Source organism: Pseudomonas sp. JQ170C (assembly GCF_035581345.1).
Classification (GTDB): domain Bacteria; phylum Pseudomonadota; class Gammaproteobacteria; order Pseudomonadales; family Pseudomonadaceae; genus Aquipseudomonas.
In genome coordinates, this window is sequence record NZ_CP141608.1 from 5663982 (window position 1) to 5890549 (window position 226568).

Genomic DNA, 226568 nt, shown 5'->3' on the forward strand with positions numbered 1-226568 from the left:
GCCGCAACGAAGGCGTGCTGTCGGCGTCGCTGAAAGTCGGCGAAGAGCTGCCCGGCACCCTGCACCCGTGCGAAATGATGATCGCCGAGCGTTTCGGCCTGCAGAACCAGAACCGTCCTGCGGACAAATGGCTGGCCGAAGTGGTGCGCTGGACCTGGAAGGTCAAACTCTACAGCCACCTGGAAACCGACCTGTTCGGCGAGCTGCGCGACAACGCCGAAGGCGAGGCGATCAACGTCTTCGCCCACAACCTGCACGACCTGCTGCTGGCCGCTCCGGCCGGCCCGCGCGCCACCCTGGGCCTTGACCCGGGCCTGCGTACCGGCTGCAAGGTCGCGGTGGTGGATGCCACCGGCAAGCTGCTCGACACCGCCACCGTCTACCCGCACGTACCGAAAAACCAGTGGGACCAGACCATCGCCGTGCTCGCCGCCCTGTGCGCCAAGCACTCGGTGGAACTGATCGCCATCGGCAACGGTACCGCCAGCCGCGAAACCGACAAGCTGGCTGCCGAGCTGATCAAAAAATATCCGGCCCTGAAGATGACCAAGATCATGGTCTCCGAAGCCGGTGCATCGGTGTACTCGGCCTCGGAACTGGCGGCCCGCGAGTTCCCGGACCTGGACGTGTCGATCCGTGGCGCGGTGTCCATCGCCCGTCGCCTGCAGGACCCGCTGGCCGAGCTGGTGAAGATCGATCCGAAATCCATCGGCGTCGGCCAATACCAGCATGACGTCTCCCAGCTCAAGCTGGCCCGCGGTCTGGATGCCGTGGTCGAGGACTGCGTGAACGCCGTCGGCGTTGACGTCAACACCGCCTCGGTCGCACTGCTGGCGCGCATCTCCGGCCTCAACAGCACCCTGGCGCAGAACATCGTTGCCCACCGTGATGCCAACGGCGCCTTCAAGACCCGCGCAGCCCTGAAGAAAGTCAGCCGCCTGGGCGAGAAAACCTTTGAACAGGCCGCAGGCTTCCTGCGCGTGATGAATGGCGACAACCCGCTGGACGCGTCGGCTGTACACCCTGAGGCGTACCCGCTGGTGCAGCGCATTGCCGCCGAAACCGACCGCGACATCCGCTCGCTGATCGGCGACAGCGGTTTCCTCAAGCGCCTGGACCCGAAGAAGTTCACCGACGAAACCTTCGGCCTGCCAACCGTCACTGACATCCTCCAGGAGCTGGACAAGCCCGGCCGCGACCCGCGTCCCGAGTTCAAGACCGCCGAGTTCCAGGAAGGCGTCGAAGACCTCAAGGACCTGCAACTGGGGATGATTCTTGAAGGCGTGGTCACCAACGTCACCAACTTTGGTGCCTTCGTCGACATCGGCGTGCACCAGGATGGCCTGGTCCACATCTCGGCGCTGTCGGAGAAGTTCATCAAGGACCCGCGTGAGGCGGTCAAGGCTGGCGACGTGGTCAAGGTCAAGGTCATGGAAATCGACATCCCGCGCAAACGCGTCGGCCTGTCGATGCGCATGAGCGACACCCCGGGCGAGAAAGTCGAGGGTGCCCGTGGCAGCCGTCCCGGCTCGGCACCGCGCCAGCAGAACGCCCCGGCACGCGCCAAGGAAACCCCGGCCCCGGCCAACAACGCCATGGCGTCGTTGTTTGCCAACGCCAAGCAGCTGAAGAAGAAATGATGGAGCTGCCGCAAGAGGTTACCCTCAGCGCCTTCAGCCAACTGCTCGGCTGTCACCTGCAACGCCTGGAACCAGGCGTTGCCGAGATGACCCTGGCCCTGGAGCCGCACCTGCGCAACCGGGGCGGCAAGCTGCATGGCGGGGCGATCTTCAGCCTGGTCGATACCGCCATGGGCCTGGCCTGCTCAAGCTCGCACGGCTTCGATCAGCAAAGCGTGACCCTGGAATGCAAGATCAACTACCTGCGCTCCGTCGGCGAAGGTGAAGTGCTGTGCATCGCCCGGGTGCTGCATGCCGGGCGCCGTACACTGGTGGTCGACGCCGATGTACTTCAGGGCGACAAGCTGGTGGCAAAAGCGCAAGGGACATTCGTCGTCCTCTAGCCGCAAACGGCCAAACTGCGATACTTTCGGCAGAGCGCAGGCGCTGCCGGAAGCCAGCCAACACCAGGCGACAACGCCAGTTCCTCTGTCCACCCTTGTAGACCGTCATCTCTACCCCCATATTGCGGCGACTGACGTGTGAAGGAATCCATCTTGAGCGAACTTCTCAACCGCCGCCTGAGCCTGCTCGGCCAAGGCGACAACCTTTCCCTGCTCAAGCAGTGCCTGCACGGCATCGAGCGCGAATGCCTGCGTGTGACCAACGACGGTCGCCTGGCCCAGACCCCGCATCCCGAGACCCTCGGGGCGGCGCTGACCCACGAGCAGATCACCACGGACTATTCGGAGTCGCTGCTGGAGTTCATCACCCCAGCCCTGGCCGACCCTGCGCAAACCCTCGAAAGCCTGGAGAACATCCACCGCTTCGCCTACACCCAGCTGGGCACCGAGTACCTGTGGAGCCCGTCGATGCCCTGCCCGCTGCCGGCCGAGGAAGACATTCCGATCGCCTGGTACGGCACCTCCAACATCGGTCAGCTCAAGTACGTCTACCGCAAGGGCCTGGCCCTGCGTTACGGCCGCACCATGCAGTGCATCGCCGGTATCCACTACAACTTCTCGCTGCCGGAACAACTCTGGCCGCTGCTGCGTGGCGCCGAAGACAGCCAGCTCGATGACCGCGACTATCAGTCGGCGGCCTACATCGCCCTGATCCGCAACTTCCGTCGCTACAGCTGGCTGCTGATGTACCTGTTCGGTGCCTCGCCAGCCCTGGATGCAGGCTTCCTGCGTGGCCGGGCGCACCAGCTCGAGCAGTTCGACGCCGACACCCTGTACCTGCCCTACGCCACCAGCCTGCGCATGAGCGACCTGGGCTACCAGAGCAACGCCCAGGCCGGCCTCACGCCCTGCTACAACGACCTGAACAGCTACACCGACAGCCTGCGCAAGGCCGTGGCAACCCCTTACGCACCGTATGTCGAGATCGGCACACACAAGGATGGCGAGTGGGTTCAGCTCAACACCAACATCCTGCAGATCGAGAACGAGTACTACTCCAACATTCGTCCAAAGCGCGTGACCTACAGCGGTGAGCGGCCGATCCAGGCACTGATGGCCCGTGGCATCCAGTACGTCGAAGTGCGTTGCCTGGACATCAACCCGTTCCTGCCGACCGGTATCGACCTGCCCGAAGCGCGCTTCCTCGATGCCTTCCTGCTGTTCTGCGCCCTGGAAGAAAGCCCGCTGCTGGGCTACCTGGAGTGCGGTAACTGCACAGGCAACTTCCTCAGTGTGGTCAAGGAAGGCCGCCGCCCTGGCCTGCAACTGCAGCGCCACGGCAAGCCGGTCGAGCTCAAGCAATGGGCCGACGAGTTGCTCGAACGCATTGCACCGCTGGCCGAACTGCTCGACCGCAGCCAGGGTGGCGAAGAACACGCCAAGGCCCTGCAGTTGCAAAAAGCCAAGGTCAGCGACCCGTCCCTGACACCGTCGGCCCAAGTGCTGGCGAGCATGACCGAGCACAAGGAAAGCTTCAGCCGCTTCGCCCTGCGCCAGAGCCAGGCCCACGCCGAGTTCTTCCGCGCCCAGGCGTTGCCGGCAGAAGAACAGCAGCGATTCGAGGCAGCAGCGCGCGCCTCCCTGGAGGCCCAGGCAACGCTTGAGCGTGAAGAGGACAAGGCCGACTTCGACCTGTTCGTCAGCGCGTACCAGGCCAGCATCCTGGCGATCAGCAACTGACATGACGCGTACTGTCACCCCCCGCAAACCCCGCGCCCGCAGCCAGGCGCGGATCGACTCGATTCTTGAGGCGGCGCGCACGCTGCTGGCCAGCGAAGGCGTGGCCAGCCTGTCGATCTACAGCGTGGCCGAGCGGGCACAGATTCCGCCGTCGTCGGTCTACCACTTCTTCGCCAGCGTCCCGGCCCTGCTCGAAGCCTTGACCGCCGACGTGCATGGCGCCTTTCGTGCGTGCCTGCAGGCGCCTATCGATGGCGCCGCGCTGAACACCTGGCACGACCTTTCACGCCTGATCGAGCAGCGCATGCTGAGCATCTACAACCAGGATGCCGCAGCACGCCAGCTGATCCTCGCCCAGCATGGCCTGAGCGAAGTGACCCAGGCCGACCGTCAGCACGACCTCGAACTGGGCGACTTGATGCACAAGCTGTTCGCCCAGCATTTCCAGCTACCGGCGCTGCCGGAAGATGTCGATGTGTTCGCCCTGGCCATGGAGCTGGGGGATCGGGTGTATGCCCGTTCAGTGCAACTGCACGGGCAGATCACAGCACGCATGGCCGAGGAAGGAATGCGCGTGTTCGATGCTTACCTGGGCCTGTACCTGCCGCCGTTCCTGCCTAAACATCGCGGGGCAAGCCAGCTCCCATCGTAGGAGCGGGCTTGCCCCGCGATGGCATTACAGCTTGGCTATCGACACCTCGGTCGATTTCACGAAGGCAATCACCTCACTGCCAATGGCCAGTTCCAGCTCGCGTACCGAGCGGGTAGTGATCACCGAGGTGACGATGCCCGAGGCGGTCTGCACATCGATTTCCGACAGCACCGGCCCTTCCAGGATTTCCTTTACGGTGCCTTTGAACTGGTTACGCACGTTGATCGCTTTGATAGTCATCTGCTGAGTTCCTTACAAGTCAGAGGGCCCAACGCAATTGCGTCGGCAAGGGTGCTACGGGTTCAGGCTCGGGCGGTGTGCCCGGAATCGCCAGAACCCGGTTGAGAACTTCGGTTTCCAGGGCCGCCAGGCGGTGTGAGCCGCGGGCCCGTGGGCGTGGCAGGTCGACATTCAGGTCCAGGCCGACTTCGCCGTCTTCGATCAGAATCACCCGGTCAGCAACCGCTACCGCTTCGCTGACATCGTGGGTCACCAACAGCACGGTAAAGCCATGCTGGCGCCAGAGCCGCTCAATCAGTTGCTGCATCTCGATGCGGGTCAACGCGTCCAGCGCCCCCAACGGCTCGTCGAGCAACAACAGCCGCGGTTTGTGGATCAGGGCCCGGGCCAGGGCCACGCGCTGCTTCTGCCCGCCCGAGAGCGCGGCCGGCCATTCGTTGGCGCGCTCGGCCAGGCCGACCGCTTCCAGGGCCTCCAGCGCCTGGGGGCGCCAGTTGCCGGACAACCCCAGGCCTACGTTGTCGATCACCTTCTTCCAGGGCAGCAAACGCGCCTCCTGGAACATCAGGCGGGTGTCTTCGCGCGCCTCGCTCAAGGGTGCGGAGCCGGCCAGCAGTTCGCCCCCGGAAGGCTGGTCGAGCCCGGCCAGCAAGCGCAGCAACGTACTCTTGCCACAGCCGCTACGGCCCACGATGGCGACGAATTGCCCGGCCGGAATGTGCAGGTCGATATCGCGCAGTACCTGGCGCTGGCCGAAGGTTTTCTGCAAATTGTTCGCCGCCAGCGGGATACCGCGCAGCAGGCGTTGTGGTGGTTCCTTGAGGATGGTCATGCGCCCTCTCCCCGGGTCGGTTGATACGCCGGGTGCCAGCGCAGCCAGACCCGCTCAAGGCCTCGCGCCGCCAGGTCGGCAAGTTTGCCCAGCACGGCATACAGGACGATGGCCAGGACCACGACGTCGGTCTGCAGGAACTCGCGGGCGTTCATGGCCAGGTAGCCGATGCCCGCGTTGGCCGAAATGGTTTCGGCAACGATCAGGGTCAGCCACATGAAGCCCAGGGCAAAGCGCACCCCTACCAGGATCGACGGCAAGGCGCCGGGCAGGATCACCTGGCGAAACAGCCCGAAGCCCGACAAGCCATAGCTGCGTGCCATTTCCACCAGCGCCGGATCGACGTTGCGGATGCCGTGGTAGGTGTTCAGGTAGATCGGGAACAAGGTGCCCAGGGCCACCAGGAAAATCTTCGCCGACTCATCGATACCGAACCACAGGATCACCAGCGGAATCAGCGCCAGGTGCGGCACGTTGCGGATCATCTGCACCGAGCTGTCGAGCAGGCGTTCGCCCCACTTCGACAGACCGGTGATAAAGCCCAGTGCCAGGCCGATGGCGCCACCGATCAGAAACCCGACGGCGGCACGCCAGCCACTGATTGCCAGGTGCGTCCAGATCTCGCCGCTGCGCACCAGCTCGACCCCGGCGCTGAGTACCGCGCTCGGTGCCGGCAGGATGCGCGTCGACAGCCAGCCTGCGCTGACCGCCAGTTGCCAGACCGCCAACAGCAGCAGCGGCAGCGCCCAGGGCGCCAGGCGCTGCGGCCAGGGAGTGGATGCTCGACTCATGGCCAGACCCTCAGCGCTGTGCTGTGGATTTGGGCAGGATGTCGTTGGCCACCATCTCGCCGAAGGGGCTCACGTAGCCACCGGTTTTCGGCAGCTCCGGGCGCTCCACGTCCAGGTGCGGGAACAGCAGCTCGGCAACCCGGTACGACTCTTCAAGGTGTGGATAACCGGAGAAGATGAACGTGTCGATGCCCAGTGCCGCGTACTCCTTGACCCGCTCTGCCACGGTCGGCCCGTCGCCCACCAGCGCGGTGCCGGCACCGCCACGCACCAGGCCGACACCGGCCCAGAGGTTGGGGCTGACTTCCAGGTTGTCGCGGTTGCCGCCATGCAGCGCGGCCATGCGTTGCTGGCCCACCGAGTCGAAGCGCGCCAGCGAGGCCTGGGCGCGGGCAATGGTGTCGTCGTCCAGGTGCGAGATCAGACGCTCGGCGGCTTGCCAGGCTTCGGCATTGGTTTCGCGCACGATCACATGCAGGCGAATACCGAAGCGTACGGTACGGCCTTGCTTGGCGGCCTTGGCACGCACTTGCTCGATTTTCTCGGCAACCGCAGCCGGTGGTTCACCCCAGGTCAGGTACAGCTCGACCTGCTCGGCTGCCAGGTCCTGGGCAGCCTCAGAGGAGCCACCGAAGTACAACGGCGGGCGCGGCTGCTGAATGGGTGGGTAAAGCAATTTGGCGCCTTTGACCTGGATATGCTGGCCGTCGTAGTCGACGGTTTCGCCTTCCAGCACACGCCGCCAGATACGGGTGAATTCCACCGAGGCCTGGTAGCGCTCTTCGTGGCTGAGGAACAGGCCATCGCCGGAGAGCTCTTCCGGGTCGCCGCCGGTGACCAGGTTGAACAACGCACGGCCACCCGAGAGCCGGTCCAGGGTCGCCGCCTGACGTGCCGCCACCGTGGGCGAGATGATGCCCGGGCGCAGGGCAACCAGGAACTTCAGGCGCTGGGTCACCGGAATCAGCGACGCGGCAACCAGCCAGGAGTCCTCGCACGAGCGGCCGGTAGGAATCAGCACACCGCCAAAGCCCAGGCGGTCGGCAGCCTGAGCGATCTGCTGCAGATAGCCATGATCGACCGCCCGGGCACCTTCGGCGGTGCCCAGGTAGTGGCCGTCGCCGTGGGTGGGAAGAAACCAGAAAATATTGAGGCTCATTGGAGTTGTCTCCTAAGGGGAACGCAAACCGGGGCGGCGCCCCGGCACGGGCGAATCGTCAAGGCGCGGTAGCAACCTTGGCCGGGGGAGTCCAGATCACATCCTTGATGCTCAATGGCTTGGGAATCAGCTTGAGCGAGTGGAAGGTGTCGGCGATTTTCTGTTGGGCGCTGACCACATCCGGGGTCAGGAAGTGAGCGCCATAGCCTTGGCGTTTGACCGAGGTGAGGGTGATGTCGGCAGGCAGGCCAAGCAGCGGCGCAACCTGGTCGGTGACCTCCTGGGGATTGGCCTTGGACCACTCGCCCACGGCACGCACTTCCTCGACCAGGGCATTGATCACTTCAGGGTGCTTCTGGGCGTAGGGCTTGGTGGCGAGGTAGAACTGATGGTTATCGACGATGCCTTTGCCGTCACGCAGCGTGCGTGCCTGCAGCTGTTGTTCGGCAGCGGCCTGGTACGGGTCCCAGATGACCCAGGCATCGACACTGCCGCGCTCGAAGGCGGCGCGGGCATCGGCAGGCGGCAGGAATACCGGCTGGATGTCGGTGTATTTGAGGCCGGCATCTTCAAGGGCGCGCACCAACAAGTAGTGCACGTTGGAGCCCTTGTTCAGCGCAACTTTCTTGCCCTTGAGTTCCTTCACCGACTGGATGGACGAACCCTTGGGTACCAGGATCGCTTCGCTGTGCGGTGCCGGCGGCTCATAGGCCACGTACAGCAGGTCGGCACCGGCGGCCTGGGCAAACACCGGCGGGGTTTCGCCGGTAACGCCGAAGTCGATGGAGCCTACGTTCAGGCCTTCCAGCAGCTGTGGGCCGCCGGGAAATTCAGTCCATTGAACCTGTACGCCCTGGGCGGCCAGACGCTTTTCCAGCGAGCCCTTGGCCTTGAGCAGCACCAGGGTGCCGTACTTTTGATAACCGATACGCAGGCTTTCAGCTTGAGCTTGAGTGATGGCGCCGAAGGACACAGCCGCAGCAAACAGAGCGACCAGACCACGACGCAAAATGACAGTGCGCATAGCGCTCTCCTTTTGCTGTTGGGGTTCAGGCTGCACCTGCTTGCCCGTTGGCGGGCGAGTAAGGTGGGGTAAGGCAGTTGAAGGGGGTCAGATGCTCCAGCGAGCACTGAGCAGGCGTTCGTTCAACACCCCGGGGGCGACCGGCTTGGGCCGGCGTGCCAGGGCACTGTGAAACAGGTCCAGCGATTCGTTCAGCCGTTGCTCCAGGGCCGGGGCCAACTGCGCGGCGGCGCTGCCTTCGCCATAAACGATCTGGCTGTCGTCGGCGAAGATCCCTTGCAGGGTTTCTTCGGCCTTGAGTGCCGACAGGACGGGCTTGAGGGCGTAATCCACCGCCAGCATATGAGCGATGCTGCCGCCGGTGGCGATTGGCAATACCACCTTGTGGCGCAAGGCGCGTTCAGGCAGCAGGTCGAGCAATGTCTTGAGGGCACCGGCAAAGGAAGCCTTGTACACCGGGGTGGCGACGATCAGGCCGTCGGCCTGTTCGACCAGCTGCAGAAAGTGCTGCACTTTCGGGCTGTCGAAGCGGGCATGCAGCAGGTCCTCGGCAGGAAAATCCCGCACCTGGAAAGTCACCACTTCCACGCCCTGCTCTTGCAGCCACTGGCGGCTGCGATCAAGCAGCACGCCGGAGCGTGAACGCAGACTGGGACTACCACCGAGAGAAACAACCAGCATTGGAACGCTTCCTTGATCGTGTTCTAGAGGGCCGCGAGGTTATGTTCTCGCTGGAGTGGAGTGACCTTAACAGCTAGATACATATATCTATAAATCATATTTTTTCATTTGTTTATTCGTTTTAGACCTATGTAGATATTGCCTTCGTAGCCGCTGCCGCCAGGCTGCGATCGGCCGCGAAGCGGTCGTGGACAGTGAATGGCGACTGCTTTGCAGTCGATCGCAGCCTGTCGGCAGCGGCTACAGCTACGGGCGCGGGTACGGGTGGAGGGCAGGCATAAAACAGGTTCTTCGCGGATTGTCGGGAAAGTTTGGCTTGGATGGTGACGGTGACGGTGACGGTGACGGTGTGCTTATCCATTTTGGAGGGTGACGCCACTGGCCCCTTCCGCCCTTACGGCGGGTTCCTTTGGCAAACGCCCCAAAGGAACACAAAGGTCTCGCCCCACCAGGGGCCCTACGCTTCGCTACGGGTCCCCTCACTCCGGCGTCGCTACGGGGTATCGCGGCCTACGAGTTGCAAGCAACTCTACGTCTCGCGACTTCGGCTATCGCCGAAGGTGCTTCGCACTCACCCCTCCACGACACCTCCGCTCGGCCCTTCTGGTTAACGGGGCGGGTGGATCAAGATCAAGAGCACAATTCGCTGCGCTCTTGCTTTTGGACCAAGGTGAGTCAGTAAGCACCGCTCTTTTGCTTTTGCTCTTTTGCTTTTGCTCTTTTGCTTTTGCTCTTGCTTTTGATCTACCTGCCCCGTTAACCAGAAGGGCCGTGCGGAGGTGTCGTGTAGGGGCTAGCGCGAAGCGCCTTCGGCCGTGGCCGAAGTTGCGAAGCGTAGACTTGGCGAAGCAAGTCGTAGCTCGCAATGCCCCGTAGCGACACCGTAGCGAGGGGACCCGTAGCGAAGCGTAGGGCCCCTGGTGGGGCGAGAATTTTTTGCTTACTTTTTTTTCGACTGAAAAAAAGTAAGGCGCCGTAAGGGCGCAAAGGTGACTCCGCGCCGCCGTGGCAAATGGATAAGCTCACAAAAGCCGCAAGCCACAAAGCCACAAAGCCACAAACAACATCAAACCCGTAAAACCGTGAAGAACCATAAAAAAGGGCCGTCGAAACGGCCCAAATATCCCTGCTATTGGATTCAGCGGTTGGGTTGCGGGGTCAGACGCAGGTACGGTTTGACCGCCCGGTAGCCCTTCGGAAAGCGTTGCTTGATTTCGTCTTCATCCTTGAGCGACGGCACGATCACCACCTCGTCACCGTCCTGCCAGTTGGCCGGGGTGGCGACCTTGTGGTTGTCGGTCAGCTGCAAGGAGTCGATCACCCGCAGGATCTCGTTGAAGTTGCGGCCGGTGCTGGCCGGGTAGGTAATGGTCAGGCGGATCTTCTTGTTCGGGTCGATCACGAACAAGGAACGTACTGTCAGGGTGTCACTGGCGTTGGGGTGGATCAAGTCGTAGAGGTCCGACACCTTGCGATCGGCATCGGCCAGGATAGGGAAGTTGACCACGGTATTCTGGGTTTCGTTGATGTCGTCGATCCAGCGGTGGTGGGAGTCCACCGGGTCTACCGACAGGGCAATCGCCTTGACGCCGCGCTCGGCGAACTGGTCCTTGAGCTTGGCGGTAAAGCCCAGTTCGGTGGTGCATACCGGGGTGAAGTCGGCCGGATGCGAAAACAGCACGCCCCAGCTGTTGCCCAGCCACTCATGGAACCGGATCTTGCCGGCGCTGGATTCCTGTTCAAAGTCGGGGGCGATATCGCCGAGTCTGAGGCTCATGGTGCGGCTCCTTGGCTGAGTTCGTTATGGGTTCACTGTGCCTGCAAGCAATAGAAATTAAAAAGAATAAATATCGATTTGTTTATAACCTTTAAATCTATCAATGCGCAGACAAAAAAAAGCCTCGCACTAAGGCGAGGCTTCTCGTTTCAACCGGACTTACATGAAGCTGTAAGTGTAGTTGAAGATCAGACGGGTCTGATCCTGATCGGGGCTGGCTTCGCTGCCGCCGCCACGGTAAACACCGTGACGCAGGCTGGCGCCCAGGCCCTTGAGGGTGCCTTCCTGGATCACGTAGTCGACACGGGCGTCGCGTTCCCACTCGCTGTAGTCGCTGCCACCGGTGCGGCTACGGATGTCGTCACCACGCAGGTAGGAGATCGAGGTCTTCAGACCAGGAACACCCAGGCGGGCGAAGTCATAGGAGTACTGACCGAAGGTGGTGTTCTCACCGGCACGGGCAAACTGGTTGATCATGCTATCGGTGAACAGGTAGAAGCTCGAACCACCGGCGCCTTCGTTGCGGCCGTTGCCGTCAACCACGTTGCCCTGGTTCAGCCAGACGAAACCACCGTCATCGCCGATCTGCTGGTGACCCAGCAGGAAGGCATGGCCACCCAGGGAGTAGGTGAACATGGCGCTCCAGGTCTTGTTGTCGACCTCGCCGGCGTTCTTGGCATAGCCACTGTTGTTGTTGAAGGCGTAGCCGGCTTCACCGTTCTTGCCATCGCTGCTGCTGTCGAAGTAGCGGATGTCGGTCTTGAACGACTGGTCTTCAGCAATCGGCAGGACGTGTACCAGGCCCAGGAAGTGCTGTTTGTAGAAGTCTTCCAGGTTCGAGTAGTAGTACTGCAGGGTCAGGTCTTTGGTGACCTTCCAGTCGCCACCGGCGAACTGGAACTTGTTGCTGTCCTGGGTAGCACCGGCAACCGACAGGCCGGTACGGTTGCTCGAAGCACGACCCATGGCGTGGGTCAGCTGACCGGCGTTGAGGGTCAGGCTGTCGATTTCCTTGGACTGGATGGTGCCGCCTTCAAACGTTTGCGGCAGCAGACGACCGTCGTTGGCTACCAGGATCGGCAGGTTTGGCGCCAGGGCGCTACCGAAGTGAGCTTCAGTCTTGGAGAAACGCGCTTTGGCGTTGGCACCGAAACGCGCCCACTGGCTCTCGGCCGAACCGTCAGTGTCGCTTGGGAAGAAGCTGCTGTTGTCCGGGTGGTGGCCACGGCCGCCATCCAGGTGAATACCCCACAGTGCTTGTGCATCAACACCAAAACCAACGGTACCCTCGGTGAAACCCGAGATGTAGTCGACTTTGAAGCCCTGACCCGATTCACGGTTGTCAGCGCCACCATCACGGTTGTCGTTGTTGAAGTACATGGTGCGGGAGCTGAGCGACAGCTTGCTGTCTTCAACGAAACCGGCGGCACCTGCCTGCTGGGCCAGAACCCCTACGGCCACGGCAATTGCCAAGGTCGACTTGTACATGTTTTGCTCCTCTCGTTTTCTAATTCTTGTGTTTCGCTTACGGCAGAATCTGAAGTCCTGCTCGTTGTCGATTGGCGATTAGCACCAAAGCGTGACCGTCAAGTCAATCGTAACTATTCATTTCACTACTTTGGTCTAATGCACCAGCCCCTTGGGTCAAGGATAATAACAATCCTATAAATCCAAAAAGCCTTATTTCAGAATTCTTCAGACTAATCTGGAATATGCTCCAAATTTTCTCCGCCAGCTGCGTTCGTGTCCCTTTTAATTCCTTCCGATTATAAGATCTAATTTTTTAGACCTAACCTTCTGGGTCCCGTCCTTCGGCCCCCAACAACCTTAAATCAAATGACTCCTAAGCTAATTCTAAAAAGTTATTTATTTTAACTTTCTTAGATCATTTAGCCTTTCTTCTCTCGCACCCCCAACGCCTGAGAAGGAGTTCACCATGACCCTGCATGCCCCACTGCGCCTGTTTGCCGCCTTGACCCTGGCGGGCACCAGCTGGTTGGCCCAGGCGGCCGATCTGACCGTGGCCTACCAGACGACCGTTGATCCGGCCAAAGTCGCCCAGGTCAACGGCGACTATGAAAAAGCCAGCAAGGCCAGCATCGACTGGCGCAAATTCGACAGCGGCGCCGATGTGATCACGGCCGTAGCCTCGGGCGACGTGCAGATCGGTTATCTCGGCTCCAGCCCACTGGCGGCCGCCGCAACCCGCAAGCTGCCGGTGGAAACCTTCCTCATCGCTACCCAGATCGGCGCTGCCGAAGCCCTGGTGGCCCGTGACGGCGCCAACATCAACTCGCCACAGGACCTGATCGGCAAGAAGATCGCCGTGCCTTTCGTGTCGACCGGCCATTACAGCCTGCTCGCCGCACTCAAGCAGTGGAACATCGACCCAGCCAAGGTGCAGATCCTCAACCTGGCGCCACCAGCGATCATCGCCGCCTGGAAGCGTGGCGACATTGATGCCACCTACGTATGGGACCCCGCCCTGGGTGTCGCCAAGGAAACCGGCAAGGTGCTGATCACCTCCGGCGAGCTGGCCAAGAAAGGCGCACCGACCTTCGACGCCTGGATCGTGCGCAAGGACTTCGCGGCCAAGCACCCGGACATCGTCAAGGCATTCGCCACCGTGACCCTGGACGCCTACGCCGACTACCGCAAGGACCCGCAAGCCTGGCTGGCCAACCCGAGCAACGTCGACAAGCTGGTCAAGCTGTCCGGCGCCAAGGCCGCCGACATCCCGGGCCTGCTGCAAGGCAACGTGTTCCCGCTGGCCGCCGACCAGGTCGCCGCACTGGGCGCCCCGACCACCCAGGCCATTACCGACACGGCCACCTTCCTCAAGGCACAGGGCAAAGTCGACGCGGTCCTGCCGGACTACGCGCCCTATGTCAGCGCCCAGTTCATCCCCAACTGATTCGGAGCTTGTCATGGCATTGCTTGAGCTGGAGCGCATCAGCGCACAGTACCCCGGCGCAGCCGTGCCGGTGCTGACCGACATCACCCTGAGCCTGGGCCCGGAGCAACTGCTGGTGGCCCTCGGCCCTTCCGGCAGCGGCAAGACCTCGCTGCTCAACCTGATCGCAGGCTTCGTCGCGCCCAGCGCTGGCCGTATCACCCTTGATGGCGTACCGGTGCAAGGTCCTGGTGCCGAGCGCGGCGTGGTCTTCCAGGACGACGCCCTGCTGCCGTGGCAGGACGTGCTGGCGAACGTCGCCTTCGGCCTGGAGCTGGCCGGGGTGCCGCGCGCCGAGCGCGAACGCAAGGCCCGGGAGATGCTGGCCCTGGTCGACCTCAGCGACTTCGGCAACCGGCGGGTCTGGCAGTTGTCCGGTGGGCAGAAGCAACGCGTAGGCCTGGCCCGCGCCCTGGCTGCCGACCCACGGGTTCTGTTGATGGATGAGCCGTTCGGCGCGCTGGACGCCTTTACCCGTGAACAGATGCAGGAGCTGCTGTTGCAGGTCTGGCGACGCACGGCCAAGCCGGTTTTCCTGATTACCCACGACATTGAAGAAGCCGTGTTTCTCGCCACCGACCTGATTCTGCTGGCGCCCAATCCCGGGCAGATCGTCGAACGTCTGCACCTGGATTTCGGCCAGCGTTACGCCGCCGGCGAATCGGCGCGGGCGATCAAGTCCGACCCGCGTTTTATCGAAACCCGCGAGCACGTCCTGGCCCGGGTGTTTTCCCAACGCAGCGCCACCGTGCGCCAGGAGATCGCATGAGCAGCCTGAATGTGGTCGCAGCCAAACACAGCGCGCCAGCGCACGCGCCCACGCCGCTACGTCGCGCCTTGAGCACGCGCTTGATCAGCGGCCTGACCCTGGCCACCCTGCTGCTGGTGTGGTGGGCGGTGACCGCCGCCGAATGGATCGAGCCGCTGTTCCTGCCCTCTCCCGAAGCGGTACTGGCCAAGGCCTGGTTGCTGCTGACCCAGGGCTACATGGAGTCCACGCTCTGGCAGCACCTGGGCGCGAGCCTGGGGCGCATCGGCCTGGCCCTGGGCGCAGCAATCGTCACCGCCATTCCGATTGGCATCGCCATCGGCCACAACCGGATTGCCCGCGGCATCCTCGACCCGCTGATCGAGTTCTACCGCCCGATCCCACCCCTGGCCTACCTGCCCTTGATCGTGATCTGGTGCGGGATCGGCGAGCTGTCGAAGGTGCTGCTCATCTACCTCGCCATCTTTGCCCCCATCGCCATTGCCACCGCTACCGGTGTGCGCACCGTCGACCCGAGCAAGCTGCGGGCGGCGCAGTCGTTGGGCGCCTCGCGGGCCCAACTGATTCGCCATGTGATCCTGCCCAGCGCCCTGCCCGACATCCTCACCGGTGTGCGCATTGGCCTGGGCGTGGGCTGGTCGACCCTGGTTGCGGCCGAGCTGATCGCCGCCACCAGCGGCCTGGGCTTCATGGTCCAGTCGGCCGCGCAGTTCCTGGTGACCGATGTGGTGGTGCTGGGCATCCTGGTGATCGCGCTGATCGCCTTCGCCCTGGAAATGAGCCTGCGTGCCCTGCAACGCAAACTGGTGCCCTGGCATGGCCAGAGTCATTGAAGACAGATCGAGAACCCACATGAGCCTGACCATTACCCCGCTCAGCCCTGCCCTCGGCGCCCAGATCAGTGGTATCGACCTGAGCCGTCCGATCAGCCACGAACAACGAGACGCCATTGAACATGCCCTGCTCACGCATCAGGTGCTGTTCTTTCGTGACCAGTCGATCAACCCACGCCAGCAGGCTGAATTTGCCGCCCGCTTTGGCGACCTGCACATTCATCCGATCTACCCCAACGTTCCGGAAACCCCGCAGGTACTGGTGCTCGATACGGCGGTGACCGATGTGCGCGACAACGCCGTGTGGCACACCGACGTGACCTTCCTGCCAACCCCGGCGCTGGGTGCGGTGCTCAGCGCCAAGCAACTGCCGGCCTACGGTGGCGACACCTTGTGGGCCAGTGGCATCGCGGCGTTCGAGGCCTTGTCGGCACCGCTGCAGCAATTGCTCGATGGTTTGACGGCCACGCATGACTTCACCAAGTCCTTCCCGCTTGAGCGCTTCGGCAACACCCCTGAAGACCTTGCGCGCTGGGAAGCGACGCGGCGCAGCAACCCACCGCTGTCGCACCCGGTGATTCGCACGCACCCGGTCAGCGGGCGCAAGTCGCTGTTCGTCAATGAAGGCTTCACCACGCGGATCAATGAACTGAGCGAGTCGGAAAGCGAGGCGATTCTCAAGCTGCTGTTCGCCCATGCCACCCGCCCGGAGTTCACCATCCGCTGGCGCTGGCAGGAAAACGACGTGGCATTCTGGGATAACCGCGTGACGCAGCATTACGCGGTGGATGACTATCGGCCGCAGCGGCGGGTGATGCACCGGGCGACGATTCTGGGGGATGCGCCGTTCTGACGTTTTCGCGGGGCAAGCCCCCCTCCCACCGGATTTGCATCGCCCCGGCAGGAGCGGGCTTGCCCCGCGATACGCATCAACGAACCAAATGCAAAAACTGCATGTGCCGCTCGTACTGGTCGAGGATGTCGTTGATGATCTGCTCCTTGCTGTAGCCGACCAGGTCATAGTCCTGACTGCCTTCGCTCAGGTGCACTTCCGCGCGATAGTAACGACGGTTCTTCAACTCCTGGGTGCCCAACCCGCCCAAGGCGAATGACGGGGTGAAGTACCCGCGCATCTGCACCTGGTAGATGAACGGCTGCTCTTCACCATGGCCGATCTTCAGGCTGACGTTGTCGTGGCTCGGGTCTTCCTGGGTGATGACGTTAAGGCCCTTCTCGACAAACACCTCGGTCACCTCGGCAATCGCCGGGCGCACCACGTCGTCCATGAAGCGGTACACCTCATCGCGTGACGGGAAATGCACGGCCTGGCTCAAACGCTGGCGCCAGCCGCCACGTCCGCGGCGCGAGTTGGCAAAGGGTGCCAGCGAATGCATCTGCGCAATCTGACGCTGCGACTCCAGGTAGAACGCCTTGTGCAGGCCCCACATCATCGCCAGCAGAATCACCGAGAACGGCAGCGAGGTCAGCACCACGGCCGACTTCAACGAGTCGATACTGCCGGCGAACAACAGGCCACTGGTCACCAGCGCGGTCATCACACCCCAGAACACCCGCAGCCAGTTGGGCCCGTCTTCATCGGCGTTGCCACCGCGGGCAGACAGGGTCGACAGCACCACCGTGCCGGAGTCGGCCGAGGTCACGAAGAACACGAAGCTGATGAACACCGTGACGCCGATGACCACCTTGCTCCAGGGGTAGGTTTCCAGCAGCAGGTAAAGGGTCATCGACGGGTTTTCGAGCGCCGATTGGCCCAGCGCCGTCATGCCGTGATCGAGCACCTGGGACATGGCGCTGTTGCCGAAGATCGACATCCACGCCAGGGTGAAGCCCAACGGAATCAACAGCACGCCGAAGACGAACTCGCGGATGGTCCGGCCACGGGAAATCCGCGCGATGAACAGGCCGACAAAGGGCGCCCAGGCAATCCACCAGGCCCAGTAGAACACGGTCCAGCCGCCCAGCCAGTCACTGGCTTCGTTGTAGGCGTACACATCAAAGCTCTTGCGCGGCAAGGCTCCCAGGTAGTCACCCAGGTTCTGGATCAGGGTGTTGAACAGGTGCTGGGTGGGCCCGGCAAACAGCACGAACAGCAACAGCGCGCAGGCCAGGACCATGTTGATGTCGGACATCACCCGCACGCCCTTCTCGACCCCGGCCACGGCAACCGCCACCGCCGCGCCCATCATCAGCGTGATCAGCGCCACTTGTACCCATTGGGTATGCGGGACGCCAAAGAGGTAATCCAGGCCCGAGTTCAGGTGCAGTACACCAAAGCCCATGTCGGCGCCCAGGCCGAACACCGTGGCGATGATGCCAAAGCCATCCACCGCATAACCGATCGGCCCGTTGATGCGCTTGCCGATCAGCGGGTAGAGCGCCGAGCGCAGGGCCAACGGCAGGTTGTGACGGTAGGCGAAGTAGGCCAGGGCCATGCCGACGAAGGCGAAAACGCCCCAGCCATGCAGGCCCCAGTGCAAGAACAGCAGCTGCATTGCCTGGCGCCCGGCCTCGGCAGTGCCAGCCTCGCCCTGGGGCGGCTGGAGCATATGGGTCAGGGGTTCGGAGACGCAAAAGAAGAACAGCGTGATACTGATGCCGGCGGCAAACAGCATGCCGGCCCAGGACAGGTAGCTGAACTCGGGCTCGTCGTGGTCGGCACCGAGCTTGATCTTGCCGTAGCCAGACAAGGCGGTGACCACCACGAAGACCAGGTACAGCGTCATCGCCAGCATGTAGTACCAGCCGACCGTGTTGGCCGCCCAGTTCTGCGCCGCCAGCAACCACTCGCCCGCTGCTTGCGGGTTGCTGATGACAGCCAGTGCGAACAGGAGGATAAAGCTCGCCGCGAAATAGAACACCGGCGGATTCATGCGGATCTTGCCGCTGGGAAGGGAACTCGGTGCACTCATTTAATGCGCACCTCGAAATGAGGGAAAAGGCTTGGATTGAACGGGTTCAGCAAAGGGTTTCCTCCTGTTGAACGCCGGCAGCGGACCACCGTTTTAACTTGAACAAGCGTTCAAGTTAAACATGGATGGGGTCCGCAATGCGACCCGATGCCGCAAGCCAAGCCTGGTTTCGGCTACTTCTGGGTCCCGTCATCGTGCTGCAGATTGGCCTGGGTCAGGTTGCTGCCAGCCGCCACGCTGCGGGTCAGCCAGACGTTGCCGCCGATGGTCGAACCCTTGCCAATGGTGATACGTCCCAGAATAGTGGCGCCGGCATAAATCACCACGTCGTCCTCGACGATCGGGTGGCGCGGATGGCCCTTCTGTAGCTGGCCATCTTCGTCTGCCGGGAAGCGCTTGGCGCCCAGGGTAACGGCCTGGTAGATACGCACCCGCTCACCGATGATCGCCGTCTCGCCGATCACTACACCGGTACCGTGGTCGATGAAGAAGCTCTGGCCGATCTGCGCACCCGGGTGGATGTCGATACCGGTGGCCGAATGCGCCAGTTCCGAACTGATCCGCGCCAGCAACGGCAGGCCTGCGCGGTACAGGTGGTGGGCCAGGCGGTGATGGATGACCGCAAGGATTCCCGGGTAGCACAGCAACACTTCATCGACACTGCGCGCCGCCGGGTCGCCGTGGAAGGCTGCCAGCACATCGGTGTCGAGGATGCTGCGCAGGCCCGGCAATGCCGCAGCAAAGCCCTGGATGACGCTCAGGGCCTTGGCGTCGACATCCGCCATGTTGCACTTGCCGTGACGGGCCACATAGCGAAGCTCCAGGCGCGCCTGGGCGAGCAAGGCGGTCAGGGCCGAATCGAGGGTGTGCCCGACATAGAAATCTTCACTTTCCTCGCGCAAGTCCACCGGCCCCAGGCGCATCGGAAACAGCGCCCCGCACAGTTGCTCGAGGATGTGGCGCATGGCTTCACGCGAAGGCAGCTCACGGCCACCTTGCTCGCCACTGCTTCGACCATTGCTGCTGCGCCATTTGTCCCGGGCGGTACGCAAGCCGGCGACGATGCCCTGCAATTGCCAATGCCCTGTTTGCGCGTTTTCGCTCACGGTTACGTCTCCTGCCACGGCGGCGGTTGCTGGATTGGGAGGCCGCCTGATAGGCGGTCACTTTACGGCAAATCGCCAAGCGGGAAAAAATAACCCTTTATTCCAGATCGCGATAAAGCCGGCATAAGCCCTGGAGTTGCCCCTGGGCGTGGGGCTGCCTATAGTCGAATTTTCCCACGCAGATGTGTCGCCATGATCGAACGACAGCTCGAACGCTTCAATCGTCTGGACCTGCTAGGCGCGCCCACCGCGCTGGAAAAGCTGGACCGCCTTTCGGCCTGGCTGGGCCGTGATATCTACATCAAGCGCGATGACTGCACCCCCCTGGCCCTGGGCGGCAACAAGCTGCGCAAGCTCGAATACCTGGCCGCCGACGCCTTGAGCAAGGGCGCCGACACCCTGGTGACTGCCGGTGCGATCCAGTCCAACCATGTGCGCCAGACTGCCGCCCTGGCCGCGCGCCTGGGCCTGGGCTGCGTGGCGCTGCTGGAAAACCCCATCGGCACCGACTCGCTCAATTACCAGCACAATGGCAACCGCCTGCTGCTCGACCTGTTCGATGCCAAGGTCGAACGGGTCGACAACCTGGACAATGCCGACGATCAACTCCAGGCCCTTGCGGTGCGCCTGCACGCCAGCGGCCGCAAACCTTACATAGTGCCTATCGGTGGCTCCAACGCCCTGGGTGCGCTGGGCTATGTACGCGCGGGCCTCGAGCTGGCGAGCCAGATCGAACAGACCGGCAAACAGTTTGCCGGTGTGGTCCTGGCCTCCGGCAGCGCCGGCACCCACAGCGGCCTCGGCCTGGCCCTGGCTGAGGTCATGCCGCAACTGCCGGTGATTGGGGTGACCGTGTCGCGCAGCGATGAAGATCAGCGCCCCAAGGTCCAGGGCCTGGCCGAACGCACGGCCGAACTGCTCGGTGTGCAGTTGCCCGGCAGCTTCAACGTCGAACTCTGGGACGAGTATTTCGCCCCCCGCTACGGCGAGCCGAACGCCGGTACCCTGGCCGCCATTCGCCTGCTCGCAAGCCATGAAGGCCTGTTGCTGGACCCGGTGTACACCGGCAAGGCCATGGCCGGGTTGCTCGATGGCATCGCCCGCCAGCGTTTCGACGATGGCCCGCTGATTTTCCTACATACCGGTGGGGCCCCGGCATTATTCGCCTACCCTGAGGTCTGGAACAGCTGAGCGGCTTATCAGCAAATAATATAAGAAAATAAATTTATATTATTTTTAAGCCTATATAGCTTCACCCTATTGTCGTCACCCACTACACAACAACATTGGGGCTTCGTCATGACAGTAATCGGTAAACAGCTTTTCAATGCAGGTGTTGCCTTGGTGCTGGGCGCCACCCTGCTCGGCCAGGCCATTGCCGGCGAGCAGTTGAAGACCATCAAGGACAAGGGTGTGATCAGCGTGGGCCTGGAAGGCACCTACCCACCCTTCAGCTTCGTCGATGCCGACGGCAAGCTGGCCGGCTTCGAGGTGGAGCTGTCCGAAGCCCTGGCCAAGGAACTGGGGGTCAAGGCCAAGCTGCAACCGACCAAATGGGACGGCATCCTCGCCGCCCTTGAATCCAAGCGCCTGGACGTGGTGGTCAACCAGGTGACCATCTCTGAAGAGCGCAAGAAAAAGTACGACTTCTCCGAGCCCTATACCGTTTCCGGTATTCAGGCGCTGACCCTGAAAAAGAACGAAGGCACGATCAAATCTGCCGCCGATCTGGCCGGCAAGAAGGTCGGTGTGGGCCTGGGCACCAACTACGAACAGTGGGTGAAATCGGCGGTACCGGACGCGGTAGTGCGCACCTACGATGATGACCCAAGCAAGTTCCAGGACCTGCGCGTCGGCCGTATCGATGCCATCCTGATCGACCGCCTGGCCGCACTGGAATACGCGAAAAAAGCCCAGGACACCGCCGTGGCAGGTGACGCCTTCTCGCGCCTGGAGTCCGGCATTGCCCTGCGCAAGGGCGAGCCCGAACTGCTCGACGCCATCAACAAGGCGTTGGACAAACTGCGCGCCGACGGCACCCTGGCCAAGTTGTCCGAGAAATACTTTGGCGCCGACGTGACTAAATGATCGAAGACAGCCTGCAGCTTGCCCTCGACAGCGTGCCCTTTCTGCTCAAGGGCGCGTACTACACCGTCATCCTCAGCCTGGGCGGAATGTTCTTCGGCCTGTTACTGGGCTTTGGCCTGGCGCTGATGCGCTTGTCGTCGTTCAAGCTGCTGAGCTGGACCGCACGGGTGTATGTGTCGTTCTTTCGCGGCACGCCGCTGCTGGTGCAGCTGTTCATGATCTACTACGGCCTGCCGCAGCTGGGGCTTGAGCTGGACCCGTTACCGGCAGCGCTGATCGGTTTCTCGCTGAACATGGCCGCCTACGCCTGTGAAATCCTGCGTGCCGCCATCGGCTCCATCGACCGTGGCCAGTGGGAGGCCGCCGCCAGTATCGGCATGACCCGTGGCCAGGCGATGCGCCGGGCGATCCTGCCCCAGGCAGCACGCACTGCTTTGCCGCCGCTTGGCAACAGCTTCATTTCGCTGGTCAAGGACACGGCCCTGGCCGCCACCATCCAGGTACCGGAGCTGTTCCGCCAGGCGCAACTCATCACCGCCCGCACCTTTGAAATCTTCACCATGTACCTTGCTGCCGCCCTGATCTACTGGGTGCTGGCCAGCGTTCTCGCCCACTTTCAGAACCGCCTTGAAGCGCGGGTCAACCGACACGACCAGGAGTCCTGAGGCATGATCGTGGTAGACCGACTGAGCAAGCAGTTCAACGGCCAGACCGTGCTGAACGACATCAGCCTGAAGGTAGAGGCCGGCGAAGTAATCGCCATCATCGGCCCCAGCGGCTCTGGCAAGACCACCTTCCTGCGCTGCCTGAACCTGCTGGAAACGCCCAGCAGCGGCCGCATTCAGGTCGGCGATGTACAAATCGATGCCAACCGCCCGCTCAGCCAGCAGCAAGGACTGATCCGCAAGCTGCGCCAGCAGGTCGGCTTCGTGTTCCAGAACTTCAACCTGTTCCCTCACCGCACGGCGCTGGAGAACGTCATCGAAGGCCCGCTGGTGGTCAAGAAGACGCCCCACGAGCAGGCAGTGACCCTGGGCCGGAAACTGCTGGCCAAGGTGGGCCTTGCCGGCAAGGAAGACGCCTACCCCCGCAAGCTTTCGGGTGGCCAGCAACAACGCGTGGCCATTGCCAGGGCCCTGGCCATGGAGCCCGAGGTCATCCTGTTCGACGAGCCCACCTCGGCACTGGACCCCGAGCTGGTCGGTGAAGTGCTGGCCACCATCCGCGGCCTTGCCGAAGAAAACCGCACCATGATCATCGTCACCCACGAAATGAGCTTCGCCCGCGATGTCGCCAACCGGGTGATCTTTTTCGACAAGGGCGTGATCGTCGAACAGGGTGACGCCAAGTCGCTGTTCGCCCACCCCCGTGAAGAGCGCACCCGTCAGTTCCTCGGCAAGTTCCTCGGCACCCAGAACACCGGGTACTGATCCCTCCCCTTCCCCCTCGTTGTGACCGCCCGCCGCTCTGGCCCGGGCGGTAGCAACACTTCTATGTATATTCCTATAAGTTAGTTTATTTAATTTTTATACACGATTAGGGTATATGCACCGGACCACCGGACCAGCGCATTTTTCGTCGGCGCCCTCGCGTCGACCTTCTCAATACGTGAGGTAGGTATGGTCAGGAACACAATCACCCCAGTGCGTAACGCCAGGGCATTGAGTGCAGCCAAGGAGCAGTACTGATGTCCAGTCTGGCAAACACACAAGTCCACAGTGATCTGGACAGCGCACCCTTGCTGTTGCCAGCCAACGTGCTGAGCAATGACGCCCAGGCCCTGCAGGCCGCCCATGAGCTGGCCGAAACCGCCCGCAGCCAGGCTGCCCGCCGCGACCAGCAACGCAAGCTGCCCTGGGCAGAAATCGAGCAGTTCACCCGCAGTGGCCTGGGCAGTATCTCCATTCCCCGTAGCCACGGCGGAGCACAGGTTTCGTTCGTCACCCTTGCCGAGGTGTTCCGCATCATCAGCGCCGCCGACCCGGCGCTGGGGCAGATTCCACAAAACCAGTTCGGCATTCTGCAACTGCTCAAAGGCGCCGCCAGCGAACGGCAGAAAGACCTGCTGTTCAAGTCGGTGCTCGACGGCTGGCGCATCGGTAACGCCGGCCCCGAGCGCGGCAGCAAGAACACCCTGGAACTCAAGGCGCGGATCACCCGCAAAGGCGATCACTCGGTGATCGACGGGCAAAAGTTCTATTCCACCGGCGCCCTGTTCGCCCACTGGGTAGCGGTCAAGGCACTCAACGACGAAGGCCGTCCGGTGATGGCCTTCGTTCGCCGCGGCACCCCGGGGCTGCGCATCGTCGATGACTGGTCCGGTTTCGGCCAGCGCACCACCGCCAGCGGCACCGTGCTGCTGGATCAGGTGCAGGTCGACAATGACCTGATCGTGGACATCTGGCGCCAGAGCGAGGTGCCGAACATCCAGGGTGCCGTCTCGCAACTGATCCAGGCCGCCATCGACGCCGGCATTGCCGAAGCGGCCGTGGCCGATGCCATTGCTTTTGTCCGCGAGCGGGCCCGGCCCTGGATCGACGCCAAGGTCGAGCGCGCCAGCGACGATCTCTACGTGATCGCCGACATCGGTCGCCTGCAGCTTGAACTGCACGCCGCCCAGGCCCTGTTGAACAAGGCGGCACGGACCCTCGATGAAGTCGACGCAGGCCCGGTGGACGCCGCCTCCGCCGCCCGTGCCTCGATTGCCGTGGCCGAGGCCAAGGTGCTGACCACCGAGATCGCCCTGCAGGCCAGCGAGAAGCTGTTCGAGCTGGCCGGCAGTCGCGCCACCCTCGCCGAGTTCAACCTCGACCGGCACTGGCGCAACGCCCGCGTTCACACCCTCCACGACCCGGTGCGCTGGAAATACCACGCCGTCGGCGCCTATCACCTCAACGGTACCTTGCCTGCCCGGCACGCCTGGATCTGACCAGACCACTGGAGCCCTGTTATGAGCCTTCTCCCCCAACCGCACGAAAACGTCGCGGTGATCCACACTGACGCCCAGGCGTTGGAAATTGCCGAACACCTGGCCGGCGAACTGCGCCGCGACAGCATCCTGCGCGACCGCGAACGGCGCTTGCCGCACCCTGAACTGGCCCTGTTTTCCCGCTCCGGCCTGTGGGCTATCAGCGTTCCCAAGGCCTTTGGCGGCGCCGGTGTCTCCAACGTCACCCTGGCCAAGGTGATCGCCCGTATCGCCCAGGCCGATGCCTCGCTGGGGCAGATCCCGCAGAACCATTTCTATGCCCTGGAAGTGCTGCGGGTGAACGGCAGCACCGCGCAACAGCAGCGCCTGTATGCCGAGGTACTGGCGGGCAAACGCTTTGGCAATGCCCTGGCCGAACTGGGCACCAAGACAGCCCACGACCGCACCACCGCCCTGAGCCGTGACGGCGACGCCTACCGCATCAACGGGCGCAAGTTCTACGCCACGGGCGCGCTCTACGCCCAGCGCATCCCCACCTCGGTGGTCGACGAGCACGGCGTGCAACAGCTGGTGTTCGTGCCGGCCGACAGTGCCGGGCTCAAGGTCATCGACGACTGGAGCGGCTTCGGCCAGCGCACCACCGGCAGCGGTTCGGTGGTGTTCGACAATGTCCGGGTGGCCGCCGACGATGTGGTGCCCTTCCAGAGTGCCTTCGAGCGTCCGACCCCGGTGGGCCCGCTGGCGCAGATCCTTCATGCGGCCATCGACACGGGTATCGCCCGCGCCGCCTACGAGGATGCCCTGCAGTTCGTGCGCACCCGTACCCGGCCCTGGATCGACTCCGGCATCGACAAGGCCAGCGAAGACCCGCTGACGCTGAAGTCGTTCGGTCACCTGGCGATCCGCCTGCACGCTGCCGAGGCATTGCTCGAACGCGCCGGCGAATTCCTCGACCGGGCCCAGGCCGAACCCAACGCCAGCACCGTGGCCGCCGCCTCCATCGCCGTGGCCGAAGCCCGGGCAATCAGCACCGACATTTCCCTGGCCGCCGGCAGCACCCTGTTCGAGCTTGCCGGCAGCCAGGCCACCCTCGCCGAGCACGGCCTGGACCGTCACTGGCGCAACGCCCGGGTGCATACCCTGCACGACCCGGTGCGCTGGAAGTACCACGCCATCGGCAACTACTACCTCAACGATGAAAACCCACCGCTGCGGGGGACCATCTGATGGCGAAGAAAAAGATCCTGCTCAATGCCTTCAACATGAACTGCATCGGGCACATCAACCATGGCCTGTGGACCCATCCACGGGACACCTCGACCCAGTACAAGACCCTCGAATACTGGACCGAGCTTGCCCAGTTGCTTGAACGCGGCCTGTTCGACGGGCTGTTCATCGCCGACATCGTCGGGGTCTACGACGTTTACCAGAACGGGGTGGAGGTGCCGCTCAAGGAGTCGATCCAGCTGCCGGTCAACGACCCGCTGCTGCTGGTCTCGGCCATGGCCGCCGTGACCCGGCACCTGGGCTTCGGCCTGACCGCCAACCTGACCTACGAGGCGCCCTACCTGTTCGCCCGCAAGCTCTCGACCCTCGACCACCTGAGCCGCGGCCGGGTGGGCTGGAACATCGTCACCGGCTACCTGGACAGCGCCGCCCGCGCCATGGGCCTGGAGCAACAGGCCGAACACGACCGCCGCTACGACCAGGCCGATGAGTACATGCAGGTGCTGTACAAACTGCTCGAAGGCAGCTGGGAAGACGGCGCCGTGGTCAACGACCGGCCGCAACGGGTCTACGCCCGGCCCGACAAAGTGCACAAGGTGCAGCACCAGGGCGAGTTCTACCGTGTCGAGGGTTATCACCTGTGCGAGCCGTCGCCACAACGCACCCCGGTGCTGTTCCAGGCCGGCAGCTCCGAGCGCGGCCTGGGCTTTGCCGGCAACCATGCCGAGTGCGTGTTCATCAGCGGCCAGACCAAGGAAGCGACCCGCGCCCAGGTCGACAAGGTGCGTGCTGCCGCCGTGGCGGCCGGGCGTGATCCGCACGCGATCAAGGTGTTCATGGGTCTGACCGTGATCGTCGCCCGCACCGAGGAGCAAGCCTGGGCCAAGCATGCCGAGTACCTGCGCTACGCCAGCCCCGAGGCCGGTGTCGCGCACTTTTCCAGCTCCACCGGCATCGACTTTTCCGCCTATGAGCTGGACGAGCCGATCCAGTACGTCAAAAGCAACGCGATCCAGTCGGCGACCAAAGCGCTGCAGAACAACGACTGGACCCGCCGCAAGCTGCTCGACCAGCACGCCCTGGGCGGACGCTACATCACCCTGGTGGGCTCGCCGACTCAGGTGGCCGACGCACTGGAAAGCTGGATCGCCGAAACCGGCCTGGACGGCTTCAACCTGACCCGCACGGTCACCCCGGAGAGCTACGTCGACTTCATCGACCTGGTGATCCCCGAACTGCAACGTCGCGGCGCCTACAAGACTGCGTACGAACCCGGCAGCCTGCGCGAAAAACTCTTCGCCAGCCAACAGCCCCACCTGCCCGCCGACCATCCCGGTGCCAGCTACCGCCACACCACCCCGACCGGAGCGCCACAGCATGCTTAAGACCTTCCTTGCCCGCCCCGTCGCGGCACTGGCCCTGACCCTTGGCCTGTTCAGCACCGCGCAGGCCGCCGATGCACCCTTGAAAGTCGGCACCACGGCCGCCTTCTCCATCCCGCTGGAAGCCGCCGTCGATGAGGCGAAAAAGCAGGGGCTGAAAGTGGAGCTGATCGAGTTCAGCGACTGGATCGCGCCGAACGTCAGCCTGGCCAGTGGCGACATCGACGTGAACTACTTCCAGCACATCCCCTTCCTGGAAAACGCCAAGGCCGCCGCCGGTTTTGACCTGGTGCCCTACGCGCCCGGGATCATCAACAATGTCGGCCTCTACTCGAAAAAGTACCCAAGCTTCGACGCGTTGCCCCAGGGTGCCAGCGTGGCCATCGCCAACGACCCGATCAACAGCGGCCGCGGCCTGCAGCTGCTGGCCAAGGCTGGCTTGATCACCCTCAAGCCGGGCGTCGGCTACAAGGCCACCGAAGAAGACATCATCGCCAACCCCAAGCAGTTGAAGATCCTCCAGGTTGAAGCGGTGCAACTGGTGCGCGCCTACGACGATGCCGATCTGGTCCAGGGTTACCCGGCCTACATCCGCCTGGCCAAGACCTTCGATGCCACGTCTGCGCTGCTGTTCGACGGCCTGGACCACAAGGAATACGTGATCCAGTTCGTGATCCGCCCGCAAACCAAGAATGATCCGCGCCTGGCCAAGTTCATCGACATCTACCAGCACTCGCCGGCAGTGCGCGCTGCGCTGGAAAAGGCCCACGGCAAGCTCTACCAACCCGGCTGGGAGAGCTGAGATGAGCGCTGCCACCGCCCCGCTTGCACCGCAGCGGCAAACTTTCGAGCCGCTGCAAAGCGCCCAGCAACGGGCCTTGCGCCCGGAGCTGGGCAACGCCCACGTGCGCTTTCTCGGCCTGGGCAAGACCTACCCCGGTCAATCTGCCCCGGCGCTGGAAGGCATTGACCTGAACATCCAGCGCGGCGAAATCTCCGGCATCATCGGCCGCAGCGGCGCGGGCAAGTCTTCGCTGATCCGCACCATCAACCGGCTTGAACAACCCAGTGCCGGACGGGTGCTGATCGACCAGGTGGATATCGGCGAATTTGATGAAGACCGCCTGGTGCGCCTGCGTCGGCGCATCGGCATGATCTTCCAGCACTTCAACCTGATGTCGGCCAAGACGGTGTGGCAGAACGTCGAGCTGCCGCTCAAGGTCGCTGGCGTCGCAAAAGCCGAGCGCCAGCGCAAGGTAGCCGAGCTGCTGGCGTTGGTCGGCCTTGAAGAAAAGCATCAGGTGTATCCGGCGCAGTTGTCCGGCGGGCAGAAGCAGCGGGTAGGGATTGCCCGGGCTCTGGTGCATGACCCGGATATTCTCCTGTGCGATGAAGCCACCTCGGCGCTCGACCCGGAAACCACGGCGTCGATCCTTGAGCTGCTGCGCGACATCAACCAGCGCCTGGGGCTGACCATCGTCCTGATTACCCACGAGATGGCGGTGATCCGCGACATCTGCCAGCGGGTGGTGGTGCTCGAACGCGGGCGCATCGTTGAACAGGGGGCGGTGTGGCAGGTGTTTGGCAATCCGCAGCATGAGGTCAGCAAGACCCTGCTCGCGCCCTTGCAGCCAGCGTTGCCAGCGACTCTGCAATCGCGCCTGCAGGCGCAGGCCAGCAATGCTGAGTCGGCGCTGGTGCTGAACCTCAAGGTCAGCGGCAGCGAACGCCAGGCGCCGGAGTTATCCACGCTGTTCAATCACCTGGGCGGCCGCATCAGCCTGCTGCAAGGCGGGATCGAACCCATCCAGGGCCGGCCGCTCGGGCAATTGGTGGTGTCGGTGGCGAACTCGCCGCACAGCCATGAACAGGTTATCGAACGCGCCCGCGCATGGGCCACGCAGGTGGAGGTATTGGGCTATGTGGACTGAACGACTGATCCAGGGCGTGCTCGACACCCTGCTGATGGTAGGCGTGTCATCGCTGATCGCCCTGCTGGCCGGCATACCGCTGGCGGTGATTTTGGTCACCAGCGGCAAGGGGGGGATTTTTGAAGCGCCCACCTTGAACCGGGTACTGGGCGCGTTCGTCAATTTGTTCCGCTCGATTCCGTTCTTGATCCTGATGGTCGCGCTGATCCCCTTCACCCGCCTGATCGTGGGCACCACCTATGGCGTCTGGGCGGCGGTGGTACCGCTGACCATCGCGGCCACCCCGTTCTTTGCCCGCATCGCCGAAGTCAGCCTGCGCGAGGTCGATCACGGCCTGATCGAAGCGGCGCAAGCCATGGGCTGCCGACGCTGGCACATCGTCTGGCACGTACTGCTGCCCGAGGCCCTGCCGGGTATCGTCGGCGGTTTCACCATTACCCTGGTGACCATGATCAACTCCTCGGCCATGGCCGGCGCCATTGGTGCGGGTGGGTTGGGCGACATCGCCTACCGCTATGGGTACCAGCGTTTCGACAGCCAGATCATGCTGACCGTGATCGTCATGCTGGTGGCGTTGGTGGCATTGATCCAGCTGGGCGGGGATCGCTTGGCCAAGGGTTTGAACAAGCGCTAGAAACATCGCGGGGCAAGCCCGCTCCTACCGTAGGAGCGGGCTTGCCCCGCGATCGGATCCTCAAGCCTGCTGCGGCTCGCGGATCTTGTACCAGGCCACATACAGCGCCGGCAGGAACAGCAGGGTCAGCAAGGTCGCAACGATGATCCCGCCGATCATGGCGTAGGCCATCGGCCCCCAGAACACTTCCCGGGCAATCGGGATCATCCCCAGGCTCGCCGCCGCGGCCGTCAGCAGGATCGGCCGACGACGGTGGTTGGTGGCCTGGAGCACCGCCGCCCAGGGCGAGAATCCCTGGGCCTCGTACTCGTCGATCTGGGTCACGAGGATCACCGAGTTGCGGATGATGATGCCGATCAGCGCGAGAATCCCGAGGATCGCCACAAAGCCCATGGGCGTGCCCGTCGGCACCAGCGCCAGCACCACCCCGATCAACCCCAGCGGCGCCACGCTGACCACCAGGAACAGCTTCTGCACGCTCTGCAGCTGGATCATCAGGAAGGTGCCCATCAAGAACAGCATCAGCGGGATGACTTTGGCGATCGGGCCCTGGGCCTTGCCGCTTTCTTCCACCGTACCGCCGGTTTCCACGTAGTAGCCCACCGGCAGCTTGCTGGCGAAGTCGTCGATCTGCGGCTTGAGCTCGGCCACCAGGTCCGTCGGCTGGATGTCACCGCGCACCGAGGCCTTGATGGTGATGGTCGGTTTGCGGTCGCGGCGCCACACCAGCGGTTGCTCCAGCTCGTAGCGCACAGTGGCGAACGCCAGCAACGGGATCGAGGTGCCGTTGGGGGTGACGATCTGCAGGTTCTGCAGGGTCTGCGGCGAACCCCGTTCGGAGTCTTCGGCACGGGCTACCACGTCGATCAGGTAGATGTTGTCGTTGACCTCGGTAATGGGTGCGCCGGTGACGATGCTGTTCATCACCTGGGCGACATCCTCGGACGACAGCCCGAGCTGGCGAGCCTTGTCCTGAGCGATCTCGACCCGCAGCACCTTGCCCGGCTCGTTCCAGTCGTAAATCATCTCGCCGATGTGGTCGTTGCGATCAAGCAGCGACGCCAGGGCAATGGCGTGCTTGCGTACTTCATCGATCTCCTTGCCACTGACCCGGTACTGTATCGGCCGCCCCACCGGCGGGCCCATCTCCAGCGACTGGACGTTGGTGCCAATGCCCACGAAGTCTTCACGCAGGCGGTCTTTCAACCGCGTCATCAACCCTTCGCGCTCTTTGAAGCCCTTGCTGACGATCACCAACTGGGCGTAGTACGGGTTCTGCAGTTGTTGGTCCAGAGGCAGGTAGAAACGAATCGCGCCCTGGCCGATGTAGGTACTCCAGCGCACGATGTCGGGGTCGCCTTTGAGCGTCGCTTCGAGCTTGTCGACCGCCTTGCGGGTTTCTTCGATCGAAGCGTTCTGCGGCAGGTTGAGGTCGACGAGGATCTCCGGACGGTCAGACGCCGGGAAGAACTGGTTCTGCACGAAGCGCATGCAGAACACCGCCAGCACAAACAGCAGCACCGTACCGATGATGGTCAGCCAGCGATTGCGCATGCACCACAACAGGCTGCCTTCAAACGCCTTGCCGACCCGGCCGGGCTCCTCGCTATGCGGCTTCACCTTGGTGCTGAGGATGTGCACGCCCAGTACCGGGGCAAACAGCACCGCCACCACCCAGGACACCAGCAACGCAGCGGCGATCACCGCAAACAGGGTGTAGGTGTACTCGCCTGCGGAGCTGCCGTTCAGGCCGATCGGGACAAAGCCCGCCACCGTCACCAGCGTGCCGGTGAGCATCGGGAAGGCGGTCGAGGTGTAGGCGAAGGTCGCCGCCTGCTCCTTGGTCTCGCCCATCTCCAGGCGCGTGACCATCACCTCCACGGTGATCATCGCATCGTCCACCAGCAAGCCCAGGGCAATGATCAAGGCACCCAGCGAGATCCGCTGCATGGTGATGCCGCTGTACTCCATGAAGATGAACACCATGGCCAGCACCAGCGGAATGGAACAGGCCACTACAAGCCCGGCGCGTACCCCAAGGCTGATGAAACTCACCACCAGTACGATGATGACCGCCTCGAACAGCGCACTGGTAAACCCGCCCACGGCCTCTTCGACCACGACCGCCTGGTCAGACACCGTGTGCACGCCAACGCCCACCGGCAATTCGGCGGTGACGCTTTGCATTTTCTTATGCAGGGTGGCACCGAAGACCTGAATGTTGCCGCCGGCTTTCATGCCGATGGCAAGGCCGATGGCGGGCTGGCCGTCGAAGCGGAACATCGGCGCCGGTGGATCGACATAACCACGCTCGATCTCGGCAATGTCCGCCAGGCGGAAGAAGCGGTCATTGATCCTCAGGTTGACCGTCTCAAGGTCTTTCTCGGAAGCGAACTGGCCAGTGGTTCGCACCGAAATCCGCTCGGGCCCCGCTTCGATGACCCCGGCCGGGGTTACCGCGTTCTGCGCCTGCAGGGCCTGCAGCACCTGGCGCTGGTCGATACCGAAGGAGGCCAGTTTGCGCGTGGAGAAGTTCAGGTAGAGCACTTCGTCCTGGGTGCCGATCATCTCGACCTTGCCCAGGTTGGGCACCTCGCGGATCTCGGCGCGCACCTGCTCGACGTAGTCACGCAACTGACGCATGGTCAGGCCATCGGCAGTAAAGGCATAGATCGAGCCGAATACATCACCGAATTCGTCGTTGAACGCCGGCCCCTGGATACCCTGGGGGAACTGGCCGCGGATGTCCTGGATCTTCTTGCGCACCTGGTACCAGATCTGCGGAATGTCCTCGGCCTTGGTGGTGTCGCGCAAGTTGACGTAGACCGTCGATTCACCCGGGCGGGTGTAGCTCTTCACATAATCGAGTGAATCCAGCTCCTCGAGCTTTTTCTCGATGCGGTCGGTGACCTGGTAGAGGGTTTCGTCTTGGGTCGCGCCCGGCCAGCGGGTCTGGATAACCATGGTCTTGATGGTGAACGAGGGGTCTTCTTCACGCCCCAGGTTCATGTACGAGAACACGCCCATCAGCAAGCCGACGAACATCAGGTACCAGACAAAGGATTGGTGCTTCAGCGCCCATTCCGAGAGGTTGAAGCTTCCTTTCATTGCGCGTCTTCCTCGTCGACGATGACCTTCTGGCCCGGTTTAAGACTGTTCACGCCTGCGGTCACCACCCGTTCCCCGGCTTGCACGCCGGAGGCCAGCACCACGGTGCCCGGCGTGCGTTCAAGCAACTTCACCTCACGGGTGGACACGGTTTTTTGCTGCGGATCGACTATCCATACGCGGGTCTGCCCATCGCTTTCCAGCAGGGCCGATGCCGGCAGCTCGCTGCGTGGCGATACGACAGAGGTCAAGGTGACGCTGATCGAGGTGCCCAGGTGGAAAGCGATTGGTGTATTGACCAGGGTAAGGCGAGCGCGCCGGGTACGGGTGGCGGCGTCAGCCTGGGGCTCAAGCTCACGCAGGGTGGCATTGGTGTTGATGCTCGGGGCCAGCTGCGAGGCCACCACGAATTTCAGATCAGGGGTCAACTGCTCGGCCAGGTAGGTGGGCAGGTCGATGACCGCTTCCTTGATTTCCGGTCGCGCCAGCGTGACCACCGCCTGACCGGCACTGACGGTCTGCCCGGCCTCGGCCTGCCAGTTGGTGACGACGGCAGCATGATCGGCGCGCAGCTCGCTGTAGCTGAGCTGGTCGCGGGCCTGAACCACAGCGGCCTGGGCTTGCTGCAGCGAAGCCCCGGTGGTTTTCAGGTCGGTCTGGGCAATGTCCAGCTGTGCCTGCGCACCCACGCCCCGGTCGAACAACTGTTGCTGGCGGCGGGCATTGGCCTGGGCGTTTATCCACAGGGCCTGCACCTTGGCCAGGTCGCCTTCGGCTGCTCGCAATTGGTTACGTTGATCGGTGGGGTCGAGGCTGGCGAGCACGTCACCCGGCTTGACCTGACTGCCGACATCCACCCAGCGTCGAGCAATGCGGCCGCCTACGCGAAAGCCCAGGGTGCTTTCATAGCGCGCCTGGATGGTGCCGGCAAAACGCCCCAGGCTTGCCTGCACCTGAGGCTGAACAATCATCGACAGCACCGGCCGCACCGGCTCAGGGGCGGCGGCTTCTTTGCCACAGCCAGCGAGCAACAGCACAACACCGCCTACAGCAAGGGTCATGACTTTCATTTCACCACCCCGATGTCCTTGAGCGGTGCGATCTCCACCTCCATGCCTGGGTTGAGCAACTGACCTCCTGCCACAACCACGGTTTCACCTTCCTTGAGGCCTTCACCCACCACAATCTTGCCCGTGAGATAACGCACAACCTTGACCTTTTTCAGGCTGACCTTGTTGCCCTCACCCACCAGCCAGACGGCAGGCTCATGCAGATCCTTGGTCAAGGCCGACCAGGGTAGTTCGATGCTTGGCTTGCCCTGGACGTTGCCGGTGGCGGTAACCGGCGAACCCAGCTCCATGCCCGCCGGCACATTTTGCAGCGCCACCTTCACTTGCACCGTACCGCTTTGCGACGAGACCGTCGGGGTGACTTCACGCACATGGCCCTGGGCCTGGATTTTCGGGTTGTCGACCAGGCTCACGGTAATCGGGAGGTCGGTAGCCGGCGCCAACAACAAGGCTTCATAGACGTTGAACACCGCATCGCGGTCGCCATCGCGGGCCAGGCCGAAGATCGGCACCGTGGCCTGCACCACCTGGCCCACTTCAGCCTGGCGATCCGTAATGACTCCATCTGCTTCGGCTACAAGGGCGGTGTAGCTCAGTTGTTCGCGGGCATTGGCCAACTGCGCCTGGGCCGCCTTCAGGGCACTCTGGTTGCTGAGCAATTGGGCCTGGGCCGAGTCGTACTCGCTCTGGCTGGTATACCCCTTGGGCAATAGCTTTTGCTGACGGACAAACGCGGCGCTCGCTTGCGTCACCCGCGCCTGCGCGGCGAACACTTCGGCCTTGGCCGAGTCGACGTTGGCCTGCAGGTCTTTGGGATCGAGCCGGGCCAGTACCTGATTGGCTTTGACATGATCGCCCACATCAACGCTACGGGAGATGATCTTGCCGCCCACGCGGAAAGAGAGATCGGTTTGCACCCGCGCCTGAATGTCGCCGGTCAGGGTCACGGAAGCAGCGAAATCACCGGGTTCTACACGCTGAACGCCGACTCTGGGCATTTCGGCTTCAGCGGCTTTTTTCTCACCGCATCCACCCAGCACGAGCAATGTTCCCAGGCTGACGATCAATACAGGACGCAACACCGTCATGCAGGCTCCTTGCATGTGCCAATTCGATATAGAGATGCGAGTGTTAGCGTAGATCAGGGTTCCCTCTGCCGCTCGCGACAAACGCAATTCATTCAAGCTTTTAGAATGGGCGATACTGGCGGCTCACCGCTTGCGCAAGGATGCCTTGATGCTCACTACTCTGGCTGTCGCCAACTACCGTTCGATCAACCACTTGGTGCTGCCGCTGGCGCGCCTGAACGTGATCACCGGGCCCAACGGCAGCGGCAAATCCAACCTGTACAAGGCCCTGCGCCTGCTGGCTGAAACCGCCCAGGGCGGTGTGGTCAATGCACTGGCCGGCGAAGGTGGCCTGGAGTCGACGTTCTGGGCCGGCCCCGAGCGCATCAGCCGGCGCATGAGCCGTGGCGAGGTGGCCGTTGAAGGCGGCCCACGCCAGGACGTCAAGCGCCTGCGCCTGGGCTTTGCCAGCGAGGACTTCGGCTATGCCATCGGCCTGGGCCTGCCTGCCTCCAGTGGCCACTTCATGCTGCCAGGGCAGCACACACCCATTGCTTCGCGCTTTACCCTCGACCCGCAGATCAAGCGTGAATGCATCTGGGCCGGGCCGGTGTACCGCCCGGCCAGCCTCCTGGTGGATCGCCAGGGCGCCATGATCCGTGCCCGCGATGGGCGCCAGTGGGACGTGCTGGCCCAGCACACACCCGACTTCGACAGCCTGTATGACCAGGTCGGCAACTTGCGCTCATCGCCGGAGGTCGTCCACCTGCGCGAGCGGATTCGCGGCTGGCGCTTCTACGATCACTTTCGTACCGACCGCGATGCACCGGCGCGTCGTCCGCAACTGGGCACCCGTACCCCCGTGCTGCACCATGACGGCCGCGACCTGGCCGCAGCGCTACAGACCATCATCGAGATCGGTGATGCGCAGGCATTGTGGGCGACCTTGAGCGATGCATTTCCCGGCTCGCACCTGACCATCGATGCCGTGCCCGGCGGGCTGTTCAACTTGCAGTTCCATCAGGAAGGCCTGCTGCGACCCTTGTCGGCCTCGGAACTGTCGGATGGGACGTTGCGCTTTCTGCTGCTGGTAGCGGCGCTACTCAGCCCTCGGGCGCCGACCATGATGGTGCTCAACGAACCGGAGACCAGCCTGCACCCGGATTTGCTGCCGGCCTTGGCACGCTTGATCATTCGCGCCACCGAGCACTGCCAGGTGTGGGTGGTGTCGCACGCACGGCGATTGGTGGCCGCGCTGGAACAGGATGCGACCTGCAACTCGATTGTGCTGGAGAAGGAACTGGGACAGACCCGGGTGGCGGGTCAGGGGATGCTGGATGAGCCGGCCTGGAATTGGCCGGACTGAACGCTGCGGGCCCCATCGCCGGCAAGGCCGGCGATGGGGCCCGTCAGATCACGCCGAAACAGGCGCCGGCGCGCGACGCACGTCCGGCTGTTTCCACGAGTCGGCAGCGCTTTCTTCGATAGCTTGCTGGATCGCACGACGGCGACGCTCTTCGGCACGGCGGCTGAAGTACCAGACCATGAAGGTCACCAGCGACACCGAGAGCAGGATCAGGCTGGCCACCGCGTTGATTTCCGGCTTCACGCCCAGACGCACGGCAGAGAAGACTTCCATCGGCAAGGTGGTCGAGCCCGGGCCCGACACGAAGCTGGCCAGTACCAGGTCATCCAGCGACAGGGCAAAGGACATCATGCCGCCCGCCGCCAGCGAAGGCGCAATCATCGGGATGGTGATCAGGAAGAACACCTTCCACGGTTTTGCGCCCAGGTCCATGGCCGCTTCTTCGATGGACAGGTCCAGCTCACGCAGGCGAGCCGACACCACGACCGCCACATAAGCCGCGCAGAAGGTGGTGTGAGCGATCCAGATGGTGACGATGCCACGCTCCTGCGGCCAGCCGATCATCTGCGCCATGGCCACGAACAGCAGCAACAGCGACAGACCGGTGATCACCTCAGGCATTACCAGCGGTGCGGTGACCAGGCCACCGAACAGGGTACGGCCCTTGAAGCGGGTCACCCGGGTCAGCACGAAGGCTGCCAGGGTGCCCAGTGCCACGGCGGCGATCGCGGTGTAGCAGGCGATCTCCAGCGAGCGCATCACCGAGCCCATCAGCTGGCTGTTGTCGAGCAGGCCGACGTACCACTTCACCGACCAGCCGCCCCACACCGTTACCAGCTTGGAGGCGTTGAACGAGTAGATCACCAGGATCAGCATGGGCAGGTAGATGAACAACAAGCCCACGACCAACATCAGTTTGGAGAAACTGAAACGCTTCATGCCCTGCCCTCCATCTCTTTGGCCTGACTACGGTTGAAGAGCAGGATCGGCACGATCAGGATCGCCAGCATCACCACCGCCAGGGCGGACGCCACCGGCCAGTCGCGGTTGTTGAAGAACTCTTGCCACAGCACTTTACCAATCATCAGGGTTTCCGGGCCGCCCAGCAGCTCAGGAATGACGAACTCACCCACCACCGGAATGAACACCAGCATGCAGCCGGCGATGATGCCGTTCTTCGACAGCGGCACGGTGATTTTCCAGAAGCTGTTGAAGGTGCTCGACCCCAGGTCCGACGCCGCCTCGAGCAGGCTCTGGTCGTGTTTGACCAGGTTGGCGTAGAGCGGCAGGATCATGAACGGCAGGTACGAATAGACCACGCCGATGTACACCGCAAGGTTGGTGTTGAGGATCTGCAGGGGCTGGTCGATCAGCCCCAGCCACAACAGGAAGGCATTGAGCAGCCCGTTGTTGCTGAGAATGCCCATCCACGCATAGACGCGGATCAGGATCGCGGTCCAGGTCGGCATCATGATCAGCAACAGCAGAACCGTCTGGGTTTCCTTGCGCGCATTGGCAATGGCATACGCCATTGGATAGCCGATCAGCAGGCACAGCAGCGTGCTGACGAAGGCCATCTTCAAGGAGCCCAGGTACGCCGAGATATACAGTTCATCCTCGGTCAACAGGCCGTAGTTGGCCAGGTTGAGCACCAGTTGCACCTTGTCTTCGACGTAGCTGTAGATCTCGGTGTACGGCGGAATCGCCACGTCCGCTTCAGCGAAGCTGATTTTCAGGACGATGAAGAACGGCAGCATGAAGAACAGGAACAGCCAGATGAATGGCACCCCGATCACCACATGGCGACCTTCGGGCTTTATTCGATTGAATGCTCGCTTGAGCTTGCGCATGTTCATGACCGCAGTACCACGCCGCTGTCGTCTTCCCACCAGACGTAGACCTGGTCGTCCCAGGTAGGCCGGGTGCCCTGGCGTTCGGCGTTGGCGACGAACGACTGGACGATCTTGCCGCCAGGCAGTTCGACATAGAACACCGAGTGGCCGCCCAGGTAGGCAATGTCGTGGACCTTGCCGCGCGACCAGTTATGCTCGCAGGTCGGTTGCTGGGTGGTGACCAGCAGTTTTTCCGGGCGCAGCGCGTAGGTAATGCGTTTATCTTCGACCGAGGTGGTGACACCGTGGCCGACGTAGATCTTGCGCTCCAGCTCAGGGCTGGCGATCACCGCGTGGCCCTCGGCGTCTTCGACCACTTCCCCGTCGAACAGGTTGACGTTGCCAATGAACTCGCAGACCAGACGGCTGGTCGGGGTTTCATAGATGTCGATCGGGCTGCCGATCTGGGCAATCCAGCCCAGGTGCATGATGGCGATGCGCTGGGCCATGGTCATGGCCTCTTCCTGGTCGTGGGTCACCATGACGCAGGTCACGCCGACGCGCTCGATGATTTCCACCAGCTCCAACTGCATCTGCGAGCGCAGTTTTTTGTCCAGCGCGCCCATCGGCTCGTCGAGCAGCAGCAGCTTCGGGCGTTTGGCCAGGGAGCGGGCCAGGGCCACACGCTGACGCTGACCACCCGAGAGCTGGTGCGGCTTGCGCTTGGCGTACTGGGTCATGTGCACCAGCTTGAGCATCTCGCCGACACGGGCGTCGATCTCGGCCTTGGGCATGCGGTCCTGCTGCAGGCCGAACGCGATGTTCTGCGCCACGGTCATGTGCGGGAACAGTGCATAGGACTGGAACATCATGTTGATCGGCCGCTCGTAGGGCGGCATATCGGTGATGTCTACGCCATCGAGGAAAATCCGGCCCTCGGTCGGACGCTCGAAGCCGGCGAGCATGCGCAGCAACGTGGATTTACCGGAACCGGAACCGCCCAGCAGGGCGAAGATCTCGCCCTTCTTGATTTCCAGGGACACATCGTCCACGGCGACCGTTTCGTCGAACTTTTTTGTAACCCGGTCGATTTTGACCAGCACCTGTTTAGGTTGCTGATCGCCCTCGAGGGCTTTCTTATAGGCACCGGAGGCAACTGCCATGTGTGGAACTCCCAACAAGATTTTTTGCGTCCGCCCCTGCCGTGACGGACCCTGGATATTTACTTGCCCGACTTGACCTTGGTCCAGCTACGGGTCATCAAACGTTGCACTTTGGGCGGTAGCTCAGAGTTGACGTACAACTTGTCCAGCACTTCTTGCGGTGGGTAAACCGCTGCGTCGGTTCGTACGCTCTGGTCCATCAGATCGCCAGCCTTGAGGTTCGGGTTGGCATAACCGACGTAATCGCTGACCTGGGCAATGACCTCAGGCTGCAGCAAATAGTTGATGAAGGCGTGGGCCTCTTTGACATTGGTGGAATCCTTCGGGATCGCCAGCATGTCGAACCAGAGGTTGCCGCCCTCCTTGGGAATTACATACGCCACGTCCACACCCTTGCCGGCTTCTTCGGCACGGGACTTGGCCTGGAACACATCGCCAGAGAAACCGGCGGCCACGCAGATGTCGCCGTTGGCCAGGTCCGAGATGTATTTGGAGGAGTGGAAGTAGGTCACGTAAGGACGCACGGCCAGGAGCTTTTTCTCGGCGTCGGCGTAGTCCTTGGGATTGGTGCTGTTGGGGTCGCGCCCCATGTAGTTGAGCACTGCCGGCAACATCTCGTCAGCCGAGTCGAGGAAGGCGACACCGCACTTGGAGAGTTTCTTGATGTTTTCCGGCTCGAACAGCATCGCCCAGGAGTCGATCTTGTCGGTACCCAGCGCGGCCTTAACCTTCTCGACGTTGTAGCCGATGCCATTGGTGCCCCACAGGTAAGGCACGGCGTACTGGTTACCCGGATCGTTCTTTTCCAGGCGCTTCATCAGCGCCGGGTCCAGGTTCGAGTAATTGGGCAGCAGCGACTTGTCGAGCTTCTGGAACGCGCCCGCCTTGATCTGCTTGCCGAGGAAATGGTTGGACGGCACCACCACGTCGTAGCCGGTACGACCGGCCAGCAACTTGCCTTCCAGGGTTTCGTTGGAATCGAAGACATCCTGCACCGGCTTGATCCCGGTGGCTTTCTCGAAGTCTGCGAGTGTGGTCTGACCGATATAGTCCGACCAGTTATAAATGTGCACCGTGGGCGCCGCTTGGACGCTGAACGCCAGCGTCAGACCCGCTCCAGCCAACATGGCCTTGCGAAATACAGAAATAGACAAGTGGGAGGTCCTCACAATAGTGCCAGTGGCAAACGGCAGAAACACCTGCCATAAACGCAAACCGGCGCGCAACTTACCTTCGATGCACTCTTGTCGCAAAAAAAATTTGCCCTTTTAATCCGTTGGGCGTGATTTACACCACGCCCAGCGGTAATGCGTGCTTACTTGCCCGATTTGATCTTGGTCCAGCTGCGAGTGATTTCGCGCTGGGCTTTGGCGCCCGGGTCAGCAATTGCATACAGCAGTTTCTTCACATCGGCCGGTGGGTAGATGCTCGGATCGCTGGAGATGTCTTTGTCCACCAGCGGGGTAGCTGCCTTGTTGCCGTTCGGGAAGCGCACGGCGTTGGTGATCTCGGCCATGACTTCCGGCTGCATCAGGAAGTCCATGAACTTGTAGGCGGCGTCGACGTTGGCGGCATCCTTGGGAATGGCGACCATGTCGTAGAAGGTACCGGCACCTTCTTTCGGAATGATGTAGTCCAGCTTGACCTTGTCACCGGCCTCGTGGGCACGGGCCTTGGACTGCTCCAGGTCACCCGAGTAGCCCACGGCCACGCAGATGTTGCCGTTGGCCAGGTCCGAGATGTACTTGGAAGAGTGGAAGTAGCCAATCGACGGACGAACTTTCAGGAACAGCTCTTCAGCCGCCTTCAGGTCAGTCTTGTCGGTGCTGTTGGTCGGTTTGCCCAGGTAGTGCAGCGCCGCCGGAATCATTTCGGTCGGAGCGTCGAGGAAGCTTACGCCGCAGCTCTTGAGCTTCTCGATGTTCTCTGGCTTGAACACCACATCCCAGGAGTCGATCTTGTCGACGCCCAGTGCAGCCTTGACCTTCTCTGGGTTGTAACCGATACCGATGGAGCCCCACATATAGGGGAACGCGTATTTGTTGCCCGGGTCACTGGCATCACCAACGGCCTTGAGCAGGTCTTCGTCGAGGTTTTTCCAGTTCGGCAACTTGGAACGGTCCAGTTCCTGATAAACGCCCGCCTTGATTTGCTTGGCCAGGAAGTTGTTGGACGGTACGACCACGTCGTAACCGGACTTGCCCGCCAGCAACTTGGCTTCCAGGGTTTCGTTGCTGTCGAAGACGTCGTAGACAACCTTGATACCCGACTGTTTTTCAAACTTGGCGACGGTATCCGGTGCGATGTAATCGGACCAGTTGTAAACGTGCAGCACTTTGTCATCCGCGTGAACAGCACTGGCCATGGCGCCCATCAGGGACACAGCCAACAACGTCTTGCCCAATTTCTTCATGCGTAATGCTCCAGAATTTTTTATTAAGCCATCTGTTCAGCGGCCGGCTCTACGGCGCAAGCACTGGGCGACTGAAACAGTCGCTAGTCTGGCAAGTTCCAAGGCGCTCTTTCAACAAAAGAGCGCCTTGAATCACGATGATGCCATTACGCTAGCCTAGCACTTGGCTATTTCAGCGCTTCGAGCGTCAAGTCCAGGCATTTGCGTGCCTTTTCAACCAACTCGTCGATCTCTTCGCGGCTGATGACCAGCGGTGGTGCGATGATCATGGTGTCGCCCACGGCGCGCATGATCAGACCGTTGTCGAAGCAGTGCTGGCGGCAGATCATGCCGGCGCCCTGGCCTTCGTAGCGGGTGCGGGTTGCCTTGTCCTTGACCAGCTCGATTGCACCGAGCATGCCCAGGCCGCGCACTTCGCCCACCAACGGGTGATCGTTCAGCTCGCGCAGACGTTTTTGCAAATACGGTGCCGTTTCTTCCTGGACACGCTCGATAATTTTCTCGTCGCGCAGGATTCGCAGGTTTTCCAGGCCCACCGCAGCGGCCACCGGGTGACCGGAGTAGGTGAAGCCGTGGTTGAAGTCGCCGCCTTCGCTGACCACTTTGGCCACTTCGTCACGAACGATCACACCTCCCATCGGGATGTAACCGGAGGTCAGGCCCTTGGCGATGGTCATCAGGTCAGGCTTGAGGTCGTAGTAGTCGGAGCCGAACCACTCACCGGTACGTCCGAAGCCACAGATCACTTCGTCGGCGATGAACAGGATGTCGTACTTCGCCAGGATTTCCTTGATCTTCGGCCAGTAGGTTTCTGGCGGAATGATCACCCCGCCCGCGCCCTGGATCGGCTCGGCGATAAAGGCGGCGACGTTATCTTCACCGACTTCGAGGATTTTCTTTTCCAGCTGCTCGGCCGCCCATACGCCGAACTCGTCCGGGGTCATGTCGCCGCCTTCACCGAACCAGTACGGCTGCGGAATGTGCACGATGCCCGGAATCATGCCGCCCTGGGCGTGCATGCCGCTCATGCCACCCAGGCTCGCGCCGGCCACGGTCGAACCGTGGTAGCCGTTGACCCGGCCGATGATCACTTGCTTTTGTGGCTTGCCCTTGATCGCCCAGTAGTGGCGGACCATGCGCAGGATGGTGTCGTTGCCTTCGGAGCCGGAGCCGGTGAAGAACACGTGGGTCATGCCTTCTGGCGCGACGTCAGAGACCGCCTTGGCCAGTTCCAGTGCCGGTGGGTGGGCCGTCTGGAAGAACAGGTTGTAGTACGGCAGCTCGCGCATCTGCTTTGCAGCGACTTGCACCAGTTCTTCACGACCGTAGCCAACGGCGACACACCACAGGCCCGCCATGCCGTCGAGGATCTTGTTGCCCTCGCTGTCCCACAAGTGAACACCTTCAGCCTTTGTGATGATGCGCGGGCCCTTCTCTTTCAGCTGTTTGTAGTCGCTGAAAGGCGCCAGGTGATGATCACGGCTCAGGTCTTGCCACTCGCGGGTTTGCGGGTTGTTGACACTCATGTGCTTCTCCGTTTTCTGACGGCCGCGATCCTGCGGCTCCGGGTTGATCAGACCGCAAACAGCAGGAACTCACGTTCCCAGGAGCTGATTACGCGTTTGAAGTTTTCATGTTCGGCGCGCTTGGTGGCGACGTAGCCGGTGATGAATTTCTTGCCCAGGTACGGCTCCAGGGCCTGGCAGTTTTCCATGCGCTCCAGCGCATCCTCGATGGTCAGCGGCAGGCGCAGGTTGCGCCGCTCATAACCACGGCCCTGCACGGGCGCACTTGGCTTGATGCCTTCGACCATGCCGATGTAGCCGCACAGCAAGCTGGCGGCAATCGCCAGGTACGGGTTGGCGTCAGCGCCTGGCAAGCGGTTTTCCACACGGCGGTTCTGCGGGCCGGCATCCGGTACGCGCAGGCCCACGGTACGGTTCTCCTCGCCCCACTCGACGTTTACCGGCGCCGAGGTGTCGGGCAGGAAGCGGCGGAACGAGTTGACGTTCGGGGCGAACAGCGGCAGTACCACCGGGATGAACTTCTGCAGACCCCCGACGTGATTGAGGAACAGCTCGCTCATGCGGCCGTCTTCATCGGAGAAGATGTTCTTGCCGGTGTGGACGTCGATGATGCTCTGGTGCAAGTGCATGGCACTGCCCGGCTCGCCGGTCATGGGCTTGGCCATGAAGGTGGCGGCGACGTTGTGCTTGAGCGCCGCTTCACGCATGGTCCGCTTGAACACCAGGATCTGGTCGGCCAGGGCCAGGGCGTTGCCGTGACGGAAGTTGATTTCCATCTGCGCGGTGCCGTCTTCGTGGATCAGCGTGTCCAGGTCCAGGTTCTGCAGCTCGCACCAGTCGTAGACGTCCTCGAACAGCGGGTCGAATTCGTTGGCGGCTTCAATGGAGAACGACTGGCGGCCGGTTTCCGGGCGGCCGGAGCGGCCGATCGGCGGCTGCAGCGGGAAGTCCGGGTCTTCGCAGCGCTTGGTCAGGTAGAACTCCATCTCTGGCGCCACGATCGGCTGCCAGCCCTTGTCGGCATAGAGCTTGAGTACCTTCTTGAGCACGTTGCGTGGCGACAGCTCGACCGGGTTGCCCTGCTTGTCGTAGGTGTCGTGGATCACCTGGGCCGTAGGCTCGATGGCCCAAGGCACGAGAAACACCGCGTTCTCGTCAGGGCGGCAGATCATGTCGATGTCCGCCGGGTCCAGCAGCTCGTAATAGATGTCGTCGTCGACATAGTCGCCGGTAACCGTCTGCAGCAAGACACTCTCGGGCAAGCGCATGCCTTTTTCGGCGATGAACTTGTTGGTTGGAGAAATCTTGCCACGGGTGATCCCGGTGAGGTCGCTGATCAAGCACTCCACTTCGGTGATCTTGTGTTCTTTCAACCAATCGGTGAGCTGGTCGAGGTTGTTACTCATAAATACCTCAGGAGGTAAATGTCTGGACAGTCGTCAGGACACCCGGAGTGGGCCGTCCCAGACATTCTGGATGCCCCTCGGAGCTAAAGCAAAAGCCAGACGCGGGGAGACCGCGACGGGTATTACCCGTAAGGCTGATGAGCCCGCTATAGTGAAGGCAGAGGTCGTTCGATGAGGTGTCGACAGCGAGCAGGACGCTCAAGCCGTCAATTATTTCAGCCGGGGCGCACGCCGCTGGCGCGTGGCGTCGGCCACTCGCGAGGAATGCTTTCAGACCAATCTGCGAACGGCAGACGGTGATGCCAGTTGTCGGCAAGCGTGACATGTAACCCCCGGTATTATTGATGTTATGGGTTGCCACCGAGCTTAGCCTTGTTCATTTTTTTACACAACACCCCCGTAAAAAATAGAACACGGCCCGCTTAAAACAGCCGATACCGTACGAAAGGAGTCCTTGCTCGCGCCCTCTATTGCAGCAAAAATGCCGCTTCGAGGCCATTTTAGGGCATCATGGGGTTGGCTTGACTTCAGCATGGCTTTCGGATTGACTGAACCTGCAAGCCCCCATTGATTGATATTTTTAACAACAAAGGTGTTGCATCATGTCGGTACCCCCGCGTGCCGTTCAGCTTAACGAAGCGAACGCGTTCCTTAAGGAACATCCTGAGGTTCTCTACGTTGACCTTCTGATTGCAGATATGAATGGTGTGGTGCGTGGCAAGCGCATCGAGCGCACCAGCCTCCACAAGGTTTACGAGAAAGGCATCAACCTGCCGGCCTCGCTCTTCGCATTGGATATCAACGGCTCCACGGTCGAAAGCACCGGCCTGGGCCTGGACATCGGCGATGCCGACCGCATCTGCTATCCAATCCCGGACACCCTGTCCAACGAACCCTGGCAGAAACGCCCTACCGCGCAACTGCTGATGACCATGCACGAACTCGAAGGCGAGCCGTTCTTTGCCGACCCGCGGGAAGTCCTGCGCCAGGTCGTGAGCAAGTTCGACGAGATGGGCCTGACCATTTGCGCCGCGTTCGAGCTGGAGTTCTACCTGATCGACCAGGAGAACGTTAACGGTCGTCCACAGCCACCACGCTCGCCAATCTCCGGCAAACGCCCGATGTCGACCCAGGTTTACCTGATCGACGACCTGGACGAGTACGTCGACTGCCTGCAGGACATCCTCGAAGGCGCCAAGGAGCAGGGCATCCCTGCCGACGCCATCGTCAAGGAAAGCGCCCCGGCGCAGTTTGAAGTCAACCTGCACCACGTTGCCGACCCGATGAAGGCCTGCGACTACGCGGTATTGCTCAAGCGCCTGATCAAGAACATCGCCTACGACCATGAGATGGACACCACCTTCATGGCCAAGCCCTACCCGGGCCAGGCGGGTAATGGTCTGCATGTCCATATCTCGGTGCTGGACAAGGATGGCAAGAACATCTTCACCAGCGAGGATCCCGAGCAGAACGCCGCACTGCGTCACGCGATCGGCGGTGTGCTCGAGACCCTACCGGCATCGATGGCGTTCCTGTGCCCGAACGTCAACTCGTACCGCCGTTTCGGTGCCCAGTTCTACGTGCCTAACTCGCCAAGCTGGGGCCTGGACAACCGTACCGTTGCCCTGCGCGTTCCAACCGGCGCACCAGACGCCGTACGTATCGAACACCGCGTTGCCGGTGCCGATGCCAACCCGTATCTGCTGATGGCGGCCGTGCTGGCCGGTGTTCACCATGGCCTGACCAACAAGGTCGAGCCGGGTGCGCCAACCGAAGGCAACTCCTACGAGCAGAACGAGCAGAGCCTGCCGAACAACCTGCGTGATGCACTGCGCGAGCTGGACGACAGCGAGATCCTGGCCAAGTACATCGATCCGAAGTACATCGATATCTTCGTGGCCTGCAAGGAAAGTGAGCTGGAAGAGTTTGAACACTCCATCTCCGACCTTGAGTACAACTGGTATCTGCATACCGTGTAAAAACAATCGCGGGGCAAGCCCGCTCCTACAGCAGTAGGAGCGGGCTTGCCCCGCGATGCATTTAAAGCGACTTCTCGAAAATCTTCGAATTACGCTGATAGTTGTACAGCGACGCCCGCGCCGCCGGCAGCCGCTCGACTCCGCTTGGCACAAAGCCCCGCTCGCGGAACCAGTGCGCAGTCCGCGTCGTCAGCACAAACAGCGTATTGAGCCCCATCTCCCGCGCCCGCGTCTCGATGCGCTCCAGCAACTCGTCGCCGCGACCGCCATGACGATACTCAGGATTCACCGCCAGGCACGCCAGCTCTCCGGCCTCGGAGTCTGCAATCGGGTACAGCGCCGCACAGGCGATGATCATGCCTTCACGCTCAACCACACTGAACTGCTCGATCTCGCGCTCCAGCACCTCGCGTGAACGACGCACCAGAATGCCCTGCTCCTCCAGTGGGCTGATCAGGTCGAGCAAACCGCCGACATCCTCGATCGCCGCCTCGCGCACCTTCTCGAATTGCTCCTGGGCCACCAGGGTGCCGCCACCGTCGCGGGTGAACAGTTCGGTCAGCAAAGCGCCGTCTTCGGCATAGCTGACGATATGGCTGCGCGCCACGCCACCGCGGCAGGCTTCGGCCGCCGCGTCGAGCAACTCGCCCTGGTAATCGCTGCCCAGGCGTTGCAGGTGCGCCGGCACCTGTTGCGGACGCAGCTCACGCACCAGCCGCCCCTGCTCGTCGAGCAAGCCACGCTCGGCGCCGAACAGCAGCAGCTTGTCGGCGTCCAGCTCGATGGCCGCGCGGGTGGCGACATCCTCGCAGGCCAGGTTGAAGATCTCGCCCGTGGGCGAATAGCCCAATGGCGACAGCAGCACGATCGAGCGCTCGTCGAGCAGGCGATTGATACCTTTGCAGTCAACCCGGCGCACTTCACCGGTGTGGTGGTAGTCCACCCCTTCGACCACGCCAATCGGCCGCGCGGTGACCAGGTTGCCAGCCGCTACGCGCAAACGCGAACCCTGCATCGGCGAGGCCGCCATGTCCATCGACAGGCGCGCTTCGATGGCGATGCGCAGATGCCCCACGGCGTCGATCACGCATTCCAGGGTCGCCGCATCCGTGACGCGCATACCGCGATGGTAATGCGGGGTCAGGCCACGGCTGGCCAGGCGGCTTTCGATCTGCGGACGCGAGCCGTGCACCAGCACCAGGCGAACCCCCAGGCTGTGCAGCAGGACCAGGTCGTGGACGATATTGCCGAAGTTGGGGTGCTCGACCCCGTCACCGGGAAGCATGACCACAAAGGTGCAGTCGCGGTGGGCATTGATGTAAGGCGAAGCATGACGCAGCCAATTGACGTATTCGGGCATAACCACAGAGCCTGTAGAAAATAGAGACAAGTACGGGAAAGCACACAGCGCTCGAAGGGTTATCGTCGGAACAGGCTTGGCGTCACGCGCAATCTCCTTGGGAAAACGGCTGAACTCAACGGGTAATGACCGGGCTCAGGCAATAATGTTCGATCAAATCACGCAATAGACGCACGGTAGGCTGCAAGCGTGACATTTCAAGGTACTCACCCGGCTGGTGGGCGCAGGCGATGTCGCCAGGGCCCAGCACCAGGGTTTCGCATCCCAGGCGCTGAAGATAAGGCGCTTCGGTGCCGAAGGCTACCGCTTCGGCGCGATGACCGGTCAGACGTTCGGCTACTCGCACCAGTTCGGCATCGGCCGCCTGCTCGAACGGCGGTACCTCCGGGAACAGCGGCGCGTAGTCGATCCTTACCTGATGCTGCTCGGCCAGCGGCGCCAGTTTCTGCCGGATGGCGGCGCGCAGCGCTTCAGGGTCCATGCCCGGCAATGGCCGCAAGTCGAACTCCAGGGCGCACTGGCCGCAGATCCGGTTGGGGTTGTCACCGCCATGGATACAGCCGAAGTTCATCGTCGGTTGCGGCACGCTGAACTGGGCGTTGTTGAATTCTTTCTGCCATTGCCGGCGCAGCCCCATCAGCTCGCCCATGACCTGATGCATGGCCTCGAGCGCACTGTGGCCCAGGCTGGGGTCCGACGAATGGCCACTGCGGCCAAGAATATCGATGCGTTCCATCATCACGCCCTTGTGCAGGCGAATCGGCTTGAGCCCGGTCGGCTCACCGATCACAGCCGCCCGGCCCAATGGCCGGCCCGCTTCAGCCAGGGCGCGGGCACCTGACATCGAGCTCTCTTCGTCGCACGTGGCGAGGATCAGCAGCGGCTGCTTGAAGTCATGGGCCAGCAACGGCTGCACCGCCTCGATGATCAGGGCGAAGAAGCCCTTCATGTCGCAACTGCCAAGGCCGACCCAGCGGCCGTCTACCTCGGTCAGTTTAAGCGGGTCGGTCTGCCACAGCCCGGGATCGTAAGGTACGGTATCGCTGTGCCCGGCCAGCACCAGACCGCCCGGACCGCTGCCGTAGGAGGCCAGCAAGTTGAATTTGCCCGGGGTGACCTGCTGGATATCGCAGGTAAAACCAAGGTCTCCCAGCCAGCCGGCCAGCAAGTCGATCACCGCACGGTTGGATTGATCCAGCGCAGCTTGGGTACAACTGACCGAGGGCGCGGCAATCAGCGCGGCGAACTGGTCTTTGAGCGATGGCAACGGCATGCGCATTCTCCACGGGGCTTGGCCCATCATAGGGCCATCGGGCACCGGGAATAAACCGCCACGAGCCGACTCCTGTACACTGCGCCCCACGACGCTCCCTGTCATTCGAGCCTGGATCACCAGCAATGCATAAAGAAACCGAAATCAAACTGCGGGTCAGCCGCGAGACCCTCGCTGCTCTGCGCGAGCACCCATTGCTGAAGAAGCGCAACAAGTCTGGCTGGCAGCAGCGCGAACTGCTGAACCAGTACTTCGACACCCCGGAGCGTGATCTGGCCGCGGCCAAGGTCGCCCTGCGCCTGCGCCGCGACGGTGACGTGGTCATCCAGACCCTCAAGACCCGCGGCCAGAGCGTCGCCGGCCTGTCCCAGCGCAACGAGCACGAATGGGAGTTGCCCAAGGCCAAGCTGGACCTGAAGAAACTCGACGAGCAATGCTGGCCGGCTGAACTGGCCGACGTGGACAAAAAAGCCATCAAGGCGCTGTTCACCACCGACTTCACCCGCGAGTACGCGGAAATCGCCTGGGGTCGCGGCAAGGCCAAAGTAGTGATCGAGGCAGCCCTGGACCTGGGCACCGTCGTCGCCGGCAAGCAGAAGGAAGAAATCTGCGAGCTGGAACTGGAACTGCGCGAAGGCGAGCCAGAAGCACTGCTGGAGTTAGCCGCCGAGCTGGCCGCCACGCTGCCATTGTTCCCGTGTGACATCAGCAAGGCCGAGCGCGGCTATCGCCTGCTCGACCCGAGCAGCTACGCCCTGAGCCTGCCTGGCGCCGAGCTGAACGCCGAAATGTCGCTGGACGACGCCTTCGCCGCCCTGGCCTGGCAACTGCTGTGCAGCAGCCAGCGCCTTGCCGAGCAGTACCGTTTCAACGGTCACTGGCGCCTGCTGCAGGATTGGGTCCTGGCCCTGTCCGAACTGCGCGCCCTGGCCAGCAGCCTGGGTCAGGCCGCACCGCGTGCGACCACCCGTGCGCTGCGGGCCAGCCTCGACGCCTTGCTGGAAGACTGGCGCCCACTGGTACTGGCCGGCAACGACGACGAAGACGTACGCCGTGCAGCGCCCGAGCAGTTCGCCGAAGAGCTGCTCGACACGCGCTGGGGTCAGTTCTCCCTGGACACTTCGCGCTGGCTGCTGGCCCGCGGCTGGACCGTCGAGCGCAACAAGCGCGGCGACCGCCAAGGCGCCGCACAGCTGGCCAACTGGCTGAACGTGCTGCTGGCTGACGAAGCCAAAGACCTGCAACTGCCCCTGTACCATCGCCAGCCTGAAGACCTGGCCGAGCAACTGCCACGTATCGAGCGCCTGCTGGCCTGGCTGCACCATGCCCGCCAGGTGCTGGAGAGCCCGGACCTGGACCGCCTGTTCGGTGAACTGAACAAGCTGCACGAGCTGGCCAACCTGCCAATCAGCGACGAAGTGGAAACTGACGTGCGCACCGAGGTCCTTGAAGCCCGTGCAGACCAGGCCATGGCCGTGTTCCAGAGCCGTGGCTGGAAACACCTGCTGCGCAAGTAAGACTCAGCGCAGCACCGGCAGACTCGTCGTGGACTTGATCTCAGACAAGGCCACGATCGAGTTGACCTCCTGGATCCCCGGCACCATCGACAGCTTCTCGAAGAAGAACCGTTCGTAGGCTTCGATGTCCGGGGTGACAATGCGCAACAGAAAGTCCACCGCGCCCATCAACACATAACACTCCAGCACTTCAGGAAAACCGCGAATCGCCTCGGTGAACTCGGTGAAGTTGCTGCGGCCGTGGGCATTGAGTTTGACCTCGGCGAAAATCTGCGTGTTCAGGCCGATCTTCTTGCGATCGAGCAGGGTCACCTGGCCGCGAATCACCCCCTCCTCCTTCATGCGCTGAATCCGCCGCCAGCACGGCGACTGCGAGAGCCCTACGCGCTCGGCGATCTGTGCACTGGAAAGCGAGGCATCCTCCTGCAACAGGGCCAGGATGCGCCGATCATAGGCGTCCAACTCACTTTGCATATTTTTTCCTCTTGAACGACACCCTACGAATTGAACAATTCGTAATGCCTGGATAACTGCCGATCATAGAGAAAAATTTCCGCCGTGCGCATGTAAAAATTTCCCCACTGATTCCGGAGATTCCCATGAGCGCACTCGAACGTTTCGACAGCCCCCTGACACCGCTGCGTGAAGACGTCTGGGCCGCCAGCACCGCCCACCGCAATGTGCGATATCACCTGCAAGTGGAGGCCGAGTCCGACAGCCTGTGCCGCGTACTGAACCTGTTCGCGCTGCAATTTCTCACCCCGCACAAAATGCAGATGAAACAGCAGGACGACCTTCTGGCAGTCGAGATAGAGATCACCGGACTGAGCTGGCATCGGGCTGAGCTCATTGCTCAAAAAATGCGCAATCTGATTTGCGTCGACCATGTTCTGCTGCAGCCAGCGCAAACCTTGTAATGCTTGAGGTCGCTTGCCGACCGCACTGATTGATTTGATCGACTACTCTTGCTGTGCCACCCCTTCAGGCAAAGGCAAGGACGCCACATGCCCACTCCCTCTCAGGATCGCTGGCTGAGCCTGGACAGCCTGCTGACCGACCTGCTCGACGCCCAACTCATTACCCCCGCCGCAGCCCGACAATTGGGCACGCATGTGCTGGCCGAGGATGAGCATCCCCTTGAACCGATCGCCCGCCAGAACCTGCCCGACCCACGCCGTGCCGGCCAGCGCCTTGACCTGGACACCCTGTGCCAGTGGTTGGCAGAACGTGCCGAGCAACCCTATCTGTATGTAGACCCCCTGCAGCTTGACCTGAGCGCGACGGCCGAGCTGATGTCCGCTGCCTTTGCCCGACGCCATGGAATCCTGGCCGTCGCCGTCGATACCCACTGCGTCACGGTGGCCAGCGCGCAGCCCTTTGTGCGCTCCTGGGAGGTGGATCTGGCCCAGGTGCTGCGCCGTCCGATCAAGCGCGTACTGGCCAGCCCCGTGCAGATCCGCCAGTTCGGCCAGACGTTCTGCCAGCTGGCACGCTCGGTCAATGCGGCGAGCAGCAACACGGCGCGGCACGACAATGACGAAACCCATATTGTCACCATCGTCGACTGGCTGTTGCAGTACGCCTGCGACCAGCGTGCCAGTGATATCCACATTGAACCCCGGCGCGATCACGGCCAACTGCGCTTTCGCATCGACGGATTGCTGCACCCGATCTATCAGTTCCCCAGCGACGTCACGCTGGCCGTCGTCAGTCGCTTGAAAACACTGGGGCGCATGAATGTCGCCGAAAAGCGGCGCCCACAGGACGGCAGGATCAAGACCCGGCTCAGCGCCCGCAGCGAAGTCGAGCTGCGTTTGTCGACCCTGCCCACCGCCTTCGGTGAAAAACTGGTGCTGCGCATCTTCGATCCGTTCCTGTTGCAGCAGGACTTTCCCCAGTTGGGCCTGGAAGGCGACGACCTGATGCTGTGGCAGCGCTTGATAGGCCAGCGTCACGGCTTGATCCTGGTAACCGGCCCCACAGGCTCCGGCAAAACCAGCACCCTGTACGCCACCCTCAAGTACCTGGCCACACCTGAGGTCAATCTGTGTACCGTCGAAGACCCGATCGAAATGGTTGAACCGACGTTCAATCAATTGCAGGTGCACCCGGCCATCGACCTGGGGTTTGCAGAAGGGGCCCGCGCCCTGCTTCGGCAAGACCCGGACATCATCATGATCGGCGAAATACGTGACCTGGAGACGGCCCAGGTGGCGTTCCAGGCTGCGCTCACAGGTCATCTGGTGCTTTCCACCCTGCACACCAACGACGCCTGCAGCGCCATCACCCGCCTGCTGGAGTTGGGCATCGCTCCCCATCTGATCAAGGCCGGACTGATCGGGGTGATGGCCCAACGCCTGGTGCGCACGCTGTGCAATGCCTGCAAGCAGCCGCTACCCGCGCACGAGGCTGGCTATCAGGCCAGGGGCTGCAACGAATGCCGGCAAACCGGCTATCACGGCCGTACAGGTATCCATGAAGTGCTGTGCGTCAGCGCCGCGTTCGGTAGCCGTATCGGCACCGATACCGACCTGGCCGCTCTTCGTCGGCAGGCAGGTGATGATGGCCTGCGCAGCCTGCACCAGAGTGGCGCGCACAAGGTGGCGCAGGGCCTCACATCAGCGGCCGAAGTGTTACGGGTGGCGCCAGGGAACTAGAGGGTGGTGATTCGATCAAAGCGCTCAGTTCAACTCAGCTGGAGTCACCCGCAATGCGTTTCAAATTTGCAGTCGCAACCCTTGCCCTGCTGTCCCTGCCTGTCGGTTCGGCCATGGCCGATACGTTCTGGCGCAATGTCATTTCCTCCGGCGCAACCACCGCCTCCTCCTACCTGACCTCCAAGGACCACAAACTGGTCGTTGCCGCCCAGGACGATGCCGGTAGTTTTGTGGCCAGCGAAGGTGCGATCCGTGGCCCGTACCTGGAAGCGGCGATGCTGAAAGTACGCGCCGACAATCCAGGCCTGGACGTGAGTGACATGGAGTTGGCCCACGCGATTCTGGCCAAGAATGCGGTAAGCGAGTGATAAAGCATCGCGGGGCAAGCCCGCTCCTACTCAGTCTGTAGGAGCGGGCTTGCCCCGCGATCAACGATAGTCCTCCACCGGCACGCACGCACAGAACAGGTTCCGGTCACCAAACACGTTGTCGACCCGATTCACCGCCGGCCAGTATTTGTGCAAGCGCACATGGTTGCTGGGCGCAATGCCCTGAACAATGCTGTAGGGACGCTCCCATATCCCCAATACATCCGCCAGCGTATGCGGCGCATGCTTGAGCGGATTGTCTTCGGCCGGCCAATTGCCGTCCTGCACTTCACGAATTTCCGCACGAATGCACAGCATTGCTTCGACAAAGCGATCCAGTTCGGCCTTCGACTCGCTTTCGGTCGGCTCGACCATCAAGGTGCCCGGCACCGGAAACGACATGGTCGGTGCATGAAAGCCGTAGTCCATCAGCCGTTTTGCCACATCCTCTTCGGTAATTCCGGTCAGCGCCTTCAACGGTCGCAGATCAAGGATGCACTCATGGGCCACTCGCCCGTTGCGCCCGCGGTACAGCACCGGGAAAGCCCCGCCCAACTGCTCGGCCAGGTAGTTGGCCGAAAGAATCGCCACCTCGCTGGCATCCGCCAGTTGCGGGCCCATCATGGCGATGTACATCCAGCTGATCGGCAGAATGCTCGCGCTACCCCAGGGCGCGGCACTGACGGCGGTGTTCTGTGGATCGGGACCGGGAACCGGGACGACCGGATGACTGGCCACGAACGGTGCCAGGTGCGCCCGCACGCCGATCGGCCCCATGCCCGGCCCACCGCCGCCGTGGGGAATGCAAAAGGTCTTGTGCAGGTTCATGTGCGACACATCGGCGCCGATATCGGCGGGCCGGGTCAAACCCACCTGGGCATTGAGGTTGGCCCCGTCCATGTACACCTGGCCACCCTGCTTGTGGATAACTTCACAAATTTCACTGATGCCCTCTTCATACACCCCATGAGTCGACGGATAAGTCGCCATCAGACATGACAAGCGCTCACCGGCCGCCTGCACCTTGGCCTTGAGGTCGGTCAGGTCGACGTTGCCCGCTTCGTCGCACTCGACGATCACCACCTGCATGCCCGCCATCTGCGCCGAGGCCGGATTGGTACCGTGGGCCGACGAGGGAATCAGGCAGATGTCGCGCTGGGGCTGGTGACGACTGCGGTGATACTTGGCAATGGCCATCAGCCCGGCGTATTCGCCCTGGGCGCCCGAGTTGGGCTGCATGCAAATAGCATCGAAACCGGTGATCGCACACAGCCAGGCCTCAAGCTCATCGATCATGGCCTTGTAGCCCTGCACCTGCCCCGCTGGGGCAAAGGGGTGCACGCTGGCAAAGCCAGGCCAGGTAATCGGGATCATCTCGCTGCTGGCGTTGAGTTTCATGGTGCAGGAGCCCAGAGGAATCATCGACTGGTTCAGCGCCAGGTCCTTGTTCTCCAGCTGCTTGAGATAACGCAGCATCTCGGTTTCGCTGTGATGCAGATTGAACACGGGGTGGGTAAGGAACGCAGAGCGGCGCACCAGCGCGGCGGGAATGCCCTCGGGCTGTGCCAGGGCGTCGAGGCTGGCGATATCCAGGCCGTGGTCGGCGCCCAGAAAAATATCGAACAGGCGCAGCACGGTGGCTTCGTCGCAGGTTTCGTCGAGGCTGACGCCCAGGTGACCGCGCCCCAGTATGCGCACGTTGATCTGCGCCGCTTCGGCGCTTTCGATAATTGCTGTCTGGCTACCACCGACGTCCAGGGTCAAGGTGTCGAAGAAGTGTTGATTGACGCGCTTGATGCCCTTGCTCTCAAGGCCCGCGGCCAGGATGAAGGTCAGGGCATGCACCCGCTGGGCAATGCGCAGAAGGCCCTCCGGGCCGTGATAGACCGCATAGAACGCGGCAATGTTGGCCAGCAGCACTTGCGCGGTACAGATGTTGGAGTTGGCCTTTTCGCGGCGAATATGTTGCTCACGGGTTTGCAACGCCATGCGCAGCGCCACATTGCCCCGGGCATCCTTGGAGACGCCAATGATGCGTCCAGGCATGGCCCGCTTGAATTCATCACGACAGGCAAAGTAGGCCGCGTGGGGCCCACCATAGCCCATGGGGACACCAAAGCGCTGCGATGAACCGAGCACCACATCGGCGCCTTGTTCGCCGGGCGGGCTCAACATCAGCAAGCTCAGCAAGTCGGCAGCCACGCAGGCCAGGGCCTGCTGTTTGTGCAGCTGCTCCACCAACGGGCGCAGGTCGCGGATCTCGCCATGGGTATCGGGGTACTGCAGCAGTGCCCCGAACACCTGGTAGTTGCCAAGGTTATCCACGGCATCGACGACCAGCTCGAAGCCAAAGCCATCGGCGCGGGTCTGCAACACCGAGAGTGTTTGCGGGTGACAGTGTTCATCGGCAAAGAACACATTGCTTTTCGACTTGGCCATGCGCTTGGCCAGGGCCATGGCTTCGGCCGCGGCGGTGGCCTCATCGAGCAAGGAGGCATTGGCCAGGTCGAGCCCCGTGAGGTCGATGATCATTTGCTGAAAATTCAACAGCGCTTCGAGTCGGCCTTGGGCGATTTCCGGCTGATAAGGCGTGTAGGCGGTGTACCAGCCCGGGTTCTCAAGGACGTTGCGCAGGATGACTGTCGGCGTGATCGTGCCGTGGTAGCCCATGCCGATCAGGCTGGTCCACACCTGGTTCTGTTCGGCGTAGCCCCTGAGCTTGTTCAGGGCGGCCTGTTCGTCCAGGGCAGCGGGCAGGTCCAGAGGACGATTCAGGCGAATGCCCGGCGGGACGGTCTGTTCGATCAGTTCGCGACGGCTGCTCAGGCCAAGGGCCTCGAGCATGGCCTGCTGCTCCGGGGCATCAGGGCCCAGGTGGCGACGCAGGAAAGGATTGGGGTCGTGCAGTTGGCTCAGGGACGGCGACTGGGACATAGCGGCTCTCTCTTCCTAGACCAAGCCCCGACCAGTCGAGGCATATTGAGTCTAGGAAGAGATTGCCGCTTTGTGTGAAAACTATTCGCCGATGGCGGCTTTGTAGCCGGCAGCGTCGAGCAGCTTGTCCAGTTCGGCCTTGTCGCTCGGCTTGAGCTTGAAGATCCAGCTGCCATACGGATCGCTGTTCAGCGACTCAGGGCTGTCGGCCAGCGCCTCGTTCACCGCGATCACTTCGCCGCTGACCGGCGCGTAGATATCCGAGGCTGCCTTGACCGACTCGACCACGCCGGCAGCATCGCCTGCGACGAACACCTTGCCGATTTCCGCCAGTTCGACGAATACCACGTCACCCAGGGCTTCCTGGGCGTGGTCGCTGATGCCCACGGTCACGCTGCCATCGGCTTCCAGCTTGGCCCACTCGTGGCTTTCGGCAAAACGCAGGTCGGCGGGGATATTGCTCATCTTGTTGTCCTCGATAGGGTCAGCGGTAAGCCCGCCAGAATAGGTTCAGATCAGAATCTTGCCATGGCGCACGAAGGTCGGCTTGACCACCCGCACCGGGTACCACTTGCCGCGAATCTCCACCTCGGCACGATCGGCGGTTGCCATCGGCACCCGCGCCAGCGCGATCGACTTGCTCAGCGTAGGGGAGAAACTACCACTGGTGATCTCTCCTTCGCCAATACCGTTGACGCGAACCACCTGATGGGCGCGCAGTACGCCACGCTCCTCGAGCACCAGGCCGACGAGTTTCTGCTCGACGCCGTGCTCGATTTCCGCCAGCAAACCATTGCGGCCAATGAAGTCGCGACCGGCCGGCTCCCAGGCGATGCTCCAGCCAAGGTTCGAGGTCAGGGGGGTATGGGCCTGGTCAATGTCCTGGCCGTACAGGTTCATGCCCGCTTCAAGGCGCAAGGTATCGCGTGCCCCCAGGCCGCTTGGGGCGATGCCCGCGCCCACCAGGTCGTTGAAGAACGCCGGGGCCTGCAGGGCCGGCAGGATGATTTCCAGGCCGTCTTCACCGGTGTAGCCGGTGCGAGCGATAAACCAGTCACCTTCGGCACGGCCTCCAAAGGGTTTGAGGTCGCGGATCAGGGCGGAGCGCGCCGCGCTGACCAATTCGGCGACCCTGGCCCTGGCTTCGGGACCCTGAATGGCAAGAATGGCCAGTTCCGGACGCTCATGCAGCTCGACCTCGTAGCTGCCTTTGCAGGCATCGAGCCAGGCCATGTCCTGGTCGCGGGTCGAGGCGTTGACCACCAGGCGATAACCGTCATCGCAGCGGTAGACAATCATGTCGTCGATCACAAAGCCTTGCTCGTCGAGCATGGTGCTGTACAGGGCTTTGCCAGGTTCGTTCAAACGACCGACGTCGTTGGCCAGCAGATGCTGCAACCAGACTTCGGCCTGCGCGCCTTGAACATCGATCACGGTCATATGGGAAACATCGAACACCCCACAGTCACGGCGCACCTGATGGTGCTCCTCGACCTGCGAGCCATAATGCAGGGGCATGTCCCAACCGCCAAAATCGACCATCTTGGCGCCTAGCGCCAGGTGCAGGTCATAAAGAGGCGTACGCTGTCCCATGGGTTTCTCCTTCCGGGCGTGGCGAAGCTAGCGGCTGAAGGCAGCGTTGCAGCTACCTGGTCTGTAGGACCGACCGCAGCGAATGCCGCGCATTGTAGCTGCAAGCTGAAAGGCTTACACCCTTCAGCGCGTTTGACCGATGTGCCTGGCTGAACGTCGAATCAGACCGATGACCGGCAACAGGCCGACCAGGATCAGCGTCAGGGCAGGCAACGAGGCCCGCGCCCATTCGCCTTCGCTGGTCATTTCAAATACGCGCACCGCCAGTGTGTCCCAGCCGAACGGGCGCATCAGCAAGGTCGCTGGCATTTCCTTGAGCACATCGACGAACACCAGCAAGGCTGCACTCAAGGCGCCGGGTACCAGCAACGGCAGATACACCTTGAAAAACAATCTTGGGCCACTGACACCCAGGCTGCGGGAGGCCTCGGGCAGCGACGGCCGAATCCGGTCCAGGCTGTTTTCCAGCGGGCCGTAGGCCACAGCAATGAAGCGCACCAGGTACGCCAGCAACAACGCGAACAGACTGCCCAGCAGCAACGGCCTGCCTGCACCTCCCAGCCAGGTCGAGAGCGGAACGACCAAGTGGTTGTCGAGGTAACTGAACGCCAACATGATCGACACCGCCAGTACCGAGCCTGGCAGTGCATAGCCAAGGTTGGCCAGGCCGACACCGGCCCCTATGGCCGTGGTCGGCGCCTGACGCCGGGCAAAGGCCAGCACCAGCGCCACACACACCGTGATCAACGCCGCCATCGTCCCCAGGTAGAGGGTATGCAGGATCAAGGCGGCATACCGCTCATCAAGGTCAAACCGCCCCCGCTGCCAGAACCACACCAACAACTGGACAACCGGAATGACAAACGCGCAGGCAAACACCAGCAGGCACCAGCCACTGGCTGCCAGCGCCTTGATACCACGCAGGTGGTACAGCGCCTTGCCCCTTGGCCGCTCATTACTGCCACGTACCGCGCCACGGGCTCGCCGCTCGCTGTACAACACCAGCATCACCACCAACAGCAACAGACTGGCAAGTTGAGCCGCACTGGAAAGGCTGAAGAAGCCGTACCAGGTCTTGTAGATCGCGGTGGTGAAGGTGTCGAAGTTGAACACCGAGACGGCGCCGAAATCCGCCAGCGTCTCCATCAACGCCAAGGCGACACCCGCACCGATGGCCGGGCGGGCCATGGGCATTGCCACTCGCCAGAACGCTTGCAAGGGCGAGTGACCCAGCACCCGCGCAGCCTCCATCAGGCCTTTGCCCTGGGCCATGAACGCGGTGCGCGCCAGCAGGTAGACGTAGGGGTAGAACACCAGCACCAGGACAATGATCACCCCGCCGGTGGAGCGCACCCGTGGCAAGCGCAGGGGGCCGAACCACTCACGCAGCAGGGTTTGCACCGGTCCCGAAAAATCCAGCAGGCCGACAAAAACGAACGCCAGCACGTACGCGGGGATGGCAAACGGCAGCATCAGTGCCCAGTCCAGCCAGCGTCGCCCGGGGAATTCGCAGAGGCTGGTGAGCCAGGCCAGGCTCACGCCCAGCACGGTAACGCCCATGCCCACACCGACAATCAGCGTCAGGGTGTTGCCCAACAAGCGGCTCATCTGGGTGTCGAGCAGGTGCGACCAGATCTGCATGTCGATCGACTGCCAGGACAACAGCAGCACGCTCAGGGGCAGCAGCACCAGGGCAGCAATGACAAAAACCAGGGGATACCAGCGGCGTTGGGCGGGGTGAGCCAAAACAAAAATCTCGATAGTAGGAGCGGGCTTGCCCCGCGATCCCATCAGGCGGCACAAGGCCGCTCCTGCAAATACAGGAGCGGCCTCATGAAGGATAAAGCCTTGCGCTTAGTTCCAGCCAGCCCGATCCATCAAGCGAATGGCTTCAGCCTGACGCTTGCCAGCGATTTCCACCGGGATGGAGTCAGCTTTGAACGAGCCCCAGGCGGCGACCTCTTCCGATGGCTTCACTTTAGGGTTGGCCGGGAATTCCTGGTTCACATCCGCGAAGAGCTTCTGGGCTTCTTCACCGGTCATCCACTCGACCAGCTTTTTGGCAGCCTCTGGATGCGGTGCGTACTTGGTCAGGCCGATACCCGAGAGGTTGACGTGTACACCGCGGTCAGCCTGGTTAGGCCAGAACAGCTTGACGGCCAGATTCGGGTTTTCCTTGTGCAGGCGACCGTAGTAGTACGTGTTGACGATACCGACATCGCACTGGCCGGCATTGATGGCCTGCAGCAGCGCGGTGTCATCGGAGAACACATCGGTGGACAGGTTGTTGACCCAGCCCTTGATGATTTCCTCGGTTTTCTTCTCGCCGTGGGTTTCGATCAGGGTGGCGGTCAGCGACTGGTTATAAACCTTCTTCGCCGTACGCAGGCACAGGCGACCTTCCCAGTTCTTGTCGGCCAGGGCTTCATAGGTGCTCAGCTCTTCCGGTTTGACCCGCTCGGTGGAGTAGGCGATGGTCCGGGCGCGCAGGCTCAGGCCGGTCCAGTCGTGGGACGTGGCGCGGTACTGCTTGGGAATGTTGGCGTCGATGACATCGGACTTGATCGGCTGCAGGATGCCCATCTGCTCGGCCTGCCAGAGGTTACCGGCATCGACGGTGAGCAGCAGGTCGGCGGTGGCATTCTGGCCTTCAGCCTTGATGCGCTGCATCAGCGGCGCTTCCTTGTCGGTGATGAACTTCACCTTCACGCCGGTCTTGGCGGTGTAGGCGTCGAACACCGGCTTGATCAGCTCGTCGATGCGCGAGGAATACACCACCACCTCGTCCGCCGCCTGGGCTGTGCCGCCCAACAGGGTCAGAGCCAGGGCGGCCAAAACGTGCTTGCGTGGCAACATGGTGCGGTCCTCGGAGATAAATAGAGGCGCAAATGGTAGTTAATCCCATTTGCCTTCTCAACCGAACTCACCAGGGAGGAGTTACCAGATGTTACCGAAACATCAAGCGCGTGCCAGTTCCGGCAGATCACCACTCAGGCCCATGGCCTGGCGAACGAACAGCGCCTTGGCCTCGGGCAGTTGCTCGACCCATTTCAGGCCACTGTTGCGCAACCAGCGCAGCGGCAGTGGGTCGGCCTGGAACAAGCGCTCGAAACCCTCCATGGCCGCCATCAGCGCCAGGTTGTGCGGCATGCGCCGGCGCTCGTAGCGGCTCAACACACGTACATCGGCCAACCGCTCGCCGCGTTCATAGGCATGTTGCAGCTCCTCGGCCAGCACGGCGGCATCGAGAAAGCCCAGGTTGACGCCCTGCCCGGCCAGCGGGTGGATGGTGTGAGCGGCATCGCCGATCAGGGCCAAGCCTTCGGCCACATAACGCTTGGCATGACGCTGGCGCAACGGCACACAGACCCGAGGGTCGGCCTGCAGCACCGCGCCGAGTCGGCCTTCAAAGGCGCGCTCAAGCTCGGCACAGAAGGCGTCGTCTGGCAGGCTCATCAGGTGCTCGGCCTGCTCCGGCGTGGTCGACCAGACAATCGAGCACCAGTCTTGCTGGCCATCGCGCAGCAGCGGCAGGAAGGCCAGCGGACCGTCATCGGTGAAACGCTGCCAGGCCGTCGCCTGGTGCGGTTTGGCGCAGCGCACGCTGGTGACGATGGCGTGATGCAGGTAATCCCACTCGCGGGTTTCGCAACCGGTCAGGCGGCGCACTGCAGAGTTGGCGCCATCAGCAGCAATCACCAGGGGTGCACGCAAGGTGCGGCCATCGGCGAGTGTCAGCAGCCAGTCGTCACCCGAACGGCGCATCTGTTCCAGTCGCGCGTTGGCCAGCAGGCCGATTTCGCTGTCGTGCAGGCGCTCGAGCAACGCATCCTGCACCACGCGGTTCTCGACAATGTGCCCCAGTACGTCGGCGTGCACACTGGCGGCTGAGAAGTGGATCTGGCCGGTGCCGCTGCCATCCCAGACACGCATGTCCGAGTAAGGGCTCAAACGTCGATCGCTGACGCCCTGCCAGGCGCCCACCCGTTCGAGGATGCGCTGGCTGGCCATCGACAAGGCGCTGACGCGCGGCTCGAAGGCAGACTGGTCATCGAAGGGTTTGATCGACAGCGGGCTGCCATCGAGCAGGAGTATGTCCAGGCCGCTGTGCTGCAATGCCAGGGCCAGGGCGCTGCCGACCATACCGGCACCGACAATCAACAGATCTGCGCGCATTTCCATGCCTTAAGCCTGTCTCGCTTGCGGCTTGAGCCGCACATAAAGGGTTTTGTCGACCCGTGCCACCAGCTCGCCGGCAGCATCTCGGATATCGACCTGAAGTCGTGGCAGGTATTTCTTGCCGCCTGCGGTGTGCTCGCGAATATCACTCAGCAAGGCGTCATCTATGTGTAGGTCGGCAAAAACCGGGCCTTTGCCCGGTGAAATGAAGTCGATGCTGGCGGCCTTGTCCCAGACGATGTATTCGCGGCCCAGCAGCTCCATCAGCATCAGCATGTAGAACGGATCGACCATTGAATACAGGCTGCCGCCGAACTGGGTATGGACATAGTTGCGGTTGAACCAGTGCAGGCCCATGCGCACCTTCACCTGGTGCAGGTCAGGGCTGATGCTCAGCACGCGGATACCGGCACCGATGTATGGCGGGTAGAAATTCAGCCGCCAGCGCAGCAGGCGCGCACGCCGTGCCAGTTTTCGCGAGTCGCTCATACTCAGCTCCGCGGGTCCGGACGGGTTCCTAGGCCCATGGCCTGACGGGCGAACCAGCGCTTGGCCGGCGGCAACAGATCCAGGCCCAGCAGCCCCAGGTTACGTCCGGCAGCCACCAACGGCTGCGCGCTGCCAAACAACCGGGTAACGCGGTCGGAGAAGCCCACCGTCAGGTCCTGATCCAGGCGCTGACGCTCGCGGTAGGCCTGCAGGGTGGCGAAATCGCCGGGGACCGCCGGGCCTGCCAGCAGCCCTTCGGCCAGTGACTGCACATCGCGCAGCGACAGATTGAATCCTTGCCCGGCGATCGGGTGCAGGCTGTGAGCAGCATTGCCCAGCACGACCAGGTGCGAGCGCACCTGTTCCTGCGCTTCAACCAATGACAAGGGGTACAGATGCCGCGCACCGACCTGACGCAACGTGCCCAGGCGATAACCGAACACGCCCTGCAACTCGGACAAGAAGCTGCGTTCGTCCAGCTCGGCCAGGCGCTTTGCGTCCATGCCGGCGCGGGTCCAGACCAGCGCACAGCGGTTTTCCGGCAACGGCAGAAGGGCCATCGGGCCTTCATCGGTGAAGCGCTCGAACGCCTGCCCGCAATGGGCTTCGCTCGGGGTGATATTGGCGATCAGCGCGCTCTGGTTATACGGCCGCTGGCTGACATGAATGCCCAGTTGTTCACGCAGCCCCGAACGGCCGCCATCGGCCAGGACGGCCAGGTCGCACTCAACGGTGGTGTCATCATCGAGCGACAGCCGATAGCCGTCTTCGAGGGCCTGCATCGCGGTGACTTGCGCCGGGCAGCGCCAGCTGACCACGTCGGCATCAAGGCCTTTCCACAAGCATTGGCCGAGCCAGGCGTTTTCCACCACATAGCCCAGGGCCGGGACGCCCTCCTCCAGCGCATCCAGGCGCGTGGCGCCGAAGCGACCGCGGTCGGAAACCTGGATCTGCCGAATAGGCTCGGCGCGTCGGCTGATCTGCTGCCAAAGCCCCAAGCGCTCGTAGATCTGGCGGGTACCAAAGGACAACGCCGAGGAACGTGCGTCATAACTTGGCTGATAGGTATCGCCCGGCGCGAAGGGCTCGATCAGCAGAATGCTCCAGCCACGCGCCTTGGCGCCGGCCTGCAAGGCAAGGGCCAGGCTGGCGCCAACCAGGCCACCACCGATAATTGCCAGGTTCACCCGGCTCATGCCGCGACACTGCGCGCTGCAGCCATCACGGCTTCGATTTCGGCGACCGTTTTCGGCACGCCGGAGGTCAGGATTTCACAGCCCTGCTTGGTTACCACTACGTCATCCTCGATACGTACACCAATGCCACGCCATTTCTTTGCGACGCTCTGGTTGTCGGCACCGATGTAGATACCCGGTTCCACGGTCAGGGCCATGCCCGACTCAAGCACGCGCCACTGGCCACCCACCTTGTATTCGCCGACATCGTGTACATCCATGCCCAGCCAGTGCCCGGCGCGGTGCATATAAAAGGCCCGGTAGGCCTCGCTCTCGATCAGTTCCTCGACCTTACCCTTGAGCAGGCCAAGCTCCACCAACCCTTCGGTAATCACCTGCACGGTTGCCTCATGGGCATGGTTCCAGTGCTTGCCTGGAGCGATCACCGCAAAGGCTGCCTCCTGGGCCTTGAGCACCAGCTCATAGATTGCCTTTTGTTCCGGCGAAAACCGGCCGCTGACCGGGAAAGTGCGCGTAATGTCACTGGCGTAGCAATCAATCTCGCACCCGGCGTCAATCAGCACCAGGTCGCCCTCTTTGAGCAGTGCATCGTTCTCCTGGTAGTGAAGGATGCAGCTGTTGCGCCCGGCAGCAACGATCGAGCCGTAGGCCGGCATCTTCGCCCCGCCCTTGCGGAACTCGTAGTCCAGTTCGGCTTCCAGGCTGTACTCGCGCAAACCCGCGCGGCAGGCCTGCATGGCCCGCACATGGGCGCGCGCGGAAATCTCGGCGGCCTCGCGCATCACTTTCACTTCTGCTGCCGATTTATACAGGCGCATGTCGTGAAGCAGATGATCCAGGGCAACGAATTCTTTCGGCGGCTGGGCTCCGAGGCGGGCCTTGGAGCGGATCACGTTGATCCACTCCATCAGGTGCCGATCGAACTCGGGATTGCTGCCCATGGCCGAATAGACCCGGTCGCGGCCTTCGATCAGGCCGGGCAGGATGTCGTCGATATCGGTAATGGGAAAGGCGTCGTCGGCGCCGAAGTCGCGGATCGCGCCTTCCTGGCCGGCGCGCAGGCCATCCCAGAGCTCGCGCTCCGGGTTGCGCTCGCGGCAGAACAGCACAAATTCGCCGTGCTCCCGGCCGGGGATCAGGGCAATCACCGCCTCGGGCTCGGGAAAGCCGCTCAGGTACTGGAAGTCGCTGTCCTGTCGATACACATGCTCAACGTCACGGTTGCGAATGGCAACCGCGGCGGCAGGCAATATGGCAATGCTGTTGGGCTCCATCTGCGCCATCAGCGCCTTGCGTCGACGGGCGTATTCCGACTTGGGGATATGGCTCATGGGCAGGTGGGTCCCTCTATAGAATCAATGCAGCGAAGGTTTGGCGGCAGGCTCGACTGGCTTGGCCAGCTCCGTGTACAGCAGCAGCGGAGCGACGCGCAGGTATTCCATGACTTCCATATAGTCGTTTTCGCCGTCTTCGGATTCTTCCAGGGCGTCTTGCACCTGAGAAATGGCGACCAGGTCCTGCAGCACTTCCTTCGCTTCGGTGCTCAGCTCCTTGCCGCCGGCGTTCAGGCCGAAACCGGAAATGAACCCCTGGCACCATTGACCCAGCGCGGCAGCGCGGTCGGTCAGGGGCAGATCGTCACCGGGCAACAACAGCACGACGGTGATATCGTCGCTGGTGAGTTCGCCCTTGACCATTTCCTGCAGCCCGATCAAAGCGTTACGAACGTTGTCAGAAGGTTCGACCTCGAGCAGCTGTGCGGCGTCAGCCAACCAGCCCTCAGCATCGAAGCCAGCGCCGGCACAGCTGCGCCCGAGCAACAGCCCGTGCAGTTCGGCAGGGGAAACAGGATGCCCATTGCTGTTGAGCAAGGTGGCGAAGGCGGTGTACGGCGAATTGGTATTGGGCATGGGCAACTAGGCGCCAGACGGCGCAATGACTAGAATGAAGACCTTGTATCCTAGCACCGGCAGGCGCGCCAAGACCATCGACGCGGCCAACTCGGGGCAGGCCGGGGCATAATCCGGGCAACCACCCGCCAGACCGAATCGAGTGGCAACCAATGCAAGAGAACGATCTGCAAACGCTGATGGGCCGATTCGAGCTGCTGATTGAGCGAGTCGAGCAACTAAAACGGCAAAATGCACTCCTATTAGCTCAGGAAAAGTCCTGGCGCGAGGAGCGCGCCCACCTCATCGAAAAAAACGAAATCGCCCGGCGTAAGGTCGAATCGATGATTTCGCGGCTCAAGGCCCTGGAGCAAGACTCATGAGTTCAAGCAATAGCGTCACCGTTCAGATCCTCGACAAAGAGTATTCGATCATCTGTCCGCCCGAAGAGCGCAGCAACCTGGTCAGTGCTGCCCGCTACCTCGATGGCAAGATGCGCGAGATCCGCAGCAGCGGCAAAGTGATCGGCGCCGACCGTATCGCCGTGATGGCGGCGTTGAACATTACCCACGACCTGCTGCACAACCAGGAACGCCCGGAAGTACCCGCCGGTGGCGCGACCCGTGAACAGGTGCGTGACCTGCTCGATCGTGTCGACCAGGCGCTGGCCGACGATGCGGATACAAAAACCAGTTGAGTTTCAGTATACTGGCGCCACTCCCTGGAGTGCTTGCCAGTCGGTCATGTCCCTGAGCCGATACGCACAACCACGGGGGTTGCACGTGGGGCCGGTGTGCATGTCCGCTTGACGGAAAGCCTTAACGCCTCCTGCAATCTCCACCTTGAACTTTCGGGTTCAAGGGCTACACCGACAGCGGTTCGTCGGGGAGCCTGAATTACCTCTGCTCGCGCCATCCTGCGGGCATCGAGCTGTCGCCCATGCGTGACAGCCCTCTCTGGGAACGCCCGTGCCATGACCGACACCGCGCCGCTCACCCGCCCTCAGCTTCGCCGCCTGCTACGTGATGCCCGCCGCGCCTTGAGTCCGGCCCAGCAACGTCAGGCCGCGCAAGGCTTGTATCGCCAACTGGCCCAACACCCCCTCTTCCGCCGTGCCAGGCACATTGCCCTCTACCTGCCCAACGACTGCGAGATCGACCCGCGCCTGCTGCTGCGTGAAGCACAACGCCGTGGCAAGCGCACGTATCTGCCGGTGCTGCACGCCTGGCCGAAGAGCAAAATGGCCTTCCAGCGCATCGAACCCGGCGAAAAGCTGCGACCGAACCGCTTTCGCATTCCGGAACCGCACGTCAGCCTGGCCCGGCAGCGTCCGGTCTGGGCGCTGGACCTGATCCTGCTGCCGCTGGTGGGATTTGATGAAGTGGGAGGACGACTGGGCATGGGCGGTGGCTTCTATGATCGAAGCCTGGCCTATCAGGCACGCCGCAAGGCTTGGAAAAAGCCGTTGCTGCTGGGCCTGGCCCATGAGTGTCAGAAGGTCGAAAAACTGGCCCAGGCCAGTTGGGATGTACCGTTGCAAGGCACGGTCTCGGACCGTGGCTGGTACCTGGCGCCTTCTTGAAAGGCGCCAGCAAGGCGATCAACGCTGTTGCGGATTGACCGGCATTTCGTAAGGGGCGTCGAGCTTGCGTTCCCAAAGGCTTTGCGCATAACCGGTAGTGACAACACCCAAACCGAACAGAAATACCAGAATCCAGAGCAAGTCCGGTTTGCGATTCATCGATTGCCCCCCTAAGGCAAACTGATCACGTTGTCAGCAACGTTTTTTAATGGTTGCAGCAGCGTCAAGCTTAAAATGGGCGCATTCTCCGACAACCTGCGGCAACACGCAAACCTTGACGCCAACCGACTGTCGGTTTGATAAAAGAGGTTATTACAAATTTTGTCAGGAGCACCATCCATGGCCTATTGGCTGATGAAATCCGAGCCAGATGAACTGTCGATCAAGGATCTGGCACGCCTGAAAGAAGCGCGCTGGGACGGCGTTCGCAACTATCAGGCACGTAACTTCTTGCGCAGCATGGCAGTGGGTGACCAGTTTTTCTTCTACCACTCCAGTTGCCCCGAGCCTGGTATCGCCGGCATTGCCCGCATCAGCGCGGCAGCCTACCCGGACCCGACCGCACTGGATCCGCAGAGCCATTACTTCGACGCCAAGGCCAACGACGAAAAGAATCCCTGGAGCGCCGTCGACGTGGCCCACGTCGAAACCTTCAGCAAGGTACTGGGCCTGGGTTACCTGAAACAGCAAACCGCCCTGGCCGAACTCCCCCTGGTACAAAAAGGCAGTCGCCTGTCGGTGATGCCGGTCACCCCTGAACAATGGGCTGCAGTACTCGCCTTGCGTTAAACCGGGTAGGATTGCCGCACATTTGACGAACATCAACGCACCAGGATCGGTGCCGCGTCACAATCTGACGCGAATGCAGCAGGATGCAGACTGATGACCCAACATACCCCGAAACTCTTCGCTGGCGCCTTGATCGCCTTGCTCCTGGCCGCCGGTGGCCTGGGCTACTGGAAGTCGCTGCACGACCGCCTGCCCGACGGCCTGAGCATGGGCAACGGCCGACTCGAAGCCACCGAAGTGCAGATTGCCAGCAAGATTCCCGGGCGCCTTGCCGAAGTGCTGGCCGACGAAGGCGACACGGTCCGCAAGGGCCAGCTGCTGGCGCGTATCGACACCCGCACCCTTGAAGCCCAGCGCAACCAGGCCGAGGCAGAAGTGCTACGTGCCCAGGAAAACTACTCTGCCGCCCAGGCCAACGTGCAACTGCGCCAGAGCGAACTGTTGCTCGCCAGCCAGGAACTCAAGCGGGTTCGGGAAATCTTCCAGCGCAAGTACGCCAGCCAGCAGTTGCTCGATCAACAACAGGCTCGCTACGACACCGCCAACTCCGCGGTGGTCGCGGCGCGCGCCCAGCTGGCTGCAATCAAGGCTGCCATTGGCGCGGCCGAGGCCCAGGTTGCCCAGCTCACCAGCGAGATCGACGACAGCAGCCTGCGCGCCCCCATTGATGGCGTCATCCAGCTGCGCCTGGCCGAACCTGGCGAAGTGCTCGGTGCCGGTGGTCGCGTGCTGATGCTGATCGACCCGAACGATCAGTACATGAACCTTTACCTGCCCGCCTCCACCACTGGCCGCCTGACCGTGGGCGACGAGGCCCGCGTGGTGCTCGACGCCCTGCCGGAAAAATCCCTGCCGGCCAAAATAGCCTTTGTCGCCGCCAAGGCCCAGTTCACCCCCAAACAGGTGGAAACCCGCGACGAGCGGCAGAAGCTGGTCTTCCGGGTCAAGCTGCGCCTGACCGAGCCCAGCGCCGTGCCGCAGGCCAAACCCGGCATGCCCGGTGCGGGTTACGTGCGCACCGCTGAAGTGGACTGGCCGGCCAACCTGCAATGAATGCCGCCGCGCTTGAGGCCCAGGGCATCAGCCACCGCTATGGCAAGTTGAATGCCCTGCAAGACATCACGTTCAACCTGCCCGCCGGCACCCGCTGTGGCCTGATCGGCCCGGACGGTGCAGGCAAGTCCAGCCTGCTCGGCCTGATCGCCGGAGTGAAAAAACTGCAGAGCGGCGAGCTCTCGGTACTGGGGGGCTCGATCCGCAAGCGGCGCCACCGCAACAGCCTGTACCCGCGCATCGCCTTCATGCCCCAGGGCCTGGGTGGCAACCTCTACCCTGAGCTTTCGATCAGCGAGAACATCCGCTTCTTTGCCACCCTGTTCGGGCTGAGCAAGGCCGAGTGCGAGCAACGTATGCACGGCCTATTGCTGGCGACCGACCTTGCGCGCTTTGCCGATCGCCCCGCGGGGAAATTATCGGGCGGCATGAAACAGAAGCTCGGCTTGTGCTGCGCGCTGATCCACGAGCCGGATCTGTTGATCCTCGATGAGCCGACCACCGGGGTAGACCCACTGTCACGCCGACGCTTCTGGGAGCTGGTCGAACAGGTCCGCCAGGAGCGGCCGCAATTGACCCTGCTGGTAGCCACCGCCTACATGGAAGAGGCCGAGCAGTTCGAGCACTGCCTGATGCTCGATCGTGGCAGGCTGATCGCCTCGGGCCTGAGCCAGACCCTGGCCAGCGTCACGCCCAGCGGCAAGCTGGATGACGCCTTCACCCACTATCAGGGCGACAGCGCCCATAACGCGCAACCGCTGCAAATCCCACCCCGTCCCGAAGGCGACACCACCATTGCCATCGAAGCGCACGAACTGACCTTGCGCTTTGGTGACTTCACTGCGGTGAACAAGGTCAGCTTTGCCATCGGCCGCGGAGAGATCTTCGGCTTTCTCGGTTCCAACGGTTGCGGCAAGACCACCACCATGAAAGTGCTCACCGGCCTGATGCCCGCCAGCGAAGGCAGCGCCACGTTGTTGGGCCGCCCGGTGGACGCCAAGGACCTGGCCACGCGTAAACGTGTCGGTTTCATGTCCCAGAGCTTCTCGCTGTATGGCGAACTCAGCGTGCGTCAGAACCTGGAGCTGCATGCGCGCCTGTTCGATTTGCCCAAGGCCGAAAGCGCTCCGCGCATCACCGAACTGATCGAACGCTTCGACCTGGGCGAGATCGCCGACCAGCAATCCGGCGCGCTGCCGTTGGGATTGCGCCAGCGCCTGTCGTTGGCAGTGGCAGTGCTGCACCGGCCTGAAGTGCTGATCCTCGACGAGCCGACCTCAGGCGTCGACCCGGCTGCCCGGGATGATTTCTGGCGTTTGCTGATCGAACTGTCGCGGGACCAGGGCGTGACCATCTTCCTGTCCACCCACTTCATGAACGAAGCCCTGCGCTGCGACCGCATTTCCCTGATGCACGCCGGCAAGGTGCTCGCCTGCGACACCCCCGCCGCCCTGCAACAGCAGTTTGCCGGCGCCACGCTGGAAGACGCCTTCGTCACTTGCCTTGAGCAAGCGCAGGGCGCAAGCGAAACGCCCGAAGCCACCGTCCCGCTCGAAACCCCGTCAGCCGCAGCCCCACCCGCGCTGCGCCAGGGCTTCAGCATCAAGCGCCTGTTCGCCGTGGCCACCCGTGAAGGCAAGGAGTTGCTGCGCGATAAGGTACGCCTGGCATTCGCCCTGGCAGGAGCGCTGTTCATGATGGTGATTTTCGGCTACGGCATTTCGCTGGACGTCGAAAACCTCGCTTTCGCCGTCTACGACCAGGATCAAAGCCCGCAAAGTCGTGCCTATCTGGAGGCGTTCCGCGGCTCGCGCTACTTTGAAGAGCAACCGCCCATTCGCGATTCGGCCCAGTTGCACAAGCGCCTGCAGCGCTCGGAGATCAAGCTGGCCCTGGAGGTTCCCCCCGGTTTCGGTCGCGACCTGCATGCAGGACGCCAGCCAGTGGTAGCTGCCTGGATCGATGGCGGCATGCCGTTTCGCGCCGAAACCAGCCGCAACTATGTCGAGGCCGTGCACCAGGCCAACCTTGAGCAACTTGCCGCCCTGAGCAGCAAAGCCTTGCCCGGGCAATCGCCGGTACGCCTGGAAACCCGCTTTCGCTACAACCAGGACGTGGTCAGCGTCAACGCCATCGGCCCGGGGGTCATGGCGCTGATTCTGGCCTTCATTCCCGCCATGCTCACGGCCCTGGGCATCGTGCGCGAAAAAGAGCTGGGCTCGATCACCAACTTTTACGCAACACCCCTGACTCGTCTGGAGTTCCTGCTCGGCAAGCAAGCGCCGTATCTGGTGATCAGCCTGGTCAACCTGGCATTGCTGGTGGCCATGAACCGCTGGTTGTTCGGCGTGCCGTTCAAAGGCAGTGCCCTGACCCTGGCCCTGGGCGGCTTCCTGTACCTGCTGGCGACCACCAGCCTGGGCTTGCTGATCTCGGCGTTCACCCGCACCCAGATCGCGGCGATTCTCGGCACCATGATCATCACCAGCCTGCCGACCATCCAGTTCTCCGGCCTGATCGTGCCGCGCTCGTCGCTCGACGGCTCGGCGGCGTTGATGGGCCAGCTGTTTCCGGCTGGCTACTTTCTCGATATCGCCGTAGGCACCTTCACCAAGGCCCTGAGCCTGCGTGAGTTGTGGCCGCAATGCCTGGCGCTGCTGGCGTTCTTCCTCGGCTTTACCGGCCTGAGCCTGGCCATGCTCAAGAAGCAGGAGGTCTGATGCATCGCTTGGCACACACCCTGCGCCTGGGCCTGAAGGAGCTGACCAGCCTGCGCCACGACAGCGTACTGCTGCTGTTTCTGCTCTATGCCTTCAGTGTGGCGATCTATATGCCAGCGGCTGGCTCAATCATCGGCGTACACAACGCCAGCGTCGCCGTCGTGGACGAAGATCACAGCCAGCTTTCACGCAAGCTGGCTGAGGCCCTCCAGCCGCCGGAGTTCCAACCGGCGGCAACTCTGGCCTACGACCAGCTCGACAACGCCATGGACAGCGGCCTGTACACCTTCGTGATCAACGTACCGGTGAATTTCCAGACTGACCTGCTGGCGGGGCGCTCCCCGGAATTGCAGGTCAATGTCGACGCCACGGCGATGAGCCAGGCGTTCATGGGCGCCGGGTACATCGGGCGGATCTTCGAGCGCGAGCTGCTCGAATATGCCAACCAGGGGTCAGCCGCCAGCAACACCCCGGCGCTGATCAGCCCGCGGGCGCTGTTCAACCCAAACCTGGAGGGCGGCTGGTTCCTTGCAGTGATCCAGATCGTCAACAACATCACCATCCTGGCGATTGTCCTGACCGGTACGGCGCTGCTGCGCGAACGCGAACACGGCACTCTCGATCACCTGCTGGTGCTGCCACTGACGGCGCTGGAAATCATGCTGGCGAAGATCGGCAGCAACGCCCTGGTGGTGGTGCTGTGTACCTGGGTGTCGTTGGAAGTGGTGGTAAAAGGCGCCCTGGGCGTACCCCTGGCGGGGTCCCTGGGGTTGTTCCTGGCGGTCACGGCGCTCTATCTGTTTGCCAGCACGTCGTTAGGAATCTTCCTCGCCACGCTGGCTCGCTCAACCCCGCAGTTCGGCCTGCTGGCCATCCCGGTGATCATCCCCATGCTGCTGCTGTCGGGCGGCAGCACGCCGCTGGACAGCATGCCGCAATGGCTGCAGTGGGTCATGCAGCTCTCGCCTTCGACCCATTTCGTCAGCCTCAGCGCCGCGATTCTGTTTCGTGACGCCGGGCTGAGCGTAGTCTGGCCCGACATACTGGCCCTGGCGGCCATCGGCCTGACGTTTTTCGCAATTGCCCTGGGGCGCTTCCGCCGCAGCCTGACGTCCTAGACCTGAACCGGCTTACTGGACGATCAGGTTGTTGAACAGCAGGTCATCCACCAGCGGCTTGCCTTCTTCGGTCTCGAGCACCTGCTGGACCTGCTTCAGGGCTTCCTGACGCAGCTTTTCCTTGGACTCGACATTGCTCAGGCTTTCCAGGTTCTGCTGGGTGAAGAGCGCCACCAGCTGGTTGCGGATCAATGGCTCATGGTGACGCACCGACGCGGCAGCCGCATCACTGTTGACCCGCAGGGCCACATCAGCCTTGTACACGCGCAGCTTCGGGCTGCCATCAAGGGCATAGTTGCCGACAAAGGGCGGGGTCAGCGAAATGTAGGAGACCTTCGGCACTCCTTCCTTGGCTTCTTCGGCCGTGGCCGCCATCGGCAGCATCAGGGCCAGCACCATCAAGATCCACGCTTTCACGAATTCGCTCCTCAAACAGTTGGCGCCAGCATACCCAGCGCGCCGATCAATCCCAAGCCCGGGCTTATGCCGGCCTATCAGGGCGGGCCATGCTCGTTGACCCGGCAACTGACCCACCTACACTTATCGGCCACTACGCGCAAAGGAATAGTCCCGATGAAAGCAGTGTTGTGCAAAACCCTCGGCCCGGCGCAGAACCTGGTCCTGGAAGAGGTTGCCAGTCCTGTCCCGAAGAAGAATGAAATCCTGTTGGATGTGCATGCGGCCGGGGTCAATTTTCCCGACACCCTGATCATCGAGGGCAAGTACCAGTTCCAGCCACCCATGCCTTTCTCGCCGGGTGGCGAGGCTGCCGGGGTGATCAGCGCCGTGGGCGAAAAGGTCGGCGATCTGAAGGTCGGCGACAGGGTCATGGCCCTCACTGGCTGGGGCAGCTTTGCCGAGCAGGTGGCAGTACCGGCCTACAACGTGCTGCCCATCCCGCCGCAGATGGACTTCACCCAGGCCGCCGCCTTCGGCATGACCTACGGCACCTCGATGCATGCCCTGCAGCAACGCGGCCAGCTCCAGGCCGGCGAAACCTTGCTGGTGCTGGGTGCCTCCGGGGGTGTGGGGCTTGCGGCGGTAGAGATCGGCAAGGCCATGGGCGCGCGGGTCATTGCAGCCGCCAGCAGCGCCGAGAAGCTTGCCGTGGCCAAGGCAGCGGGTGCCGATGAGTTGATCAACTACAGCGAGCACAGCCTCAAGGACGAGATCAAACGCCTGACCGGCGGCAACGGCGCTGATGTGATCTACGACCCGGTCGGCGGCGACCTGTTCGACCAGGCAGTGCGCGGCATTGCCTGGAACGGCCGCTTGCTGGTGGTGGGCTTTGCCAGCGGCCGCATCCCCGAACTGCCAGCGAACCTGGCATTGCTCAAGGGTGCGGCGGTGGTCGGGGTGTTCTGGGGTGCGTTTGCCCAGCGCCAGCCCGCTGACAACGCAGCGAACTTCAAGCAACTGTTTACCTGGTTCGCCGAGGGCAAACTCAAGCCGCTGGTATCGCAGACATTCCCGCTGGCCGAAGCCGGAGCGGCAATTGATACGCTGGGTCAGCGCCGGGCTGTCGGCAAGCTGGTTGTCACGACACGCTGACCCTTGGCCTTCCAGCGGTGTTAAAGCCGCTGGATCAGGCGCTCACGCAAGGCGGCCGGCCAGACATCGACGAAGTCGACACCCGGGTAGGTCTCACACTTCTTCATGATGCCGGGCAGCGCCTCCTGGAAGGATTCCGCGGTGGCTCGCGACGCTTTGTAGCTGGTGACGCCATCGACATTGAAGTTCGACATCATGCGAACCGACAGCAGCGTGGTTTCCATATCCTCGAGCGATCGGGTTGGATCATCCTTGCGGTAGAGCGCCACTTCCTCGTTGAACTGCTTGCAGGTCTTGAGCACCAACCCTGCGCGCTCGTAGATCTCCAACCACTCTTTCTTGTCGTTAAGACGGAAATGCAGATCGTTGCGCACATCAAGAAAAGCAGGGTTCTCCCTGGAGACGGTCCACGGCTTGAAACGCCATTGTCGAACGGCTTCAAGGGCGGCAGTGGCAAAGGCTGGTTCGCTACTGCTTATTACCTTCACATCAGTGACCGAACCGTCGGCCATGACCCGAAAAGACACTTTGACGGAGCCGGTGATGGTCGCCTTGCGCAACTCGGCCGGATAGACCGGTACGACTTTCTTCGCGAACTCCAGCCCTACATCCGCCTGCGCTGCCCCTGTCGCCATCAATAGCAAAATCGCAAACCACTTCATCCTTGATCCTTGCCTTCGCGATGAATGAGAAGGGCGCGATAGTAGCGTGCTAGAGCCTTCCAGACAAAGTAACAATTCTCATTACCCTGTAGGCGCGGGCCTGCCTTGCGATGAAGGCCTGCCCGTCACAATCGCTTGAACCGGGCCTCCAGATTGCGGTCAGGCATGGCATGGCTGCGCAAGGCATTGAGGGTTTGCTCGACATAGTCGCGGGTGCTGCCATAACGCCCCTTGGCGTTGGCGAGAATCATGCTGAGCAGGTCGTCCGGCAGGTTACCGGCGTAGCACGGCAGGTGCCGCTCCAGCACAAAACCCAGGGCCTGGACCTTGCTACCGTCTTCAAGACGGCAGTTGAGCCAGTGCGGCCGGTACGCCGGATACGGCATTTCGCGCTGCCACAGGGCCAGCAGGGATTCTTCCAGGCAGTCGTCCGGCAGGCGGTAGGCGAAACCGCTACAGGAGCCGCCACGGTCGAGGCCGAATACCAGACCCGGGCACTCCGGAGTGCCCCGGTGCTCGTGGGACCACAAGTAAAGCCCACGATGGTAACCATGTACCCTGGCACGCCGGCGCTCGGCTGCATTGCATTCCGGGCGCCAGATCAGCGACCCATAGGCAAACAACCAGACCGGACCACCTTGGTGACGGGACATGGTGTGATGAACCGAAAGTTTAAGTTGCTCATGGGACAGTTGCTGTCCGAAGTCGAGCAACGGAGGATAGGCCACATTCAAAGATGCAGTTTCGATCGCCGACATAGCTGCCGCCAGAATTCCTCGTGAACTACTGAAGTGAGTCACTGTAAACGAATACGTTATCCGCGTACTTACCGTACGGCAGATTGTGTATTGAACACAAGCCTCACCTCGCCCCGGGAGCGCCCTGCAATGGGGCTTTGAGCAAGCAACCGGGTGTTATTTCAAGTGTAGCGAAAGTTATTTACGCTGCTGGCAATAATTAAGTGCCTTATGCCAGGCATAAACAACGCTCGCTATTAAAGCCGGCACGCTATTGCCGCGTGCCTTATTTCGTCATTCAACCGCGAGGGGCATAAGCGAATACATCGGCGCGCATCTGGTGAGCGTCCATTCCCGCTTCAACCAGGGCATCGAGGGTGGCATAGATCATATTCGGCGACCCACTGGCATAAACATATACGCCCGCCAGATCACTCAAGTCTTCACACACCGCCTCATGCAGCATTCCGCAGCGCCCTTCCCAGCCACACAGGTCACTGACGACCTTGTGCAGGAACAGGTTCGGCAAACGCTCCCATTCGGCCCAGTGTTCGATCTCGTAGAAGTCTTCAGGGCGACGAACGCCCCAATAGAGGTGGACCGGGTACTTGAAGCCCTGGGCCCGGCAATGCTCAAGCAGACTGTGCATCTGTGCCATACCGGTACCGGCAGCGATCAACACCAGCGGCCCCTCGGGCAGTTCGGCAAGGTGGGTATCGCCAAATGGCATCTCGATCCGCGCCATGCGCGTACGCTGCAATTGCTCGATCAGCTGTTGAGCACTGTTCTCGCGGGCCAGTACGTGCATTTCCAGGTCGCGCCCACGATGAGGCGCCGAGGCCAGCGAGAAGGCGGCCTTGTCACCGCCTTCGCGTTCGATCATCAAGTATTGCCCGGCGTGGTAGCGCGGCGGCTTGCCGGCAGGCGCGCGCAGGCGTACCCGCCAGACGTCGCCACCGACCTCGACGCATTCACTCAGCTGACAGGCCAGTGTCCGTACCGGCAACTCGCCCAGGGCGAGCACGCCATCCCACAACAAGACGCAGTCCTCCAGTGGCTCGGCAATACAGGTGAACAGTTCACCGTGATCGCGCACCTGACCCTCTTGACGCACCCGGCCTTCAACCAGCAACGCGGCACAGACATGGCAGTTGCCATTGCGACAGCTCTGCGGGCAGTCGTAGCCCAGTCGGCGCGCCGCATCCAGAATCCTTTCCCCGGGATTAAGTGCCAACACGGCCCCGGACGGCTGCAAGGTTACCTGCATTTAGTCTATTCCCAACTGGTTCCACAGCTCATCGATCCGCCGGGTGACAGCTTCATCCTTGACGATGACCCGTCCCCATTCACGGGTGGTTTCACCTGGCCATTTATGGGTGGCATCCAGTCCCATCTTCGACCCCAGGCCCGAGATCGGCGAGGCGAAGTCCAGGTAGTCGATCGGGGTGTTGTCGATCATCACCGTATCGCGCTTGGGGTCCATGCGCGTGGTGATGGCCCAGATCACATCATTCCAGTCGCGGGCATTGATGTCGTCATCGGTGACAATAACGAACTTGGTGTACATGAACTGTCGCAAAAACGACCAGACACCCAGCATGACGCGCTTGGCGTGCCCCGGGTACTGCTTCTTCATGGTCACCACCGCCATGCGGTAGGAACAACCTTCCGGCGGCAGGTAGAAATCGGTGATCTCCGGGAACTGCTTCTGCAGGATCGGCACGAACACTTCGTTCAACGCCACACCGAGAATCGCCGGCTCATCAGGCGGACGGCCGGTGTAGGTGCTGTGATAGATAGGCTTTTGTCGATGGGTAATGCGCTCGACAGTGAACACCGGGAAGCTGTCGACTTCGTTGTAGTAGCCGGTATGGTCGCCGTACGGGCCTTCCGGTGCCATCTCGCCTGGGTGAATCACACCTTCGAGGATGATTTCGGCGGTGGCAGGCACTTGCAGGTCATTGCCACGGCATTTGACCAGCTCGGTCCGGTTGCCGCGCAGCAGCCCGGCGAAAGCGTACTCGGACAGGGAATCGGGCACCGGCGTCACGGCGCCGAGGATGGTGGCCGGGTCCGCCCCCAGGGCCACGGAAACCGGGAACGGCTGGCCCGGGTGCTTCTCGCACCATTCGCGATAGTCCAGGGCGCCGCCGCGGTGGCTGAGCCAGCGCATGATGACTTTATTGCGGCCAATCACCTGCTGACGGTAGATGCCCAGGTTCTGGCGGTCCTTGTTTGGCCCACGGGTCACCGTGAGGCCCCAGGTAATCAGCGGGGCCACGTCGCCCGGCCAGCAATGCTGCACGGGCAGCAGACCCAGGTCGACATCGTCGCCTTCGATGATGACTTCATGACAGGCCGCATCCTTGACCACCTTCGGCGCCATGGACACGACTTTCTTGAAGATCGGCAGTTTCGACCAGGCGTCCTTGAGGCCCTTGGGCGGCTCAGGCTCCTTGAGGAAGGCCAGCAGCTTGCCGATCTCGCGCAGCTCGCTGACCGACTCGGCGCCCATGCCCATGGCCACCCGCTCCGGGGTGCCGAACAGGTTGCCCAGCACCGGAATGTCGAAGCCCGTTGGCTTCTCGAACAGCAGGGCCGGGCCTTTGGCGCGCAGAGTGCGGTCGCAGACTTCGGTCATTTCCAGGACTGGAGAGATCGGAACCTGGATGCGCTTGAGTTCGCCGCGCTGTTCCAGGCCACGGATAAAGTCGCGCAAATCGCGATACTGCATGCAAAAGCCTCGTATTCGCCGTACCGGTCGGGGTGCAGAGTGTATCGCCTATCCCGGCCGGCCAGAATAGCCAAAGTACAGATAGCAAAAAGCCGGGTTGCCCCGGCTCTTGCGTACCACAACTGTTTTACTTGCGCTTCATCGACAAGAAGAACTCGTCGTTGGTCTTGGTCTGCTTGAGCTTGTCGACCAGGAACTCGATAGCGGCAACTTCATCCATCGGGTGCAGCAGCTTGCGCAGGATCCACATGCGCTGCAGCTCGTCGTCGGCGGTCAGCAGCTCTTCGCGACGGGTACCCGAACGGTTGATGTTGATGGCCGGGAAGACGCGCTTCTCGGCGATCTTACGGTCCAGAGGCAGCTCCATGTTGCCGGTACCCTTGAACTCTTCGTAGATCACTTCGTCCATCTTCGAGCCGGTTTCAACCAGCGCGGTGGCGATGATGGTCAGCGAGCCGCCTTCTTCGATGTTACGCGCAGCACCGAAGAAACGCTTCGGCTTCTCCAGGGCGTGGGCATCGACACCACCGGTCAGGACCTTGCCGGAGCTCGGGATCACGGTGTTGTAGGCACGGGCCAGACGAGTGATCGAGTCGAGCAGGATGACCACGTCTTTCTTGTGCTCAACCAGGCGCTTGGCCTTCTCGATGACCATTTCGGCAACCTGCACGTGGCGGGTTGGCGGCTCGTCGAAGGTGGAGGCAACCACTTCGCCGCGCACGGTGCGCTGCATTTCGGTTACTTCTTCCGGGCGCTCGTCGATCAGCAGAACGATCAGGTGGCACTCGGGGTTGTTACGGGTAATGTTCGCCGCGATGTTCTGCAGCATGATGGTCTTGCCCGCTTTTGGCGGAGCGACGATCAGGCCGCGCTGGCCTTTGCCAATCGGGGCGCAGAGGTCGATAACCCGGCCGGTGAGGTCTTCGGTGGAGCCGTTACCGGCTTCCATCTTCAGGCGCTCGTTGGGGAACAACGGCGTCAGGTTCTCGAACAGGATCTTGTTCTTCGCGTTTTCCGGCCGGTCGAAGTTGATGGTATCGACTTTCAGCAGGGCGAAGTAACGCTCGCCTTCTTTTGGCGGGCGGATCTTGCCGACGATGGTATCGCCGGTACGCAGGTTGAAGCGACGGATCTGGCTTGGCGAGACATAGATATCGTCCGGGCCGGCCAGGTAAGAGGCATCAGCCGAACGCAGGAAGCCGAAGCCGTCCTGGAGAATCTCCAGCACGCCGTCACCGGAGATTTCCTCGCCGCTTTTCGCATGCTTTTTCAACAGGGAGAAAATCACATCTTGCTTGCGCGAACGGGCCATATTTTCTATGCCCATCTGTTCGGCCATTTCGAGCAGATCGGTAATCGGCTTTTGCTTGAGTTCAGTCAGGTTCATAAGGGGAGTGACGTAATCATGTAAGAAGGGGGAATTAAGCTTCTGGCTTAATGAAGCCGCGCCGCAGAGAAGGCGACAGGATCGCGTACTGATTCGAATTAGGGATGCGTCGGCGACGGCGTGCAGAGGGCACCGAAGAAACAGTGCGAGGCCGAATGTAACACCTGCATTTTCTGGCGTCTAGTCACCCGACAAAGAAAAGCCCCGACGAATGCGGGGCTTTTTTGACTCAGATATTGGCGTCCAGGAAGGCTGCCAGCTGAGACTTCGACAGTGCGCCGACCTTGGTGGCCTCGACGTTGCCGTTCTTGAACAGCATCAGCGTCGGGATGCCACGCACGCCGTGCTTGGCCGGGGTTTCCTGGTTTTCGTCGATGTTCAGCTTGGCGACGGTCAGTTTGCCCTGGTAGGTAGCGGCGATGTCGTCCAGAACCGGAGCGATCATTTTGCATGGGCCGCACCATTCAGCCCAGTAGTCGACCAGCACCGGGCCTTCAGCCTTCAGTACGTCGGCTTCGAAGCTGGCGTCGGTGACGTGTTTGATAAGATCGCTGCTCATGGAAGTCTCCAAGGTCGTAAGCAAAAAAAACGTGGCCCATCATAGCCGCACCGGCGACGGACAGGAAGTCGCGGACGATTGAGTGTAACTATAGTTGTGCATGACGGTTCATATCGACCCTGTCACAGGAAGGTCATATTTCCTGTTCCACCTGCCCCATATCAAGCCTTGATACGCTGCGCGTTGGCGTCAGCCGTGGATCGTGGCAGGATTGCCGGGTTATCGACCGAGACCCCATGACCATGCCGCAAACCACAGCCAAGAATCTGTCCTTGATCGCTGCTATAGACCTGGGCTCCAACAGTTTCCACATGGTGGTCGCCAAGGCCCACCATACCGAGATCCGCATCCTCGAGCGCCTCGGCGAAAAGGTTCAGCTGGCCGCCGGTATAAACGAAGAGCGCCAGCTCAACGAAGAGTCCATGCAGCGCGGCTTGGACTGTCTCAAGCGTTTCTCTCAATTGATCAGCGGCATGCCTGACGGCGCGGTGCGAATCGTCGGCACCAACGCCCTGCGCGAAGCGCGCAACCGCGGCGAATTCATCCGCCGCGCCGAAGCGATCCTGGGGCACCCGGTGGAAGTCATCTCCGGGCGCGAAGAAGCCCGCCTGATCTACCTGGGCGTGTCCCACACCCTGGCCGACACCCCCGGCAAACGCCTGGTCGCCGACATCGGCGGCGGCAGTACCGAATTCATCATTGGCCAGCGCTTCGAGCCGCTGCTGCGCGAAAGCCTGCAGATGGGCTGCGTCAGCTACACCCAGCGCTATTTCCGCGACGGCAAGATCACCCCGGCACGCTACGCCCAGGCCTACACCGCAGCACGCCTGGAGCTGATGAGCATCGAGAATGCCCTGCACCGCCTGACCTGGGACGAGGCCATCGGCTCTTCCGGCACCATCCGCGCCATCGGCCTGGCGCTCAAGTCCGGCGGCATGGGCAATGGCGAAGTCAACGCCGAAGGCCTGGCCTGGCTCAAGCGCAAGCTGTTCAAGCTGGGTGAAACCGACAAGATCGACTTCGAGGGCGTCAAGCCGGACCGCCGGGCGATCTTCCCCGCGGGCCTGGCCATCATGGAAGCGATTTTCGACGCCCTGGAACTGCAGCGCATGGACCACTGCGACGGCGCCCTGCGCGAAGGCGTGCTCTACGACCTGCTAGGCCGCCATCACCATGAAGACGTGCGCGAACGCACGCTGAGCTCGCTGATGGAGCGCTACCACGTCGACCAGGGCCAAGCTGCCCGGGTCGAGCGCAAGGCCCTGCACGCCTTCGACCAGGTCGCCAAGGCCTGGGACCTGGAGGACGGGATCTGGCGTGAACTGCTGGGCTGGGCCGCCAAGGTGCATGAAGTGGGCCTGGATATCGCCCACTACCATTACCACAAGCACGGTGCCTACCTGATCGAGCACTCGGACCTGGCCGGTTTCTCCCGGGAAGACCAGCAGATGCTCGCGCTGCTGGTGCGCGGCCACCGTCGCAATATCCCCAAGGACAAGTTCGCCGAGTTCGGTGATGAAGGCGTCAAGCTGATACGCCTGTGCGTGCTGCTGCGCTTTGCGATTCTCTTCCACCACATCCGCGGCACCCAGCAGATGCCGACGGTGACGCTGCACGCCGCCGGTGAAAGCCTGGACGTCGAATTCCCGGCTGGCTGGCTTGAGCAGAACCAGCTGACCCAGGCCGACTTCGGCCTGGAGGCTGAATGGCTGACCCGGGTCGGCTTCGTCCTCAGCGTACGCTGAGGACCGGATTGCTCAGGCGTTCCAGCAAGGTCGCCTGGGCACTGCGCGGGTTCTGGTTGCCGGTCGGTGTGCTGCGTACGTAGCGACCGTCCGGCTGCAGGATCCAGGCGTGAGTGTTGTCGGTCAGGTACCCTTCCAGTTCCTTTTTCACCCGCAGGATCAACTTCTTGCCCTCCACCGGGAAGCAGGTCTCGACGCGCTTGTCGAGGTTGCGCTCCATCCAGTCGGCGCTCGACAGGAACATCTGTTCCTCGCCACCGTTGAGGAAGTAGAACACCCGGGTGTGCTCCAGGAAACGGCCGATGATCGAGCGCACATGGATGTTGTGCGATACCCCGGCAATGCCCGGACGCAGGCAGCACATGCCGCGCACCACCAGGTCGATACGCACGCCTGACTGACTGGCCTTGTACAAGGCGCGGATGATCTTCGGATCGGTCAGCGAGTTGAACTTGGCAATGATGTGCGCAGGCTTGCCGTCGAGGGCAAACTGGGTTTCCCGCGCGATCATGTCGAGCATGCCCTTCTTCAGGGTGAACGGCGCGTGCAGGAGTTTCTTCATGCGCAGCGTCTTGCCCATGCCGATCAACTGGCTGAACAGTTTGCCCACGTCTTCGCACAAGGCGTCGTCGGAGGTCAGCAGGCTGTAGTCGGTGTACAGGCGGGCGTTGCCGGCGTGGTAGTTGCCCGTCCCCAGGTGCGCATAGCGAACGATCTCGCCGGCTTCGCGACGCAGGATCAGCATCATCTTGGCGTGGGTCTTGAAGCCCACCACACCGTAGATCACCACCGCACCCGCAGCCTGCAGGCGGCTGGCCAGTTGCAGGTTGGACTCTTCGTCGAAACGCGCACGCAACTCGATCACCGCGGTGACCTCCTTGCCGTTACGCGCTGCGTCGACCAGCGCGTCGACGATCTCCGAGTTGGCACCGCTGCGGTACAGGGTCTGGCGCACCGCCAGGACGTGCGGGTCCTTGGCGGCCTGGCGCAGCAGATCGACCACCGGGGTGAACGACTCGAAGGGGTGCATGAGCAGGATGTCCTGCTTGCCGACCACGCTGAAAATATTCTCGGCGTTCTGCAACAGCTTGGGGATAGCTGGTGTGAACGGGGTGTATTGCAGCTCGGGGTGACTGTCCAGGCCGGTGATGCTGAACAACCGGGTCAGGTTGACCGGGCCGTTGACCTGGTACAGCTCGCTTTCACTCAGGCTGAACTGCTTGAGCAGGTAGTCCGAGAGGTGTTTGGGGCAGGTGTCGGCCACTTCCAGGCGCACTGCATCGCCATAACGGCGCGAGAACAGTTCGCCACGCAGGGCCCGGGCCAGGTCCTCGACATCCTCGGAGTCCAGCGCCAGGTCGGCGTTACGGGTCAGGCGGAACTGATAGCACCCCTTGACCTTCATGCCCTGGAACAGGTCATCGGCGTGCGCGTGGATCATCGACGACAGGAACACATAGTTGTCGCCAGTGCCGCCCACGTCTTCCGGAACCTTGATCACCCGCGGAAGCAAGCGCGGCGCCGGGATGATCGCCAGGCCCGAATCGCGGCCAAAGGCGTCCACACCCTCAAGCTCGACGATGAAGTTCAGGCTCTTGTTCACCAGCAACGGGAACGGGTGCGTCGGGTCCAGGCCAATCGGGGTAATGATCGGCGCGATCTCGTCACGGAAGAAGCGCCGCACCCAGGTCTTGATCTTGGTGTTCCAGTGACGGCGGCGGATAAAGCGGATCTGGTGCTTTTCCAGCTCCGGCAACAGCACGTCGTTGAGGATCGCGTATTGGCGATCCACTTCGCTGTGCACCACCTCGCTGATCCGCGCCAGGGCCTGGTGCGGTTGCAGGCCATCGGCCCCGGCCTGTTCACGGGCGAAGGTGATCTGCTTCTTCAGGCCCGCCACACGAATCTCGAAGAACTCATCCAGGTTGCTGGAAAAGATCAGCAGAAACTTCAACCGCTCCAGCAAGGGATAGTTCTCATCCAGCGCCTGCTCCAGCACACGGATGTTGAACTGCAGCTGGGACAGCTCGCGGTGAATGTACAGGCTGCTGTCATCCAGGCCAGGGATAGCGATGGCCGGCGCCGCGGGTGCCGGCGCAGGCGCGGGCGCCTCGACCTCGGCCACAGGCAACGCAGCAGGCTCAGGCGGGGTTTCGAGCAGTTGCTCGGGCACGGGCTGGGCTTGCTTCATGTCGACATCACTCAGTACTTCGTTATTCATGTGGCGTTCCTGAAGGGCGTTACTGCCCTCTCATCAATTGAGCAGCGCGAACAGCGAAATAGGTCAGGATGCCATCAGCTCCTGCCCGTTTGAAGGCCGTGAGGGATTCAAGGATCACCCCTTCACTGAGCCAGCCGTTCTGGATCGCGGCCATGTGCATGGCGTACTCGCCACTGACCTGATAGACAAAGGTCGGGACCTTGAATTCATCTTTGACCCGATAAAGGATGTCCAGGTAGGGCATCCCTGGCTTGACCATGACCATATCGGCGCCCTCGGCCAGGTCTGCGGCCACTTCATGCAGGGCTTCGTTGCTGTTGGCCGGGTCCATCTGGTAGGAGGCCTTGTTGGCCTTGCCAAGGTTCAGGGCCGAGCCGACCGCATCGCGGAACGGGCCGTAATAGGCACTGGCGTACTTGGCCGAGTAGGCCATGATACGCACGTTGACGTGACCGGCCAGCTCCAGGGCTTCACGGATGGCCTGGATGCGGCCATCCATCATGTCCGACGGCGCTACAACCTGAGCGCCGGCTTCAGCGTGAGACAGCGCCTGACGCACCAGGGCATCGACGGTAATGTCGTTCTGTACGTAGCCTTCCTCGTCGAGGATACCGTCCTGGCCATGGGTGGTGAACGGGTCGAGGGCGACGTCGGTGATCACACCCAGCTCGGGGAAACGCTCACGCAGGGCGCGGGTGGCGCGCTGAGCGATACCATCCGGGTTCCAGGCTTCGGCGCCGTCCAGCGACTTCTTCTCGGTAGGCGTGACCGGGAACAGTGCCAGGGCCGGAATACCCAGGTTCACCCACTCTTGCGCAGCTTCCAGCAGCAGGTCGATGCTCAGACGCTCGACACCCGGCATCGAGGCAACTTCTTCGCGGCGGTTCTCGCCATCCAGGACAAATACCGGAAGGATCAGGTCATCGACGGTCAGTACGTTTTCGCGAACCAGGCGACGGGAAAAATCGTCACGGCGGTTGCGACGCAGACGAGTGGCAGGAAACAAACGGTTAGCGGGGGTAAAGCTCACGGCAGACTCCTGAGCCCGCGCAGGCGGGCGAGCGCGACAGTTATAAGCGGCCATTATGACGCTTGAATGACAGCCTGGGACAACCCTGCGACTTGGGGACGCAGTCATTGTCCTTGTAGGAAATGTTAACGTCGAGACACATTTGGATACTTTCCCCAACGGCCACGAAGGGTTAGGCTGCGCGTTCATTTCGCCAGCACCCAGAAAATGCTCCAACAATTCCTGCAGGATTTTGGCTACTTTGCCCTTTTTCTCGGCACGTTTTTCGAAGGTGAGACCATCCTGGTTCTCGCAGGCTTCCTTGCGTTCCGCGGATACATGGATATCAACATGGTGGTCCTGGTGGCCTTCTTCGGCAGCTATGCCGGGGACCAGCTCTGGTACTTCATGGGGCGCAAGCATGGGCGCAAGCTGCTGGCACGTAAACCGCGCTGGCAGTTGATGGGTGACCGGGCGCTGGAGCACATCCGCCGCCACCCGGATATCTGGGTGTTGAGTTTCCGCTTTGTGTACGGCTTGCGTACCGTGATGCCGGTGGCCATTGGCCTGTCCGGCTACCCACCGCGCCGCTATCTGTTGCTGAACGGCATCGGCGCGGCTGTCTGGGCCCTGGCCCTTGGCGCCGCCGCCTACCACTTTGGCGCCATCCTCGAAGGCATGCTGGGTAACGTTAAGAAGTACGAGCTATGGGTGCTCGGCGGCCTGCTGGCCCTCGGCGGCTGCCTGTGGCTGCGTCGCCGGTTCCGTGCCGCGCGCGTTGCCCGCAAGGAAGCGGCTGCCGTACAAACCGAGCAAGCTGATCAGGCTGTAGACAAGCAACCCGGCCCAGACCAGGGCAGTGACCGGCCATAAGCCGGTGATCCCGGCCAGCATCATGGCCGGGATGTTCAACCCCAACCGCGCCAGCTCCAGCCGGAACGCCCAAGGCCGGTTCTCCAGCGCCGTGCCGAACACGAACAACCCGAACGCCATCACCCCCCACCCCAGCACCAGGGCTGCCACCGAAAGCCTGTCGGCATGCTCCATCAGGTAGCTGCCCAAGCCCACATACACCGCGAACTGCAGCGTCACATACAACTGCTGCGGCCACCCCAGCGGCACCTCGAATTTACGAAAACGGCTCAGGTCCTGTTTGGCCTGCGGGAAGCGCCGCGCCACGTCCTCCGGCCGCCAGCCGGTGGGCATGAACCAGATCCGCAGCTTGTCCCACCAGCGCTCGGCATGACGGGCGTCGTGCCACAACTGGGCATAGAACTGCAGGTTCGCCCACAGCGGATTCCAGCTGGCCAGGGGCGTAGTGACACCGAAAATGACCGGCTCGTTGTCGTCTTCCTCCTGAAAGGTGCCAAACAGGCGGTCCCACACAATGAACACTCCGCCGTAGTTGCGATCCAAATACAAAGGATTCTGCGCATGGTGGACGCGATGATTGGACGGCGTGATGAACAGCCACTCGAACCAACCCAACTTGGGAATGTGCCGGGTGTGTACCCAGAACTGGTACAGCAGGTTCAGCGCCGCGACGGTGATGAACACCAGCGGTGGCACGCCCACGACCGCCAGCGGCAGGTAAAAAATCCACGACAACAAGAAGCCACTGCTGGTCTGACGCAGGGCGGTGGACAGGTTGTAGTCCTCGCTCTGGTGATGCACCGAATGCGCAGCCCACAGAATGTTGCGCTCGTGCCCGAAGCGGTGCAGCCAGTAGTAGCACAGGTCATACAGCACAAAGGCCAGCACCCAGACCCACAGCGCATCCCCCGGCAGCGAAAACAGCGCCAGGTGCTCCCAGGCCAGTGCGTAGGTGACCAACCCTACCCCTTTGGTCAGCAGCCCCGTGGTAGTCGACAGCACCCCGGTGCTGAGGCTATTGATCGCGTCGGCCAGGCGATAAGTGCGCATCCCGCGCAGGCGATCGGCGAGCAACTCGACCACAATCAGGACAAAGAAAAACGGTACCGCCAACAGGATCAGATCCATGGGTCATCCATCTCCAGGCTATTACACAAGATTAGGCCCGGAATGCCCCAGACCCTATGGCGACATCTGCCAATTTAGAGGACATTTAGCGCCTCGACTCGGGAGTAGTGAGCATGACCAAAAAAGTTGCAGTGATTCTTTCCGGCTGTGGTGTCTATGACGGCGCCGAAATCCACGAAAGCGTGATCACCCTGCTGCGCCTCGACCAGCGCGGCGCCAAGGTGCAGTGCTTTGCGCCCAACAGTGCGCAGATGCACGTGATCAACCACCTGACCGGCGAAGAAATGCCCGAAGCGCGTAACGTGCTGGTGGAGTCGGCGCGTATCGCCCGCGGCGACATCAAGGACCTGCGCGAAGCCGACGCCAAGGACTTCGACGCCCTGATCGTGCCGGGCGGCTTCGGCGCGGCGAAAAACCTGTCCAACTTTGCCGTCGAAGGCAGCGGCTGCACCGTCAACCCGGACGTGCTGGCCCTGGCCGAGGCCTTTGCCGAAGCCGGCAAACCGGTCGGACTGATCTGCATCTCGCCGGCGCTGGCCGCGAAGATCTATGGCCCGGGCGTGGTCTGCACCATCGGCAGCGATGCCGACACCAGCGCTGCCATCGTCAAGATGGGTGGCACCCATGAAGAATGCAATGTGCATGACATCGTCGAAGATACCCAGCGCAAACTGGTCAGCACCCCGGCCTACATGCTAGCCAAGAGCATCAGCGAAGCGGCTGGCGGCATTTACAAGCTGGTTGACCGGGTGCTGGAGCTGACCCACGAGAACGACTGAGGCTTAACGCGGGGTGCCTGCAGGAGCGGGCTTGCCCCGCGATGACGCCAGTCGCGTCAGGATGCGATCCAGCGAATTGGCAAACGCCTGCTTCTCGCGATCGCCATAGGGCGCCTGACCGCCACCGACCTGCCCCTGCTCGCGCAGGTCGGTGAACAGGTTGCGCACCGCCAACCGCTCTCCCATGTTGCGCTCATCGAATTCGCGACCGCGCGGATCGAGGCAGGCAACGCCCTTCTTGACCAGGCGATCGGCCAGCGGTACATCGCTGCAGATCACCAGCTCACCTGGTACGGCATGCTCGACCAGATAGTCGTCAGCCGCATCTGGCCCACTGGGCACCACGATCAGCCTGACGCAGGCAAACGCGGGCTTGATCTGGCTCTGACCAGCCACCAACACCACCTCCAGCTGGCGCTTGAGGGCGAACTTGACGACCTGATCCTTGGCCGCCTTGGGGCAGGCATCGGCATCGATCCACACACGCATGACAGAACATTCCAACAAAAACGGGTGAACAGTATCCCCGCTCACCCGTCTGGCTTCAAATCAACCCGCCGGCAGGCGACGCTTCTCGGCCAGGCGGCTGCGCCCGTAGAGAATGGCAATTGCCAGCAAGGCAACCACTTGCGCCGCCAACGAATACGCATCGGCGTGGATGCCCAGCCAATCGAACTCGAAGAACGCCACCGGACGGGTGCCGAACACCCCGGCCTCTTGCAGCGCCTTGACCCCGTGCCCGGCGAACACCACCGAAAGCGCGCAGAGCAAGGCCGCGTTGATACTGAAGAACAGTGCCAGCGGCAGCTTCGCCGAGCCGCGCAGGATTACCCAGGCCAAGCCCACCAACAACACCAGTGCCGTCGCGCCCCCGGCCAGCACCGCGTTGTGCCCTGCGGGCCCGGCCTGCAACCAGAGGGTTTCGTAGAACAGGATCACCTCGAACAGCTCGCGGTACACCGAGAAAAACGCCAGGACGGCAAAGCCGAAGCGACCGCCGCCACTGAGCAGGCTGCTCTTGATGTAGTCCTGCCAGGCCGCCGCGTGCCGACGGTCATGCATCCACACCCCGAGCCACAGCACCATGACACTGGCGAACAGTGCCGTGCAGCCTTCGAGCAACTCGCGCTGCGCACCGCTGACATCGATCACATAGGCCGCCAGGGCCCACGTCCCGAGGCCGGCCAACAGCGCCAGCCCCCAGCCGACGTTGACGCTGCGCACCGCGGACTGTTGGCCGGTGTTGCGCAGAAAGGCCAGGATCGCCGCCAGCACCAGGATCGCCTCCAGGCCTTCACGCAGCAGGATCAACAAACCGGAGATATAGCTCAGCGACCAGCTCAGGCCATCGCCGCCCAACAGGCCTGCAGCCTCCTTGAGCTTGGCCTTGGCCGCGTCCAGGCGCTGGGCGACTTGCTCGAGCGGCAGGCCGTCCTGCAAGGATTGTCGATAGGCCATCAGCGACTTTTCGGTGTCCTTGCGGACATTGGCGTCGACGTTATCCAGCGAGCTTTCAACCAGCTCGAAGCCTTCCAGGTAGGCCGCCACCGACAGGTCATAGGCCTGCTCATGGTCACCGGCCTGATAAGCCGCCAGGCTCTTGTCGAGGGTGCTGGCGGTGTAGTCGAGCAACTGCGCCGGGCCACGCTGGACCTGCGGCGGCTGGGCACGCTGGGCGCGGAACACAGCTGCGGACTCGGCCCCCTGGGACGCTTCGATTTCCAGAGGCGTCTTGCGGGCCAGGTCGGCAAGGTTGTAGGCGGTGTCACTTTTGGCCTGCGCCGGGTCAGCGGTGAAGCTGGCGACATAGGTCGCCAGGTCCCAGCGTTGGCGCTCGTCGAGCTGGTCGGCGAACGACGGCATGTCGGTGCCTTCGATGCCCTGCCCCAAAGTGTTGTACAGGTCATACAGGCTGAGGCGGTCAAGGCGATCGCTGCTGCGCAGATTGGCGGGCGGCGGGCTCAGGCCAAGGCCCGCCGGGCCGTCGCCAGCGCCGCTGTCGCCATGGCAGACCGAACAGTGCTGGGCATAAAGGGGCGCCCCACGGGCAGGATCGGGGGTGATGACCGGTGCCTGGCTGACCTCATACGCCACGGCCAGTTGTGCGCCGAGCTGGCGAGCCTGGCGGGCGACACTGGCACCGTCCTGGCGCTGACTGATGGCCTGGCGCAGGCTGGCCACGCCCTGCTCCAGCGCCTGGCGCTCGGCGCGTTCCGGCAAACCGTTGATGACATTTTGCAGTACGTCGGTGAACTCCAGCTGCTCGCGGTATTCCCCGTCGTCCACCACCTTGCCGGCCGCCACGGTCGCCGGATAGTCGGCACCAATGTAATCGAGCAGGTGCAACGCCTTGGCGGCGTCATCGACGGTGTCGGCCCACACCATCGAGCTGCTCAGCGCCAGCACCGGCCAGAGCAGCCAGGCAAACAAGCGGGAACGGGAAATCATCAGGCAATCTCAAATAACAATACGAGGTATTGCATTGTTCACTTCCAATGACGATCGCTCAAGGAATCCAGCAAAATTTAGTGACAATTTAATCTGCGACAAAAAAAGGCGACCCTGAGGTCGCCTTTTTATGTCGGAAGGATCTTAAACCGGCGCGCGTCGAATCGTCGCCAACAAGGTTGCCGCGCCCAGGAACAGGCCGGCAAAGGTCCGGTTCATCCGCCGCTGCTGCTTGGGTGTACGCAGCAAACGCAGCACCCGCGAGGCCAGCCCGGTGTAGCCAGCCATGACCAACAGGTCCACGGTCACCATAGTCGCGGTAATGATCAGGTACTGCGGCAGCAACGGTGCGTGCGGGTTGATGAACTGCGGCAGCACCGCCAGCATGAAGATCAGCGCCTTGGGGTTACTGACGTTGACCAGAAAGCCGCGAAACACCAAGGCCAGGGGGTTGCCGATGGGGCGAACGGCGGATTCGTCGCTGATGTCAGCAGGCAATGCGCGCCATTGCTTGACCGCCAGGTACACCAGGTACGCAACACCGAACCACTTGATCACCTGGAACGCGGTGGCTGATGCCGCAAGGATGGCACCGACGCCCGCCGCAATGATCGCAATCTGTAGCACCAGGCCCAACTGCAGGCCCAGAGCGTTCCAGTAGCCGCGCCAGAAACCGTACTGCAGGCCGCACGACATCGAGGCAATGGCCCCGGCGCCCGGCGACAGACTGATCACCCAGCAAGCGGCAAAAAATGCCAACCATGTTTCCAACGACATCGCGCACCTCAGCCTTGAATTGTTACAAAACTCTAAGCTAGTGCGCTGGCGAAAAAATAACCACGATTATTTTCAACCGTCGATCATTTTCCGATCAGCTTGTCGTCGCCCACCAGCGGCACAACCTCGGCGCCACGCCAGCGTCGGACCGACTTCTGGAAGAACTGGCTATTGGGTACTTGAACCAGCGCGCCACCGGCTTCCGGCATCTCGATCAAGGTGGTGAACAGCAAGTTGATTGCCACCACCCGGCCCTTCACGCCGGGCTTGTCGATGGTCTCGACCAGCTCGACCACATCACCGATACGAAACGGCCCGACGGTGAAGATCAGTACCGCGCAGAGCAGATTGGACAACACGCTCCACATGGCAAAGAAAGCGACGGCCGCTACGGCAACGAAGCCGGACAACGCCGTCCACAGCACCGTGGCGGAAACCCCGAGGCGCTCCAGCACGAACACCAGCGCGCTGCCCATGATCAGCCAGCGCAGGCCACCGCGTACCGGCATCATCAGCTCCGGCGGCAAGGGGTAGCGCTCACCCAGGCGCTTGAGGCATCGCCCGACCAGGCGCTGCAGCACAAAGGCCGCGCAGAGGATCAACAGAATCTGCAAACCCAGCCAGAACGGTGCAATCCACTCCGGCGGCACTGGCAGTTGCAACGACGCCATCAAGACAACGCCTCCAGCTCCGCCTGCATGGTCTCTAGCTGCTCAAGGGCCGCCATCCAGGCTTCTTCCAGTTCAGCTTCGCGCACTTTCAGCTTGGCCTGTTGAGCCAGCAGATCGCGCAGCTCGTCCTTGCGTGCGGCTTCGTACAGGGCGCTGTCGCCCAGGCTGGCGTCAATCTTTGCCAGTTGCTCATGCAACGTCCCCAGCTCTCGCTCAAGCTTGTCGGCTTCCCGTTTGTGCGGGGCCAACTGCTGACGCAGGGCTGCGGCGGCCTGGCGCTGGGCCTTCTTGTCGGTCTTGTCGGCATTGACTGGCGCTGTGCTGACAGGCGCGTTTCGTTGACGGTACTCGACCAGCCAACGGGTGTAGTCATCCAGATCACCGTCAAACGTCTCGACCTTGCCGTCGGCGACCAACAGGAAATCGTCGGTGGTGCTCTTGAGCAAATGACGGTCGTGAGAGACGACCAACACGGCACCACTGAATTCTTGCAGGGCCATGGTCAGCGCCAGGCGCATTTCCAGGTCCAGGTGGTTGGTGGGTTCGTCGAGCAGCAGCAGGTTCGGCCGCTCCCAGGCGATCAGTGCCAACGCCAGGCGGGCTTTTTCACCGCCAGAGAAATTCAGCACCGGCTCATCGATGCGTGCGCCACGGAAGTCGAAGCCGCCGAGGAAGTCGCGCAAGGTTTGCTCACGTTCGGTCGGGGCCAGACGTTGCAGGTGCAGCAAGGGGCTGGCCTTGTTGTCCAGCGAGTCGAGCTGGTGCTGGGCGAAGTAACCTACCGACAGGTTTTCTCCGCGCACCAGGCGCCCGCCTAGCGGCTCCAGCTCACCGGCGAGGTTCTTGATCAGGGTCGACTTGCCAGCGCCGTTGGGACCCAGCAGGCCAATGCGCGCACCCGGGGTGAGCTGCAGCTTGACCTTCTCCAGAATGGTCTTGTCGCCATAGCCCAGGCGGCCTTCGGACAGGTCGAGCAAGGGGCTGGAGATTTTCTCCGACTCGCGGAACGTGAAGTCGAATGGCGAATCGACATGCGCCGCCGACAGCTCCTCCATGCGCTCCAAAGCCTTGATCCGGCTCTGGGCCTGACGTGCCTTGGTGGCCTGGGCCTTGAAGCGGGCGATGTACTTTTCCATGTGCGCGCGCTGGGCCTGCTGCTTCTCGTAAGCCTGTTGCTGCTGGGCCAGACGTTCGGCACGGGTGCGCTCGAAGGCGGAGTAGCCACCGCGGTACAGCGTCAGCTTGCACTGCTCGACATGCGCTACATGGTCGACCACCGCATCGAGAAAATCGCGATCGTGGGAGATCAGCAACAGCGTGCCCGGATAACCCTTGAGCCAGTCTTCCAGCCACAGGATGGCATCGAGGTCCAGGTGGTTGGTGGGTTCGTCGAGCAACAGCAAGTCGGAGGGGCACATCAGTGCCTGGGCCAGGTTGAGGCGCATCCGCCAGCCACCGGAGAAGTCCCCTACGCGGCGATCCATCTGCTCGTTGGTGAAGCCCAGGCCGGCCAACAATTTGCGCGCACGGGCATCGGCGGTATAGCCATCGGCGCTGTCGAGTTCGATATGCAGGCGTGCCAGGGCCGTGCCGTCGTGGGCCGCCTCGGCCGCTGCCAGATCGGCCTGAACCTTGCGCAGGCGAGCATCGCCATCAAGCACATAATCAACGGCCAGGCGATCGAGGGTATCGACCTCCTGGCGCATGTGCGCGATACGCCAGTCGGCGGGCAGTTGGCAGTCGCCCGAATCGGGCGTCAGCTCACCGCGCAGCAAGGCGAACAGGCTGGATTTACCGGCGCCGTTGGCACCGATCAAGCCGGCCTTCTGACCGGCGTGCAGGGTCATCTCGGCGCCTTCTAGCAGGCGCTGGGGACCACGCTGTAAAGTGAGGTTCGATAGTCTGATCATAATGGCCGCGGAGTCTACCAGCTTCGTCGGCAACTGGCGCGAGTAGGACCATGCACACCGACCTGTGGAATTTTGCCTTGAATCTGTACGCCCGCCCAGGCGTCGAAGCGGCCTGCCTGCAATGGCAGGACCAGGGCGGAGATGTGTGCTTGCTGCTGTGTGCTGCCTGGCTTCACGAGCGCGGCAAGGTTCCGAACGAGCAGCGTGCCCGCGCATTACACGCACTGGCTCGATCCTGGCAGACAGAGGTGGTAAAGCCGCTGCGCAGTCTGCGTCAGCAATGGCGAACGGCGTCGGCACACGATGAAAAACTGGCGAGCTTGCGTGAGCAAGTGAAGGGGTTGGAGCTGGCGGCAGAGCGCGTGTTGCTGGAGCGCCTGGAGGCGGTCAGCGAAGGCTGGGAAACAGGTAGTGAACCTGATGCGGATTGGCTGCAATGGGCGCTGCCATCAGGCACCCGCTTGCATCACGACGCGCTGCAAAGGCTGCGCGCCGTGATGCTGACCACTCAGGATGCCGAAGACGGCGTCTGAGGAGTCGTTACCGACGTTGCGGTTGCAGTCGACGGCGTAGTTGCCGGTGCAGTAGTCGCGGCTGGCGTTGCGGCTGGGGCAGCGGGCGCGGCAGGGGTTGCAGGCTTGGCGGCTACGGGATGCGCTGCTGGCTTGGCGGCAGGTTTGGCTGCAGGCTTGGCCGGTGCTTTGGCAGCAGCAGGCTTGGCTGCTGGCTTGGCAGGTACCTTTGCCGCAGCAGGCTTGGCCGCGGGTTTTGCCGGCGCCTTGGCGGCGGGTTTGGCTGCTGGCTTGGCAGGTGCTTTTGCTGCAGCAGGCTTGGCGGCAGGTTTGGCCGGTGCCTTGGCAGTTGCAGGTTTGGCTGCGGGCTTAGCAGCGGGTTTGGCAGCGGCGGTTCTAGCAGCAGGCTTGGCAGGCGCTTTTGCCGCGGCAGGTTTAGCGGCAGGTTTTGCAGCAGCCGTTCTGGTCGCTGGCTTGGCCGCAGGTTTTGCAGCAGCTGTTTTAGCAGCAGGCTTGGCTGCAGGTTTCGCCGCTGGTTTTGCCACTACGGCTTTGGCAGCAGGTTTGGCTGCTGGTTTGGCCGCTACAGCTTTAGCTGCAGGTTTGGCGGCGGCTTTGGCTGCAGGCTTGGCGGCTGGCTTGGCGGCTGGCTTGGCAGCAGCGACAGGTGCAGGTTTTGCCGCACGCAAGGTCAGCGCCTTGGCAGCCGCTTCCTTGACCTTGCCAACACCCTGGGCCAGTTTCAGGCTTTCCTGGGCATCACGCTTGAGTTGCAGAATGTAGGTGCGTGTCTGCGACTGACGCTCCTTGAGCGAGTCGAGCAGCGTTTCGAGTTCACCGACTGCAGACTTGGCCTTGCCTTGCGCCTTGGCTTTTCCAGACTTGGCAGCGTCCTGCAGTTTGAGGCGCGATTTGTGCAGTTTCTCTTGGGCCTTGCCACGTTGTTTTTCCAACTTGGCGAGCAGTTTTTCAGCATCAGCCAGCGCTTGCGAGCAGGCATTTTCCAAATGATCGAGCAGGCTGCCCGAGAGTTGCTGGAGCAGGTGCAACGGCGTACTTACTGGCTTCTTATTGGCCGACATGGTTTACCTCCTGGCTGACGAGAGTGCGGCTCATACTATGCTTCTGCTGCTACCGCCGCTAGGGCATGTTGACAGTATTAAAGGCGCCGCGTTGCATGCCTGGGCAAAGTTGTTATCGCTGCAGCTGGAAACAAGTGTAGATGCTGCACAAAGTGTTGCTGATATTTACACGAAGTAGCGAGTGAAGGCTGGCATACTTTATTTCCGCTGAAGCAGGAGTGAGCCAGTGTCGCGTTATCTAGTATTTGCTCTTTTTCTATTGCCGGCGTCGCTCATGGCAGCGCCTGCGGACACCCCTGAAAGTGACCACGACCTGGCCTACAGCCTGGGCGCCAGCCTGGGTGAGCGACTGCGCACCGAAGTTCCCAACCTGCAATTGGAAGCCCTGCTGGAAGGGCTGCGACAGGCATACCAGAACAAGCCGCTGGCCCTGAGTAAAGAACGTATGACGGCAATACTCGGCGAACATGAAACCCAGGCCAACCAAGCTGCGTTACAGGCACACAACGAACAGTTGCTGACTGCGGAAAAACGCTTCATGGCCACAGAGCGAGCACGCGCAGGCGTGCGCGAATTAGCCGCAGGTATTCTGGTGATCGAACAGGTCAAAGGTACTGGTGCCAAACCTTCAGCGCAGGGAAAAGTCCAGGTCCGCTATGTCGGCAAGTTGCCAGACGGAACAGTCTTCGATCAGAACCAGCAAGCGCAGTGGTTCAACCTGGACAGTGTGATCGAGGGATGGCAACTGGCATTGCCAGAGATGGCGACGGGGTCGAAATGGCGCCTGGTGATGCCTTCAGCCCTGGCCTACGGTGCCGAAGGCGCGGGCGACCTGATTGCGCCCTATACGCCATTGGTGTTCGAGATCGAATTGCTGGGTGTCGCCGAATAAGTCGTCGGCACACCCATCAAGCCTGAACGGCAGCTTCTTCACTATGTGCGTTGTGCAACACTTCGATCAGGCAGTCTTCAAGCTCGAAGCGCTCGTGCAACAAGCTACCCAATTCGTTGAGCTTCTTTGCGAAGCGCTCTGGGTCGTTGCAGTCGCCTTTATCGCAATGATCGTTGAAGGCAGAGGCAATCTCAGTGGTCGCATCAATCCGCGGGCTGATCTGCGTGGCCAGCTCCAGGCCTCGCGTATCACCAAAAGCCTTGGCTTCGCTGACCAACTGCTCGCTGACTTCAAAATGCCAGGCCGATACATAGTCGATCAGCACGGCACAAAAGTCGCGACTCTTGTCCTTGTCGGCGAAGGCCGGCTTGGCATCGCGTAACTCACGAAAGGCTGTCACCAGCTCTGCACGCTCATCCAACCAGCGGTCAATGAGCTTATGAACCCCACCCCAGCGTTCCTGAGCATTCTGACAACTATCTAGCATGGCGATCTCTTCCCTTCTGGGTAATGCCCCCGCTCCTCGCTCGCAAGTGTGCAAAGCAAAGGTGACTTCAGCAGGGCAGCATCGAGCAGCTGTTTTTTCGGTATGCGTGCAGGGAGATTATTCCCGTGCGCCCTAGGCTTCAAGGTACGCAGGCGACAAAGTTCATACAAGTGTTTAATCCTGCCTTGACCTGCCGCCGGTCGTTTGCAGAGGGAAGTGATCGCCTCAGATTTTCGCCGGACGATGGAACAACGCAGCCCTCCCCCCAAACAGACGTGTTAAAGCCAACACTGCCAAGAGGACAAATGCCAACAGGCTCCACTCGGGAATCGTCAAATCAAGAAAACTCCAGTTCAACCGCACGCAGTCAGGGCTACCGATCAACATCAACTTGAACTGATGGGCCAGCGGCATGCTGTCGACGGCAGGCGGGCAGTCGACAGCCACGGGCCACGACACGCCTTGGAGCCACACATGCCGCGCGGCGAGGAGGGCGCCGCAGGTAGCGCATAGCAGCGCCAGCACCGCGTAGATTCGCGCCCCCAGGTACCCAGGGCTATGCAGCACCGCACACACGCTTACCAGCGAGAACGCCCCCAGGAACAACCGTTGGCTGTGGCACAAGGGGCAAGGTTCCAACCCCACTTCCCACTCGAGGTAAAACGCAGCCGCCAGCATCAGCACCGAGACCACAAAGGCCAGAAGGAACATTGAGCGCGAGAAGGCCGACGGCATGAGAGATCCGGAGGAGTAGAGAGACAGGCGTCAACGGTAGAGGAAGTTCGTGCCTTGTTTCAAGCTACTACAACTGAGACAAATCACTGATTAGTAAGGGAATAATCCCATGTTAGATATGAGTTTTCTTTGACCATTCAAAGAAAAAACTGATGCGCATGTAGGATATTTCGACAACGGCTTGGGCTCGCGGCTTGGCGCGAGCCCAAGGGTTACTCAAGCACGTACCGTGTCTGGCAATGGCAATGCCAGCAAGCGGTCATCGAGCAGGCCCAGGCCTTCCTGGAACAACTGATTGCTTCGATCCGTATCGCCCAACCCGGCCAGCAAACGGGCCAGTTCGGCACACGCCTCGGGATTGCGCTGCAGCCGCAAACTGCTTTCCAGATAGTCGCGAGCCTTGCCCCACAGGCGGTTCTGCAGGCTCAACCGGCCCAACGTGAGCAACAAGCTGGGGTCATCGCCATGTTGCTTGAGCCACCCCTCGGCCGCCTGCAGCTGGCGCGCCAGGTCGGCGCCGCGCACCAGGCCGTAGAGTCGGGCAAGGTGGCTTTCATACTGACGCTTGAGTGCCGTGCGCAGCGCCTCTTCAGCCTCGCTTTCCGCGCCCAGCTGGCGCAGTTGCTCGGCATAGGCCAGCACCAGTTGCGGCTCCTGGCGCTGGGCGGCCGTCAGCTGCTGCCAGGCACGCTCCAGGGACTGACGCGCACTTTGCTCTTCCCCTTCACGACTGGCGGCAAGGGAGAGGTTTTCCCCCCAGGAGCGCCGTTCCAGTTCTTCCAGCTCGGAAGTCGGAAGCACTTTCCCCTTGCGCAGCTCCGGCAACAAGCGGATGAGCGCCGACCAGTCACCCCGCTCGCGGTACAACCGCTGCAGGAGTCGCAACACTTGGGCGTTATGCGGATGGCGCTCCTGCATCGCCTGCAAGGTTTCCAGCGCTGCTTCGCTTTCGCCGTTATCCATCTGCATTTGCGCATGGCTCAGTGCGATAGCCAGTTCTGCTTCTGGCTGGCGCTCCAGTGCGCGTTCAAGCAGTTTGTCGCGGTCTTCGGTACGCCCCAGTTCATTGGCAGCCCGCGCCGCGCCTAGGTAGTACAACAGCGGTTGACGCTCGGCTTCGGCAGCACGATGGAGGTGACGCTGGGCGCTGGACCAACGCCCTTCGGCAAGGTCCAGCTGACCCTGCTCTATGGCCAGCCGCGTGCGACGGCTGCGGTTGCGCCGCGACCAGGGGTTGACCACACCGCTGGAGGTCAACACCAGGCCAACCAGGTAGCGCACCAGCAATACCAGCAGCAGGATTGCCGCCAGCGCCGCCAGCGCGGCCCACAGGCCAGACTGATAGCGAAAACTGCCATAGGAAATCAGCACGTAGCCGCTGTGCTTGGCGATCGCGACCCCGAGTGCGGCAGCGGCCGCAATGGCCACCACCATCAACAGGTACACGCGCTTCATGGCTTGGCCTCCTCGGCCGGCAGGTGTCGACGCTCCAGGTAGGCCTGAACCGCACTGAGGCTGTCGGCCAGGTCTGGCACCACCACCGAGACCGGCTCTTCGGCCAGGGCGTTGAGGCTGTCGAGCATGGCCTTGCTTTGCGGGTTGTCCGGGTTGAAGTTGGCCAGCAACACGCTGCGTGCATCATCCAGGGCCTGGGTGTAGACCTTGGCCTCGCCGTTGAGCGCTGCCCACTGGGCCTGCTCGATGGTCAGGCTAAGGGCCAGGCGCAGCTGGTTGAGCGACTGCCCGGCAAGCAGCGGACGAATGTTGTCGTCGGCATTGAAATCGACCTGGAAGTACTTCGATAGCTCCGCCCACCATTGTGACCAGCGACTGGCGCCATCACCGTCGGCGGTCAAGGCGCCCAGGGCATCGGCATTGCTTTCGAATTCCGGGGACACGGCGCTGAGTTGCTGGACTTGCTCACGCTGGGCGGCGAGCTTGAGGAACAGCCCGGTGCGATCCGGCTGCTGAACACTGTTGAGGGTGGCCAGGCTCTTGGCCAGTTGCTCTCGGGCGGCAAAGGCACCCGGGTCGCTCTGCTCACGCAGGATGTCATCGGCGCCCTGGACCAGCGCACGGGCGCTGACGATGTCCTGCAAGGCCGACAAACGCAGGCTGGCCAGACGCAGCAAGTGCTCGGCTTCAGCCAGGCGCCAGTCCTTGCGGCTGGCACCCAGGATGGTCTCCAGGCGCTGGCTCAGCCGCTGCTGGTCACCCTGCAGTTGCGCCACCAGGCGGCGGCGGTCTTCAAGTTCGGTGGCCGCAGGCAGGCTGGCAAGCTGCGTCGAGATCTGTTGCTCACGCAACTGCAGCGCCTGAGTCTTCTCAGCCAGGCTTTGCAGATACTGACCCTGCCCCTGTTCGGTGCCCTGAAGCTGGCGCACCTGCCAAACGCCCCACCCTCCTACAGCAACACCCGCTGCACCGAGCAGTAAGGCCAGGATCGCCAAGCCGTTGCCCGAGCGTTTGCCCGGCGTGGCGGCGGTGGGTTCAGACGCCTCGGGCGTCGATTGCAGGTCATCGTTGGGCAAGACAGTTTCGCTCACGTATCCATCCTTTGCATTGGGCTCGTCGCCAATCAGCTTAGCGCCTCAGGGGGCAGGTGCAGGTGTTTGCTGCAGCGCTGCCAACAAAGCCGCGGCGCTGGCACCGCGACAATCCACTACATTCTGTGCCCCGGCATCGCGGGCCTGCGCGGCCACACGAGGGCTGGGCACGAACAGCGGCAACAGCGCCAACTGCGGCCAGTCGCCTGCAGCCAGCTGTTGCAAGTGTTCAAGACCCTGCCCACTGCTGACCACCAGGCCATTCAGGCGTTCCCCGCAAACACGCGCAGACAGCGCATTGCTCGGGTAAACCGGCAGGAAACGGCGATAGAGTTGCAGATATTCGACACTAGCACCTAGTTCAGCGAGACGCTCTGCGAGCAATTCACGCCCCCCTTCGCCCCGCATGATCAACACTCGCGGTGCCGGGCAGGCAATGGCCTGGTGCAGCGCCGGCAGCATGAGCAGTGCCTCGCTGTCGTCACCCGCCTGGGGATAACTGACCTGGCAACCATGGTCCTGCAGAATCTGTGCAGACGCAGCCCCCACCGTGAACCAGGCCTGGGCCGGCAGTTGCGGCCAAAACGGCGAGAGCGCGGCCAGTCCGAGGCGGGCCGCCGGCTTGCTGACCACGATGATCGCGGCATACCGATCAAGATGGCGCAGCGTGTCGAGCTGGAGGTCATCCAGGGGCAGCGGCTCGATGTCGAGCAACGGCAGGCTGCTGCTGGCCACACCTTGTTCAGCGAGTGTCTGTGCCAGCGCAGTGCATTCTTCGGCCGGCCGGGTCAGAAGCAGGCGCCAGGTGCTCACGGGTGGCCGGCCTCGCCATACACTGCCTTGAGAATGTCTTCGGCACCTTGCTTGAGCAGGTCTTCAGCGACCTGGACACCCAAGGCCTCTGCATCGGATCGCGATGCACGCGCCTGGGCCGTCAGCAGCTTGCCGCCGCTGGGTTCGCCTACCAGGCCACGCAGCCACAATTGATCGCCTTCGAGCACGGCATAACAGGCAATCGGTACCTGACAGCCGCCATTGAGGTGCTTGTTCAGCGCGCGCTCGGCAACCACGCGGTCAGCGGTGTCCTGGTGGTGCAGCGGCGCCAGCAGCGCGTGGATCTCGGTGTCGGCGCTGCGGCATTCGATACCCACGGCACCCTGGCCACCGGCGGGCAGGCTGTCGTCAACGCTGATGCCGGAAGTAATGCGATCTTCAAAGCCAAGGCGAATGAGGCCAGCGGCCGCGAGGATGATCGCGTCATATTCGCCGGCGTCAAGCTTGGCCAGGCGGGTGTTGACGTTGCCGCGCAGGAAGCGGATCTCAAGGTCCGGGCGGCGAGTCAGCAGCTGGGCCTGACGGCGCAGGCTGGAGGTGCCGACCACGCTGCCGGCGGGCAAGTCGTCGAGGCTCTTGAAAGTATTGGAAACGAAGGCGTCACGCGGGTCTTCACGCTCGCAGATGCAGTACAGGCCCAGGCCTTGCGGGAAGTCCATCGGCACATCTTTCATCGAGTGCACGGCAATGTCGGCCTGGTTATCCAGCAGTGCGGTTTCCAGTTCCTTGACGAACAAGCCTTTGCCGCCGATTTTCGACAGCGGCGAGTCCAGCAGCTTGTCGCCACGACTGACCATCGGCACCAAGGTCACGATCAGACCGGGATGCGCCTGCTCCAGACGGGATTTGACATATTCGGCCTGCCACAGGGCCAAGGCACTTTTGCGGGTGGCAATGCGGATTTCGCGAGTGGACATGGAACGATCCGTACGAGATAGATTCGCCCGATGATAACAGTTCAGCCCAACCCGCTTGCAGATCTAAATCACGAGAGTAGCCGGCCATCCCTGGCCGCACGCAGCAATGTCAAAGCTGCTGCATCATCTTGCGCACGCCCGCCACATGGCGGCGGCTGACAATCAGGGCGTCGCCATTGAGGCCCTTGAGAAACAACTGAAAATGCCCAAGGGGCGTACGCTGCAGGCGCTCGATGCGACTGCGGGCAACCAGGGCATTGCGGTGAATACGTACGAATCGTTCGCCAAACTCGTCTTCCAGCGCCTTGAGCGGCTCATCCAACAGGACTTCGCCACCTTCATGACGCAGGGTCACGTACTTGTGGTCAGCGATGAAATAGATCACCTGGTCCAGGGGAATCAGCTCGATGCCCTTGCGGGTCCGGGCACTGATATGACTGCGCGGACCGCTGCCGCTTTCGGCAGCAGGGCGAGTCAGCGCCGCCAGCTGTACCCGACTCGGGCGCTCGGCCTTTTTCAAGGCTTCGCGCAGGTTGTCCGGCTGCACCGGTTTCAACACATAGCCCAAGGTGCTGTCCTTGAACGAATGCACGGTGAATTCATCGTCACTGGTGCAGAACACCACGGCAGGCGGGGCTTCGCGCTCACATAGGCGAGCGGCGACCTGAAGGCCATCAAGGCCCGGCATGCGGATGTCCAGCAAGACCACCTCGGGCTTGAGGCTGTCAATCAGGGCCAGGGCCTCTTCGCCATTGGTGGCGCTGGGCTCCAGCACGGTATAGCCCTCCAGTTCACCGAGCAGTCGGCTCAAGCGTTCCCGGGCTTGGGGTTCGTCATCAACGATCAGGACATTCATATAGCGCTGGATTCCTGCGTGAGTCTCGCACAAGGATAGCGTAGACAGGTGAGGTGACGACCGTCACGGCGATCCACGCTCAGACTCGCACGATGGCTAAAGATTCACTGGCGCGGCAGGAAACATGCCGGGCCTCTGTCCAACTGTAGACGGTTGCCGGAACGCTGCCGTTCAATCGTTAAATATCCTGTTACCCGCCTCCCCTGTGACATAAACCCGCATTAACCCGTATTTGCCCCGACCGCCGTCCTGCGGTGCGGGTGCCAACCCTGCTATTATCGGCACCACTTTTCCGTTCACGCCTTCAACGAGTGAATCCATGAGCACCGACAAGACCAACCAGTCCTGGGGCGGCCGCTTCTGTGAGCCTGTCGACGCCTTCGTCGCCCGCTTCACCGCCTCCGTCAATTTCGACCAGCGCCTGTACCGCCACGACATCATGGGCTCGATCGCCCACGCCACCATGCTGGCGAAAGTCGGTGTGCTCACTGACGCCGAGCGCGACACCATCATCGATGGCCTGAAAACCATCCAGGGCGAAATCGAGGCCGGCGCCTTCGACTGGCGCGTCGACCTTGAAGACGTGCACATGAACATCGAAGCACGCCTGACCGATCGCATCGGCATCACCGGTAAAAAGCTGCACACCGGTCGCAGCCGCAACGACCAGGTCGCCACCGACATCCGCCTGTGGCTGCGTGACGAGATCGACCTGATCCTGGCCGAAATCACTCGCCTGCAGCAGGGCTTGCTGGAGCAGGCCGAGCGTGAAGCCGACACCATCATGCCCGGCTTCACCCACCTGCAAACCGCTCAACCGGTAACCTTCGGCCACCATCTGCTGGCCTGGTTCGAGATGCTCAGCCGCGACTACGAGCGCCTGGTCGACTGCCGCAAGCGCACCAACCGCATGCCCCTGGGCAGCGCCGCACTGGCGGGCACCACCTACCCGATCGACCGTGAACTGACCTGCCAGCTGCTGGGCTTTGAGGCGGTGGGCGGCAACTCGCTGGACGGCGTTTCCGACCGCGATTTCGCCATCGAATTCTGCGCCGCGGCCAGCGTTGCGATGATGCACCTGTCGCGCTTCTCCGAAGAGCTGGTGCTGTGGACCAGCGCCCAGTTCCAGTTCATCGACCTGCCTGATCGCTTCTGCACCGGCAGCTCGATCATGCCGCAGAAAAAGAACCCGGACGTCCCGGAGCTGGTACGTGGCAAGACCGGCCGTGTGTTCGGCGCCCTGACCGGCCTGCTGACCCTGATGAAAGGCCAGCCCCTGGCCTACAACAAGGACAACCAGGAAGACAAAGAGCCGCTGTTCGACGCTGCCGACACCCTGCGCGACTCGTTGCGCGCCTTTGCCGACATGATCCCGGCGATCAAGCCGCGTCATGCCGTCATGCGCGAAGCGGCGCTGCGTGGTTTCTCCACCGCCACCGACCTTGCCGACTACCTGGTGCGCCGCGGTCTGCCGTTCCGTGATTGCCACGAAATCGTCGGTCACGCGGTCAAGTACGGTGTCGACACCGGCAAGGACCTGGCCGAGATGAGCCTGGACGAACTGCGCCAGTTCAGCGACCAGATCGAGCAGGACGTGTTTGCCGTGCTGACCCTCGAAGGCTCGGTCAACGCACGCAACCATATCGGCGGTACCGCACCTGCCCAGGTACGTGCAGCCGTGGTGCGCGGCCAGGCCCTGCTGGCCAGCCGCTAAGCCCTCATGCCCCAGGCTCGTCGGCGTCCTGCCGCGAGCCTGTTGCATCAGCCGTCAGCGCTTGCCGCTGCGTATCATCTCCAGGAATGCAGGCATCTGCGCTTCCTTGTCTGCCGTGATTTTTTCCACGTTCGGGTTTTGCTTCAGCTGCTTGAGCAACACCTTGGCCTCGGGGAAGTCCGCCAGCAGGTCCATGTCGAACACTTCCCTGCCCACCGCACTGGCCAGATCAAGGCTGAAGCAGAACTTCATGTCGGCAATCGTCAATTCGTTGCCGGCAACGTAGGGCGAGAACTTGCCATTGCGCTTGAGGGTTTCGACACCGGCCAGCAGTTCGGTCTTGGCCTTGTCCTTGATCGCAGGGTCGACCTTGGCGCCGAAGAAGGCCTCGGGATAGCAGGCACGGGCCGGCAGTTCGATATACAGCTCGATGTGCTTGGCCAGCTCACGCACCTTGGCCTGGGCGAACGGGTCTGTCGGCAACAGGGGTTTGCCAGCCTGGGTCTGCTCGATGTACTCAAGGATCAGGTTGGTTTCGCTGAGAAAGCCATGCTCGGTTTCAAGCACCGGCACCTTGCCACGCGGGCTGACTTTCAGCGCTTGAGGGCTCTGGCCGCCAAAAAACAGCACCTCTTCAAACGGGACGCCCTTTTCCAGCAGCGCCAGTTTGACCATGTTGTAGTAGTTGCTGACTGCGAATCCATGAAGCTTGAGCATGAAAACAGCCTCCAGGCCGTAAAGGGGGTTGGCGGGGCAGTTATAGCCCCCGCCAGAGGTACTGACCAGCATCATGGCGTTTGTCGATAGCCAGGCATTGCCGATAACGCCGTGGCAAACTGAGCATCCATCCCGAGGAGTCCGCCCATGAGCGAGCACAACGAAATCGACAACGATGAAGAAGAATTCGCCGAGTCGACCCTGATCCAGGCAATCGAAAACCAGATCGAAAGTGACAACCCGCCTGCGGCCAAGGCCACCTTCAACAAGCTGACCCTGGTCGGCTACGAACGTGACGACATTCTCAACCTCATGGCCCACGTCCTGGCGATCGAAATCGACGCCATGCTGGATGAAGACCGTGCGTTCAATACCGAATGGTACGAAACCGCCCTGCGCGCCCTGCCCGAACTACCGCCGGAAAAGGACTGAAGCAAAAGCGGATTTCCCTGACTACACTGCAAAGCCAGGCACCGGCGACGGTGCTGCCCTCCTTGTCTGGAAGTCGGAGTCTCTATGTCGTTTACCCCCGATCTGATTGCCGAGCTTGAAGTCCTTGCCCTGTTCAACCTGGATAGCAGCCAGGAAGGAATCAAGGTCCATAACACTGCCTCCAAAGAGCTCATCGCTGCAGCCCAGCGCCTGTACGACAAACAACTGACCGACCAGCCCGATGGCGGCTACCTGACCAGCCTGGGGCATGATGCGGCGGAGCACGCGCAGCAATTGCTGACCATCCTGAACGTCGCCCAGCCAGCCTGAAATTCGCAAATCGCGGGGCAAGCCCGCTCCTACCGGTAGGAGCTGGCTTGCCCCGCGATGCGTCTGGCGCTAATAAAATGGCGTCAAAAACCCCGCCACAAAGGCTAAACTCGCCGGTGCTCCCCTGACGGCCAGTTCTAGCGCGCATGAACCACCCCCATGAAATCCGCCCCGACCTCGACGAGGGCATCGATCGCAAAGTGCTCAGCCAACTGCGCACGCGCTTCCTCACGCTCAATCAGGGGCGCCTGGAGCGGGCAAGGGAGGGGTTGTCCAGTCGCCAGCAATTGGTCCTGACGCTTCTGCCGCTGTTCCTCCACGTCAATCACCCGCTACTGCCCGGCTACGTTTCCGGTACGACCCCGGCGGGCGTCTCGGGTTTCGAGCCTGACCCGCAGGTGCTTGCCGAAGCCCAGCGCCTGACTCGCTCCTTCTCCTACAAGGCGCGGCGCGGCAATCCACCCCTGCCGATCCTCGGCCTGTTCCTGATGGGTAGCCTGGGCACCCTGGCCCAGGCCGAGCAGAGCGACATGGACGTGTGGGTCTGCCATGACGCTGCGCTCGATGAAAGCGAGTTGGCCGAACTGCGCAAGAAGTGCCAGCTCCTGGAGGGCTGGGCCGCCAGCCAGGGTGCCGAAGCGCACCTGTTTCTGATCGAGCCACAGAGCTTCGTGCAAGGTGAGCGCGACAGCCAGCTCAGCTCCGACGATTGCGGCACGACCCAACACTACTTGCTCCTCGACGAGTTCTACCGCACCGCCATCTGGCTGGCCGGGCGCACCCCACTGTGGTGGCTGGTCCCGGTGTATGAAGAGACACGCTACCGGGACTACATCGAAACCCTGCTCTCAAAGCGCTTCGTGCGCGCCGATGACGTCCTGGACCTGGGCCACCTGGCGCATATCCCGCCCGGCGAGTTCGTCGGCGCCGGGCTGTGGCAGCTGTTCAAGGGCATCGAGTCCCCCTACAAGTCGGTGCTCAAGCTGCTGCTGATCGAGGTCTATGCCAGCGAGTATCCCCAAGGCCAGTGCCTGAGCCTGCACTTCAAACAGGCGGTGTTTGCCAACCGCCTGGACCTCGATGAACTCGACCCTTACATCATGGTGTACCGGCGTATCGAGCAGTACCTGCTGGGGCGCGGCGAGAAAGAGCGCCTGGAGCTGGTACGACGCAGCCTGTACCTGAAGGTCAACAAAAAGCTCAGCGGCCTTGCGCCGCAGCGCACCCATAGCTGGCAACGCGCCCTGCTGCAGCGCTTGAGCCAGGAGTGGGGATGGGACGAACGCCAGTTGGCCTTGCTCGACAGTCGCAGCCAGTGGAAGGTGCGCCAGGTTGCTACCGAGCGCCAGGCACTGGTCGCCGAACTGAACTACAGCTACCGCTTTCTCTGCCAGTTCGCCCGCACCCGCAATACCACCCACCGCATCGACCCGCGCGACCTCAGCGTGCTGGGCCGGCGCTTGTACGCTGCCTTTGAGCGTCGCGCCGGCAAAATCGAGTTCATCAACCCCGGCGTAGCCCCCGACTTGGCCGAAGACACCCTGACCCTGGTCCAGTCGCCCAATCGCAAAGAGCCCGGGCAGCAGCACTGGGGTTTGTACAACGGCAACCTGGGCGTCCATGAATGGGAGCACTTCACACCGATCAAACGCTGCCATCAGTTACTGGAGCTGCTGACCTGGGCCCACCGCAACGGCGTCATCGACAGCAGCACTCGCCTCGCCCTGCACCCGGGTGTCAGCGACCTGAGTGAGTACGAGCTGTTCAACCTGCTCGGCAGCCTGCAACAGAGCCTGGCCCTGCCACTGCCCGCGGTCAGTGATCAGCGCCTGCTGCAACCCAGTGTGGTCGATGAGATGCTGCTGCTGGTCAACGTCGGCGTCGACCCCCTGCAGCAGCACCGCGACCTGAACATCCTGATGACCACCGAGCGTACCGACTCGCTCAGTTATGCCGGGGTGCGCGAGAACCTGGTGCTGACGCTCGACCAGGTCACGCTCAACAGCTGGAACGAAGTGCAGGTCCAGCGCTACGACGGCGAACATGCGCTGATGCGCTGCCTGCGCGACTACCTCAACAGCCTGGGCAACGCAGCGCATCGGCCTCTGTTGCGGGTGCGCTGCTTCTGCCATAACCGGGCCCAGGCCATCGCCCAGCGAGTTGAAGACGTATTCACCACTGCCCAGGCGCTGCTCGGCCAGGGCCAGAACCACCGATACCTGTTGCAGGTCCAGCAGCACACCCACGTGCTGGAACTGCAGGCCAGTGCCGTCGAGCTGGTAACCCTGGACGACCACAAGGCCCTGCTGGGCTACCTGTGCGAAGAACGTGTCGACTACAGCCCCTTGCACCTGGATGCCAACGCCCTGCAAGAGCTGGAACTGGCGCAGGTGCTGCCCCTGGGTTTGCCCCACTGCATTCAGGTGTTCTATCGGGTTCAGGAGGCCTGGGCAGATCTCTATGTGCTGGATGAGCACAACGCCCTGTGGCAACAGCGCCTGCCGTTTCATCACGAAAGCAGCTTGCTGCTGCCCCTGCAGCGCTTCTTGCAGTCGATCATCTTTCGCCGTGACGCTCGCCTGCCGCTGGAAAACCTGCACAGCCAAGGCTCGCTGGAGGTGCTCTACTACCAGCTGACGCCCGCAGGCCCGGGCAAAGCCCGAACAGCCGAACCCCGCCCGGTACCGAACTTGAGTGTGGAGGCGCGGTTCTATGAAGTGCAGGCCATCGTGCAACCCGGCATCGGCGACGATGTACAGGTCACGCTCTACTGCAACCAGCGGGAGTTTTCAGCGCTCGAACATGGCGACCAGCTCTATGTCATGGTCGCCCGGGAAATCATCGAGCAGCGCCGGGAAACCGAGCGCTATCGGTGCTACATCACCGACCTTGACCTGTCCGGCCTGCTGGCCGATGGGCAAGGTTCGAGCTTGCTCTACCTGCGCTACAAGGGCGAACTGGAGCGTTCGCTCAACGCGGCTCTGGCGCAGGCCTGAGGCTCAGAGGTCGTAGTTGCCAGCGGCTTCTGGCTGGTATTCGACTTCCAGCAATTTGAGCTTGAGGGTCTTGCCACCCGGCGCAGGCCAGTCGATCTGCTCGCCTACCGACAAGCCCAGCAGCGCGCTGCCGATCGGTGCGAGGATGGAGATCTTGCCTTCGTCGGCATTGGCATCCTTGGGGTAGACCAGCGTCAGGTGATAGTCCTTGCCGCTGGCTTCTTCGCGGCAATGAACCCGGGAGTTCATGGTCACGACACCGGCCGGAATTTCCTCGTGACCGACCTGATCGGCGCGGTCCAGCTCGTCCTGCAAGGCGAGCACACCCGGCGACTCCTGCATCTTTTCATCGAGGCTGTCGATCAGACGCTCGAGACGCTGTACGTCCAGTCGGGTGACGATAATGGAAGGCTTGGTGCTCATGATCCAGTCAGACTCCTTTTTTTGAGCGATATAAAGCAAAACCCCGCCCAAGGGCGGGGTTTGCAGGAATTCGGCACTGCCGAAGCAAGATCGACACTACCACAGCCAAGTAAATACACAATAGCTGAAGGGTCTACGCCAATCCGGCCAGTTGGCGGCGGGCCTGGGCCTCCTGGCAGATCTGCCGGCGGCGCTGGTCATCGGCCGAGCGCCACTGGCGAATGTCTTCGACATGGCGATAACAGCCGATGCAGACCTTGTGCTCATCCAGCCGGCACGTACTGATGCAAGGCGACGGCACGGCCGGGCTGACATTGCTGTAAAGGGGCTTGGCCGGCTTCGGCGGGGTGCTCATTTCAGATCTCTTCGAAATCGAGCTTCTCACCCACGCGCTCCCAGACGATGCGCTCGAGCATCTCGCCCAGCAGCTCTTCGGTCTTCTCGCAGGTCCACTTACCGTTCTGTTCGTCGTAGTCGAAGTGGAAACCACCGGACTTGTCGGCCAGCCACAACTGGCGCAGCGGCTCCTGGCGACTGAAGATCAATTGGCTGCCGTTGTCGAACTTGATGGTCAGGACCCCAGCGGAGTTCTCCATGTCCAGATCCAGGTCAGTGTCATCGAACAGGTCTTCCAGTGCCTGTTGGGTCGCATCGACCAGGTCGTGAAAACGCGCTTCGGTCAAACTCATTGCAAGAACCTCAAAAATGTCTGCACACACGCAAGCCGGGGAAGATACGAGTGACGCGCACCGAATGCAAAGGATAACGCCCCGTCCATACCCCCGCAGCCACCCCCCGCCCGACGGCGGGGCGCCTGCATAGGCAAGGCGACAGGTGCTCGGTATACTCGGGCGCAATACTGCTTATTTCAAAGGATTACGCCATGAAGCGCCTGATCTCCACCCTCGCGGCGCTCGTCGCGGTTGCCTGCCTCGTTTCCGCCTGTGGCCAGAAGGGCCCGCTGTACCTGCCAGACGACAGCAAAGACGGCAAGAAATCGCAATCGCACCAGCATCAGTAAGGGTAAACCATGGACGCTTTCAACTACCGCGACGGTGAACTGTTCGCGGAAGGTGTGGCCTTGTCGGCCATTGCCGAACGTTTCGGCACACCTACCTACGTCTACTCGCGCGCCCACATCGAGGCCCAGTACCGTAGCTACACCGACGCCCTGCAGGGTGTTTCGCACCTGGTCTGCTTTGCCGTCAAGGCCAACTCCAACCTCGGCGTGCTGAACCTGCTGGCCCGCCTGGGCGCAGGCTTCGACATCGTTTCCGGCGGCGAGCTGGAGCGAGTCCTGGCCGCTGGCGGGCGTGCCGATCGCGTGGTGTTCTCCGGTGTCGGCAAGACCCGTGAAGACATGCGCCGCGCACTGGAAGTCGGTGTGCACTGCTTCAACGTCGAATCCACCGACGAGCTGGAACGCCTCCAGGTGGTCGCTGCCGAAATGGGCGTGCGTGCGCCGATTTCGCTGCGGGTCAACCCGGACGTCGATGCCGGCACCCACCCGTATATCTCCACCGGCCTGAAAGAAAACAAGTTCGGCATCGCCATCGCCGATGCCGAAGAGGTCTACATTCGCGCGGCCCAGCTGCCGAACCTGGAAGTGGTCGGTGTCGACTGCCATATCGGTTCGCAACTGACCACCCTGGAACCTTTCCTCGACGCCCTCGACCGCCTGCTGGCGCTGATCGACCGCCTCGGCGACTGCGGTATCCACCTGCGTCACCTGGACCTGGGCGGCGGTGTCGGCGTGCGCTACCGCGATGAAGAACCGCCGCTGGCCGGTGAATACATCAAGGCCATTCGCGAGCGCGTTGACGGTCGCGACCTGGCCCTGGTCTTCGAGCCGGGCCGCTACATCGTGGCCAACGCCGGCGTACTGCTGACCCGCGTCGAGTACCTCAAGCACACCGAACACAAAGACTTCGCCATCGTCGATGCGGCCATGAACGACCTGATCCGCCCAGCCCTGTACCAGGCCTGGATGAACGTCACCGCCGTGCAGCCACGCGCTGGCGAAGGTCGCACCTACGATGTGGTCGGGCCGATCTGCGAAACCGGTGACTTCCTGGCCAAGGAGCGCACGCTGAACCTGGCCGAAGGCGACCTGCTGGCTGTTCACTCGGCCGGCGCCTATGGTTTTGTCATGAGCTCGAACTACAACACCCGTGGCCGCTGCGCCGAAATCCTGGTCGATGGTGACCAGGCATTCGAGGTACGCCGCCGGGAAACCGTGGCCGAGTTGTTCGCCGGCGAAAGCCTGTTGCCGGAGTAATCCCATGCTGCTGCGTTTTACCAAAATGCATGGGCTGGGCAATGACTTCATGGTCCTGGACCTGGTCAGCCAACATGCGCACATCCTGCCCAAGCACGCCAAGCAATGGGGCGACCGGCACACCGGCATCGGCTTCGACCAGCTGTTGATTGTCGAAGCGCCGAGCAATCCGGAAGTGGATTTCCGCTACCGGATCTTCAATGCCGACGGCTCCGAGGTCGAGCAGTGCGGCAACGGTGCGCGCTGCTTTGCCCGCTTCGTGCTGGACAAGCGCCTGACCGCGAAAAAGCGCATCCGCGTCGAAACCAAGGGCGGCATCATCGAACTGGACGTGCGCAACGACGGGCAGATCTGCGTCGACATGGGCCCGCCCCGACTGGTGCCGGCCGAGATTCCGTTCGACGCACCGGCCCAGGCCCTGAGCTACCCGCTGGACGTGGCCGGACAGCACGTCGAACTGGCCGCCGTGTCGATGGGCAACCCCCACGCGGTGCTGCGCGTCAACGACATCAACAATGCTCCGGTTCACGAACTGGGGCCCAAGATCGAACACCACCCGCGCTTCCCGCAACGGGTCAATGTCGGCTTCATCCAGGTCATCGACCGCCACCGCGCCCAGTTGCGCGTCTGGGAACGCGGCGCCGGGGAAACCCAGGCCTGCGGTACCGGCGCCTGTGCAGCGGCCGTTGCGGCGATCAGCCAGGGCTGGATGGATTCGCCCCTGCTGATCGACCTGCCTGGTGGACGCCTGTCCATCGAATGGGGCGGTCCCGGCAAGCCGGTGCTGATGACCGGCCCCGCCGTACGCGTGTTTGAAGGACAGGTTCGTCTATGAGTGAGTATCGACCATGACCGATCAGCCCCAGGCTCCCGCCGAACAGCCCACCGACCTTAGCGCCGAGGGCTCGACGCCCACCCTCGGGGCTGAGGCCGTGGTTGCCTACCTGCGCGACAACCCGACATTCTTCGCCGAGCATGATGAGCTGCTCAGCGAACTGCACATCCCCCACCAGCGCGGCGACACCGTCTCGCTGGTGGAGCGCCAGCTCAAGCTGCTGCGCGACCGCAACATCGAGATGCGTCATCGCCTGTCGCAACTGATGGATGTGGCCCGCGACAACGACCGCCTGTTCGACAAGACTCGCCGCCTGATCCTCGACCTGCTTGATGCCGACAGCCTGGAAAGCGTGGTCATGGCCGTCGAAGACAGCCTGCGCCAGGAATTCAAGGTGCCCTTCGTCAGCCTCATTCTGTTCGGCGAAAGTGCCGCCCCGGTCGGCCGCTGGGTCAACAGTGCCGACGCCCAGCAAGCGATCGGCGGGCTGCTGTGCAGCGGCAAGACCGTCAGCGGCAACCTGCGCGAGCATGAGCTGGACTTCCTGTTCGGCGAAGAGCAACGCAAGGAAGTCGGTTCCACCGCCGTCGCCACCCTCAACCACCAGGGCCTGCACGGGGTCTTGGCGATTGGCAGTCGCGACCCGCAACACTACAAGAGCTCGGTCGGCACCCTGTTCCTCAGCTACATCGCCGAGGTACTGGGCCGCGTAGTGCCACGCTTTACCCAGACCCTGCGCCCGGTGCGCTGATGGAACGCCAGCTGCAGGCCTTCAGTGCGCACCTGCGTAATGAGCGCCAGGTGTCCGAACACACCCAGCTGGCCTACCGCCGCGACCTGGAAAACGTCCTGGCGTTTTGTTCCAAAAGTGCCATCGGCAGCTGGAATGACCTGCAGATCCAGCACCTGCGCCAGTTCATCGCCCGCCAGCATCACCAGGGGCAATCCTCGCGCAGCCTGGCACGATTGCTTTCAGCAGTACGCGGCTTCTACCGCTACCTCAACCGCGAGGGCCTGTGCAGCCACGACCCGGCCAACGGCCTGTCGGCGCCCAAGGGTGAGCGGCGCCTGCCCAAGACCCTCGACACCGACCGCGCCCTGCAACTGCTCGAAGGTGGGGTGGAGGACGATTTTCTCGCCCGCCGCGACCAGGCCATGCTCGAACTGTTCTACTCATCGGGCCTGCGCCTGTCAGAGCTGACCAGCCTGAACATCGACCAGCTGGACCTGCCCGCAGGCCTGGTCCAGGTGCACGGCAAAGGCAGCAAGACCCGCGTGCTGCCGGTCGGCCGCAAGGCCCGCGAAGCCCTCGAACAATGGCTGCCCCTGCGCGCCGGCAGTGGCCCGCAGGACGGTGCCGTGTTCGTCAGCCAGCAAGGGCGACGCCTGGGGCCACGCGCCATCCAGATGCGGGTACAGGCCGCCGGTGTCAGGGAGCTGGGCCAGAACCTGCACCCGCACATGCTGCGGCACTCCTTTGCCAGCCACTTGCTTGAGTCGTCTCAGGATTTGCGTGCAGTACAGGAGATGCTCGGCCATGCCGACATCGCCACCACACAGATCTACACTCACCTTGATTTCCAGCATCTGGCCGCCGTCTATGACAGCGCCCACCCTCGGGCCAAACGCAGTAAGGACAGCGATTCATGAGTATCAAGCTGATCACATTCGACCTGGACGATACCTTGTGGGACACCGCACCGGTGATCGTCAGCGCCGAAGCGGTCCTGCGTGACTGGCTGGCCGCCAACGCGCCGGACCTGGGTGCCGTCCCCGTGGAACACCTGTACGCCATTCGTGAGCGCCTGGTGCTGGCCGAGCCTGGCCTCAAGCATCGCATCAGCGCCTTGCGCCGGCGCGTGCTGTTCCACGCCCTGGAGGATGTCGGCTACAGCGAGAACAAGGCCCGGGAACTTGCCAACGAAGGGTTCGAGGTGTTCCTGCACGCCCGTCACCAGATCGACATCTTCCCCGAGGTGCAGCCGGTGCTGGAGATTCTGCGCCACCACTACACCCTGGGCGTGGTCACCAATGGCAATGCCGATGTACGCCGCCTGGGCCTGGCCGACTATTTCAAGTTCGCCCTCTGCGCCGAGGACCTGGGGGTAGGCAAGCCCGACCCGCAACCCTTCCTCGAAGCCTTGCGCCACGGCCAGGTCGAAGCGCATGCCGCCGTGCACATCGGCGACCACCCCGGTGATGATATTGCCGGTGCTCAGCGCGCCGGCCTGCGGGCGATCTGGTTCAATCCCCAGGGCAAGGCGTGGGAGGCCGACAGCCGCCCAGATGCCGAGATCCAGCGCCTGTCGCAACTGCCCGAGCTGCTCAACAGCTGGCGATGACCCCCGGTAGGAGCGGGCTTGCCCCGCGATAGCGATTGACCTGTCACACCGCATCGCGGGGCAAGCCCGCTCCTACAGGGCACAAAAAAGCCCGCAGCGACGGCGGGCTTTCTTGTTGACGCAACCACTCAGATAGGGCGGCTGCCGTACTTGTTGTCTGGCTTCTTGGGCGGATCGGCGACCACGTTGGCCTCCACTTCCTGCACCTTGCCACCACGGGAGAGGAACTCTTCCATGGCCTTGGCCAGCGCATCACGCTCTTTCTGCTTGGCTTCCATGCTCGGCATCTCGTCTACCGAGACAGCGGCCTTGGACTTGCCCTTGGCAACGGGAGCCGGGCTATCGTCACCACCGTCGTCAGCTACGTCATCAGCTGCCGCTTCAAGGCCTTCATCGCCTTCGTCTTCATCGCCTACTTCGAGGTCGTCATTTTCCAGATCGTCGTCGCTCATGTTCTACCTCATGACTTGCGAAAAGCAGATTAGTTATAGACCAGCAGCGCCAGGAATCGACAGCTACCGGAAAAAATTCAAGGGCCGCGGGTTTGCCGCCACCTCAGGCATGCGCCATGGCATATGGCGAATGCCGTGCAGGCCCCGCTCTTGGCAGGACCTGACAAAATAAAAGAGCTGCCGACAGTACCTCTGTCGACCTACCCTGGCGTGATCAGCCTGCTCATTGGCAAGCCTAGCAAAGGGTAGCGAAGTTTGCGGACAGCTTGTCTGCACCCTTCGGCGCGCATTCTAGCGTGCTCAGAGAAAAATCAAAGTGCCTAAATATCACTCCGGCTTGTAAGTTTTCGACCTTGCACAAAACAACCGCAAAAGCCGCGACAAAAGCACGTCCGGAAACCGTTTGCGTTGCCTGAAAACGACAAATCGCAGGCAAAAAAATGCCCGGCAAGCCGGGCAAGTTTTTTCGAGGGCGTTACAGGTTATAGCCGCGCTCGTTGTGTTGCGCCAGGTCGAGACCGACCGACTCTTCTTCTTCGTTGACCCGCAGGCCCATGACCAGATCCAGCACCTTGAGAATCACGTAGGTGACAATCGCGGTGTAGATCACGGTGAAGCCAACCCCCTTGGCTTGAATCCAGACTTGAGCGCCGATGTCTTCGACGGTGCCGAAGCCACCCAGTGCCGGGGCTGCGAACACACCCGTGAGGATTGCGCCGACGATACCGCCGATACCGTGAACACCGAAGGCATCGAGCGAGTCGTCGTAGCCCAGTTTGCGCTTGAGGCTGGTGGCGCAGAAGTAGCAGATCACACCGGACATCAGACCAATCACCAGGGCGCCCATCGGGCCTACGGTACCGGCTGCCGGGGTAATGGCGACCAGGCCGGCCACCACTCCGGAGGCGATGCCCAGGGCGCTTGGCTTACCGTGGCTGATCCATTCGGCGAACATCCAGCCCAGTGCCGCAGCGGCGGTAGCAATCTGGGTGACCAGCATGGCCATGCCGGCGGTACCATTGGCTGCAGCCGCAGAGCCGGCGTTGAAACCGAACCAGCCGATCCACAGCATCGCCGCGCCCATGAGGGTGTAGCCCAGGTTATGCGGGGCCATCGGCGTGGTCGGGAAGCCCTTGCGCTTACCCAGGACCAGGCACGCGACCAGGCCTGCGATACCGGCGTTGATATGCACCACGGTGCCGCCAGCGAAGTCCAGCACGCCCCAGTCCCACATCAGGGCGCCGTTGCCGCTCCATACCATGTGGGCAATCGGTGCGTAGACCAGCGTGAACCAGATGGCCATGAAGATCAGCATCGCCGAGAACTTCATGCGCTCGGCAAAGGCACCGACGATCAGCGCCGGGGTGATGATCGCAAAGGTCATCTGGAAGGTAATGAACACGGCTTCAGGGAACAGCGCCGCTGGAGACGTCAGGCTCGACGGCGTCAGGCCAGCCAGGAAGGCTTTGGACAGGCCACCGACGAAGGAATTGAAGTTGACTACACCTTGCTCCATACCCGTGGTATCGAACGCCAGGCTATAGCCGTAGACCACCCACAGGACACTGATCAGACCCGTGATCGCAAAGCACTGCATCATCACCGAAAGCACGTTCTTGGAACGCACCATACCGCCGTAGAACAGGGCCAGACCAGGGATGGTCATGAACAGCACCAGGGCTGTGGCGGTCAACATCCAGGCGGTGTCGCCGGAGTTGAGGACGGGGGCTGCCTCCTCTGCCAGGGCCAGGCCGGGCATTACGAGGGACAAAAGGGCTCCTAGCCCTGCGAATTGACGCAGAGTCATGTTGTTATCTCCTGGGGCTTTGGGGTTTGGTGAGGCTTTTTTTTAGATCGCGTCGGTATCGGTTTCGCCGGTACGGATGCGGATCGCCTGCTCCAGATTGACCACGAAAATCTTGCCGTCACCTATCTTGCCGGTGTTGGCTGCCTTGGTGATTGCCTCGATGACCCGATCCAGATCCTTGTCGTCGATGGCGACGTCGATCTTCACTTTTGGCAGGAAATCGACCACATACTCAGCGCCGCGATACAGCTCGGTATGACCCTTCTGCCGACCGAAGCCTTTGACCTCAGTGACAGTAATGCCCTGCACGCCGATTTCGGACAGCGACTCGCGCACGTCGTCCAGCTTGAACGGCTTGATGATGGCAGTGACTAGCTTCATGAAACTCTCTCCCGAATTGGTGGACTTGCCCCAGGAAAACAAACCCGACTCAAGTCTAAGCGCAGCGCCTGGCTTTGTAACGCACCGTCGACCTCATATCCCCGGTCAACACCAGAAACCGCACATGACGAAACAGCGTGATACTCCGCCTGCACCCTGGCTCGTCACGGTGACTGCATCAGTGCATGGGTCATGAAGGTCTTTGCAGAAACCTTGCCAGATCCGCTAAATCACCCAATTACAGGGACTTACGTTTGCCAGCCCGACTTGGCCAGTCGCCAGCACCGTTTCGACGCACAACAACGGTGCGCGACGTTTCCCCGCAATGCGCGAAAAGCGTGCAGTAAAAAGCCCGCAAAACTGCGTGCTACACTGACGCCCCCTTGGATACCTGCGGATAGCCGAACATGCTCGCGCCCAAAGCCTTTCTCGATGCCCTGAGCGACCAAGCCTCGCGCCTGTTCAGCGGCGACACCTCGCAGCCCCGCGCCGAACTCGAAAGCCAGTTCAAGGCCCTGCTACAAAGCGGCTTCAGCAAACTGGAGCTGGTCAGCCGGGAAGAATTCGACAGCCAGATGGTGGTACTGGCCCGCACCCGCGCGCGTCTTGAAGCGCTGGAAGCCAAAGTGGCTGAAATGGAAGCCCGCCTGAATCCGCCAGCGGCGGAATAAGTACCTACCTCTCGCGGGGTAAGCCCGCGCCTACCAGACGGCCGCTGCGCGGCCGATCGCAGGCTGACGCCAGCGGCTACAAGGATCTGGCCTGTAGCCGCTGCCGAGGAACGAGGCTACGATCGACTGCGCAGCAGTCGTCAGACAAGAACACCGCGAAATCAGCCCCGCACCCGCTGCAGCTCTATCCCGTCCAGCAGCGCATCAATCAAGGCCTTCGCCATATCCTGCGAATGCTGGGCCGACCAGGCGAACCCTCGCCCTTGTGCACTGGTGAATTGCAGCGCCTGGCCCATGGTGGCGCTGGCGCACTTGAGGTACAGCGACGCATGTACCAATGAGAAGTGTCTGACAGAAAACAGCTACATGGTAGGAGCGGGCTTGCCCCGCGAAGGCGGTACGGCTGATCCACCGCATTCGCGGGGCAAGCCCGCTCCTACTGAAAAAACCAGACTCACTCTTCCCCGCTACCACCCCCCACGCCCCACTATCCTTGCAACGCCGCAGGACGCGGCCCCAGCATCGATCATGGAGTGCTCATGTCCCTCGCCCTTGTCCACAGCCGCGCCCAGGTGGGCGTATCGGCCCCGGCGGTCAGTGTCGAAGCTCACCTGGCCAACGGCCTGCCCGCCCTGACCCTGGTTGGTTTACCCGAAGCCACCGTCAAGGAAAGCAAGGACCGCGTTCGCAGCGCGATCCTCAATTCGGGCCTGGAGTTTCCGGCCCGGCGCATCACCCTCAACCTTGCCCCGGCCGATCTGCCCAAGGACGGCGGGCGCTTCGACCTGGCCATTGCCCTGGGAATTCTGGCCGCCAACGGACAGTTCCCGAGCCAGGCACTGGACGAAGTCGAATGCCTGGGCGAGCTGGCGTTGTCTGGTGCCGTGCGGCCGGTACAAGGCGTTTTGCCGGCAGCACTGGCCGCACGGGCAGCCGGGCGCGCACTGGTGATCCCGCGGGAAAACGCCGAAGAGGCCTGCCTGGCCAATGGCCTGGTGGTGTACGCCGTCGAGCATCTGCTGGAGCTGATTGCCCACTTCAACGGCCAGGCACCGCTGGCCCCCTATGCCGCCAACGGCTTGCTGCTACAGATACAACCCTACCCCGACCTGAATGAAGTGCAGGGCCAGCAGGCCGCCAAGCGTGCGCTGCTGGTGGCCGCTGCCGGCGCGCACAATCTGCTGTTCAGCGGCCCACCCGGCACCGGCAAGACGCTGCTCGCCAGCCGCCTGCCCGGCCTGTTGCCACCGCTGGATGAGCGCGAGGCGCTGGAAGTGGCGGCTATCCAGTCGGTGGCCAGCCACGTCCCCCTGAGCAGTTGGCCGCAACGCCCCTTTCGTCACCCTCACCATTCGTCTTCTGGCCCGGCCCTGGTCGGCGGTGGCAGCCGCCCGCAACCGGGCGAAATCACCCTCGCCCACCATGGCGTGCTGTTCCTCGATGAGCTTCCGGAGTTCGAGCGCCGGGTACTGGAGGTGCTGCGCGAGCCGCTGGAATCGGGCGAGATCGTTATCGCCCGGGCCAAGGACAAGATCCGCTTTCCGGCCCGCTTCCAGCTGGTCGCCGCCATGAATCCCTGCCCCTGTGGATACCTCGGCGACCCCAACGGCCGCTGTCGCTGCGGCAGCGACCAGATCCAGCGCTACCGCAACAAGCTCTCGGGCCCCTTGCTCGACCGCATCGACCTGCACCTGACCGTCGCCCGCGAAGCCACCGCCTTGTCGGCCACCTGCAACAATGGCCAAAGTAGCGCCAGCATCGCGGCACTGGTTGCCGAGGCACGAGACACCCAGCACCAGCGCCAGGGATGTGCCAATGCCTTTCTCGACCTGCCTGGCCTGCGCCAGCACTGCGGGTTATCCACAGCCGACCAGCACTGGCTCGAAAGCGCCTGCGAGCGCCTGACCCTGTCGCTGCGCGCCGCCCACCGGCTGCTCAAGGTCGCCCGCACGCTGGCGGATCTTGACCAGGCCCCTCACATCGTCCGCGAGCACCTGGCCGAAGCCCTGCAGTATCGACCCGGCAACTAATAAATAAGTGCTATTGAAGTGCCATTATTGGTATGGTGGAATAAAGTAAGTTAGCAATCGACACTAACCTCGCAACTAATTCCCCTCGCATAAGTATTCAAATCCATGATCAGCTTCAAACAGCTTACGCTCGCCACAAGTATCGGTGCCCTGTCTCTGGCCCTGACCGCCTGTTCGGACAGCGAGGCGCCTGCCTCGGCCACTAAGACCAATACACCCGCAGCGGCCAAAGAAGCCAAACCCGCTGTGAACCCCGATGCCGCCGTGGTCACCAGCCTGCCAGCCCGTCCATTGCAAGATGACCGCTCCGTCTACTGGGAGGTCAATTCGGGCACCCAGGCAGCCTTCATCTACAACGGCAAAATGCCCGAGCCAGACGGCACCGTGGCCGTCATCAAGGCATTCGGCAATGGTGGCTACTACCGGGGCACCGATGAACTCTCCGAGCTGTTCGACACCTACTCGAAAACCCGCGACGAGTTCGTCAAAAAAGACCTCGAAAAAACCATTACGCCGCTGCTTCAGGAACAAATTGCTAAATTCGGCACCCACGACTTCTATAAGAAGACGCTGAGCGCCAACACCATCGACATGAAGCCCTACGACTTCGAGAAAGAGGAGTTTCCTCTATCCAGCACATTGTTCAGCTCGATGGACGAGAAGCTGCTCTCGGCAACAACCCCCAATAAATACAAGATCTCCAATAGTGGCCATCACTATTTGAGCTTCTACGATGCCCGTGATTTCCGCCTCGGTTTCTCCAATGGCGAGCAGCTGAAATCCCTCAAGGTCAAAGGGGATGAGGCGCGCGCCATCGAAGCGGCACGTATCGCCGGCGGCGGTGATCATCTTGAGCTGCACGTGTACGGCTACTTTGACAAAACCATCAAGGGTGATGCCCGGGCCACAGACCCGACCCGTGCCGTCCTGCTGTCGGTGCAGTACATCGAGCTGGTCGACAAGACCAAGCCCAATGTCGTGCTGTACCGTCAAACGCTGTAATCGGGGATAGCCTGAAGCGGTCCCCCAATGGCTTGCAGCGAACCTGCAAGCCATTTCTTTATTATCGACCTCTATATCCGGGTGATTTATTTCAATGTTGAAATATATATAACCCAATAGTCTATATATAAAGGTCCACCACTACGAGCACCTGCTGTCGACTTGCCTCAATAACAACGCGCCCTATAATAGCGACGAATTTCACAACGCGCGTAATGCTTCATGATTTACCACTTTCGACTTAAAAGCCGTGCGCTTGTGGAATTTGATCCCGAACTCTGCAAGCTCCTTGTCCATAAAATCCCCGGCGCACCCGAGACACTGTCACTGGCACGCGCAGACGCCCGAATACTCGAACTTCTGCTCAGCGATCCCGGAGCGGTCTGCTCACGCGAGGCCATTCTTGAATTCGCCTGGGAGGATCGCGTCGTCTCGGCGGGTAGCCTGAACCAGTCGATTTTTGCGCTCAGGAACATGCTGGAGGACGGCAAGGATCACGACATCGTCATCACCGTGCCGCGCCGGGGTTACCGCTTCAACACCCAGTACCTGGTCCACTCCCCCGACACCCCGGCGCCCCAGTCGCCCGCCGCACCGCCAGGCAAAAGCCAGGGTATCGGCCCGGCAATCTGGCTGGGTTACCTGGCGGTGGCGGTGTTCGCCCTGTTTACCCTGTGGCGTGTATATGCCTGGTATCAACCCACTGGCGACTTGTATGTCGCCAATGCCCAGCAAGGTGAACTGGCCATTTCAGCGGTCGGCAAAAACGAAGCCGACGTGAATGACCTCCAGGCCGAATTATCTGAATTCAATCTGGCAGAGCAAAACCTGCGGGGGCACGTCTACGTCAGCCGGACGGGGCCACGTATGAACCTGTCGTGCCTGCGGGAAAACGGCGACGCCTATAACCTCGAATTTCAGTTCCAACACGAGCACTTCATCAGCATGCTGAAAAAATGCGTGGCCGGATCATGACCCGTCACCCACACGCCTGGCGTCATGTCCTGATCATCACGGGTGTATTTCTGATATGCCTGGCAACGATACTGACCACACTTCCCCGCCCCTATCTCAACAGCCAGCCATATCGCTCTGAAGGCCATCATTTCATGGGCAGCGAGCGTATGGATTTCAAAGATGGCCTGACCATCAGTGAACCCAGTGCTGTGCTCAGTATTCTTGAGCGGCTGGGGGATAAAGAGCGGCATGTTGCTGTGGGAGCTTCTATTGTCGAAACCTCGCGCTGGCGGATAAAGATCAAGGTTGAAGATATTCAGGCCAGCCGCCAGGAAGAACTCTTTGATGTCAGCAGTAATTCGGAGTTGTTGTTTGCCCGCCAGTATTTCAGGTTGGGCTCCATCCTGACCCTGGCCGTCCTCCCCGATGACAGGGATGCCCTGTGTTACTACATCCTGGAGCTGGACCGCCTGAGGTGCATGAACGACTGATGCGAGCCCGCGCCTGCGGGCATAAATAACGATTTTTGATTCCTGTTTTCCTCGCTCACCGCCCAGAGTGGGGATACGTCGGTCACCCCTCAGGTGACGCCAACAGGAACCTTCATGCCTTTCAAAAAACTTGCCCTGCTGCTCTTCTCATTGAGCCTTTTCGGTTGCTCGATGGCGCCCAGCATCGACACAGCCATTACCGAACAAACAACGGCTGCGCCCTTGCAACTCATTGAACACGACGATGGCACTGTTGCCTGGCAACAATCGTCCGCGCCACTTTCAAAAAGTCACGACAAGGCAATCTTCATTGATTTGCCAAAAACCTTTTCCTTCGACAGTCACGACCCTCGACTCGCCAACTTTGATGGCGACGCCAACTTATTGCGCCAGCACTTTCGTGCGCAATTGGAAAAACAGCTGACCACGGCAGGTTACACGTTGGTCGACAAACCCGCTGCACGGGCCTTGTCGCTACAGATATCGATTGCCGACATCGAACGCGCCCCGCGTGATCCCAATGTCACTGAATACATTCCCATCGGCATGTTGGTGGGCTTGTCCCTGCATGCCACAGGGGTGCGCGATGACACCCTGTATCTGTTCTTCCAGAGCGAAGTCCGCGACAGCCTGAGCGGTGAAACCCTGGCGCGCGCCGTGGACCGAGCCAGCGGCAAAAACATCGGGCAAGACCAAGGCCCGGTCGTTGAAGACGTTTACCCCGCCATGGATGCCGCTGCACGCCTGATTCGTGAACGCCTGGACAGGGCGTTCCAACCCGCAGGATCGGCCTGATTTAGCCAGCCCCTAACCAACCACATTGGATGAAAGATGAAATTCGCAAAACAGTTTGTAGCCGCTCTCTTTGTATTCAGCTCGTTGAGCGTGATGGCGGATGACCGAGGCCTGTACCTGGGCGGTGGTGTGACCCGGGTGGAAACCGACGAGCACCAGCTCAGTGACGATGACAACGCCTACAAAGCCTTTGTCGGGTACCGGCTGAACCCGTACCTGGCACTGGAAGGCGCCTGGGTGGACCTGGGCAACTTCGATGGCAAGTACGGTGATTTCGAAGGCCACTCGCTGCAGGCCACAGCCCACTTTGGTGTGCCGGTCGGCCAACGGGTGCGCCTGTTTGCCAGCGCCGGGGTGCACGCCTGGGATGCCGACAACGACATCGCCGGCGACAGCAACGACCTGGATCTGACCTACGGCCTGGGCGTCGAGGTGGACGTGTTCCGCAACTTGGGCGTGCGCCTGGAGCAGGAAGTGCTGAAGGTCGGTGATCTCGACCTGGACCAGACCAGCGCCAGCGTTTATTTCATGTTCTGATCCCGCGCGATTGCCATCCGGACTCGCAGTAGTAATTGGCGCCAACCTGCTCTTTACTAGCAGCAGCCCACCGCTGTGAGTCCGGTATGTCCGCATTCGTCCAGAGTTACCCGCTATTGATCGGCATCGGCCTGATCGCGCTCGACCTCCTGCTCTGGCAGGTGATTCCCGTTGACCGGCGTTACTGGCGGATCGGCCTGCGCCTGGGCATGTTCCTGTTGTTCACCTGGGTGCTGATCAGTGCCGGCATCAGCCCTTTGCAGCCTGCCCCCTGGGTCGAGGATGTACCTCGCAACCTTCTGGCAACGGTGCTGGCCATCGCCTGGTGGTTGTTCGCTGCACGTACCGTCACAGTGATTTTCGGCCTGCTGATCATCTCCCGCAGCGGTCATGCCGGGCGCTTGCTGCAGGATGTGGCCGGGGCACTGATCTTTCTTGCGGCCATCGTCGCTGCCGCCGCGTATGTGATGCAGCTACCGGTCAAAGGCCTGCTGGCAACATCCGGGGTCATGGCCATCGTCATCGGTCTGGCACTGCAGAGCACCCTGAGCGACGTGTTCTCCGGCATTGTGCTCAACACCACCCGCCCCTATCAGATCGATGACTGGATCAGCATCGACGGCACCGAAGGCAAGGTCATCGACATCGACTGGCGTGCCACCCGCCTGCTGACCAGCAACGGCAGCATGGCGGTGATTCCCAACTCGGTGGCCGCCAAGGCCAAGCTACTCAACTTCAGCCGGCCCAGTGACGTTCATGGCGTCTCCATTACCGTGGTGGTGCCGGCGCAGGTGCGCCCCAAACGGGTCATCGATGCGCTGGAAAAAACCCTGCAGGGCAGCCGCGCATTGCTGGCCACACCCGCGCCCAAGGTAACGATCAAAAGCTCGACCCTCGAATACGTCGAGTACGAGGCCAGCGGTTTTGTCAGCGCCATGGGCCAGAAGACCGAAGTGCGCAATCAGATGTTCGATCTCGCCCACCGCCACCTGGAAGCAACCGGCGTGGTCTGGAATGCCGACACCCCGTCTTCCCAGGGCTGGAACCGGCAACGGATCCTGCTCGAAGACGTGCGCATTTTCCGCTCGCTGACCAGCGACGAGAAAGACAACCTCAGCCAGCGCATGACCTCGGTGGAGTACCTCCCCGACCAGGTCATCCTGGGGGTTGGCGACAGTTCGGAATACTTGCTGGTGATCGGCACCGGCGTGGTGTCGGCGTCGATCCGAGGTGGCGACAAGCTGATCGAAGCCGGACGCATGGGGCCCGGCGAAGTGTTGGCGGCCGAGGGGTTGCTCGATGAAGATCAGTCCATCGCCGAGTTCCGCAGCCTGACCAGTTGCCTGCTGTACCGCATCGACAAAGACGATGTGCGCAGTTGCCTGGAAGAGCGCCACGAGGTCAAGACCGCGTTGACCAAGCTGCAGCGCATCCGCCAGCAAACCAATCAGTCACTGCTGGAGCAGAAACCGGCAGCCATCAAGAAAGGCGGCTTTCTCAGCTGGCTGCACAAGTAACCCTACAGCACCACGCGCAGGCACTGGCCGGCGTGGTACAGCGAGAACCCGGTTTCGTAGAAGCCGGTACGCAGCGCCGGGGCCGACACCGGCTTCATTGCCGAGAAGGGAATCGGCAAGGCATCGGGGTTGTCCTGCAGCAGGAACTGGGCAAAGGCTTTGCCGATCACCGTACCGGTAGTGTTGCCCCGCCCGTTGTAGCCGGTCACGGCAACCAGGCCCGGGGCCGGTTCAAACAGGCGCATCAGGTGATCGGGGGTGAAGTCGATGCAACCGGTCCAATGCATTTCCCACTCGATCTTGCCCAACTGCGGGAAGTAGTGGTTCTGGATGCGGTCGGCCCAGCTGCGGATGAACCAGTTGGGTTTGTTGTCGACCCGGCCCAGGCTTCCGAGCAGCAGGCGGCCTTCATCATCGCGGCGGATGCTGCTGAGCACCGTGCGCGTGTCCCATGAGCCCTGACCGTGCCTGAGCACGTTATCGGCAACCTCGCCTTGCAGCGGCACCGAAGCGACCTGGTAGTAGTAACCGCGGAAGAAGTGCTTTTGCAGGGTGGTCCAGTCGCCTTCGGTGTAGGCACCGGTGGAGATCACCACCTTGTCGGCGCTGACCGAGCCCTTGGCGGTTTTTACCTGCCAGCCACGGCCTTCACGCGCCAGGCCCTCGACGGCCGACTGCTGGAAAATCTGCCCGCCAAGGCGGGTGACCGCAGCGGCCAGGCCCTGGGTGTAGGCCATGGGGTTGATGGTGCCGGCGCGGCGGTCGAGCAGCGCGGCAGAAATCTTGTCGGTACCGCAGTACTCCTCGCAGCGCGCACCGGTGAGCAGTTCGACGTCGGCGCCGCGCCGGCTCCATTGTTCATGGCGGGCCTCAAGGTCGGCCACGCCCGTGGCGTTGTGGGCCATGTGCAGGGTGCCGGTGTTGTGTGCCTGGCAGTCGATGCCCAGGCGCTCGATGGTGGCGAAGACTTCGGCGGGCGCGTCGCCCAGCACCTTGTTCAGGCGGCTGCCTTGCTTCTGGCCGAGGGTGGCCTCAACGTCATCGGGGCGAATCCAGGTGCCGGCATTGACCAGACCGACGTTGCGGCCGGAACCGCCGTGGCCGATGGTCCAGGCCTCCAGCAGGATGACCGACTTGCCCGCTTCGAGCAGGTGAATCGCGGCGCTAAGGCCGGTGATGCCGCCGCCGATGATGCAGACGTCGGCCTTGAGTTCGGTGGCCAGCTTGTCGACCGGCGCAGCGAGCCTGGTGACGTGTTCCCACAGACATTGTTGACGCAGCTCTGGCATGGCTGGCTTCCTTCATTGTTCTTGTTGATCGCGGGGCAAGCCCGCTCCTACAACAACTCCGTAGGAGCGGGCTTGCCCCGCGATGAAGCGTGCGCGGTGATCAGTCGAACACAATCCCCTGCGCCAGCGGCAGCTCACGGGAGTAGTTGACCGTGTTGGTCTGCCGACGCATGTAGGCCTTCCAGGAATCGGAGCCCGACTCACGACCGCCACCGGTTTCTTTCTCGCCGCCAAAGGCGCCGCCGATCTCTGCACCGCTGGTGCCGATATTGACGTTGGCGATACCACAGTCGCTGCCCGAGGCACTCTGGAAGCGCTCGGCTTCACGCAGGTCAGTGGTGAAGATGCACGACGACAGGCCTTGTGGCACTTCGTTGTTCAGGCGCAGGGCCTCTTCAAAGTCGTCATAGGCCAGCACGTAGAGAATCGGTGCGAAGGTTTCGTGACGCACCACCGCGCTCTGCGCTGGCATCTCTGCAATGGCCGGGGATACGTAGTAGGCATTCGGGTACTGCTCCTGCAGTTGGCGCTCGCCGCCGAACACCTGGCCGCCTTCGTCGCGGGCACGGGCCAGGGCATCCTGCATGGCGTTGAACGACAGCTTGTCGATCAGTGGGCCAACCAGGTTGTCTTTACGTGGATCGCCAATGCGCACCTTGGCGTAGGCGGCTTTGACCTTCGCTACCACTTCGTCCTTGATCGAGCGGTGCACGATCAGGCGACGCAGGGTGGTGCAACGCTGGCCGGCGGTACCGACGGCACTGAACAGGATGCCGCGCACGGCCAGGTCCAGGTCGGCACTCGGGGCCAGGATCATGGCGTTGTTGCCACCCAGCTCGAGGATGCTGCGGCCAAAGCGGGCAGCCACACGCGGGCCGACTTCGCGTCCCATACGGGTGCTGCCGGTGGCGCTCACCAGCGGTACGCGCGGGTCATCGACCAGGGCTTCACCCGCGTCGCGGTCACCGATGACCAGCTGGCTCAGGCCTTCTGGCGCATCGCCAAAGGCTTTCAGGGCCTTTTCAAACAGTGCCTGGCACGCCAGGGCGGTCAGTGGCGTCTTCTCCGAAGGCTTCCACACCACGGCGTTGCCGCACACCAGGGCCAGGGTGGTGTTCCACGCCCAGACCGCAACCGGGAAGTTGAAGGCGCTGATCACGCCGACCACACCCAGCGGGTGCCAGGTTTCACGCATGTGGTGGCCAGGGCGCTCGGAGGCGATGGTCAGGCCGTAGAGCTGACGCGACAGGCCGACGGCGAAGTCGCAGATGTCGATCATTTCCTGCACTTCACCCAGGCCTTCCTGGGTGATCTTGCCGGCTTCGATGGACACCAGCTCGCCCAGGTCGGCCTTGTACTGGCGCAGTACTTCGCCGAACAGGCGGATCAACTCACCGCGACGCGGTGCCGGCACATTGCGCCAGGCCTGGAATGCCTGTTCGGCCTTGTCGATCTTGGCTACAACCTGGGCTTTGCTTTCCAGGTGCACCGAGGCAATCGCGCTGCCATCGATAGGGGTGTGAACGGGATGGTTGCCGTGGGTGTAGGCAGTGGCCGGGACACCGAGGCGGTCTAGCAGTCCATCAACCATTTTCTTCTCCTGCATGCGATGAGTGGTTGAATTAGTGATCCGGATCAGTATTAATCCGATCACTCTGGCGCAACAAACGACCTTTATTCTGCATATCATTCCGCCAGGTAATGATCTACCTGCTTAGAGATCGCTATGTCCAAACGTCTGGTGCCATCGATGGCCGCCCTGCAGTGTTTCGAGGCCGCCGCCCGGCACCTGAGCTTCACCCGTGCCGCCGAAGAACTGCACCTGACACAGAGCGCCGTCAGCAAACAAGTGGCGCAGCTCGAGGAAATGCTGCGCCATCACCTGTTCCTGCGGATTCGCCGCCGGCTGCAACTCACACCAGCAGGCGCGCTGTACCTGGCCGAGGTCAATAAGATTCTCACCCAGGTCGATATGTCCAGCCGCTACATCCTCTCCTACGGCCAGCAGACCGAAGTGCTCAAGGTGGCTACCCAGCCGAGCTTTGGCGTGCGCTGGTTGATTCCGCACCTCAAGGGCTTTGGTAAACGCCACCCGAACATCCACCTGGACATTCGCAACGAGATGGAGCCCTTCGCCCTGCTCCAGGGTAAGGCCGATGTGGTGTTCTTCTATGGCCAGGGCACCTGGCCGGGGGCGACCTGCGTCGAGCTGTTCGGCGAGGAAGTGCTGCCGGTCTGCGCGCCGGAGCTGCTGCAGGGCCGCACCTTGAAGGACGCCAGCGAACTGTCCGAGCTGGTGCTCCTGCAAAGCACCTCGCGGCCTGAGGCCTGGCATGAATGGTTCCTGGAACAGGGGCTGCATTCGGCCCACAGCTATCACGGCCCGCGCTTCGATACGTTCTATATGAGCCTGAGCGCTGCCCAGGCCGGCTGCGGAGTGGCGCTGGTGCCGCGCTACCTGGTGGCGCAGGAGCTGGCCGAAGGCAAGCTGGTGGTGCCCTGGCAGCACAGCATGCGCAGCAGTGGCGCGCATTTCCTGGCCTTTGCCGAGCACGCCGCCGAGGTGCCCAAGGTGCGCGCGCTGGTCGACTGGATCGGCGCAGAACTGGCACCGCAAGGTCACGAATTAACGGAATGACAGATCGACTTTTTTTCGCTTGCGGGAGCAGTGCATTCCTCGCTTTCATGTAGGGGTGCCCACTCACCAGGAAGCTTTCGATGCCCGCTCAAGATTTCGTCAGCCCGGACAGCATTCGCGCGCAGTTCTCGGCCGCCATGTCGCTCATGTACAAGCAAGAGGTGCCGCTGTACGGCACGCTACTGGCACTGGTGAGCGAGATCAATCAGCAGGTGATGACCCAGCAACCGGAGGTTGCCCAGGCCCTGCGCTGGACCGGCGAGATTGAGCGCCTGGACCAGGAGCGCCACGGCGCCATCCGGGTAGGCACGGCCGAAGAGCTGGCCACCATCGCCCGCCTGTTTGCCGTCATGGGCATGCAGCCAGTGGGGTACTACGACCTCAGCTCGGCCGGCGTGCCGGTGCATTCCACGGCGTTTCGCGCGGTACACGAACAGTCGCTGCACATCAGCCCGTTCCGGGTATTCACCTCGCTGCTGCGCCTGGAGCTGATCGACAACCCGGCCTTGCGAGAACTGTCCCGCGAGATCCTCGCCAAGCGGCAGATCTTCACCCCGCGAGCGCTGGAGCTGATCCAGCAATTCGAGCGTGAAGGTGGCCTGAACGCCGATGATGCCCGCACCTTTGTCGATGAAGCCCTGCACACTTTCCGCTGGCACCACGACGCCACCGTGACCGCCGAGCAGTACCAGCAACTGCACGACCAGCACCGCCTGATTGCCGACGTGGTGGCCTTCAAGGGCCCGCACATCAACCACCTGACTCCCCGCACCCTGGACATCGACGCCATCCAGCTGGGCATGCCGGCCAAGGGTATTCCCCCCAAGGCCGTGATCGAAGGCCCGCCGCCCCGCCGCTGCCCGATCCTTCTGCGTCAGACCAGCTTCAAGGCCCTGCAGGAAAAAGTCGCGTTCAGTGACCAGCAAGGAGCTGCCGGCGGCAGCCACACCGCGCGTTTCGGCGAGATCGAACAACGCGGTGCCGCCCTCACCCCCAAAGGCCGCCAGCTGTACGACCAACTGCTCGATGCCGCCCGCGAGGCCCTGGGCGGCGTGCCGGCCGAGGCCAATGCCGAGCGCTACATGAACCTGCTCAAGGAGTGCTTCAAGGCCTTCCCGGATGACCTGGCGCAGATGCGCGAGCAAGGTTTGGCGTACTTCCGCTACTTCGCGACCGAGCGCGGCATGGCGGCGCGCGGCGATAGCGGTCGCCCGACTTCACTGGATGGCCTGATCGACGCCGGGCATGTCCATTTTGAAGCGCTGGTGTACGAGGACTTTTTGCCGGTCAGTGCGGCGGGGATCTTCCAGTCCAACCTGGGTGACGACGTCCAGAGCGAGTACGGCAGCAACGCCAACCGCGATGCCTTTGAACTGGCGCTGGGCAAGGCGGTGCAGGATGAGCTGGCGTTGTATGCACAGAGTGAGCAGCGGTCGCTGCAGGCGTGTGCACAGGCGTTGGGGTTGAGCGGTTTTTGAGCGATTGCGGGGCAAGCCCGCTCCTGCATCGGTAGGAGCGGGCTTGCCCCGCGATCACAGCATCACCACCTTCGGCAAGTCCATGGCATCCGCCTCGCCCTGCAAGAAGTCGCTCAAGCGCCGCAAGCGCTCCCCGCCCGGCCGGGTTTTCGGCCACACCAGGTAGTAGTCCAGGCCGCTGGCCACCGCCGTCGGCCACGGCAGGCTCAAGCGCCCCTGGGCGACGTCCTCGGCGACCATCAGCAGATCCCCCATCGACACCCCATAGCCCCGTGCAGCGGCAATCATGCCCAGCTCCAGCGTATCGAACACCTGCCCGCCCCTGAGCGAGACCTTGTCGGTCAGCCCCATGCGCGCCAGCCATGCGCGCCAGTCGCGTTTGTCCGGGGTCGGATGCAGCAGCTCGACACCTGCCAGGCGCCGGACATCCCACGGGCCTTCATCGAGCAATTCAGGCGCGCCCACCGGTATCAGCAGCTCGGAAAACAGCCGGGCCACTTCCCAGTCCGGTGGAAAGTGACCATCGCCCAGCAACACGGCGCAATCGAAGGGCTCATGGTTGAAGTCCACATGGTCGACGTCCATCCAGGCGCTGGTGAGCTGCACCTCGTTACCCGGCTGCAGGTGACGAAAGCGACTGAGCCGGGCCAGCAACCAGCGCATGGTCAAAGTCGAGGGGGCTTTCATGCGCAGGATGTCGTCCTCGCTGCGCAGGGTGTTGCAGGCCCGTTCCAGCGCGGCGAACCCCTCGCGAACACCCGGCAGCAGCAACCGCGCGGCTTCACTCAACTGCAGGCTGCGGCCATTGCGCACAAACAAGCGGCAGGCGAAGTGCTCTTCGAGGGTGCGGATATGCCGGCTGACCGCACTTTGGGTAATCGATAACTCATCCCCGGCACGGGTGAACGAGCTGTGCCGGGCAGCGGCTTCAAAAGCCCGCAAGGCATACAGGGGCGGTAAACGACGAGACATGGGAAAGCGTCCAGGTAAACCGGGAAAGGGTCCTCGGGATCATACTCGCATGAGTTTTAATCATGCCAATGATCGTTTTTATCCTTTTGTGGATCCGCGGATAAAAGCCCAGAATCCGAGACTTTCCCTCATACCGCGTCAGAAAGGACGATCCAATGCAGGCTGCACCGACTCATGAACTCAAGGCACTGCTGCGCCTGGCCGGTCCGTTGATCGCCTCGCAGTTGGCCCACATGCTGATGGTGCTGACCGACACCCTGATGATGGCCCGTATCAGCCCGCAGGCCCTGGCCGGCGGTGGCCTGGGCGCAGCCGGCTATTCGTTCGTGTCGATTTTCTGCCTGGGCGTGATCGCGGCCGTGGGCACCCTGGTGGCGATTCGCAAAGGTGCCGGTGATATCGCCGGGGCTACCCGCCTGACCCAGGCCGGGCTATGGCTGGCCTGGGCGATGGCGCTGGTGGCGGCCCTGGCGCTGTGGAACCTGGAGCCGGTGCTGTTGCTGCTCGGCCAGAGCCCGGCCAACGTCGAGTCGGCCGCCCAGTTCCTGCTCCTGCTGCCGCTGGCCCTGCCCGGCTACCTGAGCTTCATGGCCTTGCGCGGCTTTACCAGCGCCATCGGCCGCTCGACACCGGTGATGGTCATCAGCCTGATCGGTACGGTGGCCAACTTCCTGCTCAACTATGCGCTGATCGAGGGCATGTTCGGCCTGCCCAAGCTGGGCCTGGTGGGGATCGGCCTGGTCACTGCCATCGTCGCCAACTGCATGGCGGTGGCCATGGCGCTGTACATCCGCTGGCACCCGGCGTACGCCCCCTACCCGATCCGTCAGGGCCTGAGCCGCCCGTCGTGGCCGGCCCTGCGTGAACTGTGGCGCCTGGGCTTGCCGATTGGCGGCACCTACACCGTTGAAGTCGGGCTGTTTGCCTTCGCTGCGCTGTGCATGGGTGTGCTCGGCAGCACTGAACTGGCGGCCCACCAGATCGCCCTGCAGATTGTCTCGACGGCCTTCATGATTCCAGCGGGGCTGTCTTACGCGGTGACCATGCGGGTAGGCCTCTACTACGGCGCCAACAACCTGCTCGGTGCCCGCCACGCCGGGCGCGTGGGGATTGGCTTCGGGGCAGCGATGATGCTCGGTTTTGCCATCCTGTTCTGGCTGTTGCCGGACCCGCTGGTGGGCCTGTTCCTCGATCACGATGACCCCGCCTTTGCCGACATCATCCAACTGGCCGTGAGCCTGTTGATGGTCGCTGCGTGGTTTGAACTGTTCGACGGTGTGCAAACCATCGCCATGGGCTCGATTCGTGGCCTCAAGGATGCCAAGACCACCTTCCTGGTCGGGCTGTTCTGCTACTGGGTGATTGGCGCGCCAGCAGCCTGGCTGCTGGCGTTTACCCTTGGCCTGGGCGCGGTGGGGGTCTGGTGGGGACTGGCATCGGGGCTGGCCTGTGCGGCGATCAGTCTGACGCTGGCATTCGAGTGGCGGATGAAGCGGTTGCTGGGACATGCCGGGAACGTGAACAAGGCGACGGCTTCGCTGACCTGATCGCCGGCAAAGCCCGCAGGATGGCGACAGCTTTGAGCGGCTACCGATTGCGTGTAGCCGCTGGCGACAGCCTGCGATCGGCCGCGCAGCGGACGTGCTTCAGCGACGGCCCCTACAGGGCCACCGACTGCTGGCCTGCGCCGCGCAGCAAAAAGCCCATCAACTCATCAATCGGCAACGGTCGGCTGATGAGAAAGCCCTGTACCTGGTCGCAGCCATAGCTGCGCAGCAAGGCCATCTGCTCCGGCGTTTCCACGCCCTCGGCGACCACCTCCAGGTTGAGGTTGTGCGCCAGGTTGATCATGGCGTGGACCAGCTTGCGGTTTTCTTCACGCTGCTCCATGCCACCGACAAAACTGCGATCGACCTTGAGCAAAGTGATCGGCAGGCTGTTGAGGTGGACGAACGATGAAAAGCCGGTGCCGAAGTCGTCGAGAGAAAACCGTACCCCCAGGCGCCCGAGGGCATCCATGGTTTGCTTGACCAGATCGTTGCGGCGCATCACCGCGGTTTCGGTCAGCTCGAACTCCAGCCAGCGCGCATCAACGCCATGCTCGATGATCAACCGGCTCAAGGTCGCCAGCAGCTGGCTGTCCTGGAATTGGCGAAACGACAGGTTCACCGCCATGTGCAGCGGCGCCAGCCCCTGCTCCCGTAGCGCCTGCATGTCGCGCAGGGCCCGGGAAATCACCCAGTAGCCCAGGGGCACGATCAACCCGCTCTGCTCGGCCAGCGGCACGAACTCACTCGGTGGCAACAACCCCCGCTCGGCGTGGCGCCAGCGCACCAGCGCCTCCAGGCCGACGATGTGGCCGTCGGCCAGGTCCAGCCGTGGCTGGTAATGCAGCTCCAGCTCATCGCGGCGCAGGGCGCGGCGCAGCTCGCTTTCCAGATCGGCAAGGCTGCGGGCGTTGCGGTTGATGCGCTCGTTGAAGATATGGAAGGTGCAGCCCTGGGTGCCCTTGGCCTGCTGCATGGCAATGTGCGCATGCCACATCAAGGGGTCGGCACCGCCCTGGGCACGGGCATGGGCCACGCCCAGGCTGCAGCCGATCAACAGGCTCTCGCCGTCGACCCAGTAGGGTTCGGCCAGGGCCTCGGTAATGCGTTCGGCCATCCTTTCGGCGCGCTGGGGTTCGCGGCGGGTGTCGATCAACAGGGCAAATTCATCGCTGCCCAGGCGGGCGACCTGGTCCCCCGCTTCGAGCTGGCTCTTGAGCCGCCCCACCACTTGCAGGATCAGCCGGTCGCCGGCCTGGTGGCCCAGGGCGTCGTTGGCATGGCGAAAGTTGTCCAGGTCCAGGTGGCCGAGCGCTACGCCGCGCCCCTCGTTGTCAGCCAGGCGCGCGGCCAGCAGGGTCTGGAAACCCTGGCGGTTGGCGATGCCGGTCAAGGGGTCCTGCTCGGCCAGGCGCTGCAAGGTCGCTTCCAGCACACCGCGCTCCCGTACATGACGCAGGCAGCGGCGCAGGGCATCGGCGGTCAGGTGGTCGAGTGCCAGCCAGTCGCTGACACCCGGCGGCGGTACCGGCGGCTCATGGTCGAGCAGCAGCACCATCGGCAGGATGCAACGCCCCGGGGCCGGTTGCAGTGTCGGGGTGGCCAGCACCACGGCGTTGCGATCATTGGCAAACAAGCTGTCGACAACGTCCCAGTTCGGTGCGGTCAATACCACCGCACTGCCTGCCAGCGGTGCCAGGCAATCGCGCAAGGCCGTGGCCCACTCGGGCTCGTCGGCCAGCAGGAGCAAACGCAAGGGTTCGACAGGCGTGGACAAGCTGGCTCCTTAGGACGTAGGCACAGTCAAATGACAATGGGCAGCGAGGGGCTCATCCTAAACCATTAGTGAAAATGATTTTCACTTGAAGTCATGCCATTCCATTGCCGACATCCCGCAGGTTTCGCCACGCATCCTGCGGGAAAGTAGCAAAAGCGGCAAATTTAGATCGAGTGGTACGTCACACTGTCAGACGGTCGCGGCAGAATCTTTCTACCCCTGCTAAAATGCGCGGCTATTTTTCTAGCGACCCCGGTTTCTGTCATGTCCCGACTCAACCCCCGGCAACAAGAAGCCGTGAACTACGTCGGCGGCCCACTATTGGTGCTCGCCGGTGCTGGCTCCGGCAAAACCAGCGTGATTACGCGCAAAATCGCGCATCTGGTGCAGAACTGCGGCATTCGTGCGCAGTACATCGTGGCCATGACCTTCACCAACAAGGCCGCGCGGGAAATGAAAGAGCGGGTTGGCACCCTGTTGCGCAAGGGCGAAGGGCGCGGCCTGACCGTGTCGACCTTCCACAACCTGGGCCTGAACATCATCCGCAAGGAGCATGAACGGCTGGGCTACAAGCCGGGCTTCTCGATCTTCGACGAGACCGACGTAAAAGCCCTGATGACCGACATCATGCAGAAGGAATACTCGGGCGACGACGGCGTCGACGAGATCAAGAACATGATCGGCGCCTGGAAAAACGACCTGATCCTGCCGCCCGAAGCGCTGGAAAAGGCCCGCAACCCCAAGGAGCAGACCGCCGCCATCGTCTACGCCCACTACCAGCGCACGCTCAAGGCGTTCAACGCGGTGGACTTCGACGACCTGATCCTGCTGCCGGTGAAGCTGTTTGAAGAACACGCCGACATCCTGGAAAAGTGGCAGAACAAGGTGCGCTACCTCCTGGTGGACGAGTACCAGGACACCAACGCCAGCCAGTACCTGCTGGTGAAAATGCTGATCGGCACGCGCAACCAGTTCACCGTGGTAGGTGACGACGACCAGTCGATCTACGCCTGGCGCGGTGCGCGACCCGAAAACCTGATGCTGCTCAAGGACGACTACCCCTCCCTGAAGGTGGTCATGCTCGAGCAGAACTACCGCTCCACCAGCCGCATCCTGCGCTGCGCCAACGTGCTGATCTCGAACAACCCCCATGCCTTCGAGAAGCAGCTGTGGAGCGAGATGGGCCACGGCGATGAAATCCGCGTGATCCGCTGCAAGAACGAGGAAGCCGAGGCCGAACGCGTGGCCATGGAGATCCTCAGCCTGCACCTGCGCACCGACCGGCCCTATAGCGACTTCGCCATCCTCTACCGGGGCAACTACCAGGCCAAGCTGATCGAACTGAAGCTGCAGCACCACCAGGTGCCGTATCGCCTGTCGGGTGGCAACAGCTTCTTCGGCCGCCAGGAAGTGAAGGACCTGATGGCCTACTTCCGCCTGCTGGTAAACCCGGATGACGACAACGCCTACCTGCGGGTGATCAACGTACCGCGCCGTGAAATCGGCTCGACCACCCTGGAAAAGCTCGGCAACTACGCCACCGAGCGCAAGATTTCGATGTATGCCGCCAGCGAGGAGCTGGGCCTGGGCGAGCACCTGGACAGCCGCTTTACCGACCGCCTGCAGCGCTTCAAGCGCTGGATGGACGGGGTGCGTGAAAAGGTTGCGCTGGAAGACCCGATCGCCGCCCTGCGCGGCATGGTCATGGACATCGACTACGAGAACTGGATTCGCACCAACAGCTCCAGCGACAAGGCCGCGGATTTCCGCATGGGCAACGTCTGGTTCCTGATCGAGGCGTTGAAAAACACCCTGGAGAAGGACGAAGACGGTGGCATGACCATCGAGGAAGCCATCGGCAAGCTGGTGCTTCGCGACATGCTCGAGCGCCAGCAGGAAGAGGAAGACGGTGCCGAGGGTGTGCAGATGATGACCCTGCACGCCTCCAAGGGCCTGGAATTCCCCTACGTGTTCATCATGGGCATGGAAGAAGAGATCCTGCCGCACCGCTCCAGCATCGAAGCCGACACCATCGAAGAGGAACGGCGCCTGGCCTACGTGGGCATTACCCGCGCGCGCCAGACTCTGGCGTTTACCTATGCTGCCAAGCGCAAGCAGTACGGCGAGATCATTGACTGCGCCCCGAGCCGTTTTCTCGACGAGCTGCCCGATGACGACCTGGCCTGGGAAGGCCTGGATGATGCACCGACGGAAGTGAAAGCCGCTCGCGGCAATAATGCACTGGCCGATATCCGCGCCATGCTCAAACGTTAGATAATCAACCTTTGCTGCGGCGTAATGCCGTGGCCACTCTTGCTACATCGAGGAATTACCACAGTGGAAGCACTGCACCAGAAGATTCGCGAAGAAGGCATCGTGCTTTCCGATCAGGTTCTCAAAGTCGATGCGTTTCTCAACCATCAGATCGACCCTGCGCTGATGCAACTGATCGGCGACGAGTTCGCCCGTCTGTTCGCCGACTCCGGCGTCACCAAGATCGTCACCATCGAAGCCTCCGGCATTGCCCCGGCGGTGATGACCGGCCTGAAGCTGGGTGTACCGGTGATTTTCGCGCGCAAGCACCAGTCGCTGACCCTGACCGAGAACCTGCTGACCGCCTCGGTGTATTCCTTCACCAAGCAGACTGAAAACACCGTGGCAATCTCGCCGCGCCACCTCAACAGCAGCGACCGCGTGCTGGTGATCGATGACTTCCTGGCCAACGGCAAAGCCTCCCAGGCGCTGATCTCGATCATCAAGCAAGCCGGTGCAACCGTTGCGGGCCTGGGTATCGTCATCGAGAAGTCGTTCCAGGGCGGCCGTGCCGAACTGGACAGCCAGGGCTACCGCGTTGAATCGCTGGCGCGGGTGAAGTCGCTCAAGGATGGCGTGGTTACGTTCATCGAGTGATTGCACGGATCGCGGGGCCAGCCCGCTCCTACGCGGTAGGAGCGGGCTGGCCCCGCGAAAAGTCCCTCAAACCGTGGCTTTCAATCCCGCCAGCAACAACCGCTGATACAACTCTTCCTTCAGCCCCTGCGGCTGCGCCAGCCCCATCCGCGCCAGCTGCGCCGGATACCTCTCGGGCGCCGGTGCATCCAGTGCCGCCTTGCCCAACTCCAGCACCTCGCTCAGCTTGAACTTGCTCTTGAGCCAATTCAGCGCACGCAACAAATCGCGCTCTTCAGTGCTGAAGTCACTGCCCAGCGGATACTCCGGAAACAGCCGTGCATGCCGGTCGCGTATCTGCTGCAAGCGCTGCGGTGTGTTCTCGCCAAAGCGCGGGGCAAGCCGGAAATCCTTGGCCAGCTTGCCGGCCTTCTGCGCCCGCTCGATCAGTTCAGGCTGAAAGCGCGAGTCGGTGATACTCAGCAACCTTGCGATCACTTCGGCATCGGTCTGCCCACGCAGATCGGCAATGCCGTACTCCGTGACGACGATGTCGCGCAAATGCCTGGGAATGGTGCAGTGACCGTAATCCCAGACCAGGTTGGAGCTGACCACCCCACCCGCTTCACGCCAGCTGCGCAGCAGCAGGATCGAACGCGCGCCCTCCAGGGCGTGGCCCTGGGCAACGAAGTTGTACTGGCCACCTACACCGCTCAGGACCCGGCCGTCTTCCAGCTGGTCGGCCACACCCGCGCCCATCAGGGTCATGGTGAATACGGTGTTGATAAAACGCGCGTCGCGGCGCTGCAGGCGCTTGAGCGACTCAACGCCATAGAGCTCGTTGATGTAGCTGATGGCGCTCATTGAAATGCGCTTTCGCGCCAACGGCGGCATCTCACGCAAGCGCTGGTAAAAGGCCCTGGGGCCTAGGAAGAAACCGCCATGCACCAGTACGCCCTGATCATCCAGCTGCCCGTCATTGGCCGCCTGCTGGCGTGCTTCGTCGGCGTACACCGGGCGCCGGATAATGCCCGCATCCAGCAGCGCGAGAAGCCCGTTGACGAACATTTCACTGCAGCCATAAAGGCCCTGAGCGAAAGGCGCGATACCGCCTTCGCGCTCGACCAGCGCTTGCCACGGTTGCAGGTCGATGTCCGCCAGCAATGCCTGGTACGCCTCGCTATCGGCCTGGCGCGCCAGCACTGCAGCGGTCAGGGCATCGCCCATGGCCCCGATGCCGATCTGCAAGGTGCCGCCATCACGCACCAGGGCGCTGGCGTGCAGACCGATGAAGTGGTCCTGGGTGGTCACTGGCATGTTGGGGGTCGAAAACAGGCGCCGGTGCTCGGCGGTGTCGATCAACAGATCGAAGTCCTGGCGGGGTAACTCGCAGGCGCCAGGCATGTAAGGAAGCTCAGCGTGTACCTGGCCCAACAGCAGGATGGTCTCACCGGCGGCGCGGCGGCGGGCGATCATCGGTAGCAGATCGAGGGTAATGTCCGGGTTGCAGCTCAGGCTCAGGTGGTCAGGGTGCTGGGCGTCTTCGGCCACCAGCTGGGCCACCAGGTTCAGGCCCTTGGCATTGATGTCGCGGGCGGCGTGGCTGTAGTTGCTGCTGACATAGTCCTGCTGGGCGGTTGCACTGTGCAGCAGGCTGCCGGGCTGCATGAAGAACTGCTCGACACGAATGTTGGCCGGCATCCGGTCCTTGCGCAGATCATCCAGGTAGGCGAGCTCTTCGTAGTCGCCGAATACACGCTCGATGAAGGGTTCGAGAAAACGTCGCTGCAAGCCATCGCCCAGGTCCGGACGGCCCAGGCTCAGGGCGGTGTAGATCGTCAACTGGCGCTCGGGCAACTGTCGGACCCGTGCATACAGCGCGTTGACGAATGCATTGGGCTTGCCCAATCCCAGCGGCAACCCCATGTGGATATGCGCCGGCAATCGCGCCAGCACCTGGTCCACGGCCTTTTCAATCGAGCAATCGAGCGTCATGTGCGCCTCCCGGTCATCCTTGCAGGTTCGACCGAGCATGCCCCGTGTTTGCTTCACAGGCCAGTGTTTGAATCGCTGTGGGGGCAACTGGCCTGATCGCGGGGCAAGCCCGCTCCTACATGCAAAAACGACAAAGCCCGCGCAGGGCGGGCTTTGTCTGTGAAGCTGGGAGGCTTAGAGGCCGGACATCTTCTTGATGGCGCTTTTGAGGTCGTCATCCGAGCAGTCGGCGCAGGTGCCTTTTGGCGGCATGGCGTTGATGCCGGTGATCGCCTTGGCCAGGATACCGTCCAGACCACCCTGGTGGTCGGCACGCTCTTTCCAGGCGGCAGTGTCGCCGATCTTCGGCGCGCCCAGCAGGCCGCTGCCGTGGCAGGCGTTACAGTGCTTGGCGATGATTTCGTCCGGGGTCTTGGCACCGCCACCACCGGCGGAGGCAGCAACTTCCATCCCCTTGCATTCCTGACCCTGTACACACACCTGGCCAACCGGTTCCAGCCGTTTGGCGATGTCGTCGTTGGTCGCAGCTTGTGCGCTGACTGCCCAAAGGGCCAATACGGCAGCTGGTACGGCCAGCATTTTCTTAATTAGATTCACACGTACACCCTCATGGTGGCTAGTCACGCCCGCGGCCACGGTTTCGCAGGCGGCGCAAGTATAACGGGAACCCTGCCTCACCGAAACAACCCTAGTGTCCAAAGGGTCTTAGCCGCGACAATCCGCCGCGCGCTGCGCCTTAGAAGTTGGCCGGTGTCGCCGCGCTGATCAAACGGGCCGGCTCATCGTACGGATTGCGAAAACGGTGCGGCTTGGTACTTTCAAAATAGTAGCTGTCGCCCGCTTCGAGAATAAAAGTTTCAAGCCCCACTACCAGTTCCAGGCGGCCTTCGAGCAGGATGCCGGTCTCTTCACCGTCGTGGGTGAGCATCTCTTCGCCGGTATCGGCACCCGGTGGGTAGACTTCGTTGAGAAAGGCGATGGCCCGACTCGGATGCGCCTTGCCGACCAGTTTCATGGTCACCGCGCCGTCGGAGATGTCGATCAGTTCGTGGGCCTTGTACACGATCTGCGTGGGGTTTTCCGGTTGCAGCTCTTCGGAAAAGAACTCGACCATAGACATCGGAATACCGCCCAGCACCTTGCGCAGCGAACTGATCGAAGGGCTGACGCTGTTTTTCTCGATCATCGAGATGGTGCTGTTGGTTACGCCCGCCCGTTTGGCGAGTTCACGCTGAGACAGGCCCTTGAGCTTGCGAATGGCTTGCAGTCGTTCACCGACGTCCAATGCTGGAGCCCTCCTAAACGAACGAGTGGGGTCGAAATTGAACGTTATCATCGCAACAGCGTTCAGTATTTACAACACTTCGACCCGCAGCCTGTCCGCTTTGGCGCCTCAATCGCCGATATAGTCCAACGGCACACGCTTGAGGTTGCAGAAGATCTGGTAAGGGATCATTCCAGCCTGCATCGCCACATCACTGGCCAGTACATTCTTGCCCCACAGTTCCACCGGGCTGCCGACGCCGGCTTCCGGCACGTCAGTCAGGTCTATGCAGAGCATGTCCATCGACACCCGGCCAATCAGCTGGCTGCGCTTGCCGGCCACCATCACGGGTGTACCGGTTGGCGCCTGGCGTGGGTAGCCGTCGGCATAGCCCATGGCAACCACACCCACGCGGGTCGGGCGCGGGCTGATGAATTTGGCGCCGTAGCCCACCGGCTCACCGGCCGGCAACTCGCGCACGCTGATCACCCGCGATTGCAGGGTCATCACCGGCTGCAGGCGCGCCGCTTCGGCCTGGGGTACTTCAAAGGGAGTGGCGCCGTAGAGCATGATGCCCGGGCGCACCCAGTCACTGGGGATGTTCGGCCAGCCGAGCACGGCCGGGGAGTTACGCAGACTGACTTCGGCGCTCAGGCCCTGGCGAGCAGCCTGGAACACGGCCACCTGGTCATTGCTGGCGCTGCTGTCGAGTTCGTCGGCGCGGGCGAAGTGGCTCATCAAAACGATGCGGGTCACCTTGCCGCTGGCCAACAGGCGCTGGTAGGCGCTCTGGTAGTCCTTCGGATGCAGCCCCACCCGGTGCATGCCGCTGTCCATCTTCAGCCAGACGGTGATGGGCTTGTTGATCCGTGCCTGCTCGATAGCCTCCAGCTGCCACAGCGAATGCACCACGCACCACAAGTCGTGCTGGGCGATCAGCTCCAGTTCGCTGGCCTCGAAAAAACCTTCGAGCAGCAACACCGGCGCCTTGATCCCGGCAGCCCGCAGCTCCAGTGCTTCCTCGATGCAGGCCACGGCAAAACCATCGGCCTGTTGCTCCAGCGCCAGGGCGCAGCGCACGGCACCGTGGCCATAGGCATCGGCCTTGATCACGGCCAGGGCTTTGGCCCCGGACAGTTCGCGAGCCAGTTGATAGTTGTGACGCAGGGCTTGGAGGTCGATCAGGGCACGGGCGGGACGCATGGCGGCAGCCTTCTGGGCAGTCTGGTTAGAAGTAAAAAACCCGGTGCACAACTACAGCTTGTGGGCCGTCAGTGGCACCGGGTGAGGGATTGCGGGTTACGGCAGTGCGGCGACTACCGACAGTTCAACGAGGATTTCCGGCTCGCACAGCTTGGCCTCGACGGTGGCGCGGGCCGGGGCGACGCCTTTCGGCAGCCACTGGTCCCACACCGCGTTCATGCCCTGGAAATCGGCATCGATGTCCTTGAGGTAGATCGTCACCGAGAGCAGGCGGCTTTTATCGGTGCCTGCCAGGTCCAGCAGGCGCTCGATGTTGGCCAGGGTTTCACGAGTCTGCTGTTCGATGCCGGCATTCATGTCGTCACCCACCTGGCCCGCCAGGTAGACGGTGCCGTTGTGGGTAACGATCTGGCTCATGCGCTCATTGGTGAGCTGGCGCTGGACTGACATGCTTTGCAGGCTCCTGGTGTTTTCCGTAACGCGAAATATCGAGGCCTTCGGCGCTGATTTGCGGCTTTTTGCGCGCCATCAGGTCAGCCAGCAGGCGGCCGGAACCGCAGGCCATGGTCCAACCCAGCGTACCGTGGCCGGTGTTGAGGAACAGGTTGCGGAACGGCGTGGCACCCACGATCGGCGTACCGTCCGGGGTGGTCGGACGCAAGCCGGTCCAGAAGCTGGCCTGGCTCAGGTCGCCGCCGCGAGGATAAAGGTCGTTGACGATCATCTCCAGGGTTTCACGTCGACGCGGGTTCAGCGACAGGTCAAAACCGGCAATCTCGGCCATGCCGCCAACGCGGATGCGGTTGTCGAAACGGGTGATCGCGACCTTGTAGGTCTCGTCGAGAATGGTCGAGGTCGGTGCCATGGCCGGGTCGGTGATCGGCACGGTCAGCGAGTAGCCCTTGAGCGGGTAGACCGGCGCGCGGATGCCCAGTGGCTTGAGCATCTGCGGCGAGTAGCTGCCCAGCGCCAGCACGTAGCGGTCGGCGGTTTCCAGCTTGCCGTCGATCCACACACCGTTGATGCGGTCACCGGCGAAGTCCAGGCGCTGAATGTCCTGGCCGAAGCGGAACTCGACACCCAGCTTGATCGCCATTTCGGCAAGGCGGGTGGTGAACAGTTGGCAGTCGCCAGTCTGGTCGTTAGGCAGACGCAGGGCGCCAGCCAGAATGTCGGTGACGTTGGCCAAGGCCGGTTCGACGCGGGCAATGCCGTCGCGGTCGAGCAGCTCGTAAGGCACGCCGGATTGCTCAAGAACGGCGATGTCCTTGGCAGCGTTATCCAGTTGCGCCTGGGTACGGAACAGCTGGGTGGTGCCCAGGGTGCGGCCTTCATAGGCGATGCCGGTTTCGGCACGCAGCTCGTCCAGGCAGTCACGGCTGTACTCGGACAGACGGACCATGCGCTCCTTGTTCACGGCATAGCGGCTGGCCGTGCAGTTGCGCAGCATTTGCGCCATCCAAAGGTATTGATCAACATCGGCGGTGGCCTTGATGGCCAGGGGCGCATGGCGCTCGAGCAGCCACTTGATGGCCTTGAGCGGCACACCCGGCGCAGCCCAGGGCGAGGCGTAGCCTGGCGAGACCTGGCCGGCGTTGGCAAAGCTGGTTTCCATGGCGACTGCCGGCTGACGGTCGACCACGACCACTTCGTATCCCTGCCGTGCCAAATAGTAGGCACTGGCGGTTCCGATCACACCGCTACCAAGTACCAGAACTCGCATGTTGATTACCCTCGACGCAGCGTATCGCTGACATTTGTTGTTAATGGCGTAGATGGGCGCAGTATAGGAAGGTATGACCAGTGCTTTTCACTATATAAAAGCCTATATTTGGCGAGAATTCTCGGCAAAGTTGGCTTTTACGGAGGGGCATCCACTATGAGAACCCAGCACCAAAGCAAGCGTGAACTGGACAAGATCGACCGCAACATCCTGCGTATCCTGCAGGCAGATGGGCGTATTTCATTCACTGAACTGGGCGAGAAAGTCGGCCTGTCGACCACGCCCTGCACCGAGCGGGTGCGGCGCCTGGAGCGCGAAGGGATCATCATGGGCTACAACGCCCGGCTCAATCCCCAGCATCTGAAGGGCAGCCTGCTGGTGTTCGTGGAAATCAGCCTGGACTACAAGTCGGGCGATACCTTCGAGGAGTTTCGCCGCGCCGTCCTCAAGCTCCCCCATGTGCTGGAGTGCCACCTGGTGTCGGGCGACTTCGACTATCTGGTCAAGGCGCGGATCTCGGAGATGGCCTCCTACCGCAAGCTGCTGGGCGACATCCTGCTCAAGCTGCCGCACGTGCGCGAATCCAAGAGCTATATCGTCATGGAGGAGGTGAAAGAGAGCCTCAACCTGCCCATTCCGGACTGAGCCTCAGACCAGCACCTGGCGGGTGCTGGCGATGTACTGGTGCACCAGCTTCTCGGCCTGCGGATCAATCATTTGCGCAGGCCCGCGACCATTGGGGCATGGCAGGCGCGGAGTGGTACCGAACAGTCGGCAGATCAGCGGCCGCTCTTCATACACCGTGCAGCCTTCGGGCCCCAGGTGCACACAGTTCAGCTCATTGAGCGCGGCCTCCTGTTCAGCAGCGCTCTTGCGCGGCAGGCGGGCCATTTCCTCGGAAGACGTGGTCACCGGCCCGCAGCAGTCATGACAACCCGGAACACACTCGAAGGACGGGATCTGATCGCGCAGGAAACGGATCTTGTGGCTGTTGCAACTCATGGCGGCCTGCGCGAGAAAGAGGAAAGACGCTATTTTGCCCCATGGTTGCCCGGTGCCGAAAGCGCAGCTTATCCTGCGTCAATTTTTCTAAACATATCAATCAGGACTCATCCATGAGCGCCCCTGTTCAACACCCCGCTTCCCACGCAGCCTCCTATTACGCCGCCAGCAGCCTGCCGCAGCCGGAATATCCGTCGTTGCAGGGCGAGCTGACCTGCGACGTGTGCGTGGTGGGCGGTGGCTTTTCCGGGTTGAACACGGCCATCGAGCTGGCTGAGCGCGGGTTGAGCGTGATTGTTCTGGAGGCGCGCAAGATTGGCTGGGGTGCCAGCGGGCGCAATGGCGGCCAGCTGATTCGTGGCGTTGGCCATGGGCTGGATCAGTTCACCCCGATCCTGGGGAGCGAGGGCGTTCGCCAACTCAAGCTGATGGGGCTGGAAGCCGTGGACATCGTCCGCGAGCGTATCGAGCGCCACGGCATTGCCTGCGACCTGACCTGGGGTTACTGCGACCTGGCCAACAAGCCACGCGACCTCGAAGGCTTCGCCGAGGATGCCGAGGAACTGCGCAGCCTGGGCTATCGCCATGAACTGCGCCTGGTGCAGCCTGAGCAGATGCATACGGTGGTTGGCTCCGACCAGTATGTCGGCGGCCTGATCGACATGGGCTCCGGCCATCTGCACCCGCTGAACCTGGCGTTGGGCGAGGCCGCTGTCGCCAGCCAGCTGGGCGTCAAGCTGTTCGAGCAATCGGCGGTGACCCGCATCGACTATGGCCCGCAGGTGCGTGTCCACACCGCCAGCGGCTCAGTACGTGCCAACACCCTGGTGCTGGGCTGCAATGCCTATCTCAATGACCTGAACCCCACGCTCGGCGGCAAGGTGCTGCCGGCCGGCAGCTATATCATTGCCACCGAGCCCCTGAGCGAAGCCAAGGCGCGAACGCTGTTGCCGCAGAACATGGCCGTGTGCGACCAGCGAGTGGCCCTGGACTACTACCGCCTGTCGGCTGACCGGCGCCTGTTGTTCGGGGGGCCTGCCATTACTCCGGCCGCGACCCGCAAGACATCGCCGCCTACATGCGACCGAAGATGCTCAAGGTATTCCCGCAACTGGCCGATGTGCGCATCGACTACCAATGGGGCGGCATGATCGGCATCGGTGCCAATCGCCTGCCGCAGATCGGTCGCCTGGCCGACCAGCCGAATGTGTATTTCGCCCAGGCCTATTCCGGGCACGGGCTCAACGCCACTCACCTGGCCGGCAAACTGCTCGGCGAGGCCATCAGCGGCCAGCAAAGCGGGCGCTTCGACCTGTTCGCCCAAGTGCCGCACATCACCTTCCCGGGTGGCAAGCACCTGCGCTCACCGTTGCTGGCCCTGGGCATGCTCTGGCACCGCCTCAAAGAGCTGGTCTAACCCCGCCAGAACGGCTTCAGCCCTTCTGCGCGGGCCTGCGTCGCACTCAGGCCGATATCACGCAACTGCTCAGGCGTCAGTTGCAGCAGCGCATGGCGGCTGTGCCAGCGGTGCGCCATCAGCCCCCAACGTCCGAGCCCGGCCGGTGCACTGCCCCTCTGCACCGGCTGCTCCAGACCCAGTTCTTCGGCGTGCAAACTCAGGCGCACATCGCTCATACCGCTCATTGCTTGTCTCCTCCGGGTGGGATAACCGTAGGAAAAGCATGCGCGCTCGGGCGAAAGCATTACAGATTCAACGCAACGCTATTATTCCCATACAGAATTGGCGGATTCCCTACTGAATGCTGTATTTTTTCAGCATCTGTATCTGTCGCCAGCCTCATCTGCTGCAGGAGTATGCAATGACCCTCTACGTCAACTTGGCCGAGCTGCTTAGTGCCCGCATCGAGCAAGGCTTGTATCGCCCCGGCGACCGCCTGCCCTCGGTACGCGCCCTGAGCGTGGAACACGGGGTCAGCCTGAGCACGGTACAACAGGCCTATCGCCTGCTGGAAGACAACGGCCTGGCCGCACCACGACCGAAATCCGGTTATTTCGTGCCCACTGACCGTAGCCTGCCGGCCCTGCCCGATGTCAGTCGCCCGGCGCAGCGTCCGGTGGAAATTTCCCAGTGGGAACAGGTCATCGAACTGGTCCGCAGCGTGCCGAGCAAGGACGTGGTGCAACTGGGACGCGGCATGCCGGATATCGACAGCCCGACACTCAAGCCCTTGCTGCGCAGCCTGGCCCAGCTCAGTCGGCGCCAGGACATGCCGGGGCTGTACTACGACACCATCTCCGGCACCCAGGCCCTGCGCGTGCAGATCGCCCGGCTGATGCTCGACTCCGGGTGCACGGTCGGCCCCGACGACCTGGTGGTGACTACCGGCTGCCATGAAGCCCTGTCGGCCAGCATCCGCGCGGTGTGCCAGCCTGGCGACATCGTGGCCGTGGACTCGCCCAGCTTTCACGGCGCCATGCAGACCCTCAAGGGCCTGGGCATGAAAGCCCTGGAGATTCCCACCGACCCGATCACCGGCATCAGCCTCGAAGCCCTGGAGCTGGCCCTGGAACAGTGGCCGATCAAGCTCATCCAGATCACCCCCAGCTGCAACAACCCGATGGGCTACATCATGCCCGAGGCGCGCAAGAAGGCCTTGCTGACCCTGGCACAGCGCTTCGATGTGGCGATCCTGGAAGACGATGTGTATGGCGACCTGGCCTACACCTACCCGCGTCCACGCACCGTCAAGTCGTTCGACGAAGATGGCCGGGTGCTGCTGTGCAGCTCGTTCTCCAAGACCCTGGCGCCGGGCCTGCGCATCGGCTGGGTCGCGCCCGGGCGCTACCTGGAGCGGGTGCTGCACATGAAGTACATCAGCACCGGCTGCACCGCGACACAGCCGCAGCTGGCGATTGCCGACTTCATCGAAGGAGGCCACTACCAGCCGCACCTGCGGCGTATGCGCAGCCAGTATCAACGCAGTCGCGATCAGATGAGCGACTGGATCACCCGCTACTTTCCGCCAGGCACCCGCGCCAGCCGGCCACAAGGTGGCTTCATGCTGTGGGTGGAGTTGCCGGAAAGTTTCGATACGCTGCGCCTGAATCGGGCTTTACTTGGGCAAGGTGTACAGATCGCCGTAGGCAGTATCTTTTCCGCCTCGGGCAAGTACCGTAACTGCCTGCGGATGAACTTCGCCGCACGCCCGACCCACGAGATCGAGGCAGCCGTACGCAAGGTTGGCGAGACCGCCATTCGTCTACTGGCTGAAGACGACAACGGCGGGTAACTTTCCGCCGCCGCTCGCGGTCCAACCCCATAAGCCTTTGTCGTTAAGGACTCATCGCCTTGAGAAACCCGCGTGCGCTGCCCGTGATGCTGTCGCTGATGCTCGGCCTGGGTGGTTGCGCCACTGTCAGTCAGCCGCGCCACGTGACCCAGGCGCTGCCCGCTGGCGACTCGGCCTTCGGTCGCTCGGTGCAGCGCCAGGCTTCCGCCTATGAGGGGCGTTCCGGTTTTCGCCTGCTGCCCAACAGCAACGAGGCGTTTCGCGCCCGCGCCGAGCTGATCCGCAATGCCCAGTCGAGCATTGACCTGCAGTACTACATCGTCCATGACGGCCTGAGTACCCGCGCCCTGGTGCATGAGCTGCTGCAAGCCGCCGACCGCGGCGTGCGGGTACGCATCCTGCTCGACGACACCACCAGCGATGGCCTCGATGTGCAGATGGCCACCCTCGCCGCCCATCCCAACATCCACATCCGCGTGTTCAACCCCTTGCGCCTTGGGCGCAGCACCGGCCCGACCCGGGCCCTGGGCCGCTTGTTCAATCTGAACCTGCAACACCGGCGCATGCATAACAAGTTGTGGCTGGTGGACAACAGCATGGCCATTGTCGGTGGCCGCAACCTGGGCGATGAGTACTTCGATGCCGAACCGAACCTGAACTTCACCGACATCGACCTGCTCGGCGTCGGCCCGGTAGCCGAGCAACTGGGGCACAGCTTTGACCAGTACTGGAACAGTGCCCTGAGCAAGCCGATCGGCGACTTTCTCCTGACCCAGCCCGACGCCAACGACCTGCGCGCCAGCCGCCAGCGCCTGGAGGCCTACCTTGCCGACGCCAGGATCAAGCGCAAGGCCCTGTACGACCGCCTGATGGCCTACCAGACCCACCCGCGCCTGGACGTGTGGCGCAATGAGCTGATCTGGGCCCACAACCAGGCGCTCTGGGACGCGCCGAGCAAGGTACTGGCCAGCGACGAACCCGACCCGCAGTTGCTGATGACACAGCAGTTGGCCCCGGAAATGAACGGCGTGCAGCACGAGCTGATCATGATCTCGGCCTACTTCGTCCCCGGCGAGCCTGGCCTGCTGTACCTCACCAGCCGCGCCGATGCCGGTGTGTCGGTCAAGCTGTTGACCAACTCCCTGGAGGCCACTGACGTGCCGGCGGTTCATGGTGGCTACGCGCCCTACCGCCGGGCATTGCTGGAGCATGGCGTAGATCTGTACGAGCTACGCCGCCAGCCGGGCGACCCCAGTGCCAATCGAAGAATGCGCCTGTATGGCAGCTCCGACTCCAGTTTGCACAGCAAGGCCATCATCTTCGACCGGCGCAAGACCTTCATCGGCTCGTTCAACTTTGACCCGCGCTCAGTGCTGTGGAATACCGAAGTGGGCATCCTGGTCGACAGCCAGGAACTGGCCGAGTACGCCCGCGACCTCGCGGTGCAGGGTATGGCCCCGGCGTTGAGCTACCAACCGCAACTGGTGAACGACCAGATTGTCTGGGTCACTGAAGACAACCACCACCTGCACACCCTCACCACCGAGCCCGGTGGGCTCTGGCGGCGTTTCAACGCCTGGGTCAGCAAGGCCGTTGGCCTGGAGCGGATGCTCTAGGCCGGCGCCGGCTCAAAGGCATTCGGACGCCGCGCCAGCAGCACCAGCCCGGCCGCGCCAGCAGCCATCAGCAACGGCAAGGCATGCCCGCTGACCCACTGGCTGCCCGCGCCTGCCGCCAGCGGCCCGATCAGGCAACCAATCCCCCACAGTTGCGCCACATGGGCGTTGGCACGCACCAGCGCATCGTCGCGGTAGCGCTCGCCGATCAGCACCAGCGACAAGGTGAACAAGCCACCGGCGCTGGCACCGAACAGCACCCACAGCGGCCAGATCATCCAGGTGTGCATGAACAGCGGAATGGCCAGGCTCGAGAGCAGCAGGGTCAGCGCGCAGCCGCTGAACAGGGTGCGACGCGACATACGATCGGCCAGGGCGCCGATGGGCAGTTGCAGCAACGCGTCACCCACCACCACCGTACTGACCATGAACAAGGCCAGCTCCGTGCTGAAGCCTTGTTGCAGGCAGTAGACCGGCAACAGCGTGAGAATCATCGCCTCGAACGCGGCGAACAGGGCAATGGCCCAGGCAATGACCGGCAAGCGCCGGCAAAAGCCGATCAGGTCGCTGAAGGTGACGCTGCAGGCCTCCGAAACCGGCGCCCCGCTACGCCCCAGCAGCACCAGCGGCGCCACCAGCAACAGGCCGGCCCCGACCCAGAAACCGAGGTCATCCTCCGACCCCACCACCCCAAGCAGCAGCGGGCCGGCCAACTGGCTCAAGGCGTAGGTGCTGCCGTACAGCGCCACCAGCCGACCGCGCCATTGCTCGACCACCAATTGGTTGATCCAGCTTTCACCCAGAATGAACACAATCGTCAGGATCACGCCGATCAGCAGGCGCAGCACCAGCCACACCGGGTAGCTGGGCAACAGTGCCAACAAACCGATGGACAATGCCCCGGCCCACAGGCACAGGCGCATCAGCCCGGGAGTACCGAACCGGGCAGCAAGACGGCTGGACACTTTGGCGCCGACCAGCACACCAATGGCCGGCATCGCCGCCATCACGCCAATGGCAAAACTGCCGTAGCCCCAGCCTTCCAGACGCAGGGACACCAGCGGCATGGTGACCCCCAGGGCAAGGCCGACACTGAGCACCGCCGAGAGCACAGCGAAATAGGTACCCCAACGCATTGCAGCCTCCCAGGCTGTTGTGACTGAGCAGAAACAACACAGCCGGACCTGCGTCGAGCAAGGTCCGGCTGTGAACGGGATCGAACGGCTGTGGTTACAGCTTGATCCAGGTCGCCTTCAGCTCGGTGTACTTGTCCAGCGCGTGCAGCGACTTGTCACGGCCGTTGCCCGACTGCTTGAAGCCGCCGAACGGTGCGGTCATGTCGCCGCCGTCGTACTGGTTGACCCAGACGCTGCCGGCACGCAGGGCCTTGGCGGTCAGGTGAGCCTTGGAGATATCGGCGGTCCACACACCGGCGGCCAGGCCGTACGGGGTGTCGTTGGCGATATTGATCGCTTCTTCGACGGTGTCGAAGGTGATCACCGACAGTACTGGCCCGAAGATCTCTTCCTGGGCGATCTTCATGGCGTTGGTCACGCCGTCGAAGATGGTCGGCTCAACGTAGGTACCGCCGGTCTCTTCGAGGATGCGCTTGCCGCCGACCAGCAGCTTGGCGCCGTCACTGTGGCCAGCGTCGATGTACGACAGCACGGTGTTCATCTGCTGGGTATCGACCAGCGCACCCACGGTGGTAGCCGGGTCCAGCGGGTTGCCAGGCTTCCAGGCCTTGAGGGCTTCGAGTACCAGGGGCAGGAACTTGTCTTTGATCGAACGCTCCACCAGCAGGCGCGAACCTGCGGTGCACACTTCGCCCTGGTTGAAGGCGATGGCGCTGGCGGCAGCTTCAGCAGCAGCGTTCAGGTCCGGTGCGTCGGCGAAGACGATGTTCGGGCTCTTGCCGCCGGCTTCCAGCCAGACGCGCTTCATGTTCGACTCACCGGCATAAATCATCAGCTGCTTGGCGATCTTGGTCGAACCGGTGAACACCAGGGTGTCCACGTCCATGTGCAGGGCCAGGGCCTTGCCGACGGTGTGACCGTAGCCTGGCAATACGTTGAGTACGCCTGCAGGAATACCGGCTTCGATGGCGAGCTGGGCAATACGGATGGCCGTCAGCGGCGACTTTTCCGAAGGCTTGAGCACCACCGAGTTACCGGTGGCCAGGGCCGGGCCGAGTTTCCAGCAGGCCATCAGCAGCGGGAAGTTCCACGGCACGATAGCGGCAACAACGCCCACCGGCTCACGGGTAACCAGACCCAGTTGGTCATGTGGGGTCGCCGCGACTTCGTCGTAGATCTTGTCGATGGCTTCGCCGTTCCAGCTTAGCGCCTGGGCCGCGCCTGGAACGTCGATGTTCAGCGAATCATTGATCGGCTTGCCCATGTCCAGGGTTTCCAGCAGGGCCAGCTCCTCGACGTTTGCGTTGAGCAGGGCGGCAAAGCGGATCATGGTGGCTTTGCGCTTGGCCGGGGCCAGGCGCGACCAGACGCCGGAGGCGAAGGTGGCGCGGGCGTTCTCGACGGCACGCTGGGCGTCGGCGTCGTCACAGCTGGCAACCTGGGACAGCAGGCGGCCATCGACCGGGCTGAGGCACTCGAAGGTCGCGCCGGAAACGGCGGCGGTGTATTCACCGTTTATGAAGGCACGGCCTTCGATCTTCAGTTGCTGGGCACGCTGTTCCCAGTCCGCACGAGTCAGGGTGGTCATACGAAACTCCTCCTCTTGTATTAAGGTGCAGTGCCGCACGAGGGATCAGGGCACTGTCAAAAATTCTGGCTTGGCGAGCTACGCGCACAGGCACCTGCCACCCTAAACCACTGGCGACCCAATTATCAATATATTTGACATAATCAGCCCAAACGCCTACTGATGTTCATTTTATTAAACAAACAAGAGAGCTAGCCATGCGCATTGACCAGATCATCGACTTCGCCCAGGCCCTCACCACGGCCGAGCGCTATCGTCCGGCCGCTGAAAAAGTGCTCAAGGGCGACCCTGAGCAGGCCGTCTACAACCACTATTCCAGCCCGTGCGAGCAGTTTGCGGCGGGCGTCTGGGAAGGTGAAGTGGGCCAGTGGACCGTCAATTACACCGAACACGAATACTGCGAGATCGTGCAGGGCGTTTCGGTACTGCGCGATGAGAATGGCGGGGCGAAGACCTTGCGTGCCGGCGATCGGTTCGTGATTCCGGCAGGCTTCAAAGGCACCTGGGAAGTGCTGGAGCCGTGCCGCAAGATCTATGTGATGTTCGAGCAGAAATAAGGCGTAGGAGCGGGCTTGCCCCGCGATAGCAGTCCACCTGAGACACCGCTATCGCGGGGCAAGCCCGCTCCCACAGCAAGCCCGCACCACCGAACCAAAAAAAAGGGCCCGTATCCAGAGATACGGGCCCTTTTTTCGTCAGCCGGATCAATTACTTGATCTTGGCTTCCTTGTAGATCACGTGCTTGCGAACAACCGGATCGAATTTTTTGATTTCGATTTTGTCCGGAGTGGTGCGCTTGTTCTTGTCGGTGGTGTAGAAGTGGCCGGTATTAGCGGTCGACACCAGACGGATCAATTCACGCATGATTCTCTCCCTTAGACCTTGGCGCCGTTACGGCGAATGTCGACCAGAACGGCATCAATGCCGCGCTTGTCGATGATGCGCATGCCTTTGGCAGATACGCGCAGACGCACGAAACGCTTCTCGGACTCGACCCAGAAGCGATGATGCTGCAGGTTCGGCAGGAAACGACGACGGGTTTTGTTGTTTGCGTGGGAAATGTTATTCCCGGTTACCGGACCCTTACCGGTAACTTGACAGACTCTCGACATGCCTCAGCCCTCTAAAACCACATGCCCAACCCGGCATGGGTTGGCCGCTTAATCTCTCAGTCATTGGCGCCAGGCGCCGTGTTTCTTCAGGGTCTTATCGACTCAATCAGCAGATGCGACAAGCCGTGCCCCTAGAAAAGAGCGCTGCTTTATACCAGAAAGACCAAAGCACAACAACAGAAGATGTGCTTTGACTTGATGATGGAGACGCCGGAGCAGCATAACGACTGGCCCGGCAAGGTGTCGACCACTCGTCGCACGATTGGCAAAAAAGGATATGGTCATTTGGAAGCCGGCGCACTAGGGTAGAACGTTTCCAGACTGCACTGCCAGATGGGCCAACGATCAGCCAAGGAATCCCCCATGCGCGCTGCCGCTCTACCCCTGTTGTTCGCCACCCTGCTCGGCCCGGCTTTCGCCCAGGCGGCTGCGTTGAGTGTGTGCACCGAGGCCAGCCCTGAAGGCTTTGATGTGGTTCAGTACAACTCGCTGACCACCACCAACGCCTCCGCTGACGTATTGATGAACCGCCTGGTCGAATTCGATGCCACCCAGGGCAAAGTCGTACCCAGCCTGGCCGAGAGCTGGACGGTTTCGCCAGACGGCCTGGTCTACGAATTCAAGTTGCGCCCGGAGGTCAAGTTTCACAGCACCGGTTATTTCAAGCCTGGTCGCAACCTGAACGCCGACGACGTGCTGTTCAGCTTCCAGCGCATGATTTACCCGGCCCACTCCTGGCACAAGATCGCCCAGAGCGGCTATCCCCATGCCCAGTCGTTGCAGTTGCCAGACCTGATCAAGCATATCGAGGCAGCAGCGCCGCTGACGGTGCGCTTTACCCTCAATCATGCCGACGCGACCTTCCTGCCGACCCTGAGCATGGGTTTCGCCTCGATCTACTCGGCCGAATATGCGGACCAGCTGCTCAAGGCCGGCACCCCGGAAAAACTCAACAGCCAACCGATCGGCACCGGTCCGTTCGTGTTCAACCGCTTCCAGAAGGACGCGGTGATTCGCTACCGCGCCAACCCGGATTACTTTGACGGCAAGCCGGCGGTCGACCCCCTGATTTATGCCATCACCCCGGATGCCAACGTGCGCCTGCAGAAGCTCAAGCGCAACGAGTGCCAGATCGCCCTGTCACCCAAGCCGCTGGATATCGCTGCTGCCAATGATGATGCGGCTTTGAAGGTCGAAAAGACCGAAGCCTTCATGACCGCGTTCCTGGCCATCAACAGTCAGCATGCGCCGCTGGACAAAGTCGAAGTCAGGCAAGCCATCAACCTGGCATTCGACAAGGCCAGCTACCTCAAGGCCGTTTTCGAAGACACTGCTGTTGCCGCCAATGGCCCCTACCCGCCCAATACCTGGAGCTATGCCAAGGACCTGCCCGGCTACCCCACCGACCTCGACAAGGCCCGCGCCCTGCTGGTCAAGGCCGGCTTGAAGGACGGCTTCAACACCACCATCTGGACCCGCCCGCAAGGCAGCCTGCTCAACCCCAACCCAAGCCTGGGCGCGCAACTGCTGCAGGCGGACCTGGCCAAGATCGGCATCAAGGCCGAGATTCGCGTCATCGAATGGGGCGAGCTGATTCGCCGGGCCAAGGCGGGCGAGCATGACCTGCTGTTCATGGGCTGGGCTGGCGACAATGGCGACCCGGACAACTTCCTCAGCCCGCAATTCGCGTGCGCTGCGGTCAAGTCCGGTACCAACTTCGCCCGCTATTGCGACCCGCGACTGGACCAGCTGATCAGTGCCGGCAAGACCACCACCGACCAAAGCGTGCGCAGCCGCCTGTACCAGCAGGCCCAGGCGTTGATCCAGCAGCAGGCACTGTGGTTGCCGCTGGCGCATCCGACGGCTGCGGCATTGATGCGCCAGGGCGTGGAGGGTTATCAGGTCAGCCCGTTTGGCCGTCAGGACTTTGCCAAGGTCAGTACGACGCGCTGAACCAGCCCTGCTCGACCATGGATAGCGGCTCACCGTCGCCAACAATGAAATGGTCGAGCAGCCGCACCTCGATCAAAGCCAGCGCCTCCTTGAGGCGTAGCGTGAGGATCACGTCGGCCTGGCTCGGCTCCGAAACGCCGGACGGGTGGTTATGGCAGAGAATCAGCGCCGCCGCGTTGTGCGCCAGGGCGCGCTTGACCACTTGCCTGGGATAAACGCTGGCACTGTCGATAGAACCGCGAAACAGCGCTTCAAAGCCCAGCAGCCGGTGCTTGGTGTCAAGAAACAGGCAGGCGAACACTTCATGCGGCTCATGGCGCAACTGGGCCTTGAAGTAATCCTTTACCGCCCTGGGGCTTTCCAGCGCCGAACCACGCCGCAGCTGATCGGCCAGGTGGCGCCGGGACATTTCCATCACCGCCTGTAATTGCGCGAACTTGGCAGGGCCCAGGCCAAATTCCTTGTTGAAACGGACGTCATCGGCCTCGAGCAATTCACGCAGGCCACCGAATTGCCCGAGCAGATAACGGGCAAGATCGACCGCGCTATAGCCCTTGGCGCCGGTGCGTAGAAAGATCGCCAGCAGCTCGGCATCCGAAAGGCTGATCGCTCCTTGCTCCAGCAGTTTTTCCCGCGGCCTCTCCGCTGCGGGCCAGTCCCTGATACTCATGCCTCACCTCCCTGTCTATCGGTTACTGCTCCTGTGTTACAGCCCTGTGCTACATTAGCCCCTCTTTTTTCCGCGACGATTCGGCCTGGGGAGGCGTCGTCGCCGCGTGCAATCACTGAGCAAAAGGCAAGCCTATGCAGCGGCTGTATCGTAAGCGCATCGTTCTCGGCGTCGGCGGCGGCATCGCCGCCTACAAGAGTGCCGAACTGGTTCGCCGACTCCTGGAACACGGCGCGCAAGTGCGTGTCGTCATGACCCGCGGCGGCGCTGAGTTCATCACGCCGCTGACCCTGCAGGCACTGTCCGGCCACCCGGTGCACATGGACCTATTGGACCCTGCTGCCGAAGCGGCGATGGGCCATATCGAACTGGCCAAGTGGGCCGACCTGGTGCTGATCGCGCCGGCCACTGCAGATCTGCTGGCCCGCCTGGCACAGGGCGTGGCCGATGACCTGCTGACCACCCTGGTACTGGCCACCGACGCCACCGTGGCTGTCGCCCCGGCCATGAACCAGGCCATGTGGCGCGACCCTGCCACCCAGGCCAATCTCGACCTGCTGCAAAGTCGAAACATCCAGGTCTTTGGCCCGGCCTCCGGCAGCCAGGCCTGTGGCGATGTCGGCCTGGGCCGCATGCTCGAGGCCAACGACCTGGCCTGGTGCGCGGCCGAAAGCTTCCAGCGCCAGTCGCTGACCGGCAAGCACATTGTGATCACCGCCGGCCCGACCCAGGAAAACATCGACCCGGTGCGCTACATCACCAACCATAGCTCCGGAAAAATGGGCTTCGCCCTGGCCGAGGCCGCCGTCGAGGCGGGTGCCAAGGTGACCTTGATCAGCGGCCCGGTCCATCTGCCAACGCCTGACCGGGCGTCGCGCATCGACGTTGTCAGCGCCCGCGACATGCTGGCCGCCTGTGAAGCAGCCATGCCCTGCGATATTTTCATCGCCTCAGCCGCGGTCGCAGACTACCGCCCTGAAGTGGTCGCGCCGCAAAAACTCAAGAAAGACCCTACGACAGGTGACGGCCTGCTGCTGCAGATGGTCCGTAACCCGGACATTCTCGCCACCATCGCCACCCGCCCTGATCGCCCGTTCAGCGTCGGCTTTGCCGCCGAGACCGAACACCTGCTCGATTACGCAGCGCGCAAGCTCAAGGACAAGAATCTCGACCTGATTGTCGCCAACGATGTGGCCAACCCCAGCATCGGCTTCAACAGCGAGGAGAACGCCTGCAGCGTGATCGATCGCCAGCTCCAAGAAACACTCTTCGCACAAACCAGCAAGGGCAAGATCGCCCGCCAGCTGGTTGCTTTCATTGCCGAACGTCTCAACCAGGTTTAACTGCATGCACGCTCTACAAGCCAAGATTCTCGACCCACGCATCGGCAACGAATTCCCGCTGCCGCAGTACGCCACACCAGGTTCGGCCGGCCTCGACCTGCGCGCCATGCTCAAGGAAGACACCGTCCTCGAGCCGGGCCAGACCCTGCTGATCCCTACCGGCCTGTCGATCTACATCGGTGATCCAGGCCTTGCGGCCATGATCCTGCCTCGTTCGGGCCTGGGTCACAAACACGGCATCGTGCTGGGCAACTTGGTCGGCCTGATCGACTCCGACTACCAGGGTGAACTGATGGTGTCGTGCTGGAACCGTGGTCAGACCCCTTTCACCATCGCCATCGGCGAGCGCATCGCACAATTGGTGCTGGTGCCCGTGGTACAAGCGCACTTCGACATCGTCGAAACCTTCGACGAGAGCCAGCGTGGCGCTGGCGGCTTCGGTCATTCCGGAAGCCACTGACCCTTTAACTCACTGCCTCGCGCCAAGGACGGCGAACTCTCTGGCGAAATCATCGTCAAAGCGTTCAGTTTGAGACTGCCCTGCGCCCCTCGATATTGGAGCTTCCCCAGAGATGAACGACATGGCACACCTGGTACCAGTACTTCCAGAAAGCATCTTCCGCGCCTACGACATTCGTGGCGTAGTCGGTGACACCCTGACTGCCGAAACCGCCTACTGGATCGGCCGCGCCATTGGCGCACAGACCCTCGCCCAAGGCGAACCCAACATTTCTGTCGGCCGTGACGGTCGCCTGTCCGGCCCGATGCTGGTCGAGCAACTGATCAAAGGCCTGGCCGAAGCCGGCTGCCAGGTCAGCGACGTGGGCCTGGTGCCGACTCCTGCCCTGTACTACGCCGCCAACGTGCTGGCCGGCAAGTCCGGGGTGATGCTCACCGGTAGCCACAACCCGCCTAACTACAACGGTTTCAAGATTGTCATCGCTGGCGACACCCTGGCCAACGAACAGATCCAGGCCCTGCTGACTCGCCTGAAAACCAACGACCTGAGCCGTGGCGAAGGCCGGGTGGAAAAGGTCGAGATTCTCGAGCGCTATTTCCGGCAGATCACCAGCGACGTCAAGCTGGCGAAAAAGCTCAAAGTGGTCGTTGACTGCGGCAACGGCGCTGCAGGCGTGATTGCGCCGCAGCTGATCGAAGCCCTGGGCTGCGAAATGATCCCGTTGTTCTGCGAAGTCGACGGCAACTTCCCGAATCATCACCCGGATCCGGGCAAACCAGAGAACCTGGTGGACCTGATCGCCAAGGTCAAGGAAACCGGTGCTGACCTGGGCCTGGCCTTCGATGGCGATGGCGACCGCGTCGGTGTAGTGACCAACACCGGCACCATCGTCTACCCGGATCGCCTGCTGATGCTGTTCGCCCAGGATGTGCTTGAGCGCAACCCGGGTGCCGAAATCATCTTCGACGTCAAATGCACCCGCCGCCTGACGCCGCTGATCGAGCAGTTCGGTGGCCGTGCGCTGATGTGGAAAACCGGTCACTCGCTGATCAAGAAGAAGATGAAGCAGACCGGTGCCTTGCTGGCCGGTGAGATGAGCGGCCACATTTTCATCAAAGAGCGCTGGTATGGTTTTGACGACGGCATCTACAGTGCCGCGCGCCTGCTGGAGATCCTCAGCAAGGCCAAAACCGATGCCGAACAGCTGTTCGCTGCGTTCCCGAATGATATTTCCACGCCGGAAATCAACATTGATGTGACCGACGAGGGTAAATTCAGCATCATTGATGCACTGCAACGCGAGGCCGACTGGGGCCAAGACGCCAACCTGACCACCATTGACGGTGTGCGGGTCGACTACCCCCACGGCTGGGGCCTGGTACGCGCCTCCAACACCACTCCGGTGCTGGTGCTGCGCTTCGAGGCCGACAATGACGCCGAACTGCAGCGAATCAAAGAGGTCTTCCGCGCACAGCTCAAGCGCGTAGCCGCTGACCTGCAACCAACGTTCTGACCGACTATTTGTTCCAATTGGAGCCCTGCATGACCCTCGATCGCGATGCCGCCACCCATGTCGCCAAGGTTTTGTCCGAAGCGCTGCCTTACATTCGCCGCTTTGTCGGTAAAACCCTGGTGATCAAATACGGCGGCAACGCGATGGAGAGCGAAGAGCTCAAAACCGGCTTTGCTCGCGATGTGGTACTGATGAAGGCCGTGGGTATCAACCCGGTGGTTGTACACGGCGGCGGCCCGCAGATCGGTGATCTGCTCAAGCGCCTGTCAATCGAGAGCCACTTCATCGATGGCATGCGCGTTACCGACGCGCAGACCATGGACGTGGTGGAGATGGTCCTGGGCGGCCAGGTGAACAAGGACATCGTCAACCTGATCAACCGTCATGGCGGCAGCGCCATCGGCCTGACCGGTAAGGATGCCGAGCTGATTCGTGCGAAGAAGCTCACCGTTACCCGCCAGACGCCGGAGATGACCACACCGGAAATCATCGACATCGGTCATGTCGGCGAAGTGGTCGGCGTTAACACCGACCTGCTGAACATGCTCGTCAAAGGCGATTTCATTCCCGTGATCGCGCCGATCGGCGTGGGCGCCAACGGTGAGTCGTACAACATCAACGCCGACCTGGTCGCCGGCAAGGTCGCCGAAGCCCTGAAAGCCGAGAAGCTGATGCTGCTGACCAACATCGCTGGCCTGATGGACAAGCAGGGCACCGTGCTCACCGGCCTGACCACCGAGCAGGTCAACGAGCTGATCGCTGACGGCACCATCTACGGCGGCATGCTGCCGAAGATCCGCTGCGCCCTGGAAGCAGTGCAAGGCGGCGTCAACAGCTCGCACATTATTGATGGTCGAGTACCCAATGCGGTGCTGTTGGAGATTTTCACCGACAGCGGCGTGGGTACCTTGATTACCAATCACCAGCCGCGCTGAGTGCTGCAGGCGCGGGCTTGCACCGCGCCAAACATAAGAAAGGCGACCTGATGGTCGCCTTTTTTATTTGCCTCAGATCCCGTATTGGGCCCGATAGGCCTCGACGGCCGGCAAGTGCTGCTTGAGCGCCGGATCGTCTGCGAGGAACTGCAGCACCTGGGTCAGCGAGACGATGCTGACCACCGGAATGCCGAAGTCGCGCTCCACTTCCTGAATCGCCGACAACTCACCGTTGCCCCGCTCCTGGCGGTTCAAGGCGATCAGAACGCCCGCAGCCTTGGCCTGCTGGCCCTGGATGATCTGCATGACTTCGCGGATGGCGGTGCCGGCAGTGATCACGTCGTCAATGATCAGCACGTCGCCTGTCAGCGGAGCACCGACCAGGCTGCCGCCTTCGCCATGAGCCTTGGCTTCCTTGCGGTTGAAGCACCATGGCAGGTCGAGGTCGTGGTGCTCAGCCAGGGCCACCGCAGTGGCTGCCGCCAGGGGAATACCCTTGTAGGCGGGGCCGAACAGCACATCGAACGGAATCTTGCTGTCGACGATCGCCGCCGCATAGAAACGTCCGAGCTGGGCCAGGGCCGAGCCGCTGTTGAACAGGCCGGCATTGAAGAAGTACGGGCTGGTGCGGCCCGACTTGAGAGTGAACTCACCGAAGCGCAGAACCCCGCGGTCGATGGCAAAACGAATGAAGTCGCGCTGATACGGCTGCATGAAGAGTCCCGGATACCACGGATTTAGCTAATTGAGTACAGCTCGGGTATCATACACGCACGAGATTTTTGGGGCCATTTATGCGGATCATCAGTGTGAACGTTAATGGCATTCAGGCTGCAGTCGAGCGTGGTTTGCTCAGCTGGCTGCAAGCCCAGAATGCCGACGTCATCTGCCTTCAGGATACCCGCGCCTCGGCCTTTGAACTCGACGACCCAGCTTTCCAGCTCGATGGCTACTTCCTTTATGCCTGCGATGCAGAAGTTCCCGCCCAAGGCGGCGTGGCACTTTATTCGCGGTTGCAGCCCAAGGCAGTCATCAGCGGCCTGGGCTTCGAGACAGCCGATCGCTACGGACGTTACCTGCAGGCCGATTTCGACAAGGTAAGCATCGCAACGCTGCTGCTGCCTTCTGGAATGAACGGCGACGAAGACTTGAACCAGAAGTTCAAGTTGATGGACGACTTCGCCAAGTACCTGGACAAACAGCGACGCAAACGTCGTGAGTACATCTATTGCGGCTCGTTGTACGTGGCGCAGCAGAAGCTCGACGTCAAGAACTGGCGCGACGGCCAGCAGTCGCCAGGCTTCCTGGCGCCGGAGCGGGCCTGGATGGACACCGTTGTCGGTGACATGGGTTATGTCGACGCCCTGCGCGAAGTCAGCCGTGAAGGCGACCAATACAGCTGGTGGCCAGACAACGAGCAAGCCGAAATGCTGAACCTGGGCTGGCGCTTTGACTACCAGCTGCTGACCCCTGGCCTGCGTCGCTTTGTGCGAAGCGCTCGCCTGCCACGTCAGCCACGCTTCTCCCAGCACGCGCCACTGATCGTGGACTACGACTGGACGCTGACGATCTGATTCGCTCAGCCACAAAAAAGCCGACATCGCGTCGGCTTTTTTGTGGCTGTTGCTTTTAACTGATCATTATTTGATCGGACGCCAGGTCAGCGGATAGCGATAGGGCTGGCCATCGTTGGCCTTGACCCCGGCAATGATGGTCAGAACCAGCACGGCGACCATCAACATGCCAAACAGCACAATGCCCACCAGCACGAACATCAGCGCAAAGCAGATGATCGATGCCAGGAACACGGTGAGTTGGAAGTTGAGCGCTTCCTTGCCCTGGGCATCAATGAACGGATCCAGGTCTTTCTTCCAGATCCACATCACCAGCGGCCCGAGCAAGTTGCCGAACGGAACAATCAGGCCCAGCAACGCGGCGAGGTGGCAGAACATCGCCCATTGCCTGATCTCGGCATTGGGGGTGGGCAACTGTAGCGGCTGCTCGCTCATGCTCTGCTCCTTGCGTTGGCGAGATCAGTCGGCCAGCGAGGCTTTCTGCAGTTCAAACAGATCGACCATGCCTTTCTGCGCCAGCGCCAGCATGGCGTTGAGCTCTTCTGGCTGGAACGGTGCGCCTTCAGCGGTGCCCTGGACTTCGATGAAGCCACCCTGGCTGGTCATGACCACGTTCAGGTCAGTCTCGGCAGCCGAGTCTTCCAGGTAGTCCAGGTCGAGCACGGCCTCGCCCTGATACATGCCGACCGAAACAGCGGCGATCATGTGCTTGAGCGGGTCGCCGCCTTTGAGGCCACCACGTTTCTTGACCACACGCAGCGCATCAACCAGGGCAACCATGGCGCCCGTGATCGAAGCGGTGCGGGTGCCGCCGTCAGCCTGGATCACGTCGCAGTCGACGTACAGGGTGATGTCGCCCAGCTTGCTCATGTCCAGTGCGGCGCGCAGCGAGCGGCCGATCAGGCGCTGGATCTCGAGGGTGCGGCCACCCTGCTTGCCACGGGCAGCTTCACGCTGGTTACGTTCGCCGGTGGAGCGCGGCAGCATGCCGTACTCGGCGGTCAACCAGCCCTGGCCCTGGCCCTTGAGGAATCGCGGCACGCCGTTTTCGACGCTTACCGTGCACACGACTTTGGTGTCACCGAACTCGACCAGTACTGATCCCTCGGCGTGTTTGGTGTAGTTGCGGGTGATGCGGATCGAGCGGAGCTGATCGGCAACGCGACCACTTGGACGTTTCATTTGGGATACCTGTACTGGGTTTGAATCTGCCCAGCATTATAGAGTGCGTCGGCCCTCGTGGACACGCCTATTGTCGCAACCCCCGAAACAGACGGCCCAACGGCGTTGGTCCGGTTTTTTGCGGCCGCTGCCAGAGTGTTTGTAACATCAGTGGATTGGGAGCTGGCGCCGCACTGCGCTACAATCCTGCGCCTTTGCAGCCGGTTGGCTTCCCTTGACCCATCTTTTGCGAGGTACTTCCCATGGTGCACAGCATGACCGCTTTTGCTCGTGTCGAGCGCGCCGGTAGCCAGGGCACCCTGATCTGGGAACTGCGCTCGGTCAACCATCGCTACCTGGAACCCCATCTGCGTCTGCCCGAGGCCCTGCGCGACCTCGAAGGTGCCGTGCGTGAAGCCCTGCGCCAGGGCCTGTCACGCGGCAAGGTCGAATGCACCTTGCGCTTCAACGAAGAGAGCACCGGCAAGCCGCTGCAGGTAGACCGCGAGCGCGCGGCGCAATTGGTAGCGGCCGCCGAGACCGTTGCCAGCCTGATCAAGCAACCGGCTCCGTTGAATCCGTTGGAGGTGCTGGCCTGGCCTGGCGTGCTGGTGGCAGATGCCAGCGACCCACAAACCCTCAACAATGAGGCTATCGCCTTGTTTGACGAGGCGCTCAAGGAGCTCAAGAACGGCCGCGGCCGCGAAGGCAGCGAATTGGCCCGCCTGATCAACGAGCGCCTGGACAGCATGACCAGCGAAGTCACCACCCTGCGCGCCCTGGTGCCGCAGATGCTGGCCGCCCAGCGCCAAAAGGTCCTCGACCGCTTCGCCGACATGCAGGCCGAACTCGACCCGCAACGCCTGGAGCAGGAAATGGTCCTGCTGGCGCAAAAGAGTGACGTCGCCGAAGAGCTCGATCGCCTGAGCACTCACATCACTGAAGTTCGCCGGGTGCTCAAGTCCGGTGGCGCCGCCGGTCGACGCCTGGACTTCCTGATGCAGGAGCTCAACCGCGAAGCCAACACCCTGGGCTCCAAAGCCTTCGACCCACGCAGCACCCAGTCCGCGGTCAACCTCAAGGTACTGATCGAGCAGATGCGTGAACAAGTACAGAACATTGAGTAAGGCCACCCCGACCATGAATCACAGCAGCGGCACCCTTTATATCGTTTCGGCCCCGTCCGGCGCCGGCAAGACCAGCCTGGTCAAAGCCCTGATCGACGCCCAGCCGACCATCCGCGTGTCGGTGTCGCACACCACCCGCGCCATGCGCCCAGGCGAAGAACACGGGGTGAACTACCACTTCGTCGACCACGCCGAGTTCGCCCGCATGATCGAGCAGGGTGACTTCCTCGAGCAGGCCGAGGTATTCGGTAATTTCTACGGGACCTCGCGCAGCGCGCTGCAGCAGACCCTCGACCAGGGCCATGACCTGATCCTGGAGATCGACTGGCAAGGCGCCCAGCAGGTGCGCAAACTGATGCCCGAGGCACGCTCGATCTTCATCCTGCCGCCAACCCAGGAAGCCCTGCGCCAGCGCCTGACCAACCGTGGCCAGGACAGCGACGAGATCATCGAAGGTCGGATGCGTGAAGCGGTAAGCGAGATGAGCCACTACGACGAGTATGACTTCGTCATCATCAACGATGACTTCGCCACTGCGCTGGAAGACCTCAAGGCGGTGTTCCGCGCCAACCGCTTGCTGCAGGCGAACCAGCAGCAGCGTCATGGCCAGCTGCTCAAGCAATTGCTTGCCTGAGCAACCGGCAACTCCAGCCGCTTAGCGGCGGCTGGAGACCGTGGCGTGACGGTGCAGGGTCATGCCCAGGAAGAACGCCGGCGCCCGCAGGCGTGACAGCAACATCAGCCCCAGCCCCAGCAGTGTGATGATCACTGCGATCACGAACACCAGCCCCAAGCCCCCTACATGCGAACCGCTGCCGAACGAAGGCGAAGCGCTGTCGTATGCCGTCTGCAGGAAGATCACCGAAAGAATGCCTCCCCCCAGCAGTGGGCACAGGCCACGCATCAGGAAGTGACGCACGCTGTCGAACAGGCTGTGGCGGAAGTACCAGACGCACGCATAGGCAGTCAGCGAGTAGTAGAAGCAGATCATCATGCCCAGGGCCGTGATGGTATCAGCCAGCACGTTCTCGCTCAGGGTACGCATGGTGACGTAGAACACAGCCGCCGCCACGCCAGCGCAAATAGTGGCATAACGCGGGGTTTTCGAGCGTGGGCAGACGCTGGCGAAGCGCTCCGGCACCGCGCCGTAGTACCCCATGGCCAGCAAGGTGCGCGCCGGCGAAACGAAGGTCGACTGCAGCGAGGCGGCGGTGCTGGCCAGTACGGCGATGGACATCAGGATCGCCAGTGGCCCCATGACAGGACCTGCCAGGTGGGCGAAGACGTTTTCCTGGATACGCGGGTTGTTCAGGCCCAGGCCGATATCGCCGATACCGGCGAACTGCAGGGTGGCAATCGCTGTGACCAGGTACAGGCCCAGAATCAGCAGCACCGTCAGGGTCGCCGCACGGCCAGGGGTATCACCGCTGCCCACCGATTCTTCACTGATGCTCAGGCACACATCCCAGCCCCAGAAGATGAAGATCGACAGCGACAAGCCCGCGGTAAATGCCGAGAACGACTCGACACCGAAGGGGTTGAACCAGTCCAGGTCAAACGCCAGTGGCGGCGTCTCGACAGAAGAGCCACCGAACGCGGCCATGGCAAAGCCCACCAGGACCACCAACTGCAATGCCACCAGGCCGTACTGCACGGTCATGGTGGTGGCAATCCCGCGACAGCAAATCCACACCGCCATGGCGATGAACACGCAACAGGTGACCACGTTGATCAACAAGTTGTCGCTTAGCGCAGCCACCTCGTGGCTGCCGGTGATTTGCCCGAGAAAGAGGTAAAAGAAGTCCACCGCCACACCGGCGAGGTTCGACAGCACGATCGTAGTTGCCGTTACCAGCCCCCAACCACCGATCCAGCCGATCATCGGGCCAAATGCCCGGGCCGACCAGGTAAAGGAAGTTCCGCTGTCAGGCTCCGCCGAATTCAGCTCGCGGTAACCCAGGGCTACCAGCAACATGGGCAGGAAACCAACGATGAACACCGCCGGCAAATGGGCACCGACCTCGCGCACGGTCGGGCCGAGCGCGCCGGTGAGGGTGTACACCGGTGCAATGGTGGAAATGCCAAGCACAATGCTCGCCAGCAGCCCGAGCCGGCCCTTGGCCAGCCCCTTGGTTGCTTTCGCTGCAGTGTCTGCCTGGGTGCGAGCCTGTCCCATACCTGGGGACAAGCCTGCTTTGAATTCGCTCATGAGTAGTGCCGCCGCTTTTGGTATTGTTTTTCAGGACGCCCCGCAGGGCGTCCGCTTTCACTCATTCAAACCTGTTGCCGATACTGCAAATCCGGATCACCCGGATGACCTCATAGGGCCTTCCCCCGGTGACGCTCGCCCCTTGCACGGGCCAGGCATGCCTCACGAAACGCCTGGAACAGACGCAGCGAAACCGGGTTCTCGGCCATGCGGTACTCGGGGTGCCATTGCACACCGACTACAAAGCCCGGGGCGTCTGGCATCGACACCGCTTCGATCAACCCATCTGGCGCCCGCGCTTCCGCGCGCAAATCACCCGCCAGGCGATCGATGCCCTGGCTGTGAAGGGAATTGACCATGAAGCTGGGCTCCAGCCCAAGGCGCTCGAACAACCCGCCGGGCTGAACGGTGACGCTATGGCGCGGGCTGTATTGCTCTTCCAGCGGGGCGTCCTGCGGCTCGCGGTGATCCAGGAAACCTGGCAGCTCCTGCACCCGCTGGTGCAAGGTGCCGCCCAGGGCGACGTTCAGTTCCTGAAATCCACGGCAGATGCAGAACACCGGCACACCGGTGGCAATGGCGGCCTGCAGCAAAGGCAGGGTCAGGCGGTCGCGAAACACATCGTGTTTCGTACCTTCCACGCTGGGGGCGCCATTGTAATGATGCGGCTCGATATTTGAAGGCGAACCGGTAAAAAGAATGCCATCCAGGCGCTCAAGCACGCGCATTGGATCGACCGGCTCGGCCCGCGCCGGGAGAATCAGCGGGATCCCGGCGAAGCCTGCCGCCTCGACATATTTATCGCCCACGGTATGCGACGAGTTGTGGCCAAGTTGCTGACGACAAGCCGAAATGCCAATCAAAGGCGGCAGGTCAGTGGTAGTTTGCATGGGTTCACCCTCCCTTACAGCTTGATCCAGGTCGCCTTGAGTTCGGTGTATTTGTCAAAAGCGTGCAGCGACTTGTCCCGGCCATTACCCGACTGCTTGAAGCCGCCGAACGGCGCGGTCATGTCACCGCCGTCGTACTGGTTGACCCAGACACTGCCGGCGCGCAGGGCACGGGCAGTCTTGTGGGCACGGGAAATATCGTTGGTCCACACCGCTGCGGCCAGGCCGAAAGGCGAGTCGTTGGCAATGGCCACGGCCTCCTCGGCGCTGTCGAAGGTGATCACCGAAAGCACCGGCCCGAAGATTTCCTCGCGGGCGATGCGCATGGCGTTGGTGACGCCATCGAAGATTGCCGGCTGTACATACACGCCGCAGGTGTCTTCCAGCACGCGCTCGCCACCGGTCAGCAGCGTGGCGCCATCGGCCTTGCCGGCCTCGATGTAGCCCAGCACGGTGTCCAGTTGTGTGGTATCCACCAGGGCACCAACGCGTGTTTCCGGGTCCAGCGCGTGGCCCGGCTTCCAGGCCTTGAGTGCCTCGACCACCATCGGCAGGAAGCGCGCCTTGATGCTGCGCTCGATCAGCAGGCGCGAACCGGCGATGCACACTTCGCCCTGGTTGAAGGCGATGGCGGCAGCGGCAGCTTCGGCGGCGGCCTGCAGGTCGGGGGCATCGGCGAACACGATGTTCGGGCTCTTGCCACCGGCTTCCAGCCACACGCGCTTCATGTTCGATTCACCGGCATAGACCATCAGTTGCTTGGCAATGCGGGTGGAACCCGTGAACACCAAGGTGTCCACATCCATATGCAGGGCCAAGGCCTTGCCCACGGTATGACCGTAACCGGGCAGCACGTTCAATACGCCTGCCGGAATACCGGCTTCAAGTGCCAACTGGGCGATACGAATCGCCGTCAGCGGTGATTTTTCGGACGGCTTGAGGATCACCGAGTTACCGGTGGCCAGGGCCGGGCCGAGCTTCCAGCAGGCCATCATCAGTGGAAAGTTCCACGGAACAATGGCCGCGACCACGCCGACCGGCGAGCGGGTGACCAAACCCAGCTGATCGGACGGGGTCGCAGCAACTTCGTCATAAATCTTGTCGATGGCTTCGGCGTTCCAGCGGATGGCATTGGCCGCCGCAGGAATGTCGATGCTCAGGGAATCGGCAATGGGCTTGCCCATGTCCAGGGTTTCCAGCAATGCCAGCTCCTGGGCGTTGGCCAGCAGCAGGTCGGCAAAGGCAATCAGCACACGCTTGCGTTGGGCTGGCGCCTGGTCGGCCCAGACACCACTGTCGAATGTGCGGCGCGCAGCGGCCACCGCGCGCTCGGCGTCGGCGCTGTCGCAACTGGCGATCTGCGCCAGATGACGGCCATCGACCGGGCTCGAACAATCGAAAGTGTCACCAGCGACACTGGTGCAATACTGCCCGTCGATAAAGGCGCGGCCTTCGATCTTCAGGGTCTGGAACAGCTGTTCCCAGTGTTCACGTGGTGCAGTTGCCATTGTTGTTTTCTCCGGGCATCACACGGTATGCAGGTACCAGTTGTATTCGAGGTCGGAAATCGACACCTCGAACTCGGCCATTTCGCTTTCCTTGCAGGCGACAAAAATGTCGATGTAGTCCGGGCTGATGTATTGGTTCAGCACTTCACTGTCATCGAGTTCACGCAGCGCATCGCGCAAGTTGTTCGGCAGGCTCTGCTCCAACTGCTCGTACGAGTTGCCTTCGATAGGCGCACCCGGCTCGATCTGGTTGGTCAGGCCGTGGTGAATACCGGCCAGAATCGCTGCCATCATCAGGTAGGGGTTGGCGTCCGCGCCGGCGACACGGTGCTCGATACGCACGGCATCGCTGCTGCCGGTTGGCACACGGACCGCCACGGTACGGTTGTCCAGGCCCCAGCTCGGCGCATTGGGCACATAGAACTGAGCGCCGAAGCGGCGGTACGAGTTGACGTTCGGGCACAGGAAGGCCATCGACGCCGGCATGGTCTCCAGCACACCACCAATGGCGTGACGCAGGGTCTGGCTCTGCTCTGGGTCGTCAGTGGCAAAGATGTTCTTGCCGGTCTTCTTGTCCAGCAGCGAAATGTGCACGTGCAGGCCGTTACCGGCCTGGCCCGGGTAGGGCTTGGCCATGAAAGTGGAATCCATTTCATGGTCGTAGGCGATGTTCTTGATCAGGCGCTTGAGCAGCACCGCGTAGTCGCACGCCTTCATCGGATCGACGACATGGTGCATGTTCACTTCAAACTGCGCCGGGGCACTTTCCTTGACGATGGCGTCGGCCGGAATGCCCTGTTCCTTCGCCGCTTCGAGCATGTCCTGCAGGCAGTCGACGTACTCGTCCAGATCGTCGATCAGGTACACCTGGGTCGACTGCGGGCGCTTGCCGGAGATCGGCGAGCGCGGCGGTTGTGGACGGCCGTTGAGGTTGTCCTGGTCGATCAGGTAGAACTCAAGTTCAAAGGCTGCACAGATGTCCAGGCCCAGCGCGTCGAACTTCTCCACCACACCACGCAGCACTTCCCGCGGGTCAGCAAAGAACGGCTGGCCGTCCAGTTCGTGCATGGTCATCAAAAGCTGAGCGGTCGGGCGCTTCTGCCAGGGCTCGTAGCTCAGGGTGCCGGGAATCGGGAAGCAGATACGGTCGGCATCGCCGATATCCAGGCCCAGGCCGGTGCTTTCGACGGTAGAACCGTTGATGTCCAGGGCGAACAACGAGGCCGGCAAGTTGATGCCTTTTTCGTAGACCTTGACCAGGCTCGCACGCTCGATGCGCTTGCCTCGTACCACGCCGTTCATGTCTGCAATCAGCAGATCGACAAATTGCACCTCAGGGTAGGCCTTGAGAAATTCACCCATCTCGTCGAGAGGGATGGCGCACGGAGAGACCGACGTCATGGCTAGGCATCCTTTGATTTTTTATCGGGCGACTGTGGGGAGGTACTGCTGCGCTATCGGGAGCGGCGATGGTTTGGTTTGTTGTTTTAAGGAGTCCCATCGTGGGGAACTGCCGGACGTCGTCTTTAATAGGACGCACGTTCCAAAATTCTGACAGCGTTGTGAGTTGATTCACCGCTGCCGCTTCACTATAGAATGGCCCCAGCGCAACAGACATTGGCATTTAGGCAAGTAAAGAGTGCACCCATGCAATATCAGATCAGTCACGCCGACCTTTCGCTGGTCCTCGCCCTGGTACGCGGACGCTCGCTGGCCAAGGCGGCAGAGCTGCTGCGGGTAGACGTTTCAACGGTGTTCCGCTCGATCCGGCGCATGGAAGCCGCACTGGGTACTGCGTTGTTCGTCAAAAGCCGCAAGGGTTACATCCCCACCGGCACCGCCCAGGCCCTGGCCGAGCAGGCCGAGCGCGCCGAGCAGGCCCTGGATGCCGCCCGGGTGGCCCTGGAGCATGGTGAACAAGTGGTCAGTGGCACCGTGCGCCTGACCTGTACCGATGCGGTGCTGCACAGCCTGTTACTGCCGGCGCTGGCCGAATTCATGCCGGCCTACCCGGCACTTTCGCTTGAGCTGGCCACCTCCAACACCTTCGCCAACCTGAGCCGCCGCGATGCCGACCTCGCCCTGCGCCTGACCAACTCGCCCCCGGAGCATCTGGTCGGTCGCTGCCTGGGCAAGGCTTCCTACGTGGTGTGTGGCCGCGAAGAGTTTCGCGAAAAGCTCAAGGAAACCCCAACCAGCCTGCCCTGGATCGCCCCCGACGACACCATGCAGGACCACTCCACCGTGGTCTGGCGCAGCGAGCACCTGCCAGGGGTGATGCCCCGCTACCGCTGCAGCAGCATCTCTGCCATTGCCCAATTGGTGAGCGCCGGCATGGGTGTGGCCGCCCTGCCCGACTACATGGCCCACACCCTGCCGGGGGTCGAGCCCTTGAGCGATGCCTTGCCCGGCTGTGACACCGAGCTCTGGCTGCTGACCCGCCCGGACTGCCGCGCGCTGCGTTCGGTACAGACGCTGTTTGACGAACTGACCCCCCGGCTGCGCGATGCGCTAGGCCGCCAATAAAGCCCGATAGCCGCGTAGGAACGGGCTTGCTCCGCGAAGCTCATAAAACCACCGCCACAACAGGACGCTTGAAATAGAGCCCTGTAACTGGATATTGTCGACCTATCCAGGACTCGAATCGAAATCAGCGCTTCCCTAAAGGCTGGTGATTTTTTAAACTATCGAGTCCGCTCGCCCATTCGGGCTGAACACCGCATTTGCTACTTGAGGAAGACCATGGCCCGCGTAACCGTTGAAGACTGCCTAGAACACGTGGATAACCGTTTTGAGCTGGTCATGCTCTCTACCAAGCGTGCCCGTCAGCTGGCCACCGGCGGCAAAGAGCCGAAAGTGGCGTGGGAAAACGACAAACCTACCGTCGTTGCCCTGCGTGAAATCGCTGAAGGCATCTGCACTCCAGAATTCATCGCCGCCGAATCCATCGTCGAAGTCGAACCTGCTTTCGCATTCGGTAGCGAGGAAGAGGCCAACGAGGCCGTCTAAGCCTATGCCTGGTCGATGCGGTACGGCGCAGGGCCCCATTCCTCGGCAGGAGGTAACACTGTGCCGAGCATAGACGCCCTCGCCGATCGACTGTCGACCTACCTCGGCGCCGACCAGGTCAACCTGGTGCGCCGGGCGTACTTCTACGCCGAACAAGCCCACGACGGCCAGCGCCGTCGCAGCGGCGAAGCCTACGTCACGCATCCGCTGGCGGTGGCCAGCATCCTTGCCGACATGCACATGGACCATCAGAGCCTGATGGCGGCCATGCTCCATGACGTAATCGAAGACACCGGCATTGCCAAAGAAGCGCTCAGCTCGCAATTTGGCGAAACCGTGGCCGAACTGGTCGACGGGGTCAGCAAACTGACCCAGATGAACTTCGAGACCAAGGCCGAGGCCCAGGCGGAAAACTTCCAGAAAATGGCCATGGCCATGGCCCGGGACATCCGCGTGATCCTGGTGAAACTGGCCGACCGCCTGCACAACATGCGCACCCTTGAAGTGCTGTCTGGCGAAAAACGCCGGCGCATCGCCAAAGAAACCCTCGAAATCTACGCCCCCATCGCCAATCGCCTGGGCATGCACAGCGTGCGTGTGGAATTTGAAGACCTGGGTTTCAAGGCCATGCACCCGATGCGCTCGGCGCGCATCTACCAGGCCGTCAAGCGTGCCCGCGGCAACCGCAAGGAAATCGTCAACAAGATCGAGGAGTCGCTGGCCCATTGCCTGGCTGTCGACGGTATCGAAGGCGAAGTCAGCGGCCGGCAAAAGCACCTCTATGGCATCTACAAGAAGATGCGCGGCAAACGCCGCGCCTTCAACGAGATCATGGATGTTTATGCGTTTCGCATCATCGTCGACAAGGTAGACACCTGCTACCGCGTGCTCGGCGCCGTACACAATCTGTACAAGCCACTGCCCGGACGCTTCAAGGACTACATCGCGATCCCCAAGGCCAACGGCTACCAGTCGCTGCACACCACCCTGTTCGGCATGCACGGCGTGCCCATCGAGATCCAGATCCGCACCCGCGAAATGGAAGAGATGGCCAACAACGGCATCGCCGCCCACTGGCTGTACAAGTCCAGTGACGACGAGCAGCCCAAGGGCACCCATGCCCGCGCTCGCCAGTGGGTCAAAGGCGTACTGGAAATGCAGCAACGTGCCGGCAACTCGCTGGAATTCATCGAAAGCGTGAAGATCGACCTGTTCCCGGACGAGGTCTACGTCTTCACGCCCAAAGGCCGGATCATGGAGCTGCCAAAAGGCTCCACGGCGGTCGATTTCGCCTACGCAGTACACACCGACGTCGGCAACAGCTGCATTGCCTGCCGGATCAACCGCCGCCTGGCACCGTTGTCCGAGCCACTGCAGAGTGGTTCGACCGTCGAGATCGTCAGCGCCCCCGGCGCTCGTCCGAATCCTGCCTGGCTCAACTTCGTGGTCACCGGCAAAGCCCGCACGCACATCCGCCATGCCCTCAAGCTGCAGCGTCGCTCCGAGTCCATCAGCCTGGGTGAGCGCTTGCTGAACAAAGTCCTCAACGGTTTCGACAGCGCCCTGGACAAGATCCCGCAGGAGCGCATCCAGGCCATGCTCAGCGAGTACCGCCTTGAGCAGCTCGAGGACATGCTCGAAGACATCGGCCTGGGCAACCGCATGGCCTATGTCGTCGCCCGCCGCCTCCTGTCCACCGAAGGCGAACAGCTGCCGACCCCGGAAGGCCCACTGGCCATCCGCGGCACCGAAGGCCTGGTACTGAGCTACGCCAAATGCTGTACGCCGATTCCTGGCGACCCGATCGTCGGTCACCTGTCGGCGGGCAAAGGCATGGTCGTGCACCTGGAGAACTGCCGCAATATCAGTGAAATCCGCCACAACCCGGAAAAATGCGTACAGCTGTCCTGGGCCAAGGATGTCACCGGCGAATTCAATGTCGAACTGCGCGTCGAACTGGAGCACCAGCGCGGCCTGATCGCCCTGCTGGCCAGCAGCGTCAATGCCGCCGACGGCAACATCGAGAAAATCAGCATGGACGAGCGCGATGGTCGCATCAGCGTGGTCCAACTGGTGGTCAGCGTACACGACCGTGTACACCTGGCCCGCGTGATCAAGAAACTACGCGCCCTGACCGGCGTGATCCGCATCACCCGCATGCGTGCGTAGCCCAATAACAGCAAGGAGTCATCATGACCAAGACCGTCATCACCAGTGACAAGGCCCCAGCCGCCATCGGCACCTACTCCCAGGCGATCAAGGCCGGCAACACGGTGTACATGTCCGGGCAGATCCCGCTGGACCCAAAAACCATGGAACTGGTTGAAGGCTTCGAGGCCCAGACCGTTCAGGTCTTCGAGAACCTCAAGGCCGTTGCCGAAGCCGCTGGCGGTTCGTTCAAGGACATCGTCAAGCTGAACATCTTCCTGACCGACCTGAGCCACTTCGCCAAGGTCAACGAGATCATGGGCAAGTACTTCGAGCAGCCTTACCCTGCCCGCGCAGCCATCGGCGTTGCAGCCCTGCCACGCGGTTCGCAGGTTGAAATGGACGCGATCCTCGTCCTCGAGTGATCCCCCCGCGCGGCGAGCCGTCCGGTTCGCCGCCGCACTACCCCGGAAGGACCCCCGACATGCGCCATGCGCTTGCCTTGGCATTGGCCGCCGCACTGCTGAGCGGCTGCTCCAGCCACAAACCCGAAGACTACAACGGCATCTGGATCAACCAGAAAGCCATCGATGCTGCCGCCGAAGGCGTCAGCCTGCGCCAGGCCCTGCGCGAGAATGGCCCGAACTACGAGTGGAAGGTCAACGTCGCGGCCAACCAGGCCAGCTACACCAATGGTTTCGAGATCGTTGAAGGCCAATTCAAGGCCGGCGAAAAACAAAGCCAGGTCGAGTTCGGCGATGGTCAGGCCCAGGTCCTGACCCTGGACGGCGATGAATTGGTACAGAACGCCAGCCAACTGCTGACGCAACAGAATTTCGAGAAACCCAAGTCCTCCGCCCCTATTGCTGCGCGCACCGGCACCAGCTTCGAGCAGGCGCTCTACAGCGCCTACCTGGGTGGCAAATGGGAAATCATCGAAGGCCCAGGCCAAGGCAATGTGGTGCGCTTTGGCGACAACGGCAGCATCGAAGGCCTGCCTAACCTGGACCGCTACGCCCTGTGCCTGGCCGGCGACTGCGCCGACATGACCGGCGAGTTCGACAGCCTATGGCTTGAGCGCAACAAGCACGGCGCCCCGTGGATCTTCAAACGCGACGGCGACCAGCTGGAAATCCTGCGGGCGCTCAACAGCGCCAAACCGGATGAAAAGCCCCAGCTCTATCCTGGCGCCCGCCAGTGGTTGCTCGAGCGCGACTGATAGCCTGACGCTTACTCGGAACGTCCTTCAAGGATCGCCGCATAGCCTTCCTTGTAACTCGGGTACTGTGGCGCCCAGCCCAGTGCCCGGGCCCGCGCGTTACTGCAGCGCTTGCTACCGGTACGACGCACCCGCTCCTGCTCCGACCACTGGGTGACGCCCATATAGTTACGCAGCCAGGCCACTACTTCGGCCAATGGCGCCGGTGCATCGTCCACACCTATATAGCAATCATCCACGGCCTGCCCCTGCGCATCAGCCTTGAGCAGGAATGCCAGCAAACCAGCGGCGTCCTCGGCATGGATACGGTTGCCGTAGAGCGGTGGCTCCTCGGTTACCCGATAACCCTGGCGCACCTGGCTGAGCAGCCATTCACGTCCCGGGCCGTAGATACCCGTCAGGCGCACGATCGTTGCCGGGATACCGCTGGCCAGCGCCAGCTGTTCGGCATCGATCATCACCGTGCCCGAGTAGCCTTGCGGCTCGGTCGCCGACGTTTCGTCGATCCACTCACCGTCCTGCTGGGCATAGACGCTGCTGCTGGAAACGAACAGCAAGCGCCGCGGCGCTTGTCCACGCTCGGTGAGCCAACCCAGAACATGCTTCAGGCCATCGACATAGGCCGCCTTGTAGCCAGCCTCGTCATGCTGGCTGGCCGCTGCGCAGTAGACGAGATAGTCCGGCGCTTCAACCGGCCAGGTCGCCGGGCACTGCGCATCGAACACATCGGCGGCAATAGCCTTCACCCCGGCTGGCAACTGGCCAACATTGCGGCGCAGGCCACTCACCTGCCAATCGCACGCGAGCAATTGCTTGGCCAAACGGCTACCTACATCACCACAACCGACGATCAGAACTGAAGGCGCAGACATCCCGAAACTCCGTAAATCAAAGGCCCAGCCTATCCAAATAACTCGATAGGCGGCTAGCTAATATGGAAAAAAAGCAACTTTATTACTTCTGCTAACAAGAATTACTTGCAATAATGGCCGCCCAAAATTGTTCTCGGCCGTCTCGAGGCCTAGAAGGACAACCACCTTTTTCTTCTTCATCAGGTCCGGCCAGCATGACACGTATTCAACCTTCCGCTTCGCCAACCACGCCGCGCGCATGGCGCGCCATCGCCGCGCTGATGTTCAGCCTGGTCATGGCCCCTGTTGCCCTGGCCGATGAGCCGACCGCGCCACCTGCCGCACCTGCTGCAGTCGAAGCGCCCGCGGCCCCAGGCGCTGCTACCCCGGTCGACCCTGCCGCAGTCCCGGCTGCTGCTCCGGTTGATGGCCAGGCCGTCACTGAAGCCGAAGAAGTTGAAGCACTGGTCGAAGACACCAGCCTGGGCATGGCCCACGACCTTTCCCCATGGGGCATGTACAAAAACGCCGACATCGTCGTCAAAATCGTGATGATCGGCCTGGCAATCGCCTCGATCATCACCTGGACCATCTGGATCGCCAAGGGCTTCGAGCTGATGGGCGCCAAGCGCCGTCTGCGTGGCGAAATTGCCCTGCTGAAAAAATCCGCCTCCCTCAAGGAAGCCAGCGATGTAGCCAACAAGGAGGGCACCCTGGCCCACTTGCTGGTTCACGATGCCCTGGATGAAATGCGCCTGTCGGCCAACGCCCGCGAGAAGGAAGGCATCAAGGAACGCGTCAGCTTCCGTCTTGAGCGCCTGGTAGCCGCCAGCGGCCGGAACATGAGCAGCGGCACCGGCGTGCTGGCCACCATTGGTTCCACCGCACCGTTCGTCGGTCTGTTCGGTACCGTGTGGGGCATCATGAACAGCTTCATCGGCATCGCCAAAACCCAGACCACCAACCTCGCCGTTGTTGCCCCCGGTATCGCCGAGGCCCTGCTGGCCACCGCGCTGGGCCTGGTTGCCGCGATTCCGGCAGTCGTGATCTACAACGTCTTCGCCCGCTCCATCGCCGGTTACAAGGCTCAGGTTTCCGATGCTTCGGCAGAAGTCCTGCTGCTGGTCAGCCGCGACCTGGACCACCAGACCGGCGAGCGCACCGCTGCCCCTCACATGGTGAAAGTGGGGTAAGCCATGGGCCTGCATCTTAATGAGGGTGGCGACGATCTTGCCGAAAACCACGAAATCAACGTCACGCCGTTTATCGACGTGATGTTGGTCCTGCTGATCATCTTCATGGTGGCAGCGCCTCTGGCAACCGTCGATATCAAGGTCGACCTGCCGGCCTCCACGGCCAAGCCGGCGCCAAGGCCCGAGAAGCCGGTGTTCCTCAGCGTCAAGGCTGACCAGAACGTCTACGTCGGCGAAGAACAGGTCCAGCGTGATCAACTAGGCGCGGTACTCGATGCCAAGACCAAGGGCGACAAGGACACCACGATCTTCTTCCAGGCCGACAAGGGCGTGGACTACGGCGATCTGATGGAAGTCATGAACACCCTGCGCGCGGCCGGTTACCTGAAAGTCGGTCTGGTAGGACTTGAGACGGCAGCCAAGAAATGATCAAGACGCGGCATAAGCTGGCGCGTTACAGCAGTAGTCTGGCGATTGTGCTGGGGGTCCATGCCATCGCCGTGCTGCTGACGCTCAATTGGTCGGTGCCCCAGGCGATCGAGTTGCCCCCTGCGGCAATGATGATCCAGATGGCTCCGATGCCTGAACCGGCTCCTCCTCCACCGCCCAAGGTGGTGACCCCGCCACAGCCGCCAGCGCCGGTCGAAGAACCACCGCTGCCGAAACTGGCCGAGGCGCCGAAACCCAAAATCGCTGTCGCCAAACAGGTGAAGCCGAAGGCCAAACCACAGCCGCCCAAGCCTGAGAAAAAGCCTGAGCCGCCACAGGAAAAGCCTGCCGACGAGGAAGTGGTCGATACGCCGCCCAACACCGCACCGGCGCAGAAATCAGCAGCTCCGGCACCAAGCATCGCCAGTAACAGCAATGCCCTGCCGACCTGGCAGAGCGATCTGTTGCGCCACCTGGCCAAGTACAAGCGTTACCCGGAAAACGCCCGGCGTATGCGCATGGAAGGCATCAACCGACTGCGTTTCGTGGTCGATAGCGAAGGCAAGATTCTTTCTTACGCCATCGCCGGTGGTTCGGGCAGTGCGGCACTGGATCGGGCAACCCTGGAGATGATCCGTCGCGCCCAACCGGTACCACCACCGCCGAAAGAATTGCTTACCAACGGCAGCATCGAGGTGATCGCGCCTTTCGTCTACTCGCTGGACAAGCGCTGACGCATTGTTTCTGTCATACATAAGCAACTCTGATAACGTGCGTCTATCGAGTGCAGCCGCTATGCTGGGGCCGCAACTTCATGGACGCACGTTATGACCCTCACAGAATTGCGCTACATCGTCACCCTCGCCCAGGAACAGCACTTCGGCCATGCCGCCGAACGTTGCCATGTCAGCCAGCCGACCTTGTCGGTGGGAGTGAAAAAGCTTGAGGACGAGCTGGGTGTTCTGATCTTCGAGCGCAGCAAAAGCGCTGTACGCCTGACGCCGGTTGGCGAAGGGATCGTTGCCCAGGCCCAGAAAGTTCTCGAACAGGCCCAGGGCATCCGCGAGCTGGCCCAGGCCGGCAAGAACCAACTCACCGCCCCCCTGAAAGTCGGCGCCATCTATACCGTTGGCCCCTACCTGTTCCCGCACCTGATTCCACAACTGCACCGGGTCGCCCCGCAGATGCCGTTGTACATCGAAGAGAACTTCACCCACATCCTGCGCGACAAGCTGCGCAACGGCGAATTGGACGCGGTGATCATTGCCCTGCCGTTCAATGAAGCCGACGTCCTGACCATGCCGCTGTACGACGAACCCTTCTATGTGTTGATGCCCAGCGAGCACCCCTGGACCCAGAAGGAAACCATCGACGCAAGCCTGCTCAACGACAAGAGCCTGCTGTTGCTCGGCGAAGGCCACTGCTTCCGCGACCAGGTGCTCGAAGCTTGCCCGACACTGGCCAAGGGCAGCGATGGCTCCAAGCACACCACGGTTGAATCCAGCTCCCTGGAAACCATCCGCCACATGGTCGCCTCGGGCTTGGGTGTATCGATCCTGCCGCTGTCGGCGGTGCACAGCCACCACTACGCCCCCGGTGTCATCGAAGTGCGGCCACTGAGCCCCCCTGCCCCGTTTCGGACCGTTGCCATTGCCTGGCGCGCCAGCTTCCCACGGCCCAAGGCCATCGAGATCCTCGCCGACTCCATCCGCCTGTGCTCGGTGGCCAAGCCGCCCGTGAGCCAGTAGGAACCCACCATGCCGGAGTTGTCCCAAGTAGCGGTGACTGCCTTGAAAGGCGTGGGCGAGGCCATGGCCGAGAAGCTCGCCAAAGTCGGCCTGGAGAACCTTCAGGACGTGCTTTTCCACCTGCCGCTGCGCTACCAGGACCGCACCCGTGTGGTCCCGATCGGTGCGCTGCGTCCAGGCCAGGATGCGGTAATCGAAGGCGTGGTCAGCGGCACCGATGTGGTCATGGGCAAGCGCCGCAGCCTGCTGGTGCGCCTGGGTGACGGCAGCGGTGTCCTGAGCCTGCGCTTCTATCATTTCAGCAACGCGCAAAAGGAAGGCCTCAAACGGGGCACCCACCTGCGTTGCTACGGCGAAGCGCGCCCCGGTGCCTCGGGCCTTGAGATCTACCACCCGGAGTACCGCGCCCTGACCGGTGACGAGCCTGTGCCGGTGGAACAGACCCTGACCCCGATCTACCCCACCACCGAAGGCCTGACCCAACAGCGCCTGCGCCAGCTTTGCCAGCAAAGCCTGGCCATGCTCGGCCCCCGCAGCCTGCCCGACTGGCTGCCAGAGGAGCTGGCCCGGGACTACCAACTGGCGCCGCTGGACGACGCCATTCGCTACCTGCACCACCCGCCCGCCGATGCCGACGTCGACGAACTTGCCGAGGGTCAGCACTGGGCCCAGCACCGCCTCGCCTTTGAAGAGCTGCTGACCCATCAGCTGTCCCAGCAGCGTCTGCGTGAAAGTCTGCGAGCCCAGCGTGCCCCTGTTCTACCCAAGGCGACCCGGTTGCCGCAGCAGTACCTGGCCAACCTCGGCTTCGCTCCCACTGGCGCCCAGCAGCGGGTCGGCAACGAGATCGCCTACGACCTCAGCCAGCCTGAGCCGATGCTGCGCCTGGTCCAGGGAGACGTGGGCGCCGGCAAGACCGTGGTCGCTGCGCTCGCCGCCCTGCAAGCCCTGGAAGCCGGTTATCAGGTCGCGCTGATGGCCCCCACCGAGATTCTTGCAGAACAGCACTTCGTCACCTTCAAACGCTGGCTGGAGCCGCTGGGCATCGAAGTCGCCTGGCTGGCCGGCAAACTCAAGGGCAAGGCCCGCACCAGTGCCCTGGAGCAGATCGCCGGCGGTGCCCCGATGGTGGTCGGCACCCATGCCCTGTTCCAGGACGAGGTCAAGTTCAAGAACCTGGCCCTGGCGATCATCGACGAACAGCACCGCTTCGGCGTGCAGCAACGCCTGGCACTGCGCCAGAAGGGCGTCGGTGGCCAGCTATGCCCACATCAGCTGATCATGACCGCCACCCCTATTCCGCGCACCCTGGCCATGAGCGCCTATGCCGACCTGGACACGTCGATCCTCGACGAGCTGCCCCCGGGTCGTACGCCGGTAAACACCGTCCTGGTAGCCGACAGCCGACGCTTCGAGGTGGTCGAGCGGGTTCGCGCCGCTTGCGCCGAGGGGCGCCAGGCCTACTGGGTCTGCACCCTGATCGAAGAGTCCGAGGAACTGACCTGCCAGGCCGCCGAAACCACCTTCGAGGAGCTCGGCAGTGCCTTGGGTGAACTGCGCGTCGGCCTGATCCACGGGCGCATGAAGCCTGCTGAAAAGGCGGCGGTCATGGCCGAATTCAAGCAAGGCCAGCTGCAATTGCTGGTGGCGACCACGGTCATCGAAGTCGGGGTCGACGTGCCCAACGCCAGCCTGATGATTATCGAGAACCCCGAACGCCTGGGCCTGGCCCAGTTGCACCAGCTGCGCGGCCGGGTCGGTCGTGGCAGTGCGGCGAGCCATTGCGTGTTGCTCTATCATCCGCCACTGTCGCAGATTGGTCGCGAACGCCTGGGAATCATGCGTGAAACCAACGATGGTTTCATCATTGCCGAGAAAGACCTCGAGCTGCGTGGCCCGGGTGAAATGCTCGGCACCCGCCAGACCGGCCTGCTGCAGTTCAAGGTTGCCGACCTGATGCGAGACGCCGACCTGCTTCCCGCCGTGCGCGATGCCGCCCAGGCCCTGCTTGCACGCTGGCCGGAGCATGTCAGCCCGCTGCTTGAGCGCTGGCTGCGTCATGGTCAGCAATACGGACAAGTGTGACGCCTGTCCCAGAATGGATCCAGCTTGAGGCCCAAGCTGGTTATACTCTTGCGATTGTAAAATTTCTGGATACAGACCATGACTGAAGTTGCTCTGGACACCGCAACCCCCCACGCTCCGTCTGTTATCCGGCTGCTGCTCGAAAAGCTCGGCATCGCCTACCGCGAAGTGCTGGATCACTCGCAGCTGCTGTCCGAGCGCAAGGTCCAGGCCGTATTGCTCGATGACGCAGTCGGCGCGCTGATGGTGCTGTTCCCGCAGAGCCAGCTGCTCGACCTCAACCGCCTCGCCGAACTCACTGGCCGCAAGCTTGCCGCCGTGCCCCTGGAACGCCTCAAGCACATGCTCGACAAGCATGGCCTGAAGATGCTGCCGGGCATTCCTGCATTGACCAGTTCGCCTTGCCTCTATGAAGAGAGCCTGCTCAAGCCTGAAAAGCTGCTGGTGCACTCCGGTGAAGCCGGCCTGTTGCTGGAGATCGAGCGCGACGACTTCAAGAAAATGCTCAGCAAAGCCAGCGCCGGCAACTTCGGTGAGCGCCTGAGCAGCATTCGCCCCAACCTCGATCGCCCGGCCGACGACCGCGAAGAAATCACCCAGGCGGTCCAGGCCTTCACCGCCCGGCGCATCCAGCAACGCCTGGAAAGCACCATCGAGATTCCACCCCTGGCGGAAACCGCGCAAAAGATCATCAAGCTGCGCGTCGACCCCAACGCGACCATCGACGACATCACCGGCGTGGTCGAGACCGACCCGGCGCTGGCGGCCCAGGTTGTCAGCTGGGCGGCGTCGCCCTACTACGCTTCACCGGGCAAGATCCGCTCCGTCGAAGACGCCATTGTCCGCGTGCTGGGTTTTGATCTGGTCATCAACCTGGCGCTGGGCCTGGCACTGGGCAAGACCTTGAGCCTGCCCAAGGACCACCCGCAGGACACCACGCCATACTGGCAACAGTCGATCTACACCGCCGCCGTGATCGAGGGCCTGACCCGCGCCATCCCCCGCGCGGAACGCCCGGAAGCCGGCCTCACGTACCTGGCCGGCTTGCTGCACAACTTCGGCTACCTGCTGCTGGCGCATGTATTCCCGCCGCACTTTTCGCTGATCTGCCGCCACCTGGAGGTCAACCCGCACCTGTGCCACAGCTATGTCGAACAGCATTTGCTGGGGATCAGCCGCGAGCAGATCGGTGCCTGGTTGATGCGCTTCTGGGACATGCCCGAGGAACTGGCCACAGCCCTGCGCTTTCAGCATGACCCGCAGTACGACGGTGACCATGCCGCCTTCCCCAACCTGGTGTGCCTGGCGATTCGCCTTTTGCGCGTGCGGGGTATCGGTTCGGGGCCGGTCGAGCCTATTCCGGACGAGTTGCTGGAGCGCCTGAACATTCCTCGCGAGAAAGCCGAGGATGTGGTGAACAAGGTGCTTGAGGCCGAAGTGCTGTTGCGTGAACTGGCCTCGCAGTTCAACCAGCACTGAGCAAACAGCCTGACCCCTAGGGTCAGGCTTTCTTTTTCGGTTTCAGGTACTTCATCAGGCCCTGGAACCAGATCACCAGCGCCGGATTGCCCTTGATCTGGATGCTCTTGTCCTGAATCCCCTGCATGAACGCCAATTGCTTGTTTTTCGCCTGCAAGGTAGCGAAGCCGAATGCGGCGTCCTTGAAGGCAATGGCAAAGGCGGGAGCTGCGTGGGTGCCGGACTGGCTGCGGATACGCATATCCTTGACGACAAAATGGCGAGCCACCTTGCCATCGAGGGTCTGTAGCTGGAACACCAGGTCCTTGTCTGCCAGTTGTTGCTGGAATGCCGGATTCTTGCGGCTGGCCTTGGCCATCAGCAGCCCCATGGCCCAAAGGAGAAAGCGAAACTTCATGCACACGCCTCGACTAAAAAGTGACTGGCGGAGCAGTTTATAGTCTCGCTGCGAAAACACCATAGGCGACGAGTTCATATCAACGAGATCACTGACCCGCTTGCTAGCGGCATGGTGCGCAAAAAAACGGGCACCGTGTCGGGTGCCCGTCTTCTACTGCAATCGATCTGTGTGAGGCATCACGGATTGACGCTGTCCTTCAGGGATTTACCTGGTTTGAAAGCCACAGTGTTGCTGGCCTTGATCTTCACCGGCTCGCCGGTTTGCGGGTTCTTGCCGGTGCGGGCACCGCGATGGCGCTGCAGGAACGTACCGAAGCCGACCAGCGTAACGCTGTCCTTGCGATGCAGGGCGCCGGTGATTTCTTCGAGCACGGCGTTGAGTACGCGGTTGGCTTGCTCTTTGGTGAGATCGGCCTTTTCAGCAATGGCTGCGGCGAGTTCTGGTTTACGCATAGTGAAGCCTCTTTGACGGTTTTTTTGTTGTTATGCCGTGCTGCTCTTCAAGGAGCAGCGCCCAAGGCACCGCAGGCTCTAAACTGCGGCAGACGGCAGTGAGAATGGCACGCCGTCAGGGGCCGCGCCAGTCTCTGAGCGGCCATTGTTAGTGCAATGGCAGGGGGAATCCGACAGAACGCCCGTCGTTTATGCCATTAACGCCGGAAGTTGCCGATTTAGAGCCAGCTTCTCCATCACCGCCGAGCCGGTCAGCGCGTAGCCCAGCAAGTTGCCGTCCACGTCATGGCAGAGCACTTTGAGGTCGATGCCCTGGCCTTCGACCTGCCATTGACCCTCACGGCCATGGGGTGGCGGCGAAACCACCAGTGGGCAGGCCGGGGTCTTCACCGTTACCGGCATCGGGCCGTAGGAAACCGCGGTCGGGTTGCCGGCCAGGGTCTGCGCCAGCGCCCGCGCGCAGCTCATCAACGGCATGACATACAGCAGGTTCAGGCCGTCGACCTCGGCGCAGTCGCCCAGGGCATAGATGCTGCCATGGGAGGTGCGCAGTTGACGGTCGACCACAACGCCACGATTGACCTGCAGGCCGGCTGCCGCGGCCAGGTCGATGCGTGGTCGCAGACCAACGGCCGACACCACCAGATCACAAGGAATGACCGTGCCATCGGACAGGTGCGCTTCGAGCCCGTGCTCAACGCGCTGCAGGCGCGTCAGCACCGGCCCCAGGTGAAAACGCACCCCCAGCCCTTCCAGACCCGCTTGCACCGCACCCGCGGCCGCAGGATGCAGCAACGTCGGCATGACCTGCTCGCACGGCGCCACCAGCTCGACTTCAAAGCCGCCCAGGCTCATGTCATTGGCGAACTCACAGCCAATCAGGCCAGCGCCAAGAATAAGCACCCGCCGCTTGCCTGCGGCGGCGGCACGGAAGCGGGCGTAATCTTCCAGATCATTGATCGGGAAGATCGCGTCACCGGCGTCGCCTTCTACCGGCACCTGCACGGTTTGCGCCCCCCAGGCCAGGATCAGGTCACGATAAGGAACCTGTTCCTCGCCGATCCACAGGCGCTTGTGGCCCGGGTCGATACCGCTGATGCGAGTATGGGTACGCACTTCAGCCTTGAGCTGTTCCGCCATGGCGCCGGGCTCTGCCATGCTCAGGCCGTCGGCATCCTTGTTCTTGGCAAAACCGGTGGAAAGCATCGGCTTGGAATATGAACGGCCATCGTCGGCAGTAATCAGCAGCAGCGGCGTTTCACCGTCGAGCTTGCGAAATTCGCGGGCCAGGTTGTAACCCGCCAAGCCTGTACCGACAATTACCACTGGAGCCGTCATGCCGTGCTTTCCTTAAAGTATTTGATTAAAAATTGATCAGCCGATTGCGATCATTTCAAAGTCCATCTTGCCGACACCACAGTCGGGGCACAGCCAGTCCGCCGGTACATCTTCCCAGCGAGTACCCGGGGCAATTCCATCATCCGGCCACCCTTCAGCCTCGTCGTAGATCAGGCCGCAAACAATACACTGCCACTTTTTCATCACACACTTCCTCAACAAACTCAGGCTTTGGAGTGGTCGCTCTGGGAAACGTTACGGTGGCGACCATCAAGGAGGGGCTTTGTACTGGAGCCAGGTGCCAGCATGCAAGCCGGATTGGGCATTCATGCTAAGCTCGCGGTCTCTTTGGCCTGTTAATCCATACCATCGTGCCGTACGAAACATCGCAAGCGCCCGCTGCAGAATGGTTGCAGTACTCGCAGGTAGCAGACAGCGCAATGCCTGCCGTCCTTGACTGGTTGTTCGATGAAGGGTCCCTGACCCGTCGCCTGACCCAATTATCCGCCGATCACTTTTCTGTTACACCCCTTTGCGAAGGCTGGCAGCCGCTGCGTGATGACGAATGCCAGGCGCTGGATCTGCCGCCTGGCAGCGAAGGCTGGGTGCGCGAGGTGTATCTGCGTGGTCATGGCCAGGCCTGGGTCTTCGCCCGTAGCGTGGCAGCACGCAGTGCCCTGGAAAGCGGCGGACTGGACATGGAAGCACTGGGCAGTCGCTCCCTGGGCGAGTTGCTGTTCTGCGACCAGGCCTTTACCCGCCGGGCCATCGAAGTCTGTCATTACCCCAAGGCCTGGCTGCCCGCCGCCGACGCCAGCGACACCTTGTGGGGACGCCGCTCGCGCTTTGATCGCGCCGGGCTGAGTGTGCTGGTTGCCGAAGTCTTCCTGCCCGCGCTGTGGCAGGCCGCTGATATTTCCGGGGAGATCCGCTGATGTACGTGCAGCTGCTCAAGTCGCTCAATCGCCTGCATCCACGGGCCTGGGACTTCATTCAGCTCAGCCGCATGGACCGCCCCATCGGCATCTACCTACTACTGTGGCCCACCCTCTCGGCGGTGTGGATTGCCGCCAAGGGTTCGCCGACCCTGGCCAATGTGCTGATCTTCACCCTCGGTGTGGTGCTCATGCGTGCGGCAGGCTGCGCCATCAACGACTTTGCCGACCGCAAGGTCGATGGCCACGTCAAGCGCACCGCCGACCGCCCCCTGGCCGCCGGCCGGATCAATGCCCGCGAGGCCCTGGTGCTGTTCGCGATTCTGGTGGGGGTGAGTTTCCTGCTGGTGCTGTGCACCAACGCCACCACCGTCTGGCTGTCGTTCGGCGCGGTGGCGCTGGCGGCCTGTTATCCGTTCATGAAGCGCTACACCTACTACCCGCAAGTGGTGCTCGGGGCTGCCTACTCATGGGGCATTCCCATGGCCTTCACGGCGGCCAACGGCGAGCTGCCGGCGATTGCCTGGCTGCTGTACATCGCCAACGTGCTGTGGACTGTGGGTTACGACACCTACTACGCCATGGTCGATCGCGACGATGACCTGAAGATCGGCGTCAAATCGACGGCGATCCTCTTCGGCGAAGCCGACCGAACCATCATCCTGACCTTGCAGGTACTGTCGCTGGGTTGTTTGCTGATGGCCGGCAACCGCTTTGAACTGGGCGGCTGGTTCCACCTGGGACTGGTGGCGGCGCTGATCTGCTTCGTGTGGGAGTACTGGTCGACCCGCAACCTGGATCGCGAATCCTGTTTCAAGGCCTTCCTGCACAATCATTGGGCCGGGTTGCTGATCTTCCTCAGCATCGTTGTCGACTACGCCCTGCGCTGACGACGCTCGGGCCGCCAGCGCAGGGGCGGCCCGATTACTTGATCACGTGCCAGACATCCTTCATGCCGTCGCCGGTCATGTCACCGGCTTTCTTGTCTTTGACGAAGGTGTACACCGGCTTGCCTTTGTAGGCCCACTGCATAGAACCGTCATCGCGCTTGATCTGCGTCCACCCCTCTTCGGCCATGTCGCCATCCTTGACCATCAGCGGCGGCCAGTTCTTGGCACACTCATCGTTGCACATGGATTTGCCGCCCGAATCCTTGTCGAAGGTGTAGAGCGTCATCCCCGCATGGTCGACCATCACACCGTCTTTCATCATGGCATGATGGGCCGACGCTATCCCTGGCAACGCCAGTGCCACTGCAGTAAAAAGCGCCATCCAGTTCAGCGTATGTCGTGTCATTGGATCCACCGTGATTCTCGGGAGAGGGAATCTAAGCCTAGCCCAGTAACAGAATGTTGCTGCAACAGCCCACGACCTGTCACACGACTGCAATAATTCCGTTATCTAATGCGGGCCAAGACACCTGAATGGGAAGAGGTTTAAACATGGTTGGCAGGAACATTCTGATCGTTGACGACGAAGCGCCGATTCGCGAGATGATCGCCGTTGCATTGGAAATGGCCGGCTATGACTGCCTGGAAGCGGAAAACTCCCAGCAGGCCCACGCCATCATCGTCGACCGCAAGCCCGACCTGATCCTGCTCGACTGGATGCTGCCGGGCACCTCGGGCATTGAACTGGCCCGCCGCCTCAAGCGTGACGAACTGACCGGCGACATTCCGATCATCATGCTCACCGCCAAGGGTGAGGAAGACAACAAGATCCAAGGTCTTGAAGTCGGTGCCGACGATTACATCACCAAGCCGTTCTCGCCACGCGAGCTGGTCGCCCGCCTTAAAGCCGTGCTGCGTCGTGCCGGCCCAAGCGATGGTGAAGCCCCGATCGAAGTCGGTGGCCTGTTGCTCGATCCGATCAGCCACCGCGTGACCATCGACGGCAAGCCGGCCGAAATGGGCCCCACCGAATACCGCCTGTTGCAGTTCTTCATGACGCACCAGGAGCGCGCCTACACCCGTGGCCAACTGCTCGACCAGGTGTGGGGCGGCAATGTCTATGTCGAGGAGCGCACGGTCGACGTGCACATCCGCCGCCTGCGCAAGGCGCTGGGTGAGGCTTACGAAAATCTGGTACAAACCGTCCGTGGCACCGGTTACCGCTTCTCCACCAAAAGTTGACTGGAGCCGCTGGCTTCAAGCTGCAAGCCTCAAGTAAGAGCAAAAGCAAACGCAGATCCGCTTCAACCTTGCAGCTTGTAGCGTGCAACGTACGGCTGATCCGCTAAGGATCCTCATTGAACCAGAATTGGCATGGCACCCTGATTCGCCACATGCTGCTGTTAATCACCGCTTGCCTGCTGGTGGGCCTGATCAGCGGCTACTACGGCTGGAGCCTGGCGGTGGGCCTGGCGATTTACCTGGGCTGGACCCTCAAGCAGCTGCTACGCCTGCACGAGTGGCTGCGCCTGCACAAACCCGATGAAGCGCCCCCCGACGGCTATGGCCTGTGGGGCGAGGTGTTCGACAGCATCTATCACCTGCAACGCCGCGACCAGCGCGTGCGGGGCCGCCTGCAGGCGGTGATCGACCGGGTGCAGGAATCCACCGCCGCCCTCAAGGACGCGGTGATCATGCTCGACAGCGACGGCAACCTGGAATGGTGGAACCGCGCCGCCGAAACCCTGCTCGGCCTCAAGACGCCCCAAGACAGCGGCCAGCCGGTAACCAACCTGGTGCGCCATCCACGCTTCAAGGAGTACTTCGAGCAGGAGAACTACCTCGAGCCACTGGAAATCCCTTCGCCGATAAACGACCGCCTGCGCGTACAACTGCACATCACCCGCTACGGCAACAACGAGCACCTGATGCTGGTGCGCGATGTCACCCGCATCCATCAGCTCGAACAGATGCGCAAGGACTTCGTCGCCAACGTCTCCCATGAACTGCGCACGCCCCTGACGGTGATCGCCGGCTACCTGGAAACCCTGCTCGACAACGTCGAAGAGGTAAACCCGCGCTGGGTCCGGGCGCTGCAGCAAATGCAGCAGCAAGGCGGCCGCATGCAGACCCTGCTCAACGATCTGTTGTTGCTGGCCAAGCTGGAAGCCACCGATTACCCCTCCGACAACCAGCCCGTGGCCGTCGATGCATTGCTGCAGTCGATCAAGGGCGATGCCCAGGCCCTGTCCGGCCAGCGCAACCAGCGCATTACCCTGGAGGCGACCCCCGGCGTTCGCCTCAAAGGCAGTGAGGCCGAACTGCGCAGCGCCTTCTCCAACCTGGTGTTCAATGCGGTCAAGTACACCCAGGATGGCGGCCAGATCCGCATTCGCTGGTGGGCCGACGAACAGGGCGCGCACCTGAGCGTCCAGGACTCCGGTATCGGCATCGACGCCAAACACCTGCCCCGCCTGACCGAGCGCTTCTACCGGGTCGACTCCAGCCGTGCCTCCAACACCGGTGGCACCGGGCTGGGACTGGCGATCGTCAAGCATGTGCTGCTACGCCACCGGGCGCGCCTGGAGATCAGTAGCGTGCCGGGACATGGCAGCACCTTCACCTGCCATTTCGCGCCCATCCAGATCGCCTCGCGCATGGCCTCCTAAGCCGCGCCCCTAGGCAATCGCGCACTCAGCCGCTACATTGGCGGACCGGTGCCAGCGCATGCTGGCACTGTACTTCTCTTCTTTTTCAAATGACGGACCCCGTAAAACCCCATCATGGACCCTTCCCCAGGTATTAGCCTCGCCTCACTGTTCGCCGATTTCGGCATGATTCTTTTTGCTCTGCTGCTGGTTCTGCTCAACGGCTTTTTCGTTGCCGCCGAGTTCGCCATGGTCAAATTGCGCTCGACCAAAGTCGAGTCGATTGCCGTGCAGCATGGCTGGCGCGGGCAAATCCTGCGCACCGTGCACAACCAACTGGACGCTTACCTGTCGGCCTGCCAGCTGGGTATCACCCTCGCCTCCCTGGGGCTGGGCTGGGTCGGTGAGCCGGCCTTCGCGCACTTGCTCGAGCCGCTGCTGGCCGCTGTCGGGGTCCAATCCCCGGAAGTCATCAAGGCCGTGTCGTTCTTCAGCGCCTTCTTCGTGATTTCCTACCTGCACATCGTGGTCGGCGAACTGGCACCCAAGTCCTGGGCCATTCGCAAACCCGAACTGCTGTCGCTGTGGACTGCCGTGCCGCTGTACCTGTTCTACTGGCTGATGTACCCGGCCATCTACCTGCTCAACGCCAGTGCCAACGCCATCCTGCGCATTGCCGGCCAGGGCGAGCCGGGCCCCCACCACGAGCACCACTACAGCCGTGACGAACTGAAGCTGATCCTGCACTCCAGCCGCGGCCAGGACCCGAGCGACCAAGGCATGCGCGTACTGGCCTCGGCGGTGGAAATGGGTGAGCTGGAAGTGGTCGACTGGGCCAACTCCCGCGAAGACATGGTGTGCCTGGATGCCGATGCGCCGCTCAAGGAAATCCTCGCGATGTTCCGCCGGCACAAATTCAGCCGCTATCCGGTACTGGATGCCGAGCGCGGTGAATTCATCGGCCTGCTGCACATCAAGGACCTGCTGCTGGAACTGGCGGACCTGGACCACATCCCGGAGTCCTTCAACCTGGCCGAACTGACCCGACCGCTGGAACGCGTGTCGCGCCACATGCCGCTGTCCCACTTGCTGGAGCAGTTCCGCAAGGGTGGCGCACATTTCGCCCTGGTCGAAGAAGCCGACGGCAAAGTGATCGGCTACCTGACCATGGAGGACGTGCTGGAAGTGCTGGTGGGCGACATTCAGGACGAACACCGCAAGGCCGAACGCGGCATCCTCGCCTATCAGCCAGGCAAGTTGTTGGTGCGTGGCGATACCCCGCTGTTCAAGGTCGAGCGCCTGCTGGGGGTGGACCTGGACCACATCGAGGCGGAAACCCTCGCCGGCCTGGTCTACGAGACCCTCAAGCGGGTTCCGGAAGAAGAAGAAGTACTGGAAGTCGAAGGCCTGCGCATCATCATCAAGAAGATGAAAGGCCCGAAAATCGTCCTGGCCAAGGTGCTCAAGCTCGACTGAGCCGCCTCACGGGTTGCCGGCGGTGAAGTTCGGCAACCCACCGACGGGCTGGTTGAACTGGTAAGGGATCGACTCCAGCGCCAGCCCGACGTTGCGCTGCACCACAAAGTGCAAATGCGGGCCGGTGCTGTTGCCGGTGTTGCCGGACTTGGCCAGCGCCGTACCGTAGACCACTCGCTGCCCCTCTCTGACCACGACCGAACCGCGCATCAGGTGCAGGTATACGCCCATGGTGCCGTCGTCGTGCAGGATCCGTACAAAATTCCCCGCCGGGTTCGTCCCGCGTCCGCTCTGGTTGTTCTCGGTCTTGATCACCACCCCGGCCCTTGCGGCAATGATCGGCGTGCCTTCGGGCATGGCGATGTCCATGGCGTAACGCCCCTTTGGGCCGAAATGGCTGTAGCGCCCATTGGAGCCCTGGGTCAGCCGGAACGGCCCGCCGCGCCACGGTAACGGGTAACGAAACGCCTGCTGACGCTGGGCGGGGTTGCCCAGGGCGTACCTGAACTTCTCCTGGTAGCCCACCGACTTGCCCGGCTGGCGCGCACTGAGCACCGTCAGCGGCACCGTGATGCGCGGCGGCAGCACCCGCCGGACAATCCGCGAGGTGCCGCCCTGGACGTTGCTCAAGCGCTCCAGGCGCAGCTCTACTTCGACCGGTGCGTAGGTGTCGTTGCGTGCGGTAAAACGCACCCCACCAGCGAACGGGGTCGCCTGAAGGTGTACCTGATGCTCCAGCTGCTCGAACATTCGATCGCGAAACACGAACGCGCTGCCACCCGGCAGTGGGCGGTCAGAATAGGAGACCACGCCGAACTCGTCAGTGTGTTTGTAGAGGGTCATCGCCAGTGCCGGGCCGCAAGCCGCGATCAAGGCGCAGAACAGCAAAGTGCGTGCGGGCATGGGTGGTGGCTTTTTGACAGTTCGTGATCTGTCGAAGCCTAGCAGCAGATTTTGCCGTGGACCGGGCGGGGGTGTTTCGGCGTTGTGCCAGTGGACGAATGGTAAAGCTCTCGCGGGGCAAGCCCGCTCCTACTGTAGGAGCGGGCTTGCCCCGCGATCAGGTCTCAAGCACCCGGTACGAAGTGCTTCTGCGCCGTACCCCGGGCAATCAGCCGCGACAAGTAGTCGAGCTTCTGGGCGTCCTGGTCGACAAACTTGAAGGTCAGTTGCAGCCAGTCACTGTCGGGCTTGGGCTCCAGCGCTGCGACGGCATGCAGGTAGCCGTTAAGCCGGGCGACCTCGGCGTTCTCGCCCTGCTCCAGGTCCAGTACGGCGCCTTCAAGCACCTGAGGCAGGGTCTCACCGCGACGCACCACCAGCAGCGCTTCCTTGAGGCTCAGCGCCTTGATCACGCAAGGCTGAACGCCACTTGGCAGACGCAGCTGCCCCTGGCCACGGCCAGTGGCTGGCTGGGGCGGGTTGATCTGCGGCTTGGCCGGTTCTGCAGCGGCTACCGCCGGAGCCGGAGCCGGAGCCGGAGCCTTTACCGTTTCTGCCCGTCCACCGGTGAGGGCATTGAGCGAGTCATTGGCAAACGCCGAATGGGCACGGGCCGGGACGCTGGCCATCAAGGCATCGAGCTTGCCCACCTTGGTCAGGGCCTTTTTGACCTTGGTCAGCAGCTGTTCATTGGTGAAGGGCTTGCCGACAAAATCCGAGACACCGGCCTGGATCGCCTGCACCACGTTTTCCTTGTCGCCACGGCTGGTCACCATGATGAACGGCAAGGTCTTCATCGACGCCTGCTCACGGCACCAGGTCAGCAATTCAAGCCCGGACATTTCCGGCATTTCCCAGTCACACAGCACCAGGTCAAAGGCCTGGCGTGACAGCAGGGTCTGCGCCTTGCGGCCGTTGATGGCATCTTCGATGACCACGCCCGGGAAGTGGTTGCGCAGGCACTTTTTCACCAGGTCGCGAATGAACGGCGCATCATCGACCACCAACACACTGACTTTACTCATCGCCACTCCTATCGCATCCCGACCAGCATAACGCTGACTGATGGCCATTTGCCAAACATTGGCTCACACCGGGACGCGTGATTCCGTTCGCGGCTGCCTTTGAAGTACTCCCCCCACAAACGAAAACGCCCGGCCAAGGCCGGGCGTTCTTACACGGGGCAGTCTTACTTATCGTCAGTTACAGCCGGAACATTAGCCTTTTCGCTGCCGCCTTCGACCTCTTCCTTCATACGTTTGAGGCCCAGGTGACGCACGTCGGTACCGCGCACCAGATAGATCACCAGCTCCGAAATGTTGCGCGCATGGTCGCCGATACGCTCCAGCGAACGCAGGGCCCAGATGACGTTGAGCACCCGTGAGATCGAACGCGGGTCTTCCATCATGTAGGTAACCAGCTCACGCAGGGCGGTCTTGTATTCGCGGTCGATGGTCTTGTCGTACTGGGCCACCGACAGCGCCAGATCAGCGTCGAAACGGGCAAAGGCGTCGAGGGCATCGCGGACCATGTTGCGCACCTGGTCACCGATATGACGCACTTCGACGTAACCCCGGGGCGATTCGCCCTCTTCGCACAGTTGAATGGCACGGCGCGCGATTTTGGTCGACTCATCACCGATGCGCTCCAGGTCGATTACCGACTTGGAAATACTGATGATCAGGCGCAGGTCGGAGGCAGCGGGCTGACGACGGGCCAGAATGCGCACGCATTCTTCGTCGATGTTGCGCTCCATCTGGTTGATCTGGTCGTCGACTTCACGCACCTGCTGGGCCAGGCCCGAGTCGGCATCGATCAGTGCGGTGACCGCGTCATTGACCTGTTTCTCGACCAGGCCGCCCATCGCCAGAAGGTGGCTGCGAACCTCTTCAAGCTCGGCGTTGAACTGCTGGGAGATGTGGTGGGTAAGGCTGTCTTTATCAATCATGCTTTCGCTCCGCGAAAAAGCTTCAAGTAGCAAGCTTCAAGCTTCAAGTTTGTTCGTGTCGTTCCAGGGCTTCATGCTCGCCACTCTTCTTGCAGCTTGAAGCGCGTAGCTTGCAGCTGTCGCTAGCCGTAGCGACCGGTAATGTAATCTTCGGTCTGCTTTTTCGCCGGGTTGGTGAACAGGGTGTCGGTGTCACCAAACTCGATCAGCTTGCCCATGTACATGAAGGCGGTGTAGTCCGAGACCCGCGCCGCCTGCTGCATGTTGTGGGTAACGATAACGATGGTGTACTTGGACTTCAGCTCGTAGATCAGCTCTTCGACCTTCAGAGTCGAGATCGGGTCCAGTGCCGAGCACGGCTCGTCGAGCAGCAGCACTTCCGGCTCCACGGCGATGGTACGGGCAATCACCAGACGCTGCTGCTGACCACCGGACAGGCCCAGTGCCGACTCGTGCAGGCGGTCCTTGACCTCGTCCCACAACGCCGCGCCCTTGAGTGCCCACTCAACGGCTTCGTCGAGCACACGCTTCTTGTTGATGCCCTGGATGCGCAGACCATAGACCACGTTCTCGTAGATGGTCTTGGGGAACGGGTTGGGCTTCTGGAACACCATGCCCACACGGCGACGCAGTTCGGCCACCTCTTCGCCCTTGCGGTAGATGTTGTTGCCGTACAGGTTGATCGCGCCTTCAACACGGCAACCGTCGACCAGGTCGTTCATGCGGTTGAAGGTACGCAGCAAGGTGGACTTGCCGCAGCCGGACGGGCCGATGAAGGCCGTCACGCGCTGCTTGGGGATGTTCATGCTGACGTCGAACAGGGCTTGCTTGTCGCCGTAGTACAGGCTCAGGCCAGGTACTTCGATGGCAACGGTTTCTTCTGCCAGACGCAGGCTCTGCTTGTCGCGGCCCAGGGCCGACATGTCGATACCGTGGGCGTGGGATTCATGTTGCATGATTTCACTCCGTTTGTAGCTGCAGGCTTCAAGCTGCCAGCTGCAAGTGTGTGCAAAAGCGGCGTGCAGCTTGCCGCTTGTGGCTAATAACGTTCTGTCAGCTGTCCAGCGCCTTGTACTTCTCGCGCAGGTGGTTACGAATCCATACCGCCGACAGGTTCAAGGTGGCGATCACCAGCACCAGCAGCAATGCGGTGGCGTATACCAGCGGCCGCGCAGCTTCTACGTTGGGGCTCTGGAAGCCGACGTCGTAGATGTGGAAGCCCAGGTGCATGATCTTCTGGTCAAGGTGCAGGTACGGGTAGTTGCCGTCCACTGGCAGCGACGGCGCCAACTTCACCACACCCACCAGCATCAGCGGCGCCACTTCACCGGCGGCACGGGCCACGGCGAGGATCATGCCGGTCATCATGGCCGGACTGGCCATCGGCAGGACGATCTTCCACAGCGTTTCGGCCTTGGTTGCACCCAGCGCCAGCGAGCCTTCGCGGACGGTGCGTGGAATACGTGCCAGGCCTTCTTCGGTGGCCACGATCACCACCGGTACCGCCAGCAGCGCCAGGGTCAGCGAGGCCCAGAGCAGACCCGGAGTACCCAGGGTCGGCGCAGGCAATGCCTCGGGGAAGAACAAGCGGTCGAGCGAGCCACCCAGCACGTAGACGAAGAAGCCCAGGCCGAACACGCCGTAGACGATCGCCGGAACACCGGCCAGGTTGTTCACCGCGATACGGATCAGACGGGTCACCGGGCCCTGGCGCGCATATTCACGCAGGTACACCGCCGCCAGTACGCCGAACGGAGTGACGATCACGGCCATGATCAGGGTCATCATCACGGTACCGAAGATGGCCGGGAAGATACCGCCTTCCGTGTTGGCCTCACGCGGGTCGTCGCTCAGGAACTCCCAGACCTTGGCGAAGTACACGCCCAGCTTGGTGAAGTTGCCCATGGCGTTCGGCTGGTAGGCGTGGACCACCTTGCTCAGGTTGATCTCCACTTCACGGCCGTTGCCGTCCTTGGCCACCAGGCTGTCACGACCGAAGTCCTGATGCAGGCTGCCCAGGCGCTCTTCGATGGCCTTGTAGCGGTTGTTCAGCTCAGCGCGCTCAGCTTCGATATCGGCCTGGGCGGCCGCATCCAGCTTGCCATCGAGTTCCAGCTTGCGGGTCTGCAGGCGCAGACGCTCAAGGCCGTAGTTGATGGCACCGATGTCTTTCTTCTCGAGCTTCTGCAGTTCACCGGCGAGCGTGTCGGCACGCTTGAGGCGCGCCTGCAGCTCGGCCCAGGCCGCCTTGCCTTCGGCGACGACCTTGCCATCTTCCTTGACGCTGACCAGATAGCCGTAGAAGTTGCCCCACTCGCGGCGCTCCAGGGCGATCAGGTCGACCGGGGTCTGCTGATCGGTCAGCCACTCGCCGACCACCCAGGTAAAGTCGCTGCCGTTCAAGTCACGGTTACCGACCTTGATCAGCTCGCGGGTCATGAACTCCGGGCCTTCATCAGGCACCGGCAAGCCGGCACCCTTCAGACGCACGCGCGGCACTTCTTCCTTCTGTACCACCTCGCCGACCACCACGTGGTTGGGCTGACCTGGCACGGTGTAGTTGGCCTGAATCAAATCGGCCGGCCAGAAGTGGCCCAGGCCACGCACAGCGATCACAGAGAGCAGACCAATGGTCATGATCACCGCGATGGCGACGGCGCCACCGCTGATCCAGACGCCAGGGGCGCCGCTCTTGAACCAGCTTTTGAGGGAATCCTTTTTCACGGATCTCTACCTTTCTATCAAAGCGACGAGTATTTCTTGCGCAGACGCTGGCGAATCAGCTCGGCCAAGGTGTTCATCACGAAGGTGAACATCAGCAGCACCAACGCGGCGAGGAACAGCACGCGGTAATGACTGCCACCGACTTCCGATTCCGGCATCTCCACGGCAACGTTGGCTGCCAGGGTGCGCATACCTTCAAACAGGTTCAGCTCCATCACCGGGGTGTTGCCGGTGGCCATCAGCACGATCATGGTTTCACCCACCGCACGGCCCATGCCGATCATCAGCGCCGAGAAGATACCCGGGCTGGCGGTCAGGATGACCACGCGGGTCAGGGTCTGCCATGGGGTCGCGCCCAGTGCCAGGGAGCCCAGGGTCAGGCTGCGCGGCACGCTGAATACGGCGTCTTCGGCAATCGAGTAGATGTTCGGGATGACCGCAAAGCCCATGGCGATACCGACTACCAGGGCGTTGCGCTGGTCGTAGGTGATGCCCAGGTCGTTGGTGATCCACAGGCGCATGTCACCGCCAAAGAACCAGGTTTCAAGGAACGGGCTCATGTACAGGGCGAACCAGCCGGTGAGCAGGATCACCGGAATCAGGATGGCCGCTTCCCAGCCATCCGGTACCCGCAGGCGCAGCGACTCAGGCAGGCGGCTCCAGGTGAAGCCGGCGACCAGGATGCCGATCGGCATCAGCAGGAACAGGCTGAACACACCCGGCAGGTGCCCTTCCAGGTACGGCGCCAGGAACAGACCGGCGAAGAAGCCCAGGATTACGGTCGGCATCGCCTCCATCAGCTCGATCACCGGCTTGACCTTGCGGCGCATGCCCGGGGCCATGAAGTAGGCGGTGTAGATGGCGGCGGCGATGGCCAGCGGGGCGGCGAGGATCATCGCGTAGAACGCGGCCTTCAGGGTACCGAAGGTCAGCGGCGAGAGGCTGAGCTTGGGCTCGAAGTCGGTGTTCGAGGCGGTCGACTGCCAGACGTATTTCGGCTCGTCATAGTTCTCGTACCAGACCTTGCTCCACAGCGCGCTCCACGACACTTCAGGGTGCGGGTTCTTCAGGGTCAGCGGCAGCAGCTTGCCGCCCTCTTCGATGATGATGCGGTTGGCACGTGGCGACAGCGACAGCACGCCTGCGCCTTCAGCCACCGGCTCGACCAGCAGGGTACGGTGGGCGGTGCTGTGGAACACGCCGAGTTCGCCGGCGGCGTCCAGGGCAATGAAGCCTTTGCGACGCTCTTCGGCATCGATCTGCACGATCGGCGCCTTGCCCATCTGGAAGTCGCGGATACGCTTGAAGCGCTGCTCGCCGTCCGGGTCGCGGGCCATGAACCATTGGGCCAGGCCACCTTTGGAATCACCGATGATCAGCGAGATACCACCGACCAGCTGGGCGCTTGCGGTGACTTCGGCATCGCCGTTGTCGAGCAGCTTGTAGCGACCGTTGAGCGTTTTTTCGCGCAGGCTGAAGACATCCGCCTGGGCCCGACCATTGATGACGTACAGCCATTGCTGACGTGGGTCGATGAAGATCGCTTTTACCGACTCGGTCATTTGCGGCAGGTCGATACGGCTCTGCTCGCTGGTGACCTCACCGGTCATCATGTTCTCTTCGCGGGTCAGCGAGACCACTTGCAGGTGTGCGCCAGTAGAGCCGGCCACCACCAGGGTTTCGCCATTCACGTTGAGGCTGACATGCTCCAGGGCACGGCCCTGCTCATCGAGCACGAAAGGCTCCTGGCCATAGGGGTAGTCAATGCCAGGGGTGATGGTTTTCTTGTTGTCCGGGTAGGTGATCTTGTAGCTGTGGCTGAATGCCAGCGCCTGGCCGTTGGACAGGCCCAGTACCACCAGCGGGTTACCCGGCTGGTCACTACCGATCGAGGTCACCTGGGTACCGGCCGGCACCGGCAGGTCGACGCGCTTGAGTTCGGCACCGGTCTTGGTGTCGAAGAACAATGCCTGGCCCTTGTCGGACACACGCATGCCCACCAGGTTCTGCTCTTCCAGGGCAATCATCAGCGGCTTGCCGGCATCCTGGCTCAGCCAGGTCGGCTCCAGCGCCTTCTTGCTGGTCAGAGTGGCGCCCTGGAACAGCGGCACGACCACGTAGGCCAGGTAGAAGAAGATCAAGGTGATTGCCGCCAGCACGGCAAGCCCGCCTACCAGTACATACCAGCGGGTCAGGCGATCCTTGAGCGCACGCACGCGACGCTTGCGTTGCAGTTCGGGCGTATTGAAATCAATCCGCACGGGGGGAGAATTTTGGGTCATGGTGGAGTTGGCCAGATCATTCATGCGCACACCCTAGCGGTCCCGTATTACAAAAACATGACAATGAAGTGACGCAAAAAAGCCCGCCGCTCAGTGGTGCTGGCAGCGGACTCGCAATTTGCGGTGGAGACTGGTCATTTCCAGGCCCCACCTGTCTCACACTCAGTTCTTCGCGACGCCTTTGTTGGCGTGGCTCAGGCCCAGGTCGGCCAGGGCTTTTTCAGCCACTTTGGCAGGCAGTGGGATGTAGCCGTCTTTCACGACAACTTGCTGGCCAGCCTGGGACAGGACCAGTTTGACGAACTCGGCTTCCAGCGGGGCCAGAGGCTTGTTCGGTGCCTTGTTGACGTAGACGTAGAGGAAGCGCGACAGCGGGTAGGTACCGTTCAGGGCGTTGGCTTCGTTGTCTTCAACGAACGCGCCACCGTCTTTCTTGGCCAGAGGCACGGTTTTCACGCTGGCGGTCTTGTAACCGATGCCCGAGTAGCCGATGCCGTTCAGCGAGCTGCTGATCGACTGTACGACCGAAGCCGAACCCGGCTGTTCGTTGACGTTAGGCTTGAAGTCGCCTTTGCACAGGGCTTCTTCTTTGAAGTAACCGTAGGTGCCCGATACCGAGTTACGGCCGAACAGCTGGACCGGCTTGTTGGCCAGGTCGCCTGTCACACCCAGGTCAGCCCAGGTTTTGACATCGGCCTTGGCACCACACAGGCGGGTGGACGAGAAAATCGCATCGACCTGAGCCATGGTCAGGCCCTTGATCGGGTTGTCCTTGTGGACGAATACGGCCAGGGCGTCGACGGCAACCGGAATGGCGGTTGGCTTGTAGCCGTACTTCTGCTCGAACGCCTGCAGCTCGACGTCCTTCATCTTGCGGCTCATCGGGCCGAGGTTGGCGGTGCCTTCGGTCAGCGCGGGTGGCGCGGTGGAGGAGCCGGCAGCCTGGATCTGGATGTTTACGTTCGGGTATTCCTTCTTGTAGGCCTCGGCCCACAGAGTCATGAGGTTCGCCAGGGTATCGGAACCGACGCTGGAGAGGTTGCCCGACACACCGGTGGTCTTGGTGTAGGTCGGAATAGCAGGGTCAACAGCGGCAACCGCATTGGCGGTGGCAACGCCAGCGGCGACGAAAGTCAGGGCCGCCATCAAACGCTTCAGTTTCATGCCTTACTCCTAGCAGGAATTGGGGGTGAGATGGATCGGGCCCAAGTATCTGCAGGCCGTATGAACACTCTATGAACCGAATGTGACAATTAGATGAAAGGCCATCACCGAGTTTCGGTGATGGCCTTTTCAAAATGTTGCGAGGCGGGGAACTAGAAGGGCTTCAGCGTTTCTTGGCCATCAGATAGAGGCCGACCAGCAGACCAATGGTGCAGATACCGGCCACGTAATAGGCCGGGCCCATCGGGCTGAACTTGAGCAGGTAGGTGACCACCATCGGGGTCAGGCCACCGAAAATGGCGTAGGCCAGGTTGTAGGAGAAGGACAACCCGCTAAAACGCACAACGGCCGGGAATGCATGAACCATGACATAGGGCACCGCGCCGACGATGCCGACAAACAGGCCAGTCAGGGCATAGAGCGGGAACAGCCACTCCGGGTGTTCGACCAGGCTGTGGTAGAAGCCCCAGGAACTGGCCAGCAGCGCCAGGCTACCGACCACGAATACGCGCCCTGCCCCGAAGCGGTCGGCCAGCATCCCGGCCACGATGCAACCCAGGCTCAGCAGCACGATGGCCACACTGTTGGCTTGCAGGGCCACGGTGGGGGCAATGCCATAGACCGTCTGCAACACGGTCGGGGTCATCAGGATCACCACGATGATCCCGGCCGACAGCAGCCAGGTCAGCAGCATCGACAGCACAATGGCGCCACGGTGATCGCGCAGTACCGCCCGCAGCGGCACTTCTTCGGCCAAGGCCTTGCGCGCCTGCAGTTCGGCGAACACCGGGGTTTCATGCAGCCAGCGACGCAGGTACACCGCGAACAGCCCGAACACGCCACCCAGCAGGAACGGAATCCGCCAGGCATAGTCGGCCAGCTCGTCAGGCGTATAGATGCTGTTGATCGCGGTGGCGACCAGCGAACCGAGCAGAATCCCGGATGTCAGGCCAGCGGTCAGGGTTCCGCAGGCGTACCCGATATTGCGCGAGGGCACGTGCTCGGACACGAAGACCCAGGCGCCCGGCACTTCACCGCCGATGGCCGCGCCCTGGATCACCCTCATCAGCAACAGCAGGATCGGCGCCCACATGCCGATCTGCGCGTACGTCGGCAGCAGCCCCATGATCAGCGTCGGTACGGCCATCATGAAGATGCTCAAGGTGAACATCTTCTTGCGCCCCAGCAAGTCGCCAAAGTGCGCCATGACGATGCCGCCCAGCGGGCGCGCCAGGTAGCCGGCGGCGAAAATCCCAAACGTTTGCATCAAGCGCAGCCATTCGGGCATGTCCGCAGGGAAAAACAACTTCCCGACGACCGTGGCGAAGAACACGAAAATGATGAAGTCGTAGAACTCCAGCGCTCCGCCCAGGGCGGAAAGCGACAGGGTTTTATAGTCACTGCGGGTGAGCGGCCTCGAAGGCTGCGCGATACTGCCGGGCACGGAGGTCATAGGTCTCTCTTATTGGTATCGCTGATTGGTACCTCAGGCCGCCTGCCGCGCGGGTTTCGGGCCTGATGGGCCCCGAACGATAGCAAATTGCAAGAAAAAGCACAGTGCGCACAAATTCAATACAAGTATTCATAAATGCATGGTCGTCGCTGCGCTTTCTGCTCTATATACTGGCCGCTTGTATCAAAAGGTTGCGTCTACCGAAGGATGTTGTGCGAAAACGCCGCTAGGTATGCTTAGTCGGTTTCGCAGAGTTTCCCTTCGCCGCCTGGCAAAGCGAAAGCAGCGTAGTATGGTTGTGCTGAATCGTTTTTCGAGGCGTCTGCATTAGCGCCAACCAACGAAGCGTCACGGGTCAGAGGCACCCCCGGCATGATTGAACTCGAACAAGAAGATCCCATCCCGCAAGGCGACCTGGCCTTGCAGATCACAGCATTACCGCGTGAAACCAATGGTTTCGGCGATATTTTCGGCGGCTGGCTGGTCGCCCAGATGGACCTGGCCGGCACCGCCATGGCCAGCCGCGTCGCCGGTGGCCGGGTAGCGACGGTCGCTATCGACCGCATGGCTTTCCTGGTTCCGGTGGCCGTCGGCGCGCAGTTGTCCTTCTATACCCAGACCCTGGAAATCGGCCGCAGCTCGATCCAGATGATGGTCGAAGTGTGGAGCGACGACCCACTGTCCAGCGAATGGCGCAAGGTCACCGAGGCTGTGTTTGTCTTCGTCGCCATCGACGGCAGCGGCCGCACCCGTTCGGTTCCTCCTCGTCGCTGAGGCGGCTGCGCGGTAAACTCGAGGGTATGCAAGCGGTCCAAGACCGTACGGCACACCCAAGAGATCAAGCGCATGTCCACACCCAAGGTCGAATCCGAACAACACGGCGAGCTCAATTGCTGGCGCATCACCACTGACAGCGCCGAACTGCTGGTCGCCCAGCAGGGCGCCCAGGTGTTGAGCTACCAGCGGCTCGGCGAACCACCCTTGTTGTGGTTGAGCGAACAGGCCATTTTCAAGCAGGGCAAATCCGTGCGCGCCGGGGTTCCGGTGTGCTGGCCCTGGTTCGGCAACCTGGGCCGCAACCCACAATCCGTACAGGCCATGTATCGCGGCACCGAGCCGTCGGCACATGGCCTGGTGCGTGGGCGTGACTGGCAACTGCAAGGCATCGCTGACGTCGAGGGCGCGGTGCGTGTCGATTTCACCCTCCCCGACACCCAGGGCGATCTCCCCGGCTGGCCCCACACGGTCGAGCTCACGCTGAGCATCGTCATGGCCGAACAACTGAGCCTGACCCTCACCAGCTACAACCTCGACAACGTCCCCGTCACCATCAGCCAGGCGCTGCACAGCTACTTCGCCGTCAGCGATGTGCGCAACGTTCAGGTAGAGGGTGTTGAAGACCTGGGCTACATCGAGACCCTGGAAAACTGGGAGCAACGTACGCAAGCGGGGGCGTTGGCTTTTGCGGGCGAGACCGACCGTATCTATCTGCAGTCCCCTGACCAGCTCAGCATCGTCGACCGCGCCTGGAACCGGCGTATCCGCATTAGCAGCAGTGGCTCGCGTTCAGCCGTTATCTGGAACCCGTGGACCGACCGCGCCGCCGAACTGGCGGACATGGCCGACGATGGCTGGCAAGGCATGCTGTGCATCGAGACGGCGAACGTCTGGGATGACGTGGTGACCCTGGCGCCGGGAGCCAGTCATTCGTTGAGCGTGAGTATCGCTAGCGAAGCGCTCTAGAGTGCTATCGCGGGGCAAGCCCGCTTGCCCCGCGATGCGGCTACAGATCAGCGTCCTCCACCACCCGCACCTTCGCCGCCTCCATTGCATAGGCCGCATCAGCCAGGTCATTGCTGACCGTCTCGACCTTCAAGGTGCCGCTGACCCACAGCGGTGTATAGATATCGTCCAGCTTCACGCCACGGGGATAGCGCACCAGCACCAGTTGGTTGGGCGGCGGTGGCGGTACGTGAATGCAAGCGCCCGGATAAGGCACGAGGAAGAACAGGGTGCTGTTGCCCTTGGCGTCGCTTTCCAGCGGTACCGGATAACCGCCCAGGCGAATCTGCTTGCCGTTCATCGCTGGCACAGTCTTGGTCGAATACATCACCGCCGGCAGGCCTTTGCTCTGCTTCATGCCGCCCTTCTCGGTGAAGGTGCCCATGGCTTCGGGGGAGTTGTGGTCGATCTCTGGCATCAGCTCCAGGGCTTTCTGGTCCGACTTGGGCATCAGCTCCAGCCAGTCGGTTTCCGGCAGCTCGGCGCGGGCAAGGCTGCTGATCAGCAGCAGTGAAACCAATAAAACACGGCGCATAAAAATGCTCGGCAACGAAAAGTGCCGAGCATTCTAGCCTGCCGTCAGTTCTTTTTGACCATGCCGTAGATCACCAGGAGGACGACCGCGCCCACCAGCGCTCCCAGGAAGCCTGCGCCTTCGCCCGCCTGGTAGATGCCCAGCGCCTGACCGCCGTAGGTCGCAGCAAGCGAGCCGGCAATGCCGAGGAGAATGGTCATGATCCAGCCCATGCTGTCGTCGCCAGGCTTGATGAAGCGTGCCAGCAGACCGACGATCAGGCCGATGAAGATGGTTCCGATGATACCCATGGCAATCCCTCTGAGTGAAATGGCGCACGCCAAAGCCTAGTCAGCGCTTTGGCATCCCGCCATCAGAGGGACCGCGAAGAAGGAAGGTTCCCTTCAGCCCTGGATCAGGGCTTCGACCTGCTGGATCTTCTGCTCCAGCGTCGCCATGTCGTCGCAACGCAGGGTGGCGTGACCGACCTTGCGCCCGACCTTGAAGGCCTTGCCGTAGTGGTGCAGGTGGCATTCGTCGATGGCCACGACTTTGTCTACCGCCGGCACTTCACCGATGAAGTTGAGCATGGCGCTTTCGCCGACCTTGGCGGTCGAACCCAGCGGCAGGCCGGCAACGGCACGCAGGTGGTTTTCAAACTGGCTGCACTCGGCGCCTTCGATGGTCCAGTGGCCGGAATTGTGCACCCGCGGGGCGATTTCGTTGGCCTTCAGGCCACCGTCGACTTCAAAGAACTCGAAGGCCAGCACGCCCACATAGTCCAGCTGCTTGAGCACACGGCCCGCATAGTCTTCGGCCAGGCCCTGGAGCAGGTGATCTTCACTGGCCACCGACAGACGCAGGATGCCGTTCTCGTGGGTGTTGTGCACCAGCGGGTAGAAACGGGTCTCGCCATCACGTGCGCGCACGGCAATCAGCGACACTTCGCCGGTGAACGGCACAAAGCCTTCCAGCAGGCACGGCACGCTACCCAGTTCGGCGAAAGTACCGACTACATCCTCGGCAGATCGCAGCACTTTCTGACCTTTTCCGTCATAACCCAAGGTGCGGGTCTTGAGCACGGCCGGCAGGCCAATGCTGGCAACGGCGGCGTCCAGGTCAGCTTGCGACTGGATGTCGGCAAACGCCGGGGTCGGAATGCCCAGGTCCTTGAACATGCTCTTTTCAAACCAGCGATCGCGGGCGATTCGCAGGGATTCGGCGCTCGGGTACACCGGCACGAACTGGGACAGGAAGGCGACGGTTTCAGCCGGCACGCTTTCAAATTCAAAGGTGACCAGGTCAACTTCGTCGGCCAGTTGGCGCAGGTGGTCCTGGTCGCCGTAATCGGCACGCAGGTGCTCGCCCAATGGCGCGGCACAGGCGTCTGGCGCCGGGTCCAGGAAGGCGAAGTTCATACCCAGCGGCGTTCCTGCCAGGGCCAACATGCGACCCAGCTGGCCGCCACCGATTACACCGATTTTCATGGGTTTGACCTCAAGCCTGGCGCGGATCTGGATTGTCCAGAACGTTGTCTGTCTGCTCAGCGCGGAACTGCTTCAGCACGCTGTGGAACTGCGGGTGCTTGGCGCCCAGGATGCTCGCCGAGAGCAGTGCGGCGTTGATCGCGCCGGCCTTGCCGATGGCCAGGGTGGCAACCGGAATACCGGCTGGCATCTGCACGATCGACAGCAGCGAGTCGACACCGGAGAGCATCGACGACTGGACCGGCACGCCGAGCACCGGCAGGTGGGTCTTGGCGGCGCACATGCCTGGCAGGTGGGCAGCGCCACCGGCACCGGCGATGATGACCTCGATGCCACGGCCTTCGGCCTCTTCGGCATACTGGAACAGCAGGTCCGGGGTACGGTGGGCGGAGACCACCTTGACCTCGTAGGGAATGCCGAGTTTTTCCAGCATATCGGCGGTGTGGCTAAGGGTGGACCAATCGGACTTGGAGCCCATGATCACGCCAACCAGTGCACTCATCGTCGAGCCTCTTCTCTTGGGCGCCCGCAGGCGCGTCAAAAAACAACAAGCCACGCGGGGACGACCGGCGTGGCTTGTTATGCGAATTAGGGCCGGGAAAAACCGACCGAAGGCCGCGCAGTATATCGTAACCCGGTGCATTTAAGGCACCCCGGCGACCAACTGTCGGCCCTTATTTTTCGGGGCTTTGGCTGACTTTCAGGTCAACCTGCCGTCGACGGCCCACCCTCCAGCTTGCGCCAGAGCAAACGCACGTTGGCCTTGCGCACCAGCGCGCAGCGATACAGGCGGATTTCCAGCGGCACGTGCCACTGCGGGCCACCACAGATCACCAGCTCGCCGCGCTCAAGCTCGGCGCGCGCCGAAAGCCGCGGCACCCAGGCTATCCCCAGGCCTTCCAGGGCCATGCTCTTGAGGCTGTCGGCCATGGCCGTCTCGTACACCGTGGTAAAGCGCAGGGCACGCTGGCGCAGCAGCAGATTGACCGAGCGACCGAGGAACGCCCCGGCACTGTAGGCCAGCAACGGCACGCTGCCCTCGCCTTCAAGGTCGAACAGCGGCTTGCCATCGGCATCGGCCGCGCACACCGGCAACATTTCGGTGTGCCCCATGTGCAGCGAGGGGAAGATTTCCGAATCCATCTGCAGGGCCGCATCCGGGTCGTAGAACGCCAGCATCAGGTCGCACCCGCCTTCACGCAGGGCATGCACTGCATCACCGACGTTGGTGGCCACCAACCGCGTGGCGATGTTCAGGCCATCGTTGCGCAACTGGGCAATCCAGCGCGGGAAAAAACCCAGCGCCAGGGAGTGCGCTGCCGCGACCTGGATCACTTCGCCCTGCCCGCCTTCCAGGTGGTGCAAGTGGCGCAGCACTTCACCCAGTTGATCGACCACCGTGCGAGCCGTAACGAGGAACAACTGCCCGGCCGCCGTCAGCTCGATCGGCGTACGCGAGCGGTTGACCAGTGTCAGCCCCAGCGCAGCCTCAAGGCTGCGGATACGGCGGCTGAAGGCCGGCTGGGTTACGAATCGGCGCTCTGCGGCCTGGGAGAAACTGCGCGTCGCCGCCAGGGCGCTGAAGTCTTCCAGCCATTTGCTTTCGAGGTTCATCTGTCTCTCCAGGCGCGCACCAAAATGGCACACGCTCGAATGTCGGTTGGCGTCACACTAACCATTATGCCGTTTGTGCATAGGTTAGTGCGCAACAGCATTGGCCGCAAAATCGCCGCAGGCCTAGGATTGGCGCCATTCCGGCATGTGCCGGGCCAAATTCGAGATGATATTTATCATGTCCGCTGCTGCATCGTTCCGCGTCGAAAAAGACCTGCTTGGCACCCTTGAAGTTCCAGCTGATGCCTACTACGGCATCCAGACCCTGCGCGCTGCCAACAACTTCCACCTCTCCGGTGTTCCGCTGTCGCACTACCCGAAGCTGGTCGTGGCCCTGGCCATGGTCAAGCAGGCTGCTGCCGACGCCAACCGTGAGCTGGGTCACCTGAGCGATGCCAAGCACGCTGCCATCAGCGAGGCTTGCGCCCGTCTGATCCGCGGCGACTACCACGAGCAGTTCGTGGTCGACATGATTCAAGGCGGTGCTGGTACTTCTACCAACATGAACGCCAACGAAGTAATCGCCAACATCGCGCTGGAGGCCATGGGCCACCAGAAGGGCGAGTACCAGTACCTGCACCCGAACAACGACGTGAACATGGCGCAGTCGACCAACGACGCCTACCCGACCGCGATCCGTCTGGGTCTGCTGCTGGGTCACGACGCCCTGCTGGCCAGCCTCGACAGCCTGATCCAGGCCTTCGCCGCCAAGGGCCAGGAATTCGACCACGTACTGAAGATGGGTCGTACCCAGCTGCAGGACGCCGTACCGATGACCCTGGGCCAGGAATTCCGCGCCTTCGCCACCACCATGACCGAAGACCTCAACCGTCTGCGTTCCCTGGCGCCTGAGCTGCTGACCGAAATCAACCTGGGTGGTACCGCCATCGGTACCGGCATCAACGCCGACCCGGGCTACCAGATGCTGGCCGTTCAGCGCCTGGCAACCATCAGCGGCCAGCCGCTGGTACCGGCTGCCGACCTGATCGAAGCCACCTCCGACATGGGCGCTTTCGTGCTGTTCTCCGGCATGCTCAAGCGTACCGCGGTCAAGCTGTCGAAGATCTGCAACGACCTGCGCCTGCTGTCCAGCGGCCCACGCACCGGCATCAACGAAATCAACCTGCCAGCGCGTCAGCCAGGCAGCTCGATCATGCCAGGCAAGGTCAACCCGGTTATCCCGGAAGCCGTCAACCAGGTGGCCTTCGCCATCATGGGCAACGACCTGGCCCTGACCGTCGCTGCCGAAGGCGGCCAGCTGCAACTGAACGTGATGGAGCCGCTGATCGCCTACAAGATCTTCGACTCGATCCGCCTGCTGCAACGCGCCATGGACATGCTGCGCGAGCACTGCATCGTCGGCATCACTGCCAACGAACAGCGCTGCCGTGAACTGGTCGAACACTCGATCGGCCTGGTCACCGCCCTGAACCCGTACATCGGCTACGAAAACGCCACCCGTATCGCTCGCATCGCGCTGGAAAGCGGCCGCGGCGTACTGGAACTGGTGCGTGAAGAAGGCCTGCTGGACGAAGCGATGCTCAACGACATCCTGCGTCCGGAAAACATGATTGCTCCGCGTCTGGTTCCGCTCAAAGGCTGAACGACGCTGTAACACCGCTCACCAGGTCGAGGGACTAGACACCTCTCACCTTTTGAGGGCCCAGGGATCACTCCCCGGGCCCTTTTTTTATGTCTGCACGGCGGCGGGCTTGCCCTGCGATGCGGTGTAATAGTTAGATCGCATCGCGGGGCAAGCCCGCCCCCCACTCGCCAACCACGGAGACAGCCCCATGGCCACTGCACACCCTGCCCAGCACATCATGGTGCTGTACACCGGCGGCACCATTGGCATGCAGGCCAGCGCCAACGGCCTGGCACCGGCCTCGGGCTTCGAGCAGCGGATGCGCGAGCGCCTGGCCGGCGTGGCCGACATCCCCGACTGGCAATTTCGCGAACTGCTGCCGCTGATCGACAGCGCCAACATGACCCCCGCGTACTGGCAGCGCCTGCGCGAAGCGGTCATCGACGCCATTGATCATCAGGGCTGCGATGGCGTGCTGATTCTGCATGGCACCGATACCCTGGCCTACAGCGCTGCCGCCATGACGTATCAACTGCGGGGTTTGCAGGCACCGGTGCTGTTTACCGGGTCGATGTTGCCGGCCGGCGTTGCCGACAGCGATGCCTGGGACAACCTGACAGGCGCGTTGCACGCCCTGGGTCAGGGCCAGGCCTACGGCGTGCAGTTGTACTTTCACGGTGAACTGCTCGATCCCCTGCGCACGGCCAAGGTGCGCAGCTTCGGACGCCACCCCTTCGTCACCCTCAAGCGCAATGCCGGCGCAGCGAAGGCGTCGCAACTGCCCGCCGCACTCGACTATCGCCAACCCAGGCAGCCCGCCTCGGTGGCCGTACTGCCACTGGTACCAGGCTTCGGCGCACCGCTGCTGCAAGCGGCACTCGACAGCGGTGCGCAAGGATTGATCCTGGAGTGCTTCGGCAGCGGCACGGGGCCTGCCGACAACCCGGCGTTTCTCGCCGCCCTTGGCCAGGCACAGGCCAAGGGGGTGGTGGTGGTGGCAATCACGCAATGCCATGAAGGGGGTGTCGAGCTGGATGTCTATGAGGCAGGCAGCCGCCTGCGTCAGGTCGGCGTGGTGTCCGGCGGCGGCATGACCCGCGAGGCGGCCTTTGGCAAGTTGCAGTGGCTGCTCGGTGCAGGCTTGCCGGCGAGCGAAGTGCGGCGCCTGGTCGAGCTGGAGCTGCCATAGCGCAATAACCCTGGCAAGGCACACATATTGCTCGGTAACCTGCAGCCCTTCAGCAGGAAGCCGCACATGCTCCACTCACACCTGACCACTCTCAATGCCGTGTCCCTGGTTCTGCAGGCCTTTGAGGACGATGAGATTAACGCTCAGGCGTTGCTCGAAGGCAGTGGGATCAGCCTGGCCGACCTGGGCCGCGCCGATTCGCGCATTACCACCCGCCAGGAGTTGCAGGTGTGCGCCAATGCGGTGGCCCGGCGCCGTGAAGTGGGCCTGGAACTGGGCCGGCGCATGCATGTGTCCTGCTACGGCATGCTGGGTTACGCCCTGCTCTCCAGTGCCACCTTAGGTGACGCTTTGCACCTGGCCATGCAGTACCCGGCGCTACTGGGAACACTTTTCCAGTTGCGCCTGGTCGACGACGGCCAGCGTGTCTGGTTCAGCGCCAGCGAATACGGGGAAGATCCGCATCTGGCGGCCTTCAATGCCGAGTTCTGCCTGACCTCCCTGAAAGTCATCTGCGACGATCTGCTCGGGCAGCCATTGCCCCTGCTGGCTGCGCGCTTTGCCCATGCCGCTCCCGACTACCATCCGCTGTACTGCCATACCTTCGACTGCCCACTGCAATTCGAGGCCGGCGATAACGCCTTCGCTTTCGAGCGGCGCTGGCTGAATACGCCCCTGCCGCTGGCGGATCAGGTCACCCACCGGGCCATGAGCGAGCGTTGCCGTCGGCAGAACCTGGAGTTCACCGGACGCCAGGCGTGGCTCGGGCGCATCCGCCAATTGCTGCTCGACCAGCTCGAGGCCGCCCCCGGCCTGGAAGGCCTGGCACGGCAAATGAACTGCTCCTCGCGCACATTGCGCCGCCATTTGCAGGAAATGGGCAGCAGCTACCAGCAATTGCTCGACGAATTGCGTTTTGAACGGGCCAAGCAACTATTGGCCGAAGACCAGTTGCCGATCTACCGCATCGCCGAAGTGCTGGGTTTCAGTGAGACCGCCAGTTTCCGCCATGCCTTCCTGCGCTGGAGCGGCGTGGCACCCAGCCATTTCCGTACCTGAGCACCCCGGGGGCCGATCCGGACACGCAGTCTGGCCATATCGATCCCCTTTTGGCCGTTTATGCCGTTCTACCCCGGGGCCCCGCCATCAACAATGGACGGCACGCCAGTGACCCGGAGAACAACAACATGCTGACGATTTACTCTGATGACCATCGCTTGCACCACGGCCGCTGCGAGCTGATCGATGGGCAATTGATGCCCTGCTTTGAAATGCCTTCACGCGCCGATCACGTGCTGGAGCGGGTCAAGTACTGCGAGCTGGGGCCCGTGCAAGGCCCCGCGGATTTTGGCCGTGCGCCGCTGCTGCGCGTACACAGTGCCGACTACCTGAATTTCTTTGAAGGCGCCTGGCAGCGCTGGGTGCAGCTGGGTCACGACGGTGACCTGCTGCCCTTCACCTGGCCGGCGCGCACGCTGCGCAGCCTCAAGCCCAGCGGCCTGCATGGCGAGCTTGGCTACTACAGTTTCGACGCCGGTGCGCCCATTACCGCCGGCACCTGGAAGGCCGCCTACAGTGCTGCCCAGGTCGCACTGACCGCCCAGGCCGCCATCCAGGCCGGCGCCCACAGTGCATTCGCCTTGTGCCGGCCACCTGGACACCATGCCGCCAGCGATGTGATGGGTGGTTACTGCTACCTGAACAACGCCGCCATCGCCGCCCAGGCCTTCCTCGACCAGGGCCGGAAAAAAGTGGCGATCCTGGACGTGGACTACCATCACGGCAACGGCACCCAGGAAATCTTCTACCAGCGCAGCGACGTGTTCTTCGCCTCGATTCATGGCGATCCGCAAGCCGAGTTCCCGTTCTTTTTGGGCTATGCCGATGAAGAAGGCGAAGGTGAAGGCCAAGGCTTCAACATCAACTACCCACTGCCGGCCGGCAGTGACTGGCCGACCTGGAGCAATGCCCTGGACCAGGCCTGCGAACGCATCGCTGCCTACGGGCCGGATGTACTGGTGATTTCCCTGGGGGTCGATACCTTCAAGGACGATCCGATTTCCCAGTTCAAGCTGGACAGCCCCGACTACCTGCAAATGGGCGAACGCATCGCTCGCCTGGGCAAGCCGACCCTGTTCGTCATGGAAGGCGGTTATGCCGTCGAGGAAATCGGCATCAACGCCGTGAACGTACTGGAAGGTTTTGAACGCGCCCAACAGGAAGCTCAACGATGACCCGACTCACGCGCCTGATCGCTCCACTGCTCTGTAGCACCCTGCTTGTCGGTAGCCTCCAGGCTGCCGAGCAACGCACCCTGCGGGTCTACAACTGGTTCGACTACATCACCCCGCAAACCCTGGTGGACTTCCAGAAAGACAGCCAGGTAAAGCTGATCTACGACATCTTCGACACCAACGAAGCGCTCGAAGCCAAGCTGCTGACCGGCAACTCGGGGTATGACGTGGTCGTGCCTTCCAACGTGTTCCTGGCCAAGCAGATCGAAGCCGGGGTGTTCCAGCCGCTGGACCGCAGCAAGCTGCCGAACTGGCAGCACCTGGACCCCAAGCTGATGAAGCTGATCGAAGCCAACGACCCCGGCAACAAATTTGCCGTGCCCTACATGTATGGCACCGTGCTGATCGGCTTCAACCCGGCCAAGGTCAAGGCGGCACTGGGCGACAACGCCCCGGTGGACAGCTGGGACCTGATCTTCAAGGAAGAGAACATTGCCAAGCTCAAGCAGTGCGGCGTCGCCCTGCTCGACTCGCCCTCGGAAATCCTGCCCCTGGCCCTTCAATACCTGGGCCTGCCGCCCAACAGCGACAAACCGGCTGACTACAAGAAAGCCGAAGCGCTGATGATGAAGATTCGTCCACACATCACCTACTTCCACTCCTCCAAGTACATGGCCGACATTGCCAACGGCGACATCTGCGTGGCCGTGGGCTATTCGGGCAGCTTCTCCCAAGCCGCCAACCGCGCCATCGAAGCGAAGAACGGCGTGGTGGTGGATATGCGCCTGCCCAAGGAGGGCGCGCCGATCTGGTTCGACATGCTGGCGATCCCCAAAGGCGCCGCCAACCCGGAAGACGCCTACACCTTCATCAACTACCTGCTACAGCCCCAGGTCATCGCCCCGATCAGCGACTTCGTCGGCTATCCCAACCCCAACAAGGACGCCACCGCATTGGTCGCACCGGCCATTCGCAACAACCCCAACCTGTACCCGACCGAAGCGGCCATGACCAAGCTGTACACCTTGCAGCCACTGGCCCGTGACGCCGAACGCGCCCGCACCCGGGCCTGGACCAAGATCAAGGCCGGGACCTGACCGTCACACCCGCCAGGCACGCCGCAAACGTGCCAGGGCGTCGGCAATCCGGGCTTCGTCCACGGCGGCGAAGCCCAGCACCAACCCGGCGCGGTTATCCACAGGGGTGGTCGAGTCGGGTAACCAGTAGTCGCTCAAGGCGTTGAGCTCGACGCCTACGGCTTCGGCGCGGGCGATCAGGTCCTGCTCGCGGGCATAGCTGTCCACATCGACTTTCACATGCAGCCCCGCCGCGACCTCCGGCATCGGGCCCAGGCCTGGAACATCCACGGGCCAACCGGCCTGCATTGCGTTTCGCCGGCTCAGCGCCGCACGCCGCACGCGGCGGATGTGGCGCTGGAAATGCCCCTTGGCCATGAACTGGGCCATGACCGCCTGGGTACCGACTTCCGAATGCCGCACCGCCAGCGCCCGGCAACGGGAAAAGGCCTGCACCAGCTGTTGCGGCAGCACCAGGTAACCCAGGCGCAGCGCTGGAAAGGCGATCTTGCCGAAGGTGCCGATGTACAGCACCCGCCCGCTGCGATCCAAGGCTGCCAGCGGCGCCAGGGGGGCGCCGCTGTAACGGTACTCGCCGTCGTAGTCGTCCTCGATGATCCAGCCGTCCTTGCGCTGGGCCCAGGCAAGCAGCTCCAGGCGCCGGGCCAGGCTCATGGTGACCCCGGTGGGGTACTGGTGCGAGGGCGTCACGTAGCTCAGGCGACAGTTCGCCAGGGCATCGAGCGCGGCGCAATCCAGTCCGTCGTTATCCACAACCACCCCATGCACCTGCGCCCCGGTCAGGGCAAAGGCATTTCCGGCAGCGCGATAGCCCGGGTTTTCCACAGCCACACTCTCCCCCGGCTCCAGCAGCAGCTGTGCACAAAGGCTTATTGCCTGCTGTGCACCACTGGTGATCACAATTTGTTCAGCCGTGCAGGAAAGCCCGCGCGATCGACGCAAATAGGTCGCTATCAGCTCACGAAGCTGCGGTTCACCGGCCGGATCACCGTAACCCAGGGCAGCGGGGTCCGGATTGCGCCAAAAACCCGCCTGCAGCTTGGCCCATACGTCGAAAGGGAACAGATCGAGCGCCGGTAAACCGACGCGAAATGCCCGCGGCGGACCACTTTTTGGGGCGGGTAAATGATGGTTTTCGAGGCGCGTCAAAGGGCCAGTGTGGATAACTTTACTGGACAAAACCTCAGTATTTTCGGTCAATTTTGTGGATAACCCTGTGGAAAAACCCAGGGATAACCCTGTGGATACTTTTGTGGATAGTTTTGGTAGCTGGCTCACGTAAGTGCCATCGCCCACCCGGCTTTCGATGAAGCCTTCGGCATACAACTGGTCATAGGCACGCACCACACTGTTGCGCGAAAGCGCCAGCGCAGCGGCCATGTCGCGGGTGGCCGGCAACCGTGTACCACTGCTCAAGCGTCCATCCAGCACCCGCATGCGCAGTGCCTGGTAGAGCTGCCGGCTCAAGCCCTGGCGACGATCCAGCACGATCCCGGTGGGGTCGAACGGCAAGGTGAAGGGACGCTCGCTCATGACAATGGACCTATCAAATTAGCTGTTAATGGCTCTTACCATAGACCAATAGCCTGCCTAGGATTGGACCATTCGCCAAGGACAATCCCTATGTTCACACCTTCGAGCTACAAGGAAACCGACCTCAGCCAACTGCACCAGCAGATCGAGCAAACCCGCCTTGCCGTGCTCGTGACCCAGGGCGAACAAGGCCTGCAGGCCAGCCACCTGCCCTTGCTGCTGGACCGCAGCCAGGGCAGCAACGGCACGCTCTTCGGCCACTTCGCCCGCGCCAACCGCCAATGGCAGGAACTGGAAAACGGTGCCGAAGCCCTGGTGGTGTTTGCCGGGCCCAATGCGTACGTCAGCGCCGGCTACTATCCAAGCAAGCGTGAGGACCCGCGCACCGTACCCACCTGGAACTATGTGGCCGTACACGCTTGGGGCAAGGCCCGGGTGTATCACGATGCCGAGCACCTGCTGGACATCGTCCGGCGCTTGAGCGACCACCATGAGCAACGCCAGGCCAGGCCCTGGTCGGTGGATGAAGCGCCCGCCGACTACATGGCCGGGATGCTCAAGGCCATCGTCGGCTTTGCCCTGCCGATCGACCGCCTGCAAGGCACCCGCAAGCTCAGCCAGAACCGCTCGGCCATCGACATCGAAGGTGTGCGCCGAAGTCTCAGCAACAGCACCGACCCCCTGGACAATCAACTGGCCGCCCAGATGCGCCCACTCTGAAGGAAACAGCCATGTCGACCGTAAACATTCGCCCTGTAACCGCCAACGATCACAGCGCCTGGCTGCCCTTGTGGCAGGCGTATCTGGACTTCTACCAAACGCGCCTCGCCGATGACGTGACGAACGTCGCCTGGCAGCGCATGCTCGACCCCAACGAACCGACCAACGCGGCGCTGGCCTGGGTCGATGGCAAGGCGGTGGGCATGGTCCACTGGATCTACCATCGCTCCAACTGGAGCATCGAAAACGCCTGCTACCTGCAAGACCTGTACGTCCAGAGCGAGCAGCGCGGCCTGGGTGTTGGCCGCCAGCTGATCGAGTACGTCTACGACACGGCTCGCCAAGCGGGCTGCGCCAAGGTTCATTGGTTGACCCACGAAACCAATGCCACGGCGATCAGCCTGTACGAACAAGTCGCCGAACGCCCCGGCTTCATTCAGTTTCGCAAACCGCTGTAAACCCAGGAGCCACCCCATGAGTGAAACCTTGAACTGGCACCCGGCCAAACGCCCGCACCCCACACCGTTGGTGGGGCGCTTCATCCGCCTGGAAAAGCTCGATCCCCGGCGCGACCGCGAAGATCTCTGGGACGTCTTCCAGGGCCCCAATGCCGACCCCACGCTCTGGGACTACCTGGCCTACGGCCCGTTTACCGAGCGCGAAGACTTCGACCACTGGCTCGACAGCAACGCGGCCAGCAGCGATCCGTTGTTCTACAGCGTCATCGACCTGGCCAGTGGCCAGACCCAGGGCATCCTCAGCCTGATGTCCATCGTCCCCGACCAGGGCCGTATCGAAATCGGCCACATCGCCTTCGGCGCCGCCATGCAGCGCACGCCCAAGGGCACCGAGGCGGTTTACCTGCTGGGCAAGCTGGGGTTCGAGCTGGGCAACCGTCGCCTGGAATGGAAGTGCAACGATGCCAACGCCCGCTCCAAACGAGCGGCGCTGCGGTTTGGCTTCACCTTCGAGGGGGTGTTTCGCAAGCACATGGTGATCAAGGACCGGAATCGGGATACGGCCTGGTTTTCGATTACCGACGACGAGTGGCCGGCGATTGCGGCGGGGTTTGAGCACTGGTTGGGTGAAGATAACCAGCGGCCGGAGGGGCAACTACATACGTTGGAAGCCTGCCGGCAGGGATAACGTGTAGCCGCTGCCGCCAGGCTGCGATCGACTGCACAGCAGTCGCCATTCTGCGGCCGCTTCTCGGCCGATCGCAGCCTGGCGGCAGCGGCTACAGGCAAAAAAAAGGGGAGCAATCGCTCCCCAGAGGTTAACCGCTTGTAGACGGGGCCTGTAATCAGCCCTCGATCTCGATCAGGATTTCACCCGGGTTGACCCGGTCGCCCTTGGCCACGTGGATGGCGGTGACCTTGCCGGCAATGTCTGCCTGGACTTCGGTTTCCATCTTCATGGCTTCGGTGATCAGCACCGGCTGGCCGGCCTTGACCATGTCGCCTTCCTTGACCAGTACATCGACGATGTTGCCTGGCATGGTGGTGCTGACGTGGCCCGGTGCGCTGGCCTGCTTGCGCTTGCTGCTGCCACCGCCGACGAACTCGTTGAGTGGCTCGAACACCACTTCTTCCGGCATGCCGTCGATGGACAGGTAGAAGTGACGCTTGCCTTCAGCCTTGACGCCCACACCGGTGATGTCGACGCGGTAGGTTTCACCGTGCACGTCGATGACGAACTCGGTCGGTACGCCTTCGCCGCCGGCCGAAGCCACCGCGCCCGCTTCTGGAATCGGCAGCAGCGCTTCTGGGGTCAGGGTGCCGGTTTCGCGCTCTTCGAGGAACTTGCGCCCGATGTCCGGGAACATGGCGAAGGTCAGCACGTCTTCCTCAGACTTGGCCAGGTTGCCGATGTCAGTGCGCAGCTTGGCCATTTCCGGCTTGAGCAGGTCGGCTGGGCGCACGTCGATCACTTCTTCGCTACCGATGGCCTGGCGACGCAGTTGCTCATCGACCACACCCGGCGCCTTGCCGTAGCCACCTTGCAGGTACAGCTTCACTTCGTTGGTGATGGTCTTGTAGCGCTCGCCCGCCAGCACGTTGAAGAACGCCTGGGTACCGACGATCTGCGAAGTCGGCGTCACCAGCGGCGGGAAGCCGAGGTCTTCGCGAACCCGTGGAATCTCGGCCAGCACTTCGTTCATGCGGTTGAGTGCGCCCTGCTCCTTGAGCTGGTTGGCCAGGTTGGAAATCATCCCGCCCGGAACCTGGTTCACTTGCACACGGGTGTCGACGGCGGTGAACTCGCTCTCGAACTGGTGGTACTTCTTGCGTACGGCGTAGAAGTACAGGCCGATTTCCTGCAGCAGTTCCAGGTCCAGGCCGGTGTCGAATTCACTGCCCTTGAGGGCCGCGACCATCGACTCGGTACCCGGGTGGCTGGTGCCCCAGGCGAAGCTGGAGATGGCGGTGTCGATGTGGTCAGCACCGTTCTCGATCGCCTTGAGCTGGCACATGGCAGCCAGGCCGGCGGTGTCGTGGGAGTGGACGAACACCGGCAGCGACTGCTCGGCCTTGAGCGCCTTGACCAGTTCGCCGGTGGCGTACGGGGTCAGCAGGCCGGCCATGTCCTTGATCGCGATCGAGTCGCAACCCATGGCTTCCATCTGCTTGGCCTGGGCCACAAATGCGTCGATGGTGTGCACAGGGCTGGTGGTGTAGGCAATGGTGCCCTGGGCGTGCTTGCCGGCAGCCTTGACCGCTTCGATGGCCACGCGCAGGTTACGCACGTCGTTCATGGCGTCGAAGATACGGAACACGTCGATACCGTTGACGGCGGCCTTGGCCACGAAAGCCTTGACCACGTCATCGCTGTAATGGCGGTAGCCGAGCAGGTTCTGGCCGCGCAGGAGCATTTGCAGGCGGGTGTTGGGCAGTGCGGCGCGCAGCTTGCGCAGGCGCTCCCACGGGTCTTCCTTGAGGAAGCGCACGCAGGCGTCAAACGTTGCACCGCCCCAGACTTCCAGCGACCAGTAGCCGACTTTGTCGAGCTTGTCGCAGATCGGCAGCATGTCTTCGGTACGCATGCGGGTAGCCAGCAGGGACTGGTGGGCGTCGCGCAGGATTGTGTCGGTTACAAAAATTTTCTTGGACATTGTCGGGTTCCTCACAGGCCTGCGTGGGCGGCGATGGCGGCAGCGATGGCCAGGGCCAGCTCTTCGGGTTTGCGCTTGATCGAGTAGTTGGTCAGTTCAGGATGGCTTTCAACGAAGCTGGTATTGAACTGACCGCTGCGGAATTCCGGATTGCGCAGGATTTCCTGGTAGTAAGCGGCGGTGGTCTTGACCCCTTGCACGCGCATGTCGTCCAGGGCGCGCAGGCCACGGTCCATGGCTTCTTCCCAGGTCAGCGCCCAGACCACCAGTTTCAGGCACATGGAGTCGTAGAACGGTGGAATGGTGTAGCCGGTGTAGATCGCCGTGTCGGTACGCACGCCCGGACCGCCGGGGGCGTAGTAACGGGTGATCTTGCCGAAGCTGGGCAGGAAGTTGTTCTTCGGATCTTCAGCGTTGATCCGGAATTGCAGAGCGAAACCGCGGTGCTGGATATCTTCCTGCTTGACCGACAACGGCAGGCCCGAGGCGATGCGGATCTGCTCGCGAACAATATCGATCCCGGTGATTTCTTCGGTGATGGTGTGTTCCACCTGCACCCGGGTGTTCATCTCCATGAAGTACACCTCGCCATCGGCGAGCAGGAACTCCACGGTGCCGGCGTTCTCGTAACCCACGGCCTTGGCGGCGCGTACCGACAGATCACCGATGTAGGCGCGCTGTTCTGGGGTCAGTTGCGGGCTTGGGGCGATTTCGATCAGTTTCTGGTTACGGCGCTGGATCGAGCAATCGCGCTCGAACAGGTGCACAACGTTGCCGAAGCTGTCACCGAGGATCTGCGCCTCGATGTGTTTCGGGTTGACGATGCATTTTTCCAGGAAGACTTCCGCCGAACCAAAGGCCTTGGTCGCTTCGGAAATCACCCGTGGGAAGGCTTGTTCCAGCTCTTCGCGGCTGTTGCAGCGACGAATGCCGCGACCGCCACCACCGGAGGTGGCCTTGAGCATCACCGGGTAACCGATGCGATCACCCTCTTCAAGGGCTTCATGGATGTCGGCCACGTTGCCTTCAGTGCCTGGCGTCACCGGGACACCGGCCTTGATCATGCTGCGGCGGGCTTCAGTCTTGTCACCCATGCGGCGAATGACTTCTGCCGCCGGGCCAATGAACTTGATGCCACGCTCGGCACAAATGTCTGCAAGTTCAGCGTTCTCCGACAGAAAACCATAACCGGGATGCAGGGCATCACAACCGGTTTCCACTGCCAGGTTCACCAGCTTGCGCGGGTTCAGGTAGCCGGCCAGGGGCTCGGCACCAATGCTGTGGGCCTCATCGGCACGCTTGACGTGCAAGGCATGGCGGTCGGCGTCGGAGAAGATCGCCACGGAACGGATGCCCATCTCGGCGCAGGCACGCACGATGCGAACAGCAATTTCACCGCGGTTGGCGATCAGGATCTTTTTTATCACTGGAATAATTCCCAAGGCCGCTAGAACAAACGAGCCGGCATAACCGGTCGGCGCGTGACCAATCGTCGCTGGCCAGTCGCATCTTTACCCTAGCGCTGTCTCGGAATAAACAAAAATCAATATTTATTAGGGCGAGCATTAGCAAAAGCTTATAGTGCTGTTACAAGGTTTTTCCGGGACACGGACAAAATGCGTAAGTCATTGATGCGTATGACATTGCGTCAATTGCAGATCTTCAATGAGGTCTGTGATTTGCGTTCCTACAGCCGGGCGGCCGAGGAGATGAATCTGACGCAACCCGCCGTTAGTCTACAGATCCGCCAGCTCGAAGAACTGGTGGGCCAGCCGCTGTTCGAGTACGTCGGCAAGAAGCTCTACCTGACCGAGGCCGCCGAAGCGCTGCAACGGGCCAGCCGCGATATCTTTGGCCGCCTGGAGAGCCTCGACATGCAGCTCTCCGACATGCAGGGCTCGTTGCAGGGGCACTTGAAGCTGGCCGTCGAATCCAGCGCCAAGTACTTCGTGCCGCACCTGTTCGCTGCCTTCAAGCGTTTGCACCCGGAGGTCAACCTCACCCTCACGGTGGTCAATCGCGCCCAGGCCATTCGCAGGCTCTCCGACAATCGTGATGACCTGATCATCATGTCGATGGTGCCCCAGGACATGGGCCTGGAGTTCCTGCCCTTCCTTAATAACCCGATTGTCGCCGTGGCGCCGCCCGAGCATCCACTGTGCAAGCTGGAAAAGCTGCGCCTGCAAGACCTTGAGCCACATACCCTGCTGGTGCGCGAGCAAGGCTCGGGAACCCGCAAGGCCTGTGAGGAATACTTCAAGGACAAGCGCGTGCACTTCACCCAGACCCTCGAAGTCGCTTCGGCCGACGCCCAGCGTGAGTGCGTGATTGCCGGCCTGGGCATTGCCCTGCTGACCCGTCATGCGCTCAACCTGGAACTGGCTACCGGCGTGCTGCGCGAGTTGCCGGTGGAAGAGCTACCGCTGTACCGCAGCTGGTGTGTGGTGCAGGCCAAGGCCAAGCGGCAGTCGCCGGTGGCCCTGGCCTTTCTTGCGTTCATCCGCAGCGAACGGACGCAAATCAGCGGGCTTGTTGAGCGTTTTTCGGGGAACCTGCCGCCGATACCTGCCACACATTGATGGCCTGCAATTCGGGAAAATCGGCTATTTCCTGTAGAAGGCGACGCTGCTCGGAGTAGCTTTCAATCGCGCGGCGAAACTCCATGCGGCGCTGATCTTTCTCCTGCTGCTTGCGGGATTTGGCGTTGGGTTGATACGAGCCATCGAGTTCACGAGCCATTGCATATCTCCCTGATCGAGTGCGGGAGTCCAGCGTGGCTCAGGTGAATGACAGTTTGGCGGCGAGGGGGTTACAAGAGGGTGAATCTGCACTGTAGAAGCGGGCTTGCCCCGCGATTGAGGCACCACTTGCCGGCCTCGGTCGCGGGGCAAGCCCGCTCCTACAGTGGGGGTCAGTCGTCCATTGCCTTCACGGACTTGGGGGACAGGCGCAGGCTGCGCAAGCTGCGTTTGACGCTCTTGAGGTGGTTTACCAGGCTAGGGCCGCGCGCCATGGCGACGCCCATGGCCAGCACGTCGATGACCACCAGGTGGGCGATACGCGAAGTCAGTGGGGTGTAGATCTCGGTGTCTTCGTGCACGTCGATGGCCAGGTTGACCGTCGACAGCTCGGCCAGCGGGGTCTGGCTCGGGCACAGGGTGATCAAGGTAGCCCCGCTTTCACGCACCAGGTTGGCGGTAATCAACAGGTCCTTGGAGCGCCCCGACTGGGAAATGCAGATGGCTACATCACCAGGCTTGAGGGTCACGGCCGACATTGCCTGCATGTGCGGGTCGGAATACGCCGCCGCCGTGAGCAGCAGGCGGAAGAACTTGTGCTGGGCATCCGCCGCCACTGCGCCGGACGCACCAAAGCCGTAGAACTCGACACGCTGGGCATTGGCCATGGCCGTTACCGCACGCTGCAGGGCCTGGGGATCAAGATGCTCGCGCACCTCCATCAAGGTATGCAGGGTAGTGTCGAAAATCTTCAGGCTGTAGTCGGCAACCGAGTCGTCTTCATGAATGGCGAACTGGCCAAAACTGGCACCGGCCGCCAGGCTCTGGGCCAGCTTGAGTTTGAGGTCCTGGAACCCGGAGCAACCGATGGCGCGGCAAAAGCGCACGATGGTCGGCTCGCTGATACCAACGCTGTGGGCAAGATCGGCCATGGAGCTATGCATGACGGCTGCGGGATCCAGCAGCACGTGATCGGCAACCTTCAGTTCCGATTTGCGTAGCAGATGGCGCGACTGGGCGATGTGTTGCAACAGATTCAAGGGCAGGACTCGGTTATGATCGACTGACCGGGTTGTAGCTTTCTTGTAGTTATACTACATGACCGGCGACCCGCCCAGCTAAACGAACTAGGAGAGTGGTGGTATTGACTATCCCTTGCGACATTTTGGTGTTCGGCGGCACCGGTGATCTGGCCCTGCACAAACTGCTTCCGGCGCTCTATCACCTGTATCGCGAGGGGCGCCTGCACAACGCCGTACGCATCATTGCCCTGGCCCGGCGCGCGCTGCCACGCAAAGAATTTCTCAAGCTCACCGAACGCCGCTGCCGGGCCCAGATCGCGCCCAACGACTTCGACGAAGATGTCTGGGCGCGTTTTTGTGCACGCCTGGACTATTTCTCCATGGACGCTTCGCAGAGCGCCGACTTCGGTCGCCTGGCGCGTTTTCTTGGTGAGCCGGGCGGCCTGACCCGCATCTACTACCTGGCCACCGCACCGAACCTGTTCGTGCCTATTGCCAACCACCTGAAGGTGGCCGGGCTCGCCGACAGCGAAGCACGCATCGTGCTGGAAAAGCCCATCGGCCACTCGCTGGAGTCGGCCACGGCGATCAACCAGGCGATCGGCGAGGTATTCGACGAATCCCAGGTGTTTCGGATCGACCACTACCTGGGCAAGGAAACCGTGCAGAACCTCATGGCCCTGCGCTTTGCCAACGCCCTGCTTGAGCCGGTGTGGCGCAACAACCAGGTCGATCATGTGCAGATCAGCGTCTGTGAAACCCTGGGGGTGGAGAACCGCGGTGCCTACTACGACCGCGCCGGCGCCACCCGTGACATGCTGCAGAACCACTTGCTGCAGCTGCTCTGCCTGGTGGCGATGGAGCCGCCCGCGCAGTTTGAAGCCGAAGCAGTACGCGATGAAAAGGTAAAGATCCTCAAGGCCCTCAAGCCCATCTGCGGTCAGGATGTGCAAGACAAGACCGTGCGCGGTCAGTACAGCGTCGGCAAGATCGGCGGGCAGGAAGTGCCCGCTTATTACTTCGAGAAAGATGTCGACAACGACAGCGATACCGAGACCTTCGTCGCCGTTGAGGCGCATATCGACAACTGGCGCTGGGCCGGTGTGCCCTTCTACCTGCGCACGGGCAAGCGCCTGGCCAAACGTTCTTCACAAATCGTCATCCAGTTCAAGCCGGTGCCCCATCGCCTGTTCGAGGGCGATCAGGCCAATCAGTTGCTGATCCAACTGCAACCGGACGAGCGCATCAGCCTGCAGATGATGACCAAGAGCCCCGGCAAAGGCATGCGTCTGGAGCCGGTGGAGCTGAACCTCAACCTCGCCCAGGTGTTCGGCCAGACCCGCCGCTGGGAGGCCTACGAACGGCTGCTACTCGATGTGCTCGATGGTGACTCGACCCTGTTCATGCGCCGCGACGAAGTCGAGGCCGCCTGGGCCTGGATCGACCCGATTCTCATCGGCTGGCAGGAACACTTCCAGGCCCCGCGGCCTTATCACGCGGGCTCCAACGGCCCGGACCAGGCTCACAGCCTGCTGGCCCACCAGGGGCGCGCCTGGCACCTCTAGAAGCGGTACGGGCTGGCCAGCAAGCCAGCCAGTTCCGCCGCGGGTACAGGCCGGCTGATCAGGTAGCCTTGCACTTCGTTGCAGCCCTGCTTGCGCAGGAATTCCAGCTGCTCGCGGGTTTCGACCCCTTCCGCGACCACCTTCAGGTCCAGGCTCTGGGCCATGACAATGATCGCTCGGGTGATGGCAGCGTCTTCGCTGCCTTCGCTCAAGCCACGGATAAAGGCCTGGTCGATCTTCACGTAGTCCACCGGAAAGCGCTTGAGGTAGCTGAGCGATGAGTAGCCGGTACCGAAATCATCAATAGCCAGCTTTACCCCCAGTTCATGCAACTGACCGAAGGTGGCGATGATGTGCTCGACACTGTCGAGCAACTGGCTCTCGGTCAGCTCCAGCTCCAGCAAGTGAGGCGCCAGCCCGCTTTCATCCAGCACCTGACGCACCAGGCTGACCAGCTTGCCCTGGCGCAATTGATAGACAGACAGATTGACCGATACCCGGATCGGCTCCAGCCCCTGACGCTGCCACTCACACGCCTGCCAACACGCCTGGCGCAGGACGAACTCGCCCATCGGCGCGATCAACCCGGTCTCTTCGGCAAGGCCAATGAAATCACTCGGTGGCACCATGCCCCACTGCGGATGCTGCCAGCGCACCAAGGCTTCAGCGGCAAGCAGGCGCCCGGTGGCCAGGCACAGTTTCGGCTGGTAGTAGACCTGCAACTGACGCTCTTCAATGGCCTTGCGCAGGTGGTTTTCCAGCTGCAGCCGCTGCAGCGTGCTGGCCTGCAGGCTTTCGGTGTAGAACTGGAAGTTGTCGCCCCCCAGGTGCTTGGCATGCTGCATGGCCATGTTGGCCTGGGTGACCAGGGCCGATACATCACAGCTGGCATCGGACTGCAGGCTGATGCCCACCGATGCACTGATCACCAGTTCATGGCCCTCGACCCGCAGGGGCACGCGCAGCTTTTCAAGCAGCCGGGTTGTAACCCGCACCAGGCTCGACAAGTTCGAGTAACCATCAAACAGCACGCAGAACTCATCGCCGGACAACCGTGCCACGGTATCGGCCTCGGGCATGGCGTTGCCGATTCGCCGGGCCATTTGCTTGAGCAAGTGATCGGCCATCTCATGACCCAGGCTGTCGTTGAGCAGCTTGAAGCGGTCCAGGTCGATATGCAGCAAGGCAAGGCCCCGCCCACTCAAACGCACGCGCTGCCCGGCCTCATGCAGGCGCAGGCGAAACAGCGCGCGGTTGGCCAGCCCGGTCAGTTCGTCGTAGTGGGCCAGGTAGCGCAAGCGCTCTTCGGACTCGCGCCGGGCTGAAAGGTCCGTAAAGAAGCCAACAATGCTGCTCAGGTTGCCCCGGGCATCGCGCACGCCGTTGAGTTGCAGCCATTGGGGATACAGCTCGCCATGCTTGCGCGCCTCGACCAACTCACCCTGCCAACTGCCCTGTTGCTCCAGGGCCTGCTCGATCGCTTGATGATGACGCCAGGCATCCCGGCTGCAGGGCAATTCCAGCAGCTTGCCCCCCAGCAATTCCTCTCGCATATAGCCTGTGACCCGGCAGAATGCCTGGTTGACCGCCAGGAGGCAGTAGTCCGGGTCGAGAATCACAATGCCTTCGCTGG

211 protein-coding genes, 1 other RNA gene and 5 pseudogenes (2 of these 217 cut by a window edge) are annotated in these 226568 nt (G+C 62.2%); 102 read left to right on the plus strand and 115 right to left on the minus strand.

Features of this window, described 5'->3' with window-relative positions; translation table 11 throughout:
• The 4 genes from U9R80_RS25890 to U9R80_RS25905 form a co-directional block, all read left to right on the plus strand.
• A protein-coding gene (locus U9R80_RS25890; RefSeq protein ID WP_301839836.1) for a Tex family protein crosses the window boundary here: on the plus strand, positions 1-1640 show its 3' portion. Its footprint begins 679 nt before the window's first position; the window shows 1640 of its 2319 coding nt (coding positions 680-2319); its start codon lies beyond the left edge, outside the window; the stop codon is at positions 1638-1640.
• On the plus strand, positions 1640-2023 hold the full coding sequence (locus tag U9R80_RS25895) for a PaaI family thioesterase (RefSeq protein WP_301839837.1): 384 nt from the start codon (positions 1640-1642) through the stop codon (positions 2021-2023). Before U9R80_RS25890 ends, U9R80_RS25895 begins: the two co-directional genes overlap by 1 nt.
• Positions 2024-2176: 153 nt before the next feature.
• The gene (gene gshA, locus U9R80_RS25900) at positions 2177-3763 is read left to right on the plus strand and encodes a glutamate--cysteine ligase (RefSeq protein WP_301839838.1); all 1587 of its coding nucleotides are present in this window, start codon (positions 2177-2179) and stop codon (positions 3761-3763) included.
• Between the two features lies 1 nt (position 3764).
• Complete coding sequence (locus tag U9R80_RS25905) at positions 3765-4415, plus strand: TetR/AcrR family transcriptional regulator (RefSeq protein ID WP_301839841.1); 651 nt, start codon at positions 3765-3767, stop codon at positions 4413-4415.
• A gap of 24 nt (positions 4416-4439) precedes the next feature.
• On the opposite strand, the gene U9R80_RS25910 is transcribed toward U9R80_RS25905, so the two are convergent.
• The 8 genes from U9R80_RS25910 to U9R80_RS25945 all read right to left on the minus strand — a co-directional run bounded on the left by U9R80_RS25910 (position 4440) and on the right by U9R80_RS25945 (position 12407).
• Positions 4440-4655, minus strand: a complete 216-nt coding sequence (locus U9R80_RS25910; RefSeq protein WP_028942316.1) for a TOBE domain-containing protein — start codon at positions 4653-4655, stop codon at positions 4440-4442.
• Between the two features lie 19 nt (positions 4656-4674).
• On the minus strand, positions 4675-5487 hold the full coding sequence (gene ssuB / locus U9R80_RS25915) for an aliphatic sulfonates ABC transporter ATP-binding protein (RefSeq protein ID WP_301839844.1): 813 nt from the start codon (positions 5485-5487) through the stop codon (positions 4675-4677).
• On the minus strand, positions 5484-6278 hold the full coding sequence (gene ssuC / locus U9R80_RS25920; RefSeq protein ID WP_301839845.1) for an aliphatic sulfonate ABC transporter permease SsuC: 795 nt from the start codon (positions 6276-6278) through the stop codon (positions 5484-5486). The genes ssuB and ssuC overlap by 4 nt, the downstream gene beginning before the upstream one ends.
• Before the next feature lie 10 nt (positions 6279-6288).
• Positions 6289-7437 carry an FMNH2-dependent alkanesulfonate monooxygenase gene (gene ssuD / locus U9R80_RS25925; RefSeq protein ID WP_028942319.1) on the minus strand — a complete coding sequence of 383 codons (1149 nt, stop codon included), beginning with the start codon at positions 7435-7437 and terminating at the stop codon, positions 6289-6291.
• 58 nt (positions 7438-7495) lie between these two features.
• The gene (locus tag U9R80_RS25930) at positions 7496-8461 is read right to left on the minus strand and encodes a sulfonate ABC transporter substrate-binding protein (RefSeq protein WP_301839846.1); all 966 of its coding nucleotides are present in this window, start codon (positions 8459-8461) and stop codon (positions 7496-7498) included.
• A gap of 87 nt (positions 8462-8548) precedes the next feature.
• Positions 8549-9142, minus strand: coding sequence for an NADPH-dependent FMN reductase (gene ssuE, locus U9R80_RS25935; RefSeq protein WP_301839847.1), 594 nt, complete (start codon positions 9140-9142; stop codon positions 8549-8551).
• Between the two features lie 1138 nt (positions 9143-10280).
• On the minus strand, positions 10281-10919 hold the full coding sequence (locus tag U9R80_RS25940; RefSeq protein WP_301838677.1) for a peroxiredoxin: 639 nt from the start codon (positions 10917-10919) through the stop codon (positions 10281-10283).
• Positions 10920-11078: 159 nt separating this feature from the next.
• A complete protein-coding gene (locus U9R80_RS25945; protein WP_301838678.1) occupies positions 11079-12407 on the minus strand; it encodes an OprD family porin in 1329 nt (442 codons plus the stop codon).
• Positions 12408-12855: 448 nt separating this feature from the next.
• Here U9R80_RS25945 and tauA point away from each other — a divergent pair, with 448 nt between their 5' ends.
• From tauA to tauD, 4 genes are read left to right on the plus strand one after another with little or no spacing between them, the layout of a single operon-like run.
• A complete protein-coding gene (gene tauA, locus U9R80_RS25950; protein ID WP_301838679.1) occupies positions 12856-13833 on the plus strand; it encodes a taurine ABC transporter substrate-binding protein in 978 nt (325 codons plus the stop codon).
• 13 nt (positions 13834-13846) lie between these two features.
• Complete coding sequence (tauB, locus tag U9R80_RS25955; RefSeq protein WP_301838680.1) at positions 13847-14641, plus strand: taurine ABC transporter ATP-binding subunit; 795 nt, start codon at positions 13847-13849, stop codon at positions 14639-14641.
• Positions 14638-15474, plus strand: coding sequence for a taurine ABC transporter permease TauC (gene tauC / locus U9R80_RS25960; protein ID WP_301838681.1), 837 nt, complete (start codon positions 14638-14640; stop codon positions 15472-15474). The genes tauB and tauC overlap by 4 nt, the downstream gene beginning before the upstream one ends.
• Before the next feature lie 19 nt (positions 15475-15493).
• On the plus strand, positions 15494-16327 hold the full coding sequence (gene tauD, locus U9R80_RS25965; protein ID WP_301838683.1) for a taurine dioxygenase: 834 nt from the start codon (positions 15494-15496) through the stop codon (positions 16325-16327).
• A gap of 76 nt (positions 16328-16403) precedes the next feature.
• Here tauD and betT read toward each other — a convergent pair whose 3' ends face one another.
• Together betT and epsC are read right to left on the minus strand one after the other, a co-directional pair.
• Positions 16404-18365 (minus strand): choline transporter BetT, encoded by a 1962-nt coding sequence (gene betT, locus U9R80_RS25970; RefSeq protein ID WP_301839167.1) that lies wholly within the window; start codon positions 18363-18365, stop codon positions 16404-16406.
• A gap of 212 nt (positions 18366-18577) precedes the next feature.
• Entirely contained in the window at positions 18578-19510 is a 933-nt protein-coding gene (gene epsC / locus U9R80_RS25975) for a serine O-acetyltransferase EpsC (protein ID WP_301838684.1), read from the minus strand.
• Positions 19511-19702: 192 nt separating this feature from the next.
• Between epsC and U9R80_RS25980 the strand changes: the two genes are divergently transcribed.
• The 10 genes from U9R80_RS25980 (at position 19703) to U9R80_RS26025 (ending at position 29701) form a co-directional block, all read left to right on the plus strand.
• The gene (locus tag U9R80_RS25980) at positions 19703-20701 is read left to right on the plus strand and encodes a D-cysteine desulfhydrase (RefSeq protein WP_301838685.1); all 999 of its coding nucleotides are present in this window, start codon (positions 19703-19705) and stop codon (positions 20699-20701) included.
• A gap of 108 nt (positions 20702-20809) precedes the next feature.
• Positions 20810-21598, plus strand: coding sequence for a cystine ABC transporter substrate-binding protein (tcyJ, locus tag U9R80_RS25985; RefSeq protein WP_301838686.1), 789 nt, complete (start codon positions 20810-20812; stop codon positions 21596-21598).
• Positions 21598-22263 (plus strand): cystine ABC transporter permease, encoded by a 666-nt coding sequence (gene tcyL / locus U9R80_RS25990; protein WP_274117573.1) that lies wholly within the window; start codon positions 21598-21600, stop codon positions 22261-22263. Before tcyJ ends, tcyL begins: the two co-directional genes overlap by 1 nt.
• 3 nt (positions 22264-22266) lie before the next feature.
• The gene (gene tcyN, locus U9R80_RS25995; RefSeq protein ID WP_301838688.1) at positions 22267-23028 is read left to right on the plus strand and encodes an L-cystine ABC transporter ATP-binding protein TcyN; all 762 of its coding nucleotides are present in this window, start codon (positions 22267-22269) and stop codon (positions 23026-23028) included.
• 257 nt (positions 23029-23285) lie between these two features.
• Entirely contained in the window at positions 23286-24527 is a 1242-nt protein-coding gene (locus U9R80_RS26000; RefSeq protein WP_301838689.1) for an SfnB family sulfur acquisition oxidoreductase, read from the plus strand.
• A 21-nt stretch (positions 24528-24548) separates the two neighbouring features.
• Complete coding sequence (locus tag U9R80_RS26005; protein WP_301838690.1) at positions 24549-25754, plus strand: SfnB family sulfur acquisition oxidoreductase; 1206 nt, start codon at positions 24549-24551, stop codon at positions 25752-25754.
• On the plus strand, positions 25754-27139 hold the full coding sequence (locus tag U9R80_RS26010) for an LLM class flavin-dependent oxidoreductase (RefSeq protein ID WP_301838691.1): 1386 nt from the start codon (positions 25754-25756) through the stop codon (positions 27137-27139). The genes U9R80_RS26005 and U9R80_RS26010 overlap by 1 nt, the downstream gene beginning before the upstream one ends.
• Positions 27132-27938, plus strand: coding sequence for a MetQ/NlpA family ABC transporter substrate-binding protein (locus U9R80_RS26015; RefSeq protein ID WP_301838692.1), 807 nt, complete (start codon positions 27132-27134; stop codon positions 27936-27938). Before U9R80_RS26010 ends, U9R80_RS26015 begins: the two co-directional genes overlap by 8 nt.
• Before the next feature lies 1 nt (position 27939).
• On the plus strand, positions 27940-29067 hold the full coding sequence (locus U9R80_RS26020; protein WP_301838693.1) for a methionine ABC transporter ATP-binding protein: 1128 nt from the start codon (positions 27940-27942) through the stop codon (positions 29065-29067).
• On the plus strand, positions 29057-29701 hold the full coding sequence (locus U9R80_RS26025; protein WP_301838694.1) for a methionine ABC transporter permease: 645 nt from the start codon (positions 29057-29059) through the stop codon (positions 29699-29701). Before U9R80_RS26020 ends, U9R80_RS26025 begins: the two co-directional genes overlap by 11 nt.
• A 60-nt stretch (positions 29702-29761) precedes the next feature.
• Here U9R80_RS26025 and U9R80_RS26030 read toward each other — a convergent pair whose 3' ends face one another.
• From U9R80_RS26030 to U9R80_RS26040, 3 genes are read right to left on the minus strand one after another with little or no spacing between them, the layout of a single operon-like run.
• Positions 29762-32809 carry an efflux RND transporter permease subunit gene (locus tag U9R80_RS26030; RefSeq protein ID WP_301838695.1) on the minus strand — a complete coding sequence of 1016 codons (3048 nt, stop codon included), beginning with the start codon at positions 32807-32809 and terminating at the stop codon, positions 29762-29764.
• Positions 32806-33879, minus strand: a complete 1074-nt coding sequence (locus tag U9R80_RS26035; protein WP_301838696.1) for an efflux RND transporter periplasmic adaptor subunit — start codon at positions 33877-33879, stop codon at positions 32806-32808. Before U9R80_RS26035 ends, U9R80_RS26030 begins: the two co-directional genes overlap by 4 nt.
• Positions 33876-34967 (minus strand): efflux RND transporter periplasmic adaptor subunit, encoded by a 1092-nt coding sequence (locus U9R80_RS26040; protein ID WP_301838698.1) that lies wholly within the window; start codon positions 34965-34967, stop codon positions 33876-33878. Before U9R80_RS26040 ends, U9R80_RS26035 begins: the two co-directional genes overlap by 4 nt.
• Positions 34968-35115: 148 nt before the next feature.
• On the opposite strand from U9R80_RS26040, the gene U9R80_RS26045 reads away from it, so the two are divergent.
• A complete protein-coding gene (locus U9R80_RS26045) occupies positions 35116-36312 on the plus strand; it encodes an AAA family ATPase (RefSeq protein ID WP_301838700.1) in 1197 nt (398 codons plus the stop codon).
• A 48-nt stretch (positions 36313-36360) separates the two neighbouring features.
• On the opposite strand, the gene U9R80_RS26050 is transcribed toward U9R80_RS26045, so the two are convergent.
• The 7 genes from U9R80_RS26050 to U9R80_RS26080 all read right to left on the minus strand — a co-directional run bounded on the left by U9R80_RS26050 (position 36361) and on the right by U9R80_RS26080 (position 44652).
• Positions 36361-37251 (minus strand): ABC transporter permease subunit, encoded by an 891-nt coding sequence (locus tag U9R80_RS26050; protein ID WP_028942343.1) that lies wholly within the window; start codon positions 37249-37251, stop codon positions 36361-36363.
• Positions 37248-38168 (minus strand): ABC transporter permease subunit, encoded by a 921-nt coding sequence (locus U9R80_RS26055; protein ID WP_301838703.1) that lies wholly within the window; start codon positions 38166-38168, stop codon positions 37248-37250. The genes U9R80_RS26050 and U9R80_RS26055 overlap by 4 nt, the downstream gene beginning before the upstream one ends.
• Entirely contained in the window at positions 38165-39307 is a 1143-nt protein-coding gene (gene potA / locus U9R80_RS26060; RefSeq protein WP_028942345.1) for a polyamine ABC transporter ATP-binding protein, read from the minus strand. Before potA ends, U9R80_RS26055 begins: the two co-directional genes overlap by 4 nt.
• A gap of 59 nt (positions 39308-39366) precedes the next feature.
• Positions 39367-40461 (minus strand): polyamine ABC transporter substrate-binding protein, encoded by a 1095-nt coding sequence (locus tag U9R80_RS26065; protein WP_301838706.1) that lies wholly within the window; start codon positions 40459-40461, stop codon positions 39367-39369.
• Between the two features lie 161 nt (positions 40462-40622).
• On the minus strand, positions 40623-41720 hold the full coding sequence (locus tag U9R80_RS26070; RefSeq protein WP_301838707.1) for a polyamine ABC transporter substrate-binding protein: 1098 nt from the start codon (positions 41718-41720) through the stop codon (positions 40623-40625).
• Between the two features lie 167 nt (positions 41721-41887).
• Positions 41888-43246: an aspartate aminotransferase family protein gene (locus U9R80_RS26075; protein ID WP_301838709.1), complete on the minus strand. Its 1359-nt coding sequence runs from the start codon at positions 43244-43246 to the stop codon at positions 41888-41890.
• 47 nt (positions 43247-43293) lie between these two features.
• Positions 43294-44652, minus strand: a complete 1359-nt coding sequence (locus tag U9R80_RS26080) for a glutamine synthetase family protein (RefSeq protein WP_028942349.1) — start codon at positions 44650-44652, stop codon at positions 43294-43296.
• A gap of 602 nt (positions 44653-45254) precedes the next feature.
• Here U9R80_RS26080 and U9R80_RS26085 point away from each other — a divergent pair.
• On the plus strand, positions 45255-46631 hold the full coding sequence (locus U9R80_RS26085) for a glutamine synthetase family protein (protein WP_136478641.1): 1377 nt from the start codon (positions 45255-45257) through the stop codon (positions 46629-46631).
• A gap of 61 nt (positions 46632-46692) precedes the next feature.
• Here U9R80_RS26085 and argA read toward each other — a convergent pair whose 3' ends face one another.
• Together argA and argE are read right to left on the minus strand one after the other, a co-directional pair.
• Positions 46693-47991 (minus strand): amino-acid N-acetyltransferase, encoded by a 1299-nt coding sequence (gene argA / locus U9R80_RS26090; RefSeq protein WP_301838714.1) that lies wholly within the window; start codon positions 47989-47991, stop codon positions 46693-46695.
• 115 nt (positions 47992-48106) lie between these two features.
• Positions 48107-49264, minus strand: a complete 1158-nt coding sequence (gene argE / locus U9R80_RS26095; protein WP_301838717.1) for an acetylornithine deacetylase — start codon at positions 49262-49264, stop codon at positions 48107-48109.
• Positions 49265-49389: 125 nt separating this feature from the next.
• Here argE and U9R80_RS26100 point away from each other — a divergent pair, with 125 nt between their 5' ends.
• A complete protein-coding gene (locus U9R80_RS26100; protein WP_301838719.1) occupies positions 49390-50781 on the plus strand; it encodes a CYTH domain-containing protein in 1392 nt (463 codons plus the stop codon).
• 3 nt (positions 50782-50784) lie between these two features.
• Here the strand turns inward: U9R80_RS26100 and U9R80_RS26105 are convergent, their stop codons facing one another.
• Positions 50785-51255 (minus strand): Lrp/AsnC family transcriptional regulator, encoded by a 471-nt coding sequence (locus tag U9R80_RS26105; RefSeq protein WP_028942354.1) that lies wholly within the window; start codon positions 51253-51255, stop codon positions 50785-50787.
• A 125-nt stretch (positions 51256-51380) separates the two neighbouring features.
• Between U9R80_RS26105 and U9R80_RS26110 the strand changes: the two genes are divergently transcribed.
• The 3 genes from U9R80_RS26110 to U9R80_RS26120 all read left to right on the plus strand — a co-directional run bounded on the left by U9R80_RS26110 (position 51381) and on the right by U9R80_RS26120 (position 53806).
• Entirely contained in the window at positions 51381-51698 is a 318-nt protein-coding gene (locus tag U9R80_RS26110) for a hypothetical protein (protein ID WP_301838721.1), read from the plus strand.
• Between the two features lie 87 nt (positions 51699-51785).
• Positions 51786-53438, plus strand: a complete 1653-nt coding sequence (locus U9R80_RS26115; RefSeq protein WP_301838722.1) for a GspE/PulE family protein — start codon at positions 51786-51788, stop codon at positions 53436-53438.
• Between the two features lie 53 nt (positions 53439-53491).
• Positions 53492-53806 carry a DUF2388 domain-containing protein gene (locus tag U9R80_RS26120; protein WP_301838723.1) on the plus strand — a complete coding sequence of 105 codons (315 nt, stop codon included), beginning with the start codon at positions 53492-53494 and terminating at the stop codon, positions 53804-53806.
• 60 nt (positions 53807-53866) lie between these two features.
• On the opposite strand, the gene gcvP is transcribed toward U9R80_RS26120, so the two are convergent.
• From gcvP to U9R80_RS26170, 10 genes are all read right to left on the minus strand, one after another.
• On the minus strand, positions 53867-56740 hold the full coding sequence (gene gcvP / locus U9R80_RS26125; RefSeq protein WP_301838725.1) for an aminomethyl-transferring glycine dehydrogenase: 2874 nt from the start codon (positions 56738-56740) through the stop codon (positions 53867-53869).
• An 81-nt stretch (positions 56741-56821) separates the two neighbouring features.
• Positions 56822-57205, minus strand: coding sequence for a glycine cleavage system protein GcvH (gene gcvH, locus U9R80_RS26130; protein ID WP_301838726.1), 384 nt, complete (start codon positions 57203-57205; stop codon positions 56822-56824).
• Between the two features lie 45 nt (positions 57206-57250).
• Positions 57251-58333 (minus strand): glycine cleavage system aminomethyltransferase GcvT, encoded by a 1083-nt coding sequence (gene gcvT / locus U9R80_RS26135; RefSeq protein ID WP_301838727.1) that lies wholly within the window; start codon positions 58331-58333, stop codon positions 57251-57253.
• A 123-nt stretch (positions 58334-58456) separates the two neighbouring features.
• Complete coding sequence (locus U9R80_RS26140; protein WP_301838728.1) at positions 58457-60079, minus strand: ABC transporter permease; 1623 nt, start codon at positions 60077-60079, stop codon at positions 58457-58459.
• 108 nt (positions 60080-60187) lie between these two features.
• Positions 60188-61189 (minus strand): extracellular solute-binding protein, encoded by a 1002-nt coding sequence (locus U9R80_RS26145; protein ID WP_301838729.1) that lies wholly within the window; start codon positions 61187-61189, stop codon positions 60188-60190.
• Between the two features lie 102 nt (positions 61190-61291).
• Complete coding sequence (locus tag U9R80_RS26150) at positions 61292-62509, minus strand: 2-octaprenyl-3-methyl-6-methoxy-1,4-benzoquinol hydroxylase (protein WP_301839172.1); 1218 nt, start codon at positions 62507-62509, stop codon at positions 61292-61294.
• A gap of 9 nt (positions 62510-62518) precedes the next feature.
• Positions 62519-63001, minus strand: a complete 483-nt coding sequence (locus U9R80_RS26155; RefSeq protein WP_301838732.1) for a DUF4442 domain-containing protein — start codon at positions 62999-63001, stop codon at positions 62519-62521.
• Between the two features lie 2 nt (positions 63002-63003).
• The gene (ubiH, locus tag U9R80_RS26160) at positions 63004-64197 is read right to left on the minus strand and encodes a 2-octaprenyl-6-methoxyphenyl hydroxylase (protein ID WP_301838733.1); all 1194 of its coding nucleotides are present in this window, start codon (positions 64195-64197) and stop codon (positions 63004-63006) included.
• Positions 64194-65528, minus strand: coding sequence for a Xaa-Pro aminopeptidase (pepP, locus tag U9R80_RS26165; RefSeq protein WP_301838734.1), 1335 nt, complete (start codon positions 65526-65528; stop codon positions 64194-64196). The genes ubiH and pepP overlap by 4 nt, the downstream gene beginning before the upstream one ends.
• Positions 65529-65552: 24 nt before the next feature.
• Positions 65553-66107 (minus strand): YecA/YgfB family protein, encoded by a 555-nt coding sequence (locus U9R80_RS26170; protein WP_301838735.1) that lies wholly within the window; start codon positions 66105-66107, stop codon positions 65553-65555.
• 152 nt (positions 66108-66259) lie between these two features.
• Here U9R80_RS26170 and U9R80_RS26175 point away from each other — a divergent pair, with 152 nt between their 5' ends.
• The 4 genes from U9R80_RS26175 (at position 66260) to U9R80_RS26190 (ending at position 67668) form a co-directional block, all read left to right on the plus strand.
• On the plus strand, positions 66260-66469 hold the full coding sequence (locus U9R80_RS26175; RefSeq protein ID WP_028942368.1) for a TIGR02449 family protein: 210 nt from the start codon (positions 66260-66262) through the stop codon (positions 66467-66469).
• A complete protein-coding gene (locus U9R80_RS26180) occupies positions 66466-66783 on the plus strand; it encodes a cell division protein ZapA (protein ID WP_301838737.1) in 318 nt (105 codons plus the stop codon). Before U9R80_RS26175 ends, U9R80_RS26180 begins: the two co-directional genes overlap by 4 nt.
• A gap of 18 nt (positions 66784-66801) precedes the next feature.
• Positions 66802-66979, plus strand: a non-coding RNA gene (gene ssrS / locus U9R80_RS26185) — 6S RNA.
• An 80-nt stretch (positions 66980-67059) separates the two neighbouring features.
• A complete protein-coding gene (locus tag U9R80_RS26190; RefSeq protein ID WP_301838739.1) occupies positions 67060-67668 on the plus strand; it encodes a 5-formyltetrahydrofolate cyclo-ligase in 609 nt (202 codons plus the stop codon).
• 18 nt (positions 67669-67686) lie between these two features.
• Here the strand turns inward: U9R80_RS26190 and U9R80_RS26195 are convergent, their stop codons facing one another.
• Entirely contained in the window at positions 67687-67827 is a 141-nt protein-coding gene (locus U9R80_RS26195; protein ID WP_165392175.1) for a hypothetical protein, read from the minus strand.
• A 180-nt stretch (positions 67828-68007) separates the two neighbouring features.
• Between U9R80_RS26195 and U9R80_RS26200 the strand changes: the two genes are divergently transcribed.
• The 4 genes from U9R80_RS26200 (at position 68008) to U9R80_RS26215 (ending at position 73348) form a co-directional block, all read left to right on the plus strand.
• Positions 68008-68457, plus strand: coding sequence for an EVE domain-containing protein (locus U9R80_RS26200; protein WP_301838744.1), 450 nt, complete (start codon positions 68008-68010; stop codon positions 68455-68457).
• Between the two features lie 93 nt (positions 68458-68550).
• Positions 68551-69510, plus strand: coding sequence for an HlyD family secretion protein (locus U9R80_RS26205; RefSeq protein ID WP_301838746.1), 960 nt, complete (start codon positions 68551-68553; stop codon positions 69508-69510).
• Positions 69507-72230 (plus strand): ribosome-associated ATPase/putative transporter RbbA, encoded by a 2724-nt coding sequence (gene rbbA / locus U9R80_RS26210; RefSeq protein ID WP_301838749.1) that lies wholly within the window; start codon positions 69507-69509, stop codon positions 72228-72230. The genes U9R80_RS26205 and rbbA overlap by 4 nt, the downstream gene beginning before the upstream one ends.
• Positions 72230-73348: an ABC transporter permease gene (locus U9R80_RS26215; RefSeq protein ID WP_301838750.1), complete on the plus strand. Its 1119-nt coding sequence runs from the start codon at positions 72230-72232 to the stop codon at positions 73346-73348. The genes rbbA and U9R80_RS26215 overlap by 1 nt, the downstream gene beginning before the upstream one ends.
• Before the next feature lie 12 nt (positions 73349-73360).
• Here U9R80_RS26215 and U9R80_RS26220 read toward each other — a convergent pair whose 3' ends face one another.
• A complete protein-coding gene (locus tag U9R80_RS26220) occupies positions 73361-73765 on the minus strand; it encodes a flagellar basal body-associated protein FliL (protein ID WP_301838751.1) in 405 nt (134 codons plus the stop codon).
• A gap of 156 nt (positions 73766-73921) precedes the next feature.
• On the opposite strand from U9R80_RS26220, the gene U9R80_RS26225 reads away from it, so the two are divergent.
• Positions 73922-74899: an NADPH:quinone oxidoreductase family protein gene (locus U9R80_RS26225; RefSeq protein ID WP_301838752.1), complete on the plus strand. Its 978-nt coding sequence runs from the start codon at positions 73922-73924 to the stop codon at positions 74897-74899.
• 20 nt (positions 74900-74919) lie between these two features.
• Here the strand turns inward: U9R80_RS26225 and U9R80_RS26230 are convergent, their stop codons facing one another.
• The 6 genes from U9R80_RS26230 to trxA form a co-directional block, all read right to left on the minus strand.
• A complete protein-coding gene (locus U9R80_RS26230; RefSeq protein WP_301838754.1) occupies positions 74920-75561 on the minus strand; it encodes an energy transducer TonB in 642 nt (213 codons plus the stop codon).
• Positions 75562-75686: 125 nt separating this feature from the next.
• On the minus strand, positions 75687-76319 hold the full coding sequence (locus tag U9R80_RS26235; protein ID WP_301838755.1) for a gamma-glutamylcyclotransferase: 633 nt from the start codon (positions 76317-76319) through the stop codon (positions 75687-75689).
• Between the two features lie 277 nt (positions 76320-76596).
• On the minus strand, positions 76597-77565 hold the full coding sequence (locus U9R80_RS26240; protein WP_301838756.1) for a CDP-6-deoxy-delta-3,4-glucoseen reductase: 969 nt from the start codon (positions 77563-77565) through the stop codon (positions 76597-76599).
• Positions 77566-79032: a 4-hydroxy-3-polyprenylbenzoate decarboxylase gene (ubiD, locus tag U9R80_RS26245; protein WP_301838758.1), complete on the minus strand. Its 1467-nt coding sequence runs from the start codon at positions 79030-79032 to the stop codon at positions 77566-77568. It abuts the gene before it with no gap.
• Between the two features lie 127 nt (positions 79033-79159).
• Positions 79160-80419: a transcription termination factor Rho gene (gene rho, locus U9R80_RS26250; protein ID WP_010221159.1), complete on the minus strand. Its 1260-nt coding sequence runs from the start codon at positions 80417-80419 to the stop codon at positions 79160-79162.
• 229 nt (positions 80420-80648) lie between these two features.
• Positions 80649-80978, minus strand: coding sequence for a thioredoxin TrxA (gene trxA / locus U9R80_RS26255; RefSeq protein WP_136478672.1), 330 nt, complete (start codon positions 80976-80978; stop codon positions 80649-80651).
• Positions 80979-81220: 242 nt separating this feature from the next.
• Here trxA and ppx point away from each other — a divergent pair, with 242 nt between their 5' ends.
• Positions 81221-82723 carry an exopolyphosphatase gene (ppx, locus tag U9R80_RS26260; protein WP_301839175.1) on the plus strand — a complete coding sequence of 501 codons (1503 nt, stop codon included), beginning with the start codon at positions 81221-81223 and terminating at the stop codon, positions 82721-82723.
• Here the strand turns inward: ppx and ppk1 are convergent.
• Positions 82710-84944, minus strand: a complete 2235-nt coding sequence (ppk1, locus tag U9R80_RS26265) for a polyphosphate kinase 1 (protein ID WP_301838761.1) — start codon at positions 84942-84944, stop codon at positions 82710-82712. The two genes, ppx and ppk1, sit on opposite strands and share 14 nt — an antisense overlap.
• 19 nt (positions 84945-84963) lie before the next feature.
• Positions 84964-85974 carry a porphobilinogen synthase gene (hemB, locus tag U9R80_RS26270; protein WP_028942384.1) on the minus strand — a complete coding sequence of 337 codons (1011 nt, stop codon included), beginning with the start codon at positions 85972-85974 and terminating at the stop codon, positions 84964-84966.
• 207 nt (positions 85975-86181) lie between these two features.
• Here hemB and U9R80_RS26275 point away from each other — a divergent pair, with 207 nt between their 5' ends.
• Entirely contained in the window at positions 86182-86826 is a 645-nt protein-coding gene (locus U9R80_RS26275) for a DedA family protein (RefSeq protein ID WP_301838763.1), read from the plus strand.
• A gap of 549 nt (positions 86827-87375) precedes the next feature.
• On the opposite strand, the pseudogene U9R80_RS26280 reads toward U9R80_RS26275, so the two are convergent.
• A pseudogene (locus U9R80_RS26280) lies at positions 87376-87954 on the minus strand (sterol desaturase family protein); the annotation flags it as partial.
• A 113-nt stretch (positions 87955-88067) separates the two neighbouring features.
• On the opposite strand from U9R80_RS26280, the gene elbB reads away from it, so the two are divergent.
• A complete protein-coding gene (gene elbB, locus U9R80_RS26285) occupies positions 88068-88733 on the plus strand; it encodes an isoprenoid biosynthesis glyoxalase ElbB (RefSeq protein ID WP_301838764.1) in 666 nt (221 codons plus the stop codon).
• Between the two features lie 3 nt (positions 88734-88736).
• Here the strand turns inward: elbB and U9R80_RS26290 are convergent, their stop codons facing one another.
• The 5 genes from U9R80_RS26290 to U9R80_RS26310 form a co-directional block, all read right to left on the minus strand.
• The gene (locus U9R80_RS26290) at positions 88737-89222 is read right to left on the minus strand and encodes a YaiI/YqxD family protein (RefSeq protein ID WP_301838767.1); all 486 of its coding nucleotides are present in this window, start codon (positions 89220-89222) and stop codon (positions 88737-88739) included.
• A gap of 60 nt (positions 89223-89282) precedes the next feature.
• Complete coding sequence (locus tag U9R80_RS26295) at positions 89283-91181, minus strand: cytochrome c/FTR1 family iron permease (protein WP_301838768.1); 1899 nt, start codon at positions 91179-91181, stop codon at positions 89283-89285.
• Between the two features lie 144 nt (positions 91182-91325).
• A complete protein-coding gene (locus tag U9R80_RS26300; protein ID WP_301838770.1) occupies positions 91326-91958 on the minus strand; it encodes a LysE family transporter in 633 nt (210 codons plus the stop codon).
• Positions 91959-92041: 83 nt separating this feature from the next.
• Complete coding sequence (locus tag U9R80_RS26305) at positions 92042-92629, minus strand: mechanosensitive ion channel family protein (RefSeq protein ID WP_274116832.1); 588 nt, start codon at positions 92627-92629, stop codon at positions 92042-92044.
• Positions 92629-94539 carry an ATP-binding cassette domain-containing protein gene (locus tag U9R80_RS26310; protein WP_301838774.1) on the minus strand — a complete coding sequence of 637 codons (1911 nt, stop codon included), beginning with the start codon at positions 94537-94539 and terminating at the stop codon, positions 92629-92631. The genes U9R80_RS26305 and U9R80_RS26310 overlap by 1 nt, the downstream gene beginning before the upstream one ends.
• A 50-nt stretch (positions 94540-94589) precedes the next feature.
• On the opposite strand from U9R80_RS26310, the gene U9R80_RS26315 reads away from it, so the two are divergent.
• A complete protein-coding gene (locus tag U9R80_RS26315; RefSeq protein ID WP_301838775.1) occupies positions 94590-95072 on the plus strand; it encodes a TIGR02444 family protein in 483 nt (160 codons plus the stop codon).
• Here U9R80_RS26315 and U9R80_RS26320 read toward each other — a convergent pair.
• The gene (locus U9R80_RS26320) at positions 95048-96133 is read right to left on the minus strand and encodes an AlgP family protein (protein ID WP_301838776.1); all 1086 of its coding nucleotides are present in this window, start codon (positions 96131-96133) and stop codon (positions 95048-95050) included. The genes U9R80_RS26315 and U9R80_RS26320 overlap by 25 nt on opposite strands.
• A gap of 226 nt (positions 96134-96359) precedes the next feature.
• Here U9R80_RS26320 and U9R80_RS26325 point away from each other — a divergent pair, with 226 nt between their 5' ends.
• Positions 96360-97025: an FKBP-type peptidyl-prolyl cis-trans isomerase gene (locus tag U9R80_RS26325; RefSeq protein ID WP_442964926.1), complete on the plus strand. Its 666-nt coding sequence runs from the start codon at positions 96360-96362 to the stop codon at positions 97023-97025.
• 16 nt (positions 97026-97041) lie between these two features.
• Here U9R80_RS26325 and rsd read toward each other — a convergent pair whose 3' ends face one another.
• The 8 genes and pseudogenes from rsd to U9R80_RS26365 form a co-directional block, all read right to left on the minus strand.
• On the minus strand, positions 97042-97512 hold the full coding sequence (gene rsd / locus U9R80_RS26330) for a sigma D regulator (protein ID WP_301838778.1): 471 nt from the start codon (positions 97510-97512) through the stop codon (positions 97042-97044).
• 225 nt (positions 97513-97737) lie between these two features.
• The gene (locus U9R80_RS26335; RefSeq protein ID WP_301838781.1) at positions 97738-98247 is read right to left on the minus strand and encodes a disulfide bond formation protein B; all 510 of its coding nucleotides are present in this window, start codon (positions 98245-98247) and stop codon (positions 97738-97740) included.
• 216 nt (positions 98248-98463) lie between these two features.
• The gene (locus U9R80_RS26340) at positions 98464-99702 is read right to left on the minus strand and encodes a heme biosynthesis HemY N-terminal domain-containing protein (RefSeq protein ID WP_301838782.1); all 1239 of its coding nucleotides are present in this window, start codon (positions 99700-99702) and stop codon (positions 98464-98466) included.
• Entirely contained in the window at positions 99699-100793 is a 1095-nt protein-coding gene (locus tag U9R80_RS26345) for a uroporphyrinogen-III C-methyltransferase (protein ID WP_301838784.1), read from the minus strand. Before U9R80_RS26345 ends, U9R80_RS26340 begins: the two co-directional genes overlap by 4 nt.
• A gap of 45 nt (positions 100794-100838) precedes the next feature.
• Positions 100839-101606, minus strand: coding sequence for a uroporphyrinogen-III synthase (locus U9R80_RS26350; RefSeq protein WP_301838785.1), 768 nt, complete (start codon positions 101604-101606; stop codon positions 100839-100841).
• Complete coding sequence (gene hemC, locus U9R80_RS26355) at positions 101603-102544, minus strand: hydroxymethylbilane synthase (protein ID WP_301838786.1); 942 nt, start codon at positions 102542-102544, stop codon at positions 101603-101605. The genes U9R80_RS26350 and hemC overlap by 4 nt, the downstream gene beginning before the upstream one ends.
• A gap of 109 nt (positions 102545-102653) precedes the next feature.
• A complete protein-coding gene (locus U9R80_RS26360; protein ID WP_301838787.1) occupies positions 102654-103400 on the minus strand; it encodes a LytR/AlgR family response regulator transcription factor in 747 nt (248 codons plus the stop codon).
• Positions 103397-103504, minus strand: a pseudogene (locus U9R80_RS26365) (sensor histidine kinase); the annotation flags it as partial. The pseudogene U9R80_RS26365 and the gene U9R80_RS26360, both read right to left, overlap by 4 nt.
• A 215-nt stretch (positions 103505-103719) precedes the next feature.
• Between U9R80_RS26365 and argH the strand changes: the two are divergent.
• Entirely contained in the window at positions 103720-105114 is a 1395-nt protein-coding gene (gene argH, locus U9R80_RS26370; protein WP_301838788.1) for an argininosuccinate lyase, read from the plus strand.
• 54 nt (positions 105115-105168) lie between these two features.
• On the opposite strand, the gene U9R80_RS26375 is transcribed toward argH, so the two are convergent.
• Complete coding sequence (locus U9R80_RS26375) at positions 105169-105831, minus strand: glutathione S-transferase family protein (RefSeq protein WP_301838789.1); 663 nt, start codon at positions 105829-105831, stop codon at positions 105169-105171.
• A 147-nt stretch (positions 105832-105978) separates the two neighbouring features.
• On the opposite strand from U9R80_RS26375, the gene U9R80_RS26380 reads away from it, so the two are divergent.
• From U9R80_RS26380 to U9R80_RS26390, 3 genes are all read left to right on the plus strand, one after another.
• Positions 105979-106263 carry a hypothetical protein gene (locus U9R80_RS26380; protein WP_028942405.1) on the plus strand — a complete coding sequence of 95 codons (285 nt, stop codon included), beginning with the start codon at positions 105979-105981 and terminating at the stop codon, positions 106261-106263.
• An 84-nt stretch (positions 106264-106347) separates the two neighbouring features.
• Positions 106348-106593, plus strand: coding sequence for a TIGR02647 family protein (locus tag U9R80_RS26385; protein WP_301838791.1), 246 nt, complete (start codon positions 106348-106350; stop codon positions 106591-106593).
• 146 nt (positions 106594-106739) lie between these two features.
• Complete coding sequence (locus U9R80_RS26390) at positions 106740-109589, plus strand: class I adenylate cyclase (protein ID WP_301838792.1); 2850 nt, start codon at positions 106740-106742, stop codon at positions 109587-109589.
• Between the two features lie 3 nt (positions 109590-109592).
• Here U9R80_RS26390 and rnk read toward each other — a convergent pair whose 3' ends face one another.
• The 3 genes from rnk to cyaY form a co-directional block, all read right to left on the minus strand.
• Positions 109593-110012 carry a nucleoside diphosphate kinase regulator gene (gene rnk, locus U9R80_RS26395; protein ID WP_301838793.1) on the minus strand — a complete coding sequence of 140 codons (420 nt, stop codon included), beginning with the start codon at positions 110010-110012 and terminating at the stop codon, positions 109593-109595.
• 133 nt (positions 110013-110145) lie between these two features.
• Positions 110146-110367 carry a DUF1289 domain-containing protein gene (locus U9R80_RS26400; RefSeq protein ID WP_301838795.1) on the minus strand — a complete coding sequence of 74 codons (222 nt, stop codon included), beginning with the start codon at positions 110365-110367 and terminating at the stop codon, positions 110146-110148.
• 1 nt (position 110368) lies between these two features.
• Entirely contained in the window at positions 110369-110701 is a 333-nt protein-coding gene (gene cyaY / locus U9R80_RS26405; protein WP_028942410.1) for an iron donor protein CyaY, read from the minus strand.
• A 194-nt stretch (positions 110702-110895) separates the two neighbouring features.
• Here cyaY and lptM point away from each other — a divergent pair.
• The 6 genes and pseudogenes from lptM to U9R80_RS26435 form a co-directional block, all read left to right on the plus strand.
• Positions 110896-111030, plus strand: a pseudogene (gene lptM / locus U9R80_RS26410) (LPS translocon maturation chaperone LptM); the annotation flags it as partial.
• 12 nt (positions 111031-111042) lie between these two features.
• A complete protein-coding gene (lysA, locus tag U9R80_RS26415; RefSeq protein WP_301838796.1) occupies positions 111043-112290 on the plus strand; it encodes a diaminopimelate decarboxylase in 1248 nt (415 codons plus the stop codon).
• Positions 112291-112294: 4 nt separating this feature from the next.
• Positions 112295-113125, plus strand: a complete 831-nt coding sequence (dapF, locus tag U9R80_RS26420) for a diaminopimelate epimerase (RefSeq protein WP_301838797.1) — start codon at positions 112295-112297, stop codon at positions 113123-113125.
• 13 nt (positions 113126-113138) lie between these two features.
• Positions 113139-113876, plus strand: coding sequence for a DUF484 family protein (locus U9R80_RS26425; RefSeq protein WP_301838799.1), 738 nt, complete (start codon positions 113139-113141; stop codon positions 113874-113876).
• Positions 113876-114775 carry a tyrosine recombinase XerC gene (gene xerC / locus U9R80_RS26430; RefSeq protein WP_301838801.1) on the plus strand — a complete coding sequence of 300 codons (900 nt, stop codon included), beginning with the start codon at positions 113876-113878 and terminating at the stop codon, positions 114773-114775. Before U9R80_RS26425 ends, xerC begins: the two co-directional genes overlap by 1 nt.
• Complete coding sequence (locus U9R80_RS26435) at positions 114772-115467, plus strand: HAD family hydrolase (protein ID WP_028942415.1); 696 nt, start codon at positions 114772-114774, stop codon at positions 115465-115467. The genes xerC and U9R80_RS26435 overlap by 4 nt, the downstream gene beginning before the upstream one ends.
• Before the next feature lie 128 nt (positions 115468-115595).
• Here U9R80_RS26435 and sutA read toward each other — a convergent pair whose 3' ends face one another.
• From sutA to glnK, 3 genes are all read right to left on the minus strand, one after another.
• Positions 115596-115919, minus strand: coding sequence for a transcriptional regulator SutA (sutA, locus tag U9R80_RS26440; RefSeq protein WP_301838803.1), 324 nt, complete (start codon positions 115917-115919; stop codon positions 115596-115598).
• Positions 115920-116394: 475 nt separating this feature from the next.
• Positions 116395-117726 carry an ammonium transporter gene (locus tag U9R80_RS26445; RefSeq protein ID WP_301838804.1) on the minus strand — a complete coding sequence of 444 codons (1332 nt, stop codon included), beginning with the start codon at positions 117724-117726 and terminating at the stop codon, positions 116395-116397.
• 42 nt (positions 117727-117768) lie between these two features.
• Entirely contained in the window at positions 117769-118107 is a 339-nt protein-coding gene (gene glnK, locus U9R80_RS26450; protein WP_002555808.1) for a P-II family nitrogen regulator, read from the minus strand.
• Positions 118108-118514: 407 nt separating this feature from the next.
• Between glnK and U9R80_RS26455 the strand changes: the two genes are divergently transcribed.
• Positions 118515-118778: an accessory factor UbiK family protein gene (locus U9R80_RS26455; RefSeq protein ID WP_038615819.1), complete on the plus strand. Its 264-nt coding sequence runs from the start codon at positions 118515-118517 to the stop codon at positions 118776-118778.
• Positions 118779-118939: 161 nt separating this feature from the next.
• Here the strand turns inward: U9R80_RS26455 and U9R80_RS26460 are convergent, their stop codons facing one another.
• Positions 118940-119074 carry a hypothetical protein gene (locus U9R80_RS26460; protein ID WP_301838807.1) on the minus strand — a complete coding sequence of 45 codons (135 nt, stop codon included), beginning with the start codon at positions 119072-119074 and terminating at the stop codon, positions 118940-118942.
• Positions 119075-119317: 243 nt separating this feature from the next.
• Between U9R80_RS26460 and U9R80_RS26465 the strand changes: the two genes are divergently transcribed.
• The 7 genes from U9R80_RS26465 to U9R80_RS26495 all read left to right on the plus strand — a co-directional run bounded on the left by U9R80_RS26465 (position 119318) and on the right by U9R80_RS26495 (position 126107).
• Positions 119318-120808 carry a YifB family Mg chelatase-like AAA ATPase gene (locus U9R80_RS26465; RefSeq protein ID WP_301838808.1) on the plus strand — a complete coding sequence of 497 codons (1491 nt, stop codon included), beginning with the start codon at positions 119318-119320 and terminating at the stop codon, positions 120806-120808.
• 105 nt (positions 120809-120913) lie between these two features.
• A complete protein-coding gene (locus tag U9R80_RS26470; RefSeq protein WP_301838809.1) occupies positions 120914-121810 on the plus strand; it encodes a hypothetical protein in 897 nt (298 codons plus the stop codon).
• A gap of 222 nt (positions 121811-122032) precedes the next feature.
• Positions 122033-122785 (plus strand): winged helix-turn-helix domain-containing protein, encoded by a 753-nt coding sequence (locus U9R80_RS26475; protein WP_301838811.1) that lies wholly within the window; start codon positions 122033-122035, stop codon positions 122783-122785.
• On the plus strand, positions 122782-123258 hold the full coding sequence (locus U9R80_RS26480) for a hypothetical protein (RefSeq protein ID WP_301838813.1): 477 nt from the start codon (positions 122782-122784) through the stop codon (positions 123256-123258). The genes U9R80_RS26475 and U9R80_RS26480 overlap by 4 nt, the downstream gene beginning before the upstream one ends.
• Before the next feature lie 93 nt (positions 123259-123351).
• Positions 123352-124053, plus strand: a complete 702-nt coding sequence (locus U9R80_RS26485) for a DUF3313 domain-containing protein (protein ID WP_301838815.1) — start codon at positions 123352-123354, stop codon at positions 124051-124053.
• Positions 124054-124089: 36 nt separating this feature from the next.
• Positions 124090-124590: an outer membrane beta-barrel protein gene (locus U9R80_RS26490; RefSeq protein ID WP_301838817.1), complete on the plus strand. Its 501-nt coding sequence runs from the start codon at positions 124090-124092 to the stop codon at positions 124588-124590.
• Between the two features lie 86 nt (positions 124591-124676).
• On the plus strand, positions 124677-126107 hold the full coding sequence (locus U9R80_RS26495; RefSeq protein ID WP_301838819.1) for a mechanosensitive ion channel family protein: 1431 nt from the start codon (positions 124677-124679) through the stop codon (positions 126105-126107).
• Between the two features lie 2 nt (positions 126108-126109).
• Here the strand turns inward: U9R80_RS26495 and amaA are convergent, their stop codons facing one another.
• Positions 126110-127396, minus strand: coding sequence for an L-pipecolate oxidase (amaA, locus tag U9R80_RS26500; RefSeq protein WP_301838820.1), 1287 nt, complete (start codon positions 127394-127396; stop codon positions 126110-126112).
• A 100-nt stretch (positions 127397-127496) separates the two neighbouring features.
• The gene (gene amaB, locus U9R80_RS26505) at positions 127497-128987 is read right to left on the minus strand and encodes an L-piperidine-6-carboxylate dehydrogenase (protein WP_301838822.1); all 1491 of its coding nucleotides are present in this window, start codon (positions 128985-128987) and stop codon (positions 127497-127499) included.
• Between the two features lie 135 nt (positions 128988-129122).
• On the opposite strand from amaB, the gene gcvA reads away from it, so the two are divergent.
• Both gcvA and hglS read left to right on the plus strand, forming a co-directional pair.
• Entirely contained in the window at positions 129123-130034 is a 912-nt protein-coding gene (gene gcvA / locus U9R80_RS26510; protein WP_301838823.1) for a transcriptional regulator GcvA, read from the plus strand.
• Positions 130035-130114: 80 nt separating this feature from the next.
• Complete coding sequence (hglS, locus tag U9R80_RS26515) at positions 130115-131512, plus strand: 2-oxoadipate dioxygenase/decarboxylase HglS (protein WP_301838824.1); 1398 nt, start codon at positions 130115-130117, stop codon at positions 131510-131512.
• Between the two features lie 54 nt (positions 131513-131566).
• On the opposite strand, the gene U9R80_RS26520 is transcribed toward hglS, so the two are convergent.
• Positions 131567-132484, minus strand: coding sequence for a LysR substrate-binding domain-containing protein (locus U9R80_RS26520; protein ID WP_301838825.1), 918 nt, complete (start codon positions 132482-132484; stop codon positions 131567-131569).
• Positions 132485-132639: 155 nt separating this feature from the next.
• On the opposite strand from U9R80_RS26520, the gene U9R80_RS26525 reads away from it, so the two are divergent.
• Complete coding sequence (locus U9R80_RS26525) at positions 132640-134031, plus strand: NorM family multidrug efflux MATE transporter (protein ID WP_301838826.1); 1392 nt, start codon at positions 132640-132642, stop codon at positions 134029-134031.
• A 112-nt stretch (positions 134032-134143) separates the two neighbouring features.
• On the opposite strand, the gene U9R80_RS26530 is transcribed toward U9R80_RS26525, so the two are convergent.
• Positions 134144-135808: a putative bifunctional diguanylate cyclase/phosphodiesterase gene (locus U9R80_RS26530; protein ID WP_301838827.1), complete on the minus strand. Its 1665-nt coding sequence runs from the start codon at positions 135806-135808 to the stop codon at positions 134144-134146.
• A gap of 264 nt (positions 135809-136072) precedes the next feature.
• Here U9R80_RS26530 and rep point away from each other — a divergent pair, with 264 nt between their 5' ends.
• Positions 136073-138082 carry a DNA helicase Rep gene (gene rep, locus U9R80_RS26535; RefSeq protein WP_301838828.1) on the plus strand — a complete coding sequence of 670 codons (2010 nt, stop codon included), beginning with the start codon at positions 136073-136075 and terminating at the stop codon, positions 138080-138082.
• A 63-nt stretch (positions 138083-138145) separates the two neighbouring features.
• Positions 138146-138718 (plus strand): xanthine phosphoribosyltransferase, encoded by a 573-nt coding sequence (locus U9R80_RS26540; RefSeq protein WP_274116868.1) that lies wholly within the window; start codon positions 138146-138148, stop codon positions 138716-138718.
• A 66-nt stretch (positions 138719-138784) separates the two neighbouring features.
• Here the strand turns inward: U9R80_RS26540 and U9R80_RS26545 are convergent, their stop codons facing one another.
• The 6 genes from U9R80_RS26545 to dadA all read right to left on the minus strand — a co-directional run bounded on the left by U9R80_RS26545 (position 138785) and on the right by dadA (position 144882).
• Positions 138785-140692 (minus strand): acetyl-CoA hydrolase/transferase C-terminal domain-containing protein, encoded by a 1908-nt coding sequence (locus U9R80_RS26545; protein WP_301838831.1) that lies wholly within the window; start codon positions 140690-140692, stop codon positions 138785-138787.
• 174 nt (positions 140693-140866) lie between these two features.
• Positions 140867-141289 (minus strand): c-type cytochrome, encoded by a 423-nt coding sequence (locus tag U9R80_RS26550; protein WP_324804438.1) that lies wholly within the window; start codon positions 141287-141289, stop codon positions 140867-140869.
• A gap of 139 nt (positions 141290-141428) precedes the next feature.
• Positions 141429-141977, minus strand: coding sequence for a cupin domain-containing protein (locus tag U9R80_RS26555; RefSeq protein WP_028942437.1), 549 nt, complete (start codon positions 141975-141977; stop codon positions 141429-141431).
• A gap of 108 nt (positions 141978-142085) precedes the next feature.
• A complete protein-coding gene (gene alr / locus U9R80_RS26560) occupies positions 142086-143159 on the minus strand; it encodes an alanine racemase (RefSeq protein WP_301838834.1) in 1074 nt (357 codons plus the stop codon).
• Between the two features lie 96 nt (positions 143160-143255).
• On the minus strand, positions 143256-143609 hold the full coding sequence (locus tag U9R80_RS26565) for a RidA family protein (protein ID WP_301838836.1): 354 nt from the start codon (positions 143607-143609) through the stop codon (positions 143256-143258).
• The gene (gene dadA, locus U9R80_RS26570; RefSeq protein ID WP_301838837.1) at positions 143581-144882 is read right to left on the minus strand and encodes a D-amino acid dehydrogenase; all 1302 of its coding nucleotides are present in this window, start codon (positions 144880-144882) and stop codon (positions 143581-143583) included. Before dadA ends, U9R80_RS26565 begins: the two co-directional genes overlap by 29 nt.
• A 156-nt stretch (positions 144883-145038) precedes the next feature.
• Between dadA and dadR the strand changes: the two genes are divergently transcribed.
• On the plus strand, positions 145039-145527 hold the full coding sequence (gene dadR / locus U9R80_RS26575; protein ID WP_008366790.1) for a transcriptional regulator DadR: 489 nt from the start codon (positions 145039-145041) through the stop codon (positions 145525-145527).
• A gap of 3 nt (positions 145528-145530) precedes the next feature.
• Here the strand turns inward: dadR and U9R80_RS26580 are convergent, their stop codons facing one another.
• On the minus strand, positions 145531-145884 hold the full coding sequence (locus U9R80_RS26580) for a YkgJ family cysteine cluster protein (protein WP_274116873.1): 354 nt from the start codon (positions 145882-145884) through the stop codon (positions 145531-145533).
• A 113-nt stretch (positions 145885-145997) separates the two neighbouring features.
• On the opposite strand from U9R80_RS26580, the pseudogene U9R80_RS26585 reads away from it, so the two are divergent.
• A pseudogene (locus tag U9R80_RS26585) lies at positions 145998-147301 on the plus strand (NAD(P)/FAD-dependent oxidoreductase).
• Here U9R80_RS26585 and U9R80_RS26590 read toward each other — a convergent pair.
• Positions 147298-147528 (minus strand): DUF1127 domain-containing protein, encoded by a 231-nt coding sequence (locus U9R80_RS26590; RefSeq protein ID WP_301838838.1) that lies wholly within the window; start codon positions 147526-147528, stop codon positions 147298-147300. The pseudogene U9R80_RS26585 and the gene U9R80_RS26590 overlap by 4 nt on opposite strands.
• 176 nt (positions 147529-147704) lie before the next feature.
• On the opposite strand from U9R80_RS26590, the gene U9R80_RS26595 reads away from it, so the two are divergent.
• Together U9R80_RS26595 and U9R80_RS26600 are read left to right on the plus strand one after the other, a co-directional pair.
• Positions 147705-149135 carry an aminotransferase-like domain-containing protein gene (locus tag U9R80_RS26595; RefSeq protein ID WP_301838839.1) on the plus strand — a complete coding sequence of 477 codons (1431 nt, stop codon included), beginning with the start codon at positions 147705-147707 and terminating at the stop codon, positions 149133-149135.
• A 59-nt stretch (positions 149136-149194) separates the two neighbouring features.
• Positions 149195-150751: a phospholipase D family protein gene (locus tag U9R80_RS26600; RefSeq protein ID WP_301838840.1), complete on the plus strand. Its 1557-nt coding sequence runs from the start codon at positions 149195-149197 to the stop codon at positions 150749-150751.
• Here U9R80_RS26600 and U9R80_RS26605 read toward each other — a convergent pair.
• Both U9R80_RS26605 and U9R80_RS26610 read right to left on the minus strand, forming a co-directional pair.
• A complete protein-coding gene (locus U9R80_RS26605; protein WP_301838842.1) occupies positions 150748-151887 on the minus strand; it encodes an MFS transporter in 1140 nt (379 codons plus the stop codon). The genes U9R80_RS26600 and U9R80_RS26605 overlap by 4 nt on opposite strands.
• A 94-nt stretch (positions 151888-151981) precedes the next feature.
• The gene (locus U9R80_RS26610) at positions 151982-153475 is read right to left on the minus strand and encodes an aldehyde dehydrogenase (RefSeq protein WP_301838844.1); all 1494 of its coding nucleotides are present in this window, start codon (positions 153473-153475) and stop codon (positions 151982-151984) included.
• A gap of 197 nt (positions 153476-153672) precedes the next feature.
• Here U9R80_RS26610 and U9R80_RS26615 point away from each other — a divergent pair, with 197 nt between their 5' ends.
• Complete coding sequence (locus U9R80_RS26615; protein ID WP_301838845.1) at positions 153673-154032, plus strand: cupin domain-containing protein; 360 nt, start codon at positions 153673-153675, stop codon at positions 154030-154032.
• 151 nt (positions 154033-154183) lie between these two features.
• Here the strand turns inward: U9R80_RS26615 and rpmG are convergent, their stop codons facing one another.
• Positions 154184-154339, minus strand: coding sequence for a 50S ribosomal protein L33 (rpmG, locus tag U9R80_RS26620; RefSeq protein WP_010225867.1), 156 nt, complete (start codon positions 154337-154339; stop codon positions 154184-154186).
• Positions 154340-154350: 11 nt separating this feature from the next.
• Positions 154351-154587: a 50S ribosomal protein L28 gene (gene rpmB, locus U9R80_RS26625; RefSeq protein ID WP_010225868.1), complete on the minus strand. Its 237-nt coding sequence runs from the start codon at positions 154585-154587 to the stop codon at positions 154351-154353.
• 363 nt (positions 154588-154950) lie between these two features.
• On the opposite strand from rpmB, the gene U9R80_RS26630 reads away from it, so the two are divergent.
• The gene (locus U9R80_RS26630) at positions 154951-156540 is read left to right on the plus strand and encodes an ABC transporter substrate-binding protein (RefSeq protein WP_301838849.1); all 1590 of its coding nucleotides are present in this window, start codon (positions 154951-154953) and stop codon (positions 156538-156540) included.
• Here the strand turns inward: U9R80_RS26630 and radC are convergent.
• Positions 156524-157210, minus strand: a complete 687-nt coding sequence (gene radC, locus U9R80_RS26635; protein ID WP_301838850.1) for a RadC family protein — start codon at positions 157208-157210, stop codon at positions 156524-156526. The genes U9R80_RS26630 and radC overlap by 17 nt on opposite strands.
• 134 nt (positions 157211-157344) lie before the next feature.
• On the opposite strand from radC, the gene coaBC reads away from it, so the two are divergent.
• The 4 genes and pseudogenes from coaBC to argB all read left to right on the plus strand — a co-directional run bounded on the left by coaBC (position 157345) and on the right by argB (position 161461).
• Complete coding sequence (coaBC, locus tag U9R80_RS26640) at positions 157345-158553, plus strand: bifunctional phosphopantothenoylcysteine decarboxylase/phosphopantothenate--cysteine ligase CoaBC (protein WP_301838851.1); 1209 nt, start codon at positions 157345-157347, stop codon at positions 158551-158553.
• 4 nt (positions 158554-158557) lie between these two features.
• Entirely contained in the window at positions 158558-159013 is a 456-nt protein-coding gene (dut, locus tag U9R80_RS26645; protein WP_301838853.1) for a dUTP diphosphatase, read from the plus strand.
• A gap of 136 nt (positions 159014-159149) precedes the next feature.
• Positions 159150-160526 (plus strand): annotated as a pseudogene (locus U9R80_RS26650) (phosphomannomutase/phosphoglucomutase); the annotation flags it as partial.
• A gap of 29 nt (positions 160527-160555) precedes the next feature.
• Complete coding sequence (gene argB / locus U9R80_RS26655; protein WP_301838855.1) at positions 160556-161461, plus strand: acetylglutamate kinase; 906 nt, start codon at positions 160556-160558, stop codon at positions 161459-161461.
• A 72-nt stretch (positions 161462-161533) separates the two neighbouring features.
• Here argB and pyrE read toward each other — a convergent pair whose 3' ends face one another.
• Positions 161534-162175, minus strand: a complete 642-nt coding sequence (gene pyrE / locus U9R80_RS26660) for an orotate phosphoribosyltransferase (RefSeq protein WP_038998028.1) — start codon at positions 162173-162175, stop codon at positions 161534-161536.
• A gap of 80 nt (positions 162176-162255) precedes the next feature.
• Here pyrE and U9R80_RS26665 point away from each other — a divergent pair, with 80 nt between their 5' ends.
• Positions 162256-163035, plus strand: coding sequence for an exodeoxyribonuclease III (locus U9R80_RS26665; protein ID WP_028942456.1), 780 nt, complete (start codon positions 162256-162258; stop codon positions 163033-163035).
• A gap of 66 nt (positions 163036-163101) precedes the next feature.
• Here U9R80_RS26665 and U9R80_RS26670 read toward each other — a convergent pair whose 3' ends face one another.
• Both U9R80_RS26670 and rph read right to left on the minus strand, forming a co-directional pair.
• A complete protein-coding gene (locus tag U9R80_RS26670) occupies positions 163102-163470 on the minus strand; it encodes a DUF4870 domain-containing protein (protein ID WP_028942457.1) in 369 nt (122 codons plus the stop codon).
• A gap of 24 nt (positions 163471-163494) precedes the next feature.
• Positions 163495-164217, minus strand: coding sequence for a ribonuclease PH (gene rph, locus U9R80_RS26675; protein WP_301838856.1), 723 nt, complete (start codon positions 164215-164217; stop codon positions 163495-163497).
• A 242-nt stretch (positions 164218-164459) separates the two neighbouring features.
• Between rph and U9R80_RS26680 the strand changes: the two genes are divergently transcribed.
• Positions 164460-165323 carry a YicC/YloC family endoribonuclease gene (locus U9R80_RS26680; protein WP_301838857.1) on the plus strand — a complete coding sequence of 288 codons (864 nt, stop codon included), beginning with the start codon at positions 164460-164462 and terminating at the stop codon, positions 165321-165323.
• Between the two features lie 13 nt (positions 165324-165336).
• Positions 165337-165957 (plus strand): guanylate kinase, encoded by a 621-nt coding sequence (gmk, locus tag U9R80_RS26685; RefSeq protein ID WP_301838859.1) that lies wholly within the window; start codon positions 165337-165339, stop codon positions 165955-165957.
• A gap of 21 nt (positions 165958-165978) precedes the next feature.
• Here gmk and U9R80_RS26690 read toward each other — a convergent pair whose 3' ends face one another.
• The 4 genes from U9R80_RS26690 to U9R80_RS26705 form a co-directional block, all read right to left on the minus strand.
• A complete protein-coding gene (locus U9R80_RS26690) occupies positions 165979-167499 on the minus strand; it encodes an APC family permease (protein ID WP_301839179.1) in 1521 nt (506 codons plus the stop codon).
• Positions 167500-167642: 143 nt separating this feature from the next.
• Positions 167643-168422 carry a gamma-glutamyl-gamma-aminobutyrate hydrolase family protein gene (locus U9R80_RS26695; protein ID WP_301838860.1) on the minus strand — a complete coding sequence of 260 codons (780 nt, stop codon included), beginning with the start codon at positions 168420-168422 and terminating at the stop codon, positions 167643-167645.
• Positions 168423-168436: 14 nt separating this feature from the next.
• Positions 168437-169930 carry an aldehyde dehydrogenase gene (locus U9R80_RS26700; protein WP_301838861.1) on the minus strand — a complete coding sequence of 498 codons (1494 nt, stop codon included), beginning with the start codon at positions 169928-169930 and terminating at the stop codon, positions 168437-168439.
• Between the two features lie 18 nt (positions 169931-169948).
• Positions 169949-171331 carry a glutamine synthetase family protein gene (locus U9R80_RS26705; protein ID WP_301838862.1) on the minus strand — a complete coding sequence of 461 codons (1383 nt, stop codon included), beginning with the start codon at positions 171329-171331 and terminating at the stop codon, positions 169949-169951.
• A 246-nt stretch (positions 171332-171577) separates the two neighbouring features.
• Between U9R80_RS26705 and U9R80_RS26710 the strand changes: the two genes are divergently transcribed.
• From U9R80_RS26710 to U9R80_RS26730, 5 genes are all read left to right on the plus strand, one after another.
• Complete coding sequence (locus U9R80_RS26710; protein WP_301838863.1) at positions 171578-172456, plus strand: LysR family transcriptional regulator; 879 nt, start codon at positions 171578-171580, stop codon at positions 172454-172456.
• 216 nt (positions 172457-172672) lie between these two features.
• Positions 172673-172939, plus strand: coding sequence for a DNA-directed RNA polymerase subunit omega (gene rpoZ, locus U9R80_RS26715; RefSeq protein WP_028942466.1), 267 nt, complete (start codon positions 172673-172675; stop codon positions 172937-172939).
• 60 nt (positions 172940-172999) lie between these two features.
• Positions 173000-175108, plus strand: a complete 2109-nt coding sequence (gene spoT, locus U9R80_RS26720) for a bifunctional GTP diphosphokinase/guanosine-3',5'-bis pyrophosphate 3'-pyrophosphohydrolase (protein WP_301838865.1) — start codon at positions 173000-173002, stop codon at positions 175106-175108.
• Positions 175109-175131: 23 nt separating this feature from the next.
• Positions 175132-175512: a RidA family protein gene (locus U9R80_RS26725; protein ID WP_038615925.1), complete on the plus strand. Its 381-nt coding sequence runs from the start codon at positions 175132-175134 to the stop codon at positions 175510-175512.
• Between the two features lie 59 nt (positions 175513-175571).
• Positions 175572-176306, plus strand: coding sequence for a hypothetical protein (locus U9R80_RS26730; RefSeq protein ID WP_301838867.1), 735 nt, complete (start codon positions 175572-175574; stop codon positions 176304-176306).
• Positions 176307-176317: 11 nt separating this feature from the next.
• Here the strand turns inward: U9R80_RS26730 and U9R80_RS26735 are convergent, their stop codons facing one another.
• Complete coding sequence (locus U9R80_RS26735) at positions 176318-177178, minus strand: SDR family oxidoreductase (RefSeq protein WP_301838868.1); 861 nt, start codon at positions 177176-177178, stop codon at positions 176318-176320.
• A gap of 194 nt (positions 177179-177372) precedes the next feature.
• Between U9R80_RS26735 and exbB the strand changes: the two genes are divergently transcribed.
• From exbB to U9R80_RS26765, 6 genes are all read left to right on the plus strand, one after another.
• Positions 177373-178350, plus strand: coding sequence for a tonB-system energizer ExbB (gene exbB, locus U9R80_RS26740; protein WP_301838869.1), 978 nt, complete (start codon positions 177373-177375; stop codon positions 178348-178350).
• A 3-nt stretch (positions 178351-178353) separates the two neighbouring features.
• Positions 178354-178779: a TonB system transport protein ExbD gene (gene exbD / locus U9R80_RS26745; protein WP_028942472.1), complete on the plus strand. Its 426-nt coding sequence runs from the start codon at positions 178354-178356 to the stop codon at positions 178777-178779.
• Positions 178776-179513: an energy transducer TonB gene (locus tag U9R80_RS26750; RefSeq protein ID WP_301838870.1), complete on the plus strand. Its 738-nt coding sequence runs from the start codon at positions 178776-178778 to the stop codon at positions 179511-179513. The genes exbD and U9R80_RS26750 overlap by 4 nt, the downstream gene beginning before the upstream one ends.
• A gap of 93 nt (positions 179514-179606) precedes the next feature.
• Positions 179607-180527 (plus strand): hydrogen peroxide-inducible genes activator, encoded by a 921-nt coding sequence (locus U9R80_RS26755; RefSeq protein WP_028942474.1) that lies wholly within the window; start codon positions 179607-179609, stop codon positions 180525-180527.
• A 9-nt stretch (positions 180528-180536) separates the two neighbouring features.
• Positions 180537-182612, plus strand: coding sequence for an ATP-dependent DNA helicase RecG (recG, locus tag U9R80_RS26760; RefSeq protein WP_301838871.1), 2076 nt, complete (start codon positions 180537-180539; stop codon positions 182610-182612).
• A 78-nt stretch (positions 182613-182690) separates the two neighbouring features.
• A complete protein-coding gene (locus U9R80_RS26765; protein WP_301838872.1) occupies positions 182691-184091 on the plus strand; it encodes an aminoacyl-tRNA deacylase and HDOD domain-containing protein in 1401 nt (466 codons plus the stop codon).
• A gap of 22 nt (positions 184092-184113) precedes the next feature.
• On the opposite strand, the gene U9R80_RS26770 is transcribed toward U9R80_RS26765, so the two are convergent.
• The 4 genes from U9R80_RS26770 to U9R80_RS26785 form a co-directional block, all read right to left on the minus strand.
• Complete coding sequence (locus U9R80_RS26770; protein WP_301838873.1) at positions 184114-184488, minus strand: SCP2 sterol-binding domain-containing protein; 375 nt, start codon at positions 184486-184488, stop codon at positions 184114-184116.
• 179 nt (positions 184489-184667) lie between these two features.
• Complete coding sequence (locus U9R80_RS26775; protein WP_003213368.1) at positions 184668-184943, minus strand: HU family DNA-binding protein; 276 nt, start codon at positions 184941-184943, stop codon at positions 184668-184670.
• 189 nt (positions 184944-185132) lie between these two features.
• On the minus strand, positions 185133-186281 hold the full coding sequence (locus tag U9R80_RS26780; protein ID WP_301838896.1) for an NAD(P)/FAD-dependent oxidoreductase: 1149 nt from the start codon (positions 186279-186281) through the stop codon (positions 185133-185135).
• Positions 186282-186317: 36 nt separating this feature from the next.
• The gene (locus U9R80_RS26785) at positions 186318-186485 is read right to left on the minus strand and encodes a rubredoxin (RefSeq protein WP_028942479.1); all 168 of its coding nucleotides are present in this window, start codon (positions 186483-186485) and stop codon (positions 186318-186320) included.
• 167 nt (positions 186486-186652) lie between these two features.
• On the opposite strand from U9R80_RS26785, the gene U9R80_RS26790 reads away from it, so the two are divergent.
• Together U9R80_RS26790 and ubiA are read left to right on the plus strand one after the other, a co-directional pair.
• On the plus strand, positions 186653-187216 hold the full coding sequence (locus U9R80_RS26790; RefSeq protein WP_301838900.1) for a chorismate--pyruvate lyase family protein: 564 nt from the start codon (positions 186653-186655) through the stop codon (positions 187214-187216).
• The gene (ubiA, locus tag U9R80_RS26795; protein ID WP_301838902.1) at positions 187216-188106 is read left to right on the plus strand and encodes a 4-hydroxybenzoate octaprenyltransferase; all 891 of its coding nucleotides are present in this window, start codon (positions 187216-187218) and stop codon (positions 188104-188106) included. The genes U9R80_RS26790 and ubiA overlap by 1 nt, the downstream gene beginning before the upstream one ends.
• A gap of 34 nt (positions 188107-188140) precedes the next feature.
• Here the strand turns inward: ubiA and U9R80_RS26800 are convergent, their stop codons facing one another.
• Positions 188141-188512, minus strand: a complete 372-nt coding sequence (locus U9R80_RS26800; protein ID WP_274116904.1) for a COG4315 family predicted lipoprotein — start codon at positions 188510-188512, stop codon at positions 188141-188143.
• A gap of 146 nt (positions 188513-188658) precedes the next feature.
• Between U9R80_RS26800 and phoB the strand changes: the two genes are divergently transcribed.
• The 3 genes from phoB (at position 188659) to U9R80_RS26815 (ending at position 192230) form a co-directional block, all read left to right on the plus strand.
• Positions 188659-189348 carry a phosphate regulon transcriptional regulator PhoB gene (phoB, locus tag U9R80_RS26805; RefSeq protein ID WP_028942483.1) on the plus strand — a complete coding sequence of 230 codons (690 nt, stop codon included), beginning with the start codon at positions 188659-188661 and terminating at the stop codon, positions 189346-189348.
• 152 nt (positions 189349-189500) lie between these two features.
• On the plus strand, positions 189501-190775 hold the full coding sequence (phoR, locus tag U9R80_RS26810) for a phosphate regulon sensor histidine kinase PhoR (protein ID WP_324805282.1): 1275 nt from the start codon (positions 189501-189503) through the stop codon (positions 190773-190775).
• Positions 190776-190889: 114 nt separating this feature from the next.
• Positions 190890-192230 carry a hemolysin family protein gene (locus U9R80_RS26815; RefSeq protein WP_301838905.1) on the plus strand — a complete coding sequence of 447 codons (1341 nt, stop codon included), beginning with the start codon at positions 190890-190892 and terminating at the stop codon, positions 192228-192230.
• A gap of 6 nt (positions 192231-192236) precedes the next feature.
• Here U9R80_RS26815 and U9R80_RS26820 read toward each other — a convergent pair whose 3' ends face one another.
• From U9R80_RS26820 to U9R80_RS26855, 8 genes are all read right to left on the minus strand, one after another.
• Positions 192237-193133: a peptidoglycan DD-metalloendopeptidase family protein gene (locus U9R80_RS26820; RefSeq protein WP_301838906.1), complete on the minus strand. Its 897-nt coding sequence runs from the start codon at positions 193131-193133 to the stop codon at positions 192237-192239.
• 164 nt (positions 193134-193297) lie between these two features.
• Positions 193298-194197: a response regulator gene (locus tag U9R80_RS26825; RefSeq protein WP_301838908.1), complete on the minus strand. Its 900-nt coding sequence runs from the start codon at positions 194195-194197 to the stop codon at positions 193298-193300.
• Positions 194198-194361: 164 nt separating this feature from the next.
• The gene (gene phoU, locus U9R80_RS26830) at positions 194362-195120 is read right to left on the minus strand and encodes a phosphate signaling complex protein PhoU (RefSeq protein ID WP_301838910.1); all 759 of its coding nucleotides are present in this window, start codon (positions 195118-195120) and stop codon (positions 194362-194364) included.
• Between the two features lie 122 nt (positions 195121-195242).
• Positions 195243-196076 (minus strand): phosphate ABC transporter ATP-binding protein PstB, encoded by an 834-nt coding sequence (gene pstB, locus U9R80_RS26835; RefSeq protein ID WP_301838911.1) that lies wholly within the window; start codon positions 196074-196076, stop codon positions 195243-195245.
• 97 nt (positions 196077-196173) lie between these two features.
• Positions 196174-197844: a phosphate ABC transporter permease PstA gene (gene pstA / locus U9R80_RS26840; protein WP_301838912.1), complete on the minus strand. Its 1671-nt coding sequence runs from the start codon at positions 197842-197844 to the stop codon at positions 196174-196176.
• A 17-nt stretch (positions 197845-197861) separates the two neighbouring features.
• Positions 197862-200150, minus strand: a complete 2289-nt coding sequence (locus U9R80_RS26845) for an ABC transporter permease subunit (protein ID WP_301838913.1) — start codon at positions 200148-200150, stop codon at positions 197862-197864.
• A 138-nt stretch (positions 200151-200288) separates the two neighbouring features.
• The gene (locus U9R80_RS26850) at positions 200289-201290 is read right to left on the minus strand and encodes a phosphate ABC transporter substrate-binding protein PstS (protein WP_301838915.1); all 1002 of its coding nucleotides are present in this window, start codon (positions 201288-201290) and stop codon (positions 200289-200291) included.
• A 163-nt stretch (positions 201291-201453) separates the two neighbouring features.
• Positions 201454-202743, minus strand: a complete 1290-nt coding sequence (locus tag U9R80_RS26855) for an MFS transporter (RefSeq protein WP_301838916.1) — start codon at positions 202741-202743, stop codon at positions 201454-201456.
• Between the two features lie 372 nt (positions 202744-203115).
• Between U9R80_RS26855 and U9R80_RS26860 the strand changes: the two genes are divergently transcribed.
• Together U9R80_RS26860 and U9R80_RS26865 are read left to right on the plus strand one after the other, a co-directional pair.
• Positions 203116-203517 (plus strand): acyl-CoA thioesterase, encoded by a 402-nt coding sequence (locus tag U9R80_RS26860; RefSeq protein ID WP_009402429.1) that lies wholly within the window; start codon positions 203116-203118, stop codon positions 203515-203517.
• A gap of 72 nt (positions 203518-203589) precedes the next feature.
• The gene (locus U9R80_RS26865) at positions 203590-204486 is read left to right on the plus strand and encodes a D-hexose-6-phosphate mutarotase (RefSeq protein WP_301838935.1); all 897 of its coding nucleotides are present in this window, start codon (positions 203590-203592) and stop codon (positions 204484-204486) included.
• A 40-nt stretch (positions 204487-204526) separates the two neighbouring features.
• Here the strand turns inward: U9R80_RS26865 and U9R80_RS26870 are convergent, their stop codons facing one another.
• From U9R80_RS26870 to U9R80_RS26890, 5 genes are all read right to left on the minus strand, one after another.
• Complete coding sequence (locus U9R80_RS26870; protein WP_301838936.1) at positions 204527-205060, minus strand: DUF3299 domain-containing protein; 534 nt, start codon at positions 205058-205060, stop codon at positions 204527-204529.
• A gap of 44 nt (positions 205061-205104) precedes the next feature.
• Positions 205105-205350: a GlsB/YeaQ/YmgE family stress response membrane protein gene (locus U9R80_RS26875; RefSeq protein ID WP_028942497.1), complete on the minus strand. Its 246-nt coding sequence runs from the start codon at positions 205348-205350 to the stop codon at positions 205105-205107.
• A gap of 93 nt (positions 205351-205443) precedes the next feature.
• Positions 205444-206526: a 5-(carboxyamino)imidazole ribonucleotide synthase gene (locus U9R80_RS26880; protein ID WP_301838938.1), complete on the minus strand. Its 1083-nt coding sequence runs from the start codon at positions 206524-206526 to the stop codon at positions 205444-205446.
• Between the two features lie 10 nt (positions 206527-206536).
• On the minus strand, positions 206537-207028 hold the full coding sequence (gene purE / locus U9R80_RS26885; protein ID WP_028942499.1) for a 5-(carboxyamino)imidazole ribonucleotide mutase: 492 nt from the start codon (positions 207026-207028) through the stop codon (positions 206537-206539).
• Positions 207029-207231: 203 nt separating this feature from the next.
• Positions 207232-208140, minus strand: a complete 909-nt coding sequence (locus U9R80_RS26890; protein WP_028942500.1) for a LysR substrate-binding domain-containing protein — start codon at positions 208138-208140, stop codon at positions 207232-207234.
• A 178-nt stretch (positions 208141-208318) separates the two neighbouring features.
• Between U9R80_RS26890 and aspA the strand changes: the two genes are divergently transcribed.
• From aspA to U9R80_RS26915, 5 genes are all read left to right on the plus strand, one after another.
• On the plus strand, positions 208319-209743 hold the full coding sequence (gene aspA / locus U9R80_RS26895; protein WP_028942501.1) for an aspartate ammonia-lyase: 1425 nt from the start codon (positions 208319-208321) through the stop codon (positions 209741-209743).
• Positions 209744-209933: 190 nt separating this feature from the next.
• Positions 209934-210914: an asparaginase gene (locus U9R80_RS26900; protein WP_301838940.1), complete on the plus strand. Its 981-nt coding sequence runs from the start codon at positions 209934-209936 to the stop codon at positions 210912-210914.
• Between the two features lie 66 nt (positions 210915-210980).
• On the plus strand, positions 210981-211973 hold the full coding sequence (locus U9R80_RS26905; protein WP_301838942.1) for an AraC family transcriptional regulator: 993 nt from the start codon (positions 210981-210983) through the stop codon (positions 211971-211973).
• Positions 211974-212101: 128 nt separating this feature from the next.
• Positions 212102-213148: a histone deacetylase family protein gene (locus U9R80_RS26910; protein WP_301838944.1), complete on the plus strand. Its 1047-nt coding sequence runs from the start codon at positions 212102-212104 to the stop codon at positions 213146-213148.
• The gene (locus U9R80_RS26915) at positions 213145-214245 is read left to right on the plus strand and encodes a polyamine ABC transporter substrate-binding protein (protein ID WP_301838946.1); all 1101 of its coding nucleotides are present in this window, start codon (positions 213145-213147) and stop codon (positions 214243-214245) included. The genes U9R80_RS26910 and U9R80_RS26915 overlap by 4 nt, the downstream gene beginning before the upstream one ends.
• A 3-nt stretch (positions 214246-214248) precedes the next feature.
• On the opposite strand, the gene pdxR is transcribed toward U9R80_RS26915, so the two are convergent.
• Positions 214249-215778 carry a MocR-like pyridoxine biosynthesis transcription factor PdxR gene (gene pdxR, locus U9R80_RS26920; RefSeq protein ID WP_301838947.1) on the minus strand — a complete coding sequence of 510 codons (1530 nt, stop codon included), beginning with the start codon at positions 215776-215778 and terminating at the stop codon, positions 214249-214251.
• Between the two features lie 90 nt (positions 215779-215868).
• Here pdxR and U9R80_RS26925 point away from each other — a divergent pair, with 90 nt between their 5' ends.
• From U9R80_RS26925 to U9R80_RS26935, 3 genes are read left to right on the plus strand one after another with little or no spacing between them, the layout of a single operon-like run.
• The gene (locus U9R80_RS26925; RefSeq protein ID WP_301838948.1) at positions 215869-216498 is read left to right on the plus strand and encodes an FMN-binding negative transcriptional regulator; all 630 of its coding nucleotides are present in this window, start codon (positions 215869-215871) and stop codon (positions 216496-216498) included.
• An 11-nt stretch (positions 216499-216509) separates the two neighbouring features.
• The gene (locus tag U9R80_RS26930) at positions 216510-216956 is read left to right on the plus strand and encodes a GNAT family N-acetyltransferase (protein ID WP_301838950.1); all 447 of its coding nucleotides are present in this window, start codon (positions 216510-216512) and stop codon (positions 216954-216956) included.
• A 16-nt stretch (positions 216957-216972) separates the two neighbouring features.
• Positions 216973-217644 (plus strand): GNAT family N-acetyltransferase, encoded by a 672-nt coding sequence (locus tag U9R80_RS26935; RefSeq protein WP_301838951.1) that lies wholly within the window; start codon positions 216973-216975, stop codon positions 217642-217644.
• A 157-nt stretch (positions 217645-217801) separates the two neighbouring features.
• On the opposite strand, the gene oadA is transcribed toward U9R80_RS26935, so the two are convergent.
• The gene (gene oadA, locus U9R80_RS26940) at positions 217802-219610 is read right to left on the minus strand and encodes a sodium-extruding oxaloacetate decarboxylase subunit alpha (protein WP_301838953.1); all 1809 of its coding nucleotides are present in this window, start codon (positions 219608-219610) and stop codon (positions 217802-217804) included.
• Between the two features lie 11 nt (positions 219611-219621).
• Positions 219622-221037, minus strand: coding sequence for an acetyl-CoA carboxylase biotin carboxylase subunit (locus tag U9R80_RS26945; RefSeq protein WP_028942511.1), 1416 nt, complete (start codon positions 221035-221037; stop codon positions 219622-219624).
• A 204-nt stretch (positions 221038-221241) separates the two neighbouring features.
• Between U9R80_RS26945 and U9R80_RS26950 the strand changes: the two genes are divergently transcribed.
• On the plus strand, positions 221242-222189 hold the full coding sequence (locus U9R80_RS26950) for a LysR family transcriptional regulator (RefSeq protein WP_167332095.1): 948 nt from the start codon (positions 221242-221244) through the stop codon (positions 222187-222189).
• Here U9R80_RS26950 and U9R80_RS26955 read toward each other — a convergent pair.
• Together U9R80_RS26955 and hexR are read right to left on the minus strand one after the other, a co-directional pair.
• Positions 222131-222349 carry a PA3496 family putative envelope integrity protein gene (locus U9R80_RS26955; protein WP_301838957.1) on the minus strand — a complete coding sequence of 73 codons (219 nt, stop codon included), beginning with the start codon at positions 222347-222349 and terminating at the stop codon, positions 222131-222133. The genes U9R80_RS26950 and U9R80_RS26955 overlap by 59 nt on opposite strands.
• 172 nt (positions 222350-222521) lie before the next feature.
• A complete protein-coding gene (hexR, locus tag U9R80_RS26960; RefSeq protein WP_274116930.1) occupies positions 222522-223388 on the minus strand; it encodes a transcriptional regulator HexR in 867 nt (288 codons plus the stop codon).
• A gap of 104 nt (positions 223389-223492) precedes the next feature.
• Here hexR and zwf point away from each other — a divergent pair, with 104 nt between their 5' ends.
• The gene (gene zwf, locus U9R80_RS26965) at positions 223493-224935 is read left to right on the plus strand and encodes a glucose-6-phosphate dehydrogenase (protein ID WP_301838960.1); all 1443 of its coding nucleotides are present in this window, start codon (positions 223493-223495) and stop codon (positions 224933-224935) included.
• Here the strand turns inward: zwf and U9R80_RS26970 are convergent.
• On the minus strand, positions 224932-226568 hold the 3' portion of the coding sequence (locus tag U9R80_RS26970) for an EAL domain-containing protein (RefSeq protein WP_301838961.1). The gene runs 1234 nt beyond the window's last position; 1637 of the gene's 2871 nt are visible here — the last part of the coding sequence; its start codon lies off the right edge, out of view; its stop codon occupies positions 224932-224934. The genes zwf and U9R80_RS26970 overlap by 4 nt on opposite strands.

Bases quoted from the DNA above. Each gene is read 5' to 3' on its own strand.
- U9R80_RS25895 (WP_301839837.1), top strand. From the start codon at position 1,640: ATGGAGCTGCCGCAAGAGGTTACCCTCAGCGCCTTCAGCCAACTGCTC.
- U9R80_RS25905 (WP_301839841.1), top strand. From the start codon at position 3,765: ATGACGCGTACTGTCACCCCCCGCAAACCCCGCGCCCGCAGCCAGGCG.
- U9R80_RS25910 (WP_028942316.1), bottom strand. From the start codon at position 4,655: ATGACTATCAAAGCGATCAACGTGCGTAACCAGTTCAAAGGCACCGTA.
- ssuB (WP_301839844.1), bottom strand. From the start codon at position 5,487: ATGACCATCCTCAAGGAACCACCACAACGCCTGCTGCGCGGTATCCCG.
- ssuC (WP_301839845.1), bottom strand. From the start codon at position 6,278: ATGAGTCGAGCATCCACTCCCTGGCCGCAGCGCCTGGCGCCCTGGGCG.
- ssuD (WP_028942319.1), bottom strand. From the start codon at position 7,437: ATGAGCCTCAATATTTTCTGGTTTCTTCCCACCCACGGCGACGGCCAC.
- U9R80_RS25930 (WP_301839846.1), bottom strand. From the start codon at position 8,461: ATGCGCACTGTCATTTTGCGTCGTGGTCTGGTCGCTCTGTTTGCTGCG.
- ssuE (WP_301839847.1), bottom strand. From the start codon at position 9,142: ATGCTGGTTGTTTCTCTCGGTGGTAGTCCCAGTCTGCGTTCACGCTCC.
- U9R80_RS25940 (WP_301838677.1), bottom strand. From the start codon at position 10,919: ATGAGCCTCAGACTCGGCGATATCGCCCCCGACTTTGAACAGGAATCC.
- U9R80_RS25945 (WP_301838678.1), bottom strand. From the start codon at position 12,407: ATGTACAAGTCGACCTTGGCAATTGCCGTGGCCGTAGGGGTTCTGGCC.
- tauA (WP_301838679.1), top strand. From the start codon at position 12,856: ATGACCCTGCATGCCCCACTGCGCCTGTTTGCCGCCTTGACCCTGGCG.
- tauB (WP_301838680.1), top strand. From the start codon at position 13,847: ATGGCATTGCTTGAGCTGGAGCGCATCAGCGCACAGTACCCCGGCGCA.
- tauC (WP_301838681.1), top strand. From the start codon at position 14,638: ATGAGCAGCCTGAATGTGGTCGCAGCCAAACACAGCGCGCCAGCGCAC.
- tauD (WP_301838683.1), top strand. From the start codon at position 15,494: ATGAGCCTGACCATTACCCCGCTCAGCCCTGCCCTCGGCGCCCAGATC.
- betT (WP_301839167.1), bottom strand. From the start codon at position 18,365: ATGAATCCGCCGGTGTTCTATTTCGCGGCGAGCTTTATCCTCCTGTTC.
- U9R80_RS25980 (WP_301838685.1), top strand. From the start codon at position 19,703: ATGATCGAACGACAGCTCGAACGCTTCAATCGTCTGGACCTGCTAGGC.
- tcyJ (WP_301838686.1), top strand. From the start codon at position 20,810: ATGACAGTAATCGGTAAACAGCTTTTCAATGCAGGTGTTGCCTTGGTG.
- tcyN (WP_301838688.1), top strand. From the start codon at position 22,267: ATGATCGTGGTAGACCGACTGAGCAAGCAGTTCAACGGCCAGACCGTG.
- U9R80_RS26000 (WP_301838689.1), top strand. From the start codon at position 23,286: ATGTCCAGTCTGGCAAACACACAAGTCCACAGTGATCTGGACAGCGCA.
- U9R80_RS26005 (WP_301838690.1), top strand. From the start codon at position 24,549: ATGAGCCTTCTCCCCCAACCGCACGAAAACGTCGCGGTGATCCACACT.
- U9R80_RS26010 (WP_301838691.1), top strand. From the start codon at position 25,754: ATGGCGAAGAAAAAGATCCTGCTCAATGCCTTCAACATGAACTGCATC.
- U9R80_RS26015 (WP_301838692.1), top strand. From the start codon at position 27,132: ATGCTTAAGACCTTCCTTGCCCGCCCCGTCGCGGCACTGGCCCTGACC.
- U9R80_RS26020 (WP_301838693.1), top strand. From the start codon at position 27,940: ATGAGCGCTGCCACCGCCCCGCTTGCACCGCAGCGGCAAACTTTCGAG.
- U9R80_RS26025 (WP_301838694.1), top strand. From the start codon at position 29,057: ATGTGGACTGAACGACTGATCCAGGGCGTGCTCGACACCCTGCTGATG.
- U9R80_RS26030 (WP_301838695.1), bottom strand. From the start codon at position 32,809: ATGAAAGGAAGCTTCAACCTCTCGGAATGGGCGCTGAAGCACCAATCC.
- U9R80_RS26035 (WP_301838696.1), bottom strand. From the start codon at position 33,879: ATGAAAGTCATGACCCTTGCTGTAGGCGGTGTTGTGCTGTTGCTCGCT.
- U9R80_RS26040 (WP_301838698.1), bottom strand. From the start codon at position 34,967: ATGACGGTGTTGCGTCCTGTATTGATCGTCAGCCTGGGAACATTGCTC.
- U9R80_RS26045 (WP_301838700.1), top strand. From the start codon at position 35,116: ATGCTCACTACTCTGGCTGTCGCCAACTACCGTTCGATCAACCACTTG.
- U9R80_RS26050 (WP_028942343.1), bottom strand. From the start codon at position 37,251: ATGAAGCGTTTCAGTTTCTCCAAACTGATGTTGGTCGTGGGCTTGTTG.
- U9R80_RS26055 (WP_301838703.1), bottom strand. From the start codon at position 38,168: ATGAACATGCGCAAGCTCAAGCGAGCATTCAATCGAATAAAGCCCGAA.
- potA (WP_028942345.1), bottom strand. From the start codon at position 39,307: ATGGCAGTTGCCTCCGGTGCCTATAAGAAAGCCCTCGAGGGCGATCAG.
- U9R80_RS26070 (WP_301838707.1), bottom strand. From the start codon at position 41,720: ATGAAGAAATTGGGCAAGACGTTGTTGGCTGTGTCCCTGATGGGCGCC.
- U9R80_RS26075 (WP_301838709.1), bottom strand. From the start codon at position 43,246: ATGAGTGTCAACAACCCGCAAACCCGCGAGTGGCAAGACCTGAGCCGT.
- U9R80_RS26080 (WP_028942349.1), bottom strand. From the start codon at position 44,652: ATGAGTAACAACCTCGACCAGCTCACCGATTGGTTGAAAGAACACAAG.
- U9R80_RS26085 (WP_136478641.1), top strand. From the start codon at position 45,255: ATGTCGGTACCCCCGCGTGCCGTTCAGCTTAACGAAGCGAACGCGTTC.
- argA (WP_301838714.1), bottom strand. From the start codon at position 47,991: ATGCCCGAATACGTCAATTGGCTGCGTCATGCTTCGCCTTACATCAAT.
- argE (WP_301838717.1), bottom strand. From the start codon at position 49,264: ATGCCGTTGCCATCGCTCAAAGACCAGTTCGCCGCGCTGATTGCCGCG.
- U9R80_RS26100 (WP_301838719.1), top strand. From the start codon at position 49,390: ATGCATAAAGAAACCGAAATCAAACTGCGGGTCAGCCGCGAGACCCTC.
- U9R80_RS26105 (WP_028942354.1), bottom strand. From the start codon at position 51,255: ATGCAAAGTGAGTTGGACGCCTATGATCGGCGCATCCTGGCCCTGTTG.
- U9R80_RS26110 (WP_301838721.1), top strand. From the start codon at position 51,381: ATGAGCGCACTCGAACGTTTCGACAGCCCCCTGACACCGCTGCGTGAA.
- U9R80_RS26115 (WP_301838722.1), top strand. From the start codon at position 51,786: ATGCCCACTCCCTCTCAGGATCGCTGGCTGAGCCTGGACAGCCTGCTG.
- U9R80_RS26120 (WP_301838723.1), top strand. From the start codon at position 53,492: ATGCGTTTCAAATTTGCAGTCGCAACCCTTGCCCTGCTGTCCCTGCCT.
- gcvP (WP_301838725.1), bottom strand. From the start codon at position 56,740: ATGTCCCAGTCGCCGTCCCTGAGCCAACTGCACGACCCCAATCCTTTC.
- gcvH (WP_301838726.1), bottom strand. From the start codon at position 57,205: ATGAGCAATATCCCCGCCGACCTGCGTTTTGCCGAAAGCCACGAGTGG.
- gcvT (WP_301838727.1), bottom strand. From the start codon at position 58,333: ATGGGACAGCGTACGCCTCTTTATGACCTGCACCTGGCGCTAGGCGCC.
- U9R80_RS26145 (WP_301838729.1), bottom strand. From the start codon at position 61,189: ATGTTGCCACGCAAGCACGTTTTGGCCGCCCTGGCTCTGACCCTGTTG.
- U9R80_RS26150 (WP_301839172.1), bottom strand. From the start codon at position 62,509: ATGCGCGCAGATCTGTTGATTGTCGGTGCCGGTATGGTCGGCAGCGCC.
- U9R80_RS26155 (WP_301838732.1), bottom strand. From the start codon at position 63,001: ATGAGCGACTCGCGAAAACTGGCACGGCGTGCGCGCCTGCTGCGCTGG.
- ubiH (WP_301838733.1), bottom strand. From the start codon at position 64,197: ATGAGCCGGGTGAACCTGGCAATTATCGGTGGTGGCCTGGTTGGCGCC.
- pepP (WP_301838734.1), bottom strand. From the start codon at position 65,528: ATGAGCCATATCCCCAAGTCGGAATACGCCCGTCGACGCAAGGCGCTG.
- U9R80_RS26170 (WP_301838735.1), bottom strand. From the start codon at position 66,107: ATGCCCAATACCAATTCGCCGTACACCGCCTTCGCCACCTTGCTCAAC.
- U9R80_RS26175 (WP_028942368.1), top strand. From the start codon at position 66,260: ATGCAAGAGAACGATCTGCAAACGCTGATGGGCCGATTCGAGCTGCTG.
- U9R80_RS26180 (WP_301838737.1), top strand. From the start codon at position 66,466: ATGAGTTCAAGCAATAGCGTCACCGTTCAGATCCTCGACAAAGAGTAT.
- U9R80_RS26190 (WP_301838739.1), top strand. From the start codon at position 67,060: ATGACCGACACCGCGCCGCTCACCCGCCCTCAGCTTCGCCGCCTGCTA.
- U9R80_RS26195 (WP_165392175.1), bottom strand. From the start codon at position 67,827: ATGAATCGCAAACCGGACTTGCTCTGGATTCTGGTATTTCTGTTCGGT.
- U9R80_RS26200 (WP_301838744.1), top strand. From the start codon at position 68,008: ATGGCCTATTGGCTGATGAAATCCGAGCCAGATGAACTGTCGATCAAG.
- U9R80_RS26205 (WP_301838746.1), top strand. From the start codon at position 68,551: ATGACCCAACATACCCCGAAACTCTTCGCTGGCGCCTTGATCGCCTTG.
- rbbA (WP_301838749.1), top strand. From the start codon at position 69,507: ATGAATGCCGCCGCGCTTGAGGCCCAGGGCATCAGCCACCGCTATGGC.
- U9R80_RS26215 (WP_301838750.1), top strand. From the start codon at position 72,230: ATGCATCGCTTGGCACACACCCTGCGCCTGGGCCTGAAGGAGCTGACC.
- U9R80_RS26225 (WP_301838752.1), top strand. From the start codon at position 73,922: ATGAAAGCAGTGTTGTGCAAAACCCTCGGCCCGGCGCAGAACCTGGTC.
- U9R80_RS26230 (WP_301838754.1), bottom strand. From the start codon at position 75,561: ATGAAGTGGTTTGCGATTTTGCTATTGATGGCGACAGGGGCAGCGCAG.
- U9R80_RS26235 (WP_301838755.1), bottom strand. From the start codon at position 76,319: ATGTCGGCGATCGAAACTGCATCTTTGAATGTGGCCTATCCTCCGTTG.
- U9R80_RS26240 (WP_301838756.1), bottom strand. From the start codon at position 77,565: ATGCAGGTAACCTTGCAGCCGTCCGGGGCCGTGTTGGCACTTAATCCC.
- ubiD (WP_301838758.1), bottom strand. From the start codon at position 79,032: ATGCAGTATCGCGATTTGCGCGACTTTATCCGTGGCCTGGAACAGCGC.
- rho (WP_010221159.1), bottom strand. From the start codon at position 80,419: ATGAACCTGACTGAACTCAAGCAAAAGCCGATTACCGATCTGCTCGAA.
- trxA (WP_136478672.1), bottom strand. From the start codon at position 80,978: ATGAGCAGCGATCTTATCAAACACGTCACCGACGCCAGCTTCGAAGCC.
- ppx (WP_301839175.1), top strand. From the start codon at position 81,221: ATGCCGCAAACCACAGCCAAGAATCTGTCCTTGATCGCTGCTATAGAC.
- ppk1 (WP_301838761.1), bottom strand. From the start codon at position 84,944: ATGAATAACGAAGTACTGAGTGATGTCGACATGAAGCAAGCCCAGCCC.
- U9R80_RS26275 (WP_301838763.1), top strand. From the start codon at position 86,182: ATGCTCCAACAATTCCTGCAGGATTTTGGCTACTTTGCCCTTTTTCTC.
- elbB (WP_301838764.1), top strand. From the start codon at position 88,068: ATGACCAAAAAAGTTGCAGTGATTCTTTCCGGCTGTGGTGTCTATGAC.
- U9R80_RS26290 (WP_301838767.1), bottom strand. From the start codon at position 89,222: ATGCGTGTGTGGATCGATGCCGATGCCTGCCCCAAGGCGGCCAAGGAT.
- U9R80_RS26295 (WP_301838768.1), bottom strand. From the start codon at position 91,181: ATGATTTCCCGTTCCCGCTTGTTTGCCTGGCTGCTCTGGCCGGTGCTG.
- U9R80_RS26300 (WP_301838770.1), bottom strand. From the start codon at position 91,958: ATGTCGTTGGAAACATGGTTGGCATTTTTTGCCGCTTGCTGGGTGATC.
- U9R80_RS26305 (WP_274116832.1), bottom strand. From the start codon at position 92,629: ATGGCGTCGTTGCAACTGCCAGTGCCGCCGGAGTGGATTGCACCGTTC.
- U9R80_RS26310 (WP_301838774.1), bottom strand. From the start codon at position 94,539: ATGATCAGACTATCGAACCTCACTTTACAGCGTGGTCCCCAGCGCCTG.
- U9R80_RS26315 (WP_301838775.1), top strand. From the start codon at position 94,590: ATGCACACCGACCTGTGGAATTTTGCCTTGAATCTGTACGCCCGCCCA.
- U9R80_RS26320 (WP_301838776.1), bottom strand. From the start codon at position 96,133: ATGTCGGCCAATAAGAAGCCAGTAAGTACGCCGTTGCACCTGCTCCAG.
- rsd (WP_301838778.1), bottom strand. From the start codon at position 97,512: ATGCTAGATAGTTGTCAGAATGCTCAGGAACGCTGGGGTGGGGTTCAT.
- U9R80_RS26335 (WP_301838781.1), bottom strand. From the start codon at position 98,247: ATGCCGTCGGCCTTCTCGCGCTCAATGTTCCTTCTGGCCTTTGTGGTC.
- U9R80_RS26340 (WP_301838782.1), bottom strand. From the start codon at position 99,702: ATGAAGCGCGTGTACCTGTTGATGGTGGTGGCCATTGCGGCCGCTGCC.
- hemC (WP_301838786.1), bottom strand. From the start codon at position 102,544: ATGTCCACTCGCGAAATCCGCATTGCCACCCGCAAAAGTGCCTTGGCC.
- U9R80_RS26360 (WP_301838787.1), bottom strand. From the start codon at position 103,400: ATGAATGTCCTGATCGTTGATGACGAACCCCAAGCCCGGGAACGCTTG.
- argH (WP_301838788.1), top strand. From the start codon at position 103,720: ATGAGCACCGACAAGACCAACCAGTCCTGGGGCGGCCGCTTCTGTGAG.
- U9R80_RS26375 (WP_301838789.1), bottom strand. From the start codon at position 105,831: ATGCTCAAGCTTCATGGATTCGCAGTCAGCAACTACTACAACATGGTC.
- U9R80_RS26380 (WP_028942405.1), top strand. From the start codon at position 105,979: ATGAGCGAGCACAACGAAATCGACAACGATGAAGAAGAATTCGCCGAG.
- U9R80_RS26385 (WP_301838791.1), top strand. From the start codon at position 106,348: ATGTCGTTTACCCCCGATCTGATTGCCGAGCTTGAAGTCCTTGCCCTG.
- U9R80_RS26390 (WP_301838792.1), top strand. From the start codon at position 106,740: ATGAACCACCCCCATGAAATCCGCCCCGACCTCGACGAGGGCATCGAT.
- rnk (WP_301838793.1), bottom strand. From the start codon at position 110,012: ATGAGCACCAAGCCTTCCATTATCGTCACCCGACTGGACGTACAGCGT.
- U9R80_RS26400 (WP_301838795.1), bottom strand. From the start codon at position 110,367: ATGAGCACCCCGCCGAAGCCGGCCAAGCCCCTTTACAGCAATGTCAGC.
- cyaY (WP_028942410.1), bottom strand. From the start codon at position 110,701: ATGAGTTTGACCGAAGCGCGTTTTCACGACCTGGTCGATGCGACCCAA.
- lysA (WP_301838796.1), top strand. From the start codon at position 111,043: ATGGACGCTTTCAACTACCGCGACGGTGAACTGTTCGCGGAAGGTGTG.
- dapF (WP_301838797.1), top strand. From the start codon at position 112,295: ATGCTGCTGCGTTTTACCAAAATGCATGGGCTGGGCAATGACTTCATG.
- U9R80_RS26425 (WP_301838799.1), top strand. From the start codon at position 113,139: ATGACCGATCAGCCCCAGGCTCCCGCCGAACAGCCCACCGACCTTAGC.
- xerC (WP_301838801.1), top strand. From the start codon at position 113,876: ATGGAACGCCAGCTGCAGGCCTTCAGTGCGCACCTGCGTAATGAGCGC.
- U9R80_RS26435 (WP_028942415.1), top strand. From the start codon at position 114,772: ATGAGTATCAAGCTGATCACATTCGACCTGGACGATACCTTGTGGGAC.
- sutA (WP_301838803.1), bottom strand. From the start codon at position 115,919: ATGAGCGACGACGATCTGGAAAATGACGACCTCGAAGTAGGCGATGAA.
- U9R80_RS26445 (WP_301838804.1), bottom strand. From the start codon at position 117,726: ATGACTCTGCGTCAATTCGCAGGGCTAGGAGCCCTTTTGTCCCTCGTA.
- glnK (WP_002555808.1), bottom strand. From the start codon at position 118,107: ATGAAGCTAGTCACTGCCATCATCAAGCCGTTCAAGCTGGACGACGTG.
- U9R80_RS26455 (WP_038615819.1), top strand. From the start codon at position 118,515: ATGCTCGCGCCCAAAGCCTTTCTCGATGCCCTGAGCGACCAAGCCTCG.
- U9R80_RS26460 (WP_301838807.1), bottom strand. From the start codon at position 119,074: ATGGGCCAGGCGCTGCAATTCACCAGTGCACAAGGGCGAGGGTTCGCC.
- U9R80_RS26465 (WP_301838808.1), top strand. From the start codon at position 119,318: ATGTCCCTCGCCCTTGTCCACAGCCGCGCCCAGGTGGGCGTATCGGCC.
- U9R80_RS26470 (WP_301838809.1), top strand. From the start codon at position 120,914: ATGATCAGCTTCAAACAGCTTACGCTCGCCACAAGTATCGGTGCCCTG.
- U9R80_RS26475 (WP_301838811.1), top strand. From the start codon at position 122,033: ATGATTTACCACTTTCGACTTAAAAGCCGTGCGCTTGTGGAATTTGAT.
- U9R80_RS26480 (WP_301838813.1), top strand. From the start codon at position 122,782: ATGACCCGTCACCCACACGCCTGGCGTCATGTCCTGATCATCACGGGT.
- U9R80_RS26490 (WP_301838817.1), top strand. From the start codon at position 124,090: ATGAAATTCGCAAAACAGTTTGTAGCCGCTCTCTTTGTATTCAGCTCG.
- U9R80_RS26495 (WP_301838819.1), top strand. From the start codon at position 124,677: ATGTCCGCATTCGTCCAGAGTTACCCGCTATTGATCGGCATCGGCCTG.
- amaA (WP_301838820.1), bottom strand. From the start codon at position 127,396: ATGCCAGAGCTGCGTCAACAATGTCTGTGGGAACACGTCACCAGGCTC.
- amaB (WP_301838822.1), bottom strand. From the start codon at position 128,987: ATGGTTGATGGACTGCTAGACCGCCTCGGTGTCCCGGCCACTGCCTAC.
- gcvA (WP_301838823.1), top strand. From the start codon at position 129,123: ATGTCCAAACGTCTGGTGCCATCGATGGCCGCCCTGCAGTGTTTCGAG.
- hglS (WP_301838824.1), top strand. From the start codon at position 130,115: ATGCCCGCTCAAGATTTCGTCAGCCCGGACAGCATTCGCGCGCAGTTC.
- U9R80_RS26520 (WP_301838825.1), bottom strand. From the start codon at position 132,484: ATGTCTCGTCGTTTACCGCCCCTGTATGCCTTGCGGGCTTTTGAAGCC.
- U9R80_RS26525 (WP_301838826.1), top strand. From the start codon at position 132,640: ATGCAGGCTGCACCGACTCATGAACTCAAGGCACTGCTGCGCCTGGCC.
- rep (WP_301838828.1), top strand. From the start codon at position 136,073: ATGTCCCGACTCAACCCCCGGCAACAAGAAGCCGTGAACTACGTCGGC.
- U9R80_RS26545 (WP_301838831.1), bottom strand. From the start codon at position 140,692: ATGACGCTCGATTGCTCGATTGAAAAGGCCGTGGACCAGGTGCTGGCG.
- alr (WP_301838834.1), bottom strand. From the start codon at position 143,159: ATGCGTCCCGCCCGTGCCCTGATCGACCTCCAAGCCCTGCGTCACAAC.
- U9R80_RS26565 (WP_301838836.1), bottom strand. From the start codon at position 143,609: ATGTCAGTCCAGCGCCAGCTCACCAATGAGCGCATGAGCCAGATCGTT.
- dadA (WP_301838837.1), bottom strand. From the start codon at position 144,882: ATGCGAGTTCTGGTACTTGGTAGCGGTGTGATCGGAACCGCCAGTGCC.
- dadR (WP_008366790.1), top strand. From the start codon at position 145,039: ATGAGAACCCAGCACCAAAGCAAGCGTGAACTGGACAAGATCGACCGC.
- U9R80_RS26580 (WP_274116873.1), bottom strand. From the start codon at position 145,884: ATGAGTTGCAACAGCCACAAGATCCGTTTCCTGCGCGATCAGATCCCG.
- U9R80_RS26590 (WP_301838838.1), bottom strand. From the start codon at position 147,528: ATGAGCGGTATGAGCGATGTGCGCCTGAGTTTGCACGCCGAAGAACTG.
- U9R80_RS26595 (WP_301838839.1), top strand. From the start codon at position 147,705: ATGACCCTCTACGTCAACTTGGCCGAGCTGCTTAGTGCCCGCATCGAG.
- U9R80_RS26605 (WP_301838842.1), bottom strand. From the start codon at position 151,887: ATGCGTTGGGGTACCTATTTCGCTGTGCTCTCGGCGGTGCTCAGTGTC.
- U9R80_RS26610 (WP_301838844.1), bottom strand. From the start codon at position 153,475: ATGACCACCCTGACTCGTGCGGACTGGGAACAGCGTGCCCAGCAACTG.
- U9R80_RS26615 (WP_301838845.1), top strand. From the start codon at position 153,673: ATGCGCATTGACCAGATCATCGACTTCGCCCAGGCCCTCACCACGGCC.
- rpmG (WP_010225867.1), bottom strand. From the start codon at position 154,339: ATGCGTGAATTGATCCGTCTGGTGTCGACCGCTAATACCGGCCACTTC.
- rpmB (WP_010225868.1), bottom strand. From the start codon at position 154,587: ATGTCGAGAGTCTGTCAAGTTACCGGTAAGGGTCCGGTAACCGGGAAT.
- U9R80_RS26630 (WP_301838849.1), top strand. From the start codon at position 154,951: ATGCGCGCTGCCGCTCTACCCCTGTTGTTCGCCACCCTGCTCGGCCCG.
- radC (WP_301838850.1), bottom strand. From the start codon at position 157,210: ATGAGTATCAGGGACTGGCCCGCAGCGGAGAGGCCGCGGGAAAAACTG.
- coaBC (WP_301838851.1), top strand. From the start codon at position 157,345: ATGCAGCGGCTGTATCGTAAGCGCATCGTTCTCGGCGTCGGCGGCGGC.
- dut (WP_301838853.1), top strand. From the start codon at position 158,558: ATGCACGCTCTACAAGCCAAGATTCTCGACCCACGCATCGGCAACGAA.
- argB (WP_301838855.1), top strand. From the start codon at position 160,556: ATGACCCTCGATCGCGATGCCGCCACCCATGTCGCCAAGGTTTTGTCC.
- pyrE (WP_038998028.1), bottom strand. From the start codon at position 162,175: ATGCAGCCGTATCAGCGCGACTTCATTCGTTTTGCCATCGACCGCGGG.
- U9R80_RS26665 (WP_028942456.1), top strand. From the start codon at position 162,256: ATGCGGATCATCAGTGTGAACGTTAATGGCATTCAGGCTGCAGTCGAG.
- U9R80_RS26670 (WP_028942457.1), bottom strand. From the start codon at position 163,470: ATGAGCGAGCAGCCGCTACAGTTGCCCACCCCCAATGCCGAGATCAGG.
- rph (WP_301838856.1), bottom strand. From the start codon at position 164,217: ATGAAACGTCCAAGTGGTCGCGTTGCCGATCAGCTCCGCTCGATCCGC.
- U9R80_RS26680 (WP_301838857.1), top strand. From the start codon at position 164,460: ATGGTGCACAGCATGACCGCTTTTGCTCGTGTCGAGCGCGCCGGTAGC.
- gmk (WP_301838859.1), top strand. From the start codon at position 165,337: ATGAATCACAGCAGCGGCACCCTTTATATCGTTTCGGCCCCGTCCGGC.
- U9R80_RS26690 (WP_301839179.1), bottom strand. From the start codon at position 167,499: ATGGGACAGGCTCGCACCCAGGCAGACACTGCAGCGAAAGCAACCAAG.
- U9R80_RS26695 (WP_301838860.1), bottom strand. From the start codon at position 168,422: ATGCAAACTACCACTGACCTGCCGCCTTTGATTGGCATTTCGGCTTGT.
- U9R80_RS26700 (WP_301838861.1), bottom strand. From the start codon at position 169,930: ATGGCAACTGCACCACGTGAACACTGGGAACAGCTGTTCCAGACCCTG.
- U9R80_RS26705 (WP_301838862.1), bottom strand. From the start codon at position 171,331: ATGACGTCGGTCTCTCCGTGCGCCATCCCTCTCGACGAGATGGGTGAA.
- U9R80_RS26710 (WP_301838863.1), top strand. From the start codon at position 171,578: ATGCAATATCAGATCAGTCACGCCGACCTTTCGCTGGTCCTCGCCCTG.
- rpoZ (WP_028942466.1), top strand. From the start codon at position 172,673: ATGGCCCGCGTAACCGTTGAAGACTGCCTAGAACACGTGGATAACCGT.
- U9R80_RS26725 (WP_038615925.1), top strand. From the start codon at position 175,132: ATGACCAAGACCGTCATCACCAGTGACAAGGCCCCAGCCGCCATCGGC.
- U9R80_RS26730 (WP_301838867.1), top strand. From the start codon at position 175,572: ATGCGCCATGCGCTTGCCTTGGCATTGGCCGCCGCACTGCTGAGCGGC.
- U9R80_RS26735 (WP_301838868.1), bottom strand. From the start codon at position 177,178: ATGTCTGCGCCTTCAGTTCTGATCGTCGGTTGTGGTGATGTAGGTAGC.
- exbB (WP_301838869.1), top strand. From the start codon at position 177,373: ATGACACGTATTCAACCTTCCGCTTCGCCAACCACGCCGCGCGCATGG.
- exbD (WP_028942472.1), top strand. From the start codon at position 178,354: ATGGGCCTGCATCTTAATGAGGGTGGCGACGATCTTGCCGAAAACCAC.
- U9R80_RS26750 (WP_301838870.1), top strand. From the start codon at position 178,776: ATGATCAAGACGCGGCATAAGCTGGCGCGTTACAGCAGTAGTCTGGCG.
- U9R80_RS26755 (WP_028942474.1), top strand. From the start codon at position 179,607: ATGACCCTCACAGAATTGCGCTACATCGTCACCCTCGCCCAGGAACAG.
- recG (WP_301838871.1), top strand. From the start codon at position 180,537: ATGCCGGAGTTGTCCCAAGTAGCGGTGACTGCCTTGAAAGGCGTGGGC.
- U9R80_RS26765 (WP_301838872.1), top strand. From the start codon at position 182,691: ATGACTGAAGTTGCTCTGGACACCGCAACCCCCCACGCTCCGTCTGTT.
- U9R80_RS26770 (WP_301838873.1), bottom strand. From the start codon at position 184,488: ATGAAGTTTCGCTTTCTCCTTTGGGCCATGGGGCTGCTGATGGCCAAG.
- U9R80_RS26775 (WP_003213368.1), bottom strand. From the start codon at position 184,943: ATGCGTAAACCAGAACTCGCCGCAGCCATTGCTGAAAAGGCCGATCTC.
- U9R80_RS26780 (WP_301838896.1), bottom strand. From the start codon at position 186,281: ATGACGGCTCCAGTGGTAATTGTCGGTACAGGCTTGGCGGGTTACAAC.
- U9R80_RS26785 (WP_028942479.1), bottom strand. From the start codon at position 186,485: ATGAAAAAGTGGCAGTGTATTGTTTGCGGCCTGATCTACGACGAGGCT.
- ubiA (WP_301838902.1), top strand. From the start codon at position 187,216: ATGTACGTGCAGCTGCTCAAGTCGCTCAATCGCCTGCATCCACGGGCC.
- U9R80_RS26800 (WP_274116904.1), bottom strand. From the start codon at position 188,512: ATGACACGACATACGCTGAACTGGATGGCGCTTTTTACTGCAGTGGCA.
- phoB (WP_028942483.1), top strand. From the start codon at position 188,659: ATGGTTGGCAGGAACATTCTGATCGTTGACGACGAAGCGCCGATTCGC.
- phoR (WP_324805282.1), top strand. From the start codon at position 189,501: ATGCTGCTGTTAATCACCGCTTGCCTGCTGGTGGGCCTGATCAGCGGC.
- U9R80_RS26815 (WP_301838905.1), top strand. From the start codon at position 190,890: ATGGACCCTTCCCCAGGTATTAGCCTCGCCTCACTGTTCGCCGATTTC.
- U9R80_RS26820 (WP_301838906.1), bottom strand. From the start codon at position 193,133: ATGCCCGCACGCACTTTGCTGTTCTGCGCCTTGATCGCGGCTTGCGGC.
- U9R80_RS26825 (WP_301838908.1), bottom strand. From the start codon at position 194,197: ATGAGTAAAGTCAGTGTGTTGGTGGTCGATGATGCGCCGTTCATTCGC.
- phoU (WP_301838910.1), bottom strand. From the start codon at position 195,120: ATGATTGATAAAGACAGCCTTACCCACCACATCTCCCAGCAGTTCAAC.
- pstB (WP_301838911.1), bottom strand. From the start codon at position 196,076: ATGCAACATGAATCCCACGCCCACGGTATCGACATGTCGGCCCTGGGC.
- U9R80_RS26845 (WP_301838913.1), bottom strand. From the start codon at position 200,150: ATGAATGATCTGGCCAACTCCACCATGACCCAAAATTCTCCCCCCGTG.
- U9R80_RS26850 (WP_301838915.1), bottom strand. From the start codon at position 201,290: ATGAAACTGAAGCGTTTGATGGCGGCCCTGACTTTCGTCGCCGCTGGC.
- U9R80_RS26855 (WP_301838916.1), bottom strand. From the start codon at position 202,743: ATGACCTCCGTGCCCGGCAGTATCGCGCAGCCTTCGAGGCCGCTCACC.
- U9R80_RS26860 (WP_009402429.1), top strand. From the start codon at position 203,116: ATGATTGAACTCGAACAAGAAGATCCCATCCCGCAAGGCGACCTGGCC.
- U9R80_RS26865 (WP_301838935.1), top strand. From the start codon at position 203,590: ATGTCCACACCCAAGGTCGAATCCGAACAACACGGCGAGCTCAATTGC.
- U9R80_RS26870 (WP_301838936.1), bottom strand. From the start codon at position 205,060: ATGCGCCGTGTTTTATTGGTTTCACTGCTGCTGATCAGCAGCCTTGCC.
- U9R80_RS26875 (WP_028942497.1), bottom strand. From the start codon at position 205,350: ATGGGTATCATCGGAACCATCTTCATCGGCCTGATCGTCGGTCTGCTG.
- U9R80_RS26880 (WP_301838938.1), bottom strand. From the start codon at position 206,526: ATGAAAATCGGTGTAATCGGTGGCGGCCAGCTGGGTCGCATGTTGGCC.
- purE (WP_028942499.1), bottom strand. From the start codon at position 207,028: ATGAGTGCACTGGTTGGCGTGATCATGGGCTCCAAGTCCGATTGGTCC.
- U9R80_RS26890 (WP_028942500.1), bottom strand. From the start codon at position 208,140: ATGAACCTCGAAAGCAAATGGCTGGAAGACTTCAGCGCCCTGGCGGCG.
- aspA (WP_028942501.1), top strand. From the start codon at position 208,319: ATGTCCGCTGCTGCATCGTTCCGCGTCGAAAAAGACCTGCTTGGCACC.
- U9R80_RS26900 (WP_301838940.1), top strand. From the start codon at position 209,934: ATGGCCACTGCACACCCTGCCCAGCACATCATGGTGCTGTACACCGGC.
- U9R80_RS26905 (WP_301838942.1), top strand. From the start codon at position 210,981: ATGCTCCACTCACACCTGACCACTCTCAATGCCGTGTCCCTGGTTCTG.
- U9R80_RS26910 (WP_301838944.1), top strand. From the start codon at position 212,102: ATGCTGACGATTTACTCTGATGACCATCGCTTGCACCACGGCCGCTGC.
- U9R80_RS26915 (WP_301838946.1), top strand. From the start codon at position 213,145: ATGACCCGACTCACGCGCCTGATCGCTCCACTGCTCTGTAGCACCCTG.
- pdxR (WP_301838947.1), bottom strand. From the start codon at position 215,778: ATGAGCGAGCGTCCCTTCACCTTGCCGTTCGACCCCACCGGGATCGTG.
- U9R80_RS26925 (WP_301838948.1), top strand. From the start codon at position 215,869: ATGTTCACACCTTCGAGCTACAAGGAAACCGACCTCAGCCAACTGCAC.
- U9R80_RS26930 (WP_301838950.1), top strand. From the start codon at position 216,510: ATGTCGACCGTAAACATTCGCCCTGTAACCGCCAACGATCACAGCGCC.
- U9R80_RS26935 (WP_301838951.1), top strand. From the start codon at position 216,973: ATGAGTGAAACCTTGAACTGGCACCCGGCCAAACGCCCGCACCCCACA.
- oadA (WP_301838953.1), bottom strand. From the start codon at position 219,610: ATGTCCAAGAAAATTTTTGTAACCGACACAATCCTGCGCGACGCCCAC.
- U9R80_RS26950 (WP_167332095.1), top strand. From the start codon at position 221,242: ATGCGTATGACATTGCGTCAATTGCAGATCTTCAATGAGGTCTGTGAT.
- U9R80_RS26955 (WP_301838957.1), bottom strand. From the start codon at position 222,349: ATGGCTCGTGAACTCGATGGCTCGTATCAACCCAACGCCAAATCCCGC.